Origin of the sequence: Streptomyces sp. UG1, from assembly GCF_049974585.1 — a bacterium.
Taxonomy (GTDB): Bacteria; Actinomycetota; Actinomycetes; order Streptomycetales; family Streptomycetaceae; genus Streptomyces.
The window spans coordinates 112,886-304,205 of sequence record NZ_JBNGGG010000004.1 but is presented as its reverse complement, the minus strand read 5'-3'; the positions used below and the strand labels follow the sequence as shown (position 1 = coordinate 304,205).

Here is a 191,320-nt window from a genome sequence, read left to right as displayed (position 1 = left end):
GAGGGGTGGAACAGAATGCCGGTGACGAAACCGGTACCGCCCATGACGGCGGTGCGCCAGCGGTAGGCCGGGGTGGCGGCGGCGTACGCGTGCCCTGCGAGCGACGGGAGGGTGGTGAGTGCGGCGGCGGCAGCGGTGCCGACGAGAACGGAGCGTCTGCTGGGTCGGGACGTGAGCATGGACATACCTCGTCTATTTGCAAGAGGGGAGTGGAGAACCTAAGGGGCGCGGGGCTGTTTCGATTTGCGGCTACCGCCGCCTGGGCGCGACCAGCCACAACGAACTCGCAGCCGCCAATCAACCCTTGACAGCCCCGGTGAGCATGCCCTTCTTGAAATGCTTCTGGACGAAGGGAGAAAGGACAGCGACAGGCAGCAGAGCCATGACCATCACGGCCATCTGGACGGCCAGCCCAGACAATTGCCCCGTCTTGATGGCCTGCCCCAACCCCACCGGCGCTTCCTGCTTCTGCACCAGCTGGATCATCACGTTCTGCAGCGGCATCATGTCCTGGTCGTTCAGATACAGCGAGGCGTTGAACCACGCACTCCAGTACCCGACCGCATAGAACAGCGTGATCACCGCGATGACGGCCCGCGACAGCGGCATGACGATCTGCCAGAGAATCCGGAAGTCCCCGGCGCCGTCGATGCGCGCACTGTCGATGAGTTCCTGCGATATCCCTTGGAAGAACCCGCGCAGCACGAGGATGTTGAACACACTCACCGCACTCGGCAGGATCAGCGCCAGATAGGTGTCCGTCAGTCCGAGGGTCTGCACCAGCAGATACGTCGGAATCAGCCCAGCGCTGAAGAACATCGTGGCCAGCAGCGTCATCAGGATCCAGCGATGCCCGAGCGACCCGGTCCGCGACAGCCCGTACGCGCACAGCACGGAGACGGTCATGGAGAACGCCGTACCGACGAGCGTGACCAGCACGCTGATGATCGCCGCCCGGGTCACCTGCCCCCCGCTGAGCAGCTCCTGATAGGCGATGAAGGTGATGTCCTTCGGCACCATCACCAGACCGCCGGCCTCGTCGATGGTCTTGCGCGTGGAGAGGCTGGTGACGATGACGATCCACAGCGGGAACAGGATCGCGAGGCAGGCTAGGCCCAGGACGAGCCCCTTGCTCGCGAGGCCGGCCTTGCTGGGCTCCTCCTCCCACACCGGCCTGGGCGGCGCGGCCCAGGGCCCGGGCTTGCGCACGGGTTTGTCGATCACGGCGGTCACTTCTTGTACACCCCCTGCTCGCCCATGAGATGGGCCACTTTGTTCGCGGCCAGGACGAGGCCGATGCTGACGACTCCCTTGACGAGTCCGGCGGCGGCCGCGTAGCCGAAGTCCTGGTTGCGGACGCCGTTCCACCACACGAAGGTGTCGAGCACTTCCGCCGCGCCCGGTCCCACCGCGTCTCGTTGCAACAGGATCTGTTCGAAGCCGACGGTGAGGGCGTCACCGACGCGCAGCACCAGCAGCAGGGCGATCACCGGCCGCAGCGCCGGCAGGGTGACATGCCAGATCCGGCGCCAGCGGGAGGCGCCGTCCATCGCGGCGGCCTCGTACAGGTCGGGGCTCACCGAGGCCAGCGCGGCGAGGAACACGATGATCCCCCACCCGGCGTCCTTCCACACGGTCTCCGCGGTGACCAGGAACTTGAAGGTGTTCGGGTCGGTCATGAGGTCGAGGCCGTCGTACCCGTGGCTGCGCAGGAGCTGCGAGAGCAGCCCGGCGCCGCCGAGCAGTTGCTGGAAGACCGCGATCACCAGCACCCACGAGAAGAAGTGCGGCAGGTAGAGGACGGCCTGCGCGATGGCCCGCACCCGGGGCCTGACCACACTGTTGATGAGCAGCGCGAGCAGGATCGGGATCGGGAAGAACAGCACGAGCTGGAGGAAGAACAGCACCAGCGTGTTCTGGACCGCCTGCCAGAACGCGGAGTCCTCGAAGATCCGCTGGAAGTTCTCCAGACCCACCCAGGGGCTGTTCAGGATGGACACGACTCCGTTGTCGCTGATGTAGGGGTCGTACTCCTGGAAGGCGACGACGTTGCCGAGGATCGGCACGTAGTTGAAGAGCAGGACCAGCACGAGGGCCGGCAATGTCATCAGCAGCAGCAGCCGGTCGCGTCGGAACCTGAGCCGCAGACTCAGTTTTCCCGACGGTCGCTTCTCACCGGAACCGGTGGCGCCGCCGGACGCCACCGGGACCTTCGCCGTCGTGTCGTCGGCCTCGGCCCTGCTCCGAGGCACCGTGCTGTGGGACACGGACTTCTCCTTGCCTCGAACCCCGGATCAGCTGGCCGCACTGCCGTTCTCGTCGAGGATCTTCTGGTACCAGTCGCGCAGCTTGTCGCCGCCCTTGCTCTTCCAGTCGGAGACGGCCTGCTGCATGTCACTGATCTTCTTGCGGCCGCGGACGATGTCGTCCTCGAGCTGCTCGAAGTCGTTGGAGAGGTTGGTGTACCGGCCGGGCTCGGTGATCTGCATGCCCCAGAAGGAGGACTTCTTGGCGAAGGCGCCCATCCGCTGCTGCCACTCGACCTGGCCCTTGGCGACCTCGGGGAAGTCGGGGTGGGCGAGCGTCGCGGCGGGGCTCGCCACCATGACGTACGCGTTCAGCACGTCGATGTTGCCCTGGTCGGTCTTGGTGGGGACACCGTCCTTGACCGTGTAGTGGGTGCCCTCCACGCCGTAGTTGGTCATCATGTACTCCTTGGTGCCGTACGGCGCCGCGGTGACGTTGGCGACGGCCAGCACGTCGCGGATGACCGACTCGGAGGCCTTCTTGTTGACGAAGGCGAAGATACCGGCGGGCTGATCGGCCCACAGGGTGGGGTTGCCGCCGTCGTGGCCCCAGACGTCCATGCCCCAGATCTTGAAGTCCGGGTTCTGGACGGCCTGTTCGGCGGTGCGGCTCCACCACTGGGAGATGTTGTTGGGGTAGATCAGGAACTCGCCCGCAGCGAACTTGGGGCCCGGGTCAGGGGCGTTCTTGCCCAACCCGGAGTCGGGGTGGACGACCCCGGCGGCGAAGAGCTTGCGGGACCACTCCAGCGCCTCGAGGAACTCCTCGGTCTCGACGCGGTAGACGAGCTTGCCGTCGACGAGGTTCCAGCCGAGCGGCTTCTCGGCGCCCGACAGCACCCCGAAGGCCTGGAAGGCGGTCCACTTCATGTCCAGGCAGGCCCAGCGCTTGGCCTTGGCGTTGGTGATCTCCTTGGCCAGGGCCATGAACTCGTCGCAGGACTTGGGGACTTCGTAGCCTTCCTTCTCGAAGATGTCCTGCCGGTACAGGGGCACCATGGAGGGGGCGGACGGCGCCGGCATCGGCAGGCCGCGCAGCTTGCCGCCGAAGATGGAGCGCTGCCAGGCATCCGTGGGGATCGCGGCGAGGTTCGGATACTCCTTGACCGCGTCCCCGGAGAGGTAGGGCCCGAGGTCGGCGAACTTGCTGATGATGGCGCTGGGTATCTTGCCGCCCATGTTCCAGCCGGGGACGACCACCACATCGGGGACGTCGCTGGAGGCGAGGACCGCGCCGAGCTTCTGGTCGTAGGTGTTGCCGTCCTGGTTCTGCCAGACGACGTCCACGCCGATCAGGTCGTTCATCGCCGTGTAGTAGGCGTTGTTCTGCTTGGGCGGCGATCCCCAGAACGGCGACATGATGGTGACCTTGCCGCCCTTGCCGAGCTTCTCGGGCACCGAGGTCTTCAGGGTGGCGAGGTCCAGCTTGCTGGTGAAGCCGAGCGCGGAGCCGTTCTTGGCCGGGATGTCCGGCGTCACGACATTGCTGGCCACATATGTCGGCAGGATCTTCTTCGCGTCCTTGCCCGAGGTCGTACCGTCACGCGACCCGCTGTCCGACCCGCCGCACGCGGCGAGCAGCGGCATCCCTCCCGCCACTGCTGCGGTGGCGACCGCTGTGGAGGCGAGGAAGCTTCTCCGGCTGGGTCCGGAGGAGGCGGAGGCGGCGTTCGGCGTCATTGCGTCAACCCTTCGCTGTTCTGAAGCCGTCCTCCGACCACTGCGAGGAGATCTACAGTCGAAGCGCTTCGATGTTGCAGTGAGGTTAAGTGAACACCCATGGGTACACAAGGGTCGCTTCCAAGATTCCTCCGAGGTGTAAGAGGGGATCCTTTCTTATGCACTGCTTGAGCTGACGGCGTTGATCTCTTGACACCCGCCCCTGGGTCGAATGAGCATCGAAGCGCTTCGAAAGCTCCGAGCCGATGCATCGCAAGGGGATCCCCACGTGACCGCACCCACGCCACACACACCGCCGTTCCGCGACCGGCGACTGCCGTTCGCGAAGCGCATCGACGATCTGCTGTCGCGGCTCACCCTCGACGAGAAGATCGCATTCCTGCACCAGTTCACGCCCGCCGTCGAGCGCCTCGGCATCGCGGCGTTCCGCACCGGTCAGGAAGCCCTGCACGGTGTCGCCTGGATGGGCCCGGCCACCGTCTTCCCCCAGGCGGTCGGCCTCGGCGCGACCTGGAACACGGATCTCGTACGACGCGTCGGCGAGGCCGTCTCCAAGGAGACCCGCGCGATGCGCGCCCGCGACGACCGCGTGGGGCTGAACATCTGGTCCCCCACCGTCAACCTCCTGCGCCATCCGCTCTGGGGCCGGGGCGAGGAGGGCTACTCGGAGGACCCGAAGCTCACCTCGGCCATCGCCACCGCGTACACCCGTGGCCTGCGCGGCGAGCATCCGACGTACTGGCGCACCGCGCCCGTCCTCAAGCACTGGCTGGCGCACAACAACGAGACGGGCCGCGATGTCACCTCGTCCTCGGTCCGCCCGCGCGTTCTGCACGAGTACGACCTGCGCGCCTTCCGCGAGACGGTCGAGGCGGGCGCGACGGCCGGGGTGATGCCGGCGTACAACCTGGTCAACGGCCGCCCCAACCACGTCTCGCCGTATCTGAAGGAGCATCTGCGCACCTGGACCGACGACGATCTGCTGGTCTGCTCGGACGCGGGCGCGCCCTCCAATCTGGTCGACTCCGAGCACTACTTCGACACCCACGAGGAGGCGACGGCCGCCGCGCTGCTGGCCGGCGTCGACAGCTTCACCGACCACGGCACCGACGGCTCGAAGATCACCGCGCGGGTCCGCGGGGCCCTGGACAAAGGGCTGCTGGCCGAGTCGGACATCGACACGGCGGTGCGCCGCCAGCTCTCGGTCCGCTTCCGCCTGGGCGAGTTCGACCCGGAGTACGACCCGCACGCGCCCACCGGGGACTTCGACACCCCGGCCCACCGCGCCCTCGCCCGGGAGGCGGCCGAGCAGGCGGTGGTCCTGCTGAAGAACAGCGCCGGCCTGCTGCCGCTCGCGCCGGACACCCGGCTCGCCGTGGTCGGCCTGCTCGCCGACGAGTGCAAGCTCGACTGGTACAGCGGCACCCTGATCCACCGCTCGACTCCGCTGGACGGCCTGTACGAGCGGTTCGGCGCCGAGCGCGTGGAGTTCGCGGAGGGCGTGGACCGCGTTCTGTTCAAGACACGGGCCGGAACCTTCCTGCACGTCCCCGAGGCGGACGCCGCCGACGAGGTGCGCGGCGCCGAGGGCGCCCTCGACCCGGCGCTGCTGGCCGGCCGCACCGACCTCCCCCCGCTGACGACCGACCCGGCGGGCACCGAACTCGCCCTCGTCGACTGGGGCGAGGGCGTGCTGACCCTGCGCGCACCCGACGGCCGCTACCTCTCCGTCGCCGAGGACGGCTACGTCCGCGCCTCCGCCGACCAGCCCGGCGGCTGGTTCGTGCAGGAGACCTTCCGCCTGGAACCGCACGCGAACGGACACCTCCTGAGGCACATCGTCACGGGTCACCCCGTCTCAGTCGCCGCCGACGGCGTGCGGGTTGCCGATGAGGACCCGGAAATCTTCGAGCTGATCATCGTCGAACGCGGCGAGGACGCAGTGACCCGCGTCGCCTCGCAGGCGGACGCGGTCCTGGTCGTCGCGGGCAACGACCCGCACATCAACGGCCGCGAGACCGAGGACCGCACGACGCTGGCCCTGCCGGCCCACCAGGAGCGCCTGCTGCGCGCGGCCTGCTCCGCCAACCCGAACACGGTGCTGACCCTGATCTCGGCGTACCCCTACGCCGTCGATCACGCGGCCCTGCCCGCGCTGCTGTGGACGTCCCACGGCGGCCAGGCGGCCGGCACCGCCCTGGCCCGCGTCCTGGCCGGCGACGTCTCCCCCGCCGGCCGCCTCCCGCAGACCTGGTACGCCGACGACGCCGACCTGCCCGACCTCCTCGACTACGACGTGATCGGCAGCCGCCAGACGTACCTCTACTTCGAGGGCACCCCGCTGTTCCCGTTCGGCCACGGCCTGTCGTACGCGACGTTCTCGTACGCCGACCTGGAGACCCGCACCACGGACGGCTCCCTGCACGTCTCCTTCACCGTCACCAACACCGGCGACATGACGGCCGACGAGGTCGCCCAGCTCTACGGCCGCGCCGTGGACCCGGCGGTGCCGCGCCCGCGCCGCGAGCTGCTGGCGCACCGCCGGGTGACGCTGGCCCCCGGCGAGCGCAAGAAGCTGGCCTTCGAAGTCCCCTTGTCCGCCTTCGACTTCTGGGACGTCTCCCGCGCCGGATGGCGCCGCGAGCCCGGCCCGTACGAGCTGCTGGCCGGCGCCTCCAGCGAGGACGTCCGGCTGCGTACGACGGTGACCCTGGACGGCGAGCCGGCCGCGCCGCGCCCGGTCCTGCGGCGCGGCCTGGCGGCGGCCGGCTTCGACGACCAGCGCGGCATCGCGCTCGTCGACCGCACGAAGACGTCGGGCGACGCGGTGACGCCGGCCCAGGGCGGGCCGGGGGAACTGGTCTACCGGGACTGCGACTTCGGGGACGGCATCAGCGAGGTGTCCGTGACGGTGGCGGGCGAGGGCGTGGTCGACGTGTCGTTGGACGGGGGTGCCGTGCTCGCGTCCCTGACGCTGGAGGCGCCCACCTCTGGACCGTACGACTACACGACGGTCACCGCCGGGATGCTCGCCGAGGGCGTCCGCGACGTCCATCTCAGGCTGCGCGGCCCGCTGCGGCTCGCGCACGTCGGCTTCTCCGGTTGAGGGTCCGGAGGAAGCCGGCACAAGGAAGGGGTCCGGCACCGGAAGGCATCGGTGCCGGGCCCCTTCAGGAAGCCCAGCCTAGCTGAAAATGGTTCCCATTTACCAGAGGGGCTAGAGAGCGAGGCCCGTGAGGACCATCACCCGCTCGTAGGTGTAGTCGTCCATCGCGAACTTCACACCCTCACGGCCGACGCCGGACTGCTTGGCGCCGCCGTACGGCATCTGGTCGGCGCGGTAGGAGGGAACGTCGCCGATGACGACACCGCCGACCTCCAGCGCCCGGTGGGTGCGGAAGGCGGCCTGCAGGTCGTGGGTGAACACACCCGCCTGGAGGCCGTACTTGGAGTCGTTGACGGCGGCGAAGGCGGCGGCCTCCCCGTCGGCCTTCTGCACGGTGAGGACCGGCCCGAAGACCTCCTCGCAGGCGAGCGTGACGTCGGCCGGTACGTCGGTGAGGACGGTCGGCGCGTAGGAGGCGCCGTCGCGCTTGCCGCCCGCGAGAAGGGTGGCCCCGGCGGCGACCGCCTCGTCCACCCACGTCTCCACGCGCTTGGCGGCGTCCTCGCTGACCAGCGGCCCGACGTCGGTCGCGTCGTCGCTCGGGTCGCCGGTGACCTGGGCCTCGACGGCGGCGACGATACGCGGCAGGAGGCGGTCGTAGACGGACGCGTCCGCGATCACCCGCTGCACGGAGATGCAGGACTGGCCGCCCTGGTAGTTGGAGAAGGTGGCGATGCGAGCGGCGGCCCGGTCCAGGTCCTCGTCGGAGGCGAAGTCGGCGAGCACCACCGCCGCGCCGTTGCCGCCCAGCTCCAGGGTGCAGTGCTTGCGCGGCACGGAGTCCATGATCGCGTAGCCGACCTTCTCGGAGCCGGTGAAGGAGATCACGGGCAGCCGCGGGTCCTGGACCAGCGCGGGCATCCGGTCGTTGGGCACCGGGAGGATGCTCCAGGAGCCGGCCGGAAGCTCGCTCTCGGCGAGCAGCTCACCGATGAGGAGCCCGGAGAGCGGGGTGGCCGGGGCGGGCTTGAGGACGATCGGGACGCCGGCGGCGATGGCCGGGGCGATCTTGTGGGCGCACAGGTTGAGCGGGAAGTTGAAGGGCGCGATGCCGAGCACGACACCCTTCGGGAACCGCCGGGTGAGGGCGAGGCGCCCCTGGCCGCCGAGGTCGGTGTCGAGCCGCTGGGCCTCGCCGCCGTTGAACCGACGGGCCTCCTCGGCCGCGAACCGGAACACGGACACGGCGCGGCCGACCTCGCCGCGGGCCCACTTCATGGGCTTGCCGTTCTCGGCGGAGATCAGCCGGGCGATCTCCTCGGTCCGCTCGGCGAGCCGCCTGCTGACGCGGTCGAGGGCGGCGGCCCGCACATGCGCCGGGGTCGCCGCGAACTCGTCCCGGACGGCGTACGCGGCGGCCACGGCCTCCTCGATCTGCGCGTCGCTCGGCACGCTCACCGTGCCGACGACCCGACCGTCCCACGGGGAGGTCACATCGAAGCTGTCCTCGCCGCTGACCTGGCGACCGGCGAGCCAGAAGGCGTGGGTGGAAGTCATGGAGTCCCGGCCCTTCCGCGTTTGGGGGTGTCCTGGTGTGTCGTGGTCCACGGTAGGGCGGGGCGGGCCGAGCGGCGTTTGTCCGGGGTGTAGTGGTGGTGGTGAGAGGTACGCCGTATTGGCGGAATCGGACCGCGGGGGACGGTCACGCGCCGAGGAACGCCCGGCCTACGGCGACGACCGACGCCTCGGCCCCCGCCGCCCGAGGAAGAGCCACAGCCCGACGAGCAGCACCGTGCACAGACACCAGCTGCCCACCACGTCCAACGGCCAGTGGTAGCCGCGCCGCACGAGCCCGAAGCCGACGCCGAGATTGACGGCGGCGCAGACGGCGAGCAGCGCTCGGCGGGCGGGGGCTGAACTCAGCCATGGAAGGAGGAGCAGCGTCGCGGCGCCGTAGGCGATGGCGGCCGTGGCGGTGTGGCCGGACGGGTAGTAGCCGGTGGCGGGCGGCACGACCGGGGTGCCGGGGCGGTCGGTGAGTTCCTTGAGGGGGACGATCAGCGCCGGGACCAGGGCCATGAGGGCGGCGGCCGCGGTGGCCGGCAACCACCAGTGATGTGTACCAATGCGGCGATGCCGCCAGGTGACGTACGTCAGGGCGACGGCCAGCGCGGGCACGGCGACCGGCACATTGCCCAGATCGGCGAGGAACTCGGAGACACGGCCGGGATGAATGAGGGCCCGGCCGGCCGCCTCGTCGAGGTCGGCCAGCGGGCCGTCGGCCACGACCTGCCAGGTGATGAGCGTGAAGAGAAGGGCGGGAAGCCCGAGAAGGAGAGAGAGGGAGGTCGGCCACCCCGGAACAGGGGGGGTCGTTCCGGGGTGGCCGTCCGGATCGGATGGTCGCGCGCCCCGGGGGGTTTGGGGCGGGCGACTGTCCGATCGGTGAGGAGATCCGGAGCCGGAAGCTCCGGGTGTGTGCGCGAGGGCACGACCAGGTCGAAGCTGGGGAGGCCTCGGCCCGATGTCGCCCAGAGTCCCCTCTGGACGGGGTGTATCTCTCATCTGGTTAGAACCTACGACAGGGCGATGGGGTTCGACAGACGCAATCGCGTCCTGCCATCCACCTCGCACACCTTCTTCACACGCTCTGCCGGTAGCCGCCCCAGCCCCGGAACCGCGGAACCTCAGATTCGGGTGAAGGCCTGCTCGATGATGTCGAGGCCCTCGTTCAGCAGGTCCTCGCCGATGACCAGCGGGGGCAGGAAGCGCAGCACGTTGCCGTAGGTGCCACAGGTCAGGACCAGCAGGCCCTCGGCGTGGCAGGCCTTGGCGAGCGCGGCGGTCGCCTCCGGGTTGGGCTCCTTGGTGGCGCGGTCCTTGACCAGCTCGATGGCGATCATGGCGCCGCGGCCGCGGACCTCGCCGATGATGTCGAACTTCTCGGCCATGGCGGCGAGGCGGGCCTTCATGATCGCCTCGATGTTCTTCGCCTTGGCGTTGAGGTCGAGCTCCTTCATGGTCTCGATCGACCCCAGCGCACCGGCGCAGGCCACCGGGTTGCCGCCGTAGGTGCCGCCCAGGCCGCCCGCGTGCGCGGCGTCCATGATCTCGGCGCGACCGGTCACGGCGGCGAGCGGCAGACCACCGGCGATGCCCTTGGCCGTGGTGATCAAGTCGGGCACGATGCCCTCGTCCTCACACGCGAACCACTGCCCCGTACGGCAGAAGCCGGACTGGATCTCGTCCGCGACGAAGACGATGCCGTTGTCCGAGGCGAACTGACGGATCGCCGGAAGGAAGCCCTTGGCCGGCTCGATGAACCCGCCCTCACCGAGCACCGGCTCGATGACGATCGCGGCGACGTTCTCCGCGCCGACCTGCTTGCTGATCTGGTCGATGGCCTGCGCGGCGGCCTCCGGACCGGCGTTCTCCGGACCGGTCGGCCAGCGGTAGCCGTACGCCACCGGCACCCGGTACACCTCGGGCGCGAACGGCCCGAAGCCGTGCTTGTACGGCATGTTCTTGGCGGTCAGCGCCATGGTCAGGTTGGTCCGGCCGTGGTAGCCGTGGTCGAAGACGACGACGGCCTGCCGCTTGGTGTACGACCGGGCGATCTTGACGGCGTTCTCGACGGCCTCGGCGCCGGAGTTGAACAGCGCCGACTTCTTGGCGTGGTCACCGGGCGTCAGCTCGGCCAGCGCCTCGGCGACGGCGACGTAGCCCTCGTACGGCGTGACCATGAAGCAGGTGTGAGTAAAGTCGGCGAGCTGCGCGGTCGCGTTGCGTACGACGGCCTCGGCGGAGGCGCCGACGGACGTCACGGCGATGCCGGAGCCGAAGTCGATGAGCCGGTTGCCGTCGACGTCCTCGATGATGCCGCCGCCGGCACGCGCGGTGAACACGGGCAGCACGGAGCCCACACCCTGCGCGACCGCGGCGGTACGGCGGGCCTGCAGCTCCTGCGACTTCGGACCGGGGATGGCGGTGACGACGCGGCGCTCCTGAGGAAGGTCGCTCATGGGGGGCTCCTGGGGGTTTTGCGGACGCTTGTCTTGTTCTTTTCTCGCAGGCTAGGGGCGGGAGCGGGGGGTGGGCATGCTCCATGTGGGCGCTGTCGGCGGGGCATGTTGTCCGTGGTGGACATGGCGTTCACGAAGACACCCGGCCGGGTAAGCGGTGAACTCCCCAGGAGAGGGCGTTAGATTGACTCGCTGATGGTGGATGGCAGGGATGGACCGGCTGGTCAGGGGGCAAGCGCGATGGACAGCGACGGGACGCAGGACGCGCGGGGCACGCATGCGACGCCTGTGCCGCGTCCGGCGGTGCCCCCGGAGGCCCCCGCGGTGCCGCCGCGGCCGGCACACGCTCCGGGCGGCGCGGTTGCCGACTGGTTCAACGAGCCCCGGCCCGAGACGAGGCCGGGCATCTGGCGTTTCGGATACCGGATGCCGAAGGCCGCGTTGCCTACCGAGCAGGTCCGCCCGATAACCGTCGCCGGCATGCTGATTCCGCTGGTCGTAGCCCTTGTGGTGTGGTCATTCTGGCAGCGCGGAGCGATCCCGCACCAGTTCACGATCCTGCGGCTGTTCACCCCGGAGGACTGGTGGTGGGGTGCCACTCGTGCCAGGCCCAAGGAGTTGGAGGGCCAGGCAGTCCAGTACCCGGGCGTGGAGGCGCTGGACGTGTACAACGGCCTGTTCTTCGCCGTACTCGTCTACGCCGTGGGCCGGCTGGGGAGCTGGCCCACCGTCGTCCATCACCTTGTGGGCCGCAAACCTCAGCCGACCCGTGGTCTGTCCGCCGCGCTGGGTGCCCTCATCACCCTCGCCTTCGTCTACCCGGACACCTTCCCCGGCGTCGGCTGGGACCCCCTGCCCGTCGTGAGCCCGTTGTTCTCCCTCATCGTGCTGATCAGCGGTGGATACGAGGTCTACACCTCGCCCTGGGACACCGCCCTCCACGTCCTCATCACCGCTCTCGTCCTGTGGCCCTTCGCCCGACTCGGTGGCTGGTGGTCCCTGGCACGGACCTGGCTCGCTGCCCGTGGCCGTGCCGCGCAGGACCGGGCGCCCGTCGCCGAACAGCCCCGTGCCCGCTGGCCCGAGCTGCGGGAGGCCGGGCAGCACGAGATTGCGGACGTGCTCACCGCCGAGGTGCTCGCTGAGCGGATGAACGACGTGGACTGCGCCCGTATCGAGCACGGCTGGGTCCGGGCTCGGGGTCAGGGCCGAGTGGCCGCCTTCGCAGATGCGGTGTTGCGCCAGGGTGCCGCCGCGTTCACCCATCCCTCCGGTGCCCGCGACCTGCCCGGGCGCACCGCCCGGCACGACGTGCTCACCGGGCAGGTGCGCATCGGACGGTGGGCCGCCGCCGAGCGCACTCCGCCGGCCTACGGCGGTGTTGGCGCGGCCCTGGGGCCGGCGACGCTGGGCACCTCGCTCCTGGTCGTCGGGCCGTCCGGGGCCGGCAAGAGCCGGCACGTGATCGCGCCGGTGGCCGAGTCTCTCGCGCTCCAGGCTCTCACCGGCCACTGCGCGGTTGTCGTGGTGTGCGGCGCGGGTACGGCGATCGGGGCAGACTCGTCGTACGACGTCGTCGTGCGGATCGGCGACCCCGCGTCGGTGCACGACCTCGACCCGTACGCGGGCACCGAGGACCCCGACGTGGCGGCCGGCTTCCTGGCCGAGGCACTGGCCGGGGACATCGACGCCGTCGGTGCCGAGCGCGCGGCCATGGCCCTCGCCCAGGTTCTGGGCCCCTACCGGACTGCGTACGGCCGCTTCCCCGCCCTGCCCGTCCTGCGCGAGCTGCTGGAAGGGAACCCGGCGCGCCTCACCGACCTGCGTGAGCGGCTGGCCGACGACCGGCACACGGCGATGCGCCGCGAACTCGAGGCCCGCGTCCGGCAGACCGGCACCCCCGCTGACCTCGGTCCGGTGCTCGCCGACCGGCTTGCCCTGCTGGACCGGCCCGCCTTCGCCGACTTCTTCGGCTCGGGCGGTGACACGAACCGCCCGTTCTCGCTGCGCGCTGTCGCCCATCACCCCTTGCGTGTCCGTATCGACCTGCCTGAGCGGGGGCACGAGGAGGTCTCCCGCCTGATCGCCCGGCTGGTGCTGGCCCAGTTCGCCGGGGTCGTGCAGGAGGGATCACGCGACCACTTCGTCGGCTTGGTGCTCGACGACGCCACCGGCACCGTCACTCCCGAGTCGGTACGGCAGATTCGGCGGCTGCGCTCGCAGAACGCCGGCGTCGTGCTCGCGCTGCGCACGGTGTCCGACGTGCCTGAGGCGCTCCACGGGCCGTTGTACGGAGCCGTCGGCTGTCGGATGGCCCTGTCCGGAGTGACCACCTGGGACGGCAGCCGCTTCGCCGACGCCTGGGGCACGGAGTGGGTGGAGACCAAGGACGTCGCCCAGCACACCGTCTTCGCCGATCAGCCGATGACCCGCGCCATGCATGCCCTGCGCAAACTGGTGACGGGTAAGGCTGTGACCACGGAAGCCGTCACGGTCCGCCAGGTCGAGCGGGAGCGGTGGTCGGCGTCCGAGTTGGCGCACGGGGTGCCGCCGGGGCACGCGGTGCTGTCGCTCACCGATGTGCGGGGCGAGCACGCGCCGCCGCTGCTGGTGGATCTGCGCGGATGAAGTGACGGGGTGACCGTACGGTGAGGCAGAATCGTCACAGGCCGTTCATACACGGCGGCCAAAAGATCACGACGATCACATCCCTCTGAAGGTCTCATGCCCCCGACCCTCGCCTCGCTCGTCCACCACTCCGCGCTGAAGCTGACCGTGCGGGCGGGCGAGGACCGTCTGGACGTCCCCGTCCGCTGGGCGCACGCGAGCGAGCTGGCCGACCCCGTCCCCTATATGGAGGGCGGCGAGCTGCTGCTGATCACCGCGCTGAAGCTGGACGCGGAGAACCCCGAGGCGATGCGGCGCTATGTGCGGCGCCTGGCGGGCGCGGGCGTGGTCGGGCTCGGCTTCGCGGTCGGGGTCAACTACGAGGACATCCCGAAGGCGCTGGTCGACGCGGCCGCGGAGGAGGGCCTGCCGCTGCTCGAGGTGCCGCGCCGCACCCCCTTCCTCGCCATCAGCAAAGCGGTGTCGGCGGCCATCGCGGCGGAACAGTACCGGGCGGTGACGGCGGGTTTCGCGGCCCAACGGGAGCTGACCAAGCAGGCGCTGACCGACGGCCCGGAGGGGCTGCTGACCGCGCTGGCCGCGCAGGTGGACGGCTGGGCGGCGCTGTACGACGCCTCCGGTGCCGTCGTCGCGACCGCGCCGGAGTGGGCGGGGCGGCGGGCGGCGCGGCTCACGGCGGACGTGGAGCGGCTGCGGGAGCGGCCCGCGCCGGCGTCGTCCGTGGTGGGCGGCCCGGAGAACGAGGACCGGGTCGAGCTGCACACCCTGGGCACGGGCCGCCGGCCCCGGGCGGCGCTGGCCGTCGGCACGGCGGCCGCGCTGGGCACGGCGGAGCGCTATGCCGTGCACTCGGCGATCGCCCTGCTGACCCTGACGACCGAGCGCTCGCGCTCGCTGCAGGCGGCCGAGCAGCGGGTCGGCGCGGCGGTGCTGCGCATGCTGCTCGCCGGGGAGCCCGACCATGCGCGGGCAGTGGCGGGGAATCTGTACGGCGACCTGCTGGACACCCCCTTCCGGGTGATCGTCGCCGAGGCGGCGTCGGTGTCGGCGGCGCGGGTGGTGGACTCCGGAGCGCGGGTGACGCTCACCAAGCCGACCGCCGCCGCGCTGGTCGCCGTGTCCGACACCAACGGCGATCCCCTGGGCGCCCTCACCGAGATCGTCGAGTCCGCGGCGGCCCGGGCCGGGGAGGCGGTGCTGGTGGTGCCGGAGGGCGAGGGGGAGACGGCGCGGCTGGTGGTGCTCGCGGCGGACGAGGGCGCGGCGGTGTCGGCGTGCGCGCAGTACGCGGCGGCGCTGGAGGCGGCGCGGGCGGGGACCGTACCGGAACAGGCCGCCGGCACCGGCGAGGACGAGCTGGTCGTCGGGCTCTCGGCACCGGCCGGGCCCATCGCCGCCGCGGCGGCCTACAAGCAGGCCGAGCAGGCGCTGTCGGTGGCGCGGCGGCGGGGGCGCGTCTTCGTGGAGCACGAGCGGCTCGCCGCCGGGTCCGTGCTGCCGCTGCTCGCGGACGACGCGGTGAAGGCGTTCGCCGACGGGCTGCTGCGGGCGCTGCACGAGCACGACGCGACCGGGCGGGGGGACCTGGTGGCCTCGCTGCGGGCCTGGCTGTCGCGGCACGGGCAGTGGGACGCGGCGGCCGCCGATCTGGGGGTGCACCGGCATACGTTGCGGTACCGGATGCGGCGGGTGGAGGAGATCCTGGGGCGGTCGCTGGACGACGCGGATGTGCGCATGGAGCTGTGGCTGGCGTTGAAGGCGACGTCGGCGGAGTAGGCGGGGCCTCGGTGCCGGCCCCGGCCGTCAGCCGAAGTAGCCGTCGAACGTCCGCTGGAACTCCCAGCCTCCGTACCGGTCCCAGTTGATCGACCACGTCATCAGCCCGCGCAGGGCCGGCCAGGTGCCGTGGGTCGCGTACGAACCGCAGTCGGTGTTCTTCGTCAGGCAGTCGAGGGTCTTGGTGACCTCGGCCGGCGGGACGTGACCGTTGCCCGCGTTGGCCGACGCCGGCATGCCGATCGCGATCTGGTCGGGGCGCAGGGGCGGGAAGACGTTGTCCGCGTCGCCCGCGACCGGGAAGCCGGTGAGCAGCATGTCGGTCATGGCGATGTGGAAGTCGGCGCCGCCCATGGAGTGGTACTGGTTGTCGAGGCCCATGATCGGGCCCGAGTTGTAGTCCTGGACGTGCAGGAGCGTCAGGTCGTCGCGCAGGGCGTGGATGACCGGGAGGTACGCCCCTGCCCTCGGGTCCTGGCCGCCCCACGGGCCGGGGCCGTAGTACTGGTGGCCGAGCTGGACGAAGAAGGTCTCGGGGGCCATGGTCAGCACGAAGTCGTCGCCGTAGCGGGCCTTCAGGGTCTTCAGGGCGGAGATGAGGTTGACGATCACCGGGGTCCTGGGGGTCTTGAAGTCGGTGTCGTCGGCGTTCAGGGAGAGCGAGTGGCCCTCGAAGTCGATGTCCAGGCCGTCGAGGCCGTACTCGTCGATGATCTTCGAGACCGAGGTGACGAAGGTGTCGCGGGCCGCCGTGGTCGTGAGCTGCACCTGGCCGTTCTGGCCGCCGATGGAGATCAGCACCTTCTTGCCGGCCGCCTGCTTGGCCTTGATCGCCGCCTTGAAGTCGGCGTCGGACTCGACGTTCGGGCACTCGGTCACCGGGCAGCGCTCGAAGCGGATGTCGCCGGAGGTGACCGAGGTGGGTTCGCCGAAGGCCAGGTCGATGACGTCCCAGCTTTCGGGGACGTCGGCGAGGCGGGTGTAGCCGGAGCCGTTGGCGAAGCTCGCGTGGAGGTAGCCGACCAGGGCGTGGGCCGGGAGGTCGGTGCCGCCGCCGTCCGGAGCCGGGGTGGTCGTGGCCGTCACCGTGGCCGACCTCGCCGACTCGCCCGCCTCGTTCACCGCGGCGACCTGGAAGCCGTACGCCGTGGCGGGCGAGAGGCCGCCGACCGTCGCCGAAGTGCCGGTCACCGTCCGGACCTTGGCGCCGTCGCGGTAGACCGCGTAGCTCGTCGCGCCGGGCACCGCCGACCAGGACAGGGCGACGGTGGACGCGGTGACCGCGCCCGTCCTCAGGCCGGTCGGCGCCGCGGGCGGTTGGGCGGTGTCGCCGCCCGGGCCGACCAGCGTGATGTCGTCGGCGTGATAGGCGCCGGTGCCGTACCAGCCGTGGGTGTAGATGGTGACGCGGGTGGTGGCGGGGCCGGTGCGGAAGGTCGTCGTGAGCTGTTGCCAGGCGGGGGCCGACTGGGTCCAAGTGGAGACGTCGGTGGTGCCGGTGCCGCTCGCGCCGAGGTGGACGTAGGCGCCGCGGACGTGGCCGGACAGCGTGTACTGGGAGTCCGGTCTCACGGTCACCGTCTGGGCGCAGCGGGCGTTGTCGTTTCCGGACGGGGTTGCCTGGAGGGCCGAGCTTCCGCTGCGTATGGGTGAGTTGACCGTCGTGCCGGCCGTGCAGGTCCAGTTGTCCAGGCCGTTCTCGAAGCCTCCGATGGGGGTCCCCCCGGCCGAGTCGGTTCGAGGCTGGGGGAGGGCCAGGTCCGCGTCGGCCGCACGGGCGGCCGACGAGAGCGTGGTGAGGCCGGGCAGGGTCAGTGCCGCGGCGGCGAGGAGGGCGAGGGGTCTGTAGCGATCCACAAGTGCCTCCGGACATGGGGGATTTGGAGGGTGGAGCCGCCCACAACTTGGTCCAGACCAATCACCCTTGTCAAGAGTTCCCTTGTCAGGAGTTCGCGCGGGCTAGCGATCCTCCTCCGCGGCGAGCCCCGCCGCCGCCTCGTGCATGGCCAGTTCGAGCAGGGCCGGGTCGGTGAGGGTGCCGGTGCCGTCCGGTGGGACCAGCCAGCGGATGCCGCCGGTGGCGCGGCCCGGGTACGGGACGACGATCCAGGTGCCGGCCCCGGCCGTGCGGATGCCGGTGCCGAGCCAGCGGGCCGCCGTGCCGGGCGGCACGAAGAAGCCCATGCGCGAGTCGCCGAAGTCGACCAGGACCGGGCCGAGTTGGTCGAGGATGCGGGTGAGGACGTCGAGGGTCGGATAGCCGAGCGCGGCGGGCAGGATGAGTACGTCCCAGGACTTGCCGGCCGGCAGCAGCGCGACCCCGAGGGGGTTGCGTTCCCACTCCCAGCGGCAGGCCTCGGGATGCGGAGCAACGGATGCCAGCCACTCGACCGCCGTCTTCGCCCCTGTCATGGCGGTGACCTCCCTGTCTGTCGTGGACGCTGGTCGCGTCACGAGGGAGAGGGAGGTCACCCGGCCGGCATTACGCAGGTTGACGTCGCCAGTTTTGAGTGAGCTGGGTCACATTCAGTCCATGCCCGTCAGCTGTCGAAGCCGAGGCCCAGGCGGTCCATCGTCCGCAGCCACAGATTGCGCCGCCCGCCGTGCGCGTCCGCGCGGGCCAGCGACCACTTGGTGAGCGCGATGCCGGTCCAGGCGAAGGGCTCGGGCGGGAACGGCAGCGGCTTCCTGCGGACCATCTCGAGCCGTGTGCGCTCCGTGCGCTCCCCCGCCAGCAGATCCAGCATCACGTCGGCGCCGAACCGGGTCGCGCCGACGCCGAGCCCCGTGAAGCCGGCCGCGTACGCCACATTGCCCTGGTGGGCGGTGCCGAAGAACGCCGAGAAGCGCGAGCAGGTGTCGATCGCGCCGCCCCAGGCGTGCGTGAAGCGGACGCCCTCCAACTGCGGGAAGCAGGTGAAGAAGTGCCCGGCGAGCTTGGCGTACGTCTGCGGGCGGTCGTCGTACTCGGCGCGCACCCGGCCGCCGTACGGGTAGATCGCGTCGTAGCCGCCCCACAGGACGCGGTTGTCGGCGGAGAGGCGGAAGTAGTGGAACTGGTTCGCCGAGTCGCCCAGGCCCTGCCGGTTCTGCCAGCCGATCGAGGCCAGTTGCCCGGCGCTGAGCGGCTCGGTCATCAGGGCGTAGTCGTAGACCGGGACGGTGTAGGCGCGGACGCGCTTGACCAGGCTGGGGAAGATGTTGGTGCCGAGGGCGACCTTGCGGGCGCGGACCTGGCCGTAGGGGGTGCGTACGGCCATGCCGGCGCCGTACGGCTTCAGGGTGAGGGCGGGGGTGTACTCGTGGATGCGGACGCCGAGGTCGAGGCACGCCCGCTTCAGCCCCCAGACCAGCTTGGCGGGGTTGAGCATGGCGACGCCCCGGTGGTCGTACAGGCCCGCCTGGAATGTCGGTGAGTCGACTTGTCGCCGTACCGCGTCGGCGTCCAGGAACTCCACGCCGTCGGCCAGACCCTGGCGTTCGAGCTCCTCGTGCCAGTCCCGCAGCTCCCGCGCCTGGTAGGCCTCGGTCGCGACGTCGATCTCGCCGGTGCGCTCGAAGTCGCAGTCCAGCGAGTAGCGGGCGACCGCCTTCTCGATCTCGTCGAGGTTGCGGGCGCCCAGCTCCTGAAGCTTGTGGATCTCGTCGGGCCAGCGGGCGAGCCCGTTGGACAGCCCGTGGGTGAGGGAGGCGGCGCAGAAGCCGCCGTTGCGGCCGGAGGCGGCCCAGCCCACCTCGCGGCCTTCGAGCAGCACCACGTCCCGCTGCGGGTCGCGCTCCTTGGCGAGGAGCGCGGTCCACAGTCCGCTGTATCCGCCGCCGACGACCAGCAGATCGCAGGTCTCGGCGGTGGTGAGGGCGGGCTCGGGGCGGGGGCGGCCGGGGTCGTCCAGCCAGTACGGGACCGGCTGGGCATCGGAAAGCGACTTCGTCCAACGGGTCATGGCGCCTGGGGCCATGATTTCAACTCCCTACCGGGTTTATGCCTTCTGCTTGTTCCGGCGATTACTGATGATCATCGAGGTCAGGACGAACAGGACGGCGACCACGAACATGGCCGTACCGATGACATTGATCTGAACGGGCGTTCCGCGCTGCGCCGATCCCCAGACGAACATCGGGAAGGTGACGGTGGAGCCCGCGTTGAAATTGGTGATGATGAAATCGTCGAAGGAGAGCGCGAAGGCGAGCAGCGCGCCCGCCGCGATACCGGGGGCGGCGATCGGCAGGGTGACCCGGACGAACGTCTGGAACGGTCCGGCGTACAGGTCCTGCGCGGCCTGCTCCAGCCTCGGGTCCATCGACATCACGCGCGCCTTGACGGCGACCACGACGAAGCTGAGGCAGAACATGATGTGGGCGATCAGGATCGTCCAGAAGCCCAGCTGGGCGCCCATGTTGAGGAACAGGGTGAGCAGCGAGGCGGCCATGACGACCTCGGGCATCGCCATCGGCAGGAAGATCAGCGAGTTGATGGCGCCGCGGGCGCGGAAGCGGTAGCGGACCAGCGCGAAGGCGATGAGCGTGCCGAGCAGCGTGGCGCCCAGCGTCGCCCAGAACGCGATCTGGAGGCTGACCGCCAGCGAGTCGCACAGTCCGGAGACCCCGCAGGGGTCCTTCCAGGCGTCCGTGGAGAACTCCTGCCAGGCGTAGTTGAAGCGCCCCTTCGGTTTGTTGAAGGAGAAGATCGTCACGACGACGTTCGGCAGGAGCAGATAGGCGAGCGTCAGCAGTCCCGCGATGACGACGAGATTGCGCTTGAGCCAGTTGACGACGGTCATTTAAACCAGATCCTCCGTGCCGGCCCTGCGGATGTAGAGCGTCACCATGACGAGGATGGCGGCCATGAGAATGAAGGAGAGCGCCGCGGCCGTCGGATAGTCCAAAATGCGCAGGAACTGCGTCTGGATGACGTTTCCGACCATGCGGGTGTCGGTGGAGCCGAGCAGGTCGGCGTTGACATAGTCACCGGCCGCCGGGATGAAGGTCAGCAGGGTGCCGGAGACGACGCCCGGCATCGACAGCGGGAAGGTGACCCTCCGGAAGGTGGTGACCGGCTTGGCGTACAGGTCGCCGGCCGCCTCGTGCAGCCGTGGGTCGATGCGCTCCAGCGAGGTGTAGAGCGGCAGCACCATGAACGGCAGGAAGTTGTACGTCAGACCGCACACCACCGCGAGCGGCGTGGCCAGCACACGGTCGCCCTGAGTCATGCCGAGCCAGCTCGTGACGTCCAGGACGTGCAGTGTGTTCAGGGCGCCGACGACGGGGCCGCCGTCCGCGAGGATCGTCTTCCAGGCGAGGGTGCGGATCAGGAAGCTGGTGAAGAACGGGGCGATCACCAGGATCATGATCAGGTTCCGCCAGCGGCCGGCGCGGAAGGCGATCAGATACGCCAGCGGATAGCCGAGGATCAGGCACAGGACCGTCGCCGAGCCGGCGTAGAGCACCGAGCGCAGGAACTGCGGGTAGTACTCGGACAGCGCGTCCCAGTAGGTCGCGAAGTGCCAGGTGACCTCGTAGCCCTCCTCCAGGGAGCCCGTCTGCACGGACGTGGAGGCCTGGTAGACCATCGGCATCGCGAAGAAGACCAGCAGCCAGAGGATGCCGGGGAGCAGGAGCCAGTACGGCGTCCAGCGGCCTCTCTTGCGCGGCGGCTTCTTCTCGCCGGCCGCCGGGGACAGCGGCGGTGGCGCCTCGGTGAGTGTCGCCATCAGACCGCCGCCTCTTCCTCGGTGCCCGCGTCGATGTCCTGGGCCGCGTCCAGGCCGAAGGTGTGGCCCGGGTTCCAGTGCAGGACGACGTCCGCGCCGGGCACGAGCCGGGGGTCGCGGTCGATGTTCTGGGCGTAGACCTCGAACTCGGGGCAGACGGGGCTGTCGACGACGTACTGCGTGGACACGCCGATGAAGGAGGAGTCCGCGATCTTGCCGGTGATGCGGTTGCGGCCCTCGGGGATCTCCCCGGCCTCGTCGGCGTGCGTGAGGGAGATCTTCTCGGGGCGTACGCCGACCAGGACCTTGCCGCCGGTCGTCGTGGGCGCGCCGCACCGCGACCCGGGCAGTACGAGCTTGCCGCCGCCCGCCTTCAGCACGATGTCGTCGCCGCTGGTGGAGTCGACCTCGGCCTCGATGAAGTTGGAGGTGCCGAGGAAGTTGGCGACGAACGTCGTGCGCGGGTTCTCGTAGAGGTCGGTCGGGGAGCCGAGCTGCTCGACGCGGCCGGCGTTCATCACGGCGACCGTGTCGGCCATCGTCATGGCCTCCTCCTGGTCGTGCGTGACGTGGACGAAGGTGATGCCGACCTCGGTCTGGATGCGCTTGAGCTCGAGCTGCATCTGGCGGCGCAGCTTGAGGTCGAGGGCGCCGAGGGGCTCGTCCAGGAGCAGCACCTTGGGGTGGTTGATGAGCGCGCGGGCGACGGCCACCCGCTGCTGCTGGCCACCCGACAGCTGGTGCGGTTTCTTGCGGGCCTGCTCGCCGAGCTGGACGAGGTCGAGCATGTCCTCGACCTGCTTCTTCACCGACTTGATGCCGCGGCGGCGCAGGCCGAAGGCGACGTTCTCGAAGATGTCGAGGTGCGGGAAGAGGGCGTAGGACTGGAAGACCGTGTTCACCGGCCGCTTGTACGGCGGGAGCGCGGTCACGTCCTGCTCACCGAGGTGGACGGTGCCGGAGGTGGGCTCCTCAAGTCCCGCGATCATCCGCAGGGTGGTGGTCTTGCCGCAGCCGGAGGCGCCGAGCAGGGCGAAGAAGGAGCCCTGGGGGACGGTCAGGTCGAGCGGGTGGACGGCGGTGAAGGAGCCGTAGGTCTTGCTGATGCCGGAGAGGCGGACGTCGCCGCTGGTGTCGTTCGTCATGGTGGTCACGCCCCTGTGAGCTTCGCGAACTTCTCTTCGTAGGCCGTCTCTTCCTTCGAGCTCAGGGAGCGGAAGGCGCGGGAGGCGGCCTGCATGGCCTTGTCGGGGAGGATCAGCGGGTTGTTCGCCGCGTCCTCGTCGATCTTCGCGAGCTCTTCCTTCACGCCGTCCACGGGACAGACGTAGTTGATGTAGGCGGCGAGCTCGGCGGCGACCTTCGGCTCGTAGTAGTAGTCGATGAGCCGCTCGGCGTTCGTCTTGTGACGGGCCTTGTTGGGGATGAGCAGGCTGTCGCTGGACGTCATGTAGCCGCTGTCCGGGATCAGGAAGTCGATGTCCGGGCTGTCGGCCTTGAGCTGTACGACGTCACCGGCCCAGGCCAGACAGGCCGCGAAGTCGCCGCTGGTGAGGTCGGAGGTGTAGTCGTTGCCGGTGAAGCGGCGGATCTGCTTGTTGTCGACGGCCTTCTGGAGGCGGGCGACGGCGGCGTCGTAGTCGTCGTCCGTGAACTTCGCGGGGTCCTTGTCCATGTCGAGCAGCGTCATCCCGATGGTGTCGCGCATCTCGGTGAGCAGCCCGACCCGGCCCTTGAGCCTGGGGTTGTCGAGCAGATCGGACAGCGTCCTCACCTCGACGCCGTCGAGCGCCTTCTTGTTGTAGGCGATGACGGTCGAGATGCCCTGCCAGGGGTAGGAGTACGCCCGTCCCGGGTCCCAGTCGGGGTCGCGGAACTGCGGGGACAGGTTGGCGAAGGCGTGCGGCAGGTTGGACGGGTCCAGTTTCTGGACCCACCCGAGCCGGATCAGCCGTCCCGCCAGCCAGTCCGTCAGGACGACGATGTCGCGTCCGGTGTCCTGCCCGGCCGCGAGCTGGGGCTTGATCTTCCCGAAGAACTCGTTGTTGTCGTTGATGTCCTCGGTGTACTTGACCTTGATGCCGGTCCGCTGCGTGAACTGCTCCAGCGTCGGATGGCGCTTGCCGCTGTCGTCGACGTCCATGTACTCGGTCCAGTTGGAGAAGTTGACGACCTTCTCCTCGGCCGAGTGGTCCTCGGCGGACGTGCCGCCCTCGGTCTTGCCGGCCGCGGGGATCCCGCAGGCGCCGAGCGTGCCGAGGCCGCCCACCGCGAGCGCGCCGCCCGCGGAGGCGCGCAGCAGGGAACGGCGGGTCATGGCGGCCCGGCCGTTGCGCAGGCTGCGCCGCATGGCGGCCACTTGGGCCGGGGACAGGCGGTCGGGCTCGTACTGCTCCATGCGCGTGGTGCCCTTTCGGAGGAGGGAACGGCCGGGCGAGGGTCGGGCGCCCGGTGGTTCCTGCTGATCTGGTGCCTATCTGGCCTATCTGGCCTATCGGTCCCCGAAGACGGTGCGGTGCCAGTCCTTCGCGGCCACCGCGGTGTTGTCGAACATGACGTGCTTGATCTGGGTGTACTCCTCGAAGGAGTACGCGGACATGTCCTTGCCGAAGCCGGAGGCCTTGTAGCCGCCGTGCGGCATCTCACTGATGATCGGAATGTGGTCGTTGACCCACACGCAGCCCGCCTTGATCTCGCGCGTGGCACGGTTCGCCCGGTAGACGTCCCGGCTCCAGGCGGAGGCGGCGAGCCCGTACGGGGTGTCGTTGGCCAGCCGGATCCCGTCGTCGTCGCTGTCGAACGGGAGCACGACCAGCACCGGCCCGAAGATCTCGGACTGGACGATCTCGCTGTCCTGGGCGGCATCGGCGATCAGGGTGGGCCGGTAGTAGGCGCCGTTCCCGAGCTCGCCCTGGGGAGCCTCGCCGCCGGTCACCACGCGTGCGCTCGTCAGGCGCGCACGCTCGACGAACCCGGCGACCCGGTCGCGCTGGACGTGGGAGATCAGCGGCCCGAGGTCGGTCCCCGGGGCGAAGGGGTCACCGAGCCGGACACTCTCCATGAGAGCGGCGGTCCGCTCCACGAACGCCTCATACAGCGGTCGCTGTACGTACGCGCGCGTGGCGGCCGTGCAGTCCTGCCCGGTGTTGATGAGCGAGCCCGCGACGGCGCCGTGGGCGGCGGCCTCGAGGTCGGCGTCGTCGAAGACGACGAAGGGCGCCTTGCCGCCCAGTTCAAGGTGGATCCTCTTCACCGTGCCGGTGGCGATCTCGGCGACGCGCCTGCCGACGGCGGTGGAGCCGGTGAAGGAGGTCATGGCGACGTCGGGATGCCCGACGAGATGCTCACCGGCCTCCTTGCCCGTCCCCGTGACGATGTTGACGACGCCGTCCGGGATCCCGGCGTCGGTGGCGGCCTGGGCGAACAGCAGCGAGGTGAGCGGGGTGAGCTCGGCGGGCTTGAGCACGATGGTGTTGCCCGCGGCGATGGCCGGGAGGATCTTCCAGGCGGCCATCTGGAGGGGGTAGTTCCAAGGCGCGACGGACCCGACGACACCGATGGGCTCGCGGCGCACGTACGAGGTGTGGTCCCCGGAGTACTCACCGGCGGACTGCCCCTGCAGTTGCCTTGCCGCGCCGGCGAAGAAGGAGGTGTTGTCGATGGTCCCCGGAACGTCGAACTCACGGGTCAGCTTGAGCGGCTTCCCACACTGCAGCGATTCGGCGCGGGCGAACTCCTCGGCGCGCTCGGCGAGCACGGCGGCGAAGCGGTGCAGCGCGTCGGAACGCTCGCCGGGGGTGGCGGCGGCCCAGGCCGGGAACGCCTCGCGCGCCGCGGCGACCGCGGCGTCGACGTCGTCGGCACCGGCCAGGTCGTACGTGTACACCTCCTCGCCCGTGGCAGGGTCGACGACGGCGTGGGTACGCCCCGAGGTCCCCTTCGCCGGCCGGCCCGCGATGTACTGCGCGCCGTCCGCGAAGCGGTCCTGGGCCGGGAATCGTTCCGGGGTGGCGGTGCCCGGGTTGTGCATGTCGCTCCCTCCGTGCCCCATGATGGGGCCGGCGTGGCTCAGGCTCGATTTGACTGCCGATCCTGGCAGAGCAGATGGACTCCAACAAGTGATTCCGTTGTTGCCTTTTTGATTACGCGACGGAATCTGTCGGCCAGGTGTCGAGTGGGCCTGGGAAACCGAGGACGGGTTGTCGGTGGTGCGTGCCAGACTCGGCCACATGACGAAGATCGATTCTTGGGACGTCCTGATCCAGGAGGTCCGCGCGGGGGCAAGGGTCAAGTACCTCCACTTCTGGGGCCACCGCCCACTGCCCGACGGCAGGGTCGGACCGAGCTGCCTGAGCCAGTGGTGGCCGTCCCCCTTCGAGGTGAGCGGGGTGTCCTACGCGACCGCCGAGCACTGGATGATGGCCGAGAAGGCACGACTGTTCGGCGACGGGGAGGCGGAGCGGCGGGTGCTCTGCGCGGCGCATCCGTCGCAGGCGAAGAAGGCCGGCCGACTGGTACGGGGTTTCGACGACGCGACCTGGGAGCGGGAACGCTTCCGAATCGTCGTCGAGGGCTCGATACACAAGTTCTCCGCGCACCCCGACCTACGGGACTTCCTGCTGGCCACCGGGGAGCGGGTCCTGGTGGAGGCGAGCCCGGTGGACCGGGTGTGGGGGATCGGACTGGCGGCGGGGGACGAGGGCGCCGCGGATCCGGAGCGGTGGCGGGGGCCGAATTTGCTGGGGTTCGCGTTGATGGTGGCGCGGGGGAGGTTGCGGGGGTAGGGGCGGTGCTTCTCAGCCCGTCCGGCGTTTGAGGACATAGCCACGCCGTCCCAAGCCCCCACCCGCCCGACAGGGGCCCACTCTCCAGCGCCGGCCAGCGCTCTCCAGCCCGTCCGGCGTTTGAGGACGAGGCCCGTTCAGGGCCGAAGCGGGGGTCTGGGGGCGCAGCCCCAGAGGCGGCCGGGGTTGAAGGGGCAGCGCCCCTGGAGGATGGGACGGGTAGGGGCGGCGGGGGCGAGAAACTCCCCGGCGCTACTACGACGTCGCGATCACCAGCGCCAGCATCCCCAGCCCCAGCACCACACCCGCCGCCCCGCAGATCATCCCGGCCAGCGCCTGACCGGGGTTCGTCGCCTCACCCCGCCGGGCCTTGGCACGACCGATCGCCCCGAAGATCAGCCCCAGCCCGCCCACGATGATCGCCACCGGCCACAGACAGAAGACCACCGCCGAGATGATCCCGAGCACAAGCCCGGCCGTACCCATCCCGTTGCCGGGCAGGGGCTGCATCCCGGGCCAGCCGTAGTAGCCGGGCCCGCCCGGGCCAGGAGACGGGTAGCCATGACCGTGCCCAAGACCGCCCGGGCCGGCAGGCGGGAAGCCGTGACCGTGCCCAAGGCCGCCCGGCCCAGGAGACGGGTAACCGTGACCGTGCCCAAGGCCGCCCGGATAGCCGTACGGCACCTGCCCGGGCCCGTCGGGCGCGATGGGCGGCGGCGGGACGGGCTCGCCCTGCGCGGGGTAGGGGACGGACGCGGGCGGCGCCGCGAAGGGGTTGGGCGGCGCAGGAGACGTGGGCCCCGGCGGCGCGAAGGGGTCGGCCGAGGGCATCCCGGGGTGCGGCCCCGCGGACGGGGTCGCCCACGGCGACGGCGCCGGCACGGCATCCCTCGGCTCGGAGGGCACACCCGAGGAGGGCACACCCGAAGAGGGCATCGAGGTGACCGTCTGCTGATCGTGCACGGACGGCGCGGGCCAAGCGGCCGACGGTTCGTTGAAGGCATCGGACGCGCTGGAGGCATCGGACGCATTGGAGGCAAGGGTGTACCCGGCACCCCCGGCACCCCCGGCCCCGCGGCCGTACCCCGACCCCGCACCACCACGCCCCGGCTCCGGCTCCACCCCCGGCTCCACCACACCCCGCTTCTCCAGGGACATCCCCTTCTCCAGCGAGGCCCCCGCCTCACCCCGCGAAGCCAACCCCCCGTCCGCCACCTCCCCCGCTTCCGGCGCCCCCGGCGCCTGCGCGTCGTCGGACATGCGCGGAACCCCCTCTGTCGTACGTGCCGTCATGCTACGGCCCGGCCATCACCAGTACGGCCCCGGCCTACGATGATCCCGAGTCACCGATCAGCCGATCACCCGCGTCCCGCCACCCGGCCCGCCCGGCCGCGCCGCGGACGCCGTTCCCGGGGAGGGACCTTGACCGACCGTCTCGCCGACGCACGCGCCCCGCGCGATCTGCACGCCTTCATCGCCGGACTGCCCAAGTCCGAACTGCACGTCCACCACGTCGGCTCCGCCTCCCCCCGCATCGTCGCGGAACTCGCCGCCCGCCACCCCGACTCCAAGGTCCCCACCGACCCGGAGGCGCTGGCGGACTACTTCACGTTCACGGACTTCGCCCACTTCATCGAGGTGTACCTGTCCGTCGTGGATCTGATCCGCACCCCGGAGGACGTACGGCTGCTGACGTACGAGGTGGCCCGCGATCTGGCCCGGCAGCAGGTCCGCTACGCCGAGCTGACCATCACCCCGTTCTCCTCCACCCGCCGCGGCATCGACGAACTCGCCTTCATGGCGGCGATCGAGGACGCCCGCAAGGCGGCCGAGGCCGAGTTCGGGACCGTGCTGCGCTGGTGCTTCGACATACCCGGCGAGGCGGGGCTTCAGGCCGCCGAGGAGACGGCGCGGCTGGCGACCGACGACCGGGTCCGGCCGGAGGGGCTGGTCTCCTTCGGGCTCGGCGGGCCCGAGATCGGCGTACCGAGGCCCCAGTTCAAGCCGTTCTTCGACCGGGCCATCGCCGCCGGACTGCACTCCGTGCCGCACGCCGGCGAGACCACGGGACCCGAGACGGTCTGGGACGCCCTGACCGACCTGCGCGCCGAGCGCATCGGGCACGGCACCAGCTCGGCGCGGGACCCGAAGCTGCTGGCGCACCTCGCCGAGCACCGGATCCCGCTGGAGGTCTGCCCGACCTCCAACATCGCCACCCGCGCGGTCCGCACGATCGACGAGCACCCGATCAAGGAGTTCGTGAAGGCGGGGGTCGTCGTCACCATCAACTCCGACGACCCGCCGATGTTCGGCACCGACCTGAACAACGAGTACGCCGTCGCCGCCCGCCTCCTCGACCTCGACGAGCGGGGCCTGGCCGACCTCGCCAAGAACGCCGTGGCCGCGTCCCTCCTGGACGAGGCGGGCAAGGCCCGGATCGCGGCCGAGATCGACACGTACACCGCCGGCTGGCTCGTCCCCTGAGCCCCCCGCCGCCCCTCCCTCGTGACGGCCCCCGCGCCCACCACAATGTCCTCATGCAGAACGTGACCGCAGTCGCCCACCGCGGCGACCCCTACCGCGTCCGCGAGAACACGCTCGACTCCCTGCTCTCCGCGCTCCGGCTCGGCGCGGACGCGGTGGAGATCGACGTACGGCTCACCAAGGACGGCGTGCCGGTGCTGCTGCACGACGGCACGCTGAAGCGGCTGTGGGAGCAGGACCGGCCGCTGCTGGCGCTGTCGGCGGCCGAGGTGCGGGGGCTGACGGCGGGCGAGGTGCCGACGCTGCAGGAGGCGCTGTCCGCGTGCGACGGGAGCCGGGTGATGCTCGACCTGCCCGGCACGCCCGATGTGCGCACGGCACGCCGGATCGTGGACGTCGTGCGCGAGTGCGGGGCCGCGGACCGCGTGTACTACTGCGCGGGCGCCCCCGCCATGCTCGCCGTGCGCGCCGCCGACCCGGCCGCCGAGATCGCCCTGACCTGGACGACGCTGGCGCCGCCGCGGCCCGCGCTGCTGGACGTGGTGCGCCCGCGCTGGCTCAACTACCGCTTCGGCCTGGTCGACCGCGCCCTCGCCGAACGCGTTCACCGCGGCGGCCATCTGCTGTCGGTCTGGACCCCGGACACCCGCCGCTCCATGCGCCGGCTGCTGGACCTCGGCGTCGACTCGATCACGACCAACCGCCTCGATGTCCTGCTGGCCCTGCGCGACGGCGGTCACACGCGGGAGCGTTGAGGCACCGTCGCCGGATCGGCCGGCGTCGCGCGGGTGACGTACTGCGGCACCGGCGCGGTGTCCTTGCCGTTGTCGCGGACCAGGCCGTAGCGGATGGTGCCCTGGTCAGGGCCGGTCGTGATGTCCTTGGTGACCGCTTCCCAGTCCGTCGGGAAGACGGTCAGGCCGTAGGAGGCGCCGCGCTCGTTGACGTTGAGGGTGACGCTGCCGTCGACGTAGAAGTACTCGTTCTGCCACATCTGCTGGGTGCCTTCGGGCAGGACGGTGTAGCCGGTGTCCGGGCCGCCCATGCCGGTGACGTCGCCGCCGTCGGACGTCTGCCCGGTGACGTCGTCCATACGGCGGCCGCCGCCGGAGGCGACGTGGAAGATCTTTCCCTTCAGCCCGGTCCAGGTCGGCATGGCCAGCCCGCCGGGCCGGTCGTGCGGGGCGATCTGCCAGCGCACGAGGACGTAGCCCTGACCGCTGAGCGTGACGCCGTCGCCGCGGTGCTGCAGCACGGCCTGCCGGCCTCCGGTGCTGGTGATGCCGGACTCGGGGCGGCGCGGGAGGTCCGCGGGCCGGGCGTTCGGGTCCGGGGCCCGGTCGACGGCGTCGACGACCGTGCCGTACAGCTCGACCTTGCGCGTCTGTGACGGTGAGGGGGTGGCCGTCGGCGTCACGGGTGGGGTGGTGGGTGACGGCGGGCGGGCCGTGCTCGAGGTGGTGGGGGCGGTGCGCGGGGGCGGGGCGTCGGGGGTCTGGGTGACGACGTAGGCACCACCGGCGACGAAGGTCGCGCCGGCCGTCACGGCGACGGCGGGCTGGGTGATCGCGGCCATGACCTTGGCGGACCAGCCGACGGAGGTCGCCGTGGCCGTCGCCGCGACCGCCGTCTTGCCGCCGAAGGCCAGGGAGAGGGTGAAGCCGACCGGGATCGGGACGAGCGCGATGCCGACGAGGAGCCGCTCCGCCGGTACGACGGCCTCGCGGGTGTCGCCGCAGTAGCCGCAGCCCCTGATGTGCCGGGCCAGCCGCTTGCGCCAGACCGAGTCGGGGCGGCCGTCCCAGCGGGCGGTCAGCTCGCGCAGGTCGGGGCAGGCGCCCTCGAGCGCCCGCACGATGCCGCGCGCGGTCTCCAGCCGCTCCTTCACCCGCTGGACGCGGACCGCGGCGTGCTGCCGGCTGATCCCGGCCGCGGCGGCCAGCTCGCGCCGGGTCAGCTCGCCCGCGACCTCCAGCCACCACAGTGACAGCAGTTGCCGGTCCTCGTCGTCCAGCCAGCGCACCGCCTCCGCGACCTCGCGCCGCTGCCCCTCCAACTGGAGCCGCAGCACGGTGAGTTCGGCGAAGTCGGTGGCCTCGTGCGCGGCGGACTCGTCGAGGTGGACGGGCTGCTTGCGGCGGGCCCGGTCGCGGATCTGCCGCATGGCGATGGCGACGAGCCAGGAGCGGAAGCTGTCCGGGTCCCGCAGCGAGCCGAGGTTGTCGACGGCGCGCAGCATCGTCTCCTGGACGACGTCGTCGACGTCGGCATGGCCGTTCAGGGCGCGTCCGACCACGTTGTAGACCAGCGGCAGCCAGCCCTCGACCAGCTCGTCCAGCGCCTGCCGGTCACCGGCCTGCGCCGCCGCGATGGTGGCGCGCCACTGCCGGCCGGCTGCCTCGCCCACGTACGTCCTCTCCCGGGTCACTTGCTGCCCGCACGCACCTTCTCAGCCTGACCTGCACTGTTGGCTATGTCGGAGATCACATTCCGGTTCCGGTACGGGCGAGGCATGGGGCGGCTCCCGGGCATGGGGGGACGGGGGGACGCCAGTGGAGACGCGGTGAAGGGCACGGCGATAACACTTTTTCGGCACCGGGCCCGTAAGGGCCATCCCTTACAACACCCTTGCCCCGCACGGCACTTGCTCCGGGACCTGCCAGGGTCCGAGCCCCTCCTCACCGACGATCCGGTCGGGCCGTACCGCCGCGACGATGATCACGGACATCCCGTCGACCTCAGGAGCAGCCGATGCCCGTACGTCCGCTTCCCGCCCTGCTCACCTCCGCGCTCGCCCTCGCGCTCACCGCGTTACCGCTGGCCGGAACGGCCTCCGCGCACCCCACCTCGTCCTGCTCCGCCGCGGCGATCGAGGCCGCCTCGCCTGCCGGCCCGGACGTCAAGGCCCTGTGCGCCGCGCTGGCCGGGCTGCCCGACCAGGACGCGACGGCCGCGCTGATCCGCGTGGGCGGCAGGGGCAGCTGGCACGGGGCGGCCGGGGTGCGGGACATGAGAACGGGGGCGCCGGCGATCGAGAACGCCCGCTTCCGGGCCGGTTCCACGACGAAGGTCGTGACCGCGGCGATCGTGCTGCAACTCGCCGCCGAGGGGCGGATCTCCCTCGACGGTACGGTGCAGCAGTACCTGCCCGGCCTGCTCACGGACGCCTTCGAGCCGATCACCGTACGGCAGTTGCTGAACTTCACCAGCGGTCTGCGGCCCGGCAAGTCCCTCGGCGGCACCACCGAGGAGATGTACCCCCACCGCTTCGAGACCCTGACGCCCGCCGAGGTCGTCGCCGCGTCCGTGGCCAAGGGCCCCGACCCCGACAACGCGCCCGGCGAGCGGCAGGTCTACGGCAACATCCACTACACCGTGCTCGCCATGCTGATCGAGAAGGTCACCGGTGACTCGTACGCCCACCAGGCCGCCGTACGGATCTTCCGCCCGCTCGGCATGCGGCACACCTCCTTCCCCGCCGGCCCCGACCCCCGTGTCCACGGCCCGCACAACCGCGGCTACGACTGGATCGACGGCAAGCTGGTGGACGTGACCGAGTGGAACATGTCCGACCGGTGGGCGGCCGGCGACATGATCTCGACGACCGCGGACCTCGAGCGGCTGCTGGTGGGCCTGTTCCGCGGCCGGGTCGTGCCCGAGCCGCAGCTGAAGGAGATGTTCGCGGTGCCGGACGCGGTCGACGCCACGATGGGCGCGCCCTTCTCGCCGTTCGAGCTGAACGGCCGGACGGTCTGGGCCAAGACGGGCTCCCGCCCCGGCTACCACACGGTCGTCGCGGCCACCCGCGACCTGTCGCGCACCCTCGTCTACTCCGTCAACTCGACCGACGCGAGGGGCGACGGCCTGGCCATCGCCCAGCGCTTCGCCTTCCCGGCGTTCAACCGCTGACGGCGACGGCGGCTGGAGGCACCGCGGGCGCCGTGAGCGCCTCCAGCCGCTTGATCCTCTTCCGCACGACATACAGGGGAATCGGCCCGAAGACGCCGAACGACATGTCGATCACCGACCACCAGGAGGGGATGCCGCGGATCGGCCCGCAGATCAGGTGGGCGAAGGCCAGCCAGTCGGTGCCGTGGAGGAGGAAGGGGTAGTCGGCGTCGGCCGTGTCGAGCCCGCGCCGGACGCGCTCGATCCAGTCCATGAGGGCGGGCAGGTGCTCCGGCACGGACAGGGCGCGCGACAGATCCTCGGTCCAGCGCAGTTCGTGGACCAGGGGGAAGGCCGTGGCACCGCTGAGCACCAGGCAGACGACGAAGAGGGCCAGCCAGACACGGATGCCCTTGAGCAGGGCGGCTCTGTCGTTCATGGCGGTAGCGTACGCGAGGAGTTGAACACGTTCAAAAGCAATGGGCCGGGCGTATCGGACCCGCCCCGCGGAGCGTGGCCGGGTGCCGCCATGCGGTCCGTGTCGTGGCCGCCCTACGATGTCCGCCGACGAGGGAGGACGCATGGGCCTGGACTTGAGCGGGCGGGCCTACCGGGCGCAGCGGTGGGCGGCGCGGACGGCGTTGGCCGCCGCGGGGCTCGCGGTGCTCGTGCCGCTCGCGTACGGCGGTGTCGGCGGCATCCTGCTGCTGGTGGCGGGCGTGGCGGGCCTGGGTCTGAGCGCGGTCGCCGTGTGGTGGACGCTGACCCTGCGCGGACCGGTGCGCTGGGCGGCGGCCGTGCTGGCGCTGGCGGTCCCGGCGGCCCTCGTCGCCCTGTTCGCGGCCACCCTCTTCTGGGCGCTGCTGGCGTCCGTGGCGCTGTGGACGGTGGCCGTGTGGAGCGGCCGGTACGCGCTGCGGGGCACGGGCAGCACCCGGGTGCGGGTGATGCGGGAGCGCAAGGCGGCGCCACCGCGGCGGGCGGTCCTGATCATGAACCCGCGCTCGGGCGACGGGAAGGTGGAACGCTTCGCCCTCAAGGAGAAGGCCGAACGGCTCGGCGCCGAGGTCGTCCTCCTCGACCCCGATCGGCACCAGGACGTCACCGCCCTGGCCCGCAAGGCCGTGGCGGAGGGCGCGGACCTGCTGGGCGTCGCGGGCGGGGACGGCACCCAGGCGCGGGTCGCGGCCGTCGCCGCCGCGTACGACATCCCGTTCCTGGTGATCAGCGCCGGCACCCGCAACCACTTCGCCATGGACCTCGGCCTCGACCGCGAGAATCCCGCCGCCTGCCTGGACGCGCTCACCGACGGCGTGGAACTGCGCGTCGACCTGGGCTTCGCGAACGGCCGGCCCTTCGTCAACAACGCCTCCTTCGGGGCGTACGCGGCCATCGTGCAGAACCCCGGCTACCGCGCCGACAAGATCGGCACCAGCCTGGAGCTGCTCCCCGACCTGCTCACCCGCCAGCAGGGCCCGCGGCTGACCGCCCGGGCGGCGGGCAGGACGCTGGACGCCCCGCACGCCGTGCTGGTCAGCAACAACCCCTACCGTACGGACGACCCCTTCGGCCTCGGCCGCCGCGACCGCCTCGACGCGGCCGTACTCGGCGTGCTCGGCCTCCGGGTGGACAGCGCGGCCGAGGCCGCCGCGCTGCTGCTCGACCCCGAGCCGAGCGGCCTCACCATCCTCACCGCGTCCGAGGTCGTCATCGACGCCGACCGCCCGGAGATCGAGGCCGGCATCGACGGCGAGGCCCTGGTCCTGCCCGCCCCGGTCCACTGCCGCATCACCCCGGGCGCCCTGCGCGTCCGCGTCCCCCGCAAACGCCCCGGCGTCCCCCAGCGCGGCCCACGCCTGGACTGGCGCCGACTGCGCAAGCTGGCGGCGGTCGTGGGGCGCACGGCGGTGCATCGGCGGGGGCGGTGGTAGCGGCGTAGCACACGGCGCTACCACCACCGAAACGCGACCTAGGCGTCCAGCGACGTCATCACGTGCTTGATCCGCGTGTAGTCGTCGAAGCCGTACGCCGAAAGGTCCTTGCCGTACCCGGACTTCTTGAACCCGCCGTGCGGCATCTCCGCGACCAACGGAATGTGCGTGTTGATCCACACGCACCCGAAGTCCAGCGCCTTCGACATCCGCATCGCGCGCCCGTGGTCCTTCGTCCACACCGAGGAGGCGAGCGCGTACTCGACGCCGTTCGCCCACTCGACGGCCTGCTCCTCGTTCGAGAAGGACTGCACGGTGATGACCGGCCCGAAGACCTCCTTCTGGATGATCTCGTCGTCCTGCTTCAGGCCCGAGACGACGGTCGGCGCGAAGAAGTAGCCCTTGTCGCCGACCCGCTTGCCACCGGCCTCCACGCGCGCGTGCGCCGGCAGCCGCTCGATGAAGCCCTCGACCTGCTTGAGCTGGTTGGGGTTGTTGAGCGGGCCGAAGAGGACGTCCTCGTCGTCCGGCTGACCCGTCTTGGTGTCGGCGGCGGCCTTCGCGAGCGCGGCGACGAACTCGTCGTGGATGGCCTCGTGGACGAGGACCCGGCAGGCGGCCGTGCAGTCCTGCCCGGCGTTGAAGAAGCCCGCCACGGAGATGTCCTCGACGGCCTTGGCGATGTCAGTGTCCTCGAACACGACGACCGGCGCCTTGCCGCCCAGCTCCAGGTGGACCCGCTTGAGGTCCTTGGACGCGGACTCGGCGACCTGCATGCCGGCCCGCACGGAGCCGGTGATGGAGGCCATCGCCGGGGTCGGGTGCTCGACCATCATCCGGCCGGTGTCCCGGTCGCCGGTGATGACGTTGAAGACGCCCTTGGGCACCACCGAGCCGATGATCTCGGCGATCAGGACGGTCGACGCGGGCGTCGTGTCGGACGGCTTCAGCACGACCGTGTTGCCCGCCGCGAGGGCCGGCGCGAACTTCCACACGGCCATCATCATCGGGTAGTTCCACGGCGCGACCTGCGCGCAGACGCCGACCGGCTCACGGCGCACGATCGAGGTCAGGCCCTCCATGTACTCACCGGCCGAGCGTCCCTCGAGCATCCGCGCCGCGCCCGCGAAGAAGCGGATCTGGTCGACCATGGGCGGGATCTCCTCGGAGCGGGTCAGCCCGATCGGCTTGCCCGTGTTCTCCACCTCCGCCGCGATCAGCTCCTCGGCCCGCTCCTCGAACGCGTCCGCGATCTTCAGCAGGGCCTTCTGCCGCTCGGCGGGGGTCGTGTCGCGCCAGGCGGGGAAGGCCCGGGCGGCGGCCTCCATCGCGGCGTCGACGTCCGCCTGCCCGGACAGCGGCGCTGTCGCGTACGCCTCGCCCGTCGCGGGGTTGACCACCTCGGTGGTCCGTCCGTCGGCGGCGTCCCGGAACTCACCGTCGATGTAGTTGCGCAGACGACGCAGCTCGGTGCTCACTGCCGGCCTCCTGTCAGATCTTCACTGCTTCTGGGCTTCTGGCTGTCCATTCTCTGAGACGCCACCCTAATCGCCCGGCCCACGTTTTCAACACCCCTATTGCCGCCACATCTGCGAAATCCGCAGACTCACGTCACGTAAACAACGAATTTCATCGCCTTGGCCTTGCGGAACTGTCGAGACGTCGTGCACAGTGACGTCGTGGCCAGTCGAAGCGCAGACCCCAAGGACTCCAAGGACTCCCGCGAGTCCAGGAGCGGCGGCCCCCAGTTGGACGCCGTCTCCCTAGCCATCATCGAACAACTTCAGGAGGACGGCCGCCGGCCGTACGCCGCGATCGGCAAGGCCGTCGGCCTGTCCGAGGCGGCCGTGCGCCAGCGCGTCCAGAAGCTGCTCGACCAGGGCGTGATGCAGATCGTCGCCGTCACGGACCCGCTCACCGTGGGCTTCCGCCGGCAGGCGATGGTCGGCGTGAACGTCGAGGGCGACGTGGAGTCCGTCGCGGACGCGCTGGCCGCCATGTCCGAATGCGAGTACGTGGTGATGACCGCCGGGTCCTTCGACCTGATGGTGGAGATCGTCTGCGAGGACGACGACCACCTCCTGGAGGTCATCAACAAACGCATCCGGGCCGTGCCCGCAGTGCGTTCCACCGAGAGCTTCGTCTACCTCAAGCTCAAGAAGCAGACCTACATGTGGGGAACCCGATAACCGTGAGGACCCGATAACCGTGAGCAGCAAGGACCTCAGCCGTACCGCGTACGACCACTTGTGGATGCACTTCACCCGCATGTCCTCGTACGAGAACTCCCCCGTCCCCACCATCGTCCGGGGCGAGGGAACCTACATCTACGACGACAAGGGCAAGCGCTACCTCGACGGTCTGGCCGGCCTGTTCGTGGTCCAGGCCGGGCACGGCCGCGTCGAGCTGGCCGAGACCGCCTTCAAGCAGGCGCAGGAGCTGGCGTTCTTCCCGGTCTGGTCCTACGCGCACCCGAGGGCCGTGGAGCTCGCGGAGCGTCTGGCCGGCCACGCGCCGGGCGACCTCAACAAGGTCTTCTTCACCACCGGCGGCGGTGAGGCGGTGGAGACCGCCTGGAAGCTCGCCAAGCAGTACTTCAAGCTGGTCGGCAAGCCCACCAAGCACAAGGTGATCTCGCGCGCCGTCGCGTACCACGGCACGCCGCAGGGCGCCCTGTCCATCACCGGCCTCCCGGGCTTGAAGGCCCCGTTCGAACCGCTGGTCCCCGGCGCCCACAAGGTCCCGAACACCAACATCTACCGGGCCCCCATCCACGGCGACGACCCGGAGGCCTTCGGCCGCTGGGCCGCCGACCAGATCGAGCAGCAGATCCTCTTCGAGGGCCCGGACACGGTCGCCGCGGTCTTCCTGGAGCCGGTGCAGAACGCGGGCGGCTGCTTCCCGCCCCCGCCCGGCTACTTCCAGCGCGTGCGCGAGATCTGCGACCAGTACGACGTACTGCTGGTCTCCGACGAGGTCATCTGCGCCTTCGGCCGCCTGGGCACGATGTTCGCCTGCGACAAGTTCGGCTACGTCCCGGACATGATCACCTGCGCCAAGGGCATGACGTCCGGCTACTCCCCCATCGGCGCCTGCATCGTCTCCGACCGTCTCGCCGAGCCCTTCTACAAGGGCGACAACACCTTCCTGCACGGCTACACCTTCGGCGGCCACCCGGTGTCGGCCGCGGTGGGCGTCGCCAACCTCGACCTGTTCGAGCGCGAGGGCCTCAACCAGCACGTCCTCGACAACGAGGCCGCGTTCCGCGCGACGCTGGAGAAGCTGTACGACCTTCCGATCGTCGGCGACGTCCGCGGCAACGGCTTCTTCTACGGCATCGAGCTGGTGAAGGACAAGGCGACCATGGAGTCGTTCGACGCCGAGGAGACCGAGCGGGTCCTGTACGGCTTCCTCTCCAAGAAGCTGTACGAGAACGGCCTTTACTGCCGTGCCGACGACCGCGGTGACCCGGTCGTCCAGCTCGCCCCGCCGCTGATCTCCAACCAGGAGACGTTCGACGAGATCGAGCAGATCCTGCGCGAGACGCTGTCGGAGGCGTGGACGAAGCTCTGAGCGACCCCGGCCCGGGTGCACCCGTACGAGTGAGAACGGTGCGCCCGGGCCGCGTGCTGTCCGGGGATCCGCCCCCGGCTCCTTAGCGTGCCCTGTAACCGATCGGTCCTGCCTTCGTTCCCCCGCAAGGGGGATTGGCAAGAAGAAATGACGATCAGAACCGAGGTGTACGCCCATGGTGGCCCCGCCGGACAACGACGTGCTCTGGGCACGCGCCCTGCACTTCTCGCACCACGACGGCTCGCCCGCGCTCAACGGGGTCTCGCTCGGTGTCCAGGAGGGCGAGGTCCTCGCCGTCATCGGTCCGCGCGGCAGCGGCAAGACCGCTCTCCTGCGCTGTCTGTCCGGCCTCTCCCCGGCGCGGCGCGGGGAGGTCTGGTTCAACAGCGTGCCGGTGCACACGATGGGCCCGGTGGCCCGCGAACGGCTGCGCCGCGACCGCTTCGCCTGGGTCGACCCCACCCCGTCGCTCGTGCCCGAGCTGAACGTCTGGGAGAACACCGCCCTCCCCCTGATGCTGCGCGGCACGAGCCGCCGCCGGGCCAAGACGGCCGCGCTGGAGTGGCTGGAGCGCCTGGACGTGGGCGAGGCGGCCCGCAAGCGCCCGCACCAGCTCGTCCAGACCGAGCGCCAGCGCGTGTGCATCGCCCGGGCGCTGGCCCCGTCGCCGATGGTGCTGTTCGCCGACGAGCCGACGGCTCCGCTGCACCGCTCCGACCGCACCCAGGTCCTGCGCACCCTGACGACCGCGGCCCGCTCGCACGGCATCACGGTCGTGCTGGCCAGCCATGACGCGGACACGGCAGTCCTGGCCGACCGCACCGTCGCCCTCCTCGACGGACGGCGGGTGAACACGGTGCACCTGCCCCCCGTCCCCGAGGCGGAAGGCCGGGCCGCGTGCTCGCTCTCCGTCTGACCCGGGGCGCGCAGCCCGCCGTACAGTTGCGCCGCCTGCTCGTGTCGGCGGGGGCGGCGGGCACCGGCTTCCTGCTGCTGTCCGCCCTGGGCTACGCCCTGTCCCACCCGGACTCCCCCGCCGCGTCGTCGCTCCGCCTGGCGTGGTGCGCGCCGCCGCTGGCCGCGACGATCCACCTCGCGGTGGCGGTGGCCCGCACCGACCCCGGCACCAAGCCCCGCCCTGGCCTCGCGGCGATCGGCCTCGGCCCGGTCCGCCTGATGCTCGTCTCGGCCACCACCACGGCCCTGTCCTGCACCGTCGGCTCGATGCTGGCCCTGCTCGTCTTCCTCCACCTGCGAGGCGACCTGACGGGCATGCCCTTCGACGGAGCGGCCGCGCACTTCCTCGCGACGGACCGCCCCCTACCAATCCCGGCCACCCTGACCCTCCTGACCCTGACCCCGGCACTGGCATCGGCGACGGTGGCCTGGTCACTGCGACCGAGGGAGCTCGGAGCTTCCAGGGGAAAGGGAGCGGGAAGGCCGTACGACCGCTTCAGAACCCGATTGAGGCGGGCGCCGACGCATCCTGCGGACAGCCACCCCACCCAGCCCGCGAACAGCCAACCCACCCAGCCCACCGGCAACCGCCCCACCCAGCCCGCGGACAGCCACCCCGACCAGCCCGCGGACGACCAACCCACACAGCCCGAGGCCAGCCAACCCACCCAGCCTGCGGGCAGTCGTGCCGCTTGGGCGGCACGGGTGGGCGCAGGCGGCACCCCGCAAGCGCGGGCGAGCGACACCCACCCCCGGCCGACCCGAACCGACGGCACGCACCCGGCGCCGGGCCACGCAACCAACCCCCCACTCCCAGCCAACGGCACCCCCCAAACCCCGGACGCCCTCCTCACCCCCCGCCCCGCCCCCAAAGGCCTCCCCTGGGGCATCACCACCCTCACCGCAGGCCTGGCCATGGAGACCTACGCCAGCCGCGCGGCGTCCGCGGCGTCCACCGACACCCCCCTCGCCCTCCCGTCAGCCCTCCCCACCGGCCCCGCCGGAGTCCTGTTCGGCTGGATCCTCACCGCCCTCGGCATGGCCCTCGCCGCCCCCGGCCTCACCCACCTCTGCGGCCGCCTCCTGCAGTCCGTGCGCCCAGGCCCCCTCCGCCTCCTCGCGGGCCGCGGCCTCATGGCGGAAGCCACCCGCATCGGCCGCCCCCTCGGCATCGTCTGCGCGGTCGCCTCCGCCACGTACGCCATCGCCCCCCTCTCCGACTCCGCGACCACCGCCGCCGTCGGCCCCCTCTCCACCCTCGCCACCACCGTGATCACCGGCTGCACCCTGGCCACCCTGCTCATGGCCGCGCTGGAGGCCAAGCAGACCCGCGCCGACACCACGGCCGCACTGCTCCGCCTCGGCGCCCCGGCCTCGATGCTGCGCAGCGCGGCGGCCCTGCGCGTCGGCGGCCTGCTGGCCGTCTTCTGCCCGCTGACCCTGATCGTGGCCGAGCTGGCCGCCCTGCCCCTGGCACGCTGAGACGGTCCACCACGCATCGCCGAAAAAAATCCCCGCCCGCCGATGAGTTCCGATCGAAGCCCCGGTCTACCCCATCGAACAGCAACCGCCCCGATGGGAGAGACCACGATGACCGCCCCCGCCTACCAGCAGATGATCTTCGTCAACCTGCCCGTGAACGACCTCGACGCCTCGAAGAAGTTCTTCACGGAGCTGGGCTACTCGATCAACCCCCAGTTCAGCGACGACAACGCGGCCTCCGTGGTGATCAGCGACACCATCGTGGCGATGCTGCTCACCAAGCCGTTCTACGCGACCTTCACCGACAAGGAGATCGCGGACGCCACGAAGACCAGCGAGGTGCTGGTCTGTCTGAGCGCCGAGAGCCGCGCGAAGGTGGACGAGCTGGTCGACAAGGCCGTCGCCGCCGGCGGCACCGCGTCGGACAAGATCCAGGACATGGGCTTCATGTACGGCCGCGCCTTCGACGACCTCGACGGCCACACCTGGGAGGTCGTGTGGATGGACCCGGCAGCCGTCGAGGGCTGAACCACCCTGTCTAGCATGGGCGGGTGCAGACGATGCCCGCCCATGCGGCCCACCACAACGACCGTGAGATAGAGACGCTGGAGGAGTTCGACGCGACCGTCTCGGCGCGCGGCACCCTCGCCGGATTCCGGGTCCAGGCAGTCGACCTGACGGACCGTACGCGCGAACTGCTCACCACCTCCGCGGCGGGCGCCGTCTTCCTCGGCTGCCGGATGCGCGAGGAGGCGGCCGCGAAGATACGCACCGACGGCGCCCTGGTCTTCCCGCTGGTCCCCGGCCTGCCCTTCGAGCCGTACCGGGGCCTGGTCTACTCCCCCGACGAGCTGTTCGCCTCCCTGGCCGACGGCTACGAGAACACCCCCGACGCCCGCGCGTACGCCTGGTTCCAGCGGACCAAGGCGGACCGCGACGTGTACGCCTCCATGCTGCGCGCGATCCACGACGACTCCGTCTCGGACGCGCTCGACGAACTCCTGTCCGGCGCCCGGGTGGTGGGCGTCATGGGCGGCCACGCGATGCGCCGCGGCACACCGGCGTACGAGGGCGCCGCGCGGCTCGGCCGGGAGCTGGCCCGCGCGCATTTCACAGTCGCCACCGGCGGCGGACCGGGCGCGATGGAGGCGGCCAACCTCGGCGCGTACGCGGCCCCGTTCGACGACGCGATGCTCCTCGACGCCCTCCGGCTCCTCGCCAAGGCACCCGGGTTCACACCCTCGATCACCGACTGGGCGGCGGCCGCCTTCGAGGTGCGCGCCCGCTGGTCCAAGGGTGGCCGCTCCGTCGGCATCCCGACCTGGTTCTACGGCCACGAGCCGCCGAACCCGTTCGCCTCGCACATCGCCAAGTACTTCGCCAACGCCACCCGCGAGGACGGCCTGCTGGCCCGTTCCAACGCGGGCGTCGTCTTCCTGCCGGGCGCCGCCGGGACCGTCCAGGAGATCTTCGACAACGCGACGCCGAACTACTACGAGTCGCGCGGTGAGCCCACCCCCATGGTCCTGGTCGACCGCGCGCACTGGACCGGGAAGCTGCCGGCCTGGCCGCTGCTGGAGTCCCTGGCCCGCGATCGGTCGATGCAGGCGCGGATCGCCCTCGTGGACCGGATCGAGGAGGCGCCAGAGGCGTTGAAACGTCTCGGCGGTTAATAAGAGGGCAAAGCCAACGCCTGTAGGCTGCATACGCGTTGACACTGCTTATGCCACGCTTATAAACCTGTGAGACTCCTGGGGTCGGCGATGCCAGGTCGCCGGCTCCTCCGAACCCCCCTCAGTGATGCAACTCCCGTAAGGACAAACGTGTCCATAAACCGCCGTACCGTCGCACGTTCCGTGCGCGCTCTGGGCGTCGCCTCCGCGGCCGCCGCGCTCGCGCTCTCCGTCTCGGGCACCGCGCTCGCCTGCGACATCAGTGAATTCTCCGCCGAAGCCAAGTGCGACGGCGACAAGGGCATCATCACCGTCACCGACGTGGACCCCAGCGGTGTCCCGGCGACCGTCTCGGTGTTCCTGCAGAACAACGGCGCCGACCTGAAGAAGGTCGGCGAGCAGGTGGTCAAGGGCTCGCGCGAGGGTGTCACCATCACCTTCGCCGAGAACTGGAAGCCGGACGCGGAGTACCGCGTCCACGTCAAGGCCGAGGGCTATGTCGACGAGGACATCAAGCCCAACCTGACGACGCCGTCCACGGCCTGCAAGAAGGACGAGGAGAAGCCGCCGGCTCCGTCGGAGGAGCCGACCCCGACCCCGTCGGACTCCGCCTCGACCCCGGCCGAGGAGACCGACACCCCGTCCCCGACGCCGTCGGAGGGCGACAGCACGCCGCCCGTGGACACCGAGAGCAACGCTCCGGCCCCGGCGGACGCCGGTGACTCCAACCTCGCCGAGACCGGTGCGGACTCCAACACCGGCCTGATCGCCGGCATCGCGGTCGCGCTCGTGGCGATCGGTGGCGGTGCCGTCTTCTTCGGCCTGCGCCGCCGTGGGGCGAACGGCGACCGCTGACGCACCCGCAGAGCAGCACCACCATGTGGCCCGCCCCCTTCCCGGCGAATTCGGGGGCGGGCCACACGTCTGTCGGCTGTCAGCCGAACGTCGCCCGCTCCAGCCAGAACTCCAGCAGCTCCCGCTCGCCGAGGACCTCCAACTCGGGGCTGTCCAGCGGCAGTCGGCGGTAGAAGGCGAGCAGCACGGCGGTCAGGGGGCCGCGCAGGGCGACGGTCGCCTTCTCGTGGCCGCGCCGCCAGGCGATGACGTCCTCGGAGAGATCGATGGTCCACTCCGCGTTGACGTCGGGCGTGCCGTCCGTGGCGTGCAGATGGATGCTGCTCCCCGGCCTGCGCAGCTCCTTCGCCGGGTCGTCCGGCAGTGTCCGCTGAGCCCACTCGACCATCTGCAGCCACTCGTCGACGGCGTCGGCGGCCACGTCCGGCGCGACCTCGTACGGCAGCCCGGCCGCGAGGGTCGCGTCCGCCCGGTGGACCGTGATCTCGTGCGTCATACGGCGGGCCCAGAACCCGGCGTTGAGAATCCCGGCCCATCCCCACACCTTGGTGTCCGGCCCTGCCTCCCGCAGTGTGGTGACGACCATCTCACCGGTCTCCGCGAGCCAGGCGTCCAGGGCGGCGGCGTCCCCCTCGCCCTCGGGCCCGCCGGCCCCCGGCACCTGTTCCTCCGGGATCTCCTCCTCGGCCCGCGTCCGCACCATCAGCTCCACCCAGCGCAGGGCCGCGCCCATGTGCCGTACGAGCTGCTCCAGGGACCAGTCCGGACAGGTCGGCACGGTGGTCGCGAGGTCCGCGCCCGAGGTCACCGCGGTCCTGAGCTGCCGTACCTGGTGGGCGATTTCGTCGCAGTAGCGATCATGCGTGAGCGGAGTCATACGTAGCACCCTAGGGGCGGTCCGCTCAGCCCAGCACGACAATTTCGGCGGCGTCGAACTCCACTCCGACGGCGTCCCCGACCTCCGGCGCCTCCCGCAGCGCACACGCCGCCTCCAGGCGCGGCGCGTCCTCCGGATGGAGGTGCACGGCGACATGAGTGCCCCGGAACGTCCGCGCGGCCACCGTGCAGCGCAGCCCGGCGTCGGGCGCGACCAGTCGCACCCCGGCCGGCCGTACGAGCAGCGTTCCCGGACCCTGGGCGGCGCCCTCGCCGACCGGCAGCTTGCCCCAGGGGGTGTCGGCGGCCTCCCCGGCGACCGTGCCCTCGACCACGTTGTCGAAGCCGAGGAAGCGCGCCACGAACGCGTCGGCCGGGTGCTGCCACACCTCGAGCGGCGTCCCGGTCTGGGCGATCCGCCCGTCTCGCATCACCACGACCCGGTCGGCGAGCGCGAAGGCCTCGCCCTGGTCGTGCGTCACGGCCAGCACGGTGGTGCCCAACCGCCCGAACAGCTCCCGGAGTTCGACCACGAGCCGCTCCCGCAGCGAGCGGTCGAGCTGCCCCAGCGGCTCGTCCAGCATCAGCAGCCGCGGCCGGGGTGCGAGCGCCCGGGCCAGCGCCACCCGCTGCTGCTCCCCGCCGGACAGCGAGGCCACGGCCCGCCCGGCCGCGCCCGGCAGCCCGACCAGGTCGAGCAACTCCCGTACCCGCTCGCCCTGTTCCGCCTTGGAGGCGCCGTGCATCCGCGCCCCGAAGGCCACGTTGCCGCCGACGTCGCGCTGCGGGAAGAGCTGATGGTCCTGGAACATCAGCCCGACGCCCCGCCGGTGCGCGGGCACCCCGGCCTGGTCCCGCCCGTCGAGCGCCACCCGCCCGCCGTCGAGGGGCTGCAGCCCCGCCACGGCCCGCAGCAGCGTCGACTTGCCACTGCCGCTCGGCCCGAGCACGCACACGATCTCGTGCTCGGCGACCTCGAGGTCGACGGCGTCCAGCACGGCCCGCCCGCCGAACCGCACGGTCGCACCAGCGAGACTCAGCAGACTCTGCGGATCCAGCACCATCTAGAACTCCCCCGTCCGATCCGTACGAAGCCGCTCCAGCACCAGCAGCGCCACCGCGCACACCACCATCAACACCGTCGAAAGGGCCATGGCCTGGCCGTAGTTGAGCTCGCCGGCCCGCCCCAGCAGCCGCGCCACCGCGACCGGCAGCGTCGGGTTGTCGGGCCGTGCGATGAACACGGTCGCCCCGAACTCCCCGAGTGACACCGCGAAGGCGAACCCGGCCGCGATCAGCAGCGCCCGCCGCACCATCGGCAGATCGACCTCGCGCCAGACCCGCCAGGGCGAGGCTCCCAGCACCGAGGCCGCCTCGCGCAGCCGCTGGTCCACGGCCCGCAGCACGGGCAGCATGGTCCGTACGACGAACGGCACCCCGACCAGCGCCTGCGCCAGCGGCACGAGGATCCAGGAACTGCGGAGGTCGAGCGGCGGCTCGTCCAGCGCGATCAGGAACCCGAAGCCCACCGTCACCGCGGACACCCCGAGCGGCAGCATCAACAGCGCGTCGAAGCCCCGCACGAACCGGCCCGCGTCCCGTCGGGTGAGCGCGGCGGCGGCCAGTCCGCCGATCAGCACCGCGATGAGGGTGGCGACGACGGCGTACTGGAGCGAATTGCCGATCGCCTCGATCGGCGCGACGAGGAAGACCCCGCCGTCGGCACTGGTCAGCGCCCGGTAGTAGCCGAAGTCGGGGGCGTCGAGGGACCGCTGCACCAGCACGCCGAGCGGCAGCAGCAGGAGTACGACGATGACGGCCAGGACACCGGCCAGCAGCGCCCACTGCCCCGCCCCGCGCGGCCGCCGAGCGGTCACCGACGCGTCCACCAGACGCAGGGCGCTCTCCCGGCGCCGTACCGTCCAGGCGTGCACGGCGAGGATCGCGCCCACCGCCACGAACTGGATCATCGTCAGGACGGCGGCCGTGGACAGGTCGAAGATCTCGGACGTCTGCCGGTAGATCTCCACTTCGAGGGTGGAGAAGGTCGGGCCGCCGAGGATCTGGACGACACCGAAGGAGGTGAAGGTGAACAGGAAGACCATGAGGGCGGCGGCGGCCACGGCGGGCGCGAGGGCCGGGAGGGTGACCTGACGCCAGGCCTTGAGGGGCGACGCCCCCAGCATCCGCGCGGCCTCCTCCTGCCGGGGGTCGAGCTGCGCCCAGAGCCCGCCGACCGTCCGTACGACGACGGCGTAGTTGAAGAAGACGTGCGCGAGCAGGATGGCCCACACGGTGGTGTCGAGCCGTACGTCCCACAGCTCGTCGAGAAGTCCGCCACGGCCGACCAACGCGAGGAACGCCGTACCGACGACGACCGTCGGCAGCACGAAGGGCACGGTCACCACGGCCCGCAGAACCTGCTTGCCGGGGAAGTCGAAGCGGGCGAAGACATAGGCACCGGGCAGCGCGATCAGCAGGGTCAGCGCCGTGGAGGCGAGCGCCTGCCAGGTGGTGAACCACAGGACGTGCCGGATGTCGGACTCCCCGAGCACGTCCCACAGCCGCCCGAACTGCCAGGCCCCGTCGACCTTCAGACCGCGCGCGACGATCGCGGTGACCGGGTAGGCGAAGAAGACCGCGAAGAACGCGACGGGCACGGCGACGAGGCCGAGCCGCACCGCCGCGCCCCTCCTGGGCGGGACCGCTGCTTCGGTTACTTCAGTTACTTCAGTACGAGCGAGGTCCACGACTTGACCCAGTCGTCACGGTTGTCGGCGATCTTGGCCGGGTCCATGGTCTCGGGGTTCTCGGCCTGCGGCCCGTACTTGGTGAACTCCGCGGGCACCTGGGCGCCCTCGACCACCGGGTAGACGAACATGTTGAGCGGCATGTCGTCCTGGAAGGTCTTGGTGAGCATGAAGTCGAGGAGCGCCTTGCCGCCCTCGGCGTTCTTGGCGTTGCTCAGCAGGCCCGCGTACTCGACCTGCCGGAAGCAGGTGCCGGTCGCCACCCCGGTCGGCGCGGTGGTCGGCTTCGGGTCGGCGAAGATGACCTCGGCGGGCGGCGAGGAGGCGTACGACACGACGAGCGGCCGGTCGGCCTTGGCCTTCTTGCCGCCGGCGGACCCGGAGAACTCCTCGTTGTAGGCCTGCTCCCAGCCGTCGACGACCTTGACGCCGTTGGCCTTCAGCTTCTTCCAGTAGTCCTGCCAGCCGTCGTCGCCGTACTGGGCGGCGGTGCCGAGCAGGAAGCCGAGGCCGGGCGAGGAGGTGGAGGCGTTCTCGGTGACGAGGAGGTTCTTGTACTCGGGCTTGATCAGATCGTCGAACGAGGTGGGCGGGTCGAGCTTGTGCTCGCTGAAGTACGCCTTGTCGTAGTTGACGCAGATGTCGCCGGTGTCGATCGGGGTGACCCGGTGCTCGTCCTGGTCGACCCGGTACTCGGGGAGGATCAGGTCGGAGCCCTTGGGCTCGTACGCCTGGAACAGGTCGTTGTCGAGGGCCCGCGAGAGCAGGGTGTTGTCGACGCCGAAGAAGACGTCGCCCTGCGGGTTGTCCTTGGTGAGGACGGCCTTGTTGACGGCTTGCCCGGCGTCACCGTCCTTGAGGACCTTGACCTTGTAGCCGGACGCCTTCTCGAACGCCGCGAGGACGCTCTTCGAGACGGCCCACGAGTTGTGGCTGACGAGGGTCACGGTCGTGCTCTTGGACCCGGCGTCGCCGCCGCCCGAGTCGGACGAACCGCACGCGGACAGCGTGACGAGGCCGAGCCCGACGGCGATGACCGTGGCCTTCTTGGTGATGCTCACTGGATTCGATTCCTCCTGGGTGACCAGGAAGAGACGCGGCCCTGCCCGGAGGTCTCCTTCGGCCTCCGGGCAGGGCGCAACAGCTTGAGTGATGACCGAACTTCCTACCCAGAATGACCTGGGCGAGGTTCAGAGGGTCTGCGGCCCGGTTGCCGCACTCTCAGCGCTGTGGCGCTCCCCTGTCGGAATATGAAGATGTACCTACGGCGATCAGACTACCGCTCGGTCGCGGCGAGCTGACCACACGCTCCGTCGATCTCCTGACCACGGGTGTCCCGAATGGTCACCGGCACACCATGGGCGGCGATGGCCTCGACGAACGCCTTCTCGTCTGCGGGCCGCGAGGCCGTCCACTTCGAGCCCGGAGTCGGGTTCAGCGGAATCAGGTTCACATGCACCGGCTTGCCCTTGAGCAGCCGCCCCAGCCGGTCCCCGCGCCACGCCTGGTCGTTGATGTCCCGGATGAGGGCGTACTCGATGGACAGCCGGCGCCCGGACTTCTCGACGTACTCGAATCCGGCGTCGAGGACCTCGCGCACCTTCCACCGCGTGTTCACGGGGACGAGGGTGTCGCGCAGCTCGTCGTCGGGCGCGTGCAGCGAGATCGCGAGCCGGCACTTGAAGCCCTCGTCGGCGAACCGGTGGATGGCCGGGACGAGGCCGACGGTCGAGACGGTGATCCCCCGCTGGGACAGCCCCAGCCCGTCCGGCTCGGGATCGGTGAGCCGCCGGATGGCCCCCACCACCCGGTTGTAGTTGGCGAGCGGCTCCCCCATCCCCATGAAGACGATGTTGGAGAGCCTCGCCGGTCCACCCGGGACCTCTCCGTCCCGCAGCGCCCGCATCCCGTCCACGATCTGATGCACGATCTCGGCGGTGGACAGATTGCGGTCGAGCCCCGCCTGCCCGGTGGCGCAGAAGGGACAGTTCATTCCGCACCCGGCCTGCGAACTGATGCACATCGTCACCCGGTCCGGATACCGCATCAGCACCGACTCGACGAGCGTACCGTCGAACAGCCGCCACAGCGTCTTACGCGTCGTCCCCTGGTCGGTCGACAGATGCCGTACGACGGTCATCAGCTCCGGAAACAACTCCTCGCGCAGCTTGGCACGCGCCCCGGCAGGGATGTCGGTCCACTGCTCCGGGTCATGGGTGTACCGCGCGAAGTAGTGCTGCGAGAGCTGCTTGGCACGAAACGGCTTCTCCCCGACCGCGGCCACGGCATCCTTACGCTCACCGGGCGTGAGATCGGCAAGGTGCCGCGGCGGCTTCTTGGCTCCGCGGGGGGCGACGAAAGTGAGTTCTCCGGGCTTAGGCATGGCTCAACCAGTGTCGCAGATCCACTGGTGCACCCTGCTCCACGCCCGTGTGCCGCAGATGCAGGACTAGTCGGTCCTGCCCTCCAGCCGGTCCTTGAGGAGTTGTTCGTCGCGCGGCAGTTCCTTGCGGACCTGTGGGCGGACCACGAGCGGTACCAGGACCTTGCCCAGGCCGTGCCCCTCGAAGTCGATGTCGATCGTCACGCGGGAGCGCTGCCCGTCGTCGAGCGGCTCGATCTCACCGTGGGTGCGGGGCCTGACGGGGCCGTCGATCCCGTGCAGATCCCAGCTACGGGGTGGGTCGAGCTCGTCGAACTGCACGGTCATCGGGATCTGACGGTTGCCTATCCGCCGGGTGACCTTGACTCGGGAGCCGGTGTGGAGCGGTCCCTCGTCGAGCGGTTCGGCCGAGACGGCACTGAGCTGCCATTCCGGCAGATGAGAGAAGTCCGTCATGTAGGCGTAGACCTCGGCCGGGGTCCGGTCGACGTCGATGCTTTCTCGGATGACGGTCATGATGACCCCCTTTGAATGCCTTGAGGGGCGTACACAGAAATCGTCCCACAAAGCGAGGAGCCTCCGCTCTGCGAGAGCGAAGGCTCCTGGACACGGACCGATCCGTCAGCCCGAACCCACGAACAGCACGAGGAGCAGCCAGACGACAGGCGCCGTAGGCAACAGCGAATCCAGCCGGTCCATGCCGTATCGACCTGCCGCTACCGCGGCGCGGCGCCATGTCCCTCCGTCAGCCACTCCCCACGAAAACCACCAAGAGCAGCCACACCACAGGCGCCGTAGGCAACAGCGAATCCAGTCGGTCCATGATTCCGCCATGTCCCGGGAGCAGCGTGCCCATGTCCTTGATGCCCAGGTCCCGCTTGATCATCGACTCGCCGAGGTCGCCGAGCGTCGCGCTGGCCGCCACCGCGAGGCCCAGCAGCAGGCCCTGCCACCAGGAGCCGTCGTCGATCAGGAACTGCATGCACAGCGCGCCCGCCACCATCGCGAAGCTCACCGCGCCGAGCAGGCCCTCGCGGGTCTTGCCGGGGCTGATGCGGGGGGCGAGCTTGTGCGTGCCGAAGCGCCAGCCGACGGCGTACGCGCCGGTGTCGCTGACGACCGTCAGCAGCAAGAACGTCAGGACGCGCCACGCTCCGTCGTCGGCCGCCAGCATCATCACGACGAACGTCGCCAGGAACGGGACGTAGAACGCCGCGAAGACTCCGGCGGTGACGTCCTTGAGGTAGCCCTCGGGCGGCTCGAGCATCCGCCAGACCAGTACGGCCAGCGCGGTCAGCGCCATCGCCACCCAGGCACCCTCGGCGCCCCGGACGTACCCGGCGACGACCATGGCCGCCCCGCCGAGCGCGAGCGGGACGACGGGCGCCTTGATGCCCTTGCGCTCCTCCAGCCGCTTGGTCAGCTCCCACAGACCCACGACGACGGCGACCGCGACGACGCCGACGAACACGGCCTTGACGACGAACAGCGACGCGACGATCACCACGCCGAGCCCGACGCCGACCCCTATGGCCGCGCCCAGGTCACGCCCCGCGCTCTTCTTCTGCGGCTGGGGCGCCGGCTGCGGGGCGTCGTGCATGGGCTCCGGATTCTGCGGCGCCGCTTGTGAGGGCCGCGCCTGCGGCATGTCGTGAGGCCGCGTCTGCGGCGACCGGCCGTGGAACAAGGGGCCGCTCGGTCGAGCGGCCCCCCGGTCGTCATCCTGGTCTCCGCCATACGCGGGTACGTCGGGCACGATGGGCATGGGGCGAGTCTGCTGCGCCTCAGGCGCATCGTACGCGGGACCCGCCGGGGCAGCCCCCTGGGCAGGTCCACGCGCGGTGGGCCCCCAGTACCCGGCCTGCCCAGTAGGCCCGGCCCCGGACGGTGCCCCCCAGGAAGAGTCGTTCATCAGACCTCGAGCAGCTCCGCTTCCTTGTGCTTGAGGAGTTCGTCCACCTGAGCCACGTACTTGTGCGTGGTGTCGTCGAGCTCCTTCTCCGCACGCCGGCCCTCGTCCTCGCCGATCTCGCCGTCCTTGATCAGCTTGTCGATGGCGTCCTTGGCCTTGCGGCGGACGGAGCGGATGGACACCTTGGCGTCCTCGCCCTTGCCCTTGGCGACCTTGATGTACTCGCGGCGGCGCTCCTCGGTGAGCTCGGGGAACACCACTCGGATGATGTTGCCGTCGTTGCTCGGGTTGACGCCGAGGTCGGAGTCGCGGATCGCCTGCTCGATGTTGCGCAGCGCGCTCTTGTCGAACGGGGTGACGACCGCCATCCGCGGCTCCGGCACGGAGAACGAAGCCAGCTGGTTGATCGGCGTCGGCGCGCCGTAGTAGTCGGCCACGATCTTGTTGAACATCGCCGGGTGCGCACGGCCGGTGCGGATCGCGGCGAAGTCCTCCTTGGCGACCACGACGGCCTTCTCCATCTTCTCCTCGGCCTCGAGGAGGGTCTCTTCGATCACCACTTGCTCCTGCGTCTTGAGTAAGGCCCGGCTGCGGTTCCTCGGTGGGGGCGGCGGCCGGCTGCGTCGCGTCTTCTTCCTGCACGGTTCCCGACCGGCAGGACATTGTCCATCCCCCGGTCAGGGTCCGTCCCGTCCGTCCCCCGGACGGGTTCGTTGTCGGAGCGTCAGCCCCGACCGCCCTGCTCACCCACAAGCGTGCCGATCTTCTCACCCTTGACGGCGCGGGCGATATTGCCCTCCGCCAGGAGCTCGAAGACGAGGATCGGGAGCTTGTTGTCGCGGCACAGGGTGATCGCCGTGGCGTCGGCGACCTTGAGATCGCGCGTGATGACCTCGCCGTAGCCGAGGGAGTCGAACTTGACGGCGTCCGGGTTGGTCTTGGGGTCGGAGTCGTAGACCCCGTCGACACCGTTCTTGCCCATCAGCAGCGCCTCGGCGTCGATCTCCAGGGCGCGCTGGGCGGCGGTGGTGTCGGTGGAGAAGTACGGCATGCCCATACCGGCGCCGAAGATGACCACGCGGCCCTTCTCCAGGTGCCGTACGGCGCGCAGCGGGATGTAGGGCTCGGCTACCTGGCCCATGGTGATGGCGGTCTGGACCCGGCTGTCGATGCCCTCCTTCTCCAGGAAGTCCTGCAGGGCGAGGCAGTTCATCACGGTGCCGAGCATGCCCATGTAGTCGGAGCGGGCCCGGTCCATGCCACGCTGCTGGAGTTCGGCGCCGCGGAAGAAGTTGCCGCCGCCGATGACAACCGCGATCTGCGCGCCGTCACGTACGACGGCCGCGATCTCGCGGGCGATCTTGTGCACCACGTCCGGGTCGACGCCGAGGCCGCCGCCACCGGAGAAGGCCTCTCCGGACAGCTTCAGCAGAAACCGGCCGCGCACTTTGCCGTCGTCGCTCTTCTGGGCCTTGGTGGTCATCGAGATCCCGCCTTTGTTACGTGGTGCACAAACGAAGAAGACCACTGCCGGCTGGGGTGTGTTTCGCAACCCATCTCGGCAATGGCCTCCTCGTCAGATCTGCTGTCGTCCGTCAACGACTGCCCTTGACCCTATCGGGACCGGGCGCCGATCGCGGCACGGACTCAGATGCCGACCTTGATGCGCGAGAAGCGCTTCAGGGTGACACCGGCCTCGTCCAGGACCTTCTGGACGGACTTCTTGTTGTCGAGCGCGTACGGCTGGCCGAGCAGCGTGGCGTCCTTGAAGAAGCCGTTCAGACGACCCTCGACGATCTTGGCGATCGCGGCCTCGGGCTTGCCCTCGGCGCGGGTGGTCTCCTCGGCGATACGACGCTCGGACTCGACGACCTCGGCCGGGACGTCCTCCTTGGCGAGGTACTTCGGCGCGAAGGCGGCGATGTGCTGGGCGACGCCCTTGGCGACCTCGGCGTTCGGCTTGTCCAGCTCGACGAGGACACCGATCTGCGGGGGCAGGTCGGGCATCGTGCGGTGCATGTACGCGAGCACGTAGCCGTCGGCGAACTGCGCGAAGCGGTCCAGGACGATCTTCTCGCCGAGGTTGGCGTTGGCCTCGTCGACGAACGCCTGGACGGTCTTGCCGGCCTCGATCTCGGAGGCGAGCAGGGCCTCGAGGTCGGCCGGGGAGGTCTTGGCGACGTGCTCGGCGATGGTGTTGGCCACGGCCTGGAACTTCTCGCCCTTGGCGACGAAGTCCGTCTCGCACTTCAGCTCGACGAGGACACCGGAGGAGTTGTCGTCGGCGATGATCGAGACCACGGCGCCGTTCTCGGCGGAGCGGCCCTCGCGCTTGGCGACGCCCTTCTGGCCCTTGATACGGAGCGCCTCGACGGCCTTCTCGACGTTGCCCTCGGCCTCGTCCAGCGCCTTCTTGCAGTCCATCATGCCGGCGCCGGTGAGCTCACGGAGCTTCTTGACGTCGGCGGCGGTGTAGTTCGCCATGAGTCTGTGAGTCTTTCTCGTTTAGATCCGCACGGTCACGACCCACATGTAGTCGCGGACCGCGTACGTCGGGCTGACCAACGGGTGAACGACGGGGGCGGACGTCATGTCGACCGCCCCCGTCGTCAGCGCTGACGATGTCAGGCCTGCTCGCCCTCGGCGGCCTTCTCGGCCTCGGCGGGCTTGTCGCCCTCGGTGGCGGGGGCGGCCTCGGCGGCCGGGGCCTCCTCGGCCTTCTTCTCGCCCTCGAGCAGGTCGCGCTCCCACTCGGCGAGCGGCTCGCCCGCGGCCTTCTCGCCCTTGCCCTCCGTCGCCACGCCGGAACGGGCGATGAGGCCCTCGGCGACGGCGTCGGCGATCACACGGGTGAGCAGGGTGACGGAGCGGATCGCGTCGTCGTTGCCCGGGATCTTGTAGTCGACCTCGTCGGGGTCACAGTTGGTGTCGAGGATGGCGACCACCGGAATGTTGAGCTTCCGGGCCTCACCGACAGCGATGTGCTCCTTCTTGGTGTCCACGATCCAGACGGCGCTGGGCACCTTCTGCATCTCGCGGATACCACCGAGGGTCTTCTCCAGCTTGGCCTTCTCGCGCGAGAGCACGAGAAGCTCCTTCTTGGTCAGACCGGAGGACGCGACGTCCTCGAAGTCGATCTGCTCAAGCTCCTTGAGGCGCTGCAGACGCTTGTAGACGGTCGAGAAGTTGGTGAGCATGCCGCCCAGCCAGCGCTGGTTGACGTAGGGCATGCCGACGCGGGTGGCCTGCTCGGCGATGGCCTCCTGCGCCTGCTTCTTGGTACCGACGAACATGACCGTGCCGCCGTGGGCGACGGTCTCCTTGACGAACTCGTAGGCGCGGTCGATGTACGACAGCGACTGGAGCAGGTCGATGATGTAGATGCCGTTGCGCTCGGTGAAGATGAAGCGCTTCATCTTCGGGTTCCAACGGCGGGTCTGGTGACCGAAGTGGACGCCGCTTTCCAGCAGCTCCCGCATCGTGACGACGGCCATGGCCGTGTTCTCCTTGGTTCTCGGTTGTGCCGCGGGGGCCGGACGGCTCCCGCGCCTGACGCCCACATGCGCCGTGCCACTGAGGACCGAGGGGCGCTGATACGGACCGTTTCCGGTGGTCGTATCGGGGCGTGCGAAGTCGACCCGGTGACCCGGATCGCCAGAAGAAGTGTACGGGACCCGCGAGGTACCGGGTGACGCCGCTGTCCACAACCCGGCGGTTATCCACAGATACCGGCCATGATCGGTGGCGGTGCGGGACCGTTCTCGCATGCGAGAGAAGCGATGCGAGAGGGCGGCGAGGATGTGCGGGCGGCTGGTGTTACTGCTGCTCCTGACGGCGACCGCCCTGCTGACCCCGGCACCACGACTGACCCTGACGGCCACGAGCGTGCGCGCGGCACCCGCTGCGGACCCCGCGGTGCCGACGGCCGGCCGGGCATGGCCCGTTGGAGTGCGCCCCCGGGTCCTGCGCGGCTGGGAACCACCGACGACACCGTACGGCCGCGGCCACCGGGGCGTGGACCTGGCGGCCCCGGCCGGGGCACCGGTGCGGGCGGTGGCGGCGGGGCGGGTCTCCTTCGCGGGCCGGGTGGCCGGGAGGGGAGTCGTGTCGGTGGAACTGTCTGGGACAGGGGATCCGCCGCTGCGGACGACGTATGAGCCGGTGCGGGCGGTGGTGGAGAAGGGGGACGAGGTGGCGGCGGGCGACCTCGTGGCGACCGTGGAGCCGACCGGCTCCCACTGCGCGACGACCTGCGTCCACTGGGGCCTGCGGAGAGCCGACACATACCTGAACCCGCTGTCACTCCTGCCCCCGTGGCTCCTGCACAGAGCTCCGTCGAGACTCCTGCCGGTGCTGGGGGTGCCGTTGCCCGCCCCGTAGGGCCTGGCCCAGCCGCGGGGAGAAGGGCCAGCCCAGCCGCGGGCGATAGGACCCGCCCAGCCGCCGGGAGAAGGATCAGCCCAGCCGCCGGGAGAAGAGCCAGCCCAACCGGCCCGCAGTACGATCTGCCCAACCGCCAGCAGAAAGGCCAGCCCAGCCGCCGATAGTAGGGCCAGCCCAGCCGCGGGCGGTAGGACCTGCCCAGCCGCCGACAGTAGGGCCAGCCCAGCTGCGGGCGGTGGGACCTGCCCAGCCGCGGCAGAAGGGCCAGCCCAGCCGCGGGCATGCGTGCCGCCTGGGGCGGCACGGGTGGGCGCGGGCGGCACCCCGTCAGCGCCGGGCTGCGCGACCCACCCCCGGCCAGCCCCCACGCCGGGCGCCCAGCGGAGCCCGGGCACCGCAACCCAGCCCTCAGCCCTCAGCCCTCAGCCCTCAGCCGACGTAAGACCAGTCGACGTCAGCCCCGAACGCCCCGCAGCGCCACCGACACCGTCGCGTCCGTGATCACCGAAGGATCCTCCGCCGCCCCGAACTCGATCCGCCGTACCGCCGCGTCGACAACCCCCTGAACCAACATCGCCGCCAGCCGAGGCTGCCCGTGCCCCATCTCCTCCAGCGCCTCGACGATCATCGCCACGAGCCCGCCGTGCGCCGCCCGGATCTTCTCCCGCGCCCCGGCGTCCAGCTCACTCGCGGAGATCGCCACGACAGCCCGGTGCCGCCGGTCCCCGACCAGCTCCAGTTGCTTGCGCACATACGCCTCGACCTTGGCCTCGGCGCCGTCGGCCGCCGCCATGGCCGCCTCGACCTCCCCGGCCCACACGGGAAAGTCGACCTCGCACAGCTCCTCGACCACGGCTGCCCGCGACCGGAAGTACTCGTAGACGGACGACCGCGCGAGCCCCGTCCGCTCGGCGAGAGCCGGGAAGGTCAGCGCCTCCGTCCCGCCCTCGGACAACAGGGATCGCGCCGCGTCCAGCAGGGCGGCTCGCTGCATCGTCCGGTGCTCGGCCACGGAGGCCGCTCGAATCCTTGGCACGTCAACCACTTTACGGACGCGCCCTCGTGGACGGGAGTCTGCGCACGGAACCTCACCTCCGTACGGCCAGGTCAACGACCGAAGCCGGCCAGTTTCGCCCGCAACTGCAGCACGGACTTGGTGTGGATCTGGCTCACCCGGCTCTCGGTCACCCCGAGCACGTTTCCGATCTCGGCGAGCGTGAGCCCTTCGTAGTAGTACAGGGTCACCACGGTCTTCTCCCGCTCGGGCAACGTGTTGATCGCCCGCGCCAGAAATCGCCGCAGCTCCCGGTCCTCGGCCACCTCCACGGGATTGTCCGCGGCGGTGTCCTCCAGCGTGTCCATGACGCTCAGCCCGTCGCCGCCCTCGCCCCCGACGTGCAGCAGCTCCTCCAGCGCCACCACGTTGGCCAGCGACAACTGGCTGAAGACCGAGTGGAGTTCGTCCACCGCGATCCCCATCTCGACGGCCACCTCGGCCTCCGTCGGCGTCCGCCGCAGCCGCGCCTCCAGGGTCGCGTAGGCCCGCTCCACGTTCCGTGCCTTCTGCCGCACCGAGCGCGGGATCCAGTCCAGTGCCCTCAGCTCGTCGATCATCGCGCCCCGGATCCGCGTGATCGCGTACGTCTCGAACTTGATCTCCCGGTCGATGTCGAACTTCTCGATCGCGTCGATCAGCCCGAACACCCCCGACGACACGAAGTCCGCCTGCTCCACATTGGGCGGCAGACCGACGCTCACCCGGCCCGCCACGTACTTGACGAGCGGCGAGTAGTGCAGGATGAGCTGCTCGCGCAATCGCTCGTCCCCCGTCGCCTTGTACGACCGCCACAGCTCGTCGAGCGTCGAGGGAGCGGGCGGTCGCTCGCTGCCACCGTCACGGGCGGCTGGGGGGATGGCCGCCCGGTCGGACCCGGAGGTGTGCTGGGGCATTCGTTGCCTTGTGCCGTTCTGCCGTGAAATTGCGGGGTGCTGTGGGGGAGCTGTCGGGCTGATGTCGCTCTGATGTCGTACTGGGGACCTTCCGGTGTCGAGGTGCCGGTCTGATCCGGAATCCCCGTGAGCGTAGCGTGACTGGAGTGTCGCGGTGCGCGAAGGGCGGCGGGCAAGCCGTACGCAGATACGTTCCGCTGGACGCCCCGCCGGGTCAGGGTGATCGCGCTGCGTGATCACCCGAACACCCCAACTGGGGGAATTCACAAGGGCGTCCGTGTTCCCCCGTACGGCCGAACACGCTCGGTCAGCATCCGGTTCGACCGGCTCGAACGGAGATCATCGCCTGGCGTGTCAACTTCCAGCCGTCGCCGTGTCGTTCGACGTAGCCAAGTGAGCGGAGTTCGTACAGTCTCGCGATCACGTCGTCCTCGGTGGTCTGCGCACCGCGCGCGATCTCGTCCGACCGCGCGGCGCGTCCGCCGGGCAGCGCGGCCAGGACCCGGCGGGCCCGGGGCTCCAGCAGATCGCGGGGCAGGACGGGCCCGCGGCGCTCAGGGGCCAGCTCTCCCATGTCGCCGACCAGTTCGACGACCTCGGCGGCGTCGGTGACGAGGACGGCGTCCCCGCGCAGGAGTTCGTGGACGCCGGCGGAGAGGCCGCTGGTGGCCGGGCCGGGGACCCCTATCGTGTGACGGCCCAACCGTTGTGCGGCTCGGGCGGTGACCAGGGAGCCGCTGCGGTGGGCGGCCTCGACGACCACGGTGCCCCGGGTCAGCGCCGCGATCACGCGGTTGCGCACGATGAACCTGCTCGGTGTGGGATGGTCACCCGGCGGCAGTTCCCCGATCACGAGACCCTGTTCCGCGATCCGGTTGATCAACTGGGTGTGCCCGCGCGGGTAGGGCCGGTCGACTCCGCAGGCGAGCACGGCGACGGTGGCCCCGTCGGCTCCGAGGGCACCGCGATGCGCGGCTCCGTCGACCCCGTAGGCGCCGCCGGAGACGACCACCCATCCTCGCTCGGCGAGTCCGCCGGCGAGGGTGGCCGCCATATGGGCGCCGTACTCGGTACAGGCGCGTGCCCCGACCACGGCCACGGACCGCAGGGCCCACATCCGCAGACTGGCCTGCCCCCGCACCCACAGCCCGAGGGGCCGGGCGTCCCCGAGATCGTCGAGTTGCCCGGGCCATTCCACGTCCCCCGGCCACAGAAACCGCACCCCGGCATCCCGGGCGACAGCAAGATCCCGACCGGCATCGGCCCGCGCCGCCCGAGCCCGCAGCCCCTCCCACCGCCGATGACTCACCCCCGGCAACACCCCCACCCCCTCCCGCAACCGCCGCACCACTTCCCCCACCCCAAACTCCCGCACCCACCGCCCGGCAACCTCGTCCCCGGGCTCAATGACCCGACAGAGAAAGACCCGGCCGAGCAGTTCGTCGTCGGGGTCCTCACTCGCGTTCACGTCAGCGCCCCGATGGCCATGGGCACGCCGCGCGGCACGCCGGTGCGCAGTTGCAGAGCCAGGGCGACGTCATGGGCGTCGGGCCGGTCGTGGCCGACGAGGTCGGCGACGGTCCAGGCGACGCGCAGGACGCGGTCGAGTCCACGGGCGGTCAGCACGCCGCGCTCCAGGTTCCGCTCCGCCTCGTCCATGGCGCCGGCCGCGGCATGCCAGCGACTGCGCAGCTCGCGTCCGGGGACCTCGCTGTTGGTCAGCCAGGGCGTACCGGCGAGCCGGGCCGACGCCCGCTCGCGGGCCGCGTGCACCCGGTCGGCGACCGTCGCGGTGGACTCGCCCCGGGCCCCGCGCTCGGCCAGTTGGGCGCGGGTGACCCGGTCCACCTCGACGCGCAGGTCGACCCGGTCGAGCAGCGGCCCGGACAGCCGCGCCTGATAGCGGCGGATCGACGAGGGCGGGCACTCGCACAGGTCGTCCGTCTGAGAGAAGCGGCCACAGGGGCAGGGGTTGGCGGCCAGGACCATCAGGAACTTCGCCGGGAAGCGCACGACGCCGGCACTGCGCGCGATCACGACATGCCCAGCCTCCAAGGGCTGTCGCAGGGCGTCGAGGGCCTGGCTGCTGAACTCCGGCGTCTCGTCCAGGGACAGCACGTGTAAAACAAGTGGATGCGATCAGTTAAAGAAGCAGGTCAGACGGCAGGCGTATCGACCCACGGGTCCGGGTCCCACACGGCATGAACGGTGATGCGGGTTTCGCCGCTCCCCTCTACTCCCTTCTTTCCCTTGGCGCCCCGGGTGCAGACGACACGGCGTATGAGCTGCCGAAGGATGCCGTTCTTCTCGGGCGCGTCCAGTACGTCCGCGTCCCAGAGGTCGAGCAGCTTGCCGGCGATCGGTACGAAGTCCTCGCGGCGCGGTGCGGCCTCGACCGCGGCGGCCTCTTCGGCGCCTTCTTTCGCCTCGCGGAGTTGGGCGAGTAGTTGCGCCTGGGCCTGCTCGAACACCCCGGGCGGGTAGTTGTTCGGGTTGAGCGCCTTGTCGGCGGCGAGGTTCGCCAGTGCCCCTTGGAGGCGAGTGTGTTCCGCCTGTAGCCTCGCGCGCTCACTGGCGGCACGCTTCCGGTCGCGGTCCGGATCGGCCTCGACGGGGGTCGGTGGCGCGGCGTCGATGCCGGCCGCGGCCTCGCGCCGTACCCAGTCCATGACGGCGTCCTCGACTAGGTACCGCTGGACCCATACGCCGTTCTTGCAGACTGTGCCGGCTGAGTGGGACTGATTCCCGCACATGTAGGCGTAGCCGTAGATGCGGCCGGATGCCCTCTTGGCGGAAGTCGCGCCCGCGTCCCCGCGGCAGGACCCGCAGCGCACGAGTCCGGTAAGCGGGTAGGTCGGGTTCCGGGCACGCGGGGACATGCGCCGTCGTTCTTCGACGTGCGCAAGAAACCGTTCCCAGGTTTCCGGGGTGATGATCGCCTCGTGTGCGCCGTCGATGTGGAGCCAGCGAGTACACGTTCCGCCGTTGGCTGTGTAGTCACAGTGGCAATCCGGGTCATGGATGCGGAGTAGGCCGGCCGCGAATCCAGACAGCATGTAGCGGCGCAGACTGTCGGCCTTCCAAAGGGTTCCCACACCTGTGCGGTAGCCGAGTCGGTTGAGCCATCCGGCGAGGGCGCCGTATCCCTCGGGGGTGCCGGTGGTGTGGCCGAGTTTCCGCTCGAACAGTGCCTCGATGTCGTCGCGGGCGTTTTCGTCGACCTCGTACCGTTCATCTTGGATGATCCATTGCCCCGGCCTGGTGGGGTCGGGGATGCGGCGCGGATACCAGATGTAGCCGAGGCGCCTACCTCCGGTTGCCGGTAGGCCGTGGGCGCGGCGCCACTTGTGGGTGTCCTTCCACATTTCGCCGGCGCGGTCGCTCTCGAATACGGCGAGGTCGAACAGGATGCGCCGGTTGAAGCGTCCGACGGCGGTCCGTACGTCGACGTCCTCGGTCGCCGAGGCGAGGTGTCCGCCAGCGTGTTCGAGCCGGGCGAGGTTGACGGCGATGCCGAGGTCGTTTCGGCCGAAGCGGCTGAACTTCCATACGGCGATGCCGACGGCTTCGCGTTCCTCGACTCGCTGAATGCCGTTCATGATCTTGCGCTTGAAGTTGCGCCCGGTCATGTCGAGGTCTTCGATCCAGTCGACTATTCGGCGACCGGTGCGGCTGGCCCATGCCTCGATGGCGGTTTTCTGGAGTTCCGGGCTGATCTTCTCCTCTTTCCACGTGGATACGCGGATGTAGCCGAGCCACGGCTCGCCGACGGTCGGCGAGCCGCGGAACGTGGGCGACACTTCCGTGAGGGTCATACGATCTTCCGCTCGTGTTGTTCCGGACGGGTTGGACGCAGCGGGCGCACGTTGTTGAGGGTGGTCGGGTAGGACGTGCCGTCGGCGGCGCGGTCGACTTTCTCGCCGCCGTCGGGCGGTGCTGCGTTCTGGTCGAGTAGGCCGCGGGCGACGTGTCCGAGGGCTTGCTGATATCCGGACTCGTAGGCGTCTGCGACTCGGTCGTCTATGTCCTCGTGGGCGCGCTGCGTCTGCCAGTAGCAGAGGGGCGGGAGGGCCGCGAACGCGATCAGGATGCCTGCCCGCGATACGTCGCCCCCGTCCTCGAAGATGCCGACGAGTCCGAGCACGATGCCGAACACGAGGATTCCGAGGGTGGGGGCGTACATGGTGCGGCCGTTCAATTTGATGCCTCCGTGCATTAGTGCTCTGCGAGATTCCCCTCGCCTGTGCCGGGGGGTGGTTGCCGCTGCAAGGTCTCGGTCATCGAGACGAACAGGGCCTTTTTCTGCTCGTCCTGGATGCCGAGTTCTTCGGCGGCCTGTTCCGGTGTGATGCGGCGCGGTCCCGTCTCCGGGCTCCTGACGCCCGCTAGCTGGCCTTCAGTCAAGATCCCGGCACGTACCAGCACCTCGCCGAGGGGGACGCCGATCGCCTCGGCGAGGCGCGCAAAGACGTCCATGTCTGTGACGCGCTTGCCGTCGAGGAGTCGACCGACTGTGGATGGACTGATGCCGGATCGTTCGGCGAACCTGCTTCGGCCGCCGCTGCGTGGGCCGGACAGGTCGAAGCCGCGGGCGGTGAGCTGGTCGTGTAGCCACTGCTTGAACTGCGGGGATGGCTCGCCCGCGTCGCGCTTGCTGTTTTTCATGGGTGAAATGTAGCGCGTAGCTGTCTCGCGAGACAGACCGTTGGTGGAACATGGTGGGTCGCACTACTTGACACCCCCTTAGCCCGTAGCGACACCGTTTGACCTGGGCATATGCCCGGCCGAACTGGAGTTCGATTCTGCTCGGGCACCGCCCCCCTGTCAACGTAAAACAACTCCTTGTCACTGCCTGCTCACTGGCAACTAGCTTTCACTCCTGAAAGATAGCTGTTACTTTCTGTCTCGACAGATCATCTGTCTGGCCAGAAAGGACCGGCCCCATGTACGACCGTGCCCACTTGCAGGCAGTTGCCAGCGACAAAGGCGACCGGCATTACACAGACCTCGCAGCCCGCCTGAAGGTTGCCCCCGCCACCGCATGGCGTTTGTGGACCGGCAAGACCGCGCCCAGCGCCCGCGTCGCCGCTGCCGTCGAAGCCGAGTACGGCATATCGGCATCCGGCCTGCTCAAGCAGGCGAACCCGGCCGCTCACACCGAGCAGGCCGCGGCATGACCGCCCCGACCCCCGTGATCCCGCGCGAGGTGGCGTTCGCCAACGCGCGCCAGGTATTCGACCGCGCCTGTGCCCGGATCGCCCGCGACCGCGCCGCCGGCCGCCTCGCCCCCGAGACAGAGCTGAGGCTGCGCCGCATCGAACGCCAGCAGCGCCAGCAGGCGCCCGCCGCCGCGCGCCGCGCCGCCGCCTGACAACGCGCGAGGGCCGCCCGGACGCGACCCGGACGGCCCTCCCCGACCGAACCCCGAGAGGTACCGATCGTGAACACCCCGCAGCGTACACAGCGCCCCCGCCCCCGAGCTGCCCAGTTCATCAAGGGAGTGCAGAGGGCCCGCGCCCGTACGCGGTTCGTCCGCGTCGTCGCCCGCCAGCTCAACCAAATTGCCCCGGGCACGCTCCGCGTGCACACCACGCCGACCACGCACAACGGCCGCGAGACCCGGGCCGTCGTCCTGGACGCCGAGGCCGGCGCCCTACCCACCACGGCCGAGCAGCGCCGCGCCGCCTACGGCCTGCTCAGCCGAGCGTTTCCCGAGGCCGATTGGACCCGCGCCCGCACGTACGACGCCCGAACCGGCGGCCTCACCGTCGACGAACCGGCCGCGCCGGCCGACCTCGGCCTCGACACCGCGCCGGAGGCCCGCCAGTGAGGCCCCAACTCAGTGCCGACGGCCTCGCCGTCCGCCTCACGCTCGCTGAGCACGTCGACCCCCTGCTCGACGAACTCGCCCTCGCCCACGCCCAGGACCCCGACACCGTCGGCCGCCTGCTCGCCGCCCACGCCGCGAGCGTCGTCGCCCTCGACTACGCGATGTGCAGCGACGACGCCACCGACTACGGCCGCGCCATGCGCGCCGCCGAGGCCGACGCCACCCGCGAGGCCCTGCTCGACGGCTGCCCGGCCGCCGTCACCCTCGACCCCCTGCTCGCCCCCGACGACGCGATCACCCTCGCCGGCCGCATCACCCGGACCGCCGCCCACATACGCCATCGCACCGCACAGAACAGGAACGCCCGCCCGTGACCGTCACCGCCCTGCCCCTGCCCAACGTCCCGGCCGCGCCGACGCCCGCGGCACCGGTCGCGGCACCGATCTACCAGCCCGCCCCGGCCGGCACCCCCGACGGCACGCCCCGAGTGTTCGCCGCGATCGCCGCCGTCATGCGCGACGTGATGCCCGTCGCCAAGGACAAGGAGAACCAGCAGCAGCGGTACAAGTTCCGCGGAGTCGACGACGCTATGTCGGCCATGGCGGGCCCGATGCGTGCGCACGGCCTGTTCATCCTGCCGAGCATCGCCGAGCATCACGCCGAGCGCCGCGGCGAGAAGATGACGCACGTCAACATCACCATGCGGTACCACGTCTACGGGCCTGCGGGTGACTGCCTTACCGCCGAAGTGCCGGGCGAGGCGAGCGATTTCGCCGACAAGGCCACGAACAAGGCCCAGTCCGCGGCACTCAAGTACCTGTTGTTCACCCTGTTCATGATCCCCGTTGACGGCCGCAGCATCGATGACGGCGACCGCGATCACCCCGTCGAGCCGCCGGCCGAGCACCGCGCCGAGCGCCAGCAGCGCAACCAGCAGCGCCAGCAGCGCGGGCCACAGCAGCGTCGCAGCAACCGCGCCGAACCCGGCCCGTGGGAGCAGCCGCCCGCCCAGGGACAGCACCCGCGGACCGACTACCTCGCGCACGCCGAGCGCGCCAACTCCCCCGAGCAGTTCGACAAGATCAGGGCCGCCGCCGTACAGGCCGGCGCCCCGGCCGACTACCTCGCCAAGCTCGACGCCGTCGCCGCCCGCAAGCGGGGCGCCGCCCAGGGGCAGCAGCAGGGACAGCAGCCCCAGCAGGGCACTCCGCAAGCCTCGCCGCAGGGCGAGCAGGCGCCGCCGCCGAGCACGCCCAAGAGCCCGGAGGCCGCCGCCGCGGAAGCCGAGAACGCGCTCAGGCTCGCCGCGTCCCGCGCGAACCTCCCCACCCTCGACGCCGATTTCGAGCGCGTCTACGGACTCCCGATCGCCCAGGCCGGCGCCCAGCAACTCGACGCGTTCCGCGCCATGATCGAAAACGGCGGCACGAAGTGACCGAGCAGACCGAGCCCCAGCAGACCGAGGGCAAGCAGACCGCGCCCGACCCGGTCGAGGTCCGCGACGCCGTGACCCGTCAGGCAGTGCTCGGCGCCCTGCTCGACGAGGTCAAGAGCGCGTACAAGGACGCCAAGGCCACCGCCGACGACCTACTCGACCAGGCGTACCAGGCTGGCGGCACGACGAAGTTCGACGCGTTGCTTCCCGACGGGACGAAGGTTGGTTCGTCGTCCCGGCAGGGGGGCGAGCGCGAGGCCCAGGTCGTCGACGCCGAGTCGTTCCGCGTATGGGTCAGGGACCACTACCCCACCGAGCACGTCGTCGAGTTCGTGCCCGCCAAGGTCGTGACCGCCGTACGCCCCGGTTTCGCCGGCAAGGTGCTCGCCGAGGCGACCGCCGCCGGTACCGCGAAGTACGTCGACCCCGTTTCGGGCGAGGTGCACGACGTGCCCGGCGTCGAGTTGAAGCCGTCGAGGGCCGCCTCGCACCGGCTCACCTACACCCGAGGCAGCAAGGCCCAGCCGACCGACGGCCGCGGCCTGGTCGCCGCCGCGTGGCGTGCGGGCGCCCTGGTCGAGCATCTGCCCGCCCTCGCCCCGGCCGCGCCCACCCCGCCCACCGCGGAGGCCGAGCAGTGACGGCCGCCGTCCTCGACCGTCCGGGCACCGTCCACGTGCCCGGACAGTTGGACCACTCCCAGGCATCAAGCCGGACCGGTTTCCCTCTCCCGGCTCGCCCGTGGAACGGCCTTACCGTCCTCGACGCCTGTTGCTGCGCGGGGGGTGCCGGCATGGGTTGGTACCTCGCCGGGTGGGACGTCGTGGGTATCGACAAGGACGAGCAGCCGAACTACCCGTTCCCGTTCATCCGCGGCGACGCGATCGAGTACATACGGGCCCACGGCCACGAGTACGACCTGATACACGCGTCGTGGCCGTGCCAGTACGGCGCCGCGATCACCAAGGGCACCAACCGGCACTTGCGCGACCGGTACCCGAACCTGACCGCGCCCGGCCGCGAGGCGATGTTCGCCGCAGGCCGGCCGTACGTGATCGAGAACCCGGACGCGCGCCCCGATGTCGTTCTGTGCGGCACGATGTTCGGTTTGCCGATCCTGCGGCACCGCAAGTTCGAGGCGCACGGATGGTTCCCCCTCGCACTGCCCCACACGCCGCACCGGGGCCGCGTCCGCGGACACCGGCACGGCAAGCACTACGACGGCCCGTACGTCGCCGCGTACGGCAACGGGGGCGGTAAGGCCACCGTCGCCGAGATGCAGACCGCAATGCGGATCACGTGGACCGACGTGCGTCACGAACTCACCGAGGCCATACCGCCGGCGTACACGCAGTTCCTCGGCGAGCAGGCCGCCGAGCAGATCCTCGCCGAGCGCTACGGCACGGCCGCATGACCGCCCCGCCCCGCGAGGACAAGCCGCCGCCGTCGTGCGAGGACGGCAACCCCCGATGCCACGCCCAGCCCGCCCGGCCCTACCCGTGCGGCTGGAAGTGCGACGACCACCAACCCTCGCGCACCCACCGCCGCGCGACCCCGTGAGGCCCCGGGGGCGAGGCCGCCCTCGCCCCCGGGCCCCAGCACGACAGGAGCGACACCCCGTGACCCTCGACGCCATGGATTGGGTGTGGACCCGCGCGAAGTCGCGCGGGAACGCCCGCCTAGTCCTGCTCGCCGTCGCCGACGCCACCACCGGGCCCGAGGCCACCGCCCGCATGGGCACGGCCGAGTTCATGCGCCGGCTCGCCGCGTCACGCTCGACGACGCGGGCCGCCGTCGACGCCGCCCTCGCCAGTGGCGAACTGGTCGAGGACGAGCCCGCCCAGGGCAGCCGCGCGACCCGGTACAAGATCCCCGGGGCCGTCGGGTACCTCCGCATCCACCGCGCCACCGGACCGGAATCCGGCCCCATAGCCGAGACGCCCCCCGGGCCGGAATCCGGCCCCCTCCCCGCTACCGGGCCGAATCCCGGCCCCCTTACCGGGCCGGAGTCCGGTCCCCCCGCCGATACCCCCGACACCCTCTTTGGGACCGAGATTCGGCCCCCTATGGGGCCGGATTTCGGCCCCCATCACTCACCCATAGAGGGAGTGAGTGAAGGAGTGAGGGAGCGCGGGCGCGAGGTCGCAGTGATCCCGGAGTTCGCCCGCACGGTCGTCGACCGGATCAGCGCCGCCGAGATCTACCCGGCATGGACTCTCACCCCGGCCGAGTGGTTCGTCGTCGACGCCCTGATCAAGCGCAGCGGGCCCGACATGCTCGCCGCCGCCGCCGTACAGGCCGCCCAGCGAGCCCGGAACGGCGTCGCTCACGCCCGCTACTTCCTGCGGACGTGGCAGGCCCTACCGCCCGCCCCCGCGCCCGGCACCGTTCCGGCCGCCGCCCCGGTCCGGCCCGCCTCGAACGTGATCCCGCTCGACCGCGCCCAGCCCCGCGGACGCGTCGCCCAGTCCGCCGACTACCTCGCCGAAGCCCTCGCCGCCATGGAGGCTCAGCCGTGACCCCCCGCGAAGTCGCCGCCCTGATCGCCTACGTCGTCAAGCTCGACCCCCGGCTCGCCCTCGACGACCAGGCCGCCGCCGCCGAGCGGCTCGCCCAGTGGTGCGACCTGCTTTCCGACGTCCCCGCCACCGCGCACGGGTGGGACGCCGCCCGCGTCGCCCGCGACTACATCGCCCGCAACCCCTACCGCATCCAGCCGTCGGACGTGTCCCGTCCGTGGCACGCCCACAAGGCCGACGTGATGAGTCGGCACGTGGGCACGTTCGAGCCCACCGCGCACCCTGAGATCGACCCGGACGACGAGACCGGCGACGCCTATGTCGCGGCACTGCGAGCCGAGCGCGCCGCCGTCGCCGCCGGCCAGCAGGCCCCGACCACGCACCGCGCCCTCACCGCGGGCCCGGCCGCCGCCCAGGTCGAGCGTCGCCTCGCCGCCCTCGGCGAGTACATGCCCCGCAGCGTCGCCGAAGCCCTCGCCGAGTACCGGCCGCACCGCGCCGCCCGCGAGCGTCTGGCCGCCGCCAACCTCCCCGACGCCCTCGACGTCCCGTGCACGTGGTGCCAGGCGCCCGAGGGCAAGCCGTGCCGCGGCCGGCGCGTCAACCCCAAGACCGATGCCGTCGGATACCGCGCCCGCAAGGACCCGCACCCGTGCCGCGTCGAGGACGCCCAGGCACACCACGCCCGCCGCCAGGAGCAGGAGACCGCAGCATGAGCCCGACCCCAAAGCAGGCCCGCACCCACCGCCGCCGCGCCGTGCCCACCGACCGGACGAAGAACGTCACCCTTTGGCGCGTCGAGGCCAGTTGGGACCACCGCCCCGACGACCCGGTCGTGATCCGGACGTCGGACCGCAAGCGCGCCCGCCGCAAGGTGACCGAACTCGCCGACAAGGGCGCATATGTGATCTTCCAGGAACACACCGGGTGGGACACGTGGCGCACGCTCCGCGAGGTCGACGGCGCCGCACAGCTCGCCGAGCGCGACGCCGAGCAGCAGCTCGCCACCGCCGGCCACCCGCCGACCCCGCCCGGGTACCGCCCCGACGCCGACGACCGTCACCGCACGTGGCTCGCACGGATGGACGCCCGCGCCCAGGCCGGCCGCCGCGCCGCCGAGCAGGCCGCCCGCGAGCAGGCCGAGGCCGACGCCCGCCGCCGGCGCCTCGCCGCCGAGGCCCGCCGCGACGCCCGCACCCTGATGAACCCGCCCGCCATCGTTCGGCCCGAGCACCGGCAGCGCGCCCGGCACATTACCGGGGCGCAGCAATGATTCCCGGCGCCGCCCTCGCGGTCGTCCTCGCCGCCGTCGAAGACGCGCAGCGCGAGCACGACGGCCCCGAGGCCACCGTCGTCCGCATCGTGGCTGACCTACGCGCCGAGGGGTGGACGCTCGCCCCGCTCAACCAGGCCAAGCAGCACTCAGCCTGAGACCCCGGACAGGGGGCGTATGCCCCGCGACATGGCGCCTCCCCACCTGCTAACTTTCTGTCTTGACAGACAGTTTTCTGTCTCGAAAGCACGTCCCGTAGGTCGCCACACATCCCCCGGAGGTACGTCCCCGATGGCTCGCACTACCGCGACCCCGGCCGAGCGTTTCGCCGCCAAGACGACCCCCGGACCCATCCCCGCCGGCCCCGACACCCCGAACACCCCATGTCGCCTGTGGCCTGAGACGTCCCTCGACCGAGACGGATACGGCCGCTTTTGGGTCGACGGCCGAGTCGTCCCCGCCCACCGCTGGTCGTTCGAGCAGGCCCGCGGGCCCATACCGGCCGGCCTCGAACTCGACCACCTGTGCAGCGTCCGCCGATGCGTCGCCGACGACCACCTCGACCCCGTCGACCACCGAACCAACGTGCTCCGCTCGACCGGCCCGTCGGCCGTCAACGCCCGCCGCACCAGGTGCGTGAACGGCCACGACCTCACCGACCCGGCCAATGTCCACGTGAGCTACCCCCCGTCGCACCCCAACGGGATGCGCAAGTGCCGCGCGTGCGCCCGCGACCGCGCCCGCCGCACCCGCGAGCTCCAGCTCGCCCCCGTCGCCCCGATCACCCCCCGCACGACCCCGGAGAGGACCGCCGCGTAATGGCTGGAGAGACCCCGATCACCGTCGTTGGCAACGTCGTTGCCGATCCCGAGTTGCGATTCACCCCGTCCGGCGCCGCCGTGGCGAACTTCCGGATCGCCTCGACGCCCCGCACGTTCGACCGCCAGACGAACGAATGGAAGGACGGCGACACCCTGTTTCTGTCCGTCAGCGTGTGGCGCCAGCAGGCCGAGAACGTCGCCGAGTCCATCAAGCGCGGCGACCGCGTGATCGTCGTCGGCCGCCTCGGACAGCGCCAGTACGAGAAGGACGGCGAGCGTAAGTCGTCGTACGAGATTCAGGCCGAGGACGTCGCCCCGTCCCTGCGCAACGCGACCGCCGCCGTCGCCAAGAACAGCGCCCAGAACGGCCAGCAGCGCGCCCAGGGATACGGCCAGCAGGCCCCCCAACAGGGCTACGGCGCCCCTCAGGGCGACCCGTGGGCGACACAGGGATACGGCAACGAGCCCCCGTTCTAACCCCTCGCCGCGACCGGACGCGGGCCGCCCCCTGCGCGGGCGCGCACGCGAGTACCACCCACCACTGACACAGGAGCGACCCACCATGACCCGCATTCCCGACGCCGTCGCCGTTGCTTCGCTCGACACGCACCCTCTGATCGTCGCCGTCCCGAACGAGGGACCTGCCGAAGTGGCGTGCAATCTCCCCCGCCCCGTCGCCGCGTCCGTACTGCGCCAGCTCGCCGACAGCCTCGGCAGCCCGGCCGGCCGTTGCGAGACCGCCCTCGCCACCGGCCGCCCGTGCCCCGTGCACGACGCGCCCACCTCGCTTTCCGAGGCCATGCTCACCGCGGGGGCCGGCGCCGCCGAGGCGTTCGCCCGCGGCATACGTCAGGCGCAGCGCCCTGCCGGCCTCGACGCCCTGCTCGACCACCTCGCCGCCGCCATGTCTCCCGACGACGAGCAGCAGGCCGCCGACGACCGCCGACCCACGGCCCCGCTCGACCCGTCCGATGTACGCGCCGCCCTCGACTTCAACCGCAACGATCGCGACCAGGTACTCGCCACGCTCCGCGACGTCCTGCTCGACACCGAGCCGCCCCGCAACCCCGAGCAGGCCCTCGGCGCCGCCCGCATCATCCTGACCGCGCACGCCCGCCAGCTCGCCGCCCTGGTCGAGGTCGAGCACAACGAGACCCGGACCCGGTTCGGACTCAACCGCTCAACTCGCGGCCTACTAACCGGGTACAGCAACGCCCGCCGCACCCTCCGGACGTACGCCGACCGCCTCGCCGACGAGCAGGCCCTCGCCGAGGGCGCAGCGAACGAGCAGATCGAGCCGTGACCCCCGCCGTCGCCGTCGCGGCGAACCTCGCCGTCGCCGTCGTCCTCCTCGCCGCCAGTGCCCGCCTGATTGTGTGGGCACTGTCCCGGCGAGCCCGGCCGCGTCCACCACAACGACGACCAGGAGCACCCGCCCGCATGAGCCCCCGCCCCCAGCAGCGCGCCCCCAAGGGACGCAACCGCGACCGCGCCGACCGGCGGGCCGTCGTCGACGTCCTGCTCGCCCGCGCCACCCGTGGCGTACTCACCCCGGCCGAGGGTGCCCTACTCGCCGAGCACGCACAGGAAGAACAGCGCCTCGCCGACGAGAACCGCCGTGCCATGGCAGGCACCACGCAGGCACTCGCCAAGCACCGTGAGGCCGCCGACGCCGCGATCGTCGAGGCCGAGCAGCGCGCCACCGCCGCCGAGAAGCAGCTCGCCCCCGTCGAGGCCACCCTCGCCGAGGTACGCCGCCGGCACCGCGGGGCGTGCGAGCGCGTCGACCAGGTGCTCGCCGTCCTCGCCCGCGTCCGCAACGCCCAGAGTCTCGGCGACGCCCTCGCCGCCGTCGCCGAACATGACGGCCTGTCCCCCGTGGCCGCCCGCGTGCACGCCCGCATCCTCGACCGTGCCGACTCGACCGAGGCCCGCCTCGCCGAGCAGCAGCGCGACCACGACATAGCCCTCGCCCGCGAGCGCTGCCACACCGTGACCGCCGTCGAGGAGGCCAGCGCGCAGCGGCACCGCGCCGACCGGTACCGGACCGCATGGTTCGCCGCCCGCCGCGACCGCCGCGCCGACCGAGCCGCCATGGCCGCCGAGTTGCCCCTCGCCCAGGCCGTCGAGCGCGTGCGCGCCCTCGCCGCACGGATGCGCGCCGGCTCGCCCCAGGGCGCCGCCGCCATCTACGCCGACCGCATCGAGCAGGCCCTCGCCGGCGACCGGGCCGCCGTCGACAACGAGCACCAGGAGCAGCACGCATGACAACCGCCCCCGGCCAGCAGGCCGCCGCCGACCTCGCCGCCGTCCGCGAGCAGTGGGGCGACCTGCTCGCCGCGATTGCCGAGCCGCCGCGCGCCGCCGAATGGATGCCGTACGAGCGCCGCGGATTCCTCGACCAGCTCGCCGCCGACGACCGCCTCGACGACGACCAGGCCCTCGACGAGGCCGCCGTCGGCCGTCTGCCCCTGATACTCCGCGAGCACCCGGCACCGGCCGATCTGCGGGCCCTCGACGCCGCCCTCGACGTCGAGCGCGAGGTGTTCGACATGTGCGACGCCGTCGCCGAGCGCGTGCAGCTCCCCGCCCGCGACCGCGCTGGCCGATGGACCCTCGGCAGCGACCCGAGCGACCCGCGCTTGTGGCACGTGCCCACGTACCGCGACGCGGGCCCGGCGACGATCGCCTCGACCGGATCACGCGTGTTCGGCCTCCATTGGGCCGCCGTATGGCTGGAGGGCCGCGCCCTCGACGACGAGCCGGCCGACCGCGCCCTGTTCGCCCCCACCCCGGCGACTCTGGTCGACCAGATCGTCGACGTCGCCCGCACCGCGCGCCGCCGCGTCGAGGGCGCCCTCGGCCGCGCCCCCCGGACGATCACGCTCGACGACGCGTGCCCGTTCTGCCGCGCTGGCCGCATCACCGTGCACAACGGGGGAGGGGACCCGCGGGCCGCCGTGGCGACCTGCTCGACCGGCCCGTCGTGCCCGGCACCGGTCGACGTCGAGCGAGGCCGCCGGGCGTGGCGTGGGCCCGCCCTGGTCGGCCTGTTGACCGCCCTCGACGCCCGCCGTACCGCGCCCGCGACATAGGCCGCAGCAGGCCGCACGCCCCCGGGAGCGCCACCCGGGGGCGTCGCTCCATCCGGCAAGGTCACGGTTCGATAACGCCCTACTGTAACGATTACTGCAACCGTTGCAGTAGCCGCTACTGTAGAGATTCCTGACGGGCCCTCACCCCGGCAGGAACGCCGGACCTCACCCGGCGCACCACCCGCCGACACAGGAGCGACACTGTGGCAACCGTGATCCCCGGCGCCCTCGCCGACTACCTCACCGTCGAACCCCCGCTCGACGTCGACACCCGCGCCGCCCTCGACGCCGCCCGCCGGGGCCGCGGCCGGACGCTGGTCATCGAGCCGAAGACCGTCGCCGTCCTGCACACCATCAGCCGCGCCGCCGAGCGCCTGCTCGACACCGCTGGCACTTCCCGCGCCCAGCGCACCGCCGCCCGCGTGTGGCTCGACCGCGCCGGCCACGCCCCCGCCCCCGTGGCGACGAATGCGTTCGCCGTCGACGCCGTCGAGCACGCCGAGCAGGTCGAGGCCGGCATCGAAACCGTCGAGGGTGCCGAAGCGCTGTACGGCGCCCAGATGGTCACCGAGGCCGAGGCCACCGAGGGCACGTGGCGGGGCGCATGGATCGGCGAGCACCAGGCCGCCGACGCCCTGTTCGTCGTCGACGCCCCGGCCGAACAGGGCGCCCTGTTCGTCGGCCGCGCCGCACAGTAGCCACCCGACCGGCCCGCCCTCGACCGAGGGCGGGCACCGCACCGCACCAACAGGAGCGCCAGAGATGCGCAACGATCAGCCGCCCACCACCGAACCAACACTCGCCGCATTCCGCGAGTACCTGCTCGACACCGCGAGGGAAGGTCCCCTACTGGAAAACGTCATGCTGCGAGCCGTCGTCAGCGTGATCGACAGTTACAGCGCCGACCAGGCCGCCACCGACCAGCCAACCGACCGGGCCGACCCTCTTAACCGCCGCAATCTCGTCAGCGTCGCCCGCGCCTACCGCAATGCCAGCCAGCCCCAGCGCGCCAAAGAGGGCGACCTCGACCGCCTGCTCGACGACCTCTCCAACGAGTTCGGCCTCACCGACGTACGGATCATCCGGGGTGTGGCCGCCGCCCTCGCCGACGCCATGCCGCGAATCGCCTACAAGGCCCGCGAAGAGGGCTTGCACCCCGACAAGATCGCCGACAGGGGGGGATACACGTCGAGCCGGATCGCGCAGTTCATCCGGCAGGAGAAGGAGCGCCGCGCCGTTATCCCGCTCACCCGGTACACGTGGCGTATCGACATGCTCGACGCCGACAACGGCCGGTACGGGTGGACGGACCGCGAGCACGGCGCAGTCAACGCGATCCCGGTCGATCTGCCGCGCCTCGGCGAACGCCTGCTCGCCGAGACCGGCGCCCGCGACCAGCACGCCCGCATCTTCCTGTGGGAAGGCGACGAGGGCGACGACGCTGCCGCCGTCTACACGGCCGAGCGCGACGAGGTCGACCGGCGACGGTGGGCTGAGTACCTCAAGCGCCACAACGGCGACCCCCAGTAGACCCGCACATGAAGCAGGCCCGCCCGGTTCCTCACAAACCGTATGGGCGGGCCCTGACCACCAAGGAGCGACCCAAGATGGCTACCGCACAGCGTAACCAGCAGCCCACCCCGCCCAAGCCCGGCACCCGCCCGTCGATCCGCGTCGACGACCAGCTCGCCGCCGACCTCGCCGTCGTCATGCGTACAGGCGTCAACCTGTCTGACGCCGTCCGACGCGCCGTCCGACAGCTTGCCGACCAGTACCGCACCGCATGGGCCGAGGGCGTCGTTCCCGTCGGGACGGCGCCGATCCTGCTCGCTTACCAGCTCAAGCGACACCCCGCCATGACCCCGACCCGTCCGACGCCCACGCCCGCCCCGACCAGCGGGTATGACGCCCGTCGGCAGCCGTCGGCACCCCCCGTCGGACACCCGGCGTCGCCCGTCGCACCCCCGTCGGCACCCGCCGCCGGGGGCGGGCCCTCAATGCGACGCCCCGGCCCCATCCCCGGCGTGCCCGTTCAGCAGGCGTAGCACGAGCCGCCCCCACCGTTGGACAGCGCCGACCGATCGCGCCCCCGCGTACGCGCAGGGGCGCACCCGTCACCGCGATGATCCCGCTTGCGCCGTTATCGATTCGTGACCTAAAGTTGGGGCCGTCTCCGGCGTGCCCGAATCCCCGTCAGCTCCGTTGATCCGATGCCGTGCCGCGGGCCCCCTGAAGGGCGGACCCGCCGGGATAATGGACGCCATGAATCAACGACAGCGCGATCTCCTCGCGGAGATCGAGCGCGATGTGTTCGATGGTGCCAAGTCACTGTCCGACGTCCTGCTTAAGTGTGTCTCCCTGGGCGAGTGCAACGGATCAACGCAGCTCGCTGAGTTGGCAGCCAAGGAACTGCACGGCTACGACGGTACGGCCGGAGTGAAGCACATACCTGCCTACCGGACGGTCCCCGCCCACATCTACGTGAACGGCTGGAAGGGACCACACCACGTCTACCGCCAGCGAGTTAGCCCCCTCCAGATTCCCGACTTCGCCCGGGAGTCGATCAACGAAGAGATCGTCTTGACGAACGCCGTCGCTGAGATCGAGAACTTCGCCGAGAGCGCTAAGCAGGCCGGCGGGGCCGTCCCATTCGGCATCCCAGGAGGTGTCGAACTCGGCAAGCTCATCGACTACGCGTCGGGGGATCGGCTGCAGCGGATCGAGTCCCTGTACTGGTCGGTCTCCGAAGCAGCGTTGAGGGGTGTCCTCAATCAGGTGCGTACAACCGTGGCTGACCTTGTGGGCAAGTTGCACTCAAGCCTGCCCGAGGATCCAGCGATCCCCACGGCCGCCGAGGGCTCACCTGGTGTCCATGTGACCGTCAACGGTGACGGGTCCAGCGTCAATGTCTCTGCCGCCCAGTCCTCAGGGAACGCACGCAGCAGCGTCAACGGAGCGAGCGCAAGCGACAGGAAGTTCTGGACGCGGACTCGGCTTGTCGGCGCCTTCATCGTGGGCTTGTTCACCATCATCGGTGCCACCGCGACAGTGTTGTCTCTGTACAAGTAGGCGCCTCAGACAGGGCGTTCCTCTGTTCCTCGCGCCGTATTGGGGCGTCGGCGAAGCTGCGCGGCATCAGACCAAGTTGGACAACTGACGCCGCACTTCAGGGGGTGAGCCATGGCCCGCCCCATCACCGACAAGGACCGTCGGCGCGTGCGAGAGTTGCACACCGCGGGCAAGTCCCGTAACGAGATCGCTCGCGAGATCAACCGGTCGCCCTCGACCGTGTCGAAGATCGCCGCCGCGTTCGCCCCGCCCCTGTCGTTCGACCGCGCCCCACAGGTCGAGGCCGCGACCCGCGTCCGGACCGCCGACCTCGCCGCGCGCCGCGCCGCCCTCGCCCTCGCCCTACAGAGCGACGCCGAGCGCCTACGCGCCCAGCTATGGGCCCCCACCGTGCACGGCGAGTTCGCCGGCCGCGAGGGCGAGTGGCACGAGACCCCCCTACCGCAACCCCGGTTCGGCGACCAACGGGCGATCATCGCGTCGGTACAGACCGCCGTCGGCACCTCGCTACGCCTCGCCCCGGCCGAGGGCGGAGAGAACGCCGAGCAGGTGCGCAGCATGTTGGGCGCCCTCGGCGAGGCACTGACGCAGGCCGCCAACGACGACCAGGCCCACGACGACGGGGGCGACGCCGGGGGGTGAGCCGCGTTGCTCGACCTCGACCGTCTGCCCCTGTCCCGCAAGCAGCTACGCAGCATCGGACAGGCGACCGCCCGTATCAACCTATGGCACGGCAGCGTCCGCAGCGGAAAGACGATCGCCTCGCTACTGGCGTTCGTGATCGCCGTCGCCACGGCCGGACCGTCCGGCCTGATCATCGTGGTCGGTCGGTCGTTGCAGACGATCGAGCGCAACGTGTTGGAGCCCCTACAGGACCGCGCGTTGTTCGGCCCCCTCGCCCAGCACATCGTGCACACCCGCGGGGCGACGACGGCGACGATCCTCGGCCGCACCGTGCACCTGATCGGCGCCGCCGACGCACGCGCCGAGGGCCGCCTACGTGGCCTTACCGCGCAGCTCGCCTACGTCGACGAGGCGACGCTACTCCCCGAAGGGTTCTGGACTCAGCTACTCGCCCGCCTATCCGTCCCCGGCGCGCGGCTGTACGCGACCACGAACCCCGACTCGCCCCGGCACTGGCTCAAGACCGGGTACATCGACCGCGCCCACGAACTCAATCTCAGGGCGTGGCATTTCAAGCTCGCCGACAACCCGTCGTTGTCGCCCGAGTACGTCGCCGACCTCGCCGCCGAGTACGTCGGCCTGTGGCGCCGCCGCATGATCGATGGGGCGTGGGTCGTCGCCGAGGGCGCCATCTACGACATGTGGGACGAGTCCCGGCACGTCGTCGACCAGCTGCCGGACATACGCCGGTACTGGCTCGGGTGCGACTACGGCACCACGAACCCGTTCTCGGCGATCCTACTCGGCGAGGGAGTCGACGACCGGCTGTACGTCGCCGGCGAGTGGCGGCACGACTCCCGCGCCACGCACCGCAGCATGACCGACGCGCAGTACAGCGCCGCCGTCCGGAAGTGGCTCGACGACCTCGGCATCGTGCCCGAGTGGACGTTCATCGACCCGAGCGCCGCGTCGTTCTCAACGCAGCTTTGGCAGGACGGACACCCCGGCCTCGCCCGTGCCTCGAACGAGGTTGCCGACGGCGTCCGCAGCGTGTCGAGCCTGCTCGCCGCCGGCCGCCTGCTCGTGCACGAGTCGTGCGAGGGGCTGCTCGCCGAACTGCCCGGCTACAGCTGGGACCCGAAAGCCACCGAGCGCGGCGAGGACGCCCCGTTGAAGGTGGACGACCACAGCGCCGACGCACTGCGCTACGCCGTCCACTCGACGGCGCACGAATGGCGGCACCTGCTCACCGCTCCTGATCAATCGATGAACTCCATAACTGCGCGCGCCGCTTGAGTAAAGTTCATTTTGCTTTCCGTCACATCAGCACAGTGCTCACCTCAGAATTCTCGAAACATCTCCTCTTCGACCCCTTCCTTTAGAACCACCTCCAAAAATTCACCGAGAACGCACACCTTATTCCACAGCGCAAGAGCTAAACCTGACACTTCCTTAGGACCAACTAGGTCCACTTTCGCCCACTGTGCGTACAAGTCATGTATTGCGGCATCGAGCGTTTCCAAATGACCTTGCAGAGATGCATGGTCCGGCGGGCCCGCCGAGCTAACGTACGCACCGTAGTCAATAGGCAGCAATTTGTGGGCTGCACGATCTACAGGCTCAACCGCTGCAATGAAAGCCAAATACGCCTCACGGCGTTCTTTTCGCAGCTCTTGACTATGCGCCAATTGCCTTGATCTCGCCCCTGTCGGCGCGCGGTGCCATAGGTCAGAACCGCAGCTCCGAGAGTGCCTACGACGCCGGTTGCTGCCCCAAGCAGGGCTGCCATCCCCTGATCCACATCACATATTTTGCCGAACCCTTCGATGGATTGCTCCCACTTTCAGGAGGCGACTACCGATGCCCCTGCCTGAGAACGGCGCCGCGTGGCCCCCCTCGGCGTGGGCCCCGTACTACGACGCGATGCGCATCGACGACGCGTGGTACAGCGGCGACCGGAAACGCCTCGCCCGCGTCTACACCAACCACCCGCGCCCCACCGAGCGGCGCCGCCTGTGGGGACGCCGGTCGTTCGAGCATCGCCTCGACCGGCGCGACAACCGGCTACACGTCCCCCTCGCCGGCGACATTGCGGCGACCTCGGCCGACCTGCTGTTCGCCGACATGCCGACGATCACCGTCGAGGACACGGCCACACAGGAACGGCTCGACCAGCTGCTCGACGAGGGCCGCGTGCAACAGGTGTTCCTCGGCGCCGCCGAGCAGGCCGCCGCCCTGTCGGGGGTGTTCCTGCGGGTGACGTGGGACCGCGATCTAGTGCCGCGCCCGCTGCTCACCGTCATGCAGCCCGACGGCGCCGTACCCGAGTGGCGATTCGGCATGCTGCGCGCCGTCAACTTCTGGCGCGAGCTGGACGGTTCGACCGAGGCCACCGTGTGGCGGCACTTCGAGCGGCACGAACCCGGCCGCATTGTGCACGCCCTGTACGAGGGGACCGGCGAGAACGTCGGCCGCCGGGTGCCGCTCACCGAGCACCCCGACACGGCCGACCTGGTCGACAGCCTCGACGCCGAGGGCGACAGCATCACGACCGGCATTCAGCAGCTCACCGCCGCGTACGTGCCCAACATGCTGCCCAACCGGCTGCACCGCGGTTCGCCGATCGGCCGCTCGGACTACGCCGCGCCGATCTACGACATGTTCGACGCCCTCGACGAGACATGGACATCGTGGCTCCGCGACATCCGCCTCGCTCGCGCGCGCTTGATCGTGCCCGATGGGTACCTACGCAACGAGGGGCCCGGTCGCGGGGCGTCGTTCGACGACGACCGCGAGGTCTGGCACTCCCTGAAGATGCCGCCGAACGAGGGCGCCGGTATCACCCTGAACCAGTTCGACATCAGGGTCACGGAGCACCGCGAGACGGCCGAGGCGATCATGCGGCAGGCCGCACAGGCCGCCGGCTACTCGCCCCAGTCGTTCGGCCTCGACGGCGAGGGACAGCCGGTCACTGCGACCGAGGTCGACAGCCGCGACGCCCGGAGCATGGTCACCCGCAGGAAGAAGGCCGGGTATTGGCGACATGGCGTGGCCGACATGATTCACGTCATGTTGCTGCTCGACGCGAAGCTGTTCGGGAGCCGCATCACGCCCGACCGGCCGCGCGTCGAGTTCGGCGACGGCGTCGCGGAGTCGGCCGAGCAGACGGCGACCACGCTCGACCTGCTCAACCGCGCCGGTGCTGTGTCGACCGCGACGAAGGTCAAGATCCTTAACCCCGAGTGGGACGACATCGCGGTACAGACCGAGGTTCGGGCGATCCTCGCCGAGACTGGCGCCGCGGCTCCCGACCCCGTCGGATCATTCCCGATGTGAAAGGGGCGGGCCGTCGCAACGACCCGCCCCAGTGGTAACTGAGTGCGCGGGGACAGTAGAGCCCCGCACGTAACTATGTAATGACAAACCGTAGTTACTTATTGTCGAGACGCTGGCACACCGTCTCTACTACGCCGATCGAATGCTCAGGAGCGGCGCAGTGTTCATCCAGCGCAAGGGTTCCGCTGATCAGGTAGAAGGCGACCGCTGCGACAGCGGAAACCAACTGGGCACCAGTGGACTTCGGAGCCCTGCCGCGGAACCCTCGGACCGCGTTACCAACGGCCTTCAGCATCCGCCGGGCCCACGTATCACCGGATGTAGGGGAACTGCTCATTTCTGCCTCCAAGTTGGGGTTAACGCGCCGGTTGGCGCGATCAGTCAGTGTGGCAGCGTGAGCCGAATCACTTCAACGAGGTGATAGGTACGGGGGTGGGTCTTGGCCATACACCCCGGCATGGTGGAACCCCTCGCCGACCGCACCCGCGACCTGTACGCCGACGCCGAGGCCCGCCTGTTGGGCATCATCGCGCGGCAGCTCGCCGCCGGCCTCGACGCCCCAGGGTGGGCCGAGCGCAAGCTCGCGGCCGTCCAGCAGCTACGCCGCGCCTCACAGGCCGTTGTCGACGAACTCGGCAAGGCCGTGACGCTCGAAGTGTTCGACGTGGTCGCCGAGGCGTACAACGAGGGACACCGCGCCGCCGTCGCCGAACTCGGCGCCCTGTCCGACGACGCCCGCGCCCTGGTCGACGACGTGACCCCGAACGCACAGGCCGTCGACCGGCTCGCACTGGAAACGGTCGACGTGGTCACCTCGACGCACCGCTCGATTCTGCGGGCGGTCGTCGACCGGTTCCGGGCGATCGTCGCCGAGGTCACCGCAACGCCCCTGCTCGGCACTGGCACCCGCCGACAGGCCACGCAGGACGCCATGCGCCGGTTCGCCGACGAGGGCATACGCGCGTTCGTCGACCGCGCCGGGCGCCGATGGCAGCTCACCTCTTACGCGGAGATGGCCGTACGCACCAGCGTGGGCCGCGCCGCGACCGAGGCGCACATGCGCACCCTGTCGACGGCCGGTATCGACCTGGTCATCGTGTCCGACGCCCCGCGCGAGTGCCCGCTCTGCCGGCCGTGGGAGGGCCGCGTACTTACCATCGGCGGGCCCGACGGCGAGCGCGTGGTCGAGGTCGAGCACGCCATCGACGACGGCCGGATGATCCCCGTACGGGTCGCCGGATCGCTCGACGAAGCGCGCCGCGCCGGTCTCCAGCACCCCAATTGCAGGCACAGCGTGTCGGCGTACACGCCCGGCCTCACCACCGTGGAGCAGGCCGTGAGCGACCCCGCCGGGTACGAAGCCGGTCAGCGACAGCGGGCGATCGAGCGGCACATCAGGAAGTACAAGAAGCGTGAGGCCGCCGCCGTCACGCCCGAGGCGCAGCGCGCCGCACGGCTCAAGGTGCGGCAGTGGCAGGGCGCCATGCGGACGCACCTCGCCGCCCACCCCGACCTACGCCGGTTGCGGCACCGCGAGCAGCCGGGCGCGTCGAACCTCCCAGAGAAGCGGACCGAGGCGACGCCCGAGCAGGTCGAGGCCGCCCGCGTGTGGTCCGGCGACGACCAGTCGGTACGCGAGATGAGCGACGACCAGCTCGCCGCCGCCGAGGGTTCCCGCCTGCTCGACGACCGCGCCCGCGCCCGGATCGAGGCCGAGGCCGACCGCCGCGACCTCGACGACCTGCTCGGCCGCATCGCGCCGGGCGGCACCCTCGCCGACGACCTCGCCGGGTTCAGCGACGCCGAACTCGCGCGGGCGTACGGGCACCTCGACGACGGCGACGCACTGCGCGTCATGGCGGAGATGGACCGCCGCGACCGCGCCGCCCAGCTGCCGGGGGTGTCGCCGGACCTGGTCGGCCTGTCCGACCACGACCTCGCCGCGCGCGCCCGCGGGGCGGATGCGGACACGCTCGCCATGGTCGCCGCCGAGGCCGCCCGCCGCGACCTGCTCGCCCGCCTGTTCCCCGGCGGGCAGCTGCTCGCCGACCTGTCCGGCGTGTCCGACGACGAACTCGCGTGGGCGATGCAGTACGCCACCAGCGAGGAACTGCTCAGGATCGCCGCCGAGATGGACCGGCGCGACGCCGTCGACATGCCGCAGCCGGCGGACACCGGGGACGCCGTCGCCGACCTGCTCGCCGACCGCGACGCCCTCGCCGAGGCCATGGCGCCCGCGCCGGACCCGGAGCAGTGGGGGCGCCTCGCGGACGACGAGAAGTTCGCCGCCGAGGCCGCCGCCCTCGCCGCCGCCCACGAAGGGGAGGGCGGCGACACCGACGAGCGGCACACGATCACCCGTCGCGAGGCCCGCGCCCTGTACGACGAGTACGTGTATCGCCAGTACCTACAGGCCGAAGACGACTGCAACGGCTACCTACTCAACCGCAAGGCTCGCGAGGCCGGGATCAACCCGGTTTCCTTGTTCTCCGGACCCGCGCGCATCGCGTACGCGCGGGCGAGCGATGAACTCAAGGAGTGGTGGGCGGCACATGGTCGCCTGACACAGGCCGAGTTCATCGAGCAGGTTGTCGGCAAGCCCCAACGGTGGGCCGCCGGCGCCCGCAAGAACGAGGCAGACGAGCAGGCCAAGAGGTAGGGGGCGCAGCATGGGCACACGCGAGGAGATCGCACGGGCCGTCGAGGCCGGTCGCAAGGTCGGACGCAACGGCGACGAGCCGAGGACGTGCCCGTACCCGGGTACGTCCGTGCTGCGTACCGCGTGGATTCGCGGCTACGCCGAGGCCCGCCCCTTGTCAAACGAGCGGACAGAGAGATAGCCGTCAGGCCCACAAGTCATGACATGAAGAGCGCAATGATCGATACAAACAGACTGAGAATTCCCGCGATTTGCGCCAAGGTGTCCAATAGAGGCTGTTTTTCGGCAGGTACCGCAGCATCCGATGACTGAACCGCACGACGCTGCTCCGTGTTGACGCGCGAACGTACACCAAGGATTGAGACACGAATCAGAGATGCATATGAGACCGCGAGCAGCACAGCGCTAGAGGCGATGGCCCATGGAATCTCAGCATTCGTTGCCCTGAGCATCAGGCCCAGTGCTACCAGGCAAGAAGCCACAACCAGAATTGGCACCGATGGATGGTAGGTGCCAGCCTGCTTCTTCGCAGCGCGCGTCTTCGCTCGCGTACGGGCCACGACCAAGGGCACCGCGACCAGCACCGCCAAGAGCACCACACTCAAGATGAGGGCGTAGGTTTCCACAGAATCCCCCGACTCATTTTCACCCGGTATCACAGCCCCTGCCAGGTACCTGTAACAGGCCCGATCTTGCGGACCTTCCCCAAACGTTGAGTGCAGAAACCAAGGCTCTCAGGCGTGACCGATGAGCCCCACACGGTGTACATGCCCGTTTCCAGCGCTCGAACATTTCCGACCAAATCACGCTCTCTCTCCCTCAAGGCCCGCCAGGAGCGGGCCCCTTTTGTATGCCCCGACGCCCGCCAGGAGCGGGCCCGATCGCACCAGGAGTGCACCCCATGCGTATGCGCACCCTCGCCCGCCGCCACCTCGGTCTCGACGGCGACGGATGGGCCCACCCGTACCCGCTCGACCCGTTCTCTCCGGTCCTCTACAACGACGGCGGACAGGCCGCCGCGACCGGCGACGGCGGACAGGGCGGCACCGGTACCGGTGGGCAGGCCCCGGCCGGACAGCAACAGGCCCAGGGCGCGCAGCAGCAGGCGCCCGCCGAGGGCGCCATCAAGTCGCTTCCGTCGTGGGCACAGAAGGAGATCACCGACGCCCGCGCCGAGGCCGCGAAGTCCCGGACCGTCGCGAAGCAGAACGCCGCCCAGGAGGCACGGCAGCAGCTCGCGCAGGACATCGGGAAGGCCCTCGGCCTGGTCACCGACGACAAGCCCGCCGACCCCGCCCAGCTGACGCAGCAGGTCGCCGACCTGTCCGGGCAGCTGCGCGCGGCACAGGTCGAACTCGCCGCGTACCGCACCGCGGGCAAGGAAGGCGCCAACGCCGACCGGCTGCTCAACTCCCGTGACTTCGCGGCGAAGCTCGCCGCCCTCGACCCGTCCGACGAGAAGTTCGCCGAGCAGCTGAAGCAGGCGATCACGGACGAGATCGCCACCGATCCGGACCTGTACCGCGCCGCCCCGGCCGGCCCCGCCCGCGGCGGCGCCGAGTTCGGCGGGCCCCCGGCCAGTGACAAGCGCCCGGCCACCCTCACCGACGCAATCGCCGCCAAGCTGGGCGGCTGACAAGGAGTCCACCCATGGCGATCACCCTCGCCGACGCCAAGCTCAACACCACGGATGACCTCGACCTGATGGTCATCGACGAGTTCCGCAAGTCGAGTTGGCTGCTCGACAACCTCACGTTCGACGACGTGGTCAACCCGGCCGGCGGGGGCGCGACCCTGACCTACGGGTACACCCGCCTCGTGACCGAGCGGGGCGCCGCATTCCGTCCGTACAACACCGAGTACGCGACCGCCCAGGCGAAGCGTTCCCGGTTCACCGTCGACCTGTCCCCGCTCGGTGGGGCGTTCGAGGTCGACCGCGTCCTCGCGAACGTCGGCCCGGCCGCGACGAACGAGGTCGCGTTTCAGATGGGCCAGCAGATCAAGGCCGCCCGGACGTTCTTCGCCGACCAGGTGATCAACGGCGTGCGCGACGAGACCCCCGACGCCGAGAAGGGGTTCGACGGCCTCGACGTGGCGCTCACCGGCAGCACCACGGAGATGAACGCGACCGCGTCCGTCGACTGGACCGGCGCCACCCTCGGCACCGACCAGGCCAAGGCGCACGACGCCCTCGACCTGCTCGACGAATTCCTCGCGCTGCTCGACGGCACTCCGTCGGCCCTGCTTGGCAACAAGAAGACGCTTGCCCGCGTGCGCTCCCTCGCCCGCCGGGCCGGCTACTACTCCCGGACCGAGAACGCGTTCGGGCAGACCGTCGAGTCGTACAACGGGATTCCGTTCGTCGACCTCGGCGACAAGGCGGGAAGCACGAACCCCGTGATCCCGATCGAGACACGCGACGTGGACGGCGCGGGCGCGGGCGGGAACATCACCGGCCTGTCGGACCTGTACGCGGTGCGCCTCGGCCTCGACGGGTTCCACGGTGTGTCGACGACCGGCGGCGCCATCGTGCGTCAGTGGCTCCCCGACTTCACCACGGCCGGCGCCGTCAAGAAGGGCGAGGTGGAACTTGGCCCCGTCGCGGTCGTCCTCAAGGCCACCAAGGCCGCCGCAGTGCTGCGCAACATCAAGGTGCAGTGATGCCCGCATTCGAGATCACCGCACCCGAGGAGGGGCGCGGCGGGCAGCTGCTCGGCGCGCACTTCCGCGACGGCCGCGCCACGCTCGACGACCCGTCGCCGGGCGTCCTGCTGTGGTTCCGGCGCCACGGGTTCACCGTCGACCAGGTCGACGACGACGGCCCGCCGCCGCCCACCGCGCCGCCCGCCCCGAACGCCCCGCCCAAGCCGGCGGGGCGTTCGCGTTCCCGCAGCAAGACCGCGAAGGAGGGGTGACCGGTGGCCCGGATCTACGCCACCCCCGAGCAGCTGACGGCGTGGACCGGGCAGCCGGCCCCGGCCGACGCCGAGCGGCTGCTCGCGCGGGCGTCCGAGGACATCGACGACGCCCTACTCACCGCCTGCTACGCGGTGAACAGCGCGGGCATGCCGACCGATCCCGCCGTCGTTCAGGCCCTCGCCAACGCCACGTGCGCACAGGTCGAGTACCAGCTCGCCACGGGCGACGACGGCACGGGAGCGGCGGGCCGGTGGGACAGCGTCTCTATCGGCCCCGTGTCCCTGTCCGGGCGCCAGCAGGCCCCGGCCGCGCCAGGCGACGTGGACCTCGCTCCGCGCGCGCACCGTGCCCTCACACGCGCGGGACTGCTGCCGGGGGTGATCTGGTGAGAGTCCCCCGATGGCTGCTCGCGCACCGGATCACGATCGAGCCGTACCGCGGCGACAGCGCGTACGGCCCGACGTACGGCGACCCCGTCGCGAACGTGCCCGCCCTGGTCGCCGAGACGATCAAGACCGTGCGTGACCGCGAGGGACGCGAGGTCACCAGCACCGCGCAGATCATCGCCGAGCCCGGCCTCGACTGCCCGGCCGAGTCGCGGATCACCCTCCCCGACGGACGGATCACCCAGGCAATCAGCGTCGCCCACCACACCGCGCCAGGGCTCCCGGTACCGCAGTGCACGGAGGTGAGCGCCGAGTGACCCAACGGACCCGGCTCCGGTGGAACGGGGCCGCCGCCATGCGCGGCACCCGCGCGGGCGCCGTGCGAGGTCTGCGGATCGCCGCCGAGCACGTCCTCGCCGAGTCACGAAAGGTCGTCCCGATTGAAGAGGCCACCCTCGAACGGTCGGGCGTGGCCACGGTCGACGAGTCGTCGCTCACGGCCGCCGTGTCCTACGACACCCCGTACGCCGTGCGCCAGCACGAAGAGTTGAACTACCGGCACGACGCCGGTCGCAGCGCGAAGTACCTCGAACGCCCCCTCACCGAGCAGGCCGACACGGTCGCCGAGATCATCGCGGCGCAGCTGCGGAGGTCGCTCCGTGGCTGACCTCGACCCGCTCGACGGCGTCGCCCGCCTACTCGCCGCGCGCGGCCTGGTCGCCTACGACCCGACCGGCACGACCGGCGATCTGTTCGTCGAGGTCATGCCGCCCGCGCCCGATGCCGCGGTCGCCCTGTGGCTGTACGACGGCGAGGCGCCCGACACCCGCAACGCCTACGACACCCCACGCCTACAGGTGCGCGTACGCGGCGGGCCCGACCCGCGCGTCTCCCGCCGCCGCGCGTGGGCGATCTACAGCGCGCTTCACGGCCTCGCTGGCGTCGCCCTCGCCGACGGGACGTGGCTTGTGCTCGCCGCCGCGCGCGGCACCCCGGCCCCGATGGGGCCCGATTCCAACGGCCGACATGAGCACGTCGTGAATTTCGATCTTGACGTGTCGGCCCCCACCGACCACCGCACCGAATAGGAGGCCCCTACGTGGGACGCCCCATCGACGCCCGCGGCTGGGAATTCGAGGTCGAGACCGCAACCGCGAACACGTTCGTGCGGATCGGCAACCTCACCAGCTGGACCCACAACCCGGGCGAGAACGAAGAGACCGCCGACACGACCACGTTCGACAGCGACGGCTATTACGAACAGGACGTGATGCAGCGCGGTGCGACGATCGAGGTAAGCGGCCTGTACGCGGCGACGTCCGGCACTCGCGACGCCGGACAGGACTACATCGACAAGACGTGGGCGTACAAGTTCGGCGAGGAGTCGCGCGGGACCATGCGGTACCGGCACACCTCGCAGAACGAATGGACCGTGTGGGAATGCACGGTCACGCCCGGCGAGACGGGCGGCGAGACGAACGCAAAGACCAGTTGGGGCGCGACGTTCACCCGTTGCGGCGCCCCGACTACCGCCGCGGTGGTGACGACACCGTGACCGAGCAGCCGATCGAGCAGGCCGAGGGCGAGGTCGAGGTCGCCGACTTCGACGCGTTTTTCGCCGAGCAGGCCGAGCGGGAACGCCAGGGCGTACCGCTCCGGCTGTACGGCCGTACGTACGTCCTCCCGCCGTCCCTGCCCGCCCTGTTCACGCTCCAGCTGCACCGCGTGCAGCACTCCGCCCGCCCCGACGACATCCGCCGCCTGCTCGGCTCCCTGTTCGGCCCCGACGCGGTCGACCACTGGACCGAGGCCGGCATGGACGACCGCCGACTCGGCATCGTCCTTCTGTGGTCGACGGCCAACGTCGCCGAGCCGGGCGCCGTGTCCATGGAGCGCGCGGCGCAGCTGTACGACGAGCGCGAGGCCGCCAAGGGAAAAGCGGCGGCGCGGCGGGCCCAGGGCAAGCCCCGCCCCAAGGGCAAGGGCAAGCCGCGGAGTTCTGGCAAGCGGTCGTAGCCAACTGGGCCGCGGTCGAGTCCGACCTCGCCCAGACCTACGGCATGTCGGCCGAGGACATCGCGCGCCTGTCCACGCGCGCGTTTCTGGTCCGCCTGTCCGGCCTCCCTTCCGAATCCCGGTTCGCGCACGCGTGGCGGAACACGCCCCGCGTGGTGACGGACCCGCACGAGATCGCCCGACTCACGGGGCGGTGATCAACAACCACAACTGAATAGAGCGGCGCGCGCCGGTGGGGGGTGACCCTTGTCACTCACCATCGGTGAACTCACCGGCTATATCGACCTCGACGACTCCGGGGCACAGCGCGGAGTCGACCGCACCGAGGCCGCTCTCGCCGGTCTCCAGCGGGACGCCGACGGCCGGCTCAGGGACCTACGCGGCCGGTTCGTCGCCGAGGGCGCGCTCATGGGCGGCGCCCTCGGCGAGGGCATCGGCGGGGGCGCCGAGGACGCCGGGCGCGGCCTGGCCGGTATCGGCCCCCTGCTCGGCGCCGCGGCGACCAGCACGAAGCTGCTCGCCGGCGGCGCGGTCGTCGCGGCGGGCGCGCTCGCCGCCGTCCCCCTGGCCGTGATCGGCCTCGGCGCGAAGGTTCTCGCCGAGAACGAGCAGGTCAAGGGCGCGTTTTCCGACCTGTCGGAGCACGTCAAGGGGCGGATGCAGGAACTCGCCGCCCCGCTGGTCGAGCCGTTCGTCAACGCGGCCGATCAGCTCGGCGGCATCTTCGACGACCTCGCCCCGCAGATCGGCGCCCTGTTCGAGGGCGTCGCCCCGCTGGTCGAGCCGCTGGTCGACGGCATCGGCGCCCTCGCCAAGGGCGCAATGCCCGGCCTGGTCGCCGCGGTTGAGGCCGCCGGGCCGGTCATCGACGCACTGTCGACCGGCCTCGGCGCGGTCGGCGACGGCATCGGCGGGTTCTTCGAGGGCGTCGCCACGGGCGCCGGGGGCGCGGCCGAAGGACTCGGCGGCCTGCTCGGCGCGGTCGGCGAAATCCTGCCCTCACTAGGGCAGTTGATCGGCGCCCTCGCCGAGGCCGGCGGGCCGGTCCTGTCCGCCCTCGCGGGCGCCCTCGGCCCTCTGGTGTCGTCCCTTGCGGACGCCCTCGGCCCCGCCCTCGCCTCCCTTGGCCCGCCGCTCGCGCGGCTGGTCAAGGCACTGGGCGACGGCCTACAGCCGATCGTCGATGCGCTCGGCCCGGTGCTCGCCGCCGCGGCGGACGCGTTCGGCGTCCTGATCGACGCCGTTTCGCCGATCCTGCCGGTGGTCGGCGAGCTGGTCGCGTCGCTGCTGCCCGCCGTCACGCCCCTTCTGACGGCGATCGGCGACGTCATCGCCCAGGCGGCGCCGGTCGTCCTGCTGCTGGTCGACGCCCTCGCGGGGGCGTTGCGTCCGATCATCGCGCAGCTGCCCGGCCTGGTCGCTCCGTTCGCCGCAGTCCTCGGGGATCTTGCGGAAACGGTCCTGCCTATCCTGGCGCGGCTGATCGTCGCCCTGTCGCCGGCCCTCGCCACGATCGGTGAGGCGTTCGGGCAAATCCTCGTCGCGCTCGCCCCGCTGCTGCCCGCCATCGGCGAGCTGCTGATCGGCGCCCTCACGGCCTTGATGCCGATCATCGAGCCGTTGATCGGCCTGGTGGGCGACCTCGCGGGCATCCTCGCGAACGGCCTCGCCGCCGTGATCGAGCAGGTGGTCGTACCGATCATCGGCGCCATCGTCGCGCTGCTGCAAGGCGACTTCGGCAAGGCGTGGGAGTTGGCCAAGACGGCCGTCTCGAACGCCGGGAAGCTGATCGGCGAGGCCGCGACCAAGATCGGCGAGTTCGTCGGCAAGGGCATCTCTGCCGCCGTCGAGTGGATCAAGGGACTGCCCGGCCGCGCGTACAGCGCCCTCGCCCCGCTCGCCGGTCAGCTGCGCGACCGCGCGGTATCCGCACTGCGCAGCTTCAAAGACTCGATCGTCACCAAGGCGGGCGAGGCGATCACGTGGGCGCGAGGACTGCCCGGCCGAATCTCCTCGGCGATCGGGAACCTCAACTCGCTGCTGGTCGACAAGGGCAAGGACATCATTCGCGGCCTGCTCAACGGCGTTAAGAGCATGGGCAGTTGGCTCAAGTCGCAATTGATCAGCTTTGCGAAGAACATGATTCCCGGCCCGATCGCCGACGCCCTCGGCATCGCGAGCCCGTCCATGGTCATGGCGCGCGACGTCGGCCGCTGGATTCCCGCCGGCCTGGTCAAGGGCATTGAGGGCGGCGCCGGGGCCGTGGACCGCGCAATGTCCAGCCTGGTAACCCCGCCCGCCGTCCCGTCCCTCTCGCCCGCCCTCGCGGGCGCGGGCGCGTACGGGAACCCGTTCGCCGCCGCCTCGACCGGCGGCGCCCTGGTGCACGTCGAGCACTGGCACGCCGCCGAGAACGGCACCCCCGACGACAACGCCCGCGCGCTCGCGTGGCTGTCCAAAGCAAGGGGGTGACCATGGCGCCCGGTTCCCTGATCACCCGTCCCGGACAGGTGCAGTACGGCGAGTTGTTGCTCGGCGCCGGCACCCCGTACCGGTGGCGCGGGATCACCGGGTGGGAAGACCTTCCCGCCCTCGACTCCGGCACCGTCGCCCGCGCGGACGCGCACGGCGCGCTGCCAGGCCGGCTGCTCGCGCAGGCCCGGACGATCGGCCTCGACGGGTTGGTCATCCGGGCCCCGCGGGGGGCGGTCGGCGCGGTCGTCGCCGCCCTCAACGCGGGCACGGTGCCGGTCGAGGACGAGCTACCCCTCGTCGCGTGGCTCGACGACCGCGGGCCCCTGCTCGCGTACGCTCGCGCGACCCGGCGAGCGATCCCCGCGACCCTCGGCTACCGCCTCGGCACGATCACCGGGGGCGCCCTTGAGTTTGTCGCCACCGACCCGCGCCGGTACGAACTCGCCGAGCGCGCCGTGTCGGCAACCCTTCCCATGTCCGAAGCCGGCCTGTCCTGGCCGCTGTCGTGGCCGCTCCCGTTCGGCGAACCGGGCAGTACCGGCGCCCTGTCGACGGCGAACGTCGGCGACGCCGAGACACACCCCGTGATCGAGTTCCGGGGGCCGGTGACCCGGCCGTCGTTGACCAACCTCAGCACGGGCGACGTGATCGAGTACGACATTCCCCTCGCCGCCAGTGACGTACTCAGCGTCGACACCCTCGCCGGGACGGTCGTCCTCAACGCCACCGCCTCGCGGATCTACACCGCGACCTCGCGCAGCGTGCCCGAGCAGACGTTCACCCTCGCCCCCGGCATCTCAAACCTGATCTTCCGCGCCGCGCCCGGCAGCAGCGACCCGACGGCGTCGGCGACCGTGCGCTACCGCTCGGCCTACTGGTAAGGAGCCCCCACCTGTGTCCGTGCGTTCGGCATGGCTGCTGCCCAACGGGCAGACGAGAGAAGACACCCGCCTCACCCCCGTGGGCACGTTCGCGCCCGAGTCGGAGATACGCACCCGCGACGGCGTGATCGCCGGCGGCAACCCGTTCGCCGCGACCGGCGCCGGGGCGATGTCCCTACAGATCGGCGTCGGCCGCGCCCTGGTGCAGGGCACCGACGCACAGGGCGCCTACCCGGTAGCGGTCGACGCTCCCACGGTCCTCACGTGCGCCGACGGCGAGGCGCAGTTCGCGCGTATCGACTCCGTCGCCCTGCGCGTGTACGACCAGCTGTTCGACCAGAACGGCCAGAACCTCGCCACCGTCGAGATCATCCGCGGCACGGGGTCGGCGACCCCGACCTCGCCGACCCTGCCCTCGGCCTGTCTGCGCCTGTGGGACGTGACTGTGCCCGCCGGGGCCTCGGCGGGCGTGGGCGGTATCGACTGGAACAGCGCGCTTGCCGACCGGCGCCGCTTCACCTCGGCCTATGGCGGGATCATCCCGCGCGGGTACGGTCTCGCCTTCAACGGCGCGTACGACGGCCAGTACCGCGACAACGGCGCCGGATTGGAACGCTGGGACGCTGCGGCCGGCGCGTGGGAGGCGTACCCGCCGACACCGGCCCGGCCCATCAGCACGAAGCAGGTCACGGCCGCGCCGCTAAACCAGACCGGCGCGTTCGTCGACTTCACCGCCGCGGCGTGGCCGCGTATCACCTTCACCGTGCCCCCGTCCGGGGCCGTGTTCGTCACGATCGGCGGGCAGGTAAGCAACCGCTCGACCGCGGCCTCAACCGCGTGGATGACGTGGCGGGCGACCGGCGCCTACACCGAGGGGCACGGCGCGTTGAACGGCCTGTCGGCGCAGGCAAGCCGGGTGATCGCCTCGCGGCGCGTCTACCGCGACGGCCTCACCCCCGGCGGGCAGGTGACGCTCATTCCCGGGTGGAACATCAGCAGCAACGGCGGTACGGACGTGTTCGTGCAAGACGGACAGCTGACCGTGGAGTTCGTCCAGTGAGCATCGCGCCGCCGTACCGGCTGCTGTTCTGTGATCTGCGCTCCGACCAGCTGCTCGACGCACTGCCGGTACAGGGCGTGTCCCTCGACGACTACATAGGCAAGACGGGCCGGCTGACCGGCACCGTGCCGATCCCGAACCGCGCCATTGCGGAGCGGGCCCGCCGGGCGATCGTGCCCGGCCGAACGGCCGTGTGGGTCGAGCGGGGGCGCGACATCTGGTGGGGCGGCATCCTGTGGACGCTCGCCCTCGCCTCGGACTCCCGGGGGTTCCTCGGCGCGCAGATTCAGGCCGGCGGGTGGGAGTCGTACCTGTACCGCCGGCTGTTGTTCGACACGCAGATCGCCGAGCAGGTCGACCAATTCGACATCGTGCGCGGCCTGGTCGACTACGCGCAGAACACCCCCGGCGGGAACATCGGGATCACGTACGACACCGAGGCATTCGGCGTCGTACGCGACCGCACGTTCTTGCGCTACGACCTGCACAGCATCGGCGACCTGCTCGACGACCTCGCCGCCGTCGAGGACGGGTTCGAGTGGCGCGTCGCGTCGTTCCGCGACGCCGACGGCCGGCGCGTCAAGCGCTTGCAGCTGGGACACCCCGTCATCCGCGCCGGGGCGTCCGACATCGTCCTCGACCACCCCGGACCGGTCCTGTCCTACACGTGGCCGGTCGACGCCACGATCAAGGCGAACGCGTGGCAGTCCCGCGGCGCGTCCATCAACACCAACCAGGCCGCCGACTCCTACCCGCTCACCTCGCCGGTACTGGTCGACGACGCCGATATCGCCGCCGGCTGGCCGCGCCTCGACGGCTCCAGCGATCACACCACCGTGGAGCGGCAATCCACCCTCGACGCCCACGCCCGCGCCGACTGGAACGCCGCCCGCGCCCCAGTGCAGATACCCGAGGTCGAGGTGTTGCTCGGCGGCACCATCACGCCCGCCCTGCTCGGCGCCACGATCCGGCTCCGCATCCGCGACCTGTGGCACCCGACCACGCTCGACGCCCGGTACCGCGTCGTCGGACTGTCCATCACCCCGCCCGAGCGAGGCCGCCCCGAGACGGCCCGCCTGTACCTGGAGGTTCCCTGACCGTGCCGTACGTCCCGCAAGACGTGTTGGACCGGATCGCCGCCCTCGAACGCGAGATACGGCAACTGCGAGGCCGCGCGCAAATGCGCCCCGCCCTCAACCAGGTGTTGAACGGCGACGTGGTGATCGGCGAGGGCGGGCAGCTGATCGCCAAGACCCCCGGCGGCATACGGACGTTCGTCGTCGGCCAGACCCCCGAAGGTGACTGGGGCGTCGGCCTCGGCCGCGAGCAGGGCACCGCCGCCCTGACCGTCGGCGACGACGTCCTCACCAATGCCCAGATGATCCGCACGTGGTCGCGTAGCGGCGAGGTCATCGTCATGGACGACGCATGGGCCGACGGGTTCCTCGGCCGGCCGTCGATGCCCATCCCCATGCAGCCCACATCCGGGCGCGAGACCAGCAACACCGCCACCACAACGGCATGGACCGGCGCAACGCGGCTGATGAACCCCGTTCTGTACGCCGCGTTCGAGACGTTCACCCCGTCCGGCGTCACGGCCGACGTGTCGTTCGACGACGGCCTCGGCGAGATCGATTCATGGGTCGCCAACACCTCGAACGGCTGGACGTTCCACGAGATCACCAAGCCCGTGCGGCAGAACTTCATGGACCACTGCAACTACCGGCTGAAGCACTCCGTACGGTCCGGCACCGGCTCGATCCGTACCAACTGCCTCGGCGTCTACACCCGGAACAGCTTCAGCGCCTCGGAGGCCCTCCAGTGACGACGCCAGCGCCCGCCCCCGACCCGGAGAGCGGCGGCACCCTGCCCGCCCCCGGCAACGACCCCAACACCCCCACGACGCTGACGGAGGAAAGCACCGATGCCGCTCCCCGAGGGGATACCGACAGTCCGAGTGACGGGCCGGTTCCTGACCCCTGACGGACAGCCCCTCACGGGACAGGTCGTGTGGAGAGCACCGGCCCTGATCACGATCGGCGCATACGACGTGATCCTCGGCGGGCCCGTTACCGCGCCGCTCGACGCCACCGGCCGGTTCGCGGTCGAACTACCCGCCACCGACGCCCCCGGCATGAACCCGAGCGGCTGGTCGTACACCGTCGCCGAACAGCTCGCCGGCGTCGCGATGAACCGCGTCTATCAGGTGTTGCTACCGGCCGAGACGCCCGAGGTCGACCTCGCCGACATCGCGCCGACCGACCCGATGACGCCCAACTACGTTGCCGTACGCGGCGACTCGGCGTACGAGGTCGCCGTCGAGAACGGGTTCGTGGGCACCGTCGCCCAGTGGCTCGCGTCCTTGGTCGGCCCGCAGGGCGTCAAGGGCGACACCGGAGCGACCGGCCCCCAGGGAGCGACCGGCCCGCAGGGACCGCAGGGCACCCAGGGACCGGCGGGCGCACCGGGCGTCGTGCAGTCCGTCAACGGGCAGTCCGTCGCCGCGGTCGTCCTCGACGCTGACGACGTGGGCGCCGTGGCCGCGACCAACGGCAAGGTTGCCGGCACGTTCTCGGTCGACGGCACGGCCGGTACCTTCCGGCCGATCAAGCTCCAGTCCGGCGGCGTCGACCGGTGGCAGATCCAGAACGACGGCACCGCCGAGGCAGGCACCGACACCGGGTCGAACTTCCGGATTGCCGCGCGTCACGACGATGGCACCGATAACGGCGTCGCCGTGTTCGTCCGCCGCGACAACCGGCGCGTGGTCATCAACGGCACGTCCACCGCGGGCGAGTCCGTGCTCACCGTCACGGGAGCGATCGGCGCGAAGGACATCGCCGCGGACCCGGCGACCTCGGCCGGCTCGATTCAGCTGTACTCGAAAGCCGGCCTCCCCTACATCAAGCAGGGCGACGGCACCGTGTTTCAGGTGGGCACCGGGGGCGGCACCGCGCCAGTTACCTCCGTCAACACCAAGACCGGCGACGTCGTCCTCGCCGCCGCCGACGTGGGCGCCCTCGCCACGACCGCGCGGGCCGCCGCAAACGGCGTCGCCAGCCTCGACGCGACGACGCGTATCCCCATCGCACAGATGCCGACCGCGGTCGCCAAGAACACGTGGACCCCGCAGGCCCTCGGGTTTCAGGCATGGTCGTGCGACCCGTACGGCGTGGCCAACCCGACGGCGAAGTACCTCACCCCGCAGCGCCTCTACCTGACCGGCGTGAACATCACGGAGTCGACCACCGTCACCAAGGCCGTGATGTTCGCCCGCGGGTACGGGGGAGTGACGACCAACCGCTACATGGCCGGTATCTACCGCGAGGACGGGACGCGCGTCGTCGCGTCGAACAATGTCGCCCTCACCCAGGCCGGCCAGGAAACCGGATCACTCCCCGCCATGGTCGCCAACCACATCGGGGCCGTCCCCCTGTCGTTCGCCTCGACGACGCTCGCCCCCGGCCGGTACTGGGTGGCGTGGCTGATGACCACGGGAGGCACGGCCGACTTCTCGTTCTTCCACGTGCAGAACGAGGCCCCCGTCGCCACGGCCAACTTCTTCATGACGACGACCCCCTTCCCGCGCGCCTGGTACATCAGCGCGCAATCCACGCTGCCCACCACGGTCAGCCCGACGGCCTCGACCGCGCTCGCCGACCACGACATCCCGATCGTGGCCCTCGCAGCCTGACCCCACCCACCCCGTACGCCCCGGCACCGCGCCGCGGGCGTTTCTTCATGTCTGGAGACATCCCAATGTCGTCCCCCCTGTCCGCATCCAAGTTCCGCGACGCCATCAAGGGCGAGGGCGTGCGCGTCGTCGAGGTCGGCGACTGGACCCACCACAACCGCAACCACAAGGGCGCATGGGGCCCCATGCACGGCGTGATGATCCACCACACCGTGACCGAGGGCACCGCGCACAGCGTCGCCCTGTGCCGTGACGGGTACAGCACCCTGCCCGGCCCGCTGTGCCACGGCGTCATCGACAAGGCCGGAACGGTGCACCTGGTCGGCTACGGCCGCGCCAACCATGCCGGAAGCGGTGACGACGACGTACTCGACGCCGTGATCGCCGAGCGCTCTCCGCTCCCCGCCGACAATGAGGCCAACACCGACGGCAACAGCCGGTTCTACGGGTTCGAGTGCATCAACCTCGGTGACAACGTCGACCCGTGGCCCGAGGCCCAGGTCGAGGCCGTCGCGCGCACCGCCGCCGGTATTTGCCGCGCGCACGGGTGGGGCGCCGAGTCCGTGATCGGACACTCGGAGTGGCAGCCGGGCAAGGTCGACCCCGGCGGCCCGATCGGTAAGAAGGGCGGGCCCGCCCTCACCATGGACAAGATCCGGGCGCGCGTCGCCCAGCTGCTCGACGACGACACCGCGCCGACCAAGCCGAGCACCCCCTCGACGCCGAGCAAGCCCGCGCCGAAGGTCGTCGACCTTTCGCAGCTGATCGCCGCCGCCCGCCGCGACCCTGCCAAGGCCGGTACCCCCGTGTCGTACGCGGGCGCGCGGATCGTCGAGGACGCCCTCGCCGCCGAGGGACTGCTCGCCCGGAAGTACATCGACGGCCATTTCGGATCGGCGAGCGTCGCCGCATACCGCCGTTGGCAGCAGCGATGCGGCTACAGCGGCGCCGCCGCCGACGGCATCCCCGGCCGCGCCTCCCTCGCCGCCCTCGGCCGGAAGTACGGGTTCACCGTCACCGCCTGACCGCGCCACCCCCTCAGCCCCCGCCCGCCCCGTCGGCGACCGCGCCACGGGGCGGGCCCACACCGAACAGGAGCAACCCCCATGAGCCCCGCCAACAAGCGCACCGCGCGCACCGTCATTCAGGGCGTCGTCATGTTCGCCGTCGCCCTCCCGGCGATCGTGACCGCTTCCGGCATACCCGAGTCGCTTCCGTGGGTCGCCGGCGCCCTCGCCGTCGCCGGCGGCCTCGCTCGCGTCATGGCGCTGCCCGCCGTCGAGCAGCTGCTCGACCGGATCGGCCTCGGCCTGGTCGACGACGACGAGGGCGGCACCGCGTGACCCAACCGCCCCCGCCCGAGTCCGTCGCCGTCGAGCTTGAGAAGCTACGCGGCACCATGGCCGAGGGGTTCGCCCGTGTCGACGGATCGCTCGCCCTGCTAGTACAGCGCGGCGATCAGACCGACCGGCAGCTCGCCGACCACGACCAGCGCCTCGACGCCCTCGAACGCGGCCGGTGGCCCCTGCCCTCCGTCGCCGCCCTGGTCGCCGTTCTCGGCCTCGCCCTGTCCCTGTGGCAGTTCGCCACCCGCGCGTAAGTAACGCCCCCCGCACGGCCGTTGTGGCCGCGCGGGGGGGCGTTGCCTTGTTTCCCCCTGCCCGCCTGCTCGCCGTAGGCTCTGACCGGCCCGCACGCGGACGGCCCGCCCCGAATGCCGCGGGGCGGGCCGTCATTGTGCGTGTCGCTCCCTTACTCGATGCTGCCGAACTGCCCCGAGGCAGCAGCAGCGGCGAACGCGGACAGCGACGCCCGGGGGAACAGCAGCGCGGGCCCGTTCGGGTCCTTGCTGTCCCGGACGGCCACCGTCTCGGCATCGACGATGCCGCACTCGACGCACTGCGCCCCCGTGTCGCTGAACGAGGACTTCCACCACGTCACAGGGAGGGTGGAGGCGTCGTCAACATGGCTCATGTGTTCTTCCTTATCTCTGTGATCAGTTCCGCCGATGCCTCGACCGAGAGTGCGGCGGAGGTCAGCCGTTGCCAGGCATCCCGGTGCGCGGCGACCTTGTCGCTTTCCTCGACATACAGGGCCGAGGTCAGGCCCTCGGTATGGACGACGTCGAGGTCAGCATGCGGGCCGAACCCGAGAATGGTGAAGCTGCCCAACTGGCCGACGTGCAAAGGTGCGTTCGAGGGCAGTACCTGAATGTTGACGTTCGGACGCTTCCCCATGGTGAGCAGCCGGCCCAGCTGGTCACGCATCAGCCCCTCGACGTTCGACGACGACCGTAGGGCGCCCTCGGCGATGATCGCCCATAGGGTGAGCGGGTCCTCGCGGGTGAGCACTGCCTGACGGGCGAGGCGTACCTCGACCAGGGCATCGACGCGTGCCTCGACGGCCTCAGACATCGCCGTCGCGTGGATGATCTCGCGGGCGTACTCGGCCGTGTGCAGCAGGCCAGGAATCGCCCCCACGTTCCATGCCGAGATCGATTCGGCCTCGGCCTCAAGGCTGATCAGATCCTCGTACACAGGCGTGAGGACACCCCGGTACGAGTGCCACCAACCGCGCTGCGCCCCCTCTTTGGTGAGCATGAGCAGCGCGGCGCGAAGTTCGTCGCTCACCTCGCGGCCCAACTCGACGTACAGGTCGAGCAGGTCGTCGACATCCTTCGTCTTGGCTGGACTCTTGGCCGTCTCGATCCTCGACAGCTTCGAGGACACGAACCGGCCGTTGGACTTCTCCGCGACCTCTTCGAGGGTGAGTTCGCCCCGGAGTGCCTTCAACTTTGCACCGAGGCGCCGACGGCGCACTGTAGGCGCACTCACGTTCGCTCCCTCCGGTCCGGTGGCTTGCCCGACAGTCTGCCGCGCCCCTACTTCGCCTGTCACCTGCGTACTTAACACACCGCTCCCCCCTCCCACCGTCATATGCAATTTTCTACGAGACCACGATATGGCTTGCAGTACACGGAGTTGGGGGAGCAATCTGGTGTGACGAAATGCAACTGCGCCCTCAGTCGTGCTACGAAATGAGCGCGCACTGTAGCGCTTGCCCGTGAGGGGACATGCATGATCGAACGACGGCAGGCCCACGCGCCTGCCAGCAGCTCACCGCCAGACGGCCCCCCGGCGATTCTGTTACTTGCGAAGGACCCCACATCCCCCAGAGCCGCCCGCAGGTTCGTACGTGAGTTCATCGCGTACCACGTTCCGGGCGCATCCAAGGACCATGTCGACTCGGTCGAGTTGGTCGCGTGCGAGCTGGTCACCAACTCCGTTCGGTACGGCACCGAACCAGGCGACTCACTACGCCTCACGCTCGACGCCGACGACTCCCGGACACGCGTCGAGGTAGAAGACCCCGTACGCCGACCTCCCCAGCTCCGACCCGAGTCCGACGAACGCGACCGCGGACGCGGGCTGTTCATCCTCGACGCCCTGTGTCCAGGCGCGTGGGGATGGCACGAGATCCCGTTCGGCAAGGCCGTGTGGGCGGAGGTGAAGGGATCATGACCGTGCCCGACGTACAGTCGCCGCCCGGCCCCGGATTCGTCGCTGGGATACGCCTCGCGACCGGCGTACACCGCGCGTACGCGTTCCCCGTTGCCCAACTGATCGCCACCCACGCGCCGCCGCGCCTGGAACACGAGACTGTCGAGGGCATCCGCGACGGCATGCAGTTGTTCGCCGCGGCGCTGGACCTCGGCCCGCACAACGGCCCCCCAGTACCCATCGGCCACCGCATCCGCATACGGCGCGGTACGGCGTGGCTCCACTACGGCGTGGATGAGTGGCGACTCGGCGTACCTGCGTCGCGGTCGTGGCTGGACGCGGTCGAGGCCGGCGCGCCCGTCCGGGTCCTGGTCACCTTCGACCCTCTCGCCGCTGGCGCCGGCCAAGAGGAAATGGCCGAGCACGTGCGCGCCTGCTACGTCCGCGGCGCACTGCGCTGGGGGACGACGTACCACGTCTGACCGGCGGGCACCGAACGGGCCGCCCCGGAGTGTGATCGACCCCGGGCCGGCCCGCCGGGTCAGCGTACAAGGCACCATCCGACCGCACGGAGGGTATGCGCCATGCCACCACCGGCCCCCGGTCACCCCGTGACCGCCGCCGTACTTATCACCAATCCGGGTGACGACCTGCTCATCGTCCACCCCACCAAAACCGACGCCGAGTGGCAGCTGCCCGGCGGCATCGTCGAGCAGCACGAATCCCCGCTCGACGCCGTCCGCCGGGAAGCGCGCGAAGAACTCGGCCTCGACCTCGACGTACGGGAATACGACCTGTTCGCCGTCGAGTGGTTGCAAGCCACCCGCCCCGGACGACGCGACCGTATCGCGTTCCTGTTCGCCGGCCCCGTCCTCACCGAGGCCGACACCGACCGCATCACCTTGCAGCGCGACGAACTCGACGCATGGCGCTGGGCCACCCGCGCCGAGGCGGAATCGATGCTGCACCCCGCAATAGCCGCGCGAATCGTGGGGCCGCTCCAGACCCCCGGTAGCGCGGTCTACCGTGAAACGCGACACGAAGGGACGTTATGAACGACTTTCCGGGCCGTACGCTGCGCATCGGCACCCGCAGCTCACCCATGGCCCTCGCTCAGGTCGAGCAGGTATCCGGCCTGCTCCGTAAGGTCGAGCCTGCCCTCGAAATCGAGGTCGTGCCCGTGACCACTGAGGCGGACAAGTGGCAAGGTGACCTCGCGCAGTTGGGCGGTAAGGGGCTGTACGTCAAGGAAATCGACACGATGTTGCAGCGCGGACAGGTTGACTGCGCCGTTCACTGCATCAAGGACGTGCCGGGCGACGTACCGATGCCGCGCGGCCTGATCTTCGCCGCGTACCTCCAGCGCGACGACGTCCGCGACGTGCTGCTCTTCCCGGAAGGGTCGGACTTCCAGACGCTCGACGACCTTCCGGCCGGCGCGACCGTGGCGACCTCGGCCGTGCGCCGCAAAGCACAGATCAACCGCGTGCGCCCTGATCTCAATGTCGTACGCGTCCGCGGCGCCGTCGGCACCCGAGTTGAAAAGCTCGACGGTAAGCGCAAGATCGACACGAAGCTCGACGCGATGATCCTCGCGCGCGCCGGCCTCGAACGCCTCGGCATCTCGGAGCGCGGTCGACAGGTGTTCAGCGTGGGCGAGATGCTTCCGGCGGTCGGTGCCGGGGCCCTCGGCCTCGAATGCCGGAAAGATGACGACGCGGTCGCCTACCTTCTCCAGCAGCTCAACCACGAACGCACCATGACCGAGATCACGGCCGAGCGGGTCATGTTGCACAACTTGCGCGGGCACTGCAACAGCCCCATTGCCGGGCACTGCATCACCGAGCCCGACGGACAGCTCAGCTTGCGCGGCATGGTCTTCTCGCGCGACGGCTCCAAATTCGTGCACGCCCACATGTGGGGCGAGTCAATGAACGACCCAGCCGTACTCGGCGCGCGTGTCGGCGCTGAACTGCTCCGCCAGGGGGCCCGCGACATCATCGAGGGCATCCCGCACTGACCCTCGCTACGCACCCAGTAAGGGCCCCGATCCCTCGCGGTGAGGGGTTGGGGCCCTTAACTTGCTAGCAGGCTATGCGGCGGCGGGCGGCTCCTCGTCCTGCGGCTCCGGGGGCTCCTGCTGCGCTTGAGGTGCCTCCTCCATGACCTCGTCCTGCTGAGGAACCTCCTCATCCTCGCTTTTCCCTACGAGGCGCTTCCACGCTTCACGCGCCCGCTTTGCGGACTCGAACACGTCGGGGAGCTGGTCCAGAAGTCCCTTCACCACGAAGAGGAGCACGGAGAGGACGCCAGCGACAGCAAGAATGACAATTGTGAGGCCGTCCACCGATCCTTACCTTCCCTGATCATGGGCCGGATCGGGTGCGCAGGCAGCCTCGATCCGAACCCTACGGTTCGGACCGAGACACCCGCGCTGACGCGTGCGCAAATGTTCTCGGGCGCTGAGCCAGCTGCGCTGGCCCAGTCTTGCGGAGAAACACGGTCTTTCTAAGCTTCTCGGTACACCGGTACACCTGTGACGGATGTCGACTCACGCCATGCGGTGCATGTTGTGGTTGCCACGGACATGCCCAGCCGACACATAGGTAACCGCCTGAATTTTCTGCGTCGAACACAGATGCGCTCAGGAACGCCGACCCGGCCGTCATAGCTCGGCCTGGCGCTCCAAAATTAGCACAGCTGGAGAGGCGGGATCACACCCATCAGGAGTCCGGTTCGTCCATCAATTTGCCCCTCAACAAGGGTGTTAGCGGCAGACAGGCACTCACGCCCATTCCCCTCGCCGCCCTTGATCCCCCAGGAAGGCGGCGCAGTCCCCTACGCATACGACGGCCCCAGCGCCTTCGAACGAGACACCCGGACCGTCGTACGTCCGCTCTCGGCAATCCACTGGTTTTACACGTCTTATCCAGGAAGAGCACACCCCGGTGCGAGAGCGACACCGCGCCGGGCCGCGCGATGCCGGGGCCACCGCCGACCAGCGACTGCATCGTGGCCGAGTGGTGCGGGGCGCAGTAGGGGGCCACGTCGATGAGCGGCTTGCCCGGAGGCAGGAGTCCCGCCACCGAGTGCACCGCCGTGACCTCCAGCGACTCCTCCCTGCTGAGCTGCGGCAGGATGGCCGGCAGCCGCTCCGCGAGCATCGTCTTGCCCGCGCCGGGCGGCCCCTCCAGGAACAGGTGATGCCCACCCGCTGCGGCGACCTCCACGGCCGTACGCGCCGAGATCTGCCCCACCACATCTGCGAGGTCGTGCCCGACGTCGTGCTGGGCGGCGCTCATGCTGTGCATGCCCGTGGCCGCGCCCGTGCCGGGCACCCGCAGCCCGGCCAGCAGCGGATCCGGCCGCCCGTGCTCCTCGGGTTCCTCGTCGGGTACGGGTTCGTCGGCGAGGACGGCGATCAACTGGCGCAGGCTGCGCACTCCCAGGACGGACACTCCCGGTACCAGCGAGGCCTCGGCGGCCGCGCACTCCGGCACGACCACCTGCTCGTAGCCGGCTTCGCCCGCGGCCAGCACGGCGGGAAGGATGCCCCGGACGGGGCGCACCCGTCCGTCCAGGCCCAGTTCGCCGATCATCACGATGTCTGCCAGCACCCGCGGATCGATCCGCTCCGCGGCACCGAGGACGGCGCACGCGACGGCCAGGGCAATGCGCGAGCTGAGACGCTATTAACGCAAGCGGCCCCCGGCGGTGTTACCAGCACCAATCCGAGGGCCTGACGGATTCACCTGACTCAACCAGGAGACCCGCTGATGCAGAAGTCTGCCATCCGCCGCGAACGCCGCGCCACGCGCCGCGTACTTCGCGCCACCCTCCGCACCCGCTCGGCCGAGACCCGTCTCGCCGCCTCCTGCCGGCGCCGCCCCCGCTCCCTCGCCACCGTGGCCATCGCCGCGGGCGTCGCGAAGGACACCGCAACCGGCGTCGCGAACGGACTGCGCACCGTCGCCAAGCGCCTCGCCGTCACCCCCGCCGAGCAGACCACGACGCGCCGCACCGTCAACGGTGGCCGCGCCCGTAAGACCCGCTCGGTCGCGCACTACACCCTCAGCCAGGTCGCCGCCCTGGTCGCCTCGTACCGGCCGCGCAAGGCCGAGTACGTCGCCGCCACCGCGCTGATCGCCGCGTTCGCGGGGGTGGCTGCCTGATGAACGCCACCCTCTCCAACCCGCACGGCCTCATGGCCACCCCCGCCCCGACGCCCGCCGACGACACCCGCTTCACCTACGCGGCCGCCGCCGCATGCGTCGCGGGCAAGGTCTACGACGAAGCCCTCGGCACCAGCCGCCCGGCCGCGACCCTGGACGACATCTGCGACACGCTGCCCGAGGTCATGCCCGAGGTATTCGAGGCCACGGGCACCGCCCCCGAGGTGGCCGCCGTGCTGCTGCCCGAGGTCGCCGGCCGCCTGCACGCGTTCACGGTCATCGAGCACGCCCGCGCCGACATCGGCGACTACGGATACGTGTGCGACGTCCTCGCCGACGCCATCCGCCGGGGCGCCGACCCGCAGAAGGTGAGCCGGGAGATCGCCCGTCTCCTTCAGCGTGCCGCCGCCGAGGGGAAGACCCTCGTCTCCCTGGAGATCCGCGAAACGCAGGCTGCCGGGGGTGCCCAGTGAGCGTGAAGCCCACCCACGAGCAGGCGCCCGGCGAGGTCACGCCGGGCGCCCTGCCCACGCCCGTACAAGATCTCCTCGCCGCCGTCTCCGAGGCCCTCGACCTGCCGTTGCCGTCCATCGACGACGCCGACGAACGCGCTCACTACGCCCTGCTGCAGCAGCGCGCCTCGTACGTGCGGATCCAGCTCGCCACGCTGACGGACTACCCGGACGTCGACATGAGCGGGGATGCCGACCAGATCCGCGCGCAGATCGCGGACATGCCCGTCACCTACAAGGTGTTCGAGCACGAGGCAGACGGGGGCCAGCGATGACCGAGCCCCGCACCGTCACCGTCCACACCCTCGACCACGGGCCCGTCACCTTCACCTGCCCTACCTGGTGCGCCTCCACCCACGACGACGAGGACGGCGGATACCGCACCGACATCAGCCACGACACCCCCGAAATCCAGCTCACCGTCAACGGCCGCACCGTCGGACATGCACTCATCTCGCAGGCCCCGTACGCCGAACGCGGCACCCGCGCCGTGCAGGCGTTCGTCACGGTCACCTACGGCGAGGACGGCGGGTACAGCCCGGCCGGCATGTACGACCTCGCTGCGGCCATGGACGGCCACGCTGATCGGTTGCGTGACCTCGCCGACCAGCTCGCCCGGATCCTCGCCGAGGCCGGCCAGTGACCGCCCGCTCGTACATCCCGCGCCCGACCGAGCACGCCGCCCTGCGCGCCGCGTGCCGGTCGGCACGGCCCCTCCCGGCTGTCCCCGCCCTCATGGCCGCGCTGCTCGTCGCGAACGAGCGAGGCGACCGCGAGGCCGTAACCCTGTGCGCTCACCGCGTGGTGCGCGCCGCCGCCCCCACGGAGGTGGGCGAATGAACCTGAAGAAGATCAGCGAAAGGCGCGCGGAACGCCGACGGCACCGCCACCTCATGGAAGCCGCACAGCACATCGTGCGCCGCCACGCCCTCGACGACAGCACCGACACGGCCAGCCCTGCCAAGGTCGCCGCCCTCGCCTTCGGCTGGCACGGGCTGCGCGTCGCGGAGGACGAGGCCCTCGACTACCTCAACGCCGTACTCGCCGACCGCGGCTTCCCGCTGCTCCCGGCTCCCGAGACCACGCAGGAGACCGGCACATGAGCAGCACCAGAGAACTCACCTGGGGGCAGACCATCGTCCTCGGCACGGCCGCCACCATCATGGTCGGCGTCGGCGGCGTCGGCGCGTGGGGCACCTACACCAACGCCGTCTCCGAGTTCCACCGTCAGGCGACCGCCGCCGGCGTCGTCGCCGCCGGAGAAGGGCTCACCCTCATCCTCGCCATGGTCATGTTGGGCCGCACGATGCTCGGCATGTCCTCCCCGGCCGTCGTCCGGGCCGGCATGTGGCTCGCCCCCGTCTCCGCGTCCTGCATCGGCGTCACCATCGCCGGGAACGTGCGGGACGCCGCGGTGTACGCGGTCACCCCGCTCGCCATGTCCGGTGCCGCCGAGGGGCTGGGGTTCATCGCCCGCAGCATCGTCGTCTACCGCACCGGCGTGGACGCCGAGGTGATGCGCCGCAACGCGGATGCCGCCCGCCAGTTGGCGTTCAACCGGGCCGTGGCCGACGGTCACCCCGACGAGCGGAATCAGAAGGCTGCGGTGCGCCGGTACTGGCGTCTCGCGAAGTACGTGGGTGTGGGTGACGCCGAGCTCGGCGCGGGCCTGGTCGACGTTCAGCGCGTGCGGGTGCGGGAGGGGGCTGATGCGGCCCTCGCATCCATGTACGGCGTGGCGCCCGCGGCAGTTGTTGCTCAGACGGCTACGACTGGCCGCTCGGCTTCCGCCACGGAAGTACTGCGCGCCCGCTTCGCCGACATGGACCCCGCGGACGCCATCCGGTTCGCGGCTGATGCGCGACCTGATGCGCCGCCGGCCGAACTCGCCGCGATCCTCGGCACCTACGGCGTGCCTGTGGACCCCGTGGCGGTTGCCCTGGTCCTCGGGCAGCAGCCCCCGGAGTACACCGTCGAGCGACCTGATGCGCCCGCGCATCAACAGGTCACCCCGCCCATCGGCGAGTTGGAGCCGGTCACGTTGGAGGCCGCGGTGATCGAGGCCGCATCAGCCCTCGGACCCGATGCGAAACCGCGGGAGATCGTCGAGCACGTAGCCCGGCACAGGCGCCTGGTGGTCACCGAGCCCTACGTGCGCACGGCCCTGTCGAGGGCCGCGAAGAAGACCGACATGGAAGGCGGATACGCGTGATGCGCTGCCTCCTGATCGGCGCCGTGCTCGCCCTGATGCTGCTGTTCCCGCCGCTCGGTACGGCCGTCCTCGGCGTGGCCGTGGCCGCGGTGTCTCAGCCCCTCGTCGTCGCCTTCGGTCTCGGCCTGGTGGCCGGCGCCCGCCTGCGCCGGGGGTGGGTGCGGTGAGCGAGCCGACTCCTCTGGACAAGGCCGAGGCCGCCGCCCGTGAGGCCGCAGTGGACACGGCCGCCGTGCAGATCGCGCTCGCCGCCGTCGAGCTGGCCAAGGCGGCACAGGCACAGGGCGCCGCACAGCCGCACCAGTGCCAGCACGAGCAGCCCAAGCCGCGTCGCAGTGTCGGCGAGTGGCTCGGCGTCGCCTGCGCGGTGTGCGTCGGCGGTGTCGGGATCGCGTTCGCGAGCCTCGCACTGGCTGTTCTCGGCGGCGTCGCCGCGATCGTCGTCCTCATCCTGCGCGACATGTGGCGCGACATGCAGAAGAAGCGCTGACGCCCCCTCCGTCCCCCGCCAGTTGTGGTCATACCGCCACGACTGCGGGGGTGCGGTGGGGCCGGACAGCCCGGCCCGTCTCCGAGCGACACGACAGGAGCCACACCCATGGCCAAGAAGATCACCATCTACGAGTCGGACGGCGACACCATCGAAACCACCGTCAGCGACGACGCCACCGCCCGCGAATACGAGAACTTGCCTTTCCAGGTGGGCACCGTCGCCCGCGTCGACGTCACCGACGCCGAGGAGAAGTGATGTCCGCCAACCCGGACGTCCGCTTCAGCGACTTCACCCGCAGCGAGAAGGTGCGCATCGCCGCCCTGACGGCCCGCATGGCCACACCCCGCGCCGACCTGCGCAAGCTGCGACGCCAGGTCGAGGCCATCGAGCGCCAGGCCGAGCTGCGCAAGCGGCAGACCAAGAAGTAGACCCCCGGGGACGGCGTCCAGCCTCCACAGCCACGCCGCCCCCGGGCCTCCCGCCGTTTCGCAACGAAACAGGAGATCCCCAGCATGACCGAGACCACCCCCGAGCAGCGGGTCAACGGGCACGCCCGCCCGGCCGTGTCCTTGCTCAAACTCGCCCCCGAACCCGAGACACCCGCCCCGGCCGCCGCCGACAAGCCGCGGGCACGCCGCCGTATCCGCATCGACTCACTCCGGCGCCTCGTCGTCCAAGTGCGCGCCGACGACGGATATCGCGTCCTCGTACGGCACGGCTCCTACATCTGGGGCGGTACCCGCATCCTCACCCGCCGCGGCTGGGAGGCCCGCACCACCGCCGTGCACGCCCGCATGATGCGCATCGCCGAGGCCGCCGGGAACGAGGAGCTGCTGCGCACCTGGGAACAGCGTGCCTACGCCTACCGGTTCGCCCGGCACAAGCGGCGCATGGACCTGCTGCAGATGGCGCTGAACGCGCCGCGGGCCATCGCCTCCGCGGCCGTCGGGTTCGGCGGCCTGCTGCTGATGCTCGGCATCATGGTGGCCGTCTACAACCACGACGCGGCGGACGTCCTCGCCCCGACGAACGCCGTGATCGAGTTCGTCGGCTGGGTCGCGTTCGTCGCCGGCATCATCTGGGAGCCGATGCTGTACTCCCTGCCGGTCCTGCTGCTGGCCGGCGCGTGGGCGGTCGGCCGCAACCAGAAGACCGCACCCACGTGGGCGCTGCCCGCGGACACGGGCGAGCAGGGCGTCATCCCCGACGAGAACGCCATCCTGCGCGCGCTGGGCAAGCTGTCGATTCCGCAGCTCAACGCGGCCATCAAGGAGGGCTGGCAGCCCCGTTGGGTGCAGCCGACGACCCGTCTCGGCAACGGCTACCACACGCAGCTACAGCTCCCGCTCGGCGTCACCGTCGAGATGGTCAACGCGAAGAAGAACGTCCTCGCGCACAACCTGATGCGCAAGCCCGTCGAGACGTGGCCGACCGAGCCCCCGAATCAGCCCGGCGTACTCGACCTGTGGGTCGCCGACCAGGGCTCCCTGAACGGCCCGGTGCCGGCGTGGCCGCTCCTCACCGAAGGCACGACCGACTACTTCAAGGGGGTGCCCGTCGCCGTCTCGCAGCGGGGTGAGCCGATCATCGGCAAGCTCATGGCAGCGAACTGGATCGTCGGCGGCATCATGGGCTCCGGCAAAACCTCGATCGTGGTTGCTCTGCTGCTTGGCGCGATCCTCGATCCGCTGGTCATCGCCGAGGTGTACGTGATGGCCACGAACGTGGACTACGACCCGCTCAAGCCCCGGCTGCGCACCCTGGTCAAGGGCGACGACCCCGAAGACCTGCGGGCCGCCCTGGACGCGCTGCGCGGCCTGTCCAACGAGGTGACCGAGCGGGGCAAGCTGCTGGAGGAACTCGGCGGCGAGTCGACCAAGCTCACCCGCGAACTCGCGTTGAAGGACCAGCGGATGCGGCCGAAGGTCGTCGTGTTCGACGAGTGCCACGAGCTGTTCATGTCCAAGGACTACGGCAAGGAGGCCGCTGAGCTGGCCATTCGTGTGATGAAGAAGGCGCGGAAGGTGGGCATCACCCTCATCTGGGTCACCGTCTCCCCGACCGCCGACAGCATCCCGCGCGACGTCACCCGCAACACCTCCCACCGGGTGGCGTTCGCGGTCGGCGACCAGGTCGCCAACGACGGTCTCCTCGGATCCGGCAAGTACAAGGCCGGCATCCGCGCGACCGAGCTGGTGCCCGGCCAGGACGTCGGTACGGCGGTCACCTACGGGTTCACCTCGAAGCCGTTCGAGATCATCCGCTCTCACTACGTCGCCCGCGACCCGGAGCGGGGCGTCGACGAGGTGACGCCGGTCGTCGAGCGGGCCCTGAAGGCGTTCCAGAACGATGACGGGGTGTGGGAGGTGCCGACGTTCGAGCCGGCCGACCCGCTGACCGACGTGAACACGGTCCTCGGCGACGACACCCGCGTGCCCGTGCAGGAGCTGCTGCACCGGCTCGCCGAGCACAAGCCCGAGGCGTACCGCGAGTGGGGGCCGGCCGATCTGAAGCGGGCACTGGAGCCGTATGGGGCGCAGCAGTACAAGTCGAACGGTGTGATGGTCGTCGGCCGCGAGCGGGTGCAGGACGCCATCTTGGAGCGGCTCGCCGAGGAGGCCGAGGACGGTGTCGAGGAATAGGGAGGCGCCGGGATCTCGGGGAGTTCTCCCTACCCGCCTCCCTGCCCTGCCTCCCTGTACATGACCTGCGGAAACGACAGGTTAGGGAGGCGAGGGAGTCCAGGGAGGCACCCCCTCGGGAGGCCCGGAAACGGGGTTCAGGCTCCCCTCCGCCGCCTCCCTCCCTGTTGCGGCATTGGGGCTTGCAGGATCGTGGTCAGCCTTGTGTGAATTCGTGGTAACTCGCGGGTATGCGAACCCCGCGGGCGGCTCCGTCCATCCGTCGAAGGACTTCTTGCGCCTCTTCCCACTCCAGATCCCCACTGGCGTGGAAATCCGCGAGCAATCGCGTGGTGTCCCAAGTCGTGAGGCTGCTGCGGGCCGCCATACGGGTCGCGTCCCGATCGTCGGTCAGCAGTACCGCCCCGGCGAGCTCACCTCGCGTGCGCATCGCGTGGATGGACTCAGCCTCTCCCAGGTGGAGAGTCGGCTCACTGCGGGTACCGCCGAGTGCGGTACGGAGGCGGCCGACGTCCTTCTGGTCCTCCTTCCGGTTCAGCTCGATCGGCTCACCGAGCCAGCTCTCATCGAGCAAAGGCCGCAGTCCCGGAAAGTTGTGGACCCACTTGCGCAGTTCGGCATCCACAGCCTGTGTGCAACGAGGCGTGCGTACCGAAAGGCCCGACTTGAGCAATTCCATATCGCCTGATGCAGCAAAGTTGATCACAGAGCAGGCGTCGGTCACCAGGATCGTCACGGAGTGAACACCGGTTCCTTGTCCTCGGCCACCTCGCTCGCCGCTCCGTCCAAAGCCTCATGGAGCAGGTCTGCCTCGCAGCCGAGGACGCGCGCCGGCCACTGAGCGCTGATGTCGCCAGCCACGAATGCCCGCAGAGAACGCTCCACAAGCGCCTCGGGGAGCCGCTGCCTGCTCTGATGCTTGACCAGCTCAAAGTAGCGGTCTTCCCAGCCGCCCTCTCGCGCCGCCTCGGCTGCGGGCATACGGGCGAGGCGGCTCCGCTCGGCGTCATCGACGAGGCCCAGGTTCTTGAGCCGCCAAGCCAGTGCATCTGAGGAGACAAGGAAATCGCCGACCATAGACGCGAACAATGCTGGCGTCACAGTGCCTTTGACTCGCTTCCGGATCTCCTGATCTGGCATGAGCAGCGCGGCGGCGAACGAGTTAGCCCGCATTTCCGGGATGCGGTGGTGCGTCGACATCACGTCCTCGTCGACAAGGAGGCCCCGTGTGTCAACGTCGCCCGCGAGATGATGTTCCAGTTCGTGAGCCAGAGTGAAGCGTTGGCGACTCCAGGCGGCATCGGTGTTGATCACTATGATGCGGCAGTCCTCGCTCCGCCAGGAGAGGCCGTCGAAGCCGGGGCCGAACGTCTGAGCACTGACGTGGATGCCGAAGGCGGCTTCGATCGCGCCGGGCATGTCAGCGCGGAAGCCATCGGCGAGGAGGGCGCGTGCAGCTTCAGCCAGCGTTGGGCCGTCGGCGATCGCTAGCCCGCTGAGTGTGGGGCGCTCCCAGTTGGCGAGTGGCGACATGCCCTGAGCGATTCCGAGATCGTTCAGTGCGGCCTCGGTCTCGTCGAGGCTCTCGGCGCGCTTCACGGCTGCCTCCCACGCTGGGGACTCGTGCGAGGCATCGCGGGCGGCGAGAGCGGCCGTAGGCGGCTGCTTCCCTGTGAGCAGATAGTCCACGGTTGTACGGAAATGCTCCGCGATGGCCGCCAGCTCGTAGGTAGAGAAGTGGCGATCTCCACTGAGGGACAGGGACAGCTTCGGGTTCGTGATTCCGATGGCCTCGGCCAACTGAGTCTGGTTCATCCCCGCGACTTGCATCAGTGACCGGACGCGGTTCTGTAGGGCTTCTTCCTCGTTCGGCATGCCTCCAGGGTACCCGGTTTTTTCGAAAATCGAAACAGGTTGCAGGGCCTCTCACCTGCGTGAACGATCTCCAGCAGCGCGAAAACTGCTGCTCAAGCAGCTTGCGGGGACGTTGGGTCGCGAGGGGCGTTTTGCCAGCGCGTCACCCGTCGTGTCCTGCTGCCTGGCGGGGGATCTGCGGAGGCCATACCGTCAGCCTGGCTCGCCCGGGGATCGCCCTCACGCTGGCCCATCCGCCTGAGCAAACCCCGCGATCAGGCGGAGCACGGCGAGACGTGCCCGGGCAGGCTCCCGGCATGACCGACGAAGAGCGCCTCGCGATCCTCGGCGCCGACACCGTTGCGAAGATCCGCGAGCGCGTGAAGCTCGCCCCGGAGCCGAGCGATGAGCTCGTCGAAGAACTCCGCCGCATCATGACCCGCCCCGCGGGTCCTGTACCGAAGGCGCGGCCGGCGCCAACCCGAGAGCAGGCCATCCGGGCGGCAGCCGAGGCGCTCCTCGACGCGGTCGCCGAGCGTGCATCCCGTACGCCCCGTGAGGCCGCGGAGGCGGCTTGGTATCCGGGCCACCGGCTCGGCTCCGTCGAGGCGGTCGAGGCGGAGATCTTCCGTCGGCGCAGGCAACCCGAGCCGTGACAGGAAGAGTCAGCAGTCCATGATGCAGAAGTTCGTGCGCAAACGCTGGCATTGGGTCATCACCATCGCGTGGCGTGAGGGTCGCGTCTGGCATGTGGGGACAGCGGATGCCGACTGCGGCCCGCTGCCCGGGGCCAGTCGCCAGGAGCTCTACAACCGCCTCTTCAGTAGGACGGCCAGGGATTATGGGGCCCCGCAAGACGCCTACGTGGTCTTCTTCTCGCTGGAGCCCGACGAACTCGTACCAGAAGAGTGATCTCGGGCGGTGCCCTCCGCGTTCAGTGCTTCCACACGTTTGGACCGCCGCCCCGCCACTCGATCAGGCCGGACTGCTCGACGTCCGTCTCGTCGACGTCCTCGACCCCGGCCCTGCGCAGGAACTCGGCGACGTCCCGCAGCGAGTAGGCCCGGCCGAGGAGCTCACCGTCGATACGCACGCGCCGGCCGCCGTACTCGTCAGGCGGGTACACGACCACGGGCATCACGGACGCCATGCCGCCAGGCTCGCTCAGCATGCGGCTGCCCGCATCCTCACCCGATCCTGACGTGGACAGCCCCGGCGCAGGATCAGCGCCTCATGGTGCTCCGTCGGCGCCCCCTGCTGGGGCGTGACCGCCGTCGTGCCTCAGCCTCCTCCTGCGCAATCTGAGCGATGACCGCAAGGTCCGACTCGCTGAACATCAGCTTCTTCCCCAGGTACCTACCGGGGAACGGGCGGCCCTTGCTGCCGTCGGCGGGGCGGTTGAACCCGTTGCGGAGCCAGCGCTCGCCACTCTGGGTGGGGTCGTCCACGCTCCGGATACCGAGTCGTACGGGGGCCTGCTTGATGTCGTAGAAGTTCTCAAGGATCGGGCTGACAGGTTCGCTGCGGCGCTGCTCTCTCTTCATGGCAGATCGCTCCCCACCTTCCGCTTCGTCCAGCGGACCCCGGGGGGCAAACCCTGCGATCGAGTGGAACACGCCGGCGGGAGTCGTGAGGCCTGAGACGGCGCGGGCCCCAGTTCAGCGCCAAGCTCCGGCTGCGCATCGGTCGGCGGATGCACAACGCGTGGCGCCGAACCCGTGACGCCGGAGCCCGGTGAGCGGGAAGATGCCCCATGGCTTCCGCAGTCCGCATCCTCGGGATAACCGCCGCCGCCGTGCTCCTCACTGGCGGCGGCTTCGCCGCTGGTCGCCTCACAGCCCCCGACCCCGACACCACCGCCGCCGGTTGTGCGGAGCCCCGGAAGCTGTACCAGGAGTACCTCGACGGCGCCTCGTCTGGCGGTGATGGACCGGTGGAGGAGAAGCGGACCAACGGCCGGTTGCTGGCCAACATGGTCCTGCAGAACCCCGGGTGCTTCAGCACCACCCAGCTCGCGTACGCGCAGACGTTCCTCGACACGATCGACCAAGGCGTGCAGCAAGACACCGTCAACGACTTGCGTAACGACATGGAGGAGTGCGTCGAGGCCGCTACCGACGACTACTCCTGGAGCAACTGCTGATTCGCGAGCAGGCTCCACATTTTGCATGACGCAATCCATGCTTTTGAAGATATGGTGCCGTGCATGCCAGACCGCTACGCCTTCACCGCCAGGGCGCAACAGCTCGCCCAGTACATGACGCTCACCGAGATGGAGCAGGCATGCAACGGGGTTCGCAAAGCTTCATGGTGGGGCCGCGTCGCCCGATACGACGAGACCACCCAGCCCCCGTTCTACGACTCGGAGATAGCAGGGATCGCTGCGCTCTTTGGCACGACTCAAGACCAGGTACGAGCCATGATTGTCGAAGAATGGTTCGGCATCGCGCCGCCCCGAGTCTCCGGTCGAGTCAAGCTCATCGCACCTCAGGTCGACGCTCTCGCCGAAGGCGACTTCCATCTGGTCGAGGGACTTGTGAACCGCCTAGCTCCTCAGCAGTCCAGCGAGGACAAGTGGACGCCGAGGGCTGCGAAGTAGCCACGGTCCTGTTTCTTGGACTCCCCTGGTGTGCCAGACGAGTGCCGTCAAGGCGAGAAATGCGCAGGTCAAAGCCAACCAACCGCATCCTCTATGCGGTTGGATGGCGGTCCGGCAGGGGCACAGCGCTCAGGCGTCCGTACTGCGCCGCACCTCTTTGCGGATTGCGGCCTCCATCTGCTTGTACGTGTCGCGCGCCGCATCTGCTGCCGCAGCCATGGGCGCCTGTTGGTCTTTCTGGCCCATCCGGACGCGCACCAAGTGCGTGTTGAAGCCCTGGACCGCGCTAAAGAAGGCCATGGCCTTGTCATGGACATCTGACCTCGCAATCACCCTGATCTGCGAGAACAGCCTGTTCAGTTCATCTGGGTCGCTCTCTTCCAGATCCGCATCCGGGAAGACCGCCCATTCACGGGCGTTGTCCACAGCCCGGGCGCCGACCCGCAAGAGATCCGCGTATGCCGTGATACGCCGGTCCCAGACCAACTCGGCGCGATGGCTCGTGCGGCGCATCCGTTCGGCGACGAATGGGCCGGTCACGGTTCCCGCGAGTGTTCCTACGATGCCCACAATGGCGACTAGGAGCGCGTCATCCATCTCCTCCAGCCTCCTACGACCCCTGCCGAAGATCGCTCCGTCGACGCGCACACGACCGCTTCTGGTCAGCGACGACGGATCCGATCAATCGAATGGATCCGGTCACACCTTCAGCATCATCCGGGGCGTAGGGGCGCGCATCCGGGCGGTTCGTGGAAGCCCCATCGCGGCCGTGACGAGCTGTCTGGATGCCTTTCGTGTGCCCACGGCCGCCGCATACGCTCCCGCCCATGACCGACTTCCTCCAGGTATCCACCGCCACCCCCACCCGCGACCAAGCCGTTGAGCTTGCCCGTACCGCCGTCGCCGAACGGCTCGCCGCCGGCGCGCAGATCATCGGCCCCATCACCTCCGCGTTCTGGCACAACGGAGAGTTCGGCACCGGCGAGGAATGGAAGCTGCTACTGACCACCACCCGGGCCCGCTACCCCGAGCTGGAGGCCCACCTGCTGAAGCACCACCCGTGGCAGAACCCCGAGATCGCAGCCGTCGCGATCGAGGCCGGGTCGAAAGGCTGCCTCGACTGGATCGCCACGAACACCACCCCCGCCGAGTAGGTCAGCCGCGAGCCTGCTCCAAGACATCGGCGACCGCAGGCAGCGCCTCGTGCTCGCCGAGGCGATGCAGGACCGGCGCGAGCCGCTCACGGGGCCGCACCGACGCCACCCCCGAGGACAGGTCGAGGGCGCGGCCCGTGACCTTGGCCGCCTGCTCGACCTCCCCCGCGGTCAAGTACGAGTCGGCGAGCCACGACAGGTACAGCGCCTTGTCCCGCGCGTGCGAGTCGTCGTACCGGGCGAGCGCCGCTTCGAGGACGGGCACCGCGCGGAGCGGGCGGCGCAGCTCGGTCCAGCACCGGCCGGACATGATCTGCAACTCAGTCTCGTCGACCCATGCCGCCCAATCCGGCTGCGGTGCGCCGTCGACCTCGGCGAGCGCCGCCCGGGCGGCGTCCAGTGCGCGCTCCGTCTCGTCGGCGTTGCCCGCCACTGCGTGCGCCCACGCGAGCCGCTCGTATAGGAGCGCCCGTACGCCCGGCGCCGCGTCCGGGCCAGCCGTAGCGCACGAGCGGGCAGCGGTCTGCACCGCGGCCTGCCGGTCCTCCCGCAGCCCCTGATACGCCAGGAAGGCCAGCGCATTCCCGGCGAGCGCCGCATCCCCCGCATCGACCGCGGCTATCCGGCTCGCCTCGTACAAGCCACGCGCCTCGGCATGCCGGCCGCCGTCGAACGCCGCCCAACCGGCTTGCTGCGCCTGCTCGGCGAGCACCGACAGCAGCCCGCGCCCGGTCTCCTGCGTGTACGTACGGTGCCGCAGCAGTGCCCTGGTGGACTGGTACTCGCCGAGGTAGGTGCGGTAGGTGTCGCCGCCGCCGAGGACATCGTCGAGGCGCCGTAAGCGCGCGGTGCGCTGACGCAGCTTGGCGGGGAGGTCGCCGCCGACCCGGCCGCCCGTCGCAGGGCGGGACAGCTCGGGGAGGCCGACAGCGAGACTCGCCGCCGCCGAGGTCTTCAGGAACTCCCGGCGCGGTGCAGCAGTGGCCGGCCCGTCGGGCGGTATCTCCCACGGCCGCGCCGCGAGCCCCACCATGTGGCCCGGGATCCGGAACACGTCGGCGATGCGAACGATCTTCTCGAACGAGGTCACCTTGCCGTTGCCCTTGGCGAGCGTGCCGACCCGTTCCGGCTTGATGCCGCACTCCGCGGCGATCTGCGAGTAGCTGATGCCCGCCTCGGCGCGGGCGACGTAGAACACCGTCCCGAAGTCGTGGGCAGCCAGGGCGGATCGCACGTCGGGGCGCTCAAGGAGTTCACGAGGGAGCGCAGTTGGCGGTTCGTGACCGGTCATGGGGTGCCCCGTCGCGCTTGGTGATGGCGTGGTCTGACGTGAGGGTACCCATGATGGGTACCCCTCGGCGGGAAGTCAGAAGCCGTATGCGCTCGCAAGGTTGAGCCTTCAGACCCCGGCGAGGTGGTGGCCTCCCGGGGCGTGGCCGATCGCTTCGAGGGAGCGCCGACAATGCCAAGAAGTACCACGCCGCCCGCCGCCACGGCAGAGCGGACGCCGGTCGACCTGGACACCATGCGCGCCACCGCGCGCCGCCTCCTCGCCGAGGACTCCGAGCTGCCCATGCCCGACGAACTGGACACGCTCACACTCCAGTTGCGCGGGCACATCATGCTCACAATCCCCGAGGTGGAGACCGCAGCCCGCCAGCTCCCCGAGGACGACGTGCCGCGCGCCTGCGCCCTGGCGTGCATCGGCGAGGCACGCATCCGCCTCGGTCTCGAACCCGGCCGTAACCTGCCCGCCGGCATCGCGCACGCCCAACGCCTCGCCCGGTCAGTCAACGCCCTGTGTGACCACCTGGAGAACCTGGGCGGCGATCACCGGTGACCGGCGCCCCGCCCATCTGCCGGGCCTGCGACGTGCCGATCGAGGATGCGGACGACGCCGTCTACGTCGGACATGAGCCCAGCAACTCCGGGCCCGGGTGGGCTATCTGGGCGCACCGCGCGCACGTCGACCTCTTGGAGCCGGACCAGGCGGCGACCCGCATCCTCGCCCGCGTCCTCGTTGCCCGCGCCCTGTCGGGCGAGTGACCGACGCCCCACGGCTCCCCTCCCACCCGAGGCCGTACACCTCCGGCGGGAGGGGTGCGCAAGGCCCCGCCCCGGAGCCTCCACCCATGGACAGGTCACGCCCCGGGGCGGGGCGGCAAGTCCCCGTCAAGAGACCGACCGGCTTTGACCGTAGTCGGCCGACCAGCCGAAGGGAGGTAGCCATGCGCAGCACCCTGGGAAACGTCCGAACCTGGCCGCCCGTGCCGCAGCCGCCGGACGACCCACCCACGCCCCCGCCGAACGACAACACCCCCGGCGGCGTGACCACGCCTAGGAGAAGCTGACATGCCCGCTCGCAACGGCTACAAGCCACCCACCCAAAAGGACCTCGACGAGGAGGAGTGGAGGCTGGACAACGTCCGCGGGCGCCGGTACTGCCCGGTCCACCCCACTCAACAGATGATGCCTGTCCTGTTCGGGATGGACGTGTGTCCTCTGGCCCACGGAGAGGCGGAAGCCGAGTCGAGCGGTTCAGTCAGCAGCCTGAACGAGTAGGTTCCCGGCGCCCCGTCCATGCTCACCCCGTCAAAGGTCACACGGCCGAGGCGCCTTGGCTCCCAACCCTCACGAGAGGAGGGGAACACGTTGAGGATAGATGTGCCGGCGACGACGCCGGGACCGGATCCGCCGGGCGGCCCACCGCCAGGCGGCCCGCCTCAGCCGCGCAGGCAGGAGAACCAGCCTCAGCGGTGAACGGCCACTGACCGGCCCCGCTCGTCTGCCTCCCCCGTGGCGGATGGGCGGGGCCTCCCTCGACTCCCGCCCGCCCTCAGCACCCCAGGCGACACGAGGGCGGGCGGGTGACGGCCTTCCCGAAAGCCCGTACACGCTGCCTCCCCGTGCGGCAGGATGCCCGCTCAGCCACACACCTTGGGGGACCATGCGTGTCCGCACAGTCGCCGCAGCGGCCCTGCTCGCCGCCACACTCACGGCCTGCCTGCCCGGCAGTGACGACAACGCGGCCCCGCTGCCATCTTCGAGCAGCGCGCCAGCCGATGACCCGCGAGACGACTGCCTCGCCGACCTCGTGAAGGCGTACCCGAGCCTCGACCCCGATACGCCGATGCTGGACCAGGTCGACACCTGCGCGAGCCTCGACGACACGGCCAAGAGCAGCGTCCTGGGCACGCTGAACGATTACGACGACGCGCACCGGGCTGCCGTCGACGCGGCAACGAGCGACGCGCCGTAGACATGCCTGAGGGGTGGGCACTGCCGCCCACCCCTCAGCCGTGCCACGCGCCCGCTGCTCTCGCGGTACGTGCCATGATCTATTCCAGCCTCCCCAGAGTGGCCTTCACGCCGCCGCGGGTGGAGACTTCCTGACGGCCGACGTCCACCCAGATCTGCCCGAACTCCTGAGTGCCGAGGCTCACGTTCAGCACGATCGGCCGGTCACCACCACGCACGGCAGGCGCCGCCCGCGCCCCACCGGGCGCCCCGCCGCGGGGCACGTTCAGCATCGACGCCCACGCCGGCTGAACCTTGCGGTTCCGCTCAATACCCAGCGCGAACCCATCCGCCGTAAAGCCGCCGATCTCCTCCATCACCTTCGACGGCGACCGGATCCCCAACGCCCGCTTCAGCGCCGACTCCATCTTCTTCGCCAGCAATAGCATGTGCCGCTCGATCTGGTCCTCCCGCGCCTTCAACCCCTTCACCAGACCCTCAGCCGCCCGGATCCCGGCCCCGTACATGGCGTCCGCCGCAACATCCCCCGCGGCCCGCGACTGGTTCGTCAAATGCGCCCGCAGCTTGTTCAACTGCTTGATCTGCGCGCCACTGCCGCCCAGGATCGCGGCCGCGGTCTCCATGCCGCCGCCCTCGACACCGGCCTGGGCGATCTCGGAGATCAGGCCCTTGTCCAGGCCGCGCTTCTTGAGCTGGTTGAGCATGACGGTGAACTGCTTCGCGTTCGACGCCGACGCGGTCATCTGGGAGAGCACCGTGTTGATCGTCACCCGGGAATCCTCGGCGTTCGCCGCCTTGGTGATGTTCGCCTCGGACACGATCCCCGCGGACACCGACGACTTGAGCTGGGCCGCTGCGTCCTTGAGGCTGTCGAGCCTGTCGCGGGCCTTCTCCAACGACGCGGTGACCTTCGCCAACGCCTTCTGATGGAAGATCAGATTGTCGCCGCCGTGCTTGAACAACGTCAGCAGCCGGGCCTCTTGCAGACCGTGAGTGGTCTTCAGGATGACGTTGCGCCACTTGTTCAGGGAGTCGACGAGGCCGCCCGACCCGGTGAGGGACTTGTTGATGCCGAGCTGGTGCACGAACTCGTCGTTGCGGTATCCGGCCCGTGTGCCGAAATAGCTCAGGGTGAGTTCGCTGCGTGCCTCGCGGCGGGCCTGCGCCTCAGCCTTCGTCACACCACCCCGCGCGAACCACTGCACGTCGCCGCCGAGGATGCTGACCGTCTCCTCGGCCACCTCGCGGGACCGTTGCCGCTTCGACGGGCCGAGGGGGATGTAGGCTTCGCCGCCGGTCTCCGGCTCCCCCCACACACGCCATGACCCGGCGGGGGCGATCTGTGCGATGTGGCTCTCGTTGCGGACACCGCCGTCGGCGTAGTACTTCACGATCCCGCCATCGGCCTGAAGGAGTCCGGCGATACCGCCGACCGCCGAGCCGACCTGCCGGTAGGCGACATTGATGTACGACGTGCCCACCACCCGGCCTGCGATCCCGCCGACCGCGTTGTAGAACGGGTTAGTGTTGGCGTTGATGCGTCCGGTCTTGTCCTTGACCCGTGCGGACAGCACCCTGCCGAGGACACCGAAGAACGGCTGGGCATTGCCGTCGATCTTGCCGGTCGCCTTCTTCCCGTCGAAGTCCTTCAGGCGCTTCTTCGCCTCCGCCAGGGCGTCCTCGGCCTGCTTCTTGTCGGCGGTCAGCTTCGCCCGGCGCTCCTTGGTCAGCTCCGGGTCCTTCAACTGCTCCTTGATGTGGTTGAGGTTCCCTTCCGCCAAGTCAACGTCCATCGACAGCTTCGCCCTGCTCGCACGCGGGATCGACTCATCCGCGAGGGAGTGCAGGCCCGCACCGATATCGCTAAGGCCAGCGAGCGCATCATCCTTGAACGTGCCAAAACTCCTGTCCCACTCCTTGAACTGCTCGCCCACGATCGGCAGGCCACCGAACTTGTCGGCGAGCTGGCTCACGATCAGGTCGACGCCTTCGAGGATCCCCCGGAACGTCCCGTGGAAGGCGTCGAACAGCTTCGGCGCCCACTCCAGCCCAGTGATCACCATGTCAGTGATGGCTTGCGCGACGCTGTAAAACGCAGTGCGCAGCGAGTTCTCGTTCCGGTCCACCCAGTCCGACAGCTTCGTGAAGCCGCCCGTCATGCCAGAAGTGTCGACGCCAGCCACCTGCAGCAGCGCGCCGAGCAGCGCCCCACCGACGTTCTTCGCGAACGACCCCGCGACCTCGCTGCCGATCCTGAAGACATCGACAACCGCATGCCAGCCATCGGCCATGATCCGCGCCACGGGCTTGGCGATCTCCATCAGGCCTTCGAAGACCACGGCCAGGCCGCGGAGCGCGTCGCCTGCGGTCCGCAACATCTCGCCCAGCAGCGGCCCGAACGCATCAGTGAACGACCCGGCGATCTTCCCCAGCGACGGCAGGAGGCTGTCATTCAGGAAGGAGCCCAAGCCGCTCAGCATCTGCGAGGATCCGCCGATGCCCTGCTCCAACTCCTTGAACATCGACGGCAAGCCGGTGTCCAGGAGCCCGCCGAGGAGGTTGTCCCACGCATCCAGCGCCGGCTGCGACTTGGTGCCGAAGTCGAGGAACGCCTGCGTGAACCGGCCGATACTTCCGGCGAACTCCTCTACCCACCTGGAGCCCATCTCGGCGTTCTTCGCCAGCGACGACTTGAACGCAGGCGAATCAGCGAACCTGGCGGCCTTCTCCGTGATCCGGCCGAAGGTGTCCGCGCCGGTCTCGATCACCGGAGTGAGATCCTTCATCGCCCCCTTCAGGCTCTTGACGGCCTTCTCGGTGTGCGGGGCGACCGCCTTGTTCGCGACCTTCTGCCACTCCTCGAACGGGCCCTTGAGCTCCTTCGCCTTCTTCTTCAGGTCATCCATCGCCAGCGCCGCGCCACCACCCACGGCCGCGAGCCCGGTCAGCATCGGGGCGACCGCGCCGATCGTCGGCAGCAGCGTCGTGCCAAGCGCCGCGGCCACGCCGATGAGCTGGCCGCGCAGGCCCATGCCGCCGCCAAGGTTCTGGCCGGCGTTCGCCGCAGACGAGGCGACGTCATCAAGCCGACCGCCGAGACCACGCAGCGTGACAACCGTGCCGTTCGCATTCCGCTGCAACTGGTTGATGTTCCGGTTGACGGAGTTGAACCCCGGGCCCGTCAGGTCCCGCACATGAACTGTGATCGTGACGTCGTCAGCCATCGAGGCCCCCCGCCATGCCGGCGAGCTCAATGTCGTCGAGTGCGGTCCACTCGCCCTCGGGCACGAAGCCCAGCCACCTGAGGCACTCGATGGTCTGGCTGTCCGTCCACGGGTCCGGGTAGGAGTCGAGGTCGTGGCCGACCTGCCTGGCGAACGCCCGGATGAACTTCATGACCAGCGGATCGTGAATGTCGCCCGTGCCCGCGAGCTCCCGCACCCGCAGGTACTCCCGCTCGGTGATGCCCTCCAGCCGGACCCTCGCGTCCCCCGCGTTGTCGAACTTCAGGAACACGCCGCCGTCGTGCCCTGGCTGGCTCCTGCGCGCCTTACGCGCCTTCTGGCGGCTCACCGGACCCCACCGCCCACCAACGAGCTCACAGCCCCGTCCAGCAGCCTGCGCCGCACCCTCACCACATCCGCCCGGAACTCCGGCCGCGACCGCCAACGCCGCACCGTCCGCCCCGACACCCCAACCTCGGGCCCTATCTCCTCCGTGCTGCGCCCCATCGCCAGCAGCACCGCCGCCCGCACCCGCGGCGGCAACTCCTCACGTCCAACACCGTCCATTATTGTCCACCTCCTACAAAGATCTTACGGCTGAATACATCTCTTCATGCAAAAACAGTCGCAACGATTGGAGGCATTCAACAAAAACAGCGGCGCCCAGCCCCTCCCGCAGGAAGAACCGGGCGCCACACCCCCGACAAGCCGCTCAGCGACCACCAACACGAAGCGGCAAACGCTTCGAAGGCGCCGCCCGCTTCGGCTCCGGCACCCCCGCCAACACGCCCGCCGCATCCTGCTCAGCCGACCGCGACACCCACTCCAGCGCCGCCACCACGAAATGGCTCTGCCCCAGCCGCGCCGCAACCATCCGATGCAGCACCCACGCCGCCAGCGCCCCCGGATCCACCTGCTCGAAAACCCGCCCCCGCACCTTCACCCGATACCGGTTCAACGTGCTGCAATCGCCACCCGACTCGCCCCCACGCACATCCAAACCGGCCGCCTCCAGCACCTTCGCATGCCCCTCGACCAGCGCGCTGTACGTCCTCCCCGCCTCCAGCACAGCCACGAGAGCCTCCTGCGCCCCCGCAACAGCCTCAACAAGCACACGCTGCTGCTCCTCCATCGCCGCAGCAGCCACCCGGATGTCCGCCTCAGCAGCCCGCTCCAACTCCGGCCGCGACGCCCGCCGCCGCTCCTCCACCACCTGCTCCTCAAACGCCGCCCGCAACTCCCGGGCATTCGCCCGCAACTGCGCCGCCAACCGCGACTCCTCCGTGTGGGTCGCCGCCGCGACCTCGGAATACGGATTCGCCTCCAGCGCCCTCGCCGCCTCATCCCGCACACGCTCCTGCTCGACCGCGTTCACCTCGGCCTGCCGCACCTGCTGTTCGGTGATCGTCACCATGTCCGTTACTCCTTGATCGACTCATCCGGTAACCAGGTGGACACACGTCCGCCCGGACCTGCTACTCGCCACCAGGGGTGCGCACCAGTGCGCACCCTTCCTCGTTACGCCGCTCTCACCGGCGGCGCCCGCTCCACAGCCGCCCGACGACGAGCCGCCTCCCGCTCCCGCCACGTCGTCCCGCCCCACACCCCCAACACCGGATGCTCCAACGCGAACGCCAAGCAGGCCTCCACATGGCCACAGCCCGCACACAACGCCCGCGCCGCCCCCGGCCGCAACCCATCCTCGAAGTACGCGTCAGGGGCCGCACGACACAGCACCAGCGGCCCCGGCTCCACCACGAACCCCGGAACCCCCCGAGCGACACCACCGGCCGCGCACCCGCAAAGTTGTGCCCGCTCACTCACGCCCCTGATGCATCTGCCAGTTCCACACCAACACCCCCACCCCGGCCACCGCGAACCCCGCAGTCACAGACCAGGTGAAAGCCGCCGTCGCCAACAACCCCAGACCGACCGCGTCCAACGCATCACCCCACGCGGCACCAACCACCCGGGCCGCCCGCTGCCACCGCGTCACCACGCACCCCGCCCCTCACGCCGCGCACGCTCCGCCGCCTCCCCAACCCGCCGACGCACCCCCTCACGCGTCACCGGACCAGGTCCCGTCGCCGGGCCAACCCTCTGCCCAGCCCGCACGACCGCCCACAACAGCGTGACCACCACCGCCGTCACACACACGACGACCACCGCACCGAACTCCCAGCCATTCACCCGAACCACTCCCTCCAACATCGCCACCAAACCGCCCCACACCAACCCCACCTACCTTGCAAATGCGAGGCGCACTCGCAACATCACCTCGCATGTGCCAGGCATCCGCCACACGACCTCTGCCTTACGACCACGGACCCAATCCCCCTCGCGCGCGGTAGTGATCAACTGCGGGCCCGGCCGCCGCAACGACCAGGCCCACGACGGTTACGCCGCTTCGAGCTCGTGCTCGCCGTACGCGCCAGCACCCGGGCCGCCCGGGAACTCGACGCCGTACCAAGGCCCGCGACAGGCGCGGCCGTCGGTGTCGCACGTGCCGCAGTACGCCTCGGTAGGCCACTGGTCGGTGATGCGTCCGACGGGGGCAGGGCCGATCCAGTCGGCTCGGAGTCGGGCGTTCCATCGGACGGTCTGTCCGACGGTGAACGCGTATGTCTGGGTGGTCATGTCGGTCCCTTCTAAGATGCTGTCGGGGTGGCCTGGCCGGCCGTTCGCGTGCGGGTCAGGCGTCGCAGGTGCAGCCGCCAGCCATGTCGAGGCTGGAGTCGTCGTGCAGCGGACAGGTCGGGCGCTCCCGGGTCAGGTGGGCCTCGATGTCGCCGAGGACCTTGGCGCTGAGCGGCAGGTGGGCGTTGATGACGTCCGCGTCGTTGGCGCCGAGACGGCGGAGTGCCTCGCGGTATCCGCGGTCGTAGGCGTTGCTCTCGATGCACTGGCCGCAGAGGTGGCGGGTGCCGGTCCAGAGGATCCAGTCGGGTTCGAGGTTGCGGGCGCAGTTGCTGCATGTGATGCCGCTGGGTGTCGGGGTGCCGTCCTTGAGGCTGATCACTTCGGCGTTCACGGTGCTGCTCCTTCGGTGTGGTGTGATCCTGGTTGTGGTGGCCGCGCCCAACTCGGATAGGCGCGGCCGCCGATGTCGTGCGGGTCAGGCCGCGGGCGGCCCGTCGAGCTGGTCCTTGAGGGTGAGCCGGTCCATGAGTTCGGCCACCTCGTTACGCCTCTCCTCGGGCATGAGCGCGAGCACCTGCCCCATGACGGAGCCTTCTGGCAGTAGCGCGAAGTAGGGGGCGCAGAGAGCGGCGACGCGCTCCAAGCCGGTGACTTCCTCGCCGATCAGGTCCATGTGCGCTTCCGCGAGGCGCTTGACGGCCTGGAGTTCAGGGGCGGTGCAGCTCCCGAAGGTCTCCCGCTCGTGGTCGGTCATGGGTCGCCCGTCTTTGTGGACCCAGTTGACGGGGGAGGTGGTCGCGTCGTGGATGAGGTCGGGCAGTAGCGCGTGGACGAACGTCACGACCTCGGGGCGAACGTTGTCGGTCATGGTGTTGCTCCTTCTCGGTTGGCCGGCCGCCGGTCGACGGCCGGAAGTCAGTGGTCGGACCCTGCTCCAGAGCTCGAGGAGGGTTCCTTGTCGTCGTGGCCGTCGTCGGGGTCGTCCTCGTCGGGGTCGGGCCGGACGCCGAACGGGCCGGGCTCGCCCGGCTGTCGAGCACCGAGCGCCGAGGCACCGCGGACACGGTGAAGGGTGCGGATCACGCGGCGCGCTCCCATCCGTCGAGCCGCGCCGACGCCTCGTACACGGCCCGCAGGTCGGACACCTCCCCCGCCGTAGCACCCGGAGGCACCGGGATACGCTTCCACCGGCACCACCCGAGCTGCTTCGACGACGGAGGCCTCTGCCTCCAGCCCGCGCCCCGCTGCGCCAACTTCCAGGCCGCACGCTGCGCGTAGCGCTCCGCCCACTGCATCGCGAACTCCAGCGGGTACTCCGGATCCGGAGAAGGCGGCCGTACGCCCTCCGCGGGCGACCATCGGCGGATCCGGTACGAGCCCGGCTCATCGCCCGGCAGAAGGAAGTACAGGAGGTCTCCGGCGGGAATGAACCACGTGCCGCCGTCGGTGCGCAGCCACCGGATCGGGGACTCGTCGAAGAGGTTGATGTCCTGCCAGTCGACCGCGACAGCGCGCAGGCCCGGAAGAGCGTCGGGATCGTCGTCGAGAGCGGCCGCCGCCAACGACTCCCCGTCCTTCACGGTCAGCTCGCGCTCGGTCAGATCGGCGAGGGTGGCGAGCTTGTGCCGGGTCGCAGCGCCCATGACGTCGAGGACCAGGGCGTCACGCTTGCCCTGCCACGGGCGCAGGACACGACCCACCATCTGCACGTACAGGCTGGCGGACTTCGTGGGGCGGGCGATGACGGCGCAGGAGGCCCACGGCGCATCCCACCCCTCCGTGAGGAGCATCGCGTTCGTCAGTACCTGGATGTCGCCGTCCGCGTACGCCTTGAGGGTGGCGGCCCGTTCCTCCCTGGGCATGTCGCCCCACACCGCGGCGGTACGGATGCCGCGGGCGGTCATCACCTCGGCCATGGTCTTGGCCGTGTCAACGGTCGGGGTGAAGACAACGCCGGGCCGGTCGGCGGCGAACTCCAGGTAGGCGTCCGCGACAACCGCGGCCGCGTTGGACTCGTCGAGGGCCTGCGCGAGCTGGCCGTCCTGAAGGTCGCCGGCTCGCGTCTTGACGGCGTCGAGGTTGAGCCCGGCGACGCGGACGGCCTTACCTCGGACGTTGACCAAGTAGCGGTCGGCGATCATTTCGAGGATGTCGCGCTTGTAGACGATGTCCTGCCAGGTCTCGGCGAGTCCGCCGTCCTCGCGCTTCATGGTGGCGGTGAACCCGACGCAGGGGGTGGGCTGTTCGGTGGCGAGGCAGCCGAAGTGGTCCAGCACCTCCATGTAGGTGTTGGCCGGGGCGTGGTGCGCCTCGTCGACAACGACCAGGCCGACGCCCTTCACGGCTTCCCGGCGGTGCGGGCGGGCGAGGGTCTGCACGGAGGCGACGACGACGTCCCTGCCGTCGTGCTGGTCGTGTTCGGCCTTGACGATGCCGACGTTGAGGCCGGGGGAGACGGCTCGGATCTTGGCGGCTGCCTGCTGGATGAGCTCGTCGCGGTGAGCGATGATCAGGGTCTTTATGCCGCGGCCGTGCTGCTCGGTGGCGAGGTGGGAGAAGACGACGGTTTTGCCGGCGCCGGTGGGGAGCAGGACGGCCGGGCGGGTGCACCCGTTGTTGATGGCGCGGTAGACGGCGTCGATCGCCTGTCGTTGGTAGGGGCGTAGGGGGAGCGTCTCGGACATGGGGGTTCACCTCGGTTCGTATCTCGTGCCGGTCGAGCCGTGCAGTGGGCGGGCGTAACGCCGTCGGGGGTCTGCGGTACATCTGCGTTACGCTTTGCGTTACGCCCGAAAATGCCCTCTGACCTGCACTTTTCTTTTAAAGATCTAGGTATGTAACTCAGTAACTCAGGGGAGACACCCACATGCGCGCTCGCACGTGCGCACACGCATGCGTGAGTGACTTTTGGGGTGTGTGTTTCTGGAGAATGCGTTACGCCCCCGAATCCGGCTTTGACCTGCGGAAAGGACGTAACTCACGAATGCGTTACACGGGCTCACAGCGCCCCCTGGACGGTGTCCTCGTCGGCCAGCGCCGCCTTGGTGAACACGAAGCACTTCGTTACGCGGCCATCCACGCGGGTGGGGATCAGATGCTGCGGCCGCTGCTTCTCACGGAGTTCGAGGTAGCCCGCCTCGATCCACCCGCCGAGCACGGCGTCCAGCGAGTAACCGGCCTCAGCGAGAATCCCCTTCAGTCGCTGCGGCAGGACGGCCACCTTCATCTCGCCGCCCACGTGTTTCGCGGCCCCGAGCCATCCGCGGAACGGTGGCCGGTCGCCGTCGTACGTTGCGCCGTGCAGCTCCCACTGATGTGCCGCGAGGTACTCGCGGACCACGTCCATGGCCATCTCTGGCCGGTTGTCCGTGGCGCTGAAGGATGTGAACAGCCTGTTCCACTGGTCGTCTGACAGCGGCTCGTACGGCAGCAGGCCCGCCCGGTGGGCCAGCCGCTCCCCGAGCGCCAGCGCCGCAACCATCGGCGCCCGCCGGGCCGTCATGTCGTTGCCCCCGCGGAACGCCGTCTGCAACTGCTTGTGCCAGTCCCGCAGCCGCTCGACGCCGCCGGGCTGGTTGAGCCGCTCCAGCAGGTACGCCACGAACGCCGGGCCTGCGTGGCCGAAGTTGGCGAGCACCCCGTCACGGACCTTGACCGCGTCCTCGCCGCCGTTCCGCCCGAAGGGCGGCACCGTGGTTCCGAGGACTCGGGGCGCGGCACCCTGGCTTGTGGTGAACGACTGGATAGACCGCTCACCGGACGACAGCAGGATTGTCTGCCAGGGCAGCATGCTGCCGTAGGCGCCGCCGGATCGGGCTTTGCCGTGGTTCATGGGGACCTGATAGAGCACCTCGTCGATGAGGCCCTCGTCGGTGACGGCCATCGTCTCGTCGAACACCGTGGGCAGACCGCGCACGAGGTTGAGGCGCTTCTCGATGGCGTACAGGGTGGTGCGCCAGTTAGACATGGCGTCGGACTGGACGCTCGGGTTGGCCCACACGCTGAGGGCGCACTGCAAGGACGTGGTCTTGCCGCCCGTGCTGCGCGAGGAGAAGTCCAGGGTGAAGGAGTCCGCGCCGAGCGGTTCAAGGAGCGGAGCGGCGAACGCGGCCGCCACTGCGACGCGAGGCACGAGGTGGCCTTTCAGCACCTTCACGGCTTCCTGCCAGCCATCGAGGGTTCCGCGCTTGCCGTGCGCTTTCGCCGGCCCGCGCATCTCCTCGTACGTCACGTCGACCGTGACGCCCTCGTCGGGCGAGGAGACGAATGATCCGTCGGGCTGCCAGCCGAGCCAGCGCGCGAGCTGCTTGCTGGGGATGCGGCCGACGTTGGCAGCCTCGAACTCTGCCAGCCACCGCTCTAGAAGTCGGGCGTCGCCCTCGACGGCGGGCAGGCCCGCGCCTCCGAGCTGCTTGACGAGTTCACGGCCGCGCTTGGAGATCTCGCGGGAGATCACTCGGGAGACGATGCGGCGGGTGCCCCTGCTGTGGTCGAACCAGGACAGCTTGACGAACTGGTCGCCCTCTGGGTCCTCGAAGGTTGAGGCGACGACCAGGGGCGCGAAGGTGAACTTCACCCAGACCTCGTTGTCCTTGCCGATCACCCGCTTCATGGCGACCCCGCCAGCGTTGACGCGGTAGCCCTTCGGCGTAGCGATGGACGCGGGAAGCCCGAACGTCGTGAAGTCGAAGCCGACTTCTGGGGCACGCGACTCCTCGGCCGGAGCGTCGTCGTCCGCGAGGGCATTTGCCCCGTCCGTGGGCGGCACGTCCGAGCCTGCCTTCGGCACCGCCCGGAGGTGCCGTTCCGGAGCCTCGCGGGGAGCCTCGGTGAGGTCGACGTCCACCAGCGCGTCGATGCTGTGACCCGCCTCCAGGTGATCGGACAAGTCCGCGTGCTCGCGGTCGACCAGGCCGCGGACGACTCGAACCGATGCGGCCTTGCCGGTGAGGTCGGCCAGTGCGGCACGGGCATGCGCGTAACCGGCCTCGTCGTTGTCCGCCACGATGACGACGTGCGCGCCCTTCAGGGTGTCGCCGTACTCCGGGCGCCACTTGGGACGTTGGCCCTCCTTGGCCGCGCCGTCGTAGTTGCAGGTGGCCACAACGCCAGCGCGCTCGGCCGCGTGGACGTCCTTCTCTCCCTCGCAGACGTAGATCGTCTGGATTTCCTCGATGGCACTGAGGATGCGTGGCAGCCGGTACAGGACACGGCGGGCCGGGTTGGGGCCGGTGAACACTTCCTTCCACTGCTTCCGCCCGCCAGTGAGTGGCTTGTAGATGCGGAAGGTTTTGGGAAGCCCGCGTTCCTTGACGAACACCACGGCGCCGCGCTCGTCGGTGTATTCGTAGGAGGCGATCCATTCCGTCTTGCGCTTGCCGCCCTCCTGCATGGCGTACAGCTCTTTCCATGAGGTGTTGAGGGCGGCGAGTACGTCATCGGTGTGGCAGCCAGCCTGGCAGTTGATCAGGGGCATGCCGTCGTTGCCCTTGTTGACCGACAGGGATGCTTGACGGTCCTCGTGCGCAGGGCACTGCCAAGATGCGCCGCTTCCGCGGCTTCCGTGGCTTCGCAGCGCGCTGATGACGGAGTTGTGCGGAGTCACGCTGAAGTCCTCGCGGGGAAGGCGGCCGTGGTGGCGCGGTCGCGGGGCGATCTGTGGGGGAAGCAAGAAGGGAGCGCGACGTGCCCCCGCCGTGAGTGGCGGGGGCTGTCGCGGCCGGCGCGGCTGGTCATGCGCCGTCTTCCGCAGCTACGCGGTGAGCTACGACCGCGACCATGCCGTCCATGGCGCTCTCGTAGTGGCTTCCGCAGGCGGGTACGTCGTTGTCGCCCGGCTGGGCGGGGTGGATCCGCAGCACGGACACCGCGGGGTTCGGGCAGGAGATGCAGGTTGCGCCTCGGGGGAGGTCGGCGAAGATGACGGGGATTCCGCGTGCGTTGAGGTCGCGTACGTGAGCGGTGGCCTGGTCGTGAAGCGCGATCTCCATCGCGGTGGGCTCAGGCGCATCCGCGCCTGGCTGCGGCATACTGAGCACCGAAGCTCCTTTCAGAACGGCGGCGCATACGGGTTGCAGGCCCGCGCCGCCGTTCGGCATTCACGGTTGGATGTGTGGGCTTCCGGCCCCCGGCTCACAGGCGTTGGCGCGCCTGCTGGGGGCCGTTCTCATGCCGCCTCGGTGTGCGGCTCGGCGTCGCTCCAGACGAGGACGCGAAGACGGGCGATCTGCTCGGGCGAGAGCGGCGGCGCCTCGTCAACCACGGCCTGAACGTGCCGCCAGTAGCGGGCCCCGGCCATGTCGCCTCGGGCCTCGCACTCGGCAGCGAGCTGCTCGGCGTCCATCAGGCGGCCGCCTGACCCGACAGGTAGCTGTGCACATCCGAGAGCCGGTATCGCACGCGTCCCGCTCGCCCTTCGCTGAGCTTGGTGTACGGGATGCCGATCTTCTGGGACCGGTGGTTCGCGAGCGTCTGCTCACTGAGTTTGGTCATCTGGGCTACCTCGCGGGGAGTGAGCCACTCGTCCTGTTGCTGGGCCGTGCAGTCCGCGGTCCTAGTCCTGGACACAGCCGCTCCTTGTCCTGATTTTCCATGCAAGACTTGCGATATCGCGGTAACTTCCGGGATAGTGCAGACGCTAGCCGACCGATAGGCCCCGTCGCAACTATCCAGGCAACATCTGGAAAATCTCGACGATTGCGGGGCTCTCAAGACAGGGCAGGGTGGAATGAATGGGTGCTACGGCACGCACTGTGGCCGACAACGTCAGGCGGCTGCGCACCGCGCGAGGCATGAGCCTGCGCGCGCTGTCAGGCGAACTGAAGAAGGTCGGGCACCCGCTGAGCGCGGACGCCCTGAACAAGATTGAGAACGGCCGGACCCCGGCCGCAGGCGCGGAAGAGCCAAAGCAGGTGCGCCGAGTCGACGTCGACGACCTCATGGCACTTGCCCAGGCCCTCCGCGTATCTCCGGAATCCCTGCTCCTGCCATGGACGGAGACCTCAAACACACCTGTCGAAGTCACGGGTGCCGGCGCCGTCGAGGCGCGGAGAGCCTGGGAGTGGGCCAACGGTCAGAAGCCCATGACCGTCTGGGATGAAGGAGACCGGTACGGCGAGCTGCTGCGCTTCCGCGTCGACTCAACGCCCGCGTGGGCCCGAAGCCCGCTGGACAACCAGTACAACGAGATGCTGACCTCGTCCGTCGCGAAGCTAGCGAAGTTCGAGGGCAAGGGGCGTGTGGAGCTCGACCGCACCGGCATCTCCGTGTATGACACCGATGGCCGACTCGTTGAGCGCACCGAATGGACCATGAAGCAGACCAAGGCAGAGGAATAGCAGAGCCCCCAGGACTGCCGCGCCCCGACGGCGACCGAGCCGAAGACGCTGGCAACTCAGACCCGAGGCGTCCGCCATGGGTGTGAGCGGCCGGCGTCGTCGACGGCCGCAGCCGACAGCAGCGCCGCCCCGGCCGCGCTCAACTCCAGCACCGCGGCGAGCGACTCCGCGACCCGCACCGACGGACAACGCTCCCCGCGCTCCAGCTTCGACACGTAGTCCGGCCGGACGCCGACCGCTGCCGCCACCGCACCCTGAGACAGCCCGGCATCCTCGCGCGCCTGGCGCAGCGCCTCGCCGAGCCCAACCGGGGGCGTACGACGCTCCCTTACTGTCGCCTGCATACAGTCGACGATACGCACGCCCGCAACTCCCCCACCGAAAACTGCCATGGACCTAGGGCCACCCGCTCTATATTGGATAATCTCGGTTATCCAATAACTACGGGGGAGTTGAGCCGTGAACCTGCCCGCACCTCGAACCGCCACTGGGACCAAAGTCTCGACGGTCCGTCACGACCCGCGCGACGACTGGCCCGACGAGGCCCGCGCCCTCCGCGCCGAACTCGCCGCCATCTACGGCGACGATGACCCGCTTCCCGACCTGGCGGGCGGGTGGGTCGCACGGCAGCGGTCCGCCAACACCCGCAAGGCGTACGTCCGTCGCTTCCGCCTGTGGGAGGCATACGCCCGCGGCGCCGGCGTCCACCCGCTTCAGGCCAAACTGCCGCTCGCCGACGCGTACTCCCGACACCTTGAGACCGCGCCCACCCTCGTACGGGTCAAGGGCGGCCGCCGAGGAGAAACGGCCCCAACCGGCAGGCCGCTGTCCCCGTCCGGCCGCGCTCAAGCCCTCTCTGCGGCCGGGTCGTTCTACACCTACGCGGCCCGGCTCGGCGCCGTCCCCTCCGACCCGTTCGCGGCCGTCGCACGCCCGGACATCGACCCCGACCACTCCAGCACCGAGGGCCTGACCCCCGACGAGACCGCGCGGCTACTGGAGACGGCTCGTGCCCACAACCCCCGCTCGTACGCCCTGGTGGCGCTTCTCTACCTGCTCGGCCCTCGTGTCGACGAGGTGCTGTCCCTCGACGCCGACCAGCTCGGCTACGACCGCGGGCACCGCACGCTGCCGCTGCGCCGGAAGGGCGGCCGCGTCCAGGCGGTGCCCGTGCCGCCGCTCGCCCTTGATGCGCTGCTGACGTACCTCGACGGTCGTACGGACGGACCGCTGTTCACCACCAACTCGGGACGCCGCTGGTCCGAGCCGGAGGTGTGGACGCACCTGCGGGTGCTCGCCCGCCGCGCCGAGCTGCCGCAGGCCGACAGCATCAAGCCCCACGCCCTGCGCCACGGGTTCATCACCGACTCGCTCGAGGCGGGCGTTCCTCTGCACGAGGTGCAGGACGCTGCCGGCCACCGCGACCCACGTACGACGCAGCGGTACAACCGGCGTCGCGGGCGCCTCGATGGCCACCCGGCCTACAAGGTGGCCGCCGCCATGGCGGAACGCCTCGAGGGCCGGGAGACCGCCGACGGATGAGCCGGTATCACCCGCCCTGCTTCCAGTCGATGCGCACCGCGTCCGGATTGAAGTACGACTTGCTGACGCCCGGCTGAAACCCGGCCGGGCGCCCGCGCCGGGCGGGCAAGAGCGTGACCGTCATCAACGAATCCACGATCGCCCGCTTCTTGTCGAGGTGATAGTCAGGCCACTCCTCAACCACCTTCGCCGTACCGAGCGGCAGACTGGCCAGCACCGACTGCTGCGCCTGCGCCTCCATCCGCGCCTCGACCGTCTCCAGCCGCTTACGCGTCAGCGCAGTGCCGTCGAGCATCTGCTGTCTGGTGATCAGGTCGTCGGCGTAGTCGGCCGCCAGGGCTTCCAGCTTCCCGCGCAGGGCGTTCGCTGTTGCCGCGAGATCCTCGCGCTTCTCGGCCGCCCGAGGCGGCGGGAGCAGGACGGCACGGGCGTCCGGGCGGGAGAGCCGCACGAGAACGAGGTTCGTGATGTGCTCATCGAGGGGGCCGGCCACGCGGGTGATGTGCTTGCCGGTGCGGCACCGGTACGCCGGTAGGTGCGTGCCCCCGGTTCCCTTGCCCGACGTCGAGCAGCGCATCGTTTCCGTGCAGCCCGGGACGCCGCACCGGTACAGGCCGGAGCCGAGCCACACTCGCCCGTTACCGGTGGTCGTACGACGCTCCGGCCGTTCCAGGACGGCCTTGCACGCCCGCCACCGCTCCTCGGTCACCAGGGCCGGCCACGCGGCCGTGCCGACAATCTCGCCCCGGTGGTCGATCAGCCCGGCGTTACGGGGCCGGAGCAGCATCTTGCGCACCTCGGGCGGCTGCCACTCGCGGGATTCCGGCTCGCCGCGGCTCCCGTCGGGCTGCTTGTACCGGCGCGCCACGGTACGAATGCCGCTGGCCGACAGATCACGGCATACGGAGCGCAGGCTGTCCCCGGCGATGATGGCGTCCGTGGCCTTGCCGACGTGCCAGGCTTCGGAGCCTTCTGCAATCTCGGCGTCTGCCCCGCACTCCCCACAGACGGGCGTGATGCTGAAGCTGCCCGTCTCCTCGTCGTCCTCCCGCTTGATGACGAACCCGTCCACGGCAGGGCACTGCGGGCACTTCAGCGAACGGGGAGTCGTGCCGTCGGCCTCGTAACCGAACGGGCGAGGGCCTCCTCGGTACTCGCCCCGGGCGAGGGTGTCGGCCTTCGCGTCCCGGACTCGCTCGCTGATCTGCTCGGCCTCGTGCTGGGCATCTACGGCGGCCCGCAGGGCGTCCCGGCGCCCGTCTGCGGTGGAGAGGTCGTAGCGGCCCTGCTTCAGGGTCTCGACTTCGAGGTTCTTCTCGGTGATGAGTTTGAAGAACTCAAGGCCGTCGTCGAGGCGCCGATAGAAGCGGGTGGGGGCGAGTGCGTACGCGCCGTCTGCGTGGCCGGCGCGGAGGAACGCGAGCATCTTCACGTAGTCCGGGCGCGGCTTGCCGCTGTAGGCGCTTCTGTCGTCGTCGGTGAAGACGGCTACGACCTCGTCGCCATTCTTGTCGGCGAGGGCGCGGCACTGGCGTTCTTGCCGGTCGACACCGTTCTGGCGCCCTTCGCGATCGTCGGAGATTCGGCAGTAGACGACCATGCGGCGGCCGTGGCGGATGGAGTCGGTCATGGCCCGAGAGTAGAACGTAAAAGCGTCCTTGCGCCACCCTTGACAGGTCGAAGCCGCTGCCCGCCTTGGGCACCGAGGCCGGGCTGAGCCCCACCGTCAGCTTCTTCTGCGGCCACTCGGCCCCCGAGTTCACCACCGCGGCGCGAACCCGTTCCCTGCTCTCGGACAGGCTCTTGTCCGGCAACCCCACCAAAGTGAACGCCGCAACCCCAGGCTCCAGATCCGCCTGGACCTCCACCACGACGCCCTCGACGCCGACCAGTGCCACCGAGCACGTGCGGGCGAACCCCATCTCAGGCCACCCCCCGCGCGTGCTCGACCACGGGTGCGCCGCGTTCCGGCAGGAGGACGCCGATCAGGTCGATGCGGACGCCTCCCGGTGGGGCGCCTCCGTGGGTGTGGAGCCAGCTTTCCGCCAGGCCCCGCAGGCGGACCGCCTTCTCGGGGGTCACCGCGGCCATCGGGTGCTCGAAGGCACCCTTCCTGCGTGTCTTGACCTCGCAGACGACCAGGACATCGCCGTCCCGCGCCACGATGTCGATCTCACCGCTCCTGCCGCAGCGCCAGTTGCGCTCCAGGACCGTCATCCCGGCCTCGACCAGCCGCCGCGCGGCCAGGGTCTCGCCGTACTTGCCGAGTGCACTCCGTGCGTTCATGTCGGCACCACCTCCGGCGCCAACGATCACGCAAACCGGCTCACCGAGTTGATCTTGGTGGGCTACTCACCGGTTGTGGAAAACTCCGTCACCCGCTCGGCAGCTCCAGATCGTTCTTGTTCAGCTCCTCAATGTTCACGTCCTTGAACGTCAACACCCGGACCTGCTTCACGAAGCGAGCCGGCCGATACATGTCCCACACCCACGCATCCGCCATGGACACCTCGAAGAACACCTCACCCTGGACCGAGTGCACCTGCATCTCGTAGTCATTGGTCAGGTAGAAGCGCCGCTCGGTCTCGATCACGTACTTGAACAGACCGACGACATCGCGGTACTCCCGATAGAGCTTGAGCTCCATCTCGGTCTCGTACTTCTCGAGGTCCTCGGCGCTCATGGCATGTTCCCCTTCAGCCGTGCGATCCCACCATTGTGCGTCAGTCCCGTCAGCACCTAGACAATTTCGGCGTCAAGGATCACGGGCCCGGCGGGGGGACCTTCGTCGAGCAGCCTGCGCAGCAGCTCGGCGAGTCTGGTCGGATACACCGTCTCATGTGCCCGGGCGAGTTCCTGACACGTCCACCAGCGCGCACCGGCGACGCTGCGCCGCTCCAGCTCGGTCAGGCCCACGGCCCTGGTGGCCGTCTGCGTCGTACGGGCCAGGTAGTACCACTCGTCCTGGTCCCAGCGGCGTCCGGCGAACGGGAAGGAACACATCCGCCGCCACAGCACGGGACCGAGTTCGACCTCCGTGATGCCGGTCTCCTCGGCGAGTTCCCGCAGCGCGGCCTCCTCGCGCGTCTCGTCGCCCTCGAGGCCCCCGCCGGGCGTGAACCACCAGTTGTCGGCCGGGTCCTCGGGTTCATGGCCGTACAGGAGCAGGATGCGGTCCTGCGGGTCGAGCAGCACGACCCGGGCGACCTTGCGCAGTCCGCCCTCGTGCCGCTCCGTCGCCTCAGCGGGCACCCGCGGGCTCCGTCCTCGCGCGCGAGCGGCCGCCGAGCCGCTTGGCGACCGGGCCGTACGCCCCGCCGCCCAGGACCAGCACGGCGCCCACGACGATCAGCGCGACGACCGTCCGCAGCGGGCCCGGCGCCGACAGCGCCCCGAGCTGCTCGAAGCCCGTGGGGCGCTCCAGCATGCCGTCCATGGGCCAGACGACGGCGTCCACCCGGGCCGACACGGCACTGCGCGCCACGGTGCCCTGGGCGGCGTCCGTGAGGTGGGCCGTGGAGTCCAGGGAGCCGGTGCGCTCGTCGCCGAGCAGGAAGAGCCGGCCCTTGGGGACCGTCACGGTCGGGAAGTTCTGGAACTCGGCCGGGTTGTCCTTGGCCAGGTACGGCTCGTCGATCTGCTTGCCGTTGACGGTCAGCCTGCCGTCCGTGCAGCAGGCCACCGTGTCGCCCCCGACAGCGACCACGCGCTTGACGACGGGGGCGTTGCTCACCCAGGTCTTGTCGGTGAAGACGACGACGTCACCGCGGCGGACCTCGCCGCCGTCGACACGCTCGGCCAGCACCCGGTCACCGGCGCCGATCGTCGGCGCCATCGAGGGGGTGGGCACGGTGTACGGCCGGTAGACCACCGCTCCCCAGGCGAACCCGCCCAGGAACAGCACCAGGCCCAGCGCCACGGCCAGTCCGGACAACCGCTGTCCGGTCCGGCTGCCCGCCGGGCCCCTGCTCGCGCCACCGTCACGCGGCGCCGTACGTATCGTGCTCTCGCCACCCATGGATCCGCACCCTACCCGGCGGTACCGACACCGGGCAGCCCCTCCTGAGGACCCGAGGTCCGGGGCTCGGCAAAGCTTTCGCCGACATTCACGCGCCGGGAGGCAAACCCCGTACCCCCGGGCGGGCGGGCCTGAGGGGCCTGGGTCCTGACGGGCCTGGGGCCGGACGAGCCTGACGGCCATGGTCGGACGGGCCTGACCGGCCGGACGAGCCCGACAGCCCTGGTCGGACGGCCCTGGTCGGACGGGCCGGACGGTCAGCGGGGCTCCGTCACCTGGATCGGCCGCCGGGTCTCCGCCGCCTGGATCCGCCGCCGACGCCACAGCACCAGCGGCACCGCGCCCGCCAGGGCGAGCCCCTGCGGAGCCACCGTCACAGCGGCGGACCGGGCGTTCAGGTTCTGGTCGAAGGTGTCCGGAACCTCCAGCGCGTCCCAGCGGTTGACCGGCCAGGCGATGACGATGGCGCGGCCGACGACCTGGTCGACGGGGACCATGCCGTGGTTCTCGTCGGCCTGGTTGTAGCGCGAGTCCCGGGAGTTCTGCCGGTGGTCGCCCATGACCCAGATGAAGCCCTCGGGGACCTTCACCTTGAACTGGCCGCCCTGGTCGTCCACGCTGCACGGCGTGTTGCCGGGGTAGACGTACGGCTCGTTCAGCGCCTTGCCGTTGACCGTCAGCGGGCCGGTCTTCTTGCACTCGATCGTGTCACCGCCGACGCCGATGACCCGCTTGATCAGGTCCTTCTCCTCCGCGGACGGCATCAGGCCGATCCAGCTCAGGAAGGTCTGCAGGGCGTTGGGGTCCGGGGTGGGCTCGCCCGCCAGCCAGTTGTCGGGGTCGTGGAAGACGACGACCTCGCCGCGCTCGGGCTCGGAGCCGAACCACGGGGTGAGCTTGTCGACCAGGACGCGGTCACCCTGCTGGAGGGTGTTCTGCATCGAGTCGGAGGGGATCGAGAACGCCTGTACGAGGAACGTCTTGATCAACAGCGCGAGGACGAGCGCGATGCCGATCAGGATGGGCAGCTCCTTCCAGAAGGAGCGTTGCTTCTTCGGTGTGGGGGCCGCCCCGGACCCCTCGCCGTCGGCCGGCGGCTGCCCGCCCGACCCTTCGCCGCCACCGGCCGCTCCGGGCTCATTCCCGGAGGTCACGGCGCCGTCCGCGGCCGGGTCGGCTGCTTCCACGGGGTGTCCGCGGTGCTCCTCGCCGTCGTGCCCGGACCGTGCGCCAACCGCCACATCCCCCACGCCAACTCCTTACTCTGTGCCGCTGCCTGCCCCATAGGCGACGCAGGCCCACCACTCCCATAACGAGCGGGAGTTCCGCAGGGGTCGGGAGCTGGATCATTCCGTTCGAATCGTTGGAGACAACCCTATGCGACAGTTCGGGAGCCGCGGTCGACCCCGTCCCCCCGCCCGACACGGAGGCGTAGGTGTTCGGCTCCTCCAGAGTGGTCATGTGGCCGAGCGGCCAGGCGATCCACATCGCCCGTCCGACGACCTCCTCCTCGGAGACCGTGCCGCCGTAGTCCTGGTCCTGGTGGGCGCGGGAGTCCGCGGAGTTGGCCCGGTGGTCACCCATCACCCACAGCCGGCCCTGCGGGACGGTGAGGTCGAACTTCGCCTCGGAGGGGGCGTTGCCGGGATACAGATAGTCCTCGTTCAGGGGAATCCCGTTGACGGTGACCCGCCCCTGCGTGTCACAGCACTTGACGCGGTCGCCGCCGACTCCGACGACCCGCTTGATGAGGTCCTTCTCGTCGTCGGACGGCAGCAGACCGATGAAGGCGAGCGCCTCCTTGACCTGCTTGATGACGACGGGGTCCTCCTTCTTCACCGTCGTCTGCTCGTCCTGGAGCCAGCCGCCGGGGTCCTTGAAGACGACGACGTCACCGCGCTGCGGCTTGGAGCCGAACCAGGGGGTGAGCTTGTCGACCAGGACGCGGTCGCCGATCTGGATCGTCTGCTCCATGGAGCCGGACGGGATCACGAAGGCCTGCACGAGGAACGTCTTCAGGACGAGCGCTATGAGGACCGCGACGCCGACGAGGAGGGGTATCTCCTTGATCGCGGAACGCCTGCGGCGCCGTTTGACCTTGCGCTGCAGCTTGCGCCGCTCCGCGCGCGTACGCCCCCCGGCGGGGCTGGCGGCGCGCCGCGCACCGGTGGGCAGCAGATTGTCGGCGGGGCTGCTGGGCACGCCGCGGGGCTTGCCACGGTTACCCATGCGCGCCCTCCGCGTGAGGCACGCGCGCGTAGGCGTCGGGACGGTGCAGACGGCTCCAGTGCGCGGTCGGCCATACGATCCAGTCGGCGCGGCCGACGACGTCGTCGACTGGGATCATGCCACCGCCGGGCGAGCCCAGATGGTCGCGGGAGTCGCTGGAGGCGCTGCGGTGGTCGCCGAGGACGAACAGGGCGCCGTCGGGCACGACGACGTCGAACGGCACCGTGGACGGGCTGTCGCCGGGGTACACAAACGTCGACTCGTCGACCGGCCGGCCGTTCACCTGGATCCTCCCCTCCTTGTCACAGCAGACCACGCGGTCTCCCCCCACACCCACAACGCGTTTGATGTAGTCGGCATCCCCGAAATACCCGGTTCCGTCGAACACGACAACATCCCCGCGCCGCGGATCGGCACCGAAACGGTACGCCAACTTATTTACGAGAACGCGGTCCCCGATCCTCAATCCGGACTCCATGGATCCGCTCGGGATCTCGAACGGCCGCACCACGAACGTGTTGAGCAGCAGCAGAAAACCCAACAGGACCAGCAGGGTCAGGCTGATCCGCCCGCCGGGCAGCCATGCGGTGATCCGCGCCATCAACGCGAAGCGCGACCGCCCCTCCTGGCCCTCCGGGTCCGAGTTCTCCTCGGAGTCGGAAGGGCGGGAGGAGCGGTCGCGCTCCGTCGGCTGTGCTTCGGTGTCCATCGAGGCCAGATGTTATCCGGCCCCGCTGCGGACCCCGCTGGGGCGAACCCCTTGAAGCGCTCAGTTCTCGCGCTTCTCCTTGATCTTCGCCGCCTTGCCGCGCAGGTCGCGCAGGTAGTACAGCTTGGCGCGGCGGACGTCACCCTTGGTGACGAGCTCGATCTTCTCGACGATCGGGGTGTGCACCGGGAAGGTGCGCTCGACGCCGACGGAGAAGGAGACCTTGCGGACCGTGAAGGTCTCGCGCACGCCGGCGCCCTGGCGGCGGATCACAACGCCCTTGAACTGCTGCACACGGGAGCGGTTGCCCTCGATGACGCGGACGTGGACGTTGACGGTGTCGCCCGGGCGGAAGGCCGGGACGTCGCTGCGCAGCGACGCGGCGTCGACGGAGTCGAGCAGGTGAGACATTTCGTCTGCTTTCTTCGCCCATGCCACAGGTCATAGGCGGGAGCTAGGTGTTTCGTGAGGATGCTGTCCGTGTCGGGGCGGGCGTCGTGTCCCCCTGTGGCAGGGGCGCACGCCGGACGACGCACAACAGCGGTCTATTCTTCCACGCCCTCGGTCCTGCGCCAAAATCGGCCGAACCGCTCCCCTTCCGGGTCGGGCATCCAGCCCAGGATGGAGAGCATCTCGCGGTCCTTCTTGTCGAAGGCCTTGGGATCGCAGCGCTCGATGAGGTCGGGCCGGTTGGCCGTCGTACGCCTCAGGGCCTCGTCGCGCCGCCAGCGGGCAATCTTGCCGTGGTGGCCGCTGAGCAGCACGTCGGGGATGCCCCGGCCGCGCCACTCGGGCGGCTTGGTGTAGACGGGGCCCTCCAGGAGGCTCGCCATGGCGCCGGGCGCGAAGGAGTCGTCGCGGTGGGACTCGGCGTTGCCCAGGACGCCGGGCAGCAGGCGTGCCACGGCCTCCGTGATGACCAGTACGGCCGCCTCGCCGCCGGCGAGGACATAGTCGCCGATGGACACCTCGTGGACGGGCATACGGGTGGCGTACTCGTCGATGACGCGGCGATCGATGCCCTCGTAGCGGGCCGGCGTGAAGATCAGCCAGGGCCGCTCGGAGAGCTCGACGGCGAGTTCCTGGGTGAAGGGGCGGCCGCTGGGGGTGGGGACGATCAGGCTGGGCGCGCCGGAGCCGCACTCGTAGCCGTCGGCCAGCACACAGTCCAGGGCGTCGCCCCAGGGGTCGGTCTTCATGACCATGCCCGGGCCGCCGCCGTACGGGGTGTCGTCGACCGTGTGGTGGCGGTCGTACGTCCAGGTGCGCAGGTCGTGCACCTGGACGTCGAGCTGTCCACGCGCGCGTGCCTTGCCGACCAGGGAGACGTTCAGGGGCTCCAGGTACTCGGGGAAGATCGTGACGACGTCGAGGCGCATTACGACTCTTCCCGGGACGAGTCGATCTCGGCCCGGTCGTCGATCAGGCCGGGCGGCGGGGTGACGACCGCCCGCTGCTCCTCCAGGTCGATCTCGGCGACGATCTCCTCGACGAAGGGGATCATCACCTCGCTCCCGTCGGGCCGCTCGACGATGAAGAGGTCCTGCGAGGGCAGGTGCGAGATCTCGGTGATACGGCCGATCCCCGCGCCCTCGGCGGTGACCACGTCGAGGTCGATGAGCTGGTGGTCGTAGTACTCGTCCTCGTCCTCGGGCAGCTCGTCCGGGTCGATCTCGGCGATCAGGAGGGTGTTGCGCAGCGCCTCGGCGCCGTTGCGGTCGCGCACGCCCTCGAAGCGCAGCAGGAGACGGCCGCTGTGGACACGGCCGGCCTCGATGGTGAGCGGTCCCGCGGACGCGGGATCGGTGGCGAGTACGGCGCCGGGGGCGAGCCTGAGTTCCGGCTCGTCCGTACGAACCTCCACGGTGACCTCGCCCTTGATGCCATGGGCACGGCCGATCCGTGCGACTACCAGCTGCACTGTGCTTGCTCTCCTGTCGGACGACTACGGGCCGGGGACGGCCCAGTGGCCCTCCCCGGCCCGAGCCGGTGCTGTGTTCGGCGTCAGCGGACCTGGTCCACGTCGACGAGGTCGACACGGACACCACGGCCACCGATGGCGCCCACGACGGTGCGCAGAGCGCGCGCGGTGCGGCCGTTGCGACCGATCACCTTGCCGAGGTCGTCGGGGTGGACCCGGACCTCCAGCACGCGCCCGCGGCGCAGGTTGCGGGATGCGACCTGCACATCGTCAGGGTTGTCGACGATGCCCTTCACGAGGTGCTCGAGAGCCTCCTCGAGCATGCTCAGGCCTCGGCCGACGCGGACTCGGCGGCGGCCTCGTCCTTCTTCTCCGCCTTCTTCTTCTGGGTGATCGCCTCACCCTTGCCCTCGTCGTCGCCACCGAGGGCCTCGAACGACGGGCGCGCCTTCTTCGGCTCGGCGACCAGCAGCGGAGCCGGGGCGGGCTCGCCCTTGAACTTCTGCCAGTCACCGGTCTTCTTCAGAATGGCGAGGACGGGCTCGGTCGGCTGCGCGCCGACACCCAGCCAGTACGCCACACGCTCGGCGTCCACCTCGATGACCGACGGGTGGTAGGTCGGGTGGTACTTGCCGATCTCCTCGATCGCACGGCCGTCACGGCGAGTGCGGGAGTCGGCGACGACGATGCGGTAGTGAGGCGAACGGATCTTGCCCAGACGCTTCAGCTTGATCTTGACTGCCACGGGAGTGGGTTCTCCTGGATTTGACGTGGTTGGGCACGGCGGAACTGCCGCGTGGGGTTGCGGTACCCGAGGTGCCCGATGGACGCGTCAGCCGGAGGAGAGAGGGGTCCTGTGCGGCTGTCGAGTACAGCTAGCCATTGTGCCATACCCTGCGGGTCGCCTTGCGCCGAGGGGACGGTGAGAGTGTCCGGGCACTCCTGAGGGGCACCCGGCGTTTCGGGTGCCGTCGGGGTGGATCGCGCAGCCCGGCGCTGACGGGATGCCGCTGCGCCCACCCGTGCCGCCCAGCGGCACGACTGCCCGCAGCTACGCCGGTACGACCGCGCAACGGCACCCCGGCCCGACGCCACGTGCTGAACCGGCAGCCACGAGATGCCGGTGTCCCACGCGGAGCCGTTACGCCGCGCCGACCACCTCCGGGATCCGGAACGGCTTTCCGCAGCCGCCGCACACGATCGGGGCCTGGGCCAGGACCGACGGGACGACCCGGACGTTGCGGCCGCAGTCGCAGACCGCCTTGACGCGGACGCCGCCCCCGGAGGAGCCGTGCCGCGCCGCCGGGCCCCGGAAGGTCCGACTGGTGTCTGCGGAGGTGGCCGCGGTGTGGGCCTTCAGGGCGCGCTGGAGGCGTTCGATGGTCGGGCGGTAGCGCCGCTTGGCCTCGGGGTTGAGCGTGACCAGGGAGAAACCGCTGCTCGGGTGCGGTTCCTCGGGGTGGTCCAGGCCCAGCTCCTCGGCGATGGCGAGGAATCTGCGGTTGTGGTAGCGGCCGGCGCGGGAGGTGTCGCGGACGCCGCGCGCGGCGGCGACGCCATGGACTGCCTCGTGAAGCAGTCGCTCGAAGGAGAGCTCGTGACCGCACGCGGACGACGACTCCCCGATCAGGGACTCTGGCGCGGCGAGATCCGGCAGCTCGGGGTGGTACCGCTGAATGTCGGCCCACGCCTGTGCCAGTTCTGCGGCGAGAACAGGTGGTGTCTGTGTCGTGCTCACGTAATGACAACGAGCCGGAGTGCCGCTGTGTTCCGATTCCAGGGCATCCCAAATAATTTGCACGTACCCGTCAGTTGTGAATGATGCGCCACGACGAGGGCGGGTGCGCTGATCTGCGGAGAAGCCTCACACCTCGTAACAAGCTGGTGCGTAGTCCCACGTACGCCCCGGCGCGTAGCCGGCGTCCAGACACCAAAACCCCTGTGGTTCGCGGATGCGCAAGGGGCGTTTCGGCCGCCCTCGTTCCGCGCCGGTGTCATCTCAGTAAGCGCGCGACATGACGGCGACGTTACCCGGTTCGCCGCACGCGCCCGGCACCAACCCCTCCTCGGGCGACCGAAGGTTGCCGGAATGTGAATTCTGGCCACGGAGGCGGACAACCCACAAGCCGGGCCCCGCGACCCCTGGACGCGGCGTCGGGCGCGGAGTTTCCTGGCATACGGGGGGAAGCGTGAGCGCATCGTCACGGGGCGCGACGGAATCGGGCACAGCGGCAGCAACTCTCGGCGGATTGGGGCGCTTTACATGACACCTACGCTCGTGCGGCAGCACCGACCTCACGCGGGCACGACGCCCCCCGTGGACCTGTGTGCACGCGCGCGTGACTGGTCCGAGATCCAGGAGCGGATGCTGGTCCCGCTCTACGAGACCGTCTACGAGCGACTGGAGGTGGGCCCGGGCACCCGGATGCTGGGCCTCGGCTGCGGCAGCGGACTCGCCCTGGTGATGGCGGCTTCCAGAGGCGCGGCGGTCACCGGTGTCGAGTCCTCCTCCCCCGAACGGCTGGCCCTGGCCCGGCAGCGGCTGCTGCCCGAGGGGTGGGACACGCGCGCGCGTGCCGACACCCGGCTCGTCGACGGCTCGCCCCGGGACGCGGCCGACGCCCAGGAGCCCGCGTGCACCCTGGTGACCGCGTTCGAGCCCATCGGCTGCCTCGCGGGCGACTCGGAAGGGCTCGGCGAGACGCTCGCCGACGCGACGCCGCTCGCCGAGCGCGGGGCGCCCGTGGTGCTCGCGGGCTGGGGACCGCCGGAGCGCTGCGCCACGTCGTCCGTGCTGCGCGTCGCCACGAAGCTGGCCGACCCCCTGCGCAGCACCGGAAGCTGGCGCCCCGCACGGCGCGACGACCTGGAGGAGGTCGCCCAGCGCGCGGGGCTGAGGCCGGACGGTTCCGGGCGGGTGGCCTGTCCCTTCGGGTACGCGGACGTCGACAGTGCCGTACGGGGGCTGCTGTCGACGGGGCTGTTCGACGCGGCGATCTCCGCGACCGATCAGGTCCAGGTGGACAAGGAACTGACGGAGGCGCTGCATCCGCATCTGCGGCAGGACGGCACGGTGTGGATGCCGAACGTCTTCCGGTACCTGATCGCCCGCGTGCCCTGAGCCCGGGCGCGCCGCCCTACTCGGCGTCGGCGTCGTCCTTCCGCAGCCGGGTGATCCCCGCGATCCGGTACGCGTCCGCCTCCTCCAGCGTCTCGTGCTCCATCAGCGCCCGAGCCAGGGCGTCCAGCTTCCCGCGGTGGTCGCGGAGCTTGCGGCAGGCCTCCTCGTAGCAGTCGTCGACGATCCGCCGCATCTCGGCGTCGATGACGTCGAGGGTCTGGGGCGCGGCGGACAGTCCGTACGCCTGCTGGGCGTCGCTCGGCAGGGCGGACAGCCTGCCGACGCGCTCGCTCATGCCCCAGCGGGCCACCATGCCGCGCGCGATGTTGGTGACCTGTTCGAGGTCGTTCTCCGCGCCGGTGGTGACCACGCCGTAGACCACGTCCTCGGCCGCCATGCCGCCCAGGGCGCCGATGATCCGGCCACGCAGGTACTCCTCGGAGTGCGCGTACCGCTCCACCTCGGGCGTCGACATCGTCACGCCGAGCGCCCGGCCGCGCGGCACGATGGTGATCTTGCGGACCGGGTCGGCGCCCGGCTGGAGCATGCCGAGCAGGGCGTGTCCGCTCTCGTGGAACGCGGTGCGGCGGCGGTCCTCCTCGGGCATCACCAGGGTGCGCTCGGCGCCGAGCTGCACCTTCTCCAGCGCCTCGGACAGGTCCGCGGCCGTCACCTCCCGCTGCCCCCGCTTGACCGCGAGCAGGGCGCCCTCGTTGGCGAGATTGGCCAGATCCGCACCTGTCATGCCGGGGGTCTTGCGGGCGAGCTGGAGCAGGTCCACGTCCTCGGCGAGCGGGATCTCGCGGGTGTGGATCCGCAGGATCGCCTCGCGTCCGCGGCGGTCCGGCGGGGCGACGTTGACGACCCGGTCGAAGCGGCCGGGGCGGGTCAGCGCCGGGTCCAGGATGTCGGCGCGGTTCGTGGCCGCGATGACGATGACACCCTCGGAGCCGGAGAAGCCGTCCATCTCGGTGAGGATCTGGTTCAGCGTCTGCTCGCGCTCGTCGTGCCCGCTCACCGAGGCGCCGCCGCCCCGCATCCGTCCGATGGTGTCGATCTCGTCGATGAAGATGATCGACGGCGCCACCTTGCGGGCCTCGGCGAACAGCTCGCGGACCCGGGAGGCGCCGACACCGACGATCATCTCGATGAACTCGGAGGCGGAGGCGGAGAAGAACGGCACGCCCGCCTCGCCCGCCACGGCACGCGCCAGCAGGGTCTTGCCGGTGCCGGGCGAGCCCGCGAGCAGCACGCCGCGCGGCATCTTCGCGCCCATCCTGCGGTAGGCCTCCGGATGCTCCAGGAAGTCGACCACGTCGTCCAGCTCGCCCTTGACCTCGTCGATGCCGGCCACGTCGGCGAACGTCGTACGGTGCTTGCCCGGCAGCAGCTCGACCGGCTTGGGCGGCGCCTTGCGCCCGAACAGGCCGCCCGCGCCGCCCCGGCCGGCCAGCCGCCGGGCGACGAAGATCCACACCGCGACGATGATCACGATCGGCGCGAGCGAGATCAGCAGGTTGACCAGGAGACCGCGCTCCTTGACCACCGGCTCCGCGGTCACCGTGACGTTGTGGCTGCTCAGCTCCTGCCAGAGATCGTCGTCGGCGAAGGCCGGGCGCTGCGTCCTGAACTTGGTGTAGTCACCGTCGCCCTCGGGCCTGTCCCTGGCGCTCTTGAGCTCGCCCTGGATGGCGTCGCCCTTGGAGTAGATCCGGGAGACGTTGCCGTCGTCGACCTGGCGGCTGAACTCCGTGTAGGAGATCGTCGGTTCGTTGCCCCGGTCGAGGTAGGTCAGTCCCAGATAGGCCAGCAGGAACACGACCACCGCGGTGAGCAGCAGGCTCCACCAGCGGCCGCGTATTCGCCGGTCGCCGGGCCTCCTGGGCGGCTCCTCCGGGGTGCCCTCGGTGCGCCACGGCTGATCAGGGGCCTTGCGCGGTGGCGCGGCATCGCTCATATCTGGACGTTACGGCAGACAGCGGGCCACGGCACGCGCAGCCAACGCCGAGGGCGCCCCCCTGAAGAGGGACGCCCTCGGCGACGTGGCAGACGGGTCTCAGCCCATGAACTTCTTGAACTCGTCCGGCAGCTCGAAGTCCTGCCCGGCCTGCTGACCCGGCAGCCCGAGGGCACCTCCGGCCTGGGCCGCGGCGGCCCGGCGCGCGGCGGCCTCCTGCTCCTGCTGCTTGCGCTTCATCGGGTTGCCGGAGCGCTGCTTGCCCTTGGCCTTCTTCGGCTGCTTCTTCGTACGGCCCGGTCCGCCGCCCATGCCCGGCATCCCCGGCATCCCGGGCATGCCGCCGCCCTGGGCCATGCGGGACATCATCTTGCGGGCCTCGAAGAACCGCTCGACGAGGTTCTTGACCGCGCTGACCTCGACACCGGAACCGCGGGCGATACGGGCGCGCCGCGAGCCGTTGATGATCGTCGGCTCCTGGCGCTCGGCCGGGGTCATCGACTTGATGATCGCGGCCGTGCGGTCGACGTCACGCTCGTCGAGGTTGTTGATCTGGTCCTTGATCTGCCCCATGCCCGGCAGCATCCCGAGCAGCTTGGAGATGGAGCCCATCTTCCTGACCTGCTCCATCTGGGCCAGGAAGTCGTCGAGGGTGAAGTCCTGGCCCTTCTTGGAGGCCAGCTTCTCGGCCATCTTCTGGGCTTCGGCCTGGTCGAAGGTCTTCTCCGCCTGCTCGATCAGGGTGAGCAGGTCACCCATGTCGAGGATGCGGGAGGCCATCCGGTCCGGGTGGAAGGCGTCGAAGTCGTCGAGCTTCTCGCCGTTCGACGCGAACATGATCGGCTTGCCGGTGATCTGCCGGATCGACAGGGCGGCACCACCGCGGGCGTCACCGTCGAGTTTGGAGAGCACCACGCCGTCGAAGCCGACGCCGTCGCGGAAGGCCTCGGCGGTGTTGACGGCGTCCTGACCGATCATCGCGTCGACGACGAACAGGATCTCGTCCGGGGAGACCGCGTCCCGGATGTCCGCGGCCTGCTGCATCATCTCCTGGTCGATGCCCAGGCGGCCGGCGGTGTCCACGATCACGATGTCGTGGACCTTGGCCTTGGCGTGCTCGATGGAGTCCTTGGCGACCTTGATCGGGTCGCCGACGCCGTTGCCCGGCTCCGGCGCGAAGACCGCGACACCGGCGCGCTCGGCGACGACGCTGAGCTGGTTGACGGCGTTGGGGCGCTGGAGGTCGGCGGCGACCAGCAGCGGCGAGTGGCCCTGCTCCTTCAGCCAGCGGCCGAGCTTGCCCGCGAGGGTGGTCTTACCGGCGCCCTGCAGACCCGCCAGCATGATCACGGTCGGCGGCGTCTTCGCGAACCGCAGGCGCCGGGTCTCGCCGCCGAGGATCGTGACGAGCTCGTCGTTGACGATCTTCAGGACCTGCTGGGCCGGGTTCAGCGCCCGGGACACCTCGGCGCCGAGGGCACGCTCCTTGACGTTCTTGATGAACGTCCGGACGACGGGCAGCGCCACGTCCGCTTCGAGGAGTGCGATGCGGATCTCGCGCGCGGTGGCGTCGATGTCCGCCTCGGAGAGCCGTCCCTTGCCGCGCAGGTTCTTGAAAGTCGCTGAGAGGCGATCGGAGAGAGTATCGAACACGGCGCTCGCGGTCCTCGGGGTCGGTGGCGGCTGGCAATCGCCCTCCAGGGTATCCCGGCGACGCAGGTTGCCGGGATCCCTGGGTTCGGAGCCGTTGAACGGGTTCTCAGGCCCGCAACGTCTCCTCCAGCTTGCGTGCCATGGCCGCCGCCTCCTCGCCGGGCAGCGGGGCGCCCTCGGGGCCTGTGACATAGAACGCGTCGACGGCGTTGGCGCCCAGCGTGCTGACATGCGCACTGCGCACCCGCACGCTCGCGTCCTCCAGCGCCCGGCCGATCCGGAACAGCAGCCCCGGCGCGTCCTGGGCGCGCACCTCGATCACCGTGGCCAGCCGGGAGGCGGCCGGGTGGACCGACACGCGCGCCGGCGGCGCCACGACGCCCCGCCGGCGCGGATAGGCCGCGTCGCGCTCGGCGAGGCGCCCGGCGATGTCCAGGGAGCCGTCCAGGGCGCGTACGAGGTCGGCGCGCAGCCGGGTGGCCTGCGGCAGGGAGCCGTACTCGGCGGCGACCCGCCAGTTCAGCAGCAGAACGGAGCCCTCGACGCCGTCGGGCAGGTCCAGGGCGCGCAGTTCGGCCGTGCGGACGGTCAGGCGGTGCATCGCCAGGACGCCCGCCACCGCGGGCAGCACGCCCGGCTGGTCGGGTACGGCGATGACCAGCTCCACGCCGAGCGGCTCGGGATCGCCCGAGGGCTGCTCCTGCGTCGGCGGCTCGGTCTGGGCGCGCAGGGCCAGTACGGGGCTGCCGGTGGCGACCGCCTCGATGGCGAGCCGCTCCTGCTCGGCCGTGGGCGCGGCGGCCTCGGGCTCGTCCGGGTCGTCCCCGGCGAGTACGGCTGCAACGCGTTTCACCAGGTCGGCGACGAGGGACCCGCGCCAGGACGACCACGCCGCCGGGCCGGTGGCCAGCGCGTCCGCCTCGGTCAGGGCGTGCAGCAGCTCCAGGGTGCCCTGCGAGCCGACCGCCTCGGCGACCGAGCGCACGGTGGCCGGGTCCTCCAGGTCGCGCCGGGTGGCCGTCTCGACGAGCAGCAGGTGATGGCGTACGAGGGTGGAGAGCACCGTCACGTCGTCGCGGTCGAAGCCGATGCGGGCGGCCACGTCCTTGACGATGATCTCGCCGGCCACGGAGTGGTCGCCGGGCCAGCCCTTGCCGATGTCGTGCAGCAGCCCGGCGACGAGCAACAGGTCGGGGCGGTGCACGCGGCGGGTGAACTCGGAGGCGCGCACGGCCGTTTCGATGAGGTGCCGGTCGACGGTCCAGATGTGCACGGCGTTGCGCTGCGGACGGCAGCGCACCCGCTCCCAGTCGGGAAGGAAGTGGGTGATCAGTCCCTCGGCCTCCAGCGCCTCCCACACCTCGACGGTCGGCCGCCCGGAGCCCAGCAGCGTCACCAACTGCTCACGTGCCTCGGCGGGCCAGGGGGTGGGAAGCGGGCGCGCGCCGGCCGCCATGCGCCGTACGGCGTGCAGGGAGAGCGGGAGTCCGGCCTGCGCGGCGGCGGCCGCGGCGCGCAACGGGAGCACGGGGTCGCGATCGGGGCGCGCGGCACGGGCGAGCACCACCTCGCCGTCCTGCTCCACCACGCCCTCGGCGAGCGGGGAGCGCTCGGCGGTCGGCTTCCCGCCGCCCAGCGCCCTCCCGTCGCCCACCACCGCCCTTCTAAGGAAGTCGCTTCGCTCCCTTGCCAGTTTGCGCAGCCGCGGCCGTACGGCGCGCGCTCGCAGCACGCGCCCCACCTCGCGCCATGTGACATCGCTGGCGTACGAGATGACCCGCGCCGCCTCGTACACCTGCCGCAGCAGCGTGTCCGCGTCGAGCAGCCCCAGCTCGGCGGCGACCTGGTCCTGCTCCTGCAGCGCGAGCCGGTCGGTCGCCCGCCCGGTGGCCAGGTGCAGGGCGTCCCGTACGTCGAGCAGCTTGCGCCGGGCGTCGTCGAGGCCCTCGCGCGGGGCGTCGGCCAGCCAGGACGCGGCGACGGCGCGCAGGATGGTGGCGTCCCGCAGGCCGCCGCGCGCCTCCTTCAGATCGGGTTCCAGGAGGTACTGCAACTCGCCCTGGCGCTCGGCGCGCTCGGCGGACAGCTCCTGGAGTTCGGGCAGCCGCTTGGGCGCCTGGTTGCGCCAGTCGGCCAGGATCGCCGTGCGCAGTGCGGCCGTGAGTCCCAGGTCGCCCGCGATGTGCCGGGCGTCCAGCAGGCCGAGCTGGACTTTCAGATCCTCGCCGGCCGTCTTGCGGGCCTCGGCGGGGGTGCGCACGGAGTGGTCGAGGGCGAGACCGAGGTCCCAGACCGGGTACCAGATGCGGTCGGCGAGGGCGGCCACCGCCTTGCTGTCGCCGCCGTCGTGCAGCAGGAGCAGGTCCAGGTCGCTGCGCGGGGACAGCTCGCCGCGGCCGTAGCCGCCGACGGCGACCAGGGAGACGCCGCGCAGTCCCTCGGCGCCGGCCGCGAACAGGCCGGTCAGCCAGGCGTCGGTCAGCTCCGCGAGGGCCGCACGGCGCGGCGGCCCGGACTGCGCCCCCTCCGTGAGGAGGCGCAGCCGGGCCGCCGCGTAGCCGCTGGGTCCCGAGTCTTCCGTTTCCTTGTGCACGTCCGTGCTCGACACCCAGCAGCTCCTGTCCGTCTTCTCGCTCAGAGCGCGTCCGGCCCGCGCTCGCCGGTCCGGACCCGCACGGCCGTCTCGACCGGCAGGGACCAGACCTTGCCGTCACCGATCTTGCCGGTGCGGGCGGCCTTGACGATGACGTCGATCAACTGTTCGGCGTCGTCGTCCTCGGCCAGGACCTCGATGCGGATCTTCGGGACCAGGTCCACGGTGTACTCGGCGCCGCGGTAGACCTCGGTGTGGCCCCGCTGACGACCGTAGCCGCTCGCCTCGGTGACCGTCAGGCCGTGCACTCCGAAGGCCTGGAGGGCTTCCTTGATCTCGTCGAGCCGGTGGGGCTTGACGACTGCGGTGATGAGCTTCATGCGTCCACCTTCTTGCTCGCGGCCGTGGCCGCCGGGGTTGCGACGGAGGCCTTGGCGGCACCGCCGCCCGCCCCGCTGAAGTCGTATGCAGTCTCGGCGTGCGCGGCCTGGTCGATGCCGCTGACCTCGTCGTCCTCGGAGGCGCGGAAGCCGATCGTCTTCTGGATGGCGAAGGCGATGATCCAGGTCACCACGAAGGTGTAGCCCATCACCGAGAAGGCGCCGATGGCCTGCGACAGGAACTGGTCCCAGCCGCCGGTCCCGCCGATGGCGAGGAAGCCGACCATCAGGGTGCCGAGGACACCGCCGACGAGGTGGACACCGACGACGTCGAGCGAGTCGTCGTAACCCAGCTTGTACTTGAGGCTGACGGCCCAGGAGCAGACCGCACCGGCGACGACACCGATGAGCAGGGCGCCGAAGATGTTGACGTTGCCGCCGGACGGGGTGATGGCGACCAGACCGGCGACCACGCCGGAGCAGGCACCGAGGGTGGTGAACGCGCCGTGGCGGATGCGCTCGTAGATCAGCCAGCCGAGCATGGCGGCACCGGTGGCGACCTGGGTGTTGATGGCCATCTGGGCGGTGGTGCCGTCGACGCCCAGCTCGGAGCCGGCGTTGAAGCCGAACCAGCCGAACCACAGCAGCGCGGTGCCGAGCAGGACCAGCGGCATGTTGTGCGGGCGCATCGGGTCCTTCTTGAAGCCGACGCGCTTGCCCACGACCAGGATCGCGGCGAGAGCGGCGATACCGGCGTTGATGTGGACCGCCGTACCACCGGCGAAGTCGATCACGGCCGGGTCGAGCTGGGAGAGCCAGCCGCCGCCCCAGACCCAGTGGGCGACCGGGAAGTAGACCACGGTGACCCACACGCCGATGAAGACCATCCACGCGCCGAACTTGACGCGGTCGGCGAGGGCGCCGCTGATCAGGGCCGCGGTGATGACCGCGAACAGCATCTGGAAGAGCGAGAAGGCGAACAACGAGATGTCGTTGCCGGTGAAACTCTCCATCGTGCTGTCGGCGTTGACGCCCTTCAGGCCGATCATGTCCAGGTTGCCGATGAAGCCGCCGGAGTCACCGCTGAAGGCGAGGGAGTGGCCGTACAGCACCCAGAGCACGCTGACGATGCCCAGGGAGATGAAGGACATCATCAGCATGTTGAGCACGCTCTTGGCGCGGACCATGCCACCGTAGAAGAGCGCCAGCCCGGGCGTCATCACCATGACGAGCGCTGCACTGATCAATACGAATCCGGTATCTGTGCCGTTCAATGCCGGTATCTCCTCGTCGTTGGTACGGCCCGTGCGGGCGAGCCCTGAGCGGATTTGAGGGGTGGGCCGGTTATGCGCCACGAGATTGGCGCAGCACGGTTTCGACGGAAGCGCCTCGTTGTTTCACGGGCGTGACGAAGATGCCTGGCGTGTTACGCGTCGATGAACTGCGAGATGTTCGGCTGCGCGATCGTTATCGTGGCGCAACCTTCCGAGAAGGCGAGATGGAACCGGCCGCGGGCGGCCTTCCGATGACCTGGCATGGGGGAGCCGAGTCGGGCAGTTCGGGAGGACCGGCCGCGGCCGGGGTTCTGGGGATTCCCGGGGAGTGGCCCCGGGTGTTTCAGACCGCCTCGGCGGTCTCCGGAAGCTCGACCGCGAGCCTGTCGGTGAGGTCCACGACCTCGGCGAGATCCCCGAAGTCGCGCACGGCCGTGTCGACCGTCTTTCGAATACGAGTGTTGACCCGCTCGGAACGCACCTTCTTGGCGACCCGCATGGCCCGCTCGGCGTAAACGGCGCTCTGCTCCGGCTCGCCCCGCAGCAGATGGACCGTGGCCACCCCGATGAGGTTCAGCGCATACGACCGCTGGTGCTCGCCGTCCTTCGCGAACAGGTCCACGGCCTGCCGCATCAGGGGCTCGGCCAGCGAGGCGTACGTCGGGCTGCGGCCGGCGACATAGGCGAGGTCGCGGAAGGAGTGGGAGTTCTCGCCGTACAGCTCGGCCTCGGAGAAGAAGCGGATCCAGTCGGGGTCCGGCTCGTCCCAGTCGTCGGCCTCGGCGAAGGTGTCCTCGGCCATTCGGACGGCCCGTTTGCACTTGCCGGGCTGGCCCATGTTGGCGTACGCGCGGGCCTCCATCGCATACAGCATCGACTGGGTGCGCGGGCTGGCACAGTCCCGGCTGCCGTACTGCGCGAGGTGGATCAGCTCCAGTGCGTCGTCGGGCCGGCCGAGGTGGATCATCTGGCGGCTCATGCTGGACAGGACGTAACTGCCGAGCGGCCGGTCGCCGGCCTCCTTGGCGGCGTGCAGCGCGAGGACGAAGTACTTCTGCGCGGTGGGCTGGAGTCCGATGTCGTACGACATCCAGCCGGCCAGCTCCGCCAGCTCGGCGGCGACCTTGAACAGCTTGCGGGTGGTGGCCTCGGGGTGGGGCTCCTGGAGCAGGTCGGTCACCTCGTGGAGCTGGCCGACGACCGCCTTGCGGCGCAGGCCGCCGCCGCACTGGGCGTCCCACTGCCGGAACATCACGGTGGTGGACTCCAGCAGGTCCAGCTCGGGCTTGGAGAGCCGGCCACGCGCGCGCGAGGACGGCACGGGCCGCGGCTCCTGGTACGGGGCGGGCGGGGCGGGGACCAGCCAGCGCTGCATCGGCTCGATGAGCGCCGGGCCCGCGGACAGGGCCAGCGAGCTCCCGAGGAAGCCGCGCCGCGCCAGCATCAGGTCGCTGCGCGAGAACTCGCTGATCAGGGCCACTGTCTGCGGGGCCGTCCAGGGCAGATCGACGCCGGACACGGAGGGTGACTGACGGGCGGTGCGCAGGCCGAGGTCCTCGACGGAGACCACGCAGCCGAACCGCTCAGAGAACAGCTCGGACAGGATCCGCGGGATCGGCTCGCGGGGGTTCTCGCCGTCCAGCCAGCGGCGTACGCGGGAGGTGTCGGTCGAGATGTGGTTGGCGCCCAACTGGCGGGCGCGGCGGTTCACTTGGCGGGCGAGTTCGCCCTTCGACCAGCCGCTGCGCACGAACCAGGACGTGAGCAGCTCGTTCGGGCGCTTGTCGGCGTGCGACGCACCACCGGCACTCGTGCCGCCTCCGCTGTTGCCGCTCACCGCAACGCCCCCATCCCTTGGACCACTTGTCACCGAGTGCGCCAAGCCCTATCAGAATGCCGGTAAATACGGTTGCCCGTCCGGCGGTTCTCACCCTTCGAACGGAGAGCCGACTTGCCTGCGGCATACCCATGAGTGCATGTGCCCCGAAGCTCTGTGCACTCACGGTAATCCTACGATCACGCACCCAGCCATGGCGATCCCTGAATCGCCACCATTCGCCACCCCTTCGAATGAACTAACGGTGGCCTCCACGCGATTCACTTGACACAGGACGGCCGGAAGTGGGCGGAGCGAAGCACACCGGGGCGCGTGTCGCCGGGCCCACAACCCGGGACGCTTCCAAGCGCCGCGTGAAACGAGCGGCGCCAGGGGGTAACCGGCCGCCCAGGAACACTCAGGGTCACGTTCCGCTTCCGCGCCGTAACCACCGGCGCGCTGGACCCGTTGGAGGGGGCATGGGCTTCACGATCGGCGGCATCCGGGAGATCCGATCCGGCTCGCGGCGACGCGGCCGCTCCTCGGAGTGCACGGCCGTCGCCGAGTTCACCGGACTGTGGGGCTGGGACGCGGTGCCCGGCGCGCGCGCCGCGGCGGGCGCCTGTTCGTGCGGCCGCTCGGACTGCGCCGCGCCCGGCGCACACCCTCTCGACTTCGCGCCCCAGGTTCCGGCCGGTGCCACGCTCGACGAGGTCACCAAGGCGTGGTCGGAGTTCCCGGGCGCCGCGGTGATGCTGCCGGTCGGGCGGGCGTTCGACGTGATCGAGGTGGCCGAGCCCGCCGGCCGCCGGGCACTGACCCGGCTCGAGCGCATGGGCCTGCCCCTCGGCCCGGTCACCGCCACCCCGGACGGCCGCGCCCACTTCTTCGTCGCCCCCGGCGCCGCCGCCGAGCTCCCCGAGCTCCTCTACCGCATGGGCTGGGACGACCCGACCCACCTCGATCTGCGCGGCCTCGGCCGGGGTACACACATCACGGCCCCGCCGTCCGACCGGGGCGGCCTGGGCCCGGTGCGCTGGCTGCGGCCCCCGGCGCTGGACACGGCGACGAAGCCGCCGGCGGCGCGGTTGCTGCTGGGGACGCTGGCTTACGTGGCGCATCGGTCGCGCGCATAGGCGTACACAGCGAGGCGCCCGCTCCCCAACTGTACCTTGGGTAACGGGCGCCTCTTCAACCACATACGAGATTTCGTGGGTGCTGCCTTCACTCTCCGATAAGGGCGTCAACGAACGCCTCCGGCTCGAACGGCGCCAGATCGTCGGCGCCCTCGCCCAGCCCGACCAGCTTCACCGGCACGCCCAGCTCGCGCTGGACCGCGACGACGATGCCGCCCTTGGCCGTGCCGTCGAGCTTGGTGAGCACGATGCCGGTGATGTCGACGACCTCGGCGAAGACGCGGGCCTGGACCAGGCCGTTCTGCCCGGTGGTGGCGTCCAGCACCAGCAGTACCTCGTCCAGCGGCGCGTGCTTCTCCACGACCCGCTTGACCTTGCCCAGCTCGTCCATGAGTCCGGTCTTGGTGTGGAGACGGCCCGCGGTGTCGATGAGGACGACGTCCGACCCCATCTCCTTGCCCTCCTTCACCGCGTCGAAGGCGACGGAGGCGGGGTCGCCGCCCTCCGGCCCGCGCACGGTGTAGGCGCCGACCCGCTCGCCCCAGGTCTGGAGCTGGTCGGCGGCGGCGGCACGGAAGGTGTCGGCGGCGCCCAGGACCACGCTGCGGCCGTCGGCCACGAGGACGCGGGCCAGCTTGCCGGTGGTGGTGGTCTTGCCGGTGCCGTTGACGCCGACGACCATCACGATGCCGGGCTTGGTGGTCTCCGGCTCGGTCCTGACGACGCGGTCCATGTCCGTGCCGACCAGCTTGAGCAGCTCCTCGCGCAGCAGGCCGCGCAGCTCCTCGGGGGTGCGGGTGCCGAGCACCTTCACGCGCTCGCGCAGGCCTTCGACCAGCTCCTGGGTGGGCTGCACACCGACGTCGGCGGTGAGCAGGGTGTCCTCGATCTCCTCCCAGGTGTCCTCGTCGAGGTGCTCGCGCGACAGGAGCGTGAGCAGCCCCTTGCCGAGCGCGTTCTGGGAGCGGGAGAGCCGGGCGCGCAGCCGGATCAGGCGGCCGGCGGTGGGCTCCGGGACCTCGATCTCGACGGGCGGGAGCTCTTCGACGACCGGCGGTTCCTCGACGGCGGTCGGTGCCCCGCCGCCCGGAAGATCCACCTCCTCTATGGTCCGGCGCGGTTCGTCGCGCGGCGTCTCGGCCTCGTCGCCGACGTGCGGCTCGGCCGGAGGGGCGGTGATGTCGGGGGCGGCGGGCGGCGGGGGCAGGTGCTTCTTGCGGCGGGTGCCGACGACGAGCCCGCCGAGCGCGCCGAGCACGACCACGGCGATGACTACAGCAAGGATGACGATGTCCATAACGCGTCCAGTATCGGCCATGGAGTCCTGCGACACCCCTCTGGATGTCTGACACACCGTCAGCTAACGTCCGCCTTCACACCCGCCCGGTGAAGGGGGACCCCCTATGCCCGTCACGGTCGTACGCTTCAACCTCGTCGAGCCCGACGCGACCCCCGCCTCGCTCGCCGCCCGCTACCGGGCCGCGCTGGAGATGGCGGCCTATGCCGACGAGCACGGCATCACCACCGTGCAGACGGAGGAGCACCACGGCGCCGCGAACAACTGGCTGCCCTCCCCCTTCGCCTTCGCGGCCGGCGTCTTCGGCGCCACCCGCCGCCTCGCGGTCACCGTCTCGGCGATCATCGGCCCGCTGCACGACCCGCTGCGGCTGGCGGAGGAGATCGCCGTACTGGATCTGCTCAGCGGCGGGCGGCTGGTGACGGTCGCCGGGATCGGGTACCGGCCCGAGGAGTACGCCCATTTCGACGTGGACTGGAAGCGGCGCGGCAGGCTCCAGGAGGAGCTGCTTCAGACGCTGCTGAAGGCGTGGACCGGCGAGGAGTTCGAGTACCGGGGCCGTACGGTACGGGTCACCCCGCGCCCGTACACCGATCCGCACCCCCTGCTCCTGGTCGGCGGCTCCTCGAAGGCCGCCGCCCGCCGGGCCGCCCGGCTGGGCCTGCCGTTCTTCCCCAGCGCGCATCTGCCGGAGCTGGAGGCGTACTACAAGGAGCGGCTGGTCGAGTACGGCACCGAGGGCTGGACCATGATGCCGGCCGCCGAGACACCGCTGCTGCACATCGCCGAGGACCCCGACCGGGCCTGGGCCGAGCACGGCCGCCACTTCCTGCACGAGGCGCGGACGTACGCCTCCTGGCAGTCCGGGGAGGTCCGGTCGGCCGTGAAGTCGGCGGCCACGACGGTGGCGGAGCTGCGCGCCGAGGGCGTGTACCGGATTCTGACGCCGGACGAGTGTGTGGCGCTGGGCCATGACAACTACGTGCTGCACCCCTTGTCCGGCGGGATGCCGGTGGAGGAGGGGTGGCGGAGTCTGCGGTTGTTCTGCGAGCGGGTGCTGCCCGGGCTCGGGGGCTGACGCGTCGTACCCGAAACCGCCGCCCCGGCTCGGGCAGTGGCCGAGCCGGGGCGGCGGCGGGGTTACGGGGGGAGGGGCAGCGGGGGCTTGGCCCTTCCCCCCGGGTCCGGGGGCCGGTCAGCCCATCTCCTCCAGCTTCTTGCCCTTGGTCTCGGGCACGAACTTGAGGATGAACGGGATGGAGAGGAAGGCGAACACCGCGTACATGACGTAGGTGAGCGACAGGTTCCAGTCCGACAGGTCCGGGAAGGTGATCGTGATCAGCCAGTTGGCGATCCACTGGGCGGAGGCGGCCACGCCCAGCGCGGCGGCGCGGATCTTGTTCGGGAAGACCTCGCCGAGCATGACCCAGACGACCACGCCCCAGGACAGGGCGAAGAAGAGGACGAAGGCGTTGGCGGCGATCAGCGCGACGTAGCCCTGTGCGGTCGGCAGCGGGTCGTTGCCGTTCTGGAAGGAGAACGACCAGGCGGCCGCCGCGAGCGAGATGCCCATGCCGACGGAGCCGATGAGGGCGAGCGGCTTGCGGCCGATGCGGTCGACGAAGATCATCGCGATCACGGTGCCGATGATGTTGATGATCGAGGTCTCGAACGAGTAGAAGAACGAGCTCGACGGGTCGACGCCCACGGACTGCCACAGCAGGTTCGAGTAGTAGAAGATGACGTTGATGCCGACGAGCTGCTGGAAGACGGAGAGGCCGATACCGATCCAGACGATCGGCAGGAGGCCGAAGCGGCCGCCCAGCAGGTCCTTGAACGTCGACTTGTGGTCGCTGCGCATGGCCTGCTCGATCTCGGCGACCCGGCCGTCCAGGTCCACGTCGCCCTCGACCTCGGCGAGGACCTTCTTGGCGTCGGTGACACGGCCGACACTGATCAGGAAGCGCGGGGACTCGGGGATGGCGAAGGACAGCAGGCCGTAGATCACGGCGGGCAGCAGCATCACGCCGAGCATCCACTGCCAGGCCTCCAGGCCTGCGAGCGTGCCGCGCTCCTCGCCGTCGGCCATGTTGAGGATGGCCCAGTTGACGAGCTGGGAGACGGCGATGCCGGTGACGATGGCCGCCTGCTGGAAGGAGGCGAGCCGGCCGCGGTAGGCGGGCGGGGCGACCTCGGCGATGTAGGCCGGGCCGATGACCGAGGCCATACCGATGGCGATGCCACCGAGGACACGCCAGGCGGCGAGGTCCCACGCGGCGAACGGCAGTCCGGAACCGACGGCGCTCACGGCGAACAGCACCGCCGCGATCTGCATGACGCGGATGCGGCCGATGCGGTCGGCTATGCGGCCGGCGATCGCGGCACCGAGGGCGCTGCCGAGCAGGGCGCTGGCCGCGACGGTACCGGTGACGCCGGAGCTGAGGTCGAACCTGGCCTGGATGCCGCCGTTGGCCCCGTTGATGACGGAGCTGTCGTAGCCGAAGAGGAAGCCGCCCATGGCGGCCGCCGCGGTGATGAAGACGACGTGCCCGAGGTGTTCGGGCTGCGCCGTCCTGGCCCCTGACGCGGGTGCCTGCGCTGTGCTGGTCACGTGGTACTCCTCGGGCACCGGCAACGCTGCCGGGTGAAGGCAAAAACAACGTCGCCCAACCTATGTCTTCAAGTTTCGAAGTCAATAGGAGATCAGTGTGACCTTGAAGGCCTTACATGACAGGAATGTGTTCAACTCTTGAATGAAGCGGGAGTGTGGATCAGCGCAGCCGCTGGCTGATGACCTTCGACACGCCGTCGCCCTGCATGGAGACGCCGTACAGCGCGTCGGCGACCTCCATCGTGCGCTTCTGGTGCGTGATCACGATGAGCTGAGACGCCTCCTGCAGCTCCTGCATGATGCGGATCAGCCGCTGGAGGTTGGTGTCGTCGAGGGCGGCCTCGACCTCGTCCATGACGTAGAACGGGCTCGGCCGGGCCTTGAAGATCGACACCAGCATCGCGACGGCGGTGAGTGAGCGCTCACCACCCGAGAGCAGCGACAGCCGCTTGACCTTCTTGCCGGGCGGGCGTGCCTCGACGTCGACCCCCGTGGTCAGCATGTTGTCGGGGTCGGTCAGGATCAGTCGTCCCTCGCCGCCCGGGAACAGCCGGCTGAAGACGCCCTCGAACTCCCGGGCCGTGTCCCGGTACGCCTCGGTGAAGACCTGCTCGACGCGCTCGTCGACCTCCTTGACGACCTGGAGCAGGTCGGCGCGGGTCTTCTTCAGGTCTTCCAGCTGCTCGCTGAGGAACTGATGCCGTTCCTCCAGCGCCGCGAACTCCTCCAGCGCGAGCGGGTTGACCTTGCCGAGCTGCTGGTAGGCGCGCTCGGCTGCCTTGAGCCGCTTCTCCTGCTCGGCCCGGACGAAGGGCTTGGGCCGGTTGCGGGGGTGCTCGGGGTCGTCGGGAAGCTGCTCGCCCTCGGCGGGCGGGGACGGCGGTACGAGCTGATGAGGGCCGTACTCGGAGACGAGCCCCGCCGGCTCCACACCCAGCTCCTCCAGGGCCTTGGTCTCGAGCTGCTCGATCCGCATCCGCTTCTCGGCGCCGAGGACCTCGCCGCGGTGGACGGAGTCGGTCAGCTTGTCGAGTTCGGCCTTGAGGTCGCGGCCCTCGTTGCGCGCGGCGGCCAGCTCCTGCTCACGCCGCGCCTTGGCGGCCTCGGCGGCGCCGCGCTCCTCCTCGGCGCGGGCGACGGAGACCTCGACGTGCGCGAGGAGTTGCCGCGCTCCGGAGGCCACGGCCTGAGCGACGGCCGCCTCGTGGCGCAGCCGGGCCCGCCGCTGCTCGGCACGCGCGCGTGCGTCTCGCTCCGCTCGGGCGGCGCGGTCGAGGGAGTCGGCACGGCCGGCGAGTCCCTTGACGCGTTCTTCGTGCGTACGGACCTGGAGGCGGGCCTCCATCTCGGTCTGGCGCGCGTTGGCGCCGTCGGCGGCGAGACGGTCCCGTGCCGACGTGTCGGGCTCCTCCTCGACCGGCATCTCCTCGGCCACGGCCAGCCGCTCGGCCAGCTCCTCGACGTCCTGGAGTGCCTTGTCGAGCGCGTCCTGCGCCCGCGCGGCGGCGGCGACGGAGCGCTCCGCTTCACCGGCCGCGCCCCTCGCCTGGCCGGCGAGCCGACCGAGCTGCTGGGCGACGGACGACTTCTCCCGGTCGGCCGCGCGGCGGCGCTCTGCGAGCTCCTCGACACGGGCTGCGCATTCCTTACGCCGTTGTTGTGCCGCGTGCTGCGCCTCGGTGAGCTCTTCGCAGCGGACGGCGAGCTCTTCCAGTTCGGCGGCGGCCTCGTCCACGGAGGCCTGTACTTCGAGGAGGCTCGGGGCGCCCGCGGAGCCGCCGTGGGCGAAGTGCGCGCCGAGGAGGTCGCCTTCGGCGGTCACGGCGGTGAGGTCGGGGTGGGCGTAGACGAGGTCCTCGGCTTCTTCGAGGGTGCCTACGACGACGATGCCGTGGAGGAGGTGGCGGATGGCGGGCATGAGGTCGGCGGGGGCGCGGACGAGATCGGCCGCGTGAGGTTGTCCGGCGGCTGCGGGTTCGTTGGGGCTGGGCGCGCCCACGTGGCGGTAGCCACATGTCGGACACTGCCCCGCGCCCCTTTGGGGCGCCTTTGGTGACCCTGCCAATAGCAGTGGCGCCCGGCCCCCGTCCTGCTTCCGCAGCAACCGGATCGCCTCCGCCGCCGCCGACGGTGACGTCACCGCGATCGCGTCCGCCGCCGCCCCGAAGGCCGCGGCCAGCGGGACCTCGTAACCCGGTGTCACCGTCAGCAGTTCCGCCGCCGGGCCCAGCAGTCCCGTGAGGCGGTCCTTCGCGCCGAGCAGTGCGCCGGTGCCGTCCTTGCGCCGCAGGCCCAGGGCCAGCGCCTCATGGCGGGCCTGGGTCGCGGCGCGCTCCCGTTCCGCCGCCGTGGCCGCCTCGCGGGCGGCGGTCAGGGCGGCCTCGGCCTCCGTGAGCTGTCGCTTGGCCGCCTCGTGCTGTTCGCCGAGTTCCGCGTCGCCGGCGTCGAGTCCGTCGACCTCGGCCTTCAGAGCCTCGTACTCCTCCTGCGCGGCGAAGGCCCGCTCCTGGGCCTCGTCCCGCGCGGCGGCCAGGCGCTCTATCTCGGACTGGGCGGCGGCGGCACGCGAACGGGCCGCGTTGACCTGCCCGTTCAGCCGGGCGAGCCCTTCGCGGCGGTCGGCGATGGCGCGGGCGACGTCCTTCAGGCGGCGCTCTTCGAGGGCGAGGTCCCGCTCCAGTTCGGCGCGGTGGGCGACGGTGTCCTCCAGGGCACGCTCGGCCGCCTCCAGGGCCGCCTCCAGCTCGGCCTCCTGCTCGCGGATCCGGGCGGCCTCGCGCTCCATGTCCTCGGGGTCGCGGCCCCGGCGTTCCTCCGGCGGCGTGGAGGTGGCGCTCTTCACGCGCGCGTCGGCCAGCGAGATCGTGCCGCGCACCCGCTCGGCCAGTTGGGACAGCTCGTACCAGGTCTGCTGGGCCCGCTGCAGGCGTGGTGCGAGCCGGCGTACCTCGTCCTCCAGGAGGGCCTCGCGCTGGAGCGCCTTCTTCAGCTCCTGCTCGGCGGCCTCCTTGCGCTCCTTCAGCGCTGCCTCGTCGGCGACCTCGGCCTGGAGCGCCTCGCGCAGCCGTACGAGATCGTCGGCGAGGAGGCGGAGCCGGGCGTCGCGCAGGTCGGCCTGGATGACGGCGGCCCGCCGGGCCACGGCGGCCTGCCGTCCCAGGGGCTTGAGCTGCCTTCGAAGCTCGTCGGTCAAGTCCTGCACGCGCGCGAGGTTGGCCTGCATCGCGTCCAGCTTCCGCAGCGCCTTCTCCTTGCGCTTGCGGTGCTTGAGGACGCCCGCGGCCTCCTCGATGAAGGCGCGGCGGCCCATGGGGTCGGCGTGCAGGACGGAGTCGAGCTGGCCCTGGCCGACGATGACGTGCATCTCGCGGCCGATGCCGGAGTCGGACAGCAGTTCCTGGATGTCGAGCAGGCGGCAGGTGTCGCCGTTGATCTGGTACTCGCTGCCGCCGTTGCGGAACATGATCCGCGTGATGGTGACCTCGGCGTACTCGATGGGCAGGGCCCCGTCGGAGTTGTCGATGGTCAGCGACACCTCGGCGCGGCCCAGCGGCGGGCGGCCGGTGGTGCCGGCGAAGATGACGTCCTCCATTTTGCCGCCGCGCAGCGACTTGGCGCCCTGCTCGCCCATGACCCAGCTCAGCGCGTCCACGACGTTGGACTTGCCCGAGCCGTTCGGTCCGACGACGCACGTGATGCCCGGCTCGAACCGGAGCGTGGTCGCCGAGGCGAACGACTTGAACCCGCGGAGGGTCAGGGCCTTGAGGTGCACGCCGCTGGACTCTACCTTCCGGGATTGTCTCGCTCCATGAACGCACGGTTTCACCGATGAACGTGCAGGGCACACCAGACGTTAAAGAAGGTGAAAGGATGCGCGGGGCATTAAGCCGGGGGCAAGAAAGAAGGGACGCCGAAGCGTCCCTTGCAACTTCTGACGGCTGGGGAACCAGTCGTCTGACAACTACTTAGCGGTTGGATACGGGCGGCCCAACCACTGCTGGTGCTGTCGTGGAGCGATGCAGTGATCAGGTGAGCGCAGGCTCCGCCTGGTGTGCGTCGATGCTCTCCATGATCCTGTCGTGAGAAGCGGCAGCCGTCAGCGCGTCGTTCTCCGCCTGGATCCGTACAAGCTCGGATTCCAGGTCCTGGACACGCTGCTGGAGCCGTCGCATCTCGGCGAGGAGTCGAGGGTCGGAGCCGCCGACGTAACCGAGAAGCGCCTTTGCCATGATGGATGGTCCTCCACACTGAGTGACCGACCGAAGCGGTGTGGGTCGTGAGGGATTCGCACCCGCGGTTGCTTGGGAGGCCTGGAGTTGTGCTGCCGTTCAGCCACGCCAAACAGCTAAGGTGCGCGGGGCTTTCAGCGTCTCACCAAAAAGTTTGACGGTCAACACGATCACGCCCCGTATTGGCGGGCAAACCCGGGGCACACGGCCGGAAGCGGCGGTGCGGCGACTCCTGCGGGCCCTTCGGGGCGTGGCGATCATCCTTCAGTGCGGAGCCTGCCACCACTGGCCGTTCTTGGCAACCACCTGCTCATTTCTGCTCGGGGCAGTTGCCGGTGGCAGGTCCCTCCGCTTGCTCCAGGGTCGATTTACAGAATCGGCTCAACGGATGGCGAAGCCGTCGTAGCCCCCGCGAGGTGTGTCCCAGATCTCGGTGACACCGTCGACCCGCCCGGGCGTGTCGTCGCCCTGGAGCCAGTCGAGCAGTCCTTGACAGCCGTCCCGAGCCCCCTCGGCGACCACCTGGACGCGTCCGTCGTCCAAATTGAGAGCAAAACCACTCAGGCCGCCGATCTCGAGGGCCTTGGCCCGCGTGAACCAGCGGAAACCCACGCCTTGGACGCGTCCACGCACCCAGGCGACCAGCCGCACATCCTCGCTCATGACTGCAACCTAACGGGCCAATGTCTCTCGGGGCACTTCCTCCTCTGGCGCCATGCGGTACCGTCCCCACCCAATGAATCTCATATGAAACTCACTCGATCGTGTGAGTTCTGTGAGGACGTTGAGACCGCAGGGACGAGGAAGGCCAGGACATGGGACGCCACCGACGCTCCGCCGCCGGCCGCGCCGCCACGGGCCGCGCCACGGGGGTCACACATACGGACGGCTCTTATACGGAGGGCCACGACCCACGCGACTCGTACGCGAGCGACCGACCCACCAGAGGCATCGCGCCCTATCTGAACCCGGAGGCGTACGCCGAGGCCTACGCGCGCAGTGACGCCTACCTCTTCGCCACGGACGACGACTACGCCCGGCTCACCGACACCACGACCTTCCCGGCCCAGGCCGGGTCCATCAGCGGCTCCGACGCGGGCGCCGCGTTCCGCAGCGGGGGCTTCGCGCCCGAGGCCGGCCCCCGGCGGCCCGGGGGCATGCACCGCCGCCGCAAGAAGAAAGCCGCGGTCCCGGTGAAGACCGGTCTGCTCGGCGCCTCTGCCGCCGTGGCCATCGGCACGGTCGCCGTCGCCTCGGGCATGGTGCCCGGCCTGGACAACTACCAGCTCGGCGGCGGCAACGGGCCGGACCGGGTGCAGGCCGCCGACACCCCGACCAACACCCCCGCCGAGCAGGGCGGCACCTCCGGCAGCGCCGACCGGGACGGCAGCGGCGACGCGACCAGCCGCGGCGCCGGGCGGCCCGCCTCGCCGGCTCCGTCGACCTCGCCGGCCGCGCCGACGAAGACCCCGTCGAAGAAGCCGTCGGCGACGCCGAGCGAGAAGCCGGAGGGGACTCCTTCGCGCAAGGCCACGAAGGCGCCGGCTCCGGAGAAGACGAAGGAGCCTCAGAAGGAGCGGAGCAGCGCCCCGGTGCAGGTCTCCGCGGAGTCCGCCGCCGCGGCGGAGGTGCTGAAGCTCGTCAACGAGGAGCGCGCCCAGGCCGGCTGCAGCCCGGTCGCCGCCAACAGCTCGCTCACCGATCTGGCCCAGGCCTTCAGCGAGGACATGGCCGAGCGCGGCTTCTTCGACCACACCTCCCCCGACGGCGCCTCTCCGTGGGACCGCGCCGCGAAGGCCGGCATCACCGACCTCGGCGGCGAGAACATAGCCCGCGGCCAGGCCGACGCGGCCGCGGTGATGGACGCCTGGATGAACAGCCCGGGCCACCAGGCCAACATCCTGAACTGCGACTTCAAGACCCTGGGCGTCGGCGTGCACTTCGGCGCCGGCGGGCCCTGGTGGACGCAGGACTTCGGGTACTAGGCCGACGAACACTAACAATTAGTTAGCGCCAACCCTGCGTTAGCGCTGCGTGCGAGTACGCTTGGGTCATGGACACCACCCAGGAGCTCACCGGGGCGCAGGACCTCCCGTACAACGTGTTCGCCAAGGCCTGCCCCTCGCGCGGCACGCTGGAGCACGTCACGGGTCGCTGGGGCGGGCTCACGCTCGGCGCGCTGTACGAGGGCTCGCTGCGCTTCAACGAGCTGCGCCGCAGGGTCGACGGCGTCAGCGAGAAGATGCTGTCCCAGACGCTGCACGCCCTGGAACGGGACGGCCTGGTGCACCGCGAGGCACAGCCGACCAATCCACCCCGGGTGGACTACGAGCTGACGCCGCTCGGTCGCGAGGTCGCCAAGCGGCTACTGAGCCTCATCCACTTCGTGGAGGGGCAGATGGACGACGTGATCGAAGCACGCCGGCGTTACGACGAGACGCGCGGCGCCCTCTGACACTTCGGGCAGAAGTAGCTGGACCGGTTCATCCAGGGCCGGCGGCGCATCGGCGTACCGCACCGCTTGCACGGCAGACCCTCGCGGCCGTACGCGTCCAGCGACCGGTCGAAGTAGCCCGACTCGCCATTGACGTTGACGTAGAGGCTGTCGAAGCTGGTGCCGCCCACCGCGAGGGCCGCGTTCATCACGTCCCTTACGTGGCCCAGGAGTTCGAGGCTGCGCGGGCGGGTGAAGGTCGCCGTCGGGCGCTCGTAGTGGAGGCGGGCGCGCCAAAGCGCCTCGTCCGCGTAGATGTTGCCGACGCCGCTGATCAACGACTGGTCGAGCAGGGCCCGTTTGATGGTGCTGCGCTTGCGGCGCAGGGCCTGGTGGAAGGCCTCGTCGTCGAAGAGGGGGTCGAGCGGGTCGCGGGCGATGTGCGCGATGACGTCGGGCAGTCCGTCGGGGGTGTTGTCGTGCAACGACAGGCCGCCGAAGGTGCGTTGGTCCACGAAGCGCAGTTCGGTGTCGAGCGCGTCCGCGAACCGCACCCGGATCCTGAGGTGCTTCTCGTCGGGCGCGTTCTGCGGCTGGACCAGCAACTGACCGCTCATCCCGAGGTGGGCCAGGACCGACTGGCTGGTGTCCTCCAGGGGCAGCCACAGGTACTTGCCGCGGCGGCTCGGCACACCGATGCGGTGGCCCTTGAGACGGTGCGCGAAGTCGTCGGCACCGGCGATGTGCCGGCGTACGGCACGCGGGTGCAGCACCTCGGCGTCGGCGACCGTGCGATGGGCGACCCACCGCTCCAGGCCGCGCCGTACGACCTCGACCTCGGGCAACTCGGGCATGGGATCCCCCGTACGCACCTTGCGGGTATGGGCCGAGCGCCCGCCCCATGGCCGGGACGGGCGCTCGGATCGCGCTGTTCGGTCAGGCGGAGGCCGACGCGTCGGCGTCGGGTCCGGCGGCGTTCGCGGCCGCCTTCTTGGCGCGCTCGTCCGCCGCGGCCTTGATGGACCGCCACGCGGATTCCGCGGCCTGCTGCTCCGCCTCCTTCTTGCTGCGGCCGGTGCCGGTGCCGTACGAGACGCCTCCGACGCGGGCGGCAGCAGTGAAGGTCTTCTCGTGGTCGGGGCCGGTCTCCGTGACCAGGTACTCGGGCACTCCGAGGCCTTCGGTCGCGGTGAGCTCCTGGAGGCTGGTCTTCCAGTCCAGGCCGGCTCCGAGGTTCGAGGACTTCTCGATCAGGGGGTCGAACAGACGGTGCACCAGCTCCGCCGCCGAGTCCAGGCCCTGGTCGAGATAGACCGCGCCGATCACCGCTTCCAGGGTGTCGGCGAGGATGGACGCCTTGTCCCGGCCGCCCGTGCCCTCTTCACCACGGCCGAGCCGGATGAAGGAGCCCAGGTCGAGCCCACGGCCGACCTCCGCCAGCGCACGCGAGTTGACCACCGCGGCCCGCAGCTTGGCCAACTGGCCTTCGGGCAGATCGGGGTGGGTGCGGTACAGCGTGTCCGTGACCACGAGGCCGAGCACGGAGTCCCCGAGGAACTCCAGGCGCTCGTTGGTCGGCAGACCGCCGTTCTCGTACGCGTAGGAGCGGTGGGTCAGCGCACGCACCAGAAGGGCGGACTCGAGCTTGTACCCGAGCCGCCCTTCCAACAGCGTGTGGGACGAGGCCGTGTTGTCCGATGCGTTCTTCTTCGGCGTGGACACAGTGCCTCTCACCAGCCGCTCAGACCTCGAGGACCTGGCGCTTGTTGTAGGTGCCACAAGACGGGCACGCGATGTGCTGCTGCTTGGGCTCGTGGCAGCGCTCGCACGCAACCAGGGTGGGGACCGCAGCCTTCCACTGCGACCGGCGGTGGCGCGTGTTGCTGCGCGACATCTTCCGCTTCGGAACAGCCACGGCTACTTCTCCTGCTTCTCGTCGACGCCCGCTTCGGCGCCGCTCTTGTCGTCCTTATCGCCGGGTTCGAGTGAATCGGCGAGTCCCTGCAGTGCCGCCCAACGGATGTCGACGGCGTCGTGGTGGTGGTCCGGGTCGTCCGCGAGACGTGCTCCGCACTCGGCGCACAGTCCCGGGCAGTCTTCCCGGCACACCGGCTGCATCGGCAGTGCGAGCACCACCGCATCGCGCAGCACCGGTTCGAGGTCGAACAGACCGTCCTCGAGGAAGAGCCTGTCCTCGTCTTCCTCGGCGTCGTCGCCGGGCTCCGCACCGTGGTGGTGACGGCCCCGATCGTCGGCGTCAGGGTACGAGAACATCTCCTGGAAGTCCGCTTCCACATCGAGCTGAAGCGGCTCCAGACACCTTACGCACTCCCCCTCGGCCTGTGCACGGGCGGTGCCTGTGACGAGCACCCCTTCCATGACCGACTCGAGCCGGAGTTCGAGCTCCACCGGGGCGCCTTCCGGCACTCCGACGACTCCCTGGATACCGAAGTCCTTGGGGGCGTCGACCTCGCGGGTCAGGCGCTGCAGCGCACCGGGCCGCCGGCCCAGCTCGTGCGTGTCGAACACGAGAGGGTTGCGGTGGTCGAGGCGGGCTGTCACGCCATTCCTGCTTTCGATCTGCTGAGCTCAGAGGGTCACTGCCCCGCGGTGTTCCCGGGCAGCGTTGATCGCGGACGTACGCGCGACCGAAGAGCCAGGATACTGGACCTTTCGCTCACGGCCCAATCCGGTGGTCCCCTACTGGCCGCGCCCCTGTTCGTACGCCCTCAGCTGCTCCGGGGTGATCATGCTGGTGTCGAAGAGACTGGTCTCGTCGAGGGCGGCGTAGGACTGCTGGGGCTGCTGGGGCTGTTGCGCCGCCTGCTGCGGGTCGTAGGCCGGCTGCTGGCCCTCGTAGCCCTGGTAGGCGTAGGGATCGGCCTGCTGGTAGCCGTAGGGGTCCTGCTGGCCGCCGTAGCCCTGCTGGTAGCCGCTGCCGTACGGATCGGCGGTCTGCTGCTGGTAGCCGTACGCCGGCTGCGCGGTCTGCGGGTCGTACTGCGGCTGTGGCGGTACGGCGGCCGGCTGCTCGGCGGGGGCCGCCGGGGTGTCCTGCTCGGCGAGCGCCGCGAGGTCGGCGAGGTAGTCGGCGTCGCTGGAGTGCCGGACGCTGCTGTTGTCGTCGGCGAGGGCGCCGAGGTCGTCGGTGGCGATACGGCCGTGCAGCTTCTGCCGGCCGCGGCCGACGGCCTGAAGGGTCTTGGCGAGGACGGCCTCGAAGGCGCCGAGCTTGGCGTCGACGTACTGGTCGGCGTTCTGGCGCAGGGTCTCCGGGTCATGGCTGCGCTCAGGGGCGTCCTCGTCCTCGTAGCCGTTCTCGTCCACGCCGGGACCGGTGCCGAGCAGCTTCTCGCGGCCGCGGCCGACGGAGCCGAGGGTCTTGGTGAGGACGACCTCGAAGTTGGCGAGCTTGGAGTCGACGTAGTCGTCCGCCTCCGCGCGGATGTCCTCGGCCTCCTTGCGGGCCTCGGCGACGATCCGGTCGGCCTCGGCCTGGGAGCGGCGGGCGACCTCGGTGTCGGAGATCAGCGAACCGCGCTCGGCGTGCGCGCCCTGGATGATCCGCTCGGCCTCCTGGCGGGCCTGCTCGACCATCTGCTCGCGGTCGCCGATCAGCTCCTGGGCCTGGGCGAGGGAGCCGGGCAGGGCCGCACGGACCTCTTCGAGCAACGAGAGCAGTTCGGCGCGGTTGACCACGCACGAGGCCGACATCGGCATCGAACGGGCACCTGAGACGGCCGCGACGATCTCGTCGAGCTTCTTCTGTACGTCCACCGTGTGCTCGCCACTCTCTACAGACCTGTGATGGAGACGGACGGGTCGACTGTAGCCGCCCGTTCAGCCTTGGCGCAGACGCTTGTTGAGGGCCTCCAGGACCACCGGCGGCACGAGGTGGGAGACATCGCCGCCCCAGGTGGCCACCTCCTTCACGAGGGAGGAGGACAGGAAGCTGTAGGTGGGGTTGGTCGGCACGAACAGCGTCTCCACGCCCGACAGGCCGTTGTTCATCTGCGCCATCTGCAGCTCGTAGTCGAAGTCGCTGACCGCGCGCAGGCCCTTGACGATGGCCGGGATGTCGCGCTGCTTGCAGAAGTCGACGAGGAGGCCGTGGAAGGCCTCGACGCGGACGTTGCCGTACTCGGCGGTGACCTGGCGGATCAGGTCGATCCGCTCGTCGACCTCGAACAGGCCCTTCTTGGCCTTGTTGATCATGACGGCGACATAGACCTCGTCGTACAGCCTGGAGGCGCGGGAAATGATGTCGAGGTGTCCGTTGGTGATCGGGTCGAACGACCCGGGACAGACGGCGCGGCGCACTTGTGATCCCTCGCTCTCCGGTCCGGTCATCGTGCGTCTTCGCACGTAGAGGCGTTGTCGCCGGTGGCGGCGGCGCGACCGTACCAAAACGTTCCCTCGCCGTAGCGACGGGCCCGGATCGCTGCGAAGCCGTCCGGCCACCGGAACTCCCCGCCTCTGGTGCTGCGCTCCACGGTGACGAGGGCCTCCGGCGCGAGCCAGCCCTCCGAGCGGAGTGTGAGCAGAATCTCGCGAAGATCGTGATCTGAGACTCGGTACGGCGGGTCGAGGAAGACGATGTCGTACGGCTCGGTCGGTGATGGGGTCTGGATGATCTGTTCGGCTTTGCCCGACCTCACCTCGGCGCCGGGGAGGCCGAGGGTCTTGACGTTCTCGCGGACGATGCGGGCCGCTCGCGCGTCGGCCTCGACGAGGAGGGTGTGGCTCGCGCCGCGGGACAGGGCCTCCAGGCCGACGGCGCCCGATCCGGCGTAGAGGTCGAGGACGCGTTCGCCGTCCAAAGGGCCTCCCAGCAGGGACTGCCAGGTGGAGAAGAGACCTTCGCGTGCGCGGTCGGAGGTGGGGCGGGTGCCGGTCCCTGGCGGGACGGCCAGGCGACGTCCGCCGGCTGCGCCGGCGATCACGCGGGTCATCTTTGGTCCTTGGTTGTGGGTGGCCTTAGGTATCAGTGTGGCTGGTCGCGCCCGCGCGGCGGTAGCCGCATATGGATTACAGCCCCGCGCCCCTTGGGTTGGCACGCTCACCCCTTTTCCAAGTACTGCTCCCTCTCCTCGTCCAAAAGGGCATCCAGGGCCGTCCGTAGGCCGGGAAGCTGCGTCAGTTCCGGGTCGGCCGCCACCACGCTCGCCGCCTCCTCCCTCGCCTCCGCGATGATCTCCTCGTCCTCAATGACCGCCAGGACCCTCAGACTGGACCGCGCACCCGACTGGGCCTGCCCCAGGACGTCTCCCTCCCGGCGCTGCTCCAGGTCGATGCGGGAGAGTTCGAAGCCGTCGAGGGTGGCGGCGACCGCGTTGAGGCGCTGGCGGGCCGCGCTGGCCTCCGGCATCTCGGTGACCAGGAGGCACAGGCCCGCCGCCGAGCCTCGGCCCACTCGGCCGCGCAGTTGGTGGAGCTGGGAGACACCGAAGCGGTCGGCGTCCATGATCACCATCGCGGTGGCGTTGGGGACGTTCACACCGACCTCGATGACCGTGGTGGCGACCAGGACGTCGGTCTCGCCGGCCGCGAAGCGGCGCATCACGGCGTCCTTGTCGTCCGGGGGCATACGGCCGTGCAGGACCTCGACCCTCAGTCCTTGGAGCGGGCCCTTGGCTAGGTGGTCCGCCACGTCGAGGACGGCGAGCGGCGGGCGCTTCTCCGCCTCGTCCTCGGGGGACTTCTTCTTGCCGGTCTTCTTCGGGTCGTCCTCCTCGTCGCCGATGCGGGGGCAGACGACGTACGCCTGATGGCCGTTGCCGACCTCCTCGCGCACCCGCTCCCAGGCGCGGGCGAGGAAGTGGGGCTTGTCGGCGGCCGGGACGACATGTGAGGCGATGGGCGAGCGGCCGGCGGGGAGCTGGTCGAGGACCGAGGTCTCCAGGTCGCCGAAGACGGTCATGGCGACGGTGCGCGGGATGGGGGTGGCCGTCATGACCAGCAGGTGCGGGGGCTGCTTGCCCTTGCCGCGCAGGGCGTCGCGCTGCTCGACGCCGAAGCGGTGCTGTTCGTCGACCACGACCAGGCCGAGGTCGTGGAACTGCACCTTGTCCTCGATCAGGGCATGCGTGCCGATCACGATCCCGGCCTCTCCGGTGACGAGATCGAGCAGGGCCTGGCGGCGGGCGGCGGCGCCCATGGAGCCGGTGAGCACCACGACCTTCGTGGCCTGCTCCGCCCCGCCCAGCATCCCGCCCTCGGCCAGCTCGCCCATCATCTCGACGATCGAGCGGTGATGCTGCTGGGCGAGGACCTCGGTGGGTGCGAGCATGGCGGCCTGGCCTCCGGTGTCGACGACGGCGAGCATGGCACGGAGGGCCACCATGGTGTTGTGGGTCACCGTGAAGTTGTCGGTGACGTAGGCGTGGCTCGGGTGGGCGAGGCTGATGCACTGGGCCGGCTTCCGTCCCACGTACTCGACCGCCCGAATCCCGCGTCGGAATGTGTTGAATTTCGGGCGGGGGCCCAGCTGTTCGGCCTTGCGTGTCAGCCTGAACGGGGCGTACAGATCGGGCAAGGACACGGAGACGTTGAACGCCTCCCGCTTCGGCAGGATCCGGGCCCGACCTCCCAAAGAGCGCGCCAGCCAGGCGACGTCCTCCGCGAGCGTCCGCGAGGCTGAGCAGAACGAGGCGCTGAAGCCGCCCGTGTGGACCGTGCCGTCGGTGTCCATGAGCCCTTGGAGCACAGCCAGGCGGTTCTTGATCGACGTGTTCTTGAACGCTTCGGGAACGAATTTGCCATGCGACGTCACGCCCCAAAGGTTCAGGTCCCGCAAGGTCTGGATCACTGGATTGCGAGCGCCGCCCGCACGGTGGGTCATCTGGATCGTGTAGTCGCAGCGGGATCCCTTCACCGGGATCAGTTGGCATTCCGGCGCCACGGCCATCGCCACTGCATCACGGATCTCGGCGTCGATCGTGGACAGGCGAAGGTTGTGCCGGAATGAGCCGTCGCCCAAGAGGAGGCCGAACAGGTACGGATCAAGAGGGAGCCCGGAGTCGTCCCCGAGGTCAACCGGCGTGGCCGCCGGGAGATACCACTTCGAAGATCCGTTGGCCTTGAACGTGTCCAGGCGGATCTCCCGAGTCGTCATGACCTTGGGGGGCTGTCCACGGTGCCATCCGCAACTCGTGCCGACGATCCAGAGGTGTTCGTCGTCGCACTCGACAGAACTTCCGTCGGAAAGGACCAGCCGCCAGACATCGCGCTCTCCTTGCGGGAAGACACCGTCGATCAGCGCGATCTCTCCGTCCGGCACGATGACTTCGTCCCCCACCCTCAAGTCCTCCATGCGGCGGAAACCGGCGGGTGTGAGCACGAGCGAGTCGAGAGGCTGAGCCTTGCCCGAACCCACCTCTCCCTGCAGCAGCCGGTGCATCGGATGCTCCGTCGCGAGGTCGTCGAAGATCTCCCGGGAGACCTTTCGCTGGCCCTCTGTGAGGGTGAACGGGAGGCGGTCGTCGAAGGCGGTGAGGAGGCCGTCCTGGGCGGGCCTCCTCGGTGCCGCCGGCAGTTGCGCGTCGGCGTGGCGGCGGCGGGCGAGCGCCACCTGGAGGACGAAGGCCTCGTCCCACTTGAGGCGGGAGCGGGCGTCCTCGATGTCGGCCTTGGTGTGCGGTCGGTGGATCTTGAGGAGGGCCTCGGGGAGGGGGACCAGGCCGCGGCCCTCGCGCAGGGCGTCGGGGAGGGGGTCGATCGCCTCCTGGGCGCTGGGCAGGACCGTCTGGATGGCCTTGCCGATCTTCCAGGACTCCAGCTTGGCGGTGGCGGGGTAGATCGGGATCAGGGCGCCGGCCCAGGTCTCGATCGTCTCCTCCGAGTCGCCGCGCAGCAACTCGTACGCCGGGTGTGCCAGTTGGAGCCGGCGGTTGAAGACGGAGACCTTGCCCGCGAACATCGCGCGGGTGCCCGGCAGGAGCTCCTTGTGGGGCTTGTGAACGCCGTTGCCGAAGAAGACCAGTTGGAGGCGGCCGCTGCCGTCGGTGATCGTGACCTCCAGGCGCTGGCCCTTGCCGCGCGGGGCCTTGCTGGAGGCGAAGGTGTGCAGACGGGCGTCCGCGACCATGGCGACCACCGTGACGTGCTCGTCCATGGGGAGGTCGGCGAGGTGGGTGAGCTGGCCCCGCTCCTCGTATCTGCGCGGGTAGTGGTGCAGGAGGTCGCCCACGGAGTGCAGGCCGAGATGCTCGGCCATCACCTTCGCGGTGGCGGGGCCGAGCACTTTCTTCAGTGGTTCTTCCAGTGCGGGCACGAGATCCATTCCACACCACGGCACTGACATTGCCGTAGAGGTCGTGGCGGCCGTCCCGGCAAAGGTCCCGGAAACCCCTGGTCAGACGGCTCGCTTCGGCCCTAGGATGGCGCGCTCCGGCCATCCTTTCGCGGTCACCGCCTCACCGGGACCGCCCGACCCCGCGCCGTCGCCCAGTCCCCCCAACGGCGCAGCGACGATGGACTCCCAGACCTCACAGTCATCCCAGGCACCTCAGCCGTCCCAGTCACCTCATACGTTCCAGGTCGACCTGCGCGGTCTGGTGGACCTGCTCTCGCACCATCTCTACTCCAGTCCGAAGGTCTATCTGCGCGAGCTGCTGCAGAACGCCGTCGACGCCATCACCGCCAGACGCGCCGGGGATCCGGACGCGCCCGCCCAGGTACGGCTGTACGCCGAGGAGGGCACCCTGCGGGTCGAGGACTCCGGGGTCGGGCTGACCGAGGCGGACGTGCACAACCTCCTGGCGACCATCGGGCGCAGCTCCAAGCGCGCCGAGGGGCTGCAGGAGGCCCGGTCCGACTTCCTGGGGCAGTTCGGTATCGGTCTGCTGGCCTGTTTCGTGGTCGCCGAGCGGATCCGGGTGGTCAGCCGCAGCGCCCGTACGCCGGACGCGGCGCCGGTGGAGTGGACGGCCACGGACGACGGTTCGTACACCGTGCGGACCCTGCCCGGCGAGGCCCGCGCCGAACCGGGCACCACCGTGCACCTGGTGGCGCGGGCCGGGGCCGCCGAGTGGCTGGCGGAGGACCGGGTCCTGGCGCTGGCGCGGGACTTCGGCTCGCTGCTGCCGTACGACGTGCGGGTCGGCGACGAGGCGGTCACCGACCTGCCGGCGCCCTGGAACCGCTCGTACCCCTCCCCCGCCACCCGGAGGGTGGCCCTGGCCCGGCACTGTCACGACCTGTTCGGCTTCACTCCGCTGGACTCCGTCGAGCTGGACGTACCGCTCGCCGGGATCCGGGGCGTGGCCTACGTCCTTCCCTCGGCGGTCAGCCCGGCCCAGCGGGCCGGTCATCGCGTCCACCTCAAGGGCATGCTGCTGACCGAGCGGGCCGAAGAGCTGCTGCCCGACTGGGCGTTCTTCGTGCGGTGCGTGCTGGACACGGACAGCCTGCGGCCCACGGCCTCGCGCGAGTCGCTGTACGAGGACGAGACGCTGGCGGCCGTACGGGAGGCGCTGGGCGAAAGGATTCGGTCCTGGCTGACGGGGCTGGCGGCCGGTGATCCGGAACGGCTGGCGGCGTTCCTGTCGGTGCACTACCTGGGGGTCAAGTCCCTCGCGCGGCACGACAAGGAGATGCTGCGCACGATGCTGCCGTGGCTGCCGTTCGAGACGACCGACGGGCGGCTGTCCCTGGAGGAGTTCGCACAGCGGCACCCGGTGGTGCACTTCACGCGGACCGTCGAGGAGTACCGGCAGGTCGCGCCGATCGCGTCCGCGCAGGGCGTCGGGGTGATCAACGGCGGTTACACCTACGACAGCGAGCTGGTCGAGGCGCTGCCGTCGGTGCGGCCGGGGACGGTCGTCGCCGAGCTGGACGCGGACACCGTGACCGCCCATCTGGACGCGGTCGACGCGGCCGAGGAGCTGGCCCTGTCGGGCTTCCTGGCGGCCGCGCGGGCGAAGCTCGACCCACTGGGCTGTGACGTGGTCCTGCGCGCCTTCCATCCGCTGTCGGTGCCCGCGCTGCACCTCGACGACCGGGCGGCCCGGCACGAGCAGGCGCGCGCGGAGGCCGAGGAGCAGGCCGACGACCTGTGGGCGGGCATCCTCGGCTCGCTGCGCGGCAGCGCGCCACGCGCGCGTCTGGTGCTCAACCACCTCAACCCGCTGATCCGGCGGATCGGTTCGCTGGGCGATCCGGAGCTGATCGGCACCGCCGTCGAGTCCCTGTACGGGCAGGCTCTGCTGATGGCGCAGCGCCCGCTCAGGCCGGCCGACTCGGCGCTGCTGAACCGGGCCTTCATCGGCCTGCTGGAGTGGGCCACGAACGGCGAGGGAGGCCGCTGATGAGCGAGATCACCGACTTCGACGCGCTGCGCCGGGCGATGGCGGACAACGGCGCGGAGCCGGAGGGCCCCGCCCGCAACGCGCGCGCGGAGCGGTTGCTCGTCGAGGCCGAGAAGCTGAACGTCCCGCTCGCCGTGATCGAGGCGCTCGGGCACCAGCTCAAGGTCTACAACTACAGCTCCGAGAAGGACAAGATGTTCGTCCCCTTCGCGCGTCTGCTGCGCATGTGGGACGAGCGGCCCGAGGACTTCGACGCCTACGAGACGCATTCGCTGCACTGGGTCTTCAAGTGGATGTCGTCCGGCATGCTCGACCAGCCGCACATCCCGCTGGCCTCGGTGGAGAAGTGGCTCGGCGAGATGGAGCACCGCTACCGGCTGGCCGGGCACTCCGAACGGGCCGTGCGCAGCGCCGAGTTCAGCGTGGCGGCGCACGTCGGGGACGTGGCGCGCGCGGAGCGGGCGTACGCGGCCTGGCTGGCCGCGGACCGGGACAGCATGGCCGACTGCCACGCGTGCGAGCTGCACGGGCAGGGGTGGTGGCAGGCGGAGCGGGGCCGGGACGCCGAGGCGCTTCGGCTGTGGGGGCCGGTCCTGGAGGGCGAGTTCACCTGCGCCCACGAGCCGCACACGGTCCTCGCGTCCTCCCTGACGCCGCTGCTGCGCCTGGGCCGGGTGGACGAGGCCCGCGCCAACCATCTGCGCGGTTTCCGGCTCGTACGGCCCATGGAGAGCATGCGGGGCGCGTACGCGGACCATGTGGAGTTCTGTGCGCTGACCGGCAACGAGGCGCGCGGCCTGGAGCTGCTCGCGGAGCGGCCGGCGTACTTCACGGACGACGGGCATCCGCGCAGCAAGCTGGACTTCATGACGGTGGTGGCCCTGCTCATGGACCGCCTGGGCGCGCTCGGCCCGGCCGATCTGCGGGTGCCCGGTCCGGCGGGCCGCACCTGGACCGCCCGCGAACTCGCCGCCCACGCGCGCGAGGAGGCCCTCGCCCTGGCCGCGCGCTTCGACGAGCGCAACGGCACGACCCACATCAGCGAGCGGGCACGCGCGCGTATGCGGCAGGAGCCCCTGGTCGAACGGCTGCCGCTGGGGGTGCGTACGGCGGCGAGGCCGACGCCGGCCGCCACGCCCGTCAAGGTCCCCGAGGACACGCGCACGCAGCCCGACCTGCCCGCGCTGATCGCCGAGGCACGGCGGCTGTCGGACACCTTGCAGCCGGGTGCCATCGAGGCCTGGGCGGCCGTCTCCCGGGCCGCCGAGGGCGTCGAGCTGGCTGCCCTCGACCGCGCGGAGATCGTCGACCACAGGGCGATGGACCTGGGCCCCGAGGGCATCCCCCTGTTCGCGGAGGCGGCCGAGCTGTACGCGGCCGCGGGCGACCCTGGCGAGGCGCTGGCGGCACGCGCGCGTGGCGCGTACGTACGGGCGCTCACGGGCGAGGTCTCCGAGGCCCTGACGGCGATCGCCGGCCTGTACGACGAGGCGCTTGCGCTGTACTCCGAGGACGGCACGGGCGTACGGCAGACGGCGGCCGTGCTGATGAGCCGGGCGCGGATCCTGATGCGGCGGGTGCACGAGGCGCAGGACACGGTCCAGGAGGCCGTCCTGGCCGACGCCGAGTCCGCCGCCCGTGAGGTGCTCGCGCTCGTCGAGGGGCAGACCGGGGACGATGTGCGGCTCGCCTCGCGGGTCGCGGAGGGACAGGCGATGCTCGCCGAGCTGGCGGCGCTCACGGGGGACGTGGAGGGGGCCGCGGAGCTGTTCGCGCGGGCCTCTGCGGCGTTCGTCGGGGCGGGGCTGCCGTGGTTCGCGGTGGAGTACGAGGCGCGGCTGGCCGGGCTCGCGCACCATCTCGGCGACACGGCGGAGGCCGAGCGGGCGCTGCGGGCGGCCCTGGAGCACGGCGGGCCGCACCTGGAGGCCACCGGGCGGGCCCAGTTGCACCTCCAGCTCGCCGAGGTGCTCGGCGGCCGGGGGCGGTCCGAGGAGGGCGCCGAGCACGCCCTGCAGGCGGCGCACTGGGCCGACGAGGCGGGCGAGAGCCGCACGCTGGGCGCCTGGGCACGGCACCAGCTCGGCGGGTTGCTGCTGCGGCAGGGGCGGTTCGCCGAGGCCGCCGAGGTGCTGGAGTCGGCGCTGCCCGACCTGAGCGCCGGGACGCACGGCGACGGGGCGGTCGTGCAGACGCAGTGGTGGCTCGGCGACTGCCTGAGCGAGCTGGGCGAGCACCGCGCGGCGGCCGAACGCCGGCTGCAGGCGGCCGAGATCGCCCGGCACTGGCCCGAGCAGCACGACCATGCCACGCTCGCCCACCTCGCCGCCGAGTCGCTCGGCCACGCGGGGCTGCAGGCCGAGGCGGACCAGGCGTACGCGCGCGCGGGCGGTCTGTGGCGCTCGGTCGGCAACGTCCACGGCCTCGTCCGGTCCTTGCGCGCCCGCGCGTGGCTGGCGCTGCGCGAGGACGACGGGCAGGACGCGGCGTCGGGGCTGATGGCGAGCGCGGTCGAGGAGTGCGGGGCGGCGCTGGAGGCGGCCGACGACGAGGACGCGCGGATGCGGCTCGTCGCCGAGCTCGGCCACACCCACCGTCAGTTCGGCGACCTGCTCGCGCGGTCCGCCGCGGAGGACGCCGAGGACGAGTCGATCCGCGGCGCCCTCGAGGAGGTGCTGGCCCAGGTGACGCGGGCCGTGGACGTGTTCGCGTCGCTGGGCGAGACCGCCCTGCACAGCCGCACCGGCGCCGAGCTCGCCGCGGGCTGGCTGGAGGCCGACCTGGGCCGCCCGGCCGGGGCGGCGGCACGCGCGCGTGCGGTGCTCGCGGCCTACGTCGGAGCCGGGGAGGACGACGAGGCGGCGCGGGAGCGGCGGGCGGAGGCGGAGCAGATGCTTCAGGTGGTGCGGGAGCAGGGCGGGGAGTAGGGGGTGCTGTACGGGGCTCTCACAACGCCCCTGCCCCGCTCACTCCACGCCGATGAGCAGCAGGGCCCCTTGCCGCCCGCCCCGGTACACCACGGTGTCGACGGCGAGGTACGACTCGCGCACGCGTGCCTCGAGGTGGTCGGCGATCGCGTCGGGCGCCTCGTCGCCGAGGACGAGGGTGACGAGTTCGCCGCCCGCGGAGAGCATGCGGTCGAGGACGCTCTCGGCGGTGCGGACGACGTCCGTGCCGATCACGGCCACATCGCCGTCGATGAGCCCGAGGACGTCGCCGGCCTGGCAGATGCCGGCCATGGTCCAGGACTGGCGTTCGGCGACGGTGACCTCGGCGTAGCGGGTCGCGCCGGCCGCCGAGGTCATGGACACGACGTCCTCGTCGAAGCGGCGCTCCGGCTCGTGCACGGCGAGCGCCGCGATGCCCTGGACGGCGGAGCGGGTGGGGATCAGCGCGACGCGGATGCCCTCCGTGCGGGCCTGCTCGGCCGCCGCGGCGGCGGTGTGGCGCAGTTCGGAGTCGTTGGGCAGCAGCACGACCTCGCGCGCGTGGGCTCGCCGTACGGCCTCCACCAGCTCCCCGCTCGCGGGCGGCTCCCCGGGGCGCGCGAGGACGGTGGTCGCGCCGGCCTCGCCGTACAGCCCGGCCAGTCCCTCACCGGGCACGACGGCGACGACCGCACGCTGGACCCGCTCCCGGGGCAGGCGCTCACCGGTGGTGTGCGCGTCGCCGGCCCCGAAGTGGGTGATCCTGATCCGGTACGGCCGCCCGGCCTCGACGCCCGCCTCCACGGCGGCCCCGGCGTCGTCGACGTGCACATGGACGTTCCACAGCCCGTCGCCGCCGACGATCACGAGCGAGTCTCCGAGCCCGTCGAGCCGCTCCCGCAGTCGGGCCACGGCCGCGTCCTCGGCCTCCAGCAGGTAGATCACCTCGAAGGCCGGGCCACCCGGCGCCAGGACGTCGGCACAGTCCTCGGCGTCGGCGAGGGAGACGCCGTCACCGACGGGGGAAGCGCCCTCCACGCGCGCGTGCCCCCCGGACCACACCAAGGGGGCCGCCTCCCCCGTGAACGTCTCCACCAGCGCCCCCAGCACCGCCAGCAGCCCCCGCCCCCCGGCGTCGACGACCCCCGCCCGCTGCAGCGCCGCCAACTGCCCCGGCGTCGCCGCCAGCGCCGTACGCGCCCCCTCGTAGGCCGCCCGTGCGACCGCCCCGCAGTCGTGGCCCGCGCAGCCGTCGGCCGCGTCGGCGGCGGCCGAGGCGACCGTGAGGACGGTGCCCTCGACGGGGTGGGCCACGGCCTGACGGGCGGAGTCGGCGGCCTGCCGCAGGGCGAGGCGCAGCCCCGAGCCGTCGGTGTGAGCCGTCTCACCGTCCGCGGCGAGCACCTGGGCCATGCCGCGCAGCAGCTGGGCGAGGATGGTCCCGGAGTTCCCCCGGGCGCCTATGAGGGCCCCGTGCGCCATCGCGTGGGCGGCGTCCGCGAGGGTGGGTTTGCCCACGTCGTACGCGGTGAAGACGGCCTCCACGGCCGCGACAGCCGACTCCACCGTCAGATAGAGGTTCGTCCCGGTGTCCCCGTCGGCCACGGGATAGACGTTGATCGCGTCGATCTCCTCTCGCGCGCGACCGAGTGACTCCAACGCGAGGCCGCACCAGGTGCGCACCGCGAGAGCATCGAAGAATGTCTGCGGCACCTGCGCCACCTGCGCCTCCTAGAGCTGCCGGACGTGGCACGCAGCGTAGACCCAGAGGCGGTGTGCGCCGGAAGTGGGCCGGGAGCGGGCCCCTGAGCAGCCATGGTAGTTTCGTTCTGCTGGCGCAGTCGTTGTATGCTGCTCCGGTTGCCCGATCCAGATCGGGCCGTTCCCCTGGCAACGCCACTCAGATCTCTGATCCTGCGATCTCGATCCCGGCATGCCGGGATTAACCGTAAGTGCATCTGAAGTCTTTGGAGTGACCCGTGGCTGCCAACTGCGACGTCTGCGGCAAGGGGCCGGGCTTCGGCAACAACATCTCGCACTCGCACCGCCGTACGTCCCGCCGCTGGAACCCGAACATCCAGCGCGTCCGTACCGTGGTCGGCGGGACGCCGAAGCGCGTGAACGCCTGCACCTCGTGCATCAAGGCCGGCAAGGTCTCGCGCTGACGCCCATAGCTGAGCGCGCGGCCACTGCTGGTTCGCCGCACTGAGCCGGTCCACTCGAAGGTGGGCCGGCTTTTTGCTGTACCCGACCACTGCGCGGCGCCCCGGACCACTGCGGCGCCCCGGGGGGGGGCTATTCGCGAACCCTCAGTGCCCAGCCGTGGTCGACGGGGCCGATCCCGCTGCCGAGGGGGAAGCCGGCGGCGATGGCGGCGGTGACGTAGTTCTTGGCCTCCGCCACCGCCTCGGGTACGGGCTGTCCCTTGGCGAGCTGTGAGGCGATCGCGGAGGCCAGGGTGCAGCCCGTGCCGTGGGTGTGCCGGTTGTCGTGGCGCGGGGCGCGCAGCCAGTGCTCCTCGGAGCCGTCGGTGAGGAGATCAACGGCGTCGCCGGGGAGGTGGCCGCCCTTGACCACGACCCAGCGGGGCCCGTACGCCAGCACGGCCGCCGCGGCCCGCCTGAGGTCGTCCTCCGACTCGACGCGCACCCCCGTGAGTTGGGCCACCTCGTCGAGGTTCGGCGTCGCCACGGTCGCGACCGGCAGCAGCTTGGTCCGTACGGAGTCCAGCGCGGAGGCCGCCAGCAGCGAGTCGCCGTGCTTGGAGACCCCGACCGGGTCCACGACCGCCGGCGCGTCCGTGCCGCCGATCAACTCGGCGACCGTCTCGACGAGTTCGGCCGAGGCGAGCATGCCCGTCTTGATCGCCTGTACGCCGATGTCGTCGACGACGCTGCGGTACTGCGCCCGCACCGCCTCCACCGGCAGCTCCCAGGCGCCCTGCACACCGAGGGAGTTCTGGGCGGTGACGGCGGTGATCACGCTCATGCCGTGCACGCCGAGCGCGAGCATCGTCTTCAGGTCGGCCTGGATGCCCGCGCCGCCACCGGAGTCGGAGCCGGCCACCGTGAGCACCTTGGCGATCATGACTCGATGCTCCCGCCGAAGTGGTCCCAGCCGCCCTTCCTGGTCCACGGCGCCCCGTCCACCGTGACCTGCGGCAGCGCCGAGGGGTTGAGGACCTCGCCGATGACCTTCCAGCGGGCCGGCAGCTTCACGTCCGGCGGGAAGGTCGCCACGATCGCGTGGTCCTCTCCCCCGGTCAGCACCCACTGCATGGGATCGACGCCGACCGCCTGCCCGATGTCGTTCATCTGCGTCGGGATGTCGATCGCGCCCGAGCGGATGTCGATCCGGACCTTGCTGGCCTCGGCGATGTGCCCGAGGTCGGCGATCAGCCCGTCGCTGACGTCGCACATCGCGGTCGCGCCGAGCCCGGCGGCGGCCGGACCCGCGTGATACGGCGGCTCGGGGCGCCGGTGCGCCTCCACGAAGGCGCGCGGCGAGCGGAAACCCCGGGCCAGCACGGCGTATCCGGCGGCGGACCAGCCCAGCCAGCCGGTCACGGCGACACGGTCGCCGGGCTGGGCTCCCGCCCGCGTGACCGGCTCCTGGTTGCGCAGATCGCCGAGCGCGGTGATCGACACCGTGATGGTGTCGCCCCGTACGACGTCCCCGCCGACCACCGAGGCACCGGCGACCTGGCACTCGTCACGCAGCCCGTCCATCAGCTCGCTCGGCCAGGTCACCGGGAGTTCGGCCGGCACCACCAGGCCGAGCAGCAGCGCGGTCGGCACGGCGCCCATGGCGGCAATGTCCGCGAGGTTCTGCGCGGCGGCCTTGCGGCCGACGTCGTAGGCCGTGGACCAGTCGCGGCGGAAGTGCCGTCCCTCCAGCAGGATGTCCGTGCTGGCGACCACCCTGCGATCGGGCGCGGCCACCACCGCGGCGTCGTCGCCCGGGCCGACCCGGACCGCCGGGGTGGTGGTGAGACGGGAGGTGAGCTCCCTGATGAGCCCGAACTCACCGAGCTCACCAACAGTGCCCTTCATTGCCCTTACGCCCCTTCTGTCTCTGTCCGCACCCGGTCGCGCGTCCCTACTGCCCTCGATACGGTCGAGGTGTACGTCAACTTCTGTCGTGCGTGCACCACGGCGCGGGGGCCCTGGCCACCGAGGGTCTCCCCGTGACGAGCGGCGACGCGATACCGTGGCGTTCCTTTTCCCCACATGATCCTCGTGGCCGCCCTGGAGGTTCCGTGGTACAGGCGTACATCCTGATCCAGACGGAGGTCGGCAAGGCGTCGACCGTCGCCGAGACGATCAGCAAGATCCCTGGAGTCGTCCAGGCCGAGGACGTCACCGGACCGTACGACGTCATCGTGCGCGCCCAGGCCGACACCGTCGACGACCTGGGTCGCATGGTGGTCGCGAAGGTCCAGCAAGTGGACGGCATCACCCGCACCCTGACCTGCCCGGTCGTACATCTGTAGCCCCCGTCTACCCTTGGCCGGTGAACTCTTTGCGTCACCGGCACATTTCTGTCTTCGGGCTGCCCGCGCTCGCCCTGCTGATCACCGCCGCGGGCTGCTCATCAGCAGACGGCAGCCGGTCGGCCGCGGTTCCCAGCCCCGACGCGACAGTGGCCGGGCTGTGCCGGAATCTGGACAAGGTACTGCCGGCCAAGGTGGACGGTGAGCGCCGTGAGGACCCCTCGCCCGCTTCCACGCTGACGGCGGGCTGGGGGGACTCGGCGATCATACTGCGGTGCGGTGTCGTACGGCCGCCCAAGATGAGCGACCCCAAGGTGGCCGCGGGCAAGGACAAGGACGCGGTGGCCGGTGGCGTGAACGGTGTCCAGTGGCTGATGGAGAAGCAGGACGACGGGGGTTACCGGTTCACCACCGCGCTGCGCCGTGCGTATGTCGAGGTCAGCGTGGCGGAGGGCCGGGACAGTTCGAGCGTGCTGATCGACCTGGCGGCGGCCATCAAGAAGGCGATCCCCGAAGGGATCGCCTGAGCCCTGCGGCGGCTACCTGAGCCCGGTGGAACGCCTGAGCGCCGCCTGGATCAGCAGGTCCACCAGGTCCGGGTAGCTGATCCCGCTGGCCTGCCACATCTGCGGGTACATCGAGATCGGCGTGAAACCGGGCATCGTGTTGATCTCGTTGATCACGAACTCCCCGTCCTCGGTGAGGAAGAAGTCCGCGCGCACCAGTCCCTCGCAGGAGGCCGCCTCGAAGGCGTCCACGGCCAGGCGCTGGACCTCCGCCGTCTCTTCCGGCGTCAGCGGCGCCGGCACGATGCCGGGCGTCGAGTCGATGTACTTGGCCTCGAAGTCGTAGTACGCGTGCGCGTCCGGCGGCGGGATCTCGGCCGGGGCGGAGGCGCGCGGGCCGTCCTCGAACTCCAGCACCCCGCACTCGATCTCACGGCCGCGCAGGGCCGCCTCGACGAGGATCTTCGGGTCGTGCCGCCGGGCCTCGGCGATCGCCTCGTCCAGCCCGGACAGGTCCTCGACCTTGGTGATGCCGATCGACGAGCCCGCGCGCGCGGGCTTCACGAACAGCGGCCAGCCGTGGTCGCCGGCGAGGTCGACGATCTTCTTGCGGGCGGCGGACTCGTCCTGCTCCCACTCGCGCGGCCGGATCACCACGTACGGGCCCACCTTGAGCCCGAACGAGGTGAACACCCGCTTCATGTACTCCTTGTCCTGTCCGACGGCCGAGGCGAGCACGCCCGAGCCGACGTACGGCACCCCGGACAGCTCCAGCAGGCCCTGGAGGGTGCCGTCCTCGCCGTAGGGGCCGTGCAGCACCGGGAAGACCACGTCGATCTCACCGAGCGCCTTGGGCACCGATCCGGGCTCGCTGTAGACCACTTCGCGGTTCGCCGGGTCGACGGGGAGCACCACGCCGCCCTCGCTCGAGTCGGCCAGCTCCTCGACGTGGGGCGTACGGCGCTCGGTGATCGCCATGCGTTCCGGTTCGTCGGCCGTGAGCACCCATCGGCCGCTCTGCGTGATGCCGATCGGCAGGACGTCGTACTTCGTCCGGTCGATGGCGCGCAGTACGGCGCCGGCGGTGACCATGGAGATCCCGTGCTCGGAGCTACGACCGCCGAACACGACGGCCACACGCGGCTTGCGGGGCGGCTGGTCTGGGCTCTGGGGGAGGTTCTCGGTGCTCATATCGCGTTGAGAGTACCCGGTGGTAGGGCTGGGAGTCAGCGACCCTCGACGGGTTCCGGTTCGAACAGCGCCCCTTTAGGGGCGCGGGGAACTGCGCGACCAGCCCCCACCGTGCCGCACCCGACCAACAACCCACCCGGCACCCCTAGCGGAGCGCTCAGCGTCGCTCCGGCTTGGCGCTGCGCGACATCAGCTCCTTGAGCGCGACCACCGGCGGCTTGCCCTCGTGCACGATGCCGACGACCGTCTCCGTGATCGGCATGTCGACGCCGTGCCGGCGGGCCAGATCCAGCACGGACTCGCAGGACTTGACGCCCTCGGCGGTCTGCTTGGTGACGGCGATGGTCTCCTGCAGGGTCATGCCCTTGCCGAGGTTGGTGCCGAAGGTGTGGTTGCGCGACAGCGGCGAGGAGCAGGTGGCCACCAGGTCGCCGAGGCCGGCGAGTCCGGAGAACGTCAGCGGGTCGGCGCCCAGCGCGACCCCGAGGCGGGTGGTCTCGGCGAGGCCGCGGGTGATGAGCGAGCCCTTGGCGTTGTCGCCGAGGCCCATGCCGTCCGCGATGCCGACGGCGAGGCCGATGACGTTCTTCACGGCGCCGCCCAGTTCGCAGCCCACCACGTCCGTGTTGGTGTACGGCCGGAAGTACGGCGTGTGGCTGGCGGCCTGGAGGCGCTGGGCGACGGACTCGTCGGTGCAGGCGACGACCGCGGCGGCCGGCATGCGGGAGGCGATCTCGCGGGCCAGGTTGGGCCCGGTGACGACGGCGATGCGGTCGTGGCCGACCTTGGCCACGTCCTCGATGACCTCGCTCATCCGCATGGTGGTGCCGAGTTCGACGCCCTTCATCAGCGACACCAGGACGGTGCCCGGCGCCAGCATCGGCGTCCACTCGGCGAGGTTGGCACGCAGGGTCTGGGACGGGACGGACAGCACCGTGAAGTCGGCGCCGGCCATGGCCTCGGCCGGGTCGGTGGTGGCCCGCATGCCCCGCGGGAGCTCCACGCCCGGGAAGTAGTCGGGGTTCGTGCGGGTCGAGTTGATGGCGTCGGCGACCTCGGCACGGCGGGCCCACAGGGTGACCTCGCAGCCGGCGTCGGCGAGGACGATGCCGAAGGCCGTACCCCACGAACCGGCACTCAGGACTGCCGCCTTGACGGGCTTGCTCACGTGCCCTGCCCCTCTTCCTGTCCGGCCTTCTCCTGCTCGGCCCTGTGCTGCGTCTGCCGGTTGTTCTGCGCGGCGGTCCTGCGGCGCTGCTCGATGCGCTCCTGGCGCGGGTCGTACGGCGTCGCGGGCGCCTTCTCGCCGCGGATCTCCTCGAGCTGGCGGGTGACGGCCGCCATGATGACCTCGGTCGCCTCCTTGAGCAGGTCCGGGGTCATCTCCTTGTCGTAGAAGCGCGTCAGGTCCACGGGCGGGCCCACGAGGACGTGGTGGGTCTTGCGCGGAAGGACGTTGGGCTTCTTGGCATAGGGCGGCAGCAGTTCGTTGGCGCCCCACTGCGCGACGGGGATCACCGGGCACTTGGTCTGCAGGGCCACGCGTGCGGCGCCGGTCTTGCCGGTCATGGGCCACTGGTCCGGGTCCCGGGTGATGGTGCCCTCCGGGTAGAAGGCGACGCACTCGCCGCGCTCCACGGCGTCGATCGCGGCGCGGAAGGCGCTCAGCGCGTCCGTGGTCTCCCGGTAGACGGGGATCTGCCCGGTGCCGCGCATGAAGGAGCCGACGAATCCCTTCTTGAAAAGCCCGCTCTTCGCCAGGAATCGCGGAACGCGGCCGGTGTTGTACTGAAAGTGCGCGTACGCGAAGGGATCGATGTGCGAATTATGGTTCACCGCGGTGATAAATCCGCCCTCGGCCGGAATGTGCTCCATTCCACGCCAGTCCCGCTTGATCAGAACCACCAGCGGCGGTTTGGCGATCACCGCGGCGAAGCGGTACCAGAAGCCGATTCTGCGGCGGGGCACGCGTGCACCTTCCTCTAGGGATCAAGGACGTGGGGCCTGGGGGCCGCACAAGTGTCGCCCCAGGCCGCCGGTCTGTCGAGAACACGGTACGCCTCACCACCTCGACCGCCAGATGGCCCTGGTGACGGCTGAGTGACAATGACCGCGACCGGAGAGGACGGAACGCCCGTGCAGTGGACCTTGGTCGTACCCCTGAAGCCCTTGGCGCGGGCGAAGAGCAGGCTGTCGGACACGGCGGCGGACGGGCTGCGCCCGGGCCTGGCGCTGGCCTTCGCGCTGGACACCGTGGCCGCGGCGCTGGCCTGCCCCGCGGTGAAGGATGTGGCAGTCGTCACGAACGACGCCCTGGCCGGCCGCGAGCTGGGCGCCCTCGGTGCCCACATCGTCGCCGACGAGCCCGGCGGCGGCCTCAACGCGGCGCTGGCGCACGCGGCGTCGGTCGTACGGTCGCCCCGCCCCGAAACCCCCGTGGCCGCCCTGAACGCCGATCTTCCCGCCCTGCGCCCGCTGGAACTGGCCCGGGTCCTGGACTCGGCGGCGGAATTCCCGCGTGCTTTTCTCCCCGATGCGGCCGCTATTGGCACCACATTGCTGGCCGCCGGCTCCGGCCATGAATTGCGTCCGGCATTCGGCACGGATTCCCGTGCCCGCCACAGCGGGTCCGGGGCGGTGGAACTGCGCCTCGACGAGGTGGATTCCGTACGCCAGGACGTGGACACCGGCGAGGATCTGCGGGCCGCGCTGGCCCTGGGCGTCGGCCCGCGGACGGCGGCGGCAGCGGCCCGGCTGCTGATCAAGGAGCCGTGACGGCGGCGCCGGGCACGCATAGGGTGGCGGTCATGCAGGCCACCGCATACACCTACGACGCCGAATCCCGCTCCGGCAGCGTCCTGCTGGACGACGGCACGCCCGTTTCCTTCGACGCCCCGGCCTTCGACGCGGGCGGCCTGCGGCTGCTGCGCCCCGGGCAGCGGGTCCGTATCGAGACGGAGGGCGAGGGCGAGTCCCTGCGCATCACGCTGGTGACGTTGCAGACCCTCTGAGGACGCCGCACCCCTCTGCGAACACGCCCCTCTGCGAACACGCCTCTCTGAGATCACACCGACCACACGCCGCGGGCCGGACTCCCCACGGAGTCCGGCCCGGCGCGTGAGTGCCCCTGTGCGGTCCTACCTGCTGCGCGTGGTCCTCTTGGCAGCGGACTTGCGCGCCGTCGACTTCTTGGCGGGCGCCTTCTTGGCGGTCGCCTTCTTCGCCGGGGCCTTCTTGGCCGTCGCCTTCTTGGCGGTGGTCTTCTTCGCCGCGGTCGTCTTCTTGGCGGCCGCCGTGGTCTTCTTGGCGGGCGCCTTCTTCGCCGTGACCTTCTTGGCAGCGGCCTTCTTCGTCGGCGCCGCCTTCTTCGCCGGGGCCTTCTTGGCCGCAGCCTTCTTGGCGGCGGCCTTCTTCGCCGCGGCCTTCTTGACCGTCGGGGCGGCTGCACCCATCAGGCTGCCCTTGGGCGCCTTCTTGACGGCGACCTCGCCGCCCTTCGGGAGCTTCTTCGAGCCGCTCACCAGGTCCTTGAAGCCCTGGCCCGCGCGGAAGCGCGGAACGGAGGTCTTCTTGACCCGAACCCGCTCGCCGGTCTGAGGGTTGCGGGCGTACCGGGCCGGACGGTCGACCTTCTCGAACGAACCGAAGCCGGTGACGGAGACCCGCTCACCAGCGACGACCGCGCGGACGATCGCGTCCAGTACGTGGTCGACAGCATCGGCGGCCTGCTGGCGGCCGCCCATCTTGTCGGCAATCGCTTCTACGAGCTGCGCCTTGTTCACGTCTTCCCCTTCGGAGACATCGCCAGAACGAAAGTGTTCAAGCTTTTTCGCACGTTAGGCAGATATATACCGCAAATCAAACACGAAACGGGCTAATCACCCTTGTGCCGCAACAGACTCGGCTGTCTCGAAGGTGTTCTCAGCGTTCCTCTTCGGGGAATCGCCCCGCGTCGAGGTCCGCGATGAACCGCTCCAGACGCCTTGTCGCTTCGGCGACGTCGTGCTTGGCCGCGGCCGTAATGACCAGCAGCTTCCGGGTCAGCGCCATCCGTACGCCCTCCGGGACTTGCAGTGCGCGCACCCTTGCGTGCGCTTCCTTGAGTTGGTCCGCGACTGCCGCATAGAGCTCGAGTTGGCCGTCGTGTTCCATGCACAGATTGTGCCATCTGGGGCGAGTTGTCGCCTGCCAGGGGTGCAACTCCGGCCTCAAATGGCCTTCCGGGCACTTGCGGAAGTCGCGGTTACACCACTCGCGTACCCCGGCAACCACCGTCGTAACGTGGGAAGTTGCGTCCGGCACGGCGGCGGGGCAGGGCCGTTCGGGTGCAGACATGGCAGTACCCCCGATCGGGCTGATCGGGGGTACTGAGGGGGTGTTGCGGGTGTCCGAAAGTCGCCTTGCGCTCAGATCTGGAGCGTGCGTGGCTTGAACGACGGCCGCTTCGCCTCGTAGGCGGCGATGTCGTCCTCGTTCTGCAGGGTGATCGAGATGTCGTCGAGGCCGTTCAGCAGCCGCCAGCGGGAGTTCTCGTCCAGCTCGAAAGAGGCCGTGATGCCCTCGGCCCGCACCTCACGCGCCTCGAGGTCCACAGTGACCTCAGCAGTCGCGTCCTTCTCGGTGAGCTCCCACAGCGCATCCACGATCTTCTGCTCCAGAACCACCGTGAGCAGTCCGTTCTTGAGCGAGTTGCCGCGGAAGATGTCCGCGAAGCGCGAGGAGATGACGGCCTTGAAGCCGTAGTTCTGCAGCGCCCACACCGCGTGCTCACGGGAGGAGCCGGTGCCGAAGTCGGGGCCGGCGACCAGCACCGTGGCGCCCTGCCGCTCGGGCTGGTTGAGGACGAAGCTCGCGTCCTTGCGCCAGGCCTCGAACAGCCCGTCCTCGAAGCCGTCCCGGGTCACCTTCTTGAGCCAGTGAGCAGGGATGATCTGGTCGGTGTCGACGTTGGAGCGGCGCAGCGGGACGGCCCGGCCGGTGTGCGTGGTGAATGCTTCCATGACTTCTCAGACTCCAGCGGGCGTACGGGTCTCGGCGTCGGACAGGTCGGCCGGGGAGGCCAGGTGGCCCAGGACCGCGGTGGCCGCCGCGACCTGCGGCGACACCAGGTGGGTACGGCCGCCCTTGCCCTGCCGGCCCTCGAAGTTGCGGTTGGAGGTGGACGCGGAGCGCTCACCGGGCGCGAGCTGGTCGGGGTTCATGCCCAGGCACATCGAGCAGCCCGCGTGCCGCCACTCGGCACCGGCCTCCTTGAAGACCAGGTCCAGGCCCTCGTCGACGGCCTGCAGACCGACCCGCGCGGAGCCGGGGACGACCAGCATCCGTACACCGTCGGCGACTTTGCGGCCCTTGACGAGCTCGGCGGCGGCGCGCAGGTCCTCGATGCGGCCGTTGGTGCAGGAACCTACGAAGACGGTGTCCACCTTGATGGAACGCAGCGGCTGACCGGCCTCCAACCCCATGTATTCCAGGGCCTTTTCGGCGGCGAGGCGCTCCGAAGCGTCTTCGTACGAAGCCGGGTCGGGGACGGACGCCGAAAGCGGAGCGCCCTGGCCCGGGTTGGTGCCCCAGGTGACGAACGGCGACAGCTCGGCGGCCTCGATCACGACCTCGGCGTCGAACTCGGCGTCCTCGTCGGTCCTGAGCGTCTTCCAGTACGCGACGGCCGCGTCCCAGTCCTCGCCCTTCGGCGCGTGCGGGCGGCCCTTGAGGTACTCGAAGGTGGTCTCGTCGGGGGCGATCATGCCGGCGCGGGCACCGGCCTCGATCGACATGTTGCAGATGGTCATCCGGGCCTCCATCGAGAGCTTCTCGATGGCGGAGCCGCGGTACTCCAGGACGTAGCCCTGGCCGCCGCCCGTGCCGATCCGGGCGATGATCGCCAGGATCAGGTCCTTGGCGGTGACGCCCTCGGGCAGCTCGCCGTTGACGGTGATGGCCATGGTCTTGGGGCGGGCCATGGGCAGCGTCTGGGTGGCCAGCACATGCTCGACCTGGGAGGTGCCGATGCCGAACGCCAGACCGCCGAAGGCGCCGTGCGTGGAGGTGTGCGAGTCACCGCAGACGACGGTCATGCCCGGCTGGGTCAGCCCGAGCTGCGGACCCACCACGTGTACGACACCCTGCTCGACGTCGCCCAGCGGGTGCAGGCGCACCCCGAACTCGGCGGCGTTCTTGC

General features: G+C 70.4%; 204 protein-coding genes and 3 pseudogenes (1 of these 207 only partly in view). 100 read left to right on the top strand and 107 right to left on the bottom strand.

All coding sequences use genetic code 11. The features are described 5' to 3' along the window. The 4 genes from ACP4J3_RS06930 to ACP4J3_RS06915 form a co-directional block, all read right to left on the bottom strand. Positions 1–179 (bottom strand): twin-arginine translocation signal domain-containing protein (locus ACP4J3_RS06930; protein WP_426531503.1); only part of this gene is annotated, 179 nt, incomplete at its 3' end. A 118-nt stretch (positions 180–297) separates the two neighbouring features. Further along, positions 298–1,233: a carbohydrate ABC transporter permease gene (locus tag ACP4J3_RS06925; protein ID WP_426531474.1), complete on the bottom strand. Its 936-nt coding sequence runs from the start codon at positions 1,231–1,233 to the stop codon at positions 298–300. Continuing rightward, the gene (locus ACP4J3_RS06920; RefSeq protein ID WP_426531473.1) at positions 1,230–2,267 is read right to left on the bottom strand and encodes an ABC transporter permease; all 1,038 of its coding nucleotides are present in this window, start codon (positions 2,265–2,267) and stop codon (positions 1,230–1,232) included. Before ACP4J3_RS06920 ends, ACP4J3_RS06925 begins: the two co-directional genes overlap by 4 nt. 27 nt (positions 2,268–2,294) lie before the next feature. Next, a complete protein-coding gene (locus ACP4J3_RS06915) occupies positions 2,295–3,986 on the bottom strand; it encodes an extracellular solute-binding protein (RefSeq protein WP_426531471.1) in 1,692 nt (563 codons plus the stop codon). 268 nt (positions 3,987–4,254) lie between these two features. On the opposite strand from ACP4J3_RS06915, the gene ACP4J3_RS06910 reads away from it, so the two are divergent. Next, positions 4,255–7,092: a glycoside hydrolase family 3 C-terminal domain-containing protein gene (locus ACP4J3_RS06910; RefSeq protein WP_426531469.1), complete on the top strand. Its 2,838-nt coding sequence runs from the start codon at positions 4,255–4,257 to the stop codon at positions 7,090–7,092. A gap of 111 nt (positions 7,093–7,203) precedes the next feature. Here ACP4J3_RS06910 and ACP4J3_RS06905 read toward each other — a convergent pair whose 3' ends face one another. From ACP4J3_RS06905 to gabT, 3 genes are all read right to left on the bottom strand, one after another. Next, positions 7,204–8,649: an aldehyde dehydrogenase family protein gene (locus ACP4J3_RS06905; RefSeq protein WP_426531467.1), complete on the bottom strand. Its 1,446-nt coding sequence runs from the start codon at positions 8,647–8,649 to the stop codon at positions 7,204–7,206. 168 nt (positions 8,650–8,817) lie between these two features. Continuing rightward, entirely contained in the window at positions 8,818–9,627 is an 810-nt protein-coding gene (locus ACP4J3_RS06900) for a phosphatase PAP2 family protein (RefSeq protein ID WP_426531501.1), read from the bottom strand. 152 nt (positions 9,628–9,779) lie between these two features. After that, positions 9,780–11,114 (bottom strand): 4-aminobutyrate--2-oxoglutarate transaminase, encoded by a 1,335-nt coding sequence (gabT, locus tag ACP4J3_RS06895; protein WP_426531465.1) that lies wholly within the window; start codon positions 11,112–11,114, stop codon positions 9,780–9,782. A gap of 240 nt (positions 11,115–11,354) precedes the next feature. Here gabT and ACP4J3_RS06890 point away from each other — a divergent pair, with 240 nt between their 5' ends. Both ACP4J3_RS06890 and ACP4J3_RS06885 read left to right on the top strand, forming a co-directional pair. Continuing rightward, positions 11,355–13,742 carry an ATP/GTP-binding protein gene (locus ACP4J3_RS06890; protein WP_426531463.1) on the top strand — a complete coding sequence of 796 codons (2,388 nt, stop codon included), beginning with the start codon at positions 11,355–11,357 and terminating at the stop codon, positions 13,740–13,742. 96 nt (positions 13,743–13,838) lie between these two features. Then, on the top strand, positions 13,839–15,518 hold the full coding sequence (locus ACP4J3_RS06885; RefSeq protein WP_426531461.1) for a PucR family transcriptional regulator: 1,680 nt from the start codon (positions 13,839–13,841) through the stop codon (positions 15,516–15,518). A gap of 27 nt (positions 15,519–15,545) precedes the next feature. On the opposite strand, the gene ACP4J3_RS06880 is transcribed toward ACP4J3_RS06885, so the two are convergent. The 8 genes from ACP4J3_RS06880 to ACP4J3_RS06845 all read right to left on the bottom strand — a co-directional run bounded on the left by ACP4J3_RS06880 (position 15,546) and on the right by ACP4J3_RS06845 (position 25,259). Then, positions 15,546–17,375 carry a chitinase gene (locus ACP4J3_RS06880; protein ID WP_426531459.1) on the bottom strand — a complete coding sequence of 610 codons (1,830 nt, stop codon included), beginning with the start codon at positions 17,373–17,375 and terminating at the stop codon, positions 15,546–15,548. A gap of 102 nt (positions 17,376–17,477) precedes the next feature. Beyond that, the gene (locus tag ACP4J3_RS06875) at positions 17,478–17,930 is read right to left on the bottom strand and encodes a hypothetical protein (RefSeq protein ID WP_426531457.1); all 453 of its coding nucleotides are present in this window, start codon (positions 17,928–17,930) and stop codon (positions 17,478–17,480) included. Between the two features lie 128 nt (positions 17,931–18,058). Beyond that, positions 18,059–19,477, bottom strand: coding sequence for an NAD(P)/FAD-dependent oxidoreductase (locus ACP4J3_RS06870; protein WP_426531455.1), 1,419 nt, complete (start codon positions 19,475–19,477; stop codon positions 18,059–18,061). Between the two features lie 21 nt (positions 19,478–19,498). Continuing rightward, the gene (locus tag ACP4J3_RS06865) at positions 19,499–20,299 is read right to left on the bottom strand and encodes an ABC transporter permease (RefSeq protein ID WP_426531453.1); all 801 of its coding nucleotides are present in this window, start codon (positions 20,297–20,299) and stop codon (positions 19,499–19,501) included. After that, entirely contained in the window at positions 20,300–21,229 is a 930-nt protein-coding gene (locus ACP4J3_RS06860; protein WP_426531451.1) for an ABC transporter permease, read from the bottom strand. Beyond that, positions 21,229–22,374, bottom strand: coding sequence for an ABC transporter ATP-binding protein (locus ACP4J3_RS06855; RefSeq protein WP_426531449.1), 1,146 nt, complete (start codon positions 22,372–22,374; stop codon positions 21,229–21,231). The genes ACP4J3_RS06860 and ACP4J3_RS06855 overlap by 1 nt, the downstream gene beginning before the upstream one ends. A gap of 5 nt (positions 22,375–22,379) precedes the next feature. After that, positions 22,380–23,627, bottom strand: a complete 1,248-nt coding sequence (locus ACP4J3_RS06850) for a polyamine ABC transporter substrate-binding protein (RefSeq protein ID WP_426531447.1) — start codon at positions 23,625–23,627, stop codon at positions 22,380–22,382. A 93-nt stretch (positions 23,628–23,720) separates the two neighbouring features. Continuing rightward, complete coding sequence (locus tag ACP4J3_RS06845; protein ID WP_426531445.1) at positions 23,721–25,259, bottom strand: gamma-aminobutyraldehyde dehydrogenase; 1,539 nt, start codon at positions 25,257–25,259, stop codon at positions 23,721–23,723. 169 nt (positions 25,260–25,428) lie between these two features. Between ACP4J3_RS06845 and ACP4J3_RS06840 the strand changes: the two genes are divergently transcribed. Beyond that, entirely contained in the window at positions 25,429–26,013 is a 585-nt protein-coding gene (locus tag ACP4J3_RS06840) for an NADAR family protein (protein WP_426531443.1), read from the top strand. A gap of 255 nt (positions 26,014–26,268) precedes the next feature. On the opposite strand, the gene ACP4J3_RS06835 is transcribed toward ACP4J3_RS06840, so the two are convergent. Then, entirely contained in the window at positions 26,269–27,273 is a 1,005-nt protein-coding gene (locus ACP4J3_RS06835) for a hypothetical protein (protein WP_426531441.1), read from the bottom strand. Positions 27,274–27,435: 162 nt separating this feature from the next. Between ACP4J3_RS06835 and ACP4J3_RS06830 the strand changes: the two genes are divergently transcribed. After that, a complete protein-coding gene (locus ACP4J3_RS06830) occupies positions 27,436–28,497 on the top strand; it encodes an adenosine deaminase (protein WP_426531439.1) in 1,062 nt (353 codons plus the stop codon). A 53-nt stretch (positions 28,498–28,550) separates the two neighbouring features. Next, positions 28,551–29,252, top strand: coding sequence for a glycerophosphodiester phosphodiesterase (locus ACP4J3_RS06825; protein WP_426531437.1), 702 nt, complete (start codon positions 28,551–28,553; stop codon positions 29,250–29,252). Here the strand turns inward: ACP4J3_RS06825 and ACP4J3_RS06820 are convergent. After that, on the bottom strand, positions 29,234–30,925 hold the full coding sequence (locus tag ACP4J3_RS06820; RefSeq protein WP_426531435.1) for a sigma-70 family RNA polymerase sigma factor: 1,692 nt from the start codon (positions 30,923–30,925) through the stop codon (positions 29,234–29,236). The two genes, ACP4J3_RS06825 and ACP4J3_RS06820, sit on opposite strands and share 19 nt — an antisense overlap. Before the next feature lie 323 nt (positions 30,926–31,248). On the opposite strand from ACP4J3_RS06820, the gene ACP4J3_RS06815 reads away from it, so the two are divergent. Further along, on the top strand, positions 31,249–32,406 hold the full coding sequence (locus ACP4J3_RS06815) for a serine hydrolase domain-containing protein (protein WP_426531433.1): 1,158 nt from the start codon (positions 31,249–31,251) through the stop codon (positions 32,404–32,406). On the opposite strand, the gene ACP4J3_RS06810 is transcribed toward ACP4J3_RS06815, so the two are convergent. Continuing rightward, on the bottom strand, positions 32,396–32,824 hold the full coding sequence (locus tag ACP4J3_RS06810) for a hypothetical protein (protein ID WP_426531431.1): 429 nt from the start codon (positions 32,822–32,824) through the stop codon (positions 32,396–32,398). The two genes, ACP4J3_RS06815 and ACP4J3_RS06810, sit on opposite strands and share 11 nt — an antisense overlap. A gap of 142 nt (positions 32,825–32,966) precedes the next feature. Between ACP4J3_RS06810 and ACP4J3_RS06805 the strand changes: the two genes are divergently transcribed. Then, positions 32,967–34,316: a diacylglycerol/lipid kinase family protein gene (locus tag ACP4J3_RS06805; RefSeq protein WP_426531429.1), complete on the top strand. Its 1,350-nt coding sequence runs from the start codon at positions 32,967–32,969 to the stop codon at positions 34,314–34,316. A 38-nt stretch (positions 34,317–34,354) separates the two neighbouring features. Here ACP4J3_RS06805 and ACP4J3_RS06800 read toward each other — a convergent pair whose 3' ends face one another. Continuing rightward, positions 34,355–35,794, bottom strand: a complete 1,440-nt coding sequence (locus tag ACP4J3_RS06800; RefSeq protein WP_426531427.1) for a gamma-aminobutyraldehyde dehydrogenase — start codon at positions 35,792–35,794, stop codon at positions 34,355–34,357. Between the two features lie 186 nt (positions 35,795–35,980). Between ACP4J3_RS06800 and ACP4J3_RS06795 the strand changes: the two genes are divergently transcribed. From ACP4J3_RS06795 to ACP4J3_RS06765, 7 genes are all read left to right on the top strand, one after another. Continuing rightward, a complete protein-coding gene (locus ACP4J3_RS06795; RefSeq protein ID WP_426531425.1) occupies positions 35,981–36,505 on the top strand; it encodes an Lrp/AsnC family transcriptional regulator in 525 nt (174 codons plus the stop codon). A 19-nt stretch (positions 36,506–36,524) separates the two neighbouring features. After that, positions 36,525–37,889 (top strand): aspartate aminotransferase family protein, encoded by a 1,365-nt coding sequence (locus ACP4J3_RS06790; RefSeq protein WP_426531423.1) that lies wholly within the window; start codon positions 36,525–36,527, stop codon positions 37,887–37,889. 175 nt (positions 37,890–38,064) lie between these two features. Further along, positions 38,065–38,805, top strand: coding sequence for an ABC transporter ATP-binding protein (locus ACP4J3_RS06785; RefSeq protein WP_426531421.1), 741 nt, complete (start codon positions 38,065–38,067; stop codon positions 38,803–38,805). After that, positions 38,787–40,328 (top strand): hypothetical protein, encoded by a 1,542-nt coding sequence (locus ACP4J3_RS06780; protein WP_426531419.1) that lies wholly within the window; start codon positions 38,787–38,789, stop codon positions 40,326–40,328. Before ACP4J3_RS06785 ends, ACP4J3_RS06780 begins: the two co-directional genes overlap by 19 nt. Positions 40,329–40,436: 108 nt before the next feature. Further along, positions 40,437–40,856 (top strand): VOC family protein, encoded by a 420-nt coding sequence (locus ACP4J3_RS06775; protein WP_426531417.1) that lies wholly within the window; start codon positions 40,437–40,439, stop codon positions 40,854–40,856. A gap of 23 nt (positions 40,857–40,879) precedes the next feature. Further along, complete coding sequence (locus tag ACP4J3_RS06770; RefSeq protein WP_426531415.1) at positions 40,880–42,001, top strand: LOG family protein; 1,122 nt, start codon at positions 40,880–40,882, stop codon at positions 41,999–42,001. Between the two features lie 183 nt (positions 42,002–42,184). Then, the gene (locus tag ACP4J3_RS06765; RefSeq protein WP_426531413.1) at positions 42,185–42,856 is read left to right on the top strand and encodes an LAETG motif-containing sortase-dependent surface protein; all 672 of its coding nucleotides are present in this window, start codon (positions 42,185–42,187) and stop codon (positions 42,854–42,856) included. A gap of 79 nt (positions 42,857–42,935) precedes the next feature. Here ACP4J3_RS06765 and ACP4J3_RS06760 read toward each other — a convergent pair whose 3' ends face one another. The 11 genes from ACP4J3_RS06760 to rpsB form a co-directional block, all read right to left on the bottom strand. Beyond that, a complete protein-coding gene (locus tag ACP4J3_RS06760; protein WP_426531411.1) occupies positions 42,936–43,733 on the bottom strand; it encodes a maleylpyruvate isomerase family mycothiol-dependent enzyme in 798 nt (265 codons plus the stop codon). 25 nt (positions 43,734–43,758) lie between these two features. Continuing rightward, complete coding sequence (locus ACP4J3_RS06755) at positions 43,759–44,796, bottom strand: ABC transporter ATP-binding protein (RefSeq protein WP_426531409.1); 1,038 nt, start codon at positions 44,794–44,796, stop codon at positions 43,759–43,761. Next, positions 44,797–46,482 carry an ABC transporter permease gene (locus ACP4J3_RS06750; RefSeq protein WP_426531407.1) on the bottom strand — a complete coding sequence of 562 codons (1,686 nt, stop codon included), beginning with the start codon at positions 46,480–46,482 and terminating at the stop codon, positions 44,797–44,799. Beyond that, positions 46,458–47,543 (bottom strand): thiamine ABC transporter substrate-binding protein, encoded by a 1,086-nt coding sequence (locus ACP4J3_RS06745; protein WP_426531405.1) that lies wholly within the window; start codon positions 47,541–47,543, stop codon positions 46,458–46,460. The genes ACP4J3_RS06750 and ACP4J3_RS06745 overlap by 25 nt, the downstream gene beginning before the upstream one ends. A 215-nt stretch (positions 47,544–47,758) precedes the next feature. Beyond that, the gene (rlmN, locus tag ACP4J3_RS06740) at positions 47,759–48,865 is read right to left on the bottom strand and encodes a 23S rRNA (adenine(2503)-C(2))-methyltransferase RlmN (protein ID WP_426531403.1); all 1,107 of its coding nucleotides are present in this window, start codon (positions 48,863–48,865) and stop codon (positions 47,759–47,761) included. A 66-nt stretch (positions 48,866–48,931) separates the two neighbouring features. Beyond that, complete coding sequence (locus ACP4J3_RS06735) at positions 48,932–49,381, bottom strand: SRPBCC family protein (protein ID WP_426531401.1); 450 nt, start codon at positions 49,379–49,381, stop codon at positions 48,932–48,934. A 229-nt stretch (positions 49,382–49,610) separates the two neighbouring features. Beyond that, positions 49,611–50,630 (bottom strand): phosphatidate cytidylyltransferase, encoded by a 1,020-nt coding sequence (locus tag ACP4J3_RS06730; RefSeq protein WP_426531399.1) that lies wholly within the window; start codon positions 50,628–50,630, stop codon positions 49,611–49,613. 146 nt (positions 50,631–50,776) lie between these two features. Beyond that, complete coding sequence (frr, locus tag ACP4J3_RS06725) at positions 50,777–51,334, bottom strand: ribosome recycling factor (RefSeq protein ID WP_055623354.1); 558 nt, start codon at positions 51,332–51,334, stop codon at positions 50,777–50,779. Between the two features lie 167 nt (positions 51,335–51,501). Continuing rightward, on the bottom strand, positions 51,502–52,260 hold the full coding sequence (pyrH, locus tag ACP4J3_RS06720; protein ID WP_426531397.1) for a UMP kinase: 759 nt from the start codon (positions 52,258–52,260) through the stop codon (positions 51,502–51,504). A 164-nt stretch (positions 52,261–52,424) separates the two neighbouring features. Beyond that, positions 52,425–53,261 carry a translation elongation factor Ts gene (gene tsf / locus ACP4J3_RS06715; RefSeq protein ID WP_426531395.1) on the bottom strand — a complete coding sequence of 279 codons (837 nt, stop codon included), beginning with the start codon at positions 53,259–53,261 and terminating at the stop codon, positions 52,425–52,427. A 140-nt stretch (positions 53,262–53,401) separates the two neighbouring features. Continuing rightward, positions 53,402–54,271 (bottom strand): 30S ribosomal protein S2, encoded by an 870-nt coding sequence (gene rpsB, locus ACP4J3_RS06710; RefSeq protein WP_426531393.1) that lies wholly within the window; start codon positions 54,269–54,271, stop codon positions 53,402–53,404. A 271-nt stretch (positions 54,272–54,542) separates the two neighbouring features. On the opposite strand from rpsB, the gene ACP4J3_RS06705 reads away from it, so the two are divergent. Continuing rightward, a complete protein-coding gene (locus tag ACP4J3_RS06705) occupies positions 54,543–55,157 on the top strand; it encodes a murein hydrolase activator EnvC family protein (protein WP_426531391.1) in 615 nt (204 codons plus the stop codon). A gap of 457 nt (positions 55,158–55,614) precedes the next feature. Here the strand turns inward: ACP4J3_RS06705 and ACP4J3_RS06700 are convergent, their stop codons facing one another. From ACP4J3_RS06700 to ACP4J3_RS06670, 7 genes and pseudogenes are all read right to left on the bottom strand, one after another. Next, positions 55,615–56,172 carry a TetR/AcrR family transcriptional regulator gene (locus tag ACP4J3_RS06700; protein WP_426531499.1) on the bottom strand — a complete coding sequence of 186 codons (558 nt, stop codon included), beginning with the start codon at positions 56,170–56,172 and terminating at the stop codon, positions 55,615–55,617. 95 nt (positions 56,173–56,267) lie between these two features. After that, entirely contained in the window at positions 56,268–57,110 is an 843-nt protein-coding gene (gene whiG, locus ACP4J3_RS06695) for an RNA polymerase sigma factor WhiG (RefSeq protein WP_426531389.1), read from the bottom strand. 307 nt (positions 57,111–57,417) lie between these two features. Next, on the bottom strand, positions 57,418–58,578 hold the full coding sequence (dprA, locus tag ACP4J3_RS06690; protein WP_426531387.1) for a DNA-processing protein DprA: 1,161 nt from the start codon (positions 58,576–58,578) through the stop codon (positions 57,418–57,420). Continuing rightward, positions 58,575–59,228: pseudogene (locus ACP4J3_RS06685) on the bottom strand (ATP-binding protein); the annotation flags it as partial. The pseudogene ACP4J3_RS06685 and the gene dprA, both read right to left, overlap by 4 nt. A gap of 38 nt (positions 59,229–59,266) precedes the next feature. Next, complete coding sequence (locus ACP4J3_RS06680; protein WP_426531385.1) at positions 59,267–60,925, bottom strand: recombinase family protein; 1,659 nt, start codon at positions 60,923–60,925, stop codon at positions 59,267–59,269. Further along, a complete protein-coding gene (locus tag ACP4J3_RS06675; protein WP_426531383.1) occupies positions 60,922–61,308 on the bottom strand; it encodes a hypothetical protein in 387 nt (128 codons plus the stop codon). The genes ACP4J3_RS06680 and ACP4J3_RS06675 overlap by 4 nt, the downstream gene beginning before the upstream one ends. Positions 61,309–61,325: 17 nt before the next feature. Then, positions 61,326–61,775, bottom strand: coding sequence for a helix-turn-helix domain-containing protein (locus ACP4J3_RS06670; protein WP_426531381.1), 450 nt, complete (start codon positions 61,773–61,775; stop codon positions 61,326–61,328). Positions 61,776–62,053: 278 nt separating this feature from the next. On the opposite strand from ACP4J3_RS06670, the gene ACP4J3_RS06665 reads away from it, so the two are divergent. From ACP4J3_RS06665 to ACP4J3_RS06540, 26 genes are all read left to right on the top strand, one after another. Continuing rightward, positions 62,054–62,287: an XRE family transcriptional regulator gene (locus tag ACP4J3_RS06665; RefSeq protein WP_426531379.1), complete on the top strand. Its 234-nt coding sequence runs from the start codon at positions 62,054–62,056 to the stop codon at positions 62,285–62,287. Further along, positions 62,284–62,481 (top strand): hypothetical protein, encoded by a 198-nt coding sequence (locus tag ACP4J3_RS06660; protein WP_426531377.1) that lies wholly within the window; start codon positions 62,284–62,286, stop codon positions 62,479–62,481. Before ACP4J3_RS06665 ends, ACP4J3_RS06660 begins: the two co-directional genes overlap by 4 nt. A gap of 69 nt (positions 62,482–62,550) precedes the next feature. Then, positions 62,551–62,940 carry a hypothetical protein gene (locus ACP4J3_RS06655; protein ID WP_426531375.1) on the top strand — a complete coding sequence of 130 codons (390 nt, stop codon included), beginning with the start codon at positions 62,551–62,553 and terminating at the stop codon, positions 62,938–62,940. Next, positions 62,937–63,314: a hypothetical protein gene (locus ACP4J3_RS06650; protein ID WP_426531373.1), complete on the top strand. Its 378-nt coding sequence runs from the start codon at positions 62,937–62,939 to the stop codon at positions 63,312–63,314. Before ACP4J3_RS06655 ends, ACP4J3_RS06650 begins: the two co-directional genes overlap by 4 nt. Continuing rightward, positions 63,311–64,375 carry an ERF family protein gene (locus tag ACP4J3_RS06645; RefSeq protein ID WP_426531371.1) on the top strand — a complete coding sequence of 355 codons (1,065 nt, stop codon included), beginning with the start codon at positions 63,311–63,313 and terminating at the stop codon, positions 64,373–64,375. Before ACP4J3_RS06650 ends, ACP4J3_RS06645 begins: the two co-directional genes overlap by 4 nt. Then, the gene (locus ACP4J3_RS06640; RefSeq protein WP_426531369.1) at positions 64,372–65,016 is read left to right on the top strand and encodes a hypothetical protein; all 645 of its coding nucleotides are present in this window, start codon (positions 64,372–64,374) and stop codon (positions 65,014–65,016) included. Before ACP4J3_RS06645 ends, ACP4J3_RS06640 begins: the two co-directional genes overlap by 4 nt. A gap of 152 nt (positions 65,017–65,168) precedes the next feature. Further along, entirely contained in the window at positions 65,169–65,789 is a 621-nt protein-coding gene (locus tag ACP4J3_RS06635) for a DNA methylase (RefSeq protein ID WP_426531367.1), read from the top strand. Next, a complete protein-coding gene (locus ACP4J3_RS06630; RefSeq protein ID WP_426531365.1) occupies positions 65,786–65,935 on the top strand; it encodes a hypothetical protein in 150 nt (49 codons plus the stop codon). The genes ACP4J3_RS06635 and ACP4J3_RS06630 overlap by 4 nt, the downstream gene beginning before the upstream one ends. Before the next feature lie 59 nt (positions 65,936–65,994). Continuing rightward, entirely contained in the window at positions 65,995–66,894 is a 900-nt protein-coding gene (locus ACP4J3_RS06625; RefSeq protein WP_426531363.1) for a hypothetical protein, read from the top strand. Continuing rightward, on the top strand, positions 66,891–67,610 hold the full coding sequence (locus ACP4J3_RS06620; protein WP_426531361.1) for a zinc finger domain-containing protein: 720 nt from the start codon (positions 66,891–66,893) through the stop codon (positions 67,608–67,610). Before ACP4J3_RS06625 ends, ACP4J3_RS06620 begins: the two co-directional genes overlap by 4 nt. Beyond that, positions 67,607–68,167: a hypothetical protein gene (locus tag ACP4J3_RS06615; RefSeq protein WP_426531359.1), complete on the top strand. Its 561-nt coding sequence runs from the start codon at positions 67,607–67,609 to the stop codon at positions 68,165–68,167. Before ACP4J3_RS06620 ends, ACP4J3_RS06615 begins: the two co-directional genes overlap by 4 nt. Beyond that, positions 68,164–68,325, top strand: a complete 162-nt coding sequence (locus ACP4J3_RS06610) for a hypothetical protein (RefSeq protein ID WP_426531357.1) — start codon at positions 68,164–68,166, stop codon at positions 68,323–68,325. The genes ACP4J3_RS06615 and ACP4J3_RS06610 overlap by 4 nt, the downstream gene beginning before the upstream one ends. A 133-nt stretch (positions 68,326–68,458) precedes the next feature. After that, positions 68,459–68,986 carry an HNH endonuclease signature motif containing protein gene (locus ACP4J3_RS06605; RefSeq protein WP_426531355.1) on the top strand — a complete coding sequence of 176 codons (528 nt, stop codon included), beginning with the start codon at positions 68,459–68,461 and terminating at the stop codon, positions 68,984–68,986. After that, positions 68,986–69,465, top strand: a complete 480-nt coding sequence (locus tag ACP4J3_RS06600; protein WP_426531353.1) for a single-stranded DNA-binding protein — start codon at positions 68,986–68,988, stop codon at positions 69,463–69,465. Before ACP4J3_RS06605 ends, ACP4J3_RS06600 begins: the two co-directional genes overlap by 1 nt. A gap of 85 nt (positions 69,466–69,550) precedes the next feature. Further along, positions 69,551–70,291: a hypothetical protein gene (locus ACP4J3_RS06595; protein ID WP_426531351.1), complete on the top strand. Its 741-nt coding sequence runs from the start codon at positions 69,551–69,553 to the stop codon at positions 70,289–70,291. Positions 70,292–70,428: 137 nt separating this feature from the next. Further along, positions 70,429–71,256, top strand: coding sequence for a hypothetical protein (locus tag ACP4J3_RS06590; RefSeq protein WP_426531349.1), 828 nt, complete (start codon positions 70,429–70,431; stop codon positions 71,254–71,256). Next, the gene (locus tag ACP4J3_RS06585) at positions 71,253–72,083 is read left to right on the top strand and encodes a hypothetical protein (protein WP_426531347.1); all 831 of its coding nucleotides are present in this window, start codon (positions 71,253–71,255) and stop codon (positions 72,081–72,083) included. Before ACP4J3_RS06590 ends, ACP4J3_RS06585 begins: the two co-directional genes overlap by 4 nt. 203 nt (positions 72,084–72,286) lie before the next feature. Continuing rightward, positions 72,287–72,781, top strand: a complete 495-nt coding sequence (locus tag ACP4J3_RS06580; RefSeq protein WP_426531345.1) for a hypothetical protein — start codon at positions 72,287–72,289, stop codon at positions 72,779–72,781. A gap of 64 nt (positions 72,782–72,845) precedes the next feature. Continuing rightward, positions 72,846–73,613, top strand: a complete 768-nt coding sequence (locus ACP4J3_RS06575) for a hypothetical protein (RefSeq protein WP_426531343.1) — start codon at positions 72,846–72,848, stop codon at positions 73,611–73,613. Between the two features lie 77 nt (positions 73,614–73,690). After that, positions 73,691–74,128 carry a ribbon-helix-helix domain-containing protein gene (locus tag ACP4J3_RS06570; protein WP_426531341.1) on the top strand — a complete coding sequence of 146 codons (438 nt, stop codon included), beginning with the start codon at positions 73,691–73,693 and terminating at the stop codon, positions 74,126–74,128. Positions 74,129–74,345: 217 nt separating this feature from the next. Then, on the top strand, positions 74,346–75,152 hold the full coding sequence (locus ACP4J3_RS06565) for a hypothetical protein (protein WP_426531339.1): 807 nt from the start codon (positions 74,346–74,348) through the stop codon (positions 75,150–75,152). A 111-nt stretch (positions 75,153–75,263) separates the two neighbouring features. After that, positions 75,264–75,794: a helix-turn-helix domain-containing protein gene (locus ACP4J3_RS06560; protein ID WP_426531337.1), complete on the top strand. Its 531-nt coding sequence runs from the start codon at positions 75,264–75,266 to the stop codon at positions 75,792–75,794. Between the two features lie 6 nt (positions 75,795–75,800). After that, positions 75,801–77,072, top strand: coding sequence for a PBSX family phage terminase large subunit (locus tag ACP4J3_RS06555; protein WP_426531335.1), 1,272 nt, complete (start codon positions 75,801–75,803; stop codon positions 77,070–77,072). A gap of 564 nt (positions 77,073–77,636) precedes the next feature. Next, positions 77,637–79,112, top strand: a complete 1,476-nt coding sequence (locus ACP4J3_RS06550; protein WP_426531333.1) for a phage portal protein — start codon at positions 77,637–77,639, stop codon at positions 79,110–79,112. Positions 79,113–79,569: 457 nt separating this feature from the next. Further along, positions 79,570–81,771 carry a phage minor capsid protein gene (locus ACP4J3_RS06545; protein WP_426531331.1) on the top strand — a complete coding sequence of 734 codons (2,202 nt, stop codon included), beginning with the start codon at positions 79,570–79,572 and terminating at the stop codon, positions 81,769–81,771. 10 nt (positions 81,772–81,781) lie between these two features. Beyond that, entirely contained in the window at positions 81,782–81,952 is a 171-nt protein-coding gene (locus ACP4J3_RS06540; protein WP_426531329.1) for an Rmf/CrpP fold protein, read from the top strand. 16 nt (positions 81,953–81,968) lie between these two features. On the opposite strand, the gene ACP4J3_RS06535 is transcribed toward ACP4J3_RS06540, so the two are convergent. Beyond that, complete coding sequence (locus ACP4J3_RS06535; protein WP_426531327.1) at positions 81,969–82,397, bottom strand: hypothetical protein; 429 nt, start codon at positions 82,395–82,397, stop codon at positions 81,969–81,971. A gap of 275 nt (positions 82,398–82,672) precedes the next feature. Here ACP4J3_RS06535 and ACP4J3_RS06530 point away from each other — a divergent pair, with 275 nt between their 5' ends. From ACP4J3_RS06530 to ACP4J3_RS06440, 19 genes are all read left to right on the top strand, one after another. Then, entirely contained in the window at positions 82,673–83,407 is a 735-nt protein-coding gene (locus ACP4J3_RS06530) for a hypothetical protein (RefSeq protein WP_426531325.1), read from the top strand. Positions 83,408–83,421: 14 nt separating this feature from the next. Further along, complete coding sequence (locus tag ACP4J3_RS06525; protein ID WP_426531323.1) at positions 83,422–84,432, top strand: major capsid protein; 1,011 nt, start codon at positions 83,422–83,424, stop codon at positions 84,430–84,432. Further along, on the top strand, positions 84,432–84,686 hold the full coding sequence (locus ACP4J3_RS06520) for a hypothetical protein (protein ID WP_426531321.1): 255 nt from the start codon (positions 84,432–84,434) through the stop codon (positions 84,684–84,686). The genes ACP4J3_RS06525 and ACP4J3_RS06520 overlap by 1 nt, the downstream gene beginning before the upstream one ends. A 3-nt stretch (positions 84,687–84,689) precedes the next feature. Continuing rightward, on the top strand, positions 84,690–85,079 hold the full coding sequence (locus ACP4J3_RS06515) for a hypothetical protein (protein WP_426531319.1): 390 nt from the start codon (positions 84,690–84,692) through the stop codon (positions 85,077–85,079). Beyond that, positions 85,076–85,393 (top strand): hypothetical protein, encoded by a 318-nt coding sequence (locus tag ACP4J3_RS06510; RefSeq protein ID WP_426531317.1) that lies wholly within the window; start codon positions 85,076–85,078, stop codon positions 85,391–85,393. Before ACP4J3_RS06515 ends, ACP4J3_RS06510 begins: the two co-directional genes overlap by 4 nt. Further along, positions 85,390–85,743, top strand: coding sequence for a minor capsid protein (locus tag ACP4J3_RS06505; protein WP_426531315.1), 354 nt, complete (start codon positions 85,390–85,392; stop codon positions 85,741–85,743). The genes ACP4J3_RS06510 and ACP4J3_RS06505 overlap by 4 nt, the downstream gene beginning before the upstream one ends. Continuing rightward, a complete protein-coding gene (locus tag ACP4J3_RS06500; protein WP_426531313.1) occupies positions 85,736–86,164 on the top strand; it encodes a minor capsid protein in 429 nt (142 codons plus the stop codon). Before ACP4J3_RS06505 ends, ACP4J3_RS06500 begins: the two co-directional genes overlap by 8 nt. Positions 86,165–86,175: 11 nt before the next feature. After that, on the top strand, positions 86,176–86,631 hold the full coding sequence (locus tag ACP4J3_RS06495; protein WP_426531311.1) for a phage tail tube protein: 456 nt from the start codon (positions 86,176–86,178) through the stop codon (positions 86,629–86,631). Beyond that, positions 86,628–87,092 (top strand): hypothetical protein, encoded by a 465-nt coding sequence (locus ACP4J3_RS06490; RefSeq protein ID WP_426531309.1) that lies wholly within the window; start codon positions 86,628–86,630, stop codon positions 87,090–87,092. The genes ACP4J3_RS06495 and ACP4J3_RS06490 overlap by 4 nt, the downstream gene beginning before the upstream one ends. 44 nt (positions 87,093–87,136) lie before the next feature. Next, the gene (locus ACP4J3_RS06485) at positions 87,137–87,289 is read left to right on the top strand and encodes a hypothetical protein (protein WP_426531307.1); all 153 of its coding nucleotides are present in this window, start codon (positions 87,137–87,139) and stop codon (positions 87,287–87,289) included. Between the two features lie 49 nt (positions 87,290–87,338). Beyond that, the gene (locus ACP4J3_RS06480) at positions 87,339–89,564 is read left to right on the top strand and encodes a phage tail protein (protein ID WP_426531305.1); all 2,226 of its coding nucleotides are present in this window, start codon (positions 87,339–87,341) and stop codon (positions 89,562–89,564) included. A 2-nt stretch (positions 89,565–89,566) separates the two neighbouring features. Next, entirely contained in the window at positions 89,567–90,448 is an 882-nt protein-coding gene (locus tag ACP4J3_RS06475; RefSeq protein WP_426531303.1) for a phage distal tail protein, read from the top strand. 13 nt (positions 90,449–90,461) lie between these two features. Next, complete coding sequence (locus ACP4J3_RS06470; RefSeq protein ID WP_426531301.1) at positions 90,462–91,508, top strand: hypothetical protein; 1,047 nt, start codon at positions 90,462–90,464, stop codon at positions 91,506–91,508. Between the two features lie 2 nt (positions 91,509–91,510). After that, positions 91,511–92,605: a hypothetical protein gene (locus ACP4J3_RS06465; RefSeq protein ID WP_426531497.1), complete on the top strand. Its 1,095-nt coding sequence runs from the start codon at positions 91,511–91,513 to the stop codon at positions 92,603–92,605. A gap of 2 nt (positions 92,606–92,607) precedes the next feature. Then, positions 92,608–93,333 carry a hypothetical protein gene (locus ACP4J3_RS06460; RefSeq protein ID WP_426531299.1) on the top strand — a complete coding sequence of 242 codons (726 nt, stop codon included), beginning with the start codon at positions 92,608–92,610 and terminating at the stop codon, positions 93,331–93,333. Between the two features lie 183 nt (positions 93,334–93,516). Further along, positions 93,517–95,202, top strand: coding sequence for a collagen-like triple helix repeat-containing protein (locus ACP4J3_RS06455; RefSeq protein WP_426531297.1), 1,686 nt, complete (start codon positions 93,517–93,519; stop codon positions 95,200–95,202). Positions 95,203–95,267: 65 nt separating this feature from the next. Further along, positions 95,268–96,227, top strand: coding sequence for an N-acetylmuramoyl-L-alanine amidase (locus ACP4J3_RS06450; protein WP_426531295.1), 960 nt, complete (start codon positions 95,268–95,270; stop codon positions 96,225–96,227). Between the two features lie 81 nt (positions 96,228–96,308). Then, positions 96,309–96,545, top strand: coding sequence for a hypothetical protein (locus ACP4J3_RS06445; protein WP_426531293.1), 237 nt, complete (start codon positions 96,309–96,311; stop codon positions 96,543–96,545). A gap of 56 nt (positions 96,546–96,601) precedes the next feature. Further along, positions 96,602–96,802 carry a hypothetical protein gene (locus ACP4J3_RS06440; protein WP_426531495.1) on the top strand — a complete coding sequence of 67 codons (201 nt, stop codon included), beginning with the start codon at positions 96,602–96,604 and terminating at the stop codon, positions 96,800–96,802. 152 nt (positions 96,803–96,954) lie between these two features. Here ACP4J3_RS06440 and ACP4J3_RS06435 read toward each other — a convergent pair whose 3' ends face one another. Next, a complete protein-coding gene (locus tag ACP4J3_RS06435) occupies positions 96,955–97,176 on the bottom strand; it encodes a DUF397 domain-containing protein (protein WP_426531291.1) in 222 nt (73 codons plus the stop codon). After that, complete coding sequence (locus ACP4J3_RS06430) at positions 97,173–98,036, bottom strand: DUF5753 domain-containing protein (RefSeq protein WP_426531493.1); 864 nt, start codon at positions 98,034–98,036, stop codon at positions 97,173–97,175. Before ACP4J3_RS06430 ends, ACP4J3_RS06435 begins: the two co-directional genes overlap by 4 nt. A 243-nt stretch (positions 98,037–98,279) precedes the next feature. Here ACP4J3_RS06430 and ACP4J3_RS06425 point away from each other — a divergent pair, with 243 nt between their 5' ends. The 4 genes from ACP4J3_RS06425 (at position 98,280) to hemC (ending at position 100,722) form a co-directional block, all read left to right on the top strand. Continuing rightward, positions 98,280–98,723: an ATP-binding protein gene (locus ACP4J3_RS06425; protein ID WP_426531289.1), complete on the top strand. Its 444-nt coding sequence runs from the start codon at positions 98,280–98,282 to the stop codon at positions 98,721–98,723. Further along, positions 98,720–99,184 carry a hypothetical protein gene (locus ACP4J3_RS06420; RefSeq protein ID WP_426531287.1) on the top strand — a complete coding sequence of 155 codons (465 nt, stop codon included), beginning with the start codon at positions 98,720–98,722 and terminating at the stop codon, positions 99,182–99,184. Before ACP4J3_RS06425 ends, ACP4J3_RS06420 begins: the two co-directional genes overlap by 4 nt. Before the next feature lie 129 nt (positions 99,185–99,313). Beyond that, positions 99,314–99,757, top strand: a complete 444-nt coding sequence (locus tag ACP4J3_RS06415; RefSeq protein WP_426531285.1) for an NUDIX domain-containing protein — start codon at positions 99,314–99,316, stop codon at positions 99,755–99,757. Then, positions 99,754–100,722, top strand: coding sequence for a hydroxymethylbilane synthase (hemC, locus tag ACP4J3_RS06410; protein ID WP_426531283.1), 969 nt, complete (start codon positions 99,754–99,756; stop codon positions 100,720–100,722). The genes ACP4J3_RS06415 and hemC overlap by 4 nt, the downstream gene beginning before the upstream one ends. Positions 100,723–100,794: 72 nt before the next feature. Here the strand turns inward: hemC and ACP4J3_RS06405 are convergent, their stop codons facing one another. Continuing rightward, positions 100,795–101,049 (bottom strand): hypothetical protein, encoded by a 255-nt coding sequence (locus ACP4J3_RS06405; protein ID WP_426531281.1) that lies wholly within the window; start codon positions 101,047–101,049, stop codon positions 100,795–100,797. A 574-nt stretch (positions 101,050–101,623) separates the two neighbouring features. After that, positions 101,624–102,376 (bottom strand): annotated as a pseudogene (locus ACP4J3_RS06400) (ATP-binding protein); the annotation flags it as partial. Positions 102,377–102,478: 102 nt separating this feature from the next. Here ACP4J3_RS06400 and ACP4J3_RS06395 point away from each other — a divergent pair. The 12 genes from ACP4J3_RS06395 (at position 102,479) to ACP4J3_RS06340 (ending at position 108,733) form a co-directional block, all read left to right on the top strand. Continuing rightward, entirely contained in the window at positions 102,479–102,874 is a 396-nt protein-coding gene (locus ACP4J3_RS06395) for a hypothetical protein (RefSeq protein WP_426531279.1), read from the top strand. Continuing rightward, positions 102,874–103,347 carry a hypothetical protein gene (locus ACP4J3_RS06390; RefSeq protein ID WP_426531277.1) on the top strand — a complete coding sequence of 158 codons (474 nt, stop codon included), beginning with the start codon at positions 102,874–102,876 and terminating at the stop codon, positions 103,345–103,347. Before ACP4J3_RS06395 ends, ACP4J3_RS06390 begins: the two co-directional genes overlap by 1 nt. A gap of 2 nt (positions 103,348–103,349) precedes the next feature. Next, entirely contained in the window at positions 103,350–103,661 is a 312-nt protein-coding gene (locus ACP4J3_RS06385) for a hypothetical protein (protein WP_426531275.1), read from the top strand. After that, the gene (locus tag ACP4J3_RS06380) at positions 103,658–104,029 is read left to right on the top strand and encodes a DUF6907 domain-containing protein (RefSeq protein ID WP_426531273.1); all 372 of its coding nucleotides are present in this window, start codon (positions 103,658–103,660) and stop codon (positions 104,027–104,029) included. Before ACP4J3_RS06385 ends, ACP4J3_RS06380 begins: the two co-directional genes overlap by 4 nt. Then, positions 104,026–104,226, top strand: a complete 201-nt coding sequence (locus ACP4J3_RS06375; protein ID WP_426531271.1) for a hypothetical protein — start codon at positions 104,026–104,028, stop codon at positions 104,224–104,226. Before ACP4J3_RS06380 ends, ACP4J3_RS06375 begins: the two co-directional genes overlap by 4 nt. Next, positions 104,223–104,489: a hypothetical protein gene (locus ACP4J3_RS06370; RefSeq protein ID WP_426531269.1), complete on the top strand. Its 267-nt coding sequence runs from the start codon at positions 104,223–104,225 to the stop codon at positions 104,487–104,489. The genes ACP4J3_RS06375 and ACP4J3_RS06370 overlap by 4 nt, the downstream gene beginning before the upstream one ends. After that, positions 104,486–105,598, top strand: coding sequence for a hypothetical protein (locus ACP4J3_RS06365; protein WP_426531268.1), 1,113 nt, complete (start codon positions 104,486–104,488; stop codon positions 105,596–105,598). The genes ACP4J3_RS06370 and ACP4J3_RS06365 overlap by 4 nt, the downstream gene beginning before the upstream one ends. Next, the gene (locus ACP4J3_RS06360; protein WP_426531266.1) at positions 105,595–105,765 is read left to right on the top strand and encodes a hypothetical protein; all 171 of its coding nucleotides are present in this window, start codon (positions 105,595–105,597) and stop codon (positions 105,763–105,765) included. The genes ACP4J3_RS06365 and ACP4J3_RS06360 overlap by 4 nt, the downstream gene beginning before the upstream one ends. Then, the gene (locus ACP4J3_RS06355; protein ID WP_426531264.1) at positions 105,762–106,088 is read left to right on the top strand and encodes a hypothetical protein; all 327 of its coding nucleotides are present in this window, start codon (positions 105,762–105,764) and stop codon (positions 106,086–106,088) included. Before ACP4J3_RS06360 ends, ACP4J3_RS06355 begins: the two co-directional genes overlap by 4 nt. Before the next feature lie 108 nt (positions 106,089–106,196). Continuing rightward, a complete protein-coding gene (locus ACP4J3_RS06350; protein WP_426531262.1) occupies positions 106,197–106,346 on the top strand; it encodes a hypothetical protein in 150 nt (49 codons plus the stop codon). Continuing rightward, the gene (locus ACP4J3_RS06345) at positions 106,346–106,519 is read left to right on the top strand and encodes a DUF6257 family protein (RefSeq protein WP_426531260.1); all 174 of its coding nucleotides are present in this window, start codon (positions 106,346–106,348) and stop codon (positions 106,517–106,519) included. The genes ACP4J3_RS06350 and ACP4J3_RS06345 overlap by 1 nt, the downstream gene beginning before the upstream one ends. An 84-nt stretch (positions 106,520–106,603) precedes the next feature. Then, positions 106,604–108,733 carry a cell division protein FtsK gene (locus ACP4J3_RS06340; RefSeq protein ID WP_426531258.1) on the top strand — a complete coding sequence of 710 codons (2,130 nt, stop codon included), beginning with the start codon at positions 106,604–106,606 and terminating at the stop codon, positions 108,731–108,733. Positions 108,734–108,929: 196 nt separating this feature from the next. Here ACP4J3_RS06340 and ACP4J3_RS06335 read toward each other — a convergent pair whose 3' ends face one another. Then, a complete protein-coding gene (locus ACP4J3_RS06335; protein ID WP_426531256.1) occupies positions 108,930–109,469 on the bottom strand; it encodes a hypothetical protein in 540 nt (179 codons plus the stop codon). Next, complete coding sequence (locus ACP4J3_RS06330) at positions 109,466–110,608, bottom strand: helix-turn-helix domain-containing protein (RefSeq protein ID WP_426531254.1); 1,143 nt, start codon at positions 110,606–110,608, stop codon at positions 109,466–109,468. Before ACP4J3_RS06330 ends, ACP4J3_RS06335 begins: the two co-directional genes overlap by 4 nt. A 296-nt stretch (positions 110,609–110,904) precedes the next feature. Between ACP4J3_RS06330 and ACP4J3_RS06325 the strand changes: the two genes are divergently transcribed. Beyond that, positions 110,905–111,243 carry a hypothetical protein gene (locus ACP4J3_RS06325; RefSeq protein WP_426531252.1) on the top strand — a complete coding sequence of 113 codons (339 nt, stop codon included), beginning with the start codon at positions 110,905–110,907 and terminating at the stop codon, positions 111,241–111,243. A 19-nt stretch (positions 111,244–111,262) separates the two neighbouring features. After that, complete coding sequence (locus ACP4J3_RS06320; protein WP_426531250.1) at positions 111,263–111,499, top strand: hypothetical protein; 237 nt, start codon at positions 111,263–111,265, stop codon at positions 111,497–111,499. 22 nt (positions 111,500–111,521) lie between these two features. Here ACP4J3_RS06320 and ACP4J3_RS06315 read toward each other — a convergent pair whose 3' ends face one another. Further along, positions 111,522–111,737 (bottom strand): hypothetical protein, encoded by a 216-nt coding sequence (locus ACP4J3_RS06315; protein WP_426531491.1) that lies wholly within the window; start codon positions 111,735–111,737, stop codon positions 111,522–111,524. 73 nt (positions 111,738–111,810) lie between these two features. Continuing rightward, complete coding sequence (locus ACP4J3_RS06310; RefSeq protein WP_426531248.1) at positions 111,811–112,131, bottom strand: hypothetical protein; 321 nt, start codon at positions 112,129–112,131, stop codon at positions 111,811–111,813. A 209-nt stretch (positions 112,132–112,340) separates the two neighbouring features. On the opposite strand from ACP4J3_RS06310, the gene ACP4J3_RS06305 reads away from it, so the two are divergent. Both ACP4J3_RS06305 and ACP4J3_RS06300 read left to right on the top strand, forming a co-directional pair. Continuing rightward, the gene (locus ACP4J3_RS06305; protein ID WP_426531246.1) at positions 112,341–112,730 is read left to right on the top strand and encodes a hypothetical protein; all 390 of its coding nucleotides are present in this window, start codon (positions 112,341–112,343) and stop codon (positions 112,728–112,730) included. A 63-nt stretch (positions 112,731–112,793) separates the two neighbouring features. Beyond that, complete coding sequence (locus tag ACP4J3_RS06300; protein WP_426531244.1) at positions 112,794–113,186, top strand: hypothetical protein; 393 nt, start codon at positions 112,794–112,796, stop codon at positions 113,184–113,186. A gap of 129 nt (positions 113,187–113,315) precedes the next feature. Here ACP4J3_RS06300 and ACP4J3_RS06295 read toward each other — a convergent pair whose 3' ends face one another. Beyond that, positions 113,316–113,783, bottom strand: coding sequence for a hypothetical protein (locus ACP4J3_RS06295; protein ID WP_426531242.1), 468 nt, complete (start codon positions 113,781–113,783; stop codon positions 113,316–113,318). Between the two features lie 230 nt (positions 113,784–114,013). Between ACP4J3_RS06295 and cutA the strand changes: the two genes are divergently transcribed. Beyond that, entirely contained in the window at positions 114,014–114,340 is a 327-nt protein-coding gene (gene cutA, locus ACP4J3_RS06290; RefSeq protein ID WP_426531240.1) for a divalent-cation tolerance protein CutA, read from the top strand. Between the two features lies 1 nt (position 114,341). Here the strand turns inward: cutA and ACP4J3_RS06285 are convergent, their stop codons facing one another. Further along, positions 114,342–115,631, bottom strand: coding sequence for a helix-turn-helix domain-containing protein (locus ACP4J3_RS06285; RefSeq protein ID WP_426531238.1), 1,290 nt, complete (start codon positions 115,629–115,631; stop codon positions 114,342–114,344). Between the two features lie 171 nt (positions 115,632–115,802). Between ACP4J3_RS06285 and ACP4J3_RS06280 the strand changes: the two genes are divergently transcribed. The 4 genes from ACP4J3_RS06280 (at position 115,803) to ACP4J3_RS06265 (ending at position 117,599) form a co-directional block, all read left to right on the top strand. Further along, positions 115,803–116,180 (top strand): DUF6415 family natural product biosynthesis protein, encoded by a 378-nt coding sequence (locus ACP4J3_RS06280; RefSeq protein ID WP_426531236.1) that lies wholly within the window; start codon positions 115,803–115,805, stop codon positions 116,178–116,180. Then, positions 116,177–116,386 (top strand): hypothetical protein, encoded by a 210-nt coding sequence (locus ACP4J3_RS06275; protein ID WP_426531234.1) that lies wholly within the window; start codon positions 116,177–116,179, stop codon positions 116,384–116,386. Before ACP4J3_RS06280 ends, ACP4J3_RS06275 begins: the two co-directional genes overlap by 4 nt. Before the next feature lie 182 nt (positions 116,387–116,568). Continuing rightward, positions 116,569–116,691, top strand: coding sequence for a hypothetical protein (locus tag ACP4J3_RS06270; RefSeq protein WP_426531232.1), 123 nt, complete (start codon positions 116,569–116,571; stop codon positions 116,689–116,691). Positions 116,692–117,287: 596 nt separating this feature from the next. Further along, positions 117,288–117,599 carry a hypothetical protein gene (locus ACP4J3_RS06265; protein ID WP_426531230.1) on the top strand — a complete coding sequence of 104 codons (312 nt, stop codon included), beginning with the start codon at positions 117,288–117,290 and terminating at the stop codon, positions 117,597–117,599. 79 nt (positions 117,600–117,678) lie between these two features. Here ACP4J3_RS06265 and ACP4J3_RS06260 read toward each other — a convergent pair whose 3' ends face one another. From ACP4J3_RS06260 to ACP4J3_RS06195, 14 genes are all read right to left on the bottom strand, one after another. Beyond that, entirely contained in the window at positions 117,679–120,822 is a 3,144-nt protein-coding gene (locus ACP4J3_RS06260) for a hypothetical protein (RefSeq protein WP_426531228.1), read from the bottom strand. Beyond that, the gene (locus ACP4J3_RS06255; RefSeq protein ID WP_426531226.1) at positions 120,815–121,171 is read right to left on the bottom strand and encodes a hypothetical protein; all 357 of its coding nucleotides are present in this window, start codon (positions 121,169–121,171) and stop codon (positions 120,815–120,817) included. The genes ACP4J3_RS06260 and ACP4J3_RS06255 overlap by 8 nt, the downstream gene beginning before the upstream one ends. After that, positions 121,168–121,389, bottom strand: coding sequence for a helix-turn-helix domain-containing protein (locus ACP4J3_RS06250; protein ID WP_426531224.1), 222 nt, complete (start codon positions 121,387–121,389; stop codon positions 121,168–121,170). Before ACP4J3_RS06250 ends, ACP4J3_RS06255 begins: the two co-directional genes overlap by 4 nt. 145 nt (positions 121,390–121,534) lie before the next feature. Beyond that, entirely contained in the window at positions 121,535–122,236 is a 702-nt protein-coding gene (locus ACP4J3_RS06245) for a hypothetical protein (protein WP_426531222.1), read from the bottom strand. A gap of 104 nt (positions 122,237–122,340) precedes the next feature. Continuing rightward, on the bottom strand, positions 122,341–122,559 hold the full coding sequence (locus ACP4J3_RS06240) for a WhiB family transcriptional regulator (protein ID WP_426531489.1): 219 nt from the start codon (positions 122,557–122,559) through the stop codon (positions 122,341–122,343). A gap of 660 nt (positions 122,560–123,219) precedes the next feature. After that, entirely contained in the window at positions 123,220–123,459 is a 240-nt protein-coding gene (locus tag ACP4J3_RS06235) for a hypothetical protein (RefSeq protein WP_426531221.1), read from the bottom strand. Positions 123,460–123,514: 55 nt separating this feature from the next. Next, on the bottom strand, positions 123,515–123,853 hold the full coding sequence (locus ACP4J3_RS06230) for a hypothetical protein (protein WP_426531219.1): 339 nt from the start codon (positions 123,851–123,853) through the stop codon (positions 123,515–123,517). 84 nt (positions 123,854–123,937) lie between these two features. Continuing rightward, positions 123,938–124,330, bottom strand: coding sequence for a hypothetical protein (locus ACP4J3_RS06225; protein ID WP_426531217.1), 393 nt, complete (start codon positions 124,328–124,330; stop codon positions 123,938–123,940). Between the two features lie 47 nt (positions 124,331–124,377). After that, on the bottom strand, positions 124,378–124,545 hold the full coding sequence (locus ACP4J3_RS06220) for a hypothetical protein (protein ID WP_426531215.1): 168 nt from the start codon (positions 124,543–124,545) through the stop codon (positions 124,378–124,380). Further along, entirely contained in the window at positions 124,542–126,146 is a 1,605-nt protein-coding gene (locus tag ACP4J3_RS06215) for a DEAD/DEAH box helicase (RefSeq protein ID WP_426531213.1), read from the bottom strand. Before ACP4J3_RS06215 ends, ACP4J3_RS06220 begins: the two co-directional genes overlap by 4 nt. 314 nt (positions 126,147–126,460) lie before the next feature. Beyond that, positions 126,461–128,938: a DUF927 domain-containing protein gene (locus tag ACP4J3_RS06210; RefSeq protein WP_426531211.1), complete on the bottom strand. Its 2,478-nt coding sequence runs from the start codon at positions 128,936–128,938 to the stop codon at positions 126,461–126,463. Between the two features lie 256 nt (positions 128,939–129,194). Next, complete coding sequence (locus ACP4J3_RS06205; RefSeq protein WP_426531209.1) at positions 129,195–129,500, bottom strand: hypothetical protein; 306 nt, start codon at positions 129,498–129,500, stop codon at positions 129,195–129,197. 128 nt (positions 129,501–129,628) lie between these two features. Next, on the bottom strand, positions 129,629–129,805 hold the full coding sequence (locus ACP4J3_RS06200) for a hypothetical protein (protein WP_426531207.1): 177 nt from the start codon (positions 129,803–129,805) through the stop codon (positions 129,629–129,631). Then, positions 129,805–130,029, bottom strand: a complete 225-nt coding sequence (locus ACP4J3_RS06195; protein ID WP_426531205.1) for a helix-turn-helix transcriptional regulator — start codon at positions 130,027–130,029, stop codon at positions 129,805–129,807. Before ACP4J3_RS06195 ends, ACP4J3_RS06200 begins: the two co-directional genes overlap by 1 nt. A 185-nt stretch (positions 130,030–130,214) precedes the next feature. On the opposite strand from ACP4J3_RS06195, the gene ACP4J3_RS06190 reads away from it, so the two are divergent. After that, positions 130,215–130,799: a helix-turn-helix domain-containing protein gene (locus ACP4J3_RS06190; RefSeq protein ID WP_426531203.1), complete on the top strand. Its 585-nt coding sequence runs from the start codon at positions 130,215–130,217 to the stop codon at positions 130,797–130,799. Between the two features lie 56 nt (positions 130,800–130,855). Here ACP4J3_RS06190 and ACP4J3_RS06185 read toward each other — a convergent pair whose 3' ends face one another. After that, the gene (locus ACP4J3_RS06185) at positions 130,856–131,161 is read right to left on the bottom strand and encodes a helix-turn-helix domain-containing protein (protein ID WP_426531201.1); all 306 of its coding nucleotides are present in this window, start codon (positions 131,159–131,161) and stop codon (positions 130,856–130,858) included. 97 nt (positions 131,162–131,258) lie between these two features. On the opposite strand from ACP4J3_RS06185, the gene ACP4J3_RS06180 reads away from it, so the two are divergent. Continuing rightward, the gene (locus tag ACP4J3_RS06180) at positions 131,259–132,341 is read left to right on the top strand and encodes a tyrosine-type recombinase/integrase (RefSeq protein ID WP_426531199.1); all 1,083 of its coding nucleotides are present in this window, start codon (positions 131,259–131,261) and stop codon (positions 132,339–132,341) included. 7 nt (positions 132,342–132,348) lie between these two features. Here ACP4J3_RS06180 and ACP4J3_RS06175 read toward each other — a convergent pair whose 3' ends face one another. From ACP4J3_RS06175 to ACP4J3_RS06105, 15 genes and pseudogenes are all read right to left on the bottom strand, one after another. Beyond that, complete coding sequence (locus ACP4J3_RS06175; protein ID WP_426531487.1) at positions 132,349–133,941, bottom strand: recombinase family protein; 1,593 nt, start codon at positions 133,939–133,941, stop codon at positions 132,349–132,351. Between the two features lie 13 nt (positions 133,942–133,954). After that, positions 133,955–134,263, bottom strand: a pseudogene (locus ACP4J3_RS06170) (magnesium chelatase domain-containing protein); the annotation flags it as partial. Position 134,264: 1 nt separating this feature from the next. Then, positions 134,265–134,627, bottom strand: coding sequence for a YraN family protein (locus ACP4J3_RS06165; RefSeq protein ID WP_426531197.1), 363 nt, complete (start codon positions 134,625–134,627; stop codon positions 134,265–134,267). Between the two features lie 88 nt (positions 134,628–134,715). Further along, on the bottom strand, positions 134,716–135,024 hold the full coding sequence (locus ACP4J3_RS06160) for a DUF2469 domain-containing protein (protein WP_194040121.1): 309 nt from the start codon (positions 135,022–135,024) through the stop codon (positions 134,716–134,718). Between the two features lie 56 nt (positions 135,025–135,080). Then, positions 135,081–135,593, bottom strand: coding sequence for an NUDIX hydrolase (locus ACP4J3_RS06155; protein ID WP_426531194.1), 513 nt, complete (start codon positions 135,591–135,593; stop codon positions 135,081–135,083). Further along, positions 135,583–136,359: a signal peptidase I gene (gene lepB, locus ACP4J3_RS06150; protein ID WP_426531192.1), complete on the bottom strand. Its 777-nt coding sequence runs from the start codon at positions 136,357–136,359 to the stop codon at positions 135,583–135,585. Before lepB (ACP4J3_RS06150) ends, ACP4J3_RS06155 begins: the two co-directional genes overlap by 11 nt. Before the next feature lie 257 nt (positions 136,360–136,616). After that, positions 136,617–137,609, bottom strand: coding sequence for a signal peptidase I (gene lepB, locus ACP4J3_RS06145; RefSeq protein ID WP_426531190.1), 993 nt, complete (start codon positions 137,607–137,609; stop codon positions 136,617–136,619). Then, complete coding sequence (lepB, locus tag ACP4J3_RS06140) at positions 137,497–138,588, bottom strand: signal peptidase I (RefSeq protein ID WP_426531188.1); 1,092 nt, start codon at positions 138,586–138,588, stop codon at positions 137,497–137,499. Before lepB (ACP4J3_RS06140) ends, lepB (ACP4J3_RS06145) begins: the two co-directional genes overlap by 113 nt. After that, positions 138,581–139,297, bottom strand: coding sequence for a signal peptidase I (lepB, locus tag ACP4J3_RS06135; RefSeq protein WP_426531186.1), 717 nt, complete (start codon positions 139,295–139,297; stop codon positions 138,581–138,583). Before lepB (ACP4J3_RS06135) ends, lepB (ACP4J3_RS06140) begins: the two co-directional genes overlap by 8 nt. Positions 139,298–139,357: 60 nt before the next feature. Next, positions 139,358–139,708 carry a 50S ribosomal protein L19 gene (gene rplS, locus ACP4J3_RS06130; RefSeq protein ID WP_031485105.1) on the bottom strand — a complete coding sequence of 117 codons (351 nt, stop codon included), beginning with the start codon at positions 139,706–139,708 and terminating at the stop codon, positions 139,358–139,360. A gap of 134 nt (positions 139,709–139,842) precedes the next feature. After that, complete coding sequence (trmD, locus tag ACP4J3_RS06125; RefSeq protein ID WP_426531184.1) at positions 139,843–140,676, bottom strand: tRNA (guanosine(37)-N1)-methyltransferase TrmD; 834 nt, start codon at positions 140,674–140,676, stop codon at positions 139,843–139,845. After that, positions 140,676–141,218 (bottom strand): ribosome maturation factor RimM, encoded by a 543-nt coding sequence (rimM, locus tag ACP4J3_RS06120; protein ID WP_426531182.1) that lies wholly within the window; start codon positions 141,216–141,218, stop codon positions 140,676–140,678. The genes trmD and rimM overlap by 1 nt, the downstream gene beginning before the upstream one ends. An 83-nt stretch (positions 141,219–141,301) precedes the next feature. Continuing rightward, a complete protein-coding gene (locus ACP4J3_RS06115) occupies positions 141,302–141,541 on the bottom strand; it encodes an RNA-binding protein (protein WP_014176063.1) in 240 nt (79 codons plus the stop codon). A gap of 2 nt (positions 141,542–141,543) precedes the next feature. Beyond that, the gene (gene rpsP / locus ACP4J3_RS06110; protein ID WP_362987666.1) at positions 141,544–141,963 is read right to left on the bottom strand and encodes a 30S ribosomal protein S16; all 420 of its coding nucleotides are present in this window, start codon (positions 141,961–141,963) and stop codon (positions 141,544–141,546) included. 396 nt (positions 141,964–142,359) lie between these two features. Continuing rightward, entirely contained in the window at positions 142,360–142,956 is a 597-nt protein-coding gene (locus ACP4J3_RS06105; RefSeq protein ID WP_426531180.1) for a hypothetical protein, read from the bottom strand. Positions 142,957–143,481: 525 nt separating this feature from the next. Here ACP4J3_RS06105 and ACP4J3_RS06100 point away from each other — a divergent pair. Further along, positions 143,482–144,339 (top strand): SAM-dependent methyltransferase, encoded by an 858-nt coding sequence (locus ACP4J3_RS06100; protein ID WP_426531178.1) that lies wholly within the window; start codon positions 143,482–143,484, stop codon positions 144,337–144,339. 16 nt (positions 144,340–144,355) lie between these two features. Here the strand turns inward: ACP4J3_RS06100 and ftsH are convergent, their stop codons facing one another. From ftsH to ACP4J3_RS06070, 6 genes are all read right to left on the bottom strand, one after another. After that, complete coding sequence (gene ftsH / locus ACP4J3_RS06095; RefSeq protein ID WP_426531176.1) at positions 144,356–146,296, bottom strand: ATP-dependent zinc metalloprotease FtsH; 1,941 nt, start codon at positions 146,294–146,296, stop codon at positions 144,356–144,358. A 99-nt stretch (positions 146,297–146,395) separates the two neighbouring features. Next, positions 146,396–147,949, bottom strand: coding sequence for a signal recognition particle protein (gene ffh, locus ACP4J3_RS06090; RefSeq protein ID WP_426531174.1), 1,554 nt, complete (start codon positions 147,947–147,949; stop codon positions 146,396–146,398). Positions 147,950–148,055: 106 nt separating this feature from the next. Next, complete coding sequence (locus tag ACP4J3_RS06085) at positions 148,056–150,557, bottom strand: [protein-PII] uridylyltransferase (protein WP_426531172.1); 2,502 nt, start codon at positions 150,555–150,557, stop codon at positions 148,056–148,058. A 26-nt stretch (positions 150,558–150,583) separates the two neighbouring features. Further along, positions 150,584–150,922, bottom strand: a complete 339-nt coding sequence (locus ACP4J3_RS06080) for a P-II family nitrogen regulator (protein WP_003997576.1) — start codon at positions 150,920–150,922, stop codon at positions 150,584–150,586. Continuing rightward, a complete protein-coding gene (locus ACP4J3_RS06075) occupies positions 150,919–152,196 on the bottom strand; it encodes an ammonium transporter (RefSeq protein ID WP_426531169.1) in 1,278 nt (425 codons plus the stop codon). The genes ACP4J3_RS06080 and ACP4J3_RS06075 overlap by 4 nt, the downstream gene beginning before the upstream one ends. Positions 152,197–152,539: 343 nt before the next feature. Continuing rightward, positions 152,540–154,033 (bottom strand): hypothetical protein, encoded by a 1,494-nt coding sequence (locus ACP4J3_RS06070; RefSeq protein ID WP_426531167.1) that lies wholly within the window; start codon positions 154,031–154,033, stop codon positions 152,540–152,542. 458 nt (positions 154,034–154,491) lie between these two features. Here ACP4J3_RS06070 and ACP4J3_RS06065 point away from each other — a divergent pair, with 458 nt between their 5' ends. Continuing rightward, positions 154,492–155,148 (top strand): bifunctional DNA primase/polymerase, encoded by a 657-nt coding sequence (locus ACP4J3_RS06065; RefSeq protein WP_426531165.1) that lies wholly within the window; start codon positions 154,492–154,494, stop codon positions 155,146–155,148. Positions 155,149–155,236: 88 nt separating this feature from the next. Here the strand turns inward: ACP4J3_RS06065 and ftsY are convergent, their stop codons facing one another. Further along, positions 155,237–156,445 (bottom strand): signal recognition particle-docking protein FtsY, encoded by a 1,209-nt coding sequence (gene ftsY, locus ACP4J3_RS06060; protein ID WP_426531163.1) that lies wholly within the window; start codon positions 156,443–156,445, stop codon positions 155,237–155,239. A gap of 106 nt (positions 156,446–156,551) precedes the next feature. Here ftsY and ACP4J3_RS06055 point away from each other — a divergent pair, with 106 nt between their 5' ends. Next, a complete protein-coding gene (locus ACP4J3_RS06055) occupies positions 156,552–157,523 on the top strand; it encodes an LLM class flavin-dependent oxidoreductase (RefSeq protein ID WP_426531161.1) in 972 nt (323 codons plus the stop codon). Between the two features lie 117 nt (positions 157,524–157,640). Here ACP4J3_RS06055 and ACP4J3_RS06050 read toward each other — a convergent pair whose 3' ends face one another. The 4 genes from ACP4J3_RS06050 to ACP4J3_RS06035 all read right to left on the bottom strand — a co-directional run bounded on the left by ACP4J3_RS06050 (position 157,641) and on the right by ACP4J3_RS06035 (position 163,948). After that, a complete protein-coding gene (locus tag ACP4J3_RS06050) occupies positions 157,641–159,056 on the bottom strand; it encodes a sugar porter family MFS transporter (RefSeq protein WP_426531159.1) in 1,416 nt (471 codons plus the stop codon). A 160-nt stretch (positions 159,057–159,216) separates the two neighbouring features. After that, positions 159,217–162,828: a chromosome segregation protein SMC gene (smc, locus tag ACP4J3_RS06045; protein WP_426531157.1), complete on the bottom strand. Its 3,612-nt coding sequence runs from the start codon at positions 162,826–162,828 to the stop codon at positions 159,217–159,219. Between the two features lie 253 nt (positions 162,829–163,081). Next, complete coding sequence (locus ACP4J3_RS06040) at positions 163,082–163,285, bottom strand: hypothetical protein (RefSeq protein ID WP_058922942.1); 204 nt, start codon at positions 163,283–163,285, stop codon at positions 163,082–163,084. A 381-nt stretch (positions 163,286–163,666) separates the two neighbouring features. After that, positions 163,667–163,948 carry an acylphosphatase gene (locus ACP4J3_RS06035; RefSeq protein WP_426531155.1) on the bottom strand — a complete coding sequence of 94 codons (282 nt, stop codon included), beginning with the start codon at positions 163,946–163,948 and terminating at the stop codon, positions 163,667–163,669. Between the two features lie 152 nt (positions 163,949–164,100). On the opposite strand from ACP4J3_RS06035, the gene ACP4J3_RS06030 reads away from it, so the two are divergent. Then, positions 164,101–165,270 carry a CAP domain-containing protein gene (locus ACP4J3_RS06030; RefSeq protein ID WP_426531153.1) on the top strand — a complete coding sequence of 390 codons (1,170 nt, stop codon included), beginning with the start codon at positions 164,101–164,103 and terminating at the stop codon, positions 165,268–165,270. A gap of 68 nt (positions 165,271–165,338) precedes the next feature. Continuing rightward, positions 165,339–165,740 (top strand): winged helix-turn-helix transcriptional regulator, encoded by a 402-nt coding sequence (locus tag ACP4J3_RS06025; RefSeq protein WP_426531151.1) that lies wholly within the window; start codon positions 165,339–165,341, stop codon positions 165,738–165,740. On the opposite strand, the gene mutM is transcribed toward ACP4J3_RS06025, so the two are convergent. The 8 genes from mutM to ACP4J3_RS05985 form a co-directional block, all read right to left on the bottom strand. Next, complete coding sequence (mutM, locus tag ACP4J3_RS06020) at positions 165,713–166,573, bottom strand: bifunctional DNA-formamidopyrimidine glycosylase/DNA-(apurinic or apyrimidinic site) lyase (RefSeq protein ID WP_426531149.1); 861 nt, start codon at positions 166,571–166,573, stop codon at positions 165,713–165,715. The two genes, ACP4J3_RS06025 and mutM, sit on opposite strands and share 28 nt — an antisense overlap. A gap of 82 nt (positions 166,574–166,655) precedes the next feature. Beyond that, positions 166,656–167,441 (bottom strand): ribonuclease III, encoded by a 786-nt coding sequence (gene rnc / locus ACP4J3_RS06015; RefSeq protein ID WP_426531485.1) that lies wholly within the window; start codon positions 167,439–167,441, stop codon positions 166,656–166,658. A gap of 19 nt (positions 167,442–167,460) precedes the next feature. Continuing rightward, positions 167,461–167,634, bottom strand: coding sequence for a 50S ribosomal protein L32 (rpmF, locus tag ACP4J3_RS06010; protein WP_003951102.1), 174 nt, complete (start codon positions 167,632–167,634; stop codon positions 167,461–167,463). Positions 167,635–167,636: 2 nt separating this feature from the next. Continuing rightward, positions 167,637–168,281 carry a YceD family protein gene (locus ACP4J3_RS06005; protein WP_426531147.1) on the bottom strand — a complete coding sequence of 215 codons (645 nt, stop codon included), beginning with the start codon at positions 168,279–168,281 and terminating at the stop codon, positions 167,637–167,639. A gap of 138 nt (positions 168,282–168,419) precedes the next feature. Next, the gene (locus ACP4J3_RS06000; RefSeq protein ID WP_426531145.1) at positions 168,420–169,496 is read right to left on the bottom strand and encodes an ATP synthase F0 subunit B; all 1,077 of its coding nucleotides are present in this window, start codon (positions 169,494–169,496) and stop codon (positions 168,420–168,422) included. Positions 169,497–169,559: 63 nt separating this feature from the next. Then, entirely contained in the window at positions 169,560–170,039 is a 480-nt protein-coding gene (coaD, locus tag ACP4J3_RS05995; protein ID WP_426531483.1) for a pantetheine-phosphate adenylyltransferase, read from the bottom strand. 26 nt (positions 170,040–170,065) lie between these two features. After that, complete coding sequence (gene rsmD, locus ACP4J3_RS05990) at positions 170,066–170,671, bottom strand: 16S rRNA (guanine(966)-N(2))-methyltransferase RsmD (protein WP_426531143.1); 606 nt, start codon at positions 170,669–170,671, stop codon at positions 170,066–170,068. Between the two features lie 107 nt (positions 170,672–170,778). Then, positions 170,779–174,000 (bottom strand): helicase-related protein, encoded by a 3,222-nt coding sequence (locus ACP4J3_RS05985; protein ID WP_426531141.1) that lies wholly within the window; start codon positions 173,998–174,000, stop codon positions 170,779–170,781. 190 nt (positions 174,001–174,190) lie between these two features. On the opposite strand from ACP4J3_RS05985, the gene ACP4J3_RS05980 reads away from it, so the two are divergent. Further along, positions 174,191–176,026 (top strand): HSP90 family protein, encoded by a 1,836-nt coding sequence (locus tag ACP4J3_RS05980; protein WP_426531139.1) that lies wholly within the window; start codon positions 174,191–174,193, stop codon positions 176,024–176,026. Further along, a complete protein-coding gene (locus ACP4J3_RS05975) occupies positions 176,026–178,953 on the top strand; it encodes a tetratricopeptide repeat protein (RefSeq protein WP_426531137.1) in 2,928 nt (975 codons plus the stop codon). Before ACP4J3_RS05980 ends, ACP4J3_RS05975 begins: the two co-directional genes overlap by 1 nt. Before the next feature lie 39 nt (positions 178,954–178,992). On the opposite strand, the gene ACP4J3_RS05970 is transcribed toward ACP4J3_RS05975, so the two are convergent. Continuing rightward, positions 178,993–180,675 carry a DAK2 domain-containing protein gene (locus ACP4J3_RS05970; RefSeq protein WP_426531135.1) on the bottom strand — a complete coding sequence of 561 codons (1,683 nt, stop codon included), beginning with the start codon at positions 180,673–180,675 and terminating at the stop codon, positions 178,993–178,995. Positions 180,676–180,932: 257 nt separating this feature from the next. Between ACP4J3_RS05970 and rpmB the strand changes: the two genes are divergently transcribed. Further along, positions 180,933–181,118, top strand: a complete 186-nt coding sequence (rpmB, locus tag ACP4J3_RS05965; protein ID WP_003993230.1) for a 50S ribosomal protein L28 — start codon at positions 180,933–180,935, stop codon at positions 181,116–181,118. Between the two features lie 130 nt (positions 181,119–181,248). Here the strand turns inward: rpmB and thiD are convergent, their stop codons facing one another. Beyond that, a complete protein-coding gene (gene thiD / locus ACP4J3_RS05960; RefSeq protein ID WP_426531133.1) occupies positions 181,249–182,040 on the bottom strand; it encodes a bifunctional hydroxymethylpyrimidine kinase/phosphomethylpyrimidine kinase in 792 nt (263 codons plus the stop codon). After that, the gene (locus ACP4J3_RS05955; protein ID WP_426531131.1) at positions 182,037–183,005 is read right to left on the bottom strand and encodes a thiamine-phosphate kinase; all 969 of its coding nucleotides are present in this window, start codon (positions 183,003–183,005) and stop codon (positions 182,037–182,039) included. The genes thiD and ACP4J3_RS05955 overlap by 4 nt, the downstream gene beginning before the upstream one ends. A gap of 206 nt (positions 183,006–183,211) precedes the next feature. Between ACP4J3_RS05955 and ACP4J3_RS05950 the strand changes: the two genes are divergently transcribed. Together ACP4J3_RS05950 and ACP4J3_RS05945 are read left to right on the top strand one after the other, a co-directional pair. Continuing rightward, positions 183,212–183,445, top strand: coding sequence for an Lrp/AsnC family transcriptional regulator (locus ACP4J3_RS05950; RefSeq protein ID WP_037677600.1), 234 nt, complete (start codon positions 183,212–183,214; stop codon positions 183,443–183,445). Between the two features lie 20 nt (positions 183,446–183,465). Then, on the top strand, positions 183,466–183,972 hold the full coding sequence (locus ACP4J3_RS05945) for a DUF3515 domain-containing protein (RefSeq protein ID WP_426531128.1): 507 nt from the start codon (positions 183,466–183,468) through the stop codon (positions 183,970–183,972). A gap of 12 nt (positions 183,973–183,984) precedes the next feature. Here the strand turns inward: ACP4J3_RS05945 and ACP4J3_RS05940 are convergent, their stop codons facing one another. The 3 genes from ACP4J3_RS05940 to ACP4J3_RS05930 form a co-directional block, all read right to left on the bottom strand. Next, positions 183,985–185,142 carry a D-alanine--D-alanine ligase family protein gene (locus tag ACP4J3_RS05940; RefSeq protein ID WP_426531126.1) on the bottom strand — a complete coding sequence of 386 codons (1,158 nt, stop codon included), beginning with the start codon at positions 185,140–185,142 and terminating at the stop codon, positions 183,985–183,987. 157 nt (positions 185,143–185,299) lie between these two features. Continuing rightward, positions 185,300–186,310: an NAD(P)H-dependent glycerol-3-phosphate dehydrogenase gene (locus ACP4J3_RS05935; RefSeq protein ID WP_426531124.1), complete on the bottom strand. Its 1,011-nt coding sequence runs from the start codon at positions 186,308–186,310 to the stop codon at positions 185,300–185,302. Continuing rightward, positions 186,307–187,110: a lysophospholipid acyltransferase family protein gene (locus tag ACP4J3_RS05930; RefSeq protein WP_426531122.1), complete on the bottom strand. Its 804-nt coding sequence runs from the start codon at positions 187,108–187,110 to the stop codon at positions 186,307–186,309. Before ACP4J3_RS05930 ends, ACP4J3_RS05935 begins: the two co-directional genes overlap by 4 nt. Positions 187,111–187,278: 168 nt before the next feature. On the opposite strand from ACP4J3_RS05930, the gene cofC reads away from it, so the two are divergent. Both cofC and ACP4J3_RS05920 read left to right on the top strand, forming a co-directional pair. Then, positions 187,279–187,917, top strand: coding sequence for a 2-phospho-L-lactate guanylyltransferase (gene cofC, locus ACP4J3_RS05925; RefSeq protein ID WP_426531481.1), 639 nt, complete (start codon positions 187,279–187,281; stop codon positions 187,915–187,917). Between the two features lie 32 nt (positions 187,918–187,949). Then, positions 187,950–188,153: a hypothetical protein gene (locus tag ACP4J3_RS05920; RefSeq protein ID WP_228044302.1), complete on the top strand. Its 204-nt coding sequence runs from the start codon at positions 187,950–187,952 to the stop codon at positions 188,151–188,153. Between the two features lie 126 nt (positions 188,154–188,279). Here ACP4J3_RS05920 and ACP4J3_RS05915 read toward each other — a convergent pair whose 3' ends face one another. The 4 genes from ACP4J3_RS05915 to leuC all read right to left on the bottom strand — a co-directional run. Then, positions 188,280–188,924 (bottom strand): HU family DNA-binding protein, encoded by a 645-nt coding sequence (locus ACP4J3_RS05915; protein ID WP_426531120.1) that lies wholly within the window; start codon positions 188,922–188,924, stop codon positions 188,280–188,282. A 139-nt stretch (positions 188,925–189,063) separates the two neighbouring features. Next, positions 189,064–189,294 (bottom strand): hypothetical protein, encoded by a 231-nt coding sequence (locus tag ACP4J3_RS05910; protein ID WP_003997611.1) that lies wholly within the window; start codon positions 189,292–189,294, stop codon positions 189,064–189,066. 254 nt (positions 189,295–189,548) lie between these two features. Beyond that, positions 189,549–190,142, bottom strand: a complete 594-nt coding sequence (leuD, locus tag ACP4J3_RS05905) for a 3-isopropylmalate dehydratase small subunit (protein ID WP_426531117.1) — start codon at positions 190,140–190,142, stop codon at positions 189,549–189,551. A gap of 6 nt (positions 190,143–190,148) precedes the next feature. Continuing rightward, positions 190,149–191,320, bottom strand: the 3' portion of a protein-coding gene (gene leuC, locus ACP4J3_RS05900; protein WP_426531115.1) for a 3-isopropylmalate dehydratase large subunit. 259 nt of this gene lie beyond the right edge of the window; the window shows 1,172 of its 1,431 coding nt (coding positions 260–1,431); its start codon lies off the right edge, out of view; it ends in the stop codon at positions 190,149–190,151.

Excerpts from the sequence above, each read along its gene's own strand:
- ACP4J3_RS06735 (WP_426531401.1), bottom strand. The coding sequence starts at position 49,381 with ATGACCGTCATCCGAGAAAGCATCGACGTCGACCGGACCCCGGCCGAG.
- ACP4J3_RS06040 (WP_058922942.1), bottom strand. The coding sequence starts at position 163,285 with ATGGCAAAGGCGCTTCTCGGTTACGTCGGCGGCTCCGACCCTCGACTC.
- ACP4J3_RS06350 (WP_426531262.1), top strand. The coding sequence starts at position 106,197 with ATGGCCAAGAAGATCACCATCTACGAGTCGGACGGCGACACCATCGAA.
- ACP4J3_RS06310 (WP_426531248.1), bottom strand. The coding sequence starts at position 112,131 with ATGAAGAGAGAGCAGCGCCGCAGCGAACCTGTCAGCCCGATCCTTGAG.
- ACP4J3_RS06115 (WP_014176063.1), bottom strand. The coding sequence starts at position 141,541 with ATGCTCGAGGAGGCTCTCGAGCACCTCGTGAAGGGCATCGTCGACAAC.
- ACP4J3_RS06875 (WP_426531457.1), bottom strand. The coding sequence starts at position 17,930 with ATGACAGGGGCGAAGACGGCGGTCGAGTGGCTGGCATCCGTTGCTCCG.
- ACP4J3_RS06865 (WP_426531453.1), bottom strand. The coding sequence starts at position 20,299 with ATGACCGTCGTCAACTGGCTCAAGCGCAATCTCGTCGTCATCGCGGGA.
- ACP4J3_RS06285 (WP_426531238.1), bottom strand. The coding sequence starts at position 115,631 with ATGACCGGTCACGAACCGCCAACTGCGCTCCCTCGTGAACTCCTTGAG.
- ACP4J3_RS06660 (WP_426531377.1), top strand. The coding sequence starts at position 62,284 with ATGACCGCCCCGACCCCCGTGATCCCGCGCGAGGTGGCGTTCGCCAAC.
- ACP4J3_RS06870 (WP_426531455.1), bottom strand. The coding sequence starts at position 19,477 with ATGGCCCCAGGCGCCATGACCCGTTGGACGAAGTCGCTTTCCGATGCC.
- ACP4J3_RS06215 (WP_426531213.1), bottom strand. The coding sequence starts at position 126,146 with ATGTCCGAGACGCTCCCCCTACGCCCCTACCAACGACAGGCGATCGAC.
- ACP4J3_RS06435 (WP_426531291.1), bottom strand. The coding sequence starts at position 97,176 with ATGAGCCATGTTGACGACGCCTCCACCCTCCCTGTGACGTGGTGGAAG.
- cutA (WP_426531240.1), top strand. The coding sequence starts at position 114,014 with ATGACCGACTTCCTCCAGGTATCCACCGCCACCCCCACCCGCGACCAA.
- ACP4J3_RS05910 (WP_003997611.1), bottom strand. The coding sequence starts at position 189,294 with ATGGAACACGACGGCCAACTCGAGCTCTATGCGGCAGTCGCGGACCAA.
- hemC (WP_426531283.1), top strand. The coding sequence starts at position 99,754 with ATGAACGACTTTCCGGGCCGTACGCTGCGCATCGGCACCCGCAGCTCA.
- ACP4J3_RS06760 (WP_426531411.1), bottom strand. The coding sequence starts at position 43,733 with ATGACTCCGCTCACGCATGATCGCTACTGCGACGAAATCGCCCACCAG.
- ACP4J3_RS06545 (WP_426531331.1), top strand. The coding sequence starts at position 79,570 with ATGGTGGAACCCCTCGCCGACCGCACCCGCGACCTGTACGCCGACGCC.
- thiD (WP_426531133.1), bottom strand. The coding sequence starts at position 182,040 with ATGATCGCCAAGGTGCTCACGGTGGCCGGCTCCGACTCCGGTGGCGGC.
- ACP4J3_RS06025 (WP_426531151.1), top strand. The coding sequence starts at position 165,339 with ATGGACACCACCCAGGAGCTCACCGGGGCGCAGGACCTCCCGTACAAC.
- lepB (WP_426531192.1), bottom strand. The coding sequence starts at position 136,359 with ATGGGTGGCGAGAGCACGATACGTACGGCGCCGCGTGACGGTGGCGCG.
- ACP4J3_RS06855 (WP_426531449.1), bottom strand. The coding sequence starts at position 22,374 with ATGACGAACGACACCAGCGGCGACGTCCGCCTCTCCGGCATCAGCAAG.
- ACP4J3_RS06860 (WP_426531451.1), bottom strand. The coding sequence starts at position 21,229 with ATGGCGACACTCACCGAGGCGCCACCGCCGCTGTCCCCGGCGGCCGGC.
- gabT (WP_426531465.1), bottom strand. The coding sequence starts at position 11,114 with ATGAGCGACCTTCCTCAGGAGCGCCGCGTCGTCACCGCCATCCCCGGT.
- ACP4J3_RS06550 (WP_426531333.1), top strand. The coding sequence starts at position 77,637 with ATGCCCCTGCCTGAGAACGGCGCCGCGTGGCCCCCCTCGGCGTGGGCC.
- ACP4J3_RS06235 (WP_426531221.1), bottom strand. The coding sequence starts at position 123,459 with ATGACCACCCAGACATACGCGTTCACCGTCGGACAGACCGTCCGATGG.
- ACP4J3_RS06320 (WP_426531250.1), top strand. The coding sequence starts at position 111,263 with ATGATGCAGAAGTTCGTGCGCAAACGCTGGCATTGGGTCATCACCATC.
- ACP4J3_RS06680 (WP_426531385.1), bottom strand. The coding sequence starts at position 60,925 with ATGACCCTCACGGAAGTGTCGCCCACGTTCCGCGGCTCGCCGACCGTC.
- tsf (WP_426531395.1), bottom strand. The coding sequence starts at position 53,261 with ATGGCGAACTACACCGCCGCCGACGTCAAGAAGCTCCGTGAGCTCACC.
- ACP4J3_RS06485 (WP_426531307.1), top strand. The coding sequence starts at position 87,137 with ATGTCGGCCGAGGACATCGCGCGCCTGTCCACGCGCGCGTTTCTGGTC.
- ACP4J3_RS06390 (WP_426531277.1), top strand. The coding sequence starts at position 102,874 with ATGAACGCCACCCTCTCCAACCCGCACGGCCTCATGGCCACCCCCGCC.
- ACP4J3_RS06030 (WP_426531153.1), top strand. The coding sequence starts at position 164,101 with ATGGGACGCCACCGACGCTCCGCCGCCGGCCGCGCCGCCACGGGCCGC.
- ACP4J3_RS06175 (WP_426531487.1), bottom strand. The coding sequence starts at position 133,941 with ATGGTCGTCTACTGCCGAATCTCCGACGATCGCGAAGGGCGCCAGAAC.
- mutM (WP_426531149.1), bottom strand. The coding sequence starts at position 166,573 with ATGCCCGAGTTGCCCGAGGTCGAGGTCGTACGGCGCGGCCTGGAGCGG.
- ACP4J3_RS06530 (WP_426531325.1), top strand. The coding sequence starts at position 82,673 with ATGCGTATGCGCACCCTCGCCCGCCGCCACCTCGGTCTCGACGGCGAC.
- ACP4J3_RS06345 (WP_426531260.1), top strand. The coding sequence starts at position 106,346 with ATGTCCGCCAACCCGGACGTCCGCTTCAGCGACTTCACCCGCAGCGAG.
- ftsH (WP_426531176.1), bottom strand. The coding sequence starts at position 146,296 with ATGAGCGATGCCGCGCCACCGCGCAAGGCCCCTGATCAGCCGTGGCGC.
- ACP4J3_RS06905 (WP_426531467.1), bottom strand. The coding sequence starts at position 8,649 with ATGACTTCCACCCACGCCTTCTGGCTCGCCGGTCGCCAGGTCAGCGGC.
- ACP4J3_RS06525 (WP_426531323.1), top strand. The coding sequence starts at position 83,422 with ATGGCGATCACCCTCGCCGACGCCAAGCTCAACACCACGGATGACCTC.
- ACP4J3_RS06890 (WP_426531463.1), top strand. The coding sequence starts at position 11,355 with ATGGACAGCGACGGGACGCAGGACGCGCGGGGCACGCATGCGACGCCT.
- rsmD (WP_426531143.1), bottom strand. The coding sequence starts at position 170,671 with ATGACCCGCGTGATCGCCGGCGCAGCCGGCGGACGTCGCCTGGCCGTC.
- ACP4J3_RS06755 (WP_426531409.1), bottom strand. The coding sequence starts at position 44,796 with ATGGTGCTGGATCCGCAGAGTCTGCTGAGTCTCGCTGGTGCGACCGTG.
- ACP4J3_RS06835 (WP_426531441.1), bottom strand. The coding sequence starts at position 27,273 with ATGTCCGACGACGCGCAGGCGCCGGGGGCGCCGGAAGCGGGGGAGGTG.
- ACP4J3_RS06705 (WP_426531391.1), top strand. The coding sequence starts at position 54,543 with ATGCGAGAGAAGCGATGCGAGAGGGCGGCGAGGATGTGCGGGCGGCTG.
- ACP4J3_RS06445 (WP_426531293.1), top strand. The coding sequence starts at position 96,309 with ATGAGCCCCGCCAACAAGCGCACCGCGCGCACCGTCATTCAGGGCGTC.
- rplS (WP_031485105.1), bottom strand. The coding sequence starts at position 139,708 with ATGTCTCACCTGCTCGACTCCGTCGACGCCGCGTCGCTGCGCAGCGAC.
- ACP4J3_RS06775 (WP_426531417.1), top strand. The coding sequence starts at position 40,437 with ATGACCGCCCCCGCCTACCAGCAGATGATCTTCGTCAACCTGCCCGTG.
- ACP4J3_RS06265 (WP_426531230.1), top strand. The coding sequence starts at position 117,288 with ATGCGTGTCCGCACAGTCGCCGCAGCGGCCCTGCTCGCCGCCACACTC.
- ACP4J3_RS06425 (WP_426531289.1), top strand. The coding sequence starts at position 98,280 with ATGATCGAACGACGGCAGGCCCACGCGCCTGCCAGCAGCTCACCGCCA.
- ACP4J3_RS06305 (WP_426531246.1), top strand. The coding sequence starts at position 112,341 with ATGGCTTCCGCAGTCCGCATCCTCGGGATAACCGCCGCCGCCGTGCTC.
- ACP4J3_RS06225 (WP_426531217.1), bottom strand. The coding sequence starts at position 124,330 with ATGACCGACAACGTTCGCCCCGAGGTCGTGACGTTCGTCCACGCGCTA.
- ACP4J3_RS06280 (WP_426531236.1), top strand. The coding sequence starts at position 115,803 with ATGCCAAGAAGTACCACGCCGCCCGCCGCCACGGCAGAGCGGACGCCG.
- ACP4J3_RS06270 (WP_426531232.1), top strand. The coding sequence starts at position 116,569 with ATGCGCAGCACCCTGGGAAACGTCCGAACCTGGCCGCCCGTGCCGCAG.
- ACP4J3_RS06615 (WP_426531359.1), top strand. The coding sequence starts at position 67,607 with ATGAGCCCGACCCCAAAGCAGGCCCGCACCCACCGCCGCCGCGCCGTG.
- ACP4J3_RS06420 (WP_426531287.1), top strand. The coding sequence starts at position 98,720 with ATGACCGTGCCCGACGTACAGTCGCCGCCCGGCCCCGGATTCGTCGCT.
- ACP4J3_RS06585 (WP_426531347.1), top strand. The coding sequence starts at position 71,253 with ATGACAACCGCCCCCGGCCAGCAGGCCGCCGCCGACCTCGCCGCCGTC.
- ACP4J3_RS06605 (WP_426531355.1), top strand. The coding sequence starts at position 68,459 with ATGGCTCGCACTACCGCGACCCCGGCCGAGCGTTTCGCCGCCAAGACG.
- ACP4J3_RS06600 (WP_426531353.1), top strand. The coding sequence starts at position 68,986 with ATGGCTGGAGAGACCCCGATCACCGTCGTTGGCAACGTCGTTGCCGAT.
- ACP4J3_RS06575 (WP_426531343.1), top strand. The coding sequence starts at position 72,846 with ATGCGCAACGATCAGCCGCCCACCACCGAACCAACACTCGCCGCATTC.
- ACP4J3_RS06730 (WP_426531399.1), bottom strand. The coding sequence starts at position 50,630 with ATGCCCATCGTGCCCGACGTACCCGCGTATGGCGGAGACCAGGATGAC.
- ACP4J3_RS06475 (WP_426531303.1), top strand. The coding sequence starts at position 89,567 with ATGGCGCCCGGTTCCCTGATCACCCGTCCCGGACAGGTGCAGTACGGC.
- ACP4J3_RS06850 (WP_426531447.1), bottom strand. The coding sequence starts at position 23,627 with ATGGAGCAGTACGAGCCCGACCGCCTGTCCCCGGCCCAAGTGGCCGCC.
- ACP4J3_RS06570 (WP_426531341.1), top strand. The coding sequence starts at position 73,691 with ATGGCTACCGCACAGCGTAACCAGCAGCCCACCCCGCCCAAGCCCGGC.
- ACP4J3_RS06915 (WP_426531471.1), bottom strand. The coding sequence starts at position 3,986 with ATGACGCCGAACGCCGCCTCCGCCTCCTCCGGACCCAGCCGGAGAAGC.
- ACP4J3_RS06340 (WP_426531258.1), top strand. The coding sequence starts at position 106,604 with ATGACCGAGACCACCCCCGAGCAGCGGGTCAACGGGCACGCCCGCCCG.
- ACP4J3_RS06325 (WP_426531252.1), top strand. The coding sequence starts at position 110,905 with ATGACCGACGAAGAGCGCCTCGCGATCCTCGGCGCCGACACCGTTGCG.
- ACP4J3_RS06295 (WP_426531242.1), bottom strand. The coding sequence starts at position 113,783 with ATGGATGACGCGCTCCTAGTCGCCATTGTGGGCATCGTAGGAACACTC.
- ACP4J3_RS06540 (WP_426531329.1), top strand. The coding sequence starts at position 81,782 with ATGGGCACACGCGAGGAGATCGCACGGGCCGTCGAGGCCGGTCGCAAG.
- ACP4J3_RS06165 (WP_426531197.1), bottom strand. The coding sequence starts at position 134,627 with ATGAACGCACGGAGTGCACTCGGCAAGTACGGCGAGACCCTGGCCGCG.
- ACP4J3_RS06245 (WP_426531222.1), bottom strand. The coding sequence starts at position 122,236 with ATGGTGACGATCACCGAACAGCAGGTGCGGCAGGCCGAGGTGAACGCG.
- ACP4J3_RS06815 (WP_426531433.1), top strand. The coding sequence starts at position 31,249 with ATGCCCGTACGTCCGCTTCCCGCCCTGCTCACCTCCGCGCTCGCCCTC.
- ACP4J3_RS05940 (WP_426531126.1), bottom strand. The coding sequence starts at position 185,142 with ATGAGCACCGAGAACCTCCCCCAGAGCCCAGACCAGCCGCCCCGCAAG.
- ACP4J3_RS06065 (WP_426531165.1), top strand. The coding sequence starts at position 154,492 with ATGGGCTTCACGATCGGCGGCATCCGGGAGATCCGATCCGGCTCGCGG.
- lepB (WP_426531188.1), bottom strand. The coding sequence starts at position 138,588 with ATGGGTAACCGTGGCAAGCCCCGCGGCGTGCCCAGCAGCCCCGCCGAC.
- ACP4J3_RS06635 (WP_426531367.1), top strand. The coding sequence starts at position 65,169 with ATGGGTTGGTACCTCGCCGGGTGGGACGTCGTGGGTATCGACAAGGAC.
- ACP4J3_RS06160 (WP_194040121.1), bottom strand. The coding sequence starts at position 135,024 with ATGAGCGCCGAGGACCTCGAGAAGTACGAGACCGAGATGGAGCTCAAG.
- ACP4J3_RS06210 (WP_426531211.1), bottom strand. The coding sequence starts at position 128,938 with ATGCCCCTGATCAACTGCCAGGCTGGCTGCCACACCGATGACGTACTC.
- rlmN (WP_426531403.1), bottom strand. The coding sequence starts at position 48,865 with ATGCCTAAGCCCGGAGAACTCACTTTCGTCGCCCCCCGCGGAGCCAAG.
- trmD (WP_426531184.1), bottom strand. The coding sequence starts at position 140,676 with ATGCGCCTCGACGTCGTCACGATCTTCCCCGAGTACCTGGAGCCCCTG.
- ACP4J3_RS06810 (WP_426531431.1), bottom strand. The coding sequence starts at position 32,824 with ATGAACGACAGAGCCGCCCTGCTCAAGGGCATCCGTGTCTGGCTGGCC.
- ACP4J3_RS06365 (WP_426531268.1), top strand. The coding sequence starts at position 104,486 with ATGAGCAGCACCAGAGAACTCACCTGGGGGCAGACCATCGTCCTCGGC.
- ACP4J3_RS05975 (WP_426531137.1), top strand. The coding sequence starts at position 176,026 with ATGAGCGAGATCACCGACTTCGACGCGCTGCGCCGGGCGATGGCGGAC.
- ACP4J3_RS06250 (WP_426531224.1), bottom strand. The coding sequence starts at position 121,389 with ATGGACGGTGTTGGACGTGAGGAGTTGCCGCCGCGGGTGCGGGCGGCG.
- ACP4J3_RS06080 (WP_003997576.1), bottom strand. The coding sequence starts at position 150,922 with ATGAAGCTCATCACCGCAGTCGTCAAGCCCCACCGGCTCGACGAGATC.
- ACP4J3_RS05920 (WP_228044302.1), top strand. The coding sequence starts at position 187,950 with ATGCAGGCCACCGCATACACCTACGACGCCGAATCCCGCTCCGGCAGC.
- ACP4J3_RS06380 (WP_426531273.1), top strand. The coding sequence starts at position 103,658 with ATGACCGAGCCCCGCACCGTCACCGTCCACACCCTCGACCACGGGCCC.
- ACP4J3_RS06260 (WP_426531228.1), bottom strand. The coding sequence starts at position 120,822 with ATGGCTGACGACGTCACGATCACAGTTCATGTGCGGGACCTGACGGGC.
- ACP4J3_RS06200 (WP_426531207.1), bottom strand. The coding sequence starts at position 129,805 with ATGGACGCCGAGCAGCTCGCTGCCGAGTGCGAGGCCCGAGGCGACATG.
- ACP4J3_RS06100 (WP_426531178.1), top strand. The coding sequence starts at position 143,482 with ATGACACCTACGCTCGTGCGGCAGCACCGACCTCACGCGGGCACGACG.
- ACP4J3_RS06590 (WP_426531349.1), top strand. The coding sequence starts at position 70,429 with ATGAGCCCCCGCCCCCAGCAGCGCGCCCCCAAGGGACGCAACCGCGAC.
- ACP4J3_RS06440 (WP_426531495.1), top strand. The coding sequence starts at position 96,602 with ATGGCCGAGGGGTTCGCCCGTGTCGACGGATCGCTCGCCCTGCTAGTA.
- ACP4J3_RS06670 (WP_426531381.1), bottom strand. The coding sequence starts at position 61,775 with ATGAAAAACAGCAAGCGCGACGCGGGCGAGCCATCCCCGCAGTTCAAG.
- pyrH (WP_426531397.1), bottom strand. The coding sequence starts at position 52,260 with ATGACCACCAAGGCCCAGAAGAGCGACGACGGCAAAGTGCGCGGCCGG.
- ACP4J3_RS06630 (WP_426531365.1), top strand. The coding sequence starts at position 65,786 with ATGACCGCCCCGCCCCGCGAGGACAAGCCGCCGCCGTCGTGCGAGGAC.
- leuD (WP_426531117.1), bottom strand. The coding sequence starts at position 190,142 with ATGGAAGCATTCACCACGCACACCGGCCGGGCCGTCCCGCTGCGCCGC.
- ftsY (WP_426531163.1), bottom strand. The coding sequence starts at position 156,445 with ATGGACATCGTCATCCTTGCTGTAGTCATCGCCGTGGTCGTGCTCGGC.
- ACP4J3_RS06610 (WP_426531357.1), top strand. The coding sequence starts at position 68,164 with ATGATTCCCGGCGCCGCCCTCGCGGTCGTCCTCGCCGCCGTCGAAGAC.
- ACP4J3_RS06845 (WP_426531445.1), bottom strand. The coding sequence starts at position 25,259 with ATGCACAACCCGGGCACCGCCACCCCGGAACGATTCCCGGCCCAGGAC.
- ACP4J3_RS06330 (WP_426531254.1), bottom strand. The coding sequence starts at position 110,608 with ATGCCGAACGAGGAAGAAGCCCTACAGAACCGCGTCCGGTCACTGATG.
- ACP4J3_RS06825 (WP_426531437.1), top strand. The coding sequence starts at position 28,551 with ATGCAGAACGTGACCGCAGTCGCCCACCGCGGCGACCCCTACCGCGTC.
- ACP4J3_RS06785 (WP_426531421.1), top strand. The coding sequence starts at position 38,065 with ATGGTGGCCCCGCCGGACAACGACGTGCTCTGGGCACGCGCCCTGCAC.
- ACP4J3_RS06560 (WP_426531337.1), top strand. The coding sequence starts at position 75,264 with ATGGCCCGCCCCATCACCGACAAGGACCGTCGGCGCGTGCGAGAGTTG.
- ACP4J3_RS06035 (WP_426531155.1), bottom strand. The coding sequence starts at position 163,948 with ATGAGCGAGGATGTGCGGCTGGTCGCCTGGGTGCGTGGACGCGTCCAA.
- whiG (WP_426531389.1), bottom strand. The coding sequence starts at position 57,110 with ATGCCCCAGCACACCTCCGGGTCCGACCGGGCGGCCATCCCCCCAGCC.
- ACP4J3_RS06055 (WP_426531161.1), top strand. The coding sequence starts at position 156,552 with ATGCCCGTCACGGTCGTACGCTTCAACCTCGTCGAGCCCGACGCGACC.
- ACP4J3_RS06565 (WP_426531339.1), top strand. The coding sequence starts at position 74,346 with ATGAATCAACGACAGCGCGATCTCCTCGCGGAGATCGAGCGCGATGTG.
- ACP4J3_RS05955 (WP_426531131.1), bottom strand. The coding sequence starts at position 183,005 with ATGAAGGGCACTGTTGGTGAGCTCGGTGAGTTCGGGCTCATCAGGGAG.
- ACP4J3_RS06300 (WP_426531244.1), top strand. The coding sequence starts at position 112,794 with ATGCCAGACCGCTACGCCTTCACCGCCAGGGCGCAACAGCTCGCCCAG.
- ACP4J3_RS06450 (WP_426531295.1), top strand. The coding sequence starts at position 95,268 with ATGTCGTCCCCCCTGTCCGCATCCAAGTTCCGCGACGCCATCAAGGGC.
- ACP4J3_RS05980 (WP_426531139.1), top strand. The coding sequence starts at position 174,191 with ATGGACTCCCAGACCTCACAGTCATCCCAGGCACCTCAGCCGTCCCAG.
- ACP4J3_RS06885 (WP_426531461.1), top strand. The coding sequence starts at position 13,839 with ATGCCCCCGACCCTCGCCTCGCTCGTCCACCACTCCGCGCTGAAGCTG.
- ACP4J3_RS05985 (WP_426531141.1), bottom strand. The coding sequence starts at position 174,000 with ATGGATCTCGTGCCCGCACTGGAAGAACCACTGAAGAAAGTGCTCGGC.
- rpsB (WP_426531393.1), bottom strand. The coding sequence starts at position 54,271 with ATGGCCGTCGTCACGATGCGGGAGCTGCTGGAAAGCGGCGTCCACTTC.
- ACP4J3_RS06520 (WP_426531321.1), top strand. The coding sequence starts at position 84,432 with ATGCCCGCATTCGAGATCACCGCACCCGAGGAGGGGCGCGGCGGGCAG.
- ACP4J3_RS06370 (WP_426531269.1), top strand. The coding sequence starts at position 104,223 with ATGAACCTGAAGAAGATCAGCGAAAGGCGCGCGGAACGCCGACGGCAC.
- ACP4J3_RS06315 (WP_426531491.1), bottom strand. The coding sequence starts at position 111,737 with ATGGCGTCCGTGATGCCCGTGGTCGTGTACCCGCCTGACGAGTACGGC.
- ACP4J3_RS06805 (WP_426531429.1), top strand. The coding sequence starts at position 32,967 with ATGGGCCTGGACTTGAGCGGGCGGGCCTACCGGGCGCAGCGGTGGGCG.
- ACP4J3_RS06395 (WP_426531279.1), top strand. The coding sequence starts at position 102,479 with ATGCAGAAGTCTGCCATCCGCCGCGAACGCCGCGCCACGCGCCGCGTA.
- lepB (WP_426531186.1), bottom strand. The coding sequence starts at position 139,297 with ATGGACACCGAAGCACAGCCGACGGAGCGCGACCGCTCCTCCCGCCCT.
- ACP4J3_RS06665 (WP_426531379.1), top strand. The coding sequence starts at position 62,054 with ATGTACGACCGTGCCCACTTGCAGGCAGTTGCCAGCGACAAAGGCGAC.
- ACP4J3_RS06595 (WP_426531351.1), top strand. The coding sequence starts at position 69,551 with ATGACCCGCATTCCCGACGCCGTCGCCGTTGCTTCGCTCGACACGCAC.